This is a genomic window from Nocardiopsis sp. NPDC049922 (assembly GCF_040660275.1).
GTDB lineage: Bacteria > Actinomycetota > Actinomycetes > Streptosporangiales > Streptosporangiaceae > Nocardiopsis.
Genome location: NZ_JBFAME010000001.1, coordinates 509,526 through 738,830, shown reverse-complemented (window position 1 = coordinate 738,830; position 229,305 = coordinate 509,526). Strand labels below are relative to the sequence as shown.

The following is a 229,305-nucleotide window of genomic DNA, read 5'->3' as shown; positions in this document are numbered from 1 at the left end:
TGCACCCGCGCGACCGTCTCCTGCCCCGGGTAGCAGCCCTTGTCCAGGTGCACCGCGCGGCCCACCCAGTCGACCTCGTGCGGGATCGTGCGGTCGTCGGTGTCCACGCCGGGACGGACCCGGTGCTCGGCGATCCGGTGCGCCTCGTAGGCCCACATGCCCGCCGGGCGGGCCCCCGCCTCCGTCAGCGCCCGCGCGGCCTCCGCCAGGCGCTCCGCGGGCAGGAACAGGTCGGTCTCTCCCTCGGCGGCGCGTACGGGGACGTCGTCGATCCGCTCGGTCACCGCGGCGACCGCCGCCGCGCGGTGCGGTCCGAGCACCGTCAGCACCGCGCGCGACGTGCTCAGGTCCTCGACCTCGACCCGCAGCATGAACCGCATCGAGTCCAGGAACGCGGCCAGCCCCGGCCCGTCGCCGGGTTCGGTGTGGATCCACGCGGCCTCGCCGTCGTCCACCAGCGACAGGTGGTGCCGCAGGTGGCCCCGCGTGTCCAGGACCAGCGCCTCGGTCGCGGTTCCGGGCGGCAGGTCGCGCGTGAGCTGGCTCGTCAGGTCGTTGAGCCAACCCAGGCGGTCGGGCCCGCTCACCCGCACCACGCCCCGGTTGCTCCGGTCCACCCACGCGCTGGAGCGTTCGATGGCGCGGCCCTCGTGGGCGGGGTCGCCGTAGTGCGCGGCGACGCCCGTGTCGATCGACTCGGCGGTCACGGCGCCCGGTGTGGTCAGCAGCGGCGATGTCATACCGCCGAGAGTAGCCGCAGTGGCGGGCGCACCGAAAACACGTCTTTGACCTGTGGTTATGTCCCCAGGAAAAACATTTGCCCCAGGGGTCGGGGGCGACGTACTGTCGTGGCACGCAAGAAAGGAGGTGGTCCGAGAAATGGTTGATTCTAGGACTGGCGAGGTGGCCGTCCGCTAGGGCGACGCAACGCGTTCGCGCGACGTCGTTCGCGGCGAATCCCAGACGGACACCCGGACCCCGGGCTGCCGGACCTCGTCCGACCGGCCCCGCCCCCTCGGCGGGAGACAGCCCGGGGTCCGCCCATGCGTGAGCACGGACGGACCCCGGCCGCGCTCCGCGCTAGTCGTTCCGGTCGGTCCGCTTCATCTGCGCCGACATGTACGAGCGAAGGTCGTGGCCCCGCGCCGCCAGGTCCCACGCGTACCCCAGGGTCTCCCTGTCCTCGCCGAACAGGCCGTAGAGCCGGTGCGACGCGGTCACCTCCAGGCCGGTGATGGTGTGCATCACCGCGTTGGTGGCCATCTCCACCCGGTTCGCGAACACGTTGCCCAGGTACGACTCGATGAAGCCCTCGTTGTGGGCGATGAGCACCTCGAGGTGGATGACGTTCTCGCCGTCGTCCTTGGCGTACCGCGCCGTGTCCTCCTCCGACAGCGCACGCCAGTACCCGGACTCCTCGGTGATGAGCTCGCCGAGCGTTCCCTCGGGGGTCATCCGCCAGGCCCTGCCGCGGTAGTCCAGGTAGGGCAGACCGTCCCTCTGCGCGAACTCGATCTCCTGGCCGAACTGGAACTCTTCCTCGTCGGCGTATCCGGCGACGCCGACGCCCTCCCAGCGACCGATCAGGAAGGACAGTTTCGCCAGATCGGGGTGTACATCAGCGTCCATGGTCCCTGAGCGTAGCCGCGTCCGGAGGGTGACGGTGACAGCCCGCTCCGGCCATCCCCGTGCACGGCTCCGGTCATGCCCAATTGGCCCCGCTTTCCCGGAGAGCTGGTAAAGATGGTCACCGACGCGGTGTGGCCACGGGGTGTCGCGCCCGCCGCCGTCCTCGACCTCCAACGCACTTTCCGAAGGGGCGGCCTGTGTTACTGCTGATCGGTTCGGTGCTGCTCGTCGCCGCGGTGGTCCTCCTCCCGCTGACCTTCCTCGCCGTGCGGCGCTGGCTGCGTCAGCGGGGCCTGGCCCGCCTGCGCCCGGGAGCGCTGGCCGCGCGCGGCGGTCAGCGGGTCACCCTGACCGGTGTCGCCGCCCCCGGGCCCGCCGGGACCATCGGCTCCGGCCTGGCCGGGGCGGAGTGCGTGTGGCACGGCCACGAGGTGCTGCGGCACTACTGGCCGCTCAACCGCGACCGGGGGGACGGCGCGGTCCGCGAACGGGCCTGCGACCCCATCGCCGAGTTCGGCTCCGAGGAGCTGTTCGGTCTGGTCGCGGAGGGTGCGACCGACGAGGGCGACCGCGTCTTCGTCGACCCGACCGGCGGTGAGCCCCGTGGCGCCGAACTGTGCCTGCAACGCGTGGTGGGGCGCCCCCAGCCGGGTGTGGCGGCCGCCGCCGACGACCTCCTGCCGCGCGTGCGCGGGCGGATCTCGGGTGTCTTCCGCGGCGAGACCATCGAGTTCGAGTACCGCGAATGGGTGATCCGGCGGGGCGCCCGCGTGCGCGTCTCCGGTGAGGTCCGGATCCGGGACGGGCGCGTGGTGATCGCGGCCCCCGAGGGCGGCGGCCTGACCATCGAGCACGGCGTCGACGCGCAGCCGGTGCGGCTGTCCCCCCGGCGCCGTGAGGCGGTGGCCTTCTCGACCGCCCTCGCGGTCTGCGCGATCGCCGGGACCGTTCTGATCCTCCTCGGAATCTGAGTAGGCTGGCGACCATGTCTCGATCGATGGTGATCAAGGTCACCGCGGGGGAGGACGCCCCCGAGCGGTGCAACCAGGCGTTCACGGTCGCCGCCGCGGCCCTGGCCAGCGGCGTCGAGGTCTCGCTGTGGCTGACCGGGGAGTCGGCGTGGTTCGCCGTCCCCGGACGCGCGGAGGACTTCGCACTCCCGCACGCCGCCCCCCTGGCCGAACTCCTCGCCGCCGTGCTCACGGCGGGCCGGGTGACGGTGTGCACGCAGTGCGCCGCGCGCCGGGACCTGACGCAGGAGGACCTCATCGAGGGCGTGCGCATCGCCGGGGCCCCCACGTTCGTCGAGGAGACCCTGCGCGAGGGCGCCCAGGCCCTCGTCTACTGAGTCCGGCCCAGGACACGGCCGTGCCCGCGCCACCGGGGGCGGCACGGGCACGGAACGCGTGGGTCGGGCCTACTTCTTGCCCTGGTTGGCGACGGCCTGGATGGCGGCCGCGGCGGCCTCCGGGTCCAGGTAGGTGCCGCCCGGGTTGGTCGGCTTGAACTGGTCGTCGAGGTCGTACCGCAGCGGGATGCCGGTCGGGATGTTCAGCCCCGCGATGTCGGCGTCGCTGACCCCGTCCAGGTGCTTGACCAGCGCGCGCAGCGAGTTGCCGTGCGCGGCGACGAGCACCGTCCGGCCCGCGGCCAGGTCGGGGACGATGGCGTCGTACCAGTACGGCAGGGCGCGGTCCAGCACGTCCTTGAGGCACTCGGTGCGCGGCAGCAGCTCCGGCGGCAGACCGGCGTAGCGGGCGTCGCCCGCCTGGGAGTAGGGGTCGTCGTCGGCGATCGGCGGCGGCGGGGTGTCGTACGAGCGGCGCCAGATCATGAACTGCTCGTCGCCGTACTCGTCGCGCGTCTGCGCCTTGTCCTTGCCCTGGAGGGCGCCGTAGTGGCGCTCGTTCAGGCGCCAGGTGCGCTGGACCGGCAGCCAGTGCAGGTCAGCGGTCTCCAGCGCGAGGTTGGCCGTGCGGATGGCGCGCTTGAGGAGGGAGGTGTGGACGATGTCCGGGGTGATCCCGGCGGCCCTGAGCAGTTCCCCGCCGCGGCGGGCCTCGTCCTCGCCCGTGGCGGACAGGTCCACGTCCACCCACCCGGTGAACAGGCCCTTCGCGTTCCAGACACTCTCACCGTGTCGCAGCAGTACCAGAGTTCCCATGGCACCAAGCGTATCCACCCCGCTCACCCGCTCCGGGAGCGACCCCGGCCCCCGCTACTCGTGGTGGGTGGGTTCGGCCAGGTGCGCGAAGGCCTTCAGGTTGCGCATGTCGTGGCCGCGTTCGGCCCGCCAGTGCCACTCCTTGCGGATCGCCGACGCGAACCCGCGCTCCAGCGCGGCGTTGAAGTTCTCGTCCGTGTAGGTGAGGGCGCACCCCAGCAGCCGGTCGACCTCGCCCGGGGTGATCCCCTCCAGCGGCAGACGGCCGCGCAGGTACACGTCGCCGACGTCGTCGGCCGCGAACGCCATTCCGTACATGTCGGAGTTCCGGCGCATCAGCCACTGGTAGAAGGCGGCGTGGTTCTCGTCCGGACGGCGGCAGAAGAACGACGTCAGCGTCAGGCTGTGCGGCCCGACCTCCAGCCACACCAGCGTCTTGAGCTTGGCCGTTCCCGGCAGGGTGACGAGGAAGGAGCCCTCACGCGGTCGTTCCGTCTCCAGTCCGGCCTCGGCCACCGCCTCCGCGATCGCCTGGGCCGCGGCCTCGCGCGCCGTATCCGTTCCCACGTCCGTTCCTTCCCCTCGATCCGTCACCGGCACGCGGCCATCGGCAGCGGGCGCGGGGCGGTGCTCGCCCGGTACACGTCCAGCAGCTCGTCCACCGTCCGCGACCAGCCCAGGGTCGCCGCGTGCCGTGGGGCCGCCATCGCGAGTCTGGCATGCCACGCCGGCTGGGTGATCAGCCGGTGCAGCACGGCCGCGTAGTCGTCGGGGTCGTGCCCCTCCACCAGCACCCCGGAGGTTCCGTCCGCCACCGCCGTGGTCAGGCCGCCCACCCGCGAGGCCACCACCGGTGTTCCGCAGGCCTGCGACTCCACCGCGACCAGACCGAACGACTCGGAGTAGGAGGGCACGACCGTCGCCGTGGCCGCCCGGTAGTAGTCGGCCAGCCGCACGCGGTCCTGCGGAGGTTCGATCCGGACCACGTCGGCCACGCCCAGGGAGCGCGCCAGGTCGGCCAGCAGTCCCGGCTCGCGCGTGCCGCCGCCGGACAGGCCGCCGACCACGCCGACCACCAGACGCGAGCGCAGGGAGGGGTCGCGGTCGAGCAGGCGCGCGGCGGCGCGGATGAGGATGTCGGGCGCCTTGAGCCGCTGCACGCGACCGACGAACAGCAGGAGCTCGGTGCCGGGCGCCAGCCCGATCCGGCGCAGCGCCTCGTCGCGCGCGCCGGGCGTGAAGACCTCCAGGTCGACGCCGGGCGGGATGGTGCTGATCCGCTCGTCGCGCGCGCCGTAGAACTCGCGCAGCTGGCGGGCCTCGTCGTCGGTGTTGGCGATGAGCATGTCGGCCTGCCGCACGAGCTGGTCCTCGCCGCGAACCCGCGCCTCCGGCTCCGGGGCGTCGCCCTCGGCGAGGGAGGCGTTCTTGACCCGCGCCATCGTGTGCATCGACTGCACGAGCGGTACACCCCACCGGCGCGCGGCCACGACACCGGCCCTGCCGGACAGCCAGTAGTGGCCGTGGACCAGGTCGTAGTGGCCGGGCTCGCCCTGGGCCTCGGCACGGAGCATGCCGAAGATGAACGGACACAGGTGGTCGTTGAGCGCGTGCTTGTCCAGGCGCCCGTAGGGACCGGCGGGCACGTGCCGCACGTTCACGCCGGGCGCGAGTTCGACGATCGGAGGAAGGTCGGCGCTGGTGGCCCTGGTGAACACGTCCACGGCCACGCCCCGCTCGGCCATGCGCCGCGCCACCTCGACGACGTACACGTTGAGTCCACCGGCGTCGCCCGTGCCGGGCTGGTCGAGCGGAGAGGTGTGCAGACTGACGGTCGCGACCCGGGAGGGGACCGCCGTCTGTTCGCCCTCAGGCACGTTTGCGGACACCGGTGGTCCCTTCCGATCGTGTATACGGCCGCTGTCGTCAACAGCGACGAAGGTACACACTGTTCCCACCCGGACTGTCCGAGGGTCCTGGTATTGACGGCGCGTCGACTCAGGGCGTCGCTGACCAGCCCGACACCAGGAAGTCGACCGTTTCGGGGAAACTCCGCGTCCAGGTCCGGAAGTCGTGGCCGCCGCGCGGGCTGAGCGTGGCGACCGTCATACCCGCCTCGGTGAGCAGACCGGCGAAGCGCTCCGCCTCGCCGTGGATGCTGCCCTCCTGGAGCGGTGTGTGGTCCTCCTCGCCCTCGACCAGCACGAACCGGAGGTCGCGCGCCTCCGGGGAGTCGAGCAGCCGATCGGGGGAGCGGTCCTCGGCGTCGTCGCCGAAGATCCCGTCCGGGTCGTCCACCCGGAAGTACCCGCCCCAGCTCACCACCTGCCCGTACAGTTCGGGGTTGCGCAGGGAGACGGCCGCCGCGCCGTAGCCGCCCATGGAGAAGCCGCCGATCGCGCGCAACCCCCGTGGCCGGACGTGGTCGCCCTCCACCGCGCGGACCGCCGGGCCGGTGAGGAACGACTCCAACGCGAAGGAGCCGTCCGCCGCGTCCCCCCACTCGGTGGTCGCCCCCGACTCCACCTGCCCGTAGGGGGCGGCGATGACGAACTCGACCCCGGCGCGGCACATCTGCTCGTCCAGCCGTTCCCCGATCCGCTCGTCCGTCAGCGTGCGGTGCGTGGAGGCCGATCCGTGCAGCAGGTACAGCACGGGCAGGTCGGCGCTGTCGGGGCCGGGCGGGCGGCGGATCCACAGCGGACGGCCGCCCTCGGGCGCGCCGAGGTCGGGGAGCGTGACCACCTCGTCCCGTCCCGCCTCGTCGCAGACGGCGACCTGGCCCGGCTGCGGGATCGGCGCGGGGGTGGTCTCGCCCTGGACGGGCGGGAAGCGGACCTCGCCCGTGCTGACCTCGGGACCGGTGCCGAGCAGGCGCTCACCGAGCCGTCCGGGGAGCCCTCCGGGCGGGGTGGTGGCCAGGACCGCCGCGGCGACGACGACCGTGCACGAGGAGACGAGCACGACGGCCCGTCGGGAGAATGTCGCGAACACACCGAAACCTCAGGGTCGGGGTTGACCGGTATCCGCTCCCGGAGAGGCGGAGCGGTACGGAATGTGACTTACTGTAGTCGACCGAGGGCTTTGTGTGTGGAGGTTGTCGCTCCCGGACTCATACCACCAGGGCGTGCCGCAGACGCAGCTCGTCCGGGTAGGGCCGCAGGTAGGTCTGCTCGCGCGCCCACGCGACGTCCTCCGCCGCGCAGTGGTGCCGCAGGAGGGTGACCGGGACGCTCAGCGGCAGCAGCTCCGTGCGGTAGTCCTCGATCGCCGTCAGCAGATCGTGCCTGCGCGTGTCGTCCAGCAGCGGACTGAGCAGCCCGAACGCGTGCTGCAGCGTGTTGGCGTGCTTGCCCCGGGTGGTCCGGACCGCCATCGCCTGATGGAACGCGGTCCGGTAGGCGGCGGCGGTCTCGTCCCGGTCGGCCGATCCGGCCCGGGCCACGATCCTGCCCGTCCTCCGGTACCCCTCCGGCGAGTGCGACATCAGCTGGAGCTTGTGGCGCGTGTGGAAGTCCACGAGGTCGCGCGGTCGCCAGTCCGACTCCAGGAGCGCGCGCAGGCGGGCGTGCGCGAAGACGCGCTGGACGAAGTGCTCCCGAAGGGCGGCGTCGGACAGGCGGCCGGACTCCTCGACCGGCAGGTGCGGGAGGAGCCGGGTCAACCGCTCGGCGAAGGCGCCCCGGCCCTTGCCGTCGACGCGGTTCCCGTCGGGTGAGAACACCGGCAGGGCGAGCAGTCCGCAGCTGGGCGACCTGTTCTTGAGGATGTAGCCGTCCGCCCGGCGCAACTGGAGGACGTGGTGGTCGGCGACGGCCGCGAGTTCGTCGGTGCGGTCGGCGCCGTCCTTGCTGGAGATCACCCGATCCGCGCCGTCGTGCCTCTGGAGCCGCAGCGTCGGACGGGGCACGCCCAGACCGATCTCCGCCTCCGGGCACACCGGAATCCAGTCCACGTGGCGGTCGAGCTCGTCGGTGAGGAAGCGCGAGCGGGAGTGGCCCCCGTTGTAGCGGACGGGCGCGCCGAGCAGGCAGCTCGACACCCCCACCCGGGGTCGGACGGCGGCAGTCGGCTCGTGTACTGCGTCCATGTCGTTACCCCTACCCGGGATCCAGGCGGATCGACCCCGCAGTCACCGCTACTCTCGGATGGTGATGCGTCGCCTTCAGTGAGGGGGATGGGTGTCGCCGACCATCGTGCTGTTCACCCAGGACCTGCGGGTCCACGACCACCCGGCCCTGACCGCCGCCGTCGACGCCGCCGGGACCGTGCTGCCCCTGTTCGTGGTCGATCCGCGGATCGTGGAGCGCTCCGCCCGCAACCGGTGCGGCTACCTGTCCGAGGCGCTCGCCGACCTGCGCGCCGCGTTGCGGGCGCGCGGCGGTGACCTGGTCGTCCGGGAGGGCGACACGATCGGGCACGTCCGCGCCCTGGCGGAGGAGACCGGGGCGGACACCGTGTTCGTGAGCGCCGGTGTCTCCCGGTTCGCGGCCCGGCGGGAGGAGTCGCTGCGGCGGACGGGCCTGAGCGTGCGCCCGTTCCCCGGACTGACGGTGGTTCCCCCGGGCGGGGTCACCCCCGCGAGCGGCGACCACTACAAGGTCTTCACCCCCTACTGGCGCGCCTGGGCGGAGTACGGCCGCAGGGCCGTCCTGCCAGCCCCGGACGGGGTCCGCCTCCCGGAGGGGGTCGACCCCGGCGCCGTCCCGGACGGGCTGGCGGAGGCGGGGATCGCAACGGCGGCGCCCGACCGCCTCAGCGGCGGGGAGGAGGCGGCGCGTGCGCGGCTGGCCTCCTGGCTGGACCGGGGCCTGGCCCGGTACGCGGAGGAGCGCGACCACCTGCCCGGCGCGGCCACCTCGCACCTGTCGGCCGACCTCCGGTTCGGCTGCCTGTCCGCGCTGGAGGTCGCCGAGGCGGCCGAGGCCGCGCGGGCGGGGGAGGGGGCCGAGGAGTTCGTCCGCCAGCTCGCCTGGAGGGACTTCCACCACCAGGTCACGCGCGCCTTTCCCGCGCTGCCCGCGCGCGACTACCGGCCCAGGGACCGCGAGTGGCGCGAGGACCCGGACGCCTTCGACGCCTGGCGGCGGGGCGTGACCGGGGTGCCGATCGTGGACGCGGGCATGCGCCAGCTCCTGCGGGAGGGGTTCATGCACAACCGGGCGCGCATGATCACCGCGGCCTTCCTCACCCGGACCCTGCACGTGCACTGGAAGGCGGGCGCCGACCACTTCCACGCCCACCTCGTGGACGGGGACGTCGCCGACAACTACGGGAACTGGCAGTGGGTCGCCGGGACCGGGAACGACACCAGGCCCAACCGCGCGTTCAACCCCCTGCGCCAGGCCCGGCGGTTCGACCCCGAGGGCGACTACGTCCGCCGCCACGTGCCGGAACTGCGGGGCCTGCCGGGCAGGCGGGCGCTCACGCCGTGGCGGGAGCCGGAGGCGCCGGACGGCTACCCGCCGCCGATCGCCGACCCGGGCCGGTGAGAGAGGCGGGTGCGACCGCCGACGCGTCAGGCCGTGTCGAAGGCCCGCCGGAAGGCGGCCAGCGCGCGGTCGTCGAACAGGACGAGCCGGATCTCCGGCACCCGAACCTCCGCCCCGTGGATCGCCTCCGCCGCGATCCGAGCCGCGTCGTCGACGGGCCACCGGAAGACGCCCGTGGAGATCGCGGGGAAGGCCACCGACTCCGCGCCGAGCTCGTGCGCCACCCGGAGCGACTCAGTGAAGCACGACGCGAGCAGCGCGCTCCGGTCCTCCGACGCGCTGTACACCGGGCCGACCGTGTGGATCACCCAACGCGCGGGCAGGAGACCCGCGGTCGTGGCCACCGCCCGGCCGGTCGGCAGACCGCCCCCGTAGTGGGAGGCGCGCAGCCGTCGGCACTCCTCCAGGATGGCCTCGCCGCCCCTGCGGTGGATGGCGCCGTCGACGCCGCCCCCGCCCAACAGCGAGCTGTTGGCCGCGTTGACGATCGCGTCGACCCGCTGCTCAGTGATGTCGCCCCTGATGACGGTGAGGCGTGTGCCCCGTGTGCGGTCCATGTTCCCTTCCTTCCCGCTCCCGTCGGGCGGCTGGAACCCCCTTGCCCTCGGGTGACCAGGATTTAACGTGGGGGTACGACAGTCTGTAGTACTAGGGTCGGTAGACTCGACGCTATGACTCGGCTAGGCGAACTCGAACGCGCGGTGATGGATGTACTGTGGGCGCAGAACGAACCGATGACGGTTCGCGAGGTGGGCAAGGCCCTCGCCGAGCGCGACCTCGCACACACGACCGTCATGACCGTGCTCGACCGACTGGCCAAGAAGAAGGTCGTCACCCGGGCACGTGAGGGTCGTGCGTGGCGGTACCGTCCGGCAGCCAGCCGTGAGGCGTACGTGTCCGAGCTGATGTTCGACGCGCTCGGGCAGACGGGAGACCGTGACGCCGCCCTGGCCGCCTTCGTCCAGTCCATGGACGGCCAGGAGGCTGAAGCGCTCCGGCGCGCACTCGCGGAAATCGAGCAGCCAAGGAACTAGTCCGAATGGTCAGTGCCGCCCTCCTCTCCCTCGTCGCGGTCGGCTGCGTGCTCGCCATGGAGGCCCTGCACCGGGCGGAGTGGCCGTCGCGCGGTCCCTACACGGCCGTGATCACCTGGCAGGCACTCGGCCTGGCATGGGGCGTGTCCACCATCGGCGCGCTGCTCGCCTACGGGCTGTCCACCTACGAACTCGGCGCCGCGGCGGGCCTGGTCGCGCTGGTCACCGACGTCGTCACCGGTGAACTCCTGCTCACCGAACTCTCCCGCGGCCTGGAGGGCGTCAGCCGCATCGCGGCCGTGGTCCTGGCGATCGCCCTCACCCTCGTCCTCTTCTACGGACTGGTCTCCTCCTTCGTGCACGTCGTGCGTGTGCGCCGCCGCCACCACGACCTCCTCGAACTCGTGGCCAGCGAACACCCCGACGTCCCCGGCGCCCGCGTGGTCGACCACCCGGCCGCCGCCGCGTACTGCCTGCCCGGCGTGCTGCGGTCCCAGGTCGTCATCAGCGCCGGCGCCCTCGCGGTCCTCGACAACCGCGAACTGGCCGCCGTCCTGGCCCACGAGCACGCCCACCTGCGCCAGCGCCACGACCTCGTGCTGCTGCCCTTCTCCTCGCTCAAGCGCGCCTTCCCGCGCGCCCCCCTGATCCGGACGTACTACGAGAGCGTCGCCCTGCTCATCGAGATGTGCGCCGACGACCAGGCCCGCCGCACGAGCTCCTCGCGCGAGCTCGCCATGGCCCTCCTGCGGTTCGGTGCCGCCGGACCCGCGCCCGTGCCCGCCGGGGCGATGGCCGCCCTGGAGGCGACCACCCCCGGGGTGGTGCGTCGCGTCAACCGCCTCCTGCGCCCCGACACCGAACTCCCGTACCACGCGGGCGCGTTCATCATGGGCGGTTCCGCGTTCCTCCTCGCGGCGGTCACCTGTCTCTGGCACATCCCGGTGTGACCTGTCGGGCGCACGCCTGTGACGCCCGACTCCCCCGGGCACGATCGGCGGCCCCGGTGCGTTTACCGTGGAGAGCGGGCGGGACCCCGCCGGAACGCGTCGTCGGGAGTGTGTTGTGTTCTACCTGATCTGGCAGGCCATCTACCTGGTCACCTTCGTGGCCAGTCTCTACGCGCTGATCGAGGCGATCCGCACACCGGCGCAGGCGTTCGAGCTGATGGACAAGCAGAGCAAGAAGCTCTGGCTCATCCTCACCGGCGCGGCCACGGGCCTGTCCCTCCTGGCGGTGTTCTCCGGCACCGGCATGTTCGTCATCCTCGGTCTGGTCGCGACCCTCGTCTTCCTCCTCGACGTGCGCCCGGCCGTCAAGGGCGCGGGCGGCGGTCGCAACAACGGCCCCTACGGTCCCTGGTAGACCGTCCGACCACGCCCTCACGGCGGGGCGGGGCTCAGGAGCGGTGGTCGCCCCCGTCGTTCAGCACCTTCCACAGGGACTCCGCGTAGGCGGGGTCGTCCGTGTAACGGTTGTGCCCCAGGATCTCCGGGCGCAGGGCCTCGCCGGGCGGCGGGTCGTAGGCGCGGGGGTCGGGCAGCGGCTCGGCCGGAGCGATCACCCCGGGGACCTCCGGGCCGTCGCCGGAGCGCTCCCTCGTGCGCACCGGGTCGGCGAAGGCGTCGGTGACCCGCCACAGGTTCCGCCAGCCCGACACCCGGCTCCGCAGGTCGGCGAAGGCGTACGGGCCGAAGTAGGCGGGGAAGTAGCGGGCGTAGAGCCGGTCGAGCGGTGACCCGTGGGTCACGAGCGCGACCCGACCCGCGCAGTCCTCCGGCAGCTGCCAGATCGTGGCGGCGGCGAGCACCGACCCCTGCGAGTGGCCCGACAGCGCCACGTCGGCGCCCTCGCGCGCCATCCGCGCCACCCGGGCGGCCAGCTGCGGCACCGCGCGCTCGGCGTAGGAGGGCGGCGCCAGCGGGTGCGCCACGCGCGGCCAGAACGTGCCCACGTCCCACAGCGCGCCGACCGCCTGCCGCGTCGGGCGGTCCCGGTAGGCGCTCCGGCCGATCCAGGCCACGCCCAGCAGCGCCGCGCCGCCCAGGACCGACCCGACGCTGACCATCAGCGCCACCGTCTCCCGGGCGAGCCCCTCGATCCCGCCGGACACCGCGGTGTCCGCGGGCCGCGGACTCGTGATCACGTCGCCGGACAGGGACGAGTAGAGCACGAGCACCACCAACGGCGCCACCGGGGCCAGGAAGGCCGTCAGGACGGCGGGCAGTGCCTCGGTCATCCGCCCCACGGCCCGGGCGCGGGCGATCTCCCACGTGCGCCGGTCGCGCACGCTGCGCGCGTACTGCTCGGTGACGGCCGGCAGGTGGGCGCGGGTGGCGCGGCGCAGCGCGACCGCGATCGCGGCCACGACGACCAGCGCGATCACCGCCTCCAGGGTGAACGCGAGCTGGAGCCACGAGTACGCGGTCGGCGGGGCCAGCTCCAGACAGGCGGGTCCGCCCGGCGTCAGGGCGTCGCACCCGCTCAGCCACAGCGACCCCTGGTAGACGAGCGCGGCGGAGAAGCCGCCCCCGAGCAGGGCGCCCAACGCGGCGGTCGCCGGTCCCGCCATGCCCCGCATCGCCGACCGGTCGTGGGCGCGGTCCGACACGTACAGCACCACCGAGGCCACCAACAACACCAGCACCAGGAGTCCCTGGGCGGTGAACAGCGCGTTGAGCGTCGCGCCCGCGCCCGGCAGGCGCCCCGACGGCGTCCAGGACGGGCGCGGCCACGCGGTGTACGCGGCCACCCCCACGGCGACCGTGACCGTCGCGTCCCGCAGCATCCGGCAGACGCGGTCCACGCGCCCGTTCCGCCGCGGGTCCGCGTCGGGCACCACGACACTCCCGGCGCTCGCGGTCATCACCGTCCCCAGGAGCACCGCCAGAACCATCCCGAACCCCGACAGCCCGGACAGGGCGCTCCCGCCCCCGGAGAGGTCGTGTCGCAGGGCCGGAACGAGGAGCAGGACGGCCACCGTTCCCAGGGCCACCGCGATGTGCGCGGACCGCAGCCGCGCCAGGATCTCGCCGTTGTGCCAGAAGTCGGGGCGGCTGAGCGGGGCGGCGTCGGTGGTCACCGGGGGGACCGGGCCCCGGACCACCTCGTACTCGCGCTCGGTCCGCCGCGACAGGCACCAGAGCACCACGACCACCGTCACCGGCAGCAGGGCGCCCAGCGGCAGGGCGGTCCCCGGCGCCGACAGGGGAGAGGAGGCGGAGGCCAGGAAGGTCAGCCACGGGCGGGCGCGCACGCACGCCTCCGCCTGGGCGGTGCACTGCCACGCGACCAGGTCCATCCCGATCCCGGCGGCCGCCAGGGTGATGAGCACGGTCAGGGAGAGCGCGAGGAGGCGGACGGAGCCGTCGTAGACGTGGTCGGCCGCCCGGCGCGCGCCGCCCGGGTTCCGGTCGACGCGGCCCGGCCGCGTCCAGTACGCCAGGTTGAGCAGCATGAACGGGAGCAGCAGCAGCCACAGAGCACGTGAGGAACTGCCCGAGTTCAGGTTCCCCCACGCGAAGATCTCTCGACGCACACCGGGAACGGTCTCGGTGTCGTCCCGGCCGCGCCAGCGGAAGAAGCCCGAGAGGCCGTCACCGGCCACCCGCATGGCCGGTTCGACGTCGAGGAGCTCCTCGGCCGTGCCGCCCGCCACGCCGTGCACGCGCAGCTCCACGCGGTCGGGTCCGGGGTCCGGTCGGTCGGAGGCGACGGGGGGTTCGGGGGGTGTGGCGGGGGCCGACATATCCAGCATCCTGCCACGCTGGGTGAGCGCGCGACAGCGTTACTGGACGAGTGACTCGTCGGTGACGTCCCACGTGTTGCACGCGCCGGGGGTCTGCTCCTCCCACCCCCGCCGGGTCCACCACACGCCGTTGTCCGCCGACCCGTGGGTGCGTTCCTCCTCGTCACCGTCCTCGCGGTCGGCGGTGGCGGCGGCGTCGTCGAGGAGCGCCGCGAGGTCGTCCCCGTCCAACGGGTAGCCGAGGCGGATCGAGCCGAGGAACGCGCCCGCCAGACAGTTCGCCTGGAGTTCGCTCCGCCGCGTCCAGGCGTTGCGCTCCAGGACGTCGACCTCCAGCCGGCGCTGCTCGTGGTAGTACTCCAGCAGGCCGGACTCGCCCTGCACGTGATGCCCGTACTCGTGCGCGAGCAGGGACGCGTACACCACGCTGTCGGTGGCGCCGTTCCACTTCTCCACCACGTCGGCCGTGCCGATGTAGATGCTCCGGCTGGCCCGGCAGTAGAAGGCGCCGGCGGCGGAGGGGTAGGCACGGCACGGGCTCACCCCGGGCTCGTCCCAGAACACGCGTGCCGGCGGCTCGAACGGGATCCCCGCCCGCGCGAACTGGGTGCTCCACGCGTCGTCCAGGCAGTCCGCGATCTCGTGGAGGAAGTCCTCCATCGCGTCGGGATCGTCGACGTCCGGCTCGGGCACCGGGCACGGGAGCGGACTGAGGCGGCCGGTGTCGTAGAGCGGGTTGGCCACCAGCGCGGTGCGACCGGACGGGCGTCCCCGCTGTTCGGGGCGGTGGGCGAGATCCGCCGCGCCCCCCTCGGCGGAGCCGCCGGGGAGGGAGCGGTCGGTGTCGGCGCCGGTCGCCTCGGCCGCGGACCCGGGGGCGGCGCCCTGGCCGTCGTCGGCCGTGGACCACGAGAGCACGGCCAGCGCCATGAGCAGTGACAGCAGGGCGGCCACCGTGCCGAGCACACGGCGGTTGGCCTGGCGGGCCCGGTGGCTGACCGGGTCCGTCACGCCTCTCACCGCACCAGCTCCCCGTCGGCCTTCCAGGTGTTGCACGCGGCCGGATCCCTCCGGTCCATGCCGTGCTCGGTCCACAGACGGCCGCTGGACGCCTGCCCGTGCGTGCGCTCGGCTCCGTGGTCGCCGCGCCGGGCGACGTCGTCGAGGATGTTCGCCCGCTCCTGCGCGCCGAGGTCGAGGGAGGCCCCGGACGCGCCGAGGAACACCCCGCCGAGGCAGTCGGCCTGGAGTTCGTTGCGGCGGGTCAGTTCGTCCGCGGTCTCGGGGTCGGCCGCCGCGCGGTCGGTGCGGAACTCCGCGAGCATGCGGGACTGGCCCTGGACGTGGTGCCCGTACTCGTGGCTGAGCAGGAAGGTGTACGCCTCGGGCCGGTCGGTGCCCGCCGAGGCCGCGACGATGTCCTCCACCCCCAGGTACAGGCCCTGGTTGGCCTGGCAGTAGAAGGCCGCCGTGTCCTCCTCGGGGAAGGGGCCGCACGGGCTGTGCCCCTCGGCATACCAGTACACGCGGTTGGGGGAGGCGAACTCCAGCCCGGCCTCCGCGAAGTACGCGCTCCAGGCCTGGTCGAGGCAGTCGGCGATGGCGTGCGCGAACGCCTCCATCGACGCGGGGTCGTCCGCGTCCAGCTCCGGGACGCCGCAGGTGACCTCGCCCAGCTCGCCGACCTCGTACAGGGCGTTGTCGAGCAGCGGGTCGCCGCCGGAGTCGGTCAGCGGGGCCTCGGCGGTCGTCGGTTCGGGGGCCTGGCCCGCCGCGCCGATCGGGTGGGAACCGGACCAGGAGGCCTCCGCGGGGGCGAGCATCTCCGACGTCGCGAGGAATCCGGTGAACCCGACCGCGGCCAGCCCGACGCACAGCGTGAACGAGGCGGACAGCCCGAGCCGCTGGACGAATCCGGGCCGTTCCGACCAGAACCCGGTACCCGCGCCGCGGGGCGGGGTCACCATGGGACCACCCGGCGGCGACGGTGGGCGCGACCCCGGGGAAGGGGCGTCAGTGCACGGGGGGAGCGGGGGGACCGGATAGGCTCTCGCGTCATGTGGTGGGTCGGCTCCAGGTGCCCGGCCGTCGCGTCCGCGGCGGCCGTTCTCGTGTTCTCCTCGCTGTTCACGGTGGTCACCGTCGTCGGGCCCGTGGGGGCGGTCCATGCCGTGACGGCGGCGGCACCGGCAACCACAGTACAAGGGCTCCCCGACGCGGTCGTCGGTCGGAGTTCGACCGGCGAGACGGTCATCACCAACGACATCCGGCTCCACCTCGAGGAGGACGGCGTCCTGCTCGGCGAGGAGACGCTCACCTTCGAGGGCGGGGCTCCGACCACCTTCACCCGGGCGCTCACCGAGACGATGCTCTACGACACCGAGCACGACCGCGTCTTCGAGGTGTACGGGATCGGCGCCGCCGACGGCGCGGGCGAGGAGCTGGCGGTCGAGACGGAGAAGGCGGGCGGCACGCTGTACGCGCACGTCTCCACCGGCGGCGCCGAGACCGTGGTGCTCCGCTACCGGGTGCGCGGGGCCGTCAGCCAGGTCGCCCAGGGGGTCCAACTGGAGTGGCGGGCGGTGGGCGCCTACAGCCACACCGTCCAGTCCACCGACGTGACCGTCACCGCCCCGATGCCCCCGGAGGGCCTGTCGTGCCTCGCGGGCGAGCCGCGCAGCGCCCTGTACTGCACGGCCTCCGACCTGGGGACCGACATGGCCGTCGCGCACTTCCTCCAGGCCGACATGCGCCCCAGCGACCGTCTCGACATCGCCGTCACCTATCCGCCCGGCACGGCCGAGGGTGAGCCGATCCTCGACCGCCGTTGGTCGCTGGCCTCGGCCTTCCAGGTCACCCCGTGGACGGCCGGGGTGTTCGGCCTACTGCTGGCGGTCCTGGTGGGCGGCCTGGTGCTGTTGATCCGCGTGCGCGGACGGGACGAGCGCGCGCTGCGCGAGGAGGCGGCCCGCGGCGACCAGGCGCCCGTCACCACCGGGGAGCACGGGAGGGCGCGCTTCGAACCGCCGGACGGCGTGCACCCCGGCCAGATCGGCACGCTCTTCAACGAGACGGTCGACATCACCGACCTGACCGGCGCGGTCGTGGACCTGGCGGTGCGCGGCTACATCCGGTTGGAGGAGCTGCCGCACGAGCACTTCACGTCGGTCGACTGGCGGCTCGTGCGCCTGGACGGGCCGCCGGGGGAGAGCCTGCGGCCCTACGAGTGGCTCCTGCTGGACGCGCTGTTCGCCGAACGCCGGACCGTCCGCCTGTCCCAGGTGGGCACGGCGCGCGTGTGCTCGGACTTCCCCGCCCGGATGGACCGGGTCCGGGAGGAGCTGTACCGGGACATGGTGCGGCTGAAGTGGTTCGCGCGCTCCCCGAACCAGGTGCGCGGGCGCTGGAGCACCATGGGCATGGCGATCACCGCCCTCGGCGTGCTCCTGACCGTGCTGCTGGCCATGTTCACCACGACGGCGTTCACCGGGCTCGCGGTCGTCATCGCCGGAGCCGCCATCACGGTCGCCGCCCAGTACATGCCCGCCAAGACCCGGCTGGGCAGCTCGGTCCTCGCGCACACCATCGGCTTCCGCGACTACCTGCTCAGCCAGCGGTCGGCGACGGAGCGGCCGGGGGAGCGCGTGGAGATCTACTCGCGCTACCTGCCGTACGCGGTCATCTTCGACGACGTCGACCGCTGGGCGAACATCCTGGCCTCCGCCGCGCTGACCGACCTGACGGACGAGGAGCTGACCGGCGACGGGTTGGCCTGGTACACCGGGCCCAAGGAGTGGCGGATCGAGGACTTCTCCGACTCCATCCGCACGTTCGCGGTCACCCTCACCGGCATCATCACCAACGCGCGCCGGATGCGGCTGGTCAACCAGTTCCAGCGCAGGCGCTGAGGCCGGGTCGGGGGCGTCGTCCGACGGTCCGGGCGCCCCCGCGCCTGCCGTATCGTCGGGGCTGTCCGTCGGCGGGGACCGGCCCGCGGCGGTGGCGGCCACGAGGAGGGAACATGCGCGCGGTCGTGCAGCGGGTGTCGCACGCGTCGGTGACGGTGGACGGCGAGGTGGTCGGCGCGATCACCGATCCCGGGCTGATGGCGTTGGTGGGGGCCACCCACACCGACACCGAGGCGGAGGCGCGCAAGCTCGCGAGGAAGCTGTGGACGCTGCGGATCCTCGCGGACGAGCGGTCCTGCTCCGACATCGGCGCTCCGCTCCTGGTGGTCAGCCAGTTCACGCTGTACGGAGACGCGCGCAAGGGCCGCCGCCCCACGTGGCAGGCGGCCGCCCCCGGTCCGGTCGCCGAGCCCCTGGTCGACGCCGTGGTCAAGGAGTTGCGCGACCTGGGCGCCGAGGTGGCCACGGGGCGGTTCGGGGCGATGATGTCGGTGGCGCTGACCAACGAGGGCCCGTTCACCGTGATCGTCGAGGTCTGAGCGGGACGGCGAACGCGCGTATTTCGCCCAGGTCACGACTGTTTTTCGGGAAAAGTGCGAAAAAGGTTTCAGTGCGCCATTGACGGTTGCGGAGGGTGTCCGTACAGTTGCGTTGTGAATCGCCCTCAGATTGTGGGAGTCGCCGTTTGTGATCCGGTTTCCGGTTTCCTGTTGAGATAGCGTTCCGGATGGCGAATCCCACGCCCGTGGGAGCGGTTTGGCCGGCGTTCGCCGGCGCCCTCGCGGCGCTCCCGTTCGCTGTGCGCACGGGGGTTCGGAGCAGGGCCGATCGAACGCGACGGCGTTCGTGCATTCCCTCCTTCCCGGCGTCGCCGGCGCACGGGGAAACGCACGTGCACGCGACGGCGAACACCGTGCACCGAGGCTGTCCGGAACGGATCGGGAAACCCACGGAAAATCGGCCGACGGCCCACGGAAAGGTGATGAGAAAAGTGCACGGCCCATCCGTGTGGCATGCCGTTCTGAACATCGACGCGGGTGTCGCGCCACTCCTCCTCGGAACGTTCGCCATTCCCGCCCTCCCCCTGGCCTGGCTCGGGCTGGTCCGACCGCGCGCCGCCGGCGCCCTGGGCGCCCTCGGCATCGCCGCCGTCCTGTTCGCCTACGCCGCCCTCGTCGTGGACCCGGGCGGCGACTGGTCGGCGGCGGGGCGCGCCCACGACGTTCCGCTGCCGTCCGACGACTTCGCGGCGGGCGTGGCGGTCGTCGACCCCGCCCCCGCCGAGCCGCCGACGCCGCTCCTCGACGGACTCCTCGCCCAGGCCGTGCTCTTCGCCCCCCTCGGGCTGGTGACCTACCCGGTCCTGACCTCGCCGTGGGCCCGCGCCGCCGTCGGCCCGATCGTGTCCGCCACCGTCGAGGGCCTCCAGTTCACGCTCGCGCCGGGGCGGGGAGCGGACCTCACCGACCTGTGCGCCAACACCGTCGGCCACCTGGTGGGCCTGGGGATGATGGGCTGCGCGAGCGTCGTGCTCGGCTGCCGGGTGGGCCACCCCGGACACGAGTCGGTCCCGGACGGCGGCGTGGCCGCGGTCCGGGACCGGTGACTCGACAGGGGAGGGCTCGGCGGTCCCGGAGGACCCCACACCGCGGGGGCGCGAGGGGTCACGGGACCGGGAGCCGCGACGGGCGTCCCTACTCCACGCTCGCGGTCACCGGCTCGAACTTGTAGCCGAGACCGCGCACGGTCACGATGTACCGCGGGCTGCCCGGATCCTCCTCGATCTTGGCGCGCAGGCGCTTGACGTGCACGTCGAGCGTCTTGGTGTCGCCGACGTAGTCCGCGCCCCACACCCGGTCGATGAGCTGCATCCGGGTGAGCACCCGCCCGGCGTTGCGCAGGAGCACCTCCAGGAGCTCGAACTCCTTGAGCGGGAGCTGCACGTTCGTGCCGCGCACGGTCACCACGTGCCGCTCGACGTCCATGCGCACGGGCCCGGCCTCCAGCGCCGCGGGCAGCGGCTCGGCGCCGTCGCCCTCGCCCCGGCGCCGCAGCACGGCCCGGATGCGCGCGACGAGCTCACGGGAGGAGAAGGGCTTGGTCACGTAGTCGTCGGCGCCCAGTTCCAGGCCGACGACCTTGTCGATCTCGGAGTCCTTGGCGGTCAGCATGATCACGGGGACGTTCGACTTCTGCCGCAGCGTCCGGCACACCTCGGTGCCCGACAGCCCCGGCAGCATCAGGTCCAGCAGCACCAGGTCGGCGCCAGTGCGGTCGAAGGTCTCCAGGGCGACTGTCCCCGTGGGTGCCACGGCCACCTCGAAACCCTCCTTGCGCAACATGTACGAGAGGGCGTCGCTGTAGGATTCCTCGTCCTCGACAACGAGTACGCGCGTCACTGTGCCGCCTCCTGACGGTCGCTGTTACCGGCGGGTTCGGTCCCCCGGCTCTCGGGTCTGGGCAGACGCAGAGTGAACGTCGACCCCGACCCCTCCTTGCTCCACACGGTCACTTCTCCACGGTGGTGGGTCATGATGTGCTTGACGATGGCCAGGCCGAGACCGGTACCCCCGGTCGCCCGGCTCCGAGCGGCGTCCACACGGTAGAACCGCTCGAAGATCCTCTCCAGGTCCTGCTGGGGGATGCCGATGCCCTGGTCGGCGACGCTGATGTCCACGCTCGACCGGGACACCCCGACCGAGACCGCCACCCGCGTGTTCTTGGGACTGTAGGCGACGGCGTTGGCGACCAGGTTGCGCAGCGCGGTGCCGAGCAGCCCCTCGTCGCCCAGCACGGTGACCCCCTCCGCGCCGCTGCCGACCAGCTCGATCCCCTTGACGTCGGCGGGCATGCGCACCGCGTCGAGCGCCTCGTCCACGACGTAGCCCAGGTCCACCCGTGTGGGTTCGGCCATGGGCTCGGCGCCCTGGATACGGGAGAGCGTGATGAGGTCCTGGATGACCGCCGTCAGCCGGGCGGCCTCCTGCTGCATGCGATCGGTGAACCGGCGGACGGCCTCGGGGTCGTCGCTCGCGTCCTGTACGGTTTCGGCCAGTAGTGACAGGGCGCCGACCGGAGTCTTCAGCTCGTGCGAGATGTTGGCGACGAAGTCCCGGCGCACGGCCTCGACGCGGCGGTGCTCGGTCTGGTCCTCGGCCAGCACCAGGACCAGACCGGTGCCGCCCAGGGGTGCCACGCGTACGGCGAAGGAGGTGGCGTCGGGGCCGAACTTGCGGACGGCCACCTCGATGTCGGTCTCGCGGATGACCCCGTCCCGCCGCACCTGCCGGGCCAGGGCCAGGAGCTCGCCTATCACCAGCTCCTCGCCCCGCACGATCCCGAAGGCCCGGGCGGCGGACGAGGCGCGCAGGACCCGGTCGGCCGAGTCCAGGACGACGGCCGACGAAGGGAGCGCGGACAGGACCTCGGCGATGCCGGGCGGGAGGGTCGCGCCGTCGCGCCGCTCGGGCGCCGGAGACCGACGCTCAGGCGAGTTGGTACGGAGGTAGAGACCGGCGAGGACGCCGACGACGACGCCCGTCACGAGTCCGAAGATGCCGGTCACGGCGGCGAGAAGTTCCCCTTGCACGATTCGATCGTAAACGGGCGGACCGGATCTTTACCCGGCCGGGGCGGGTGGCACAACCGAGCTTCTCGCACCGTTCACCAACCCTTGGCCGACTCTTCAACAAACCACTGGGAGCATTGACGACATGCGGGATACCTACCACGAGGACCTCGACAGCCTGGGCGAACGCCTCGTCGAGATGACGCGCCTGGCCAGACACGCGGTCGCGCGGGCCACCACCGCGCTGCTGGACAGCGACCTGGCGGCGGCACAGGAGGTGATCTCCGGTGACGAGGCGATCAACCGGCTGGACCAGGAGATCGAGGACACCGCCTTCAGCCTGATGGCGCGGCAGCAGCCGGTCGCCTCCGACCTGCGGACCATCATCACGTCGCTGTACATGCGCGGTGACCTGGAGCGGATGGGCGACCACGCCGTCCACCTGGCCAAGATCGCGCGGCGGCGGCACCCGGACTCGGCCATCCCCAAGCCCGTCCGGTCGATCGTGCTGGAGATGGGCCACCAGGCCGAGCTGCTCGTCACCAAGGCGGGCGAGGTGATCAGCGAGCGCGACCCCGACACCGCGCTGGAGCTGGACAAGGACGACGACCGGATGGACCGGCTGCGCCGCAAGCTGCTGCAGCGCATCCTCGCGCCGGGCTGGGAGTACGGCGTGGAGGCCACCATGGACGTCACCCTGGTGGGCCGCTTCTACGAACGGTTCGGTGACCACGCGGTGCACGTCGCCGACAATCTCGTCTACATGGTGACCGGCGAGAAGCGCGAGGACTACGACCCCGAGGCGTGACCCTGGGTGACGGCGCCGCGGTGACCCGGAGCGTCGAAGGGTGTCGGAAACGTGACATCCGTCGCTCCGGCGTCGGCGGTCGGGCCCGGGGAGGGGCCGCCGGTCCCTCCCCGATCCCCTCTCCCGGAGGCGGCGGTTTCGCTGGCCAGCAGGGGTTCGCGCCCGCCCGGGGGCGCTCCGACCAGGGCCTCGGCAGGCCTCGGGTAGACTTTGTCAAGCCCTGAAAAGTGTGGCTTGACCTGCGTGTTCGCAAACCTAATAGGTACGTTAAGTCACAGATTCGTGGTATCCTCATGGTAGCGGAAGGGGTACCTGTCACATGGCTTTCAAGGTCGGCGACACTGTTGTCTACCCCCATCATGGGGCTGCTCGTATTGAAGCGATCGAGACTCGCACCATTAAGGGCGAGGACAGAACCTACCTCGTTCTGAGGGTCGACAAGGGCGATCTGACGGTGCGTGTGCCGGCTGAGAACGCCGAGGACGTCGGCGTTCGTGACGTGGTGGGACAGGAAGGCCTGGACAAGGTCTTCGAGGTGCTGCGCGCGCCGCACACCGAAGAGCCCACGAACTGGTCCAGGCGCTACAAGGCGAACCTCGAGAAGTTGGCGTCCGGTGACGTCAACAAGGTCGCCGAGGTGGTCCGGGACCTGTGGCGTCGGGACAAGGAGCGCGGGCTGTCCGCCGGTGAGAAGCGGATGCTCGCCAAGGCCCGTCAGATTCTCGTCAGCGAACTCGCGCTCGCCGAAAAGACCAACGAGGACAAGGCCGAAGCGCTCCTCGACGAGGTTCTGACGAACTGATACGGGTCGAAGAAGCACCTCATTCATGACGAATATGCCTCGGGTGGGCGTCGGAACGGACGTCCACCCGTTTTCTCCTGGAAGAACACTTTTCCTCGCCGGTTTGGAATGGCCGGGGGAAGACGGTGTGAGCGGTCATTCGGACGGTGACGTCGCCGCGCACGCGGCCTGTGACGCGCTGCTCTCGGCCTGCGGCCTCGGGGACCTCGGCTCCAACTTCGGCACGTCCGACCCCCGGTGGCGCGGCGCCTCCGGGGCGGCCCTGCTGACCGAGACCGTCGCCCGCGTGCACGCCGCCGGGTTCGAGATCGGCAACGTGGCCGTCCAGATCATCAGCAACCGCCCCAGGTTCGCGCCGCGGCGCGAGGAGGCGGAGAAGACGTTGTCCGAGGTGGTGGGGGCTCCGGTGAGCATCTCCGCCACCACGACCGACGGCCTGGGGCTGACCGGGCGCGGCGAGGGCATCGCCGCCGTGGCCACCGCCCTCTGCGTGCCCCGCGACTGAACGACCGCCGTCCGGCCCGCGCCCCGCACCGGGGCGCGGGCCTTCGTCGTACGCGGGGACGGCTGACCGCCCGTGCGCGGGCACTCCCGAGCCGCGGGTAGTCTCCAGAGCCGTGCCGCCGACACCGGTGGCCCATCCCCCAGGCAGCGCCGCGCGAGGGACCGCGCGACGACGGACGAGGGAGGGCCATGACGGACATCGACGACCGGACGGGACCGCTCGGGACGCCGACCGGGAGACGGGACGGGGAAACGGGCCGCGAGCCGCACCGGGGGGAGGGCGGATCCCGGTGGCGGCGCGTCCTCCGGGACGTTCCCGAGGTCTGGCGGCGCGGCCGGGTCCTCGCCGGGGTCACCGCCGTGCTGGCCCTGCTCCTGGCCGTACCGGCCCTGGTGCCCAACGTCCCCGGGCACGTGGGCAGTCTGTTCGAGACCGGCCTGCCGTGGCTCGGTCTGGCGGTCCCCGTGACCGCCGTCGCCGCCGTGCTCCGGCGCTCCGCACCGGCCGGGCTGGCCGTCCTGCTCCTGGCCGCCGTGTGGGCGGGTGTGTTCGGCCGCCTCCACCTGCCGACCTCACCGGACGTCGAACCCAACCTCACCGTGGTCACGCACAACGTCGGCGCGGCCAACGGCGACCCGGCGGGCACCGTCGCGGAGGTGCTCGCCGCCGACCCCGACCTGGTCGCGCTCCAGGAGGTCACCTGGGAGGCGAACGCGTCGTACGACGCCGCTCTCGGGTCCGAGCTGGAACACGCGGAGTGGTGGGGCACGGTCGGGCTGTGGAGCCGGTACCCGATCACGGAGTCGCGGTCGCTCGACCTCGGGCTGGGCTGGAACCGGGCGATGCGCGCCGAGATCGACGGGCCCGACGGGGAGTTCGCCGTGTACGTCGTGCACCTGGCCTCGGTCCGGGTGGGCGGTTCCGGTTTCGACACCGCGCTGCGGGACCGGGGCGTCGAGGCGCTCGGCGCCGCGATCGAGGCGGAGCCCCTGGAGCGGGTCGTGCTCATGGGCGACCTCAACGGGAGCACCGACGATCGCGCCATGGATCCGCTCACCTCGCGGTTGGCCGCGGTGCGGGGGGCCGGCGGCGACGGGCTGGGAATGACCTGGCCCGCCGCGTTCCCGATGGTGCGGATCGACCACGTCCTGGTGCGCGGGGCGACGGCGACCGAGACGTGGACGCTGCCCAGGACGGACAGCGACCACCTGCCGCTCGCGGCGCGCCTGCGGGTCTGACGCGGGGCGGCGCGGGCGCGCGTCAGTCTCGCGGGGGCAACGGTTCGCTGCGGACCCGCCCGGACGGCGGCCCGGGGGTGGGGTCCGGCATCGGCGGGCGGCGCGGCTTGAGGACCATCGGGCGCTTCTCCAACGGCGGGCGGCGGTCGGCGTCGGCGGTCCCAGGGCGCGCGGCGGCCGGTCGGGACGGGGGCTCGTGGGGGGCGTCCGGTTCCGGAGCGGGGTCCTCTCCGGGCGGCGGCTCGGTGTTCTGGACAGGCTCGGTGTCGTCGTCCTCGACGTCACGGTCGTGGAATCGGTCCGTCGGGCCGGGTTCCGGTTCCTGGTACCGGTCCTCCGGTTCGGGGCCGGGGGCGGCGGCGCCCGGAGGAACCGACCCGATCCCGAAGGCGGCCCGGACCTCGGGGCCGGTGTCGTGGTCGAGCACGGGGGTCGGCGCCTCGTCGGCCTCCGGCGCGTCCGCCACGGCCAGGGCCTCGGGATCCTCGTCCTCCGGCGGAGTCCACACCGGTGGGACGTAGTCGGCGAGCGCCGCCTCGGCGGGGGTGTCGGCGGGGGGCTCCCACAGGGCGGTGTCCGGGATGGGGGAGTCCTCGGGCTCGGCGGAGGGCTCGGGAGCGTCGAAGGCCCGGGTGTCCTGCTCCGGGGGCGCGGGCGCGACGGGGTCGGGCTCCGGCTCCGGTTCGCGCGGTTCCCCGGCGACGGGTGCGGTCGGGGCGTCGGCCTCGTCGGTGGCGGGGTCCCCGGGCAGCGGCTCGTCCTCGAACCCGTCCTCGACGTCGCCCGCGAGGCCGTCGTCGTCCGCCTCGTCCCCGGGCGGGTCCACCGGCGCGGCGGCGCCGGGCACGACCGGGACGTCCGTGCTCGCGCGCTTGATCGGGTTGGCGCCGGTGCGGGTGCGCCTGGGTAGCGGCGCCGTGACGGACGCGGTCGTGCTCTCCGGTCGGCTGGCGACGGGGGTCACCGAGACCACCTCGGAGCCCTCGTCGTCGTCGGCCTCGGGCTCGTCGCGCCACAGCGGGCGCGTGGCCGTGTCGGGCGCGAACGGGTCCTCGGGCGCGTCCGCGCCGTGGCCGCGCCGGACCGGGGCGGGGCCGAAGTCCAGCAGCCGGGTCGTCAGGTGGTGGTCGTCGTCCAGCTCCGACGGCGCCACCGCGCGGCCGTGCAGCACGGTCGCCCGGTCGGCCGAGGGCCGGGGCCGCACGGGCGCGCCACGGCGGCGACGGCGGATGTGCGCGCGGACGGTCATCCACAGCAGGAAGGCGACGAGCAGCGCCGCGAGCGGCGCCACGGCCACGATGACGTTGGCGACCCCCTGGTGGACCGACTCCACCAGCCCCAGGTTGCTGAGCACCATGGCGCCCGCGGCGACCGCGATGAGCACCGGGATGAGCGCGAGGTCCACCCACGCGCGGTCCCGGGGATGGGCCTCGCGCAGGACGTAGCTCACCCAGAACGCCATGAGCAGCAGCAGGGTGTAGGTCACCGGGAACACGTGCGCCAGCGGGCTGCCCTCGTGTCCGCCGTACTCGGCGAAGCGGAAGACGCCGGCGTAGGAGATGACGAGGGCGCACACGGCGATGACGCCGACGAACAGCGCGCCACCGACGAGAGCACCGGCTCCCGGGCCGCGGCTCGCCGGTCGGCCGTTCCGTGTTCCTGTCTCGGGGGCTTTGTCGTAAGGGGCCATCGCCATCGCAGCGTAGTCGAGGAGGCCGCGCCAACACGAGATTCCGGCCGATCACGACCGCCGCGCGGCGGCGACCGACCCGGAACGGACGCGGCGGGGGCCCTGATCGCCGTGGGGGACGGGCTTCCGTGCCCGGAAATCTCACACCAGGTCACCCGTAATACGGCTCACCACATATGTGCTCTCGGGTCTGTCCGGGAGTCGGGCGAAGGCGACGGTGATTGGTGGTTTGTGACCCGCGTGTGAGGGGGAAGCGGTTACGCTTGACAACGTGAGTCTGCGCTTCTATGACACCAGTGCCCGACAGGTCCGAGAGTTCGTCCCCCTGCGCGAGGGGTGTGCCTCCCTGTACCTGTGTGGTGCCACGGTGCAGGCGCCACCGCACATCGGCCACATCCGCTCCGGCGTCAACTTCGACATCCTGCGTCGGTGGCTGACCCACCTCGGCTACGACGTCACGTTCTGCCGCAACGTCACCGACATCGACGACAAGATCATCAACGTCGCCGCCGCGGAGGGCGTCCACTGGTGGAAGGTCAGTGAGCGCAACCAGCGGGCGTTCACCGAGGCCTACGACGTCCTGGGCTGCCTGCCGCCCACGGTCGAACCGCGGGCGACCGGCCACGTGCCGGAGATGATCGAGCTCATGCGCCGCCTGATCGACGTCGGCCACGCGTACGCGGCCGAGGACGGCTCCGGCGACGTCTACTTCGACGTGGGCTCCTACGGGGCCTACGGCGAGCTGTCCAACCAGCGGCCGGACCAGATGGAGGACAGCGCGGAGCGGGGCCGGGACAAGCGCGACCCGCGCGACTTCGCCCTGTGGAAGGGCGCCAAGCCGGGCGAGCCGAGCTGGGAGACGCCGTGGGGCCGGGGGCGGCCGGGCTGGCACCTGGAGTGCTCGGCGATGGCCACCAAGTACCTCGGGCCGAGCTTCGACATCCACGGGGGCGGGCTGGACCTGGTCTTCCCGCACCACGAGAACGAGCTCGCCCAGTCCCGCGCCGCCGGGGACGGGTTCGCGCGCTACTGGCTGCACAACGGGCTGCTGAGCGTCGGCGGCGAGAAGATGAGCAAGTCGCTCGGCAACTCGATGCTCATCCCGCAGATGATCCAGAAGGTCCGCCCGGTGGAGCTGCGCTACTACCTCGGCCAGGCGCACTACCGGTCGACCATCGACTACTCCGAGGCCGCGCTCCAGGAGGCGGCCGCCGCCTACCAGCGGATCGAGGGCTTCCTCACGCGCGCCGTCGAGGTGCTCGGCGAGGTCGTCCCCGCCGCCACCGTCCCCGCCGACTTCGCGTCCGCGATGAACGACGACCTCGGGGTGTCCCAGGCGCTGGCCGTCGTGCACGGACACGTACGCGAGGGCAACACGGCGCTGGCCGCCGGGGACAAGGACAGGGCCGCCGAGCTCGCCGGTGAACTCCGCGCGATGCTGGCGATCCTCGGCCTGGACCCGCTCGGCGAGCAGTGGGCGGGCGGGGGCGCGGGGCTGCGCGAGGTCGTCGACGCCCTCGTCGCGGTGGCCCTGGAGCAGCGGCAGGCGGCGCGGGCCCGGAAGGACTACGCGGCGGCGGACGCGATCCGCGACCAGCTCGCCGAGGCGGGCGTCATCGTCGAGGACACGCCGCAGGGACCCCGCTGGGACCTGAGGCACGGGTGACACGGGTGGTGGCGCGTCGGCGTTAGGCTGGACGTTTGCCACCGCCCTCTGGTGGCGGATCCGCCGGACGCCCCTGTGCTTCCGGCATGCTCGCGAGACGTACGGGGAGGCGGCGGACATGCCGGCGAAGAAGAGCAAGAAGGGCCCGACCAAGGGCAGCGGCGGCAAGGGCCGACGTTCGCTCGAGGGCAAGAGCGGGACGCTGCCCGCCGAGCAGCGGCACTGGTACGAGGGCAAGCAGCGGGCCCGCGCGGCCAAGCGGCCCCGCCCGGCCGGTGAGGCCCCGGCGCGGCAGCAGCGCCGTGCGGCCGACTCCGACCTGCTGGTGGGCCGCAACCCGGTCGTGGAGGCGCTGCGCGCGGGGATGCCCGCCAGCCGCCTGTTCCTGGCCAACAGCCTGGACCCGGACGAGCGGGTGACCGAGGCGGCACGCGTCGCGGGCGACCGCGGCATCGAGGTCGTCGAGGTGACCCGGGCCGAGCTGGACCGGCGGTGCGAGAGCAACGGCCAGCCGGGCGCCGCCCACCAGGGCCTGGCGCTCCAGGTGCGCCCGTACCGGTACTGGGCGGTGGAGGACCTGCTGGACCGGGCCCTGGAGTCGGACACGGCGCCGCTGATCGTCGCGCTCGACGGGGTGACCGACCCGCACAACCTGGGCGCGGTGGCGCGCTCGGCGGCGGCGTTCGACGCGCACGGCCTGGTGATCCCGGAGCGGCGCTCGGCGAGCGTGAACATGACCGCGTGGAAGACCTCGGCGGGCACCCTGGCCCGGCTCCCGGTCGCACAGGCCACCAACCTGACCCGCGCGCTGGAGGCCTACAAGAAGGCGGGGCTGTTCGTCGTCGGCCTGGACGCCGGTGGCGACACGAGCCTGCCGGAGCTGGAGTTGGCGACGGGGCCGCTGGTGATCGTCGTGGGTTCCGAGGGCAAGGGCCTGTCCCGGCTCGTGCGCGAGTCGTGCGACGTGGTGGCGAGCATCCCGATCGGCGGCGCTGAGTCGCTGAACGCCTCCGTGGCGGCGGGCGTGGCCCTCTACGAGGTCGCCCGCAGGCGCGGGACCGAATCCGAGTAGGCCACGCGGTCCAGGAACCGGTACCATTCGGAAGGACGCTCCGAGGTCGGACGGCCCCGGACGCCCGCCAGCGTAGCTCAATTGGCAGAGCAATCGCCTTGTAAGCGATAGGTTAGGGGTTCAAGTCCCCTCGCTGGCTCTCACTATGTCTGACCTGGGACATCTTCAGGCGGAGTCACTCCGCTGACAGCCTCACCGCCTGGAGAGCAATCGCCTATGGGCACCAAGCGCGTACGCCGGGGACCGCGCAACCTTGCTGCTGGACCCCTGAAGCCCCACGTCGACTCCTTCGTCCTGACTCTGCGCGCCGCCGGTCGCAGCGAGCGCACCGCCACCATGTACAGCGAGGCGGTGCGGTGGTTCGCCGCCGAGCACCTGCTGGCGGGAGGACGCGCCAACGCCATCGACCAGCGGTACGACACCACCGCTGACAAGAGCGCTGACATGGTCACGTTCGAGCCTGTGCGCGACTGGGAGCTTGTGGCCCGTGTGCACATCCGGTCGTGGCTGGTGCGGTTGCGCCGTCGCGGCCACAAGGACTCCTACCTCAACAACCAGTTCCGCTGCTTGCAGCAGTTCTTCAAGTGGCTGGCCGAAGAGGAAGAGGTCCCGAACCCGATGCGCAAGCTCAAGCCGCCCACGGTGGTGCCCGAGCCGGTGCCGGTGTTCGAGAAGGACGCCACGAAGCGGATCCTGGAGATGTCGGGGACCCGTGGTGCGCGGGGGAAGACGTGCAAGGTGCGGGACACCGCGATCATCATGCTTCTGCGTGACACCGGGATGCGCCGCCAGGAGCTGGCCGGACTGACGGTGGACGACGTGTCGGTGTCGGACCGGCGGGCGTTGGTCACCGGCAAGGGTGGCAAGCGGCGGTTCGTGAAGTTCACCTTCGAGACCGCCAAGGCGCTGGACCGCTACCTGCGCCAGCGCGCCAAGCACTCCCACGCGCACCTGCCGCACCTGTGGCTGTCGCAGAAGGGCGGGGCGCTGTCGGCGTCGGGGATCTACCAGATGGTGCGCCGCCGCGCGGAACGCGCGGGCGTGGAGGGCGCGTACCTGCACAGGTACCGCCACGACTTCTCCCACCGCTACCTGGACAACGGCGGCTCCGAGGGCGACCTGATGGAGCTCAACGGGTGGGACTCGCGCCAGATGCTGCGCCGCTACGGGCGCTCGGCCGCCGCCTCGCGCGCTCAGCGCAGCTACGACCGGATCATGTGCGGAGCCGCGTGACCGCGAGAAAACCGGCAACGGTTGGGTCAACGCGGTCGGTGGGTGGCTGACAGCGAAGGTCTGTCAGCCACCAGAGAGGCTGTCATCCCTGTTCAGAGCGCTGATCGGTGCTTGTGGTGCAGGAGACCGATCTTGTCGATAGCCGCTGCTGACGGGCGTGTGTGAGCGGTGGGTCAGAGGCCCGTGAGATCTTCGTTCGCCTCCTGCGCGCTGTCGGTCAGACCACTGCCAGTCCAGCGTCAGCCGCGCCTCCTTGGGTCGGTCGGGTCATCACCGATCGACGACAGGGGAGACCCACCATGCGTCACGACCCACTGCGCGCGGCCGAGCGCGAGTTCCTGCGCCTGGAGCTGGACACCGACGACCTGCTGTGCGAGCTGGCACCGTTCACCGACGCCCGCCCGGACACCCTGCTGGAGCTGCGCGAACTCCTGCTGTCGGGCTCGCTGGCCCGCCAGGTGCGCGACAGCGTCTGGCGCACGGTGATCGAGTCGGCACGCGTGCGCGAGGAGTGGATGGTGGCCGCCATCGGCCTGGCGATGCCTGCGCTCTGGGCGTGCTCGGTTCGGATGTGCGCTGGCCTCGACACCCGAGCCGCCGAGGACGTCCAGGAGGAGATGCTGGCCGGGTTCATCGCCGCCGTCCACGAGGTGGACACCTCCTGGTGCCGACTCCCGTGGGTGCTGCGCTGCCGTGCCAGCCGATGGGGGCTGCGGGCGCGTAAGGAGGCGCTGGCCGTGCCGACCGCGGTGGCCGAACCGCTCGCCAACGGACCCGCACCGACTGGGAACCCGGACGTGGTGCTGCAGGACGCGGTCCGCCAGGGCGTGATCACCGCGACGGACGCCGACCTCATCGGCCGCACCCGGCTGGACCGGGTGCCGTTGACGGAGGTGGCCCGAGAACGCGGAACCGCCTACTGGAAGATCGCCAAACGCCGGTCGCGCGCGGAACGGCGGCTCGCGGATGCGGTGCGATCGGGCCGGGTCACCACACGCCTGTCCGCCCTGTCAGCGGCCTGACCGCTTGAGGACCGGGTCAAGGATCGCTGACACCGAGTCCAAAACCGTCCCCCGTGGTGGCTCTGTTCCGAGGTAGGAGAGCCGACCACGGGGGGCGACATGGCGACTCCACACGAACGCCGACCACGGCGCGGGCGCTGCTCGCCGCGGCCCTGGACCTGTACGTCGGGGATCGTGCTGGCCCTTGTCCTCGGTCTTGCCGAACCCGCACTCGCGGACGATGCGTGGTTGTTCGCCTACCAGCTCAACGACGTCATCCTGCGCCTCACGCGGCTGTGCCAGACCGTCGCGGGATCGGTGGCGACGCTGTTCATCATCGTCGCGGGCCTGCGCTGGATGCTGGCCGGAGGGGATCCTAACGAGATCGACAAGGCCAAGCGGGGGTTCGCCGGAGCGGCCGTGGGCTACGTCGTGGTGTTCGCGGGTGAGGTCTTGCTCTTCGCCCTCGACTACCTGAGCAAGTACGAGTCGCCATGAGCACGGCACCGACCGAGCCCGGGCGCGAAGGCTTCGCGCTAGCGAGTCCGCTGAGCCTGGAGGAGGAGTACGCCGACGTCTTCGACTGCGGCGCGATCGAGGTCTCCTGCCACATCACCCAGTGGTTCCACGGGCTGGTCCTCGGCATCCTCGAACCGCTCTTCGGGTGGATCGCCGGAACGCTGTTCACGACCCCCGGCCCCACCGACGGCATCACCGGTGTGTGGGAGGGAGTCTCCGCCACGGTCAACACCGCCTACGCCCTGCTGGTCATCGCGGCCGGGTTCGTGATCATGACCCACCACGGACTCCAGACGCAGTACTCGGCACGGGAGGTCCTGCCACGCCTTGTGGTCGGGTTCGTCGCCTCGAACGTCTCGCTGAGCGTCGTCGGACTCGCGGCACACGTCTCGACCTCCGTCGCGCAGGCCATCACCGCGGACGGCATCACCAACGAGGTGGCGGCGCAGAACCTCAGCGAGCGGACGGTTCGGTTCCTGGGGGAGGACGCGGCGATCGTCGTGCTCTTCCTCCTGGTGTTCGTCGTCCTGATGATCCTGTGGGTGATCGTGGAGATCGTCCGCATCGTCATCGTGATCCTGCTGATGGTCGGCGGACCGGCGATGCTCATGTTCCACGGGCTCCCGCAGACCAACCGCGTCGCGCAGATGTGGTGGCGCGCCCTGGGCGCGGTCTGCCTCGTGCCCATCGCCCAGGCCCTCGCCTTCGTGGCGCTCATGCGTGTGTTCTTCGAGGGCGATGCCCGCGCGATGTTCGGCGCCGCGCAGGTCGTGCGCGGAGACGTCAACCTCTTCGACCTGTTTTGCTCCTGGTGCTCGTCTACGTGCAGATCCGCATTCCCGTGTGGGCGTACCGGGCGGTGTGGTCCGCGCCTTCCGGCCGATCCCCCGCAGCGGGGGTGGCCAAGGCCCTGACCTGGGTGGCGGTGGCAGCTGTCACGGCGGGAACGGGTGGGGGAGCGGCGGCCGTACGGGGTGTGGGTGGTCGGACGGGTGCACTGCTGAGGGCTGGGCAGCAGGGGATGCGCCGGGTTCGAGCGAGCCGCACTGCTGGACCCACGACGCCCCTGCCCCGACGCGCGCGCAGCTGGCGCTTCGGCACTCCAGGCACACGACCCGTGTCCACGTCGGCCGGTCACCGGACCCACCGTGCCACCCCAGGACACGCCGCCGTTCCGAACCACCGTCCGGCCAACCCCCGAACACACGCTCCAGGACACACCCTTCCCACCGCCCACCCCCAACGTGCCGCGGCGCCGCCCACCAACAGGCAGCGCCGCGCCTCGGACACAGCGTCACCGAGCCCGAGGCCCGACCACCGGCACGGAACCAGCGGCGCCCGTCCCGCCACCGGACACCCTCCGCGCCCTAACACGCACCAGCAAGGGCCCACCCCGCGCTGGTCAGTCCAACGGTCGTCCGGCGCCCAACCTCGGCCGAAGCGCTCCGAACGCCGACTCCCGTGGCCACGCAGACCCGATGCGTCCCGGTTCCGGTTCTGGATCCGGCGACGGCACTGAACCACCCACGCGAGGAAGGGACTCCGCCATGGACCAGGACGTGTCCACGTGGCACGCACGCATCCCCACGGACATCGATCGACCCGAACCCGTGCTGTGGAACCTCACCGCGCGGCAACTGCTGGTCATCGCTCCCGCCGGGCTGACGGTGTGGGGCCTGTTCTCACTGCTGATGGGCCACGTGCCCCTGTGGCTCCTTGGCGCCGTCGCGGTCGTCCTCCTCGGCCTGGCCTGGGTGCTCGCCTGCGGTCGCAAGGACGGAATCGGTCTCGACCACATGGCCTGGTTGATCGCACGGTGGAAGGTCACGCCCCACCACCGCCACCCCGAACTCCCGAATATCGACGGATCCGGGGTCGTGAACCTCGACGACCGCCGCGCCGTGGTCCTGGAGTGCGGAAGCACGCCCTTCCACCTGTCCTCCGGCGAGGAGCAGGACCAGATCCTGGCCACGTTCGCGTCCTTCCTGGACTCGCTCACCGCACCCGTCCAGATCCTCGTCCAGCGCCGCCCCATGGACCTGACACCGCACCTCGACCGACTGCGCTCGGGGATCCCCGGGCTGCCCGCCGAACTGCGCCGCGCCGCTCGCGCCCACGCCGCCTTCCTCGACCACCTCCAGGACCACCACGACCTGAGCAGCCACCGGGTCCTGCTGGTCATGACCGGGACCGGAACGCGCCACGACGACGGGGGCGCGCTCCTGAGCCGCGCCGAGGACGCCGTTTCCCAGCTCGACGCTCTGGGCGTGCGCGCCCGCGTCCTGGACGGCGCCGACGCCGAACGGCTCATCCACGCCTCCCTCCACCCGCACGGCACCGCCACGACCGAGGAGGACCACCGATGACACGACTCCCGCGCGTCCAACTGCATCCGCGCCGCCTGGACGCGGACGGATGGCTGGCCCAGACCATGATCGTCACCGGCTACCCGCGCGACGTTCGAGCGGGATGGGCCGACCCGCTCCTGACTTTCCCCGGTCGCGTCGACATCTCCTGTCACATCGTTCCCGTCCCCGGGCAGCTCGCCGCCGAACGGCTGCGCCGCCGTCGCGCCCGCCTGGAGTCGGCATGGCGCACCGACGCCTCGCACGGACGGCTGTCGGATCCCCAACGCGTCGCGGCCACCGAGGACGCCGCCGACCTGGCCGACCGCGTAGCGGTGGGGGAGACTCGCCTGTTCGCGCTGTCGGTGTACATCACCGTGCACGCCCACACGGCCGAGGACCTGGACACCGACCTGAACCACCTGAGCGCCCTGGCTGGTTCGATCCTCGTGGACCTGTCACCCACCACGTATCGGCCGTGGGAGGGATGGCGCTCCACCCTCCCGATCGGCACCGACGCGCTACGCATGAGCAGGACCGTCGACACCGAGGCCGTCGCCGCCCTCATGCCCTTCGCCCAGGCTGACCTGTCCGCCGGTACGGGACGCACCGCCGTGGTCTACGGCGAGAACACGCACACGGGCGGGCTGGTGCTCTGGGACCGGTTCCACGGCGGACTCGACAACAGCAACGCGATCATCCTGGCCCGCAGCGGAGCTGGGAAGTCCTACCTCGCCAAGGCCGAACGCCTCCGCTCCCTGTACGCGGGCGTCCAGGTCAGCGTCATCGACCCCACCGACGAGTACGCACACCTGGCCGACGTCGTCGGGGGCAACCGCGTCCCGCTCGGACTCGAACGCGGGCGGCTCAACCCCTTCGACCTCCCCAACAGCGGCGAACAAGCGCTGTCCACCCGAGTGCTGTTCCTGCACACCCTGGTCTCCGCCATGGTCGGCGACCTGACCGCGGCCGAGCTCGCCGCCCTGGACCAGACGATCCTGGCCACCTACGCCGAGCAGGGCATCACGCACGACCCCGACACCTGGCACCGGACCCCACCGGTTCTCGCCGACCTTGTCGCCACCCTGCGCGGCACCGCCCCGGCGAGCGGCCACGCCGACGCGGCCCGATCGGTGGCCGACCGGCTCGCACCGTTCACCACTGGCTCCCGCCGGACACTGTTCGACGGACCCACCACCGTCCGACTCACCGGCCACCTCACCGTCGTGTCCCTGCGCCACCTGCCCGAGGAGCTCAAGACCGTCGGCCTTCTGCTCATCCTCGATGCCCTCTGGCGCCAGATCAGTACCCCCGAACGACGACGGCCGCGCCTCATCACCATCGACGAGGGATGGACGCTCCTGCGCGACCCCGTCGGCGCCCGTTACCTGTTCAACCTCGCCAAGAACGCCCGCCGCCACTGGGCCGGACTCACCCTCGTCACCCAGGACGTCGCAGACCTCCTCGCCACAGATCTGGGCCGAGCGGTCGCGGCCAACGCCGCCACCCAGATCCTGCTGCGCCAGGCACCGCAGAACCTCGACGCCGTGTGCGAGTCCTTTCACCTCTCCCACGGCGAACGCCGCATCGTCGCTACCGCCGAACGCGGCAGCGCGCTCCTGGCCGCCGGGCGGCATCGCGCGGTGTTCCGCACCATTGCCTCGCCGGTCGAACACCGGCTCCTCACGACCGACCCCGCCGAGCTCGCCCACCTGGAGGACCGGTGATCACCACCAACTTGACCCTGTGGACCACCGTCACCGGAGTCGGGGCCCTGATGTGGATCAGCTCCGTGTTCGTCCTGCGCTGGGCCCGGCACGCCTACCTGTCCCGAGGTGCGCACGTCCTGGAGATCCACGCACCACCACGCACGACCGTCGACCACGCCACGGCCTTCTGGACCCACACCCTGGGCCTTCTCCGCCCACGTTGGACCCACCGACTGCTGGCACCACACCTGGCCTGGGAGTACACCGCCACCCCCGCAGGGGTCCGCGTCCAGATCTGGGTTCCGCGAACCGTCAATCCCCGCACCGTCCAACGCGCCGTCACCTCCGCCTGGCCCGGCGCCACCACCCGACTCGCACCAGCCACACCCGCGATCCCGCACGGCCAGCACACCCGCGGCCATTGGCTCCGTACGGCCCGAGCCGACCACTACCCGCTGCGCACCACGTTCGCGGACGACCCGCTCCGCGGACTGTTCGGCGAACTCGCCAACCTCGGCCCAGGCCAACAGGCACTCGTCCGCGTCTGCGCCCGACCCGCCAGCCCACACCGAGCCGCACGCGCCCGCGCCGCCGCCGCGGGCCTCCGCGGTCAGCACATCCCGTTCCGCCCGTGGCAACCACCACGGAGACAAGGCCAGCGCATCAACACGCTGCCCGGAATCAGCGACGACGTTCGTGCCATCCTCAGCAAGGCGTCCTTGCCCCGTCTGGCCTGCCAGATCAGCGTCACGGTCACCACCGAACACTCCAGCCGCCAGGCCGAGCACCGAGCGCGAACCCGAGCAGGGAGCATCTCCGCATCCCTGGCCGCCTACACCTCCGGCCTCAACGCACTCCGACGCGCACCCATGCTCTTCCCCAGCCTGTGGATCCGGCGCCGCTACCTGGCCCGCGGCTACCTGCTTAGCACCGCCGAACTCGCCGCTATCGCCCACCTGCCCACCGACCCGGCCGTCCCCGGGCTCACCCGTGCCAGCGCCCGCCGCGTCGCACCCAGCCCGGACGTGCCCCGCACCGGCCGCGTTCTCGGCCGCGCCGACGCCGGACCGTGCCGCCCCATCGCCACCACCGTCACCGACGCACGCCAGCACACGCACATCCTCGGCAAGACCGGCTCCGGCAAGTCCACGCTGCTCACCCACATGATCCGCCAGGACGCCGAAGCAGGACGCAGCGCCCTGGTCATCGAACCCCGAGGGGACCTCGTTCTCGACGTCCTGGACCGCCTCCCCGCACGCGCGATCGGCAACACGGTGCTCTTCGACCCCGCCGACCCGACACCACCGCCCCGGATCAACCTGCTCCAGATCGGTATGCCCACCCACGCCGCCGACACCGTCACCGGCATCTTCCGCACCATCTACGCCGACTCCTGGGGCCCGCGCACCGACGACATCCTCCGCGCCAGCACCCTCACCCTCGCCGCCACCCGCGACGCCAACCTGACACTGGGCGACATCCCCCGGCTGCTCGCCGACGACCCGTGGCGCACCGGGCTGCTCGCCCAACTCCACCCGACCGGAGCGCTACGCGACTTCTGGCGCTGGTACTCTGCCCAGTCCCCGCAGATGCGCGCCGCCGCCACGGACCCGCTGCTCAACAAGCTCCGCACTGTTCTACTACGGCCCTGGGCAGCCGCAGTTCTGGCCTCCGGAACCTCCACGATTGACCTGCCCCACCTGCTCGACCACGGCGGCCTGGTCCTCATGCGCCTGCCCAAGGGACACCTCGGCGAGGACACGGCCAGCCTCCTCGGCACGATCACTCTGGCCGCCACCTGGCACGCCATCACCGCCCGTGCCGCCGTTCCCGAACACCAGCGCCCGGACACCTGCGTGTACCTGGACGAAGCCGCCAACTTCCTCCGGCTCCCCGGATCCCTGGCCGACATGCTCGCCGAGGCCCGCGGCTACCGCGCCGTGATGGTCCTCGCTCATCAGGAACTCCACCAGCTCCCACCCGCCACACGCTCAGCGGTGGATGCCCACACCCGCACGAAGGTCTTCTTCAACCTCGCACCAGACGACGCCACCCGGCTCGAACGGCACACCCTGCCGCACCTGAACGCCTACGACCTATCCCACCTGGGCTCCTACCAGGCCGCCGTCCGCACCATCCACGACGCCGCCGAGCTCCCCGCGGCGACCCTGCGCACCCAGCCACCCACCGAACCCATCCCGTACCGCGCCGAGCACATCCGCAGAGGCGCCCGACGATTCGCACCCACCAGAAGCCCGGACCCTCGCGATCAGGAGGACCACTGATGACCACAATCGAGTTCACCGACCGCGACATGCGCATCCTCGGCACCATCCGAACCCACCGCGTGCTGACCACACCGCAGATCGGCGAACTCTTCTTCTCCGGCCGCCACTCACGGCTCGCCCAACGCCGACTCCGCATGCTCGAGGTGTCGGGCGTGATCGAGCACTTCCTCCCACCCCACACAGACGGTCGCGCTCCCTACCACTGGGTTCTCGCGGACAATGGCGCTCAGGTTCTCGCCGCGCTCCAGGGCCTCACCCCGCAGGAGCTCGGCCACCGACCGGCCGCGCAACGAGCGCTCCGGCTGAACAGCCACCTCGGACACATCACCGGACTAGCAGAGACCTACGTGTGCTTCTTCACCAGTGCTCGAGCTACCCCGGGTGCTCGGCTCCAGCGCTGGTGGACCGAAGCCCGCTGCCGCGCCACCTGGGGGCACCACGTCCGACCGGATGCCTACCTGCGCTGGCTCCAGGGCGATGTCTCCGTGGACGCCTTCATCGAGTACGACACCGGCAGCGAACCGCTCGCTCGCGTCGTGGCGAAGATCGATCGATACCGGGCGTTGGCCGAGGAGACCGAACACCGCACACCCGTATTGTTCGTCGTCACCGGACCCAAACGCCTCACCAACATCTGCCGATCCCTGGCCACACCGGATCCGTGGGTGCCCGTCCACGTGGCCACGATCGACCAACTCACCCATCCCGGCCCCGCACGCCCCATCTGGCGCCAGGCCGGGGACGCGAACTGTGCTGTTCGCGCACTCGTCGACCTGGTCTGAAGCCCAAGCGCCGTGCTCAAGATCGTGTCCGGCATTGCGGGCGGCCTCTTCCTGCTCGTGGCCGTCATCGGCGCAGTGGGGGTGGGCGACGAGGAACGCGAGCGTATTGAGAACGCACGGCTCCGATCGGGGCGGATTCCCGGCATCCACCCGGTCCTGCTCGACGCCTACATGCGCGCTGCCAAGCGCCTCGAAGAGCTCCACTCGAACTGCACCGGCATGACCTGGGCCATCCTCGCGGGCATCGGTCGGGAAGAATCCGACCACGCGGCAAGCAGCCAGATCGCATCCAACGGCGACACAGACCCACCCGTCCTCGGCCCCATTCTGAACGGCTCCGGCGTAGGCAACAACCACACGCCGCACCACGACACCGACGACGGCCGATGGGACGGCGACACCGCCTACGACGCCGCCGTCGGCGTCACTCAACTCCTCCCCGCCTGGTGGACGGACCACGGCGTCGACGGCGACGCCGACGGGGAAGCCGACCCGCACAACGTCTTCGACGCCACCGCCTCGTCCGCCGTCGAGCTGTGCACCAGCGACCCGAACGACTCGGTGGACTTCACCGACCGCGAGCAACTCCGCGCGGCCCTGTTCCGCTACAACCCCTGGGACGTCTACGTCGACAACGTCCTTTCCCACATCGATGAGTACTCAGCGATGAACCTCAGCGACGCCGGATCACATACGGTGCCCGCCGGGGGCAGCAAGCGTGGTCGGGCAGCAGCCGAGTGGGCTCTGGAGCAGGTCGGCAAGCCCTACCTGTGGGGTGGCGAAGGCCCGCACGCCTTCGACTGCTCCGGGCTGACCATGATGGCCTGGCGTGCCGTCGGGGTATCGATCCCGCGCGTGACCACTGACCAGGTCAACGTCGGAATCCCGGTCTCCCTGGACGCCCTTGCCCCTGGTGACCTGCTCTTCTACGACACCGGTTCTGGCGCGCCGCCGTCCCACGTGACCATGTACGTCGGCGACGGCCAGATGGTCAACGCCCCACGTACCGGCACGATCATCCGTGTCGAACCCGTCGACAGTCCCTACTACTCCGCTCGTTTCATGTCTGCTACCCGTCCACTCTGAACCCATCAACGAAATCTCCTCAACTCCCGAACCGCTGATACCCACTGTGCGAGGATGACTCCGAACTAGAGACACAGAGGCGATGTGCCCTGCGGAGGTAGCTTGCGATCCTGATAGTGCACGGGATCGTCGCAGGGCGTTTGCTTGAAGAAGAGAGGTGGGCAAGCGAGTCGTGGTCGGCACCGCTACTGACTGGGATAGCGAGCGGCGACTGACTGCTATTGCGCGTCAGGCGCTTTCTGTTCCCGCCCGGACGGCACTGGCGGAAAGCCAAATCGAAGCAGATACGACCGTCCTGGACTACGGGTGCGGTCGAGGTGATGACATCAGGGCGCTCTCTGAACTGGGAGTTCAGGTCCGCGGTTGGGATCCGGTGTACTTTCCCCATGGTGAGCGTGACCCCTCAGACGTCGTCTTGCTCACGTACGTGCTCAACGTGATCGAAGACTCCGAAGAACGGGCCAGGGCGCTACGGCAAGCATGGGATTTGACCAAACGTGTGCTCATCGTCTCCACGCGTTTGGACTGGGAGCGCCGACGTGTCGTCGGGGAAGAATTTAGTGATGGCGTGCTTACCTCGCGCAAGACATTCCAGCATCTGTTCGCCGTGCATGAGTTGCGCAGATATGTTCAGGAAACCACGAAGGCGCGGTGTGTTTCTGCTGTTCCGGGCATCATCTACGCTTTCAGGCGTGACAGTGATCGTCTAGCTTACTTGGCGCGGCGTATCATCCCCGATGAGAAGTGGCAGGAATCGCACGATCCCACATCCGCCGTTTCTGCTATCGTCGCTTTTGCTGAACAACGTGGCCGATCGCCTAAATCGGAAGAGATGCCCGAGCATATCCTCGATTCACTGGGGAATCTCAAACACAAAGAGCTTCAGCGGCTGATCCGAGCGGCCGTAGATAGTCAGCAGGTACGAGAGGGTGCGAAGCGATCAACGCTGAACACCTTGCTGTTTCTGGCATTGGAGCTCTTTAATGGACGTGGGCGATTCAGTAGTCTTCCTGTCGCTGTCCAGTTCGACATCCGCGCATTCTTCACCTCATACACGGAGGCCTGTCGCAGAGCGGACCGACTCCTGCTGAAGCTGCGCGATGACTCCTACGTCCGAGCGGCCATGCGCGGCTCCAGAGCCGGCAAACTGACCCCGACCTCCCTCTACGTCCACCAACGGGCTATCGACCAGATACCAACCGTTCTGAGGCTCTACGAACACTGCGCAGCGATTGCGGCGGGCCGTCCTGCCACCTGGAACATCGTTAAGCTTCAGCATGAAGGTCGCGGTGTCAGCTGGCTCGACTACCTGGACTTCGACGCTGACCCTCACCCGCGGCTCACCAGCTCCTACACCGTTGACCTGGCTACTTTGAAAACCAGATTCACTTCCTACCTCAGGTGTGAGGACCGGCCGTTACTTCATCGGAAGCAGGAGTTTCTCGCCCCTGAAGACCCAGACGCTGCCAAGTACTGGCGCCTCACCAGAGCTGAGACCCGGGCCGGGCTGTACGCGAACCCGGGCCTGATCAGGACTGAACAAGGCTGGGAAGCAGAGCTGCGCCGGTGTGGGCGCCAGCTCCGCGGACACCGGTTGATTCGTCGACGAGAAGAGTAGAAGTCAGGTCGTGGCTGGCTGCAGCTCTCTCACGACCTGGGCGATCTGCTCCGGATCGAAGTCGTCGATGTCCCCTGGGAACCAGGAGAAGCGCAATCCGTTGGAAGCGGTGTCCGTTTCCAACCCCATGGCGGTGAGCACATGGCTTGGTGTGTAGGACGCGCTGGTGCAGGCGGAACCAGTTGCAACGGCGGCCAGGTTTTTGAGGCGGACGATGAGAGCTTCGGCATCCACATCCTCGAAAGACACGTTGAGGATGTGTGGAACAGCGTGCTCGGAGTCCCCGTTGATGTGGTGTCGAGTGCTGGTCAGTGCTGTGAGTAGGCGCTCACGGAAGAGCAGAGCTTGCTTGGCCCACTGCTCGTGCTCGTTCAAGAAGATCTCGGTGGCTTTGGCCAGACCCATGATCAGGGGAACAGGAAGGGTGCCTGGGCGGAGCTTACGCTCCTGGCCACCGCCGTACATCAGCGGCTGCAGGGGGATCTTGTCCCATCCCCGCCGACGAACCACCAGGGCGCCGATGCCCTTCGGAGCACCGGCCTTGTGGCCACTGATGCTGATCATGTCGATGGGTGCTGTCAGATCGTCCTGTCGTTTGGCGAACCCTTGGGCGGCGTCGACATGCAGGTACGTTGGTGACTTGCTGAGGAGGTGTGCAAGTTCAGCTACTGGCTGGACAACCCCGGTCTCGTTATTGACGTGCATCAAGGACACGGCAAGCGTGTCAGGTCGCAGACGCTCCTGTACGGCTTCGACCTCGACACGTCCCGACGGTCCGGGGGTGAGGAAGTCGACTTCGAAGCCGCGGGACTCTAGGTGCTCCAACGGCTCGATCACAGCTTTGTGCTCAATCGCGGACGTGATGATGTGACGTCGGTCATGCTGCTCCCCATGGGGGGCAAGTCCGAGAAGAGCGATGTTGTTGCTCTCCGTGGCACCGCTAGTGAAGATGATCTCATCTGGCTTGGCGCCAACCGTGCTTGCTAGATAGGTGCGTGCCTGCTGTACCGCACGCTTCGCGTGAGCGCCGTACTCGTGGGTGCGGCTGCCTGCGTTGCCGAACTCCTCGGTCATCCAGTGCAGGACCACCTCTGCTACGCGTTGGTCGACACGTGTCGTTGCCGCTGCGTCCAGGTACGTCACCATGTGTCCGCTCCATCCTGCAGGTTCGTTATCAGATCCCGCTCGTCACGTGAAAAGTATGACGTGCGTACGGGATCTGTGTGCACTACTGTGGTCCAGTGAGTTCACGTACTGCAGCGCGCACCACGCACGGAACCACCTCTGCTGGCTTCGAGTACACCTTCCCCGCCATCCGCGGGGTCCAGGCAGGGCGTGAGTTCTACACCTCCATGTGTCCTCTGCGCCTCATCCCACGGATCTTCCTCTTCGACGACGAGGAGCTCGCCCCCGAGGTTCGTGCTCAGCGCGTACTCAACAAGGGGCGTCTCCCCAGTCTGGCGCGCTACCTTCTTGACAACCCTGATGACTACGTCTTCAGCGCACTCACTGCCTCGGTCGATGGCGACATCCAGTTCGACGCCATGACTGACCAGGGCATGGGTATGCGGGTAGGGCAGATTCGGATCCCGATGGATGCACGGTTCGTCATCAACGACGGACAACACCGGCGAGCCGCGATCGAACTCGCGTTGAGCGAGAGGCCAGAGCTGGGCGATGAGACGATTGCCGTCGTCTTCTTTCACGACGCAGGTCTTGAGCGCTGCCAGCAGATGTTTGCTGACCTTAACCGACACGCTGTCCGCCCCGCCAGGTCTATCGGTGTCCTCTATGATCACCGAGATCCGCAGGCTGGGCTGGCGAGGCTGTTGTCCCTACGGTGCACAGTCTTCAAAGGGTACGTCGATATGGAGCGAAGCACGCTCTCCGCTAAGTCCGGCAAGCTCTTCACCTTGAGTTCGATCTACAACGCTAACCACGCTTTGTTGCGTGACCTCGATCTTCCTGGCGAAGAAGCTTGTGACCTGGCACAGCGCTACTGGGAGGCGGTCGACACTCTCATCCCGGAGTGGGGGATGGTCCGTCGCCGAGACCTGCTCGCACGTGAGGTGCGCAAGGACTTTATCCACAGCCATGGGTTGGCTCTGCACGCCTTGGGCCGTGTGGGGAACACCTTGCTACGAGAGTCCACTGACGAAGCCGTATGGGCCAGTCGCCTCAAGCCGGTGGGAGATGTGGACTGGTCTCGTACGAACACGGACTGGGAGGGCCGCGCGATCGTTGGTGGACGTGTGTCCAAGAGCCATCAGAACACCGTCTTGACGACCAACTATCTCCGTCGGCACCTCGAGCTGTCTCTGAGTACCGAGGAGCAGCAGCTGGAAGACGCCTATCTGCGAGGAGAGGTATGAGCACCCCCACGAAGCCGAAGGCTCCCTTCGAGGGCAGCACGCTCAACGCCGTAGTGGCAGAGCTGACGGCCGAGATCCGAGAGCTCTACACTGCGGATGAGGTGCCTTGGGTCGTCGGCTACAGCGGCGGCAAGGACTCCACAGCGGTCCTTCAACTGGTGTGGCTCGCACTCCAGGAACTGCCCGTGGAAGAGCGCACCAAGCCTGTCCACGTCATCAGCACCGACACCCTGGTCGAGAACCCCATCGTCGCGAGCTGGGTTGCCCAATCGCTCGACACCATGAGCCAGGCCGCTGAGGAACAGCAGCTTCCCATACGCCCCCACCGGCTCACCCCCGCGGTCAAGGACACTTTCTGGGTCGGTCTGATCGGCAAGGGCTACCCTGCTCCTCGTCCGAAGTTCCGGTGGTGCACCGAGCGGCTCAAGATCAAGCCTTCCAACAACTTCATCCGCAGCGTCGTTGACGACTACGGTGAGGCCATCCTGGTGCTGGGCACTCGTAAGGCGGAGAGCCAGATCCGAGCTCGTACCATGGAGAAGCACGAGAAGCGGCGTGTACGCGACCGCCTCTCACCCAACGGCAACCTGCCCAACTCCCTCGTCTACAGCCCGATCGAGGCCTGGGACACCGACGAGGTCTGGATGTTCCTGATGCAGCAGACCAATCCCTGGGGGCATCCCAACAAGGATCTGCTCACCATGTACCAAGGGGCGTCCGCCGATAGCGAATGCCCCCTGGTGGTGGACAGCACCACACCCTCCTGCGGTGACAGTCGTTTCGGTTGCTGGACGTGCACGCTCGTGGAGCAGGACAAGTCCATGACTGCCATGATCCAAAACGACGAGGAAAAGGAGTGGATGCAGCCGCTTCTGGCCCTTCGGAACGAGCTGGACGTCGCCGATGACACTCATTTGCGCGACTTTCGCAAGATGGATGGCCGCATCCAACTCTTCGGCGACCGGATCGTCCATGGCCCCTATACTCAGGCCGCCCGTGAGCAATGGCTGCGTAAGCTCCTCGAAGCCCAAACCTGGGTCCGTAAAAACGCACCTGAGCACGTCCGCGGGATCGAACTGATCACCATGGATGAACTTCACGAAATCCGCCGACTCTGGGTCTTCGACAAGCATGAGGTTGAGGACAGCCTGCCAGGTATCTACAAGGAATGTACGGGGGAGGACTTTCCTGGTTCCCCTTTGGATGACCAACTCGCTCTAGGCGCGGATGAGATGCAGCTGTTGCGGGAAGTGTGCGGAGACGATGATATCCATTTCGGCACTACTCGCGAACTCCTCGCGGTGGAACGGCGTTTCCGTACTATGAACCGTCGCTCCGGACTCTTTGAACAGCTTGAAAAGGCCGTCAAGAAAGGCGCTTGGAGCGGCAAGGACGAAGCTCTCGCGTACGCTCAGGAGCGAAACACGCGTCGACAGCTCACCCTCATCGACCTCGAAAAGACTCCGGATGCTCCTGCGTAAGATCACTCTAACGAACTTTGGCGCTTACCTAGGCGAGCAGTCCCTGGATTTGGCGACTGATGCTCGGCGACCAATCGTATTGATTGGTGGCCTCAACGGGTGCGGTAAGACAACCCTGCTGGATGCGATCCAATTGTCCCTATATGGACCTCGTGCCCGATGCAGCGGGCGCGGAAATCGCCCATATGAGACATACCTGCGTGAGAGCATCAATCGACGGGCAGACCAGCGTGAAGGAACTCGAATAAGCCTCGAGTTCGCTCTTGCCATTGAGGGCAGTGAGCGGCACTACAAGGTGAACCGACGCTGGTTCGTTGAAGGAAACAAGGTTCGAGAAGCCGTCGGGATCGAGATCGATGGCAATTACGACCCGGTCATCAGTGAAGGCTGGGCTGATCATATTGAGGATCTTCTTCCGCTTGAAGTCGCCTCACTTTTCTTTTTCGATGGGGAAAAGATCGAGTCGCTCGCGGATACGCGCCAAGCAGCGACGGTCATTGAATCCGCTGTGCAGTCCCTTCTGGGTATCAATACAATCCGACAACTGCGTACAGATCTCGTAGCTCTCGAACGCCGCAAGGCCGCTTCCAAGGAGGATAAGGAAGCTGCAGAAAAGATCGACGCATTGCGCAGAGAGCTTCATGAGGCCGAGGCTGAGGTAGAAGCAAGTCTCCAGGGCCGTGCGAGCCTCCAGAGCAATCTTGGCCAGGCGCAGCGCCGGTTGGCTGATGCTGAGCACACCTTCAAAAAGGAAGGTGGCGCTTACTACGATCGCCGCCTTTCTCTGGAGGCAGAACGTGCAGCAATCTCCGAGCAGCTGGACGCTGCACGCCAAGCATTGGTGAGTACGGCGACTGGAGCGCTTCCTCTCGGACTGCTCACCGCACAGCTCACCGCGGTACTCGAACACTCCGAGCAAGAGCGGCAAGCAGCGAAGATCACACAGGTCCTCGACCTTCTTCAAGAGCGTGATCAGTGGGTCCTAAAGCATCTCAGTGAGGCACACCCTAATGCAGAATTAGGATCCCTCGCAGCCCAGTTGGAAGATGATCGGGAAAAGCGCGAGAAGCAGACTATGGTGGACGTAGTCTATGGTCTTTCAGACGATGCCTACAATCAGCTTCGCGCGCTCCCTCAGATCCTTGAGTCCGAACAGCGGCGCGCAGACGATCTGATTGAAAATTTCAACCGACTGGCCGAACAGATAGAAAATATCGACCGCCAGCTAGCTGGAGTTCCAGAAGAGGAAACAATTTCGCTCAGGTTGGAAGAGCGCGATACTGCCATCCGCCAGGTGGCACAAATCGAAGAAGCGCTCTCTGCTGCAGATGTCGCCCACGAGCGAGCACTACGGAAACGCGAACAGGCCAGTGTTGCGCTAGAACGCGCGCACCGCACCAACATTCAGCGAATGGAGAAGTCTGAGGACGCTGCCCGTGTCGTAGAATACTCTGCCAAGGTGCGCGACACCCTAGATAAATTCGGGTGCCTTCTTCTAGAACGACGCATTGATGGGCTCGAGGTCGCTGTTCTCGACAGCTTCAATAAACTGATGCGCAAGAACGGCCTTGTAAAAGACCTGCGAATCAACACCGAAAAGTACACCATCGTCCTCATCGGTGAAGACGGAGAGTCTATTGAACCAACTAGGCTCAGCGCTGGGGAACGCCAGTTGCTTGCAGTCTCGCTCCTTTGGGGTATTGCTCGAGTCGCTGGTAATAGACTCCCGAGTGTAATTGACACTCCTCTGGGTCGTCTCGACAGCCAGCATCGAGAACACCTGGTCAGAAGGTACTTCCCTCAGGCAAGTCACCAGGTGCTGCTGCTATCGACTGACGAGGAGATCGACGAACACCTTCTGGGCCTTCTCAAGCCACATATTGCTCACACCTACACCCTCGTGCATGATGACTCAACGCTGACCACTTCCGTGAAGTCCGGATACTGGTGGGCGACTGGAGGTGAATATGTCGCTTGAAACTGTGCGTCTGTCTCAAGCAGCTCGGGATCAACTCATCCGGCTGAAGCGCACAACCGGCATCCCCACGTGGAACGTCTTGTGTCGCTGGGCCTTGGCTACGTCGCTCCAAGATCCTTCAGTACCCCTCGTCCGGGACATCATCGCCGACTCCAACGTTGAAATGGCGTGGAAGACGTTTGCAGGCAACTACGCAGACATCTACCGTGCCCTGCTCACGCATCGCTGCGTGCTCGACGGTGAGGAGCCCACTGAGGAGGCCCTGTCACAGACACTGACCATCCACCTCCACCGAGGCATTGGCTACCTCGCAGCCGGTAAAGGCTCCAAAGGCATCCACCAGCTTCTTGCCCGGTCATGAGCCCCCTGCGGCATCTTGAACGTGGGGTGCGTGGGCGGGGTGAGCCTCAGAACAAGCTGGGGCAGGTGCGAGCCAGACTTCTCTGAGCCTCACAAGGTTCTCGTGCGTACTGCAGGCTGGCCAGCACGCCCACATCCCTCGTGGGAGCCCCAGCCGCGGTCACTACTGCAACGTGCCTGGTTTCCACCGGTTTGCGAACGCTGGCACCTGGAAGGGCGGTCTCCCGTACAGGGGGAGACCGCCCTGCGTCGTCTGTGGCAAGCTTCTCCAAGCGGACACAGTTGCCGCTACGCTGGAATACCCGACCAGCAGCACATTGGTGGGGTCGCACTCTTGGTCAACCCGCCAGACCCTCACGCCCCCGGCAAACAGGTCGTTGTGGAGGCTTCTACGTGAACAATAAGACGATCACCTACTCATACCCGGCGCACATCACGCGACAGACGCCGTCAGGCAAGCCGCTAGTCTTCTTTGCTGCTCCGGCCACCGAAATCGATCAGTGGGTTGGGGTCCCTCAGCGAAGTCGACTGGAGAACGAGGAGACGATCGGGTTCCAGCGGCAGGAGAACAAGACCCGCATCAAGGAGCTCTCCAGCTTCTACCACGATGAGCGAAACATCGTTCAGAACCCGCTCCTTGCTGCTCCGCAGAGCGAAGCCTCGGTGGAGTTCACGCAGCTGGAGGGCTATCCCGACTTCGGTACCCTGGAGATTGTGAGCCCAGACTTCAGCGGGTCTTCACTCTTGGCATTGATGTCACAGGTCGTTGAGCGACTTGAGGAACGAGTCCCAGAGCTCAAGGAGGCCTCCCTCGATCAGGAGCGCCTGTCATCGATCATGGATCGGGGGCGCAAGGAGCATGGGATCGATGACGCGATCGATGATGATGACGATGACAGTGCTGAAGAGAATGGCAATGGCAATGGGGGCGATGATGACGCGGCAAGCGTCCTGCTGACCGATGAGACCCACCTGGTCGACTTCTACACTGAACTCAAGGGGCGCATCAAGGTACTTGAGGCTCTCGACCCCGATAGGAACCCCGAACGTATCCTCGGTTTCGACCGCACGGCGATGATCAGTTACCTCAAGCCGATCATGCTCGTTGACGGCCAGCACCGTCTCAGGGGTGCAGTACTGGCTGCGGAGATCCATGCTGAGGCAGCTGACGGAGAAGCGTTCCAACTCGAAGCCGCAGAGGAAGGCAAGGACCCAGCGCAAGCCAAAGCAGAGTTTATCGCGGAGCACTCGCGACGCCTCCCCGTGTCCCTCCTCATGGATCCTAATCCGAGCGAGCACGTCTTCCAGTTCGTGGTCGTGAACCAGAAGGCCACACCAATGGGAAAGGCACTTCTGGGAACCATCGTTTCTACCAGCCTGAGTAAAGATGAGCTAGATCCAGTCGCTCAGCGACTCAAGGGCGCCGGAATCAAGTTGGACGATTCGCAGGCGATCGCTTACTTGACGCGTGCCGACGAGAGTCCTTTCAAGAATTGCGTTCAGACAGGTATATCGGGACCGACCGGCGACCGGTCAACTGCCCTCCAATGGCCTGTTCTCAAGGGTCTAGTTGGTATCTTCCGAGAGCTCTCTGGCGGCAAGCTGTACGGAGAGCCGAACGACTGGGCGCGCGTATGGGGAAAGTACCACTTGGACGAGAGCGCACTCGTTGCCGGCTTCGAGACTCATGACGAGAAGATGGCTGCGTGGGCTCGACAGGATGGCCCGTGGCGGGACATCTTCATGCGCTTCTACTCGAACATTAGGGAAAAGTTCGGTTCTGAAGACCAGAACGCATCAAACGCTTGGGGTACCACGCGCAGCAACCTGTTCAATAAAATTAGCCTGACCATTCTGGCAGCGGATTACTTTGAGTTCCTGCGTCTCCAGAAGAGGACTCTGAACAGCGTTGAAGACGTTGATTCAACCATGGAGTCTTGGCTGGAAGGTGTAAATTTGGCGTACTTCAACCGCAATTGGAAAGTTGAAAAGAAGGACACGCCAGCCATTCGCAAGACGTGGGCTCGCCTGTGGCACAACTACCGAAAAAACCCTGAGTCGCTCCCCAAAGAAGGGCTGTTCAACCCTGTGACTGGGTCGTAATGCAGCCCCAGGAGGTTGGCGAGTTCTTCGCCGAGATCAAGAGGGCCTTGGACAACAACTGGTCTGACGAAGAGCTCAAGTCTCTCGCTAAGTACACCGTTCCGGATGTCATTGCGGGCAGTCATGGGTGGCTGCTCCGCGGCGACCTATTGACGGTGTGGGGACGCTGGTTTATCGAAAGCCTAGTCGATCTTGCGCCGTTTGAGCTCGACCCTGACCTGACCATCGGGCATCTACACGTACCCATACTTGCCTACATCAACGCCGTAAGCCCGCAAGTTCCATTGGACGAGCGAAAGAAGTATGCGAGAGTCCTCACACGGTTCGCATGGCAGCTCGTTTCAGCGCGACGTCGCAAGAAGCGATCTGCTATCAGTCTTGCCTTACGTGAGGAACTTTGGGCTCTTGGTCAACCAATGCCTCGATGTTACCTGTGCGGATTCGGATTTGGCGATGAAGCCAAGGATAAGTTCCTCGGCGCCTCCAGGACCAGTCCCCCAACGCCGCTGCTCGTTGACTTCACTAGACCCCGAGGAGTTCGGTCGGCCCAACTTTGTGTTGAGGTAGACCATGTGTTGCCCGTCGCTGAAGGTGGTGAGACCAGTGTCGAGAATCTTCGCCTCGCATGCGGTTGGTGCAATTCAGTCAAGAACCGTTACACGAACATCTATGATGCGATGCCTTGGTCTGTGGGGATATTCGAGCATCCGGCACTAGGCCCGATAACGCAACCGCAACCGCTGTGGGTTCTACGTACTGTAGCAACACGGAGACGATGCGAAGCGCCCGAAGGCTGCACTTCACGAATAGATGAGGCTGAGCTTTTCGCTGGACCGAGGAATCAAGGGGGAGCACTCACCCCGGTCAACGTTGCCGTGTATTGCGAGCAACACGATCCATGGCGTCTCGACAGGTGGGTCGGCCCCAAGCGGCTATTTTCGGATGTAGATGCCTAGATCGCCGTATGTCAACTTCCTCTGGTAGACAGGAAGCTGTCAAGAAATTAGTCTTTAGTTTCGGCTCTGGAATCATGCTGTTCGGGAAACAGAATCCAGCGAAACTCGGCGAGATCGTAACGTGGCTTATGCCATTTTTGGGTAAGCGGCAGTGGCGGTTGACCTCGATTCTTCAGTGGTGAGGGTTGCTTGAGGAGCGCTTCGGGTTCGCCCCGGTTTGTCCCACCGGTGTGGGTGCGGGGCCGTCGCGTGTCGCTGCGGGCCGCGCTGGGCCCCACCGTCCCGGAAGGTGTCTGCTCTCCTCCTTCCCGCTGCTGGTCGGGGTAACGGCCGCGTCATCTGAGCAGGAGCGGTCGATGGCCAGCACCCTGTAGCGGGCGTGCCGAGTCAGCCTCGCGGGTAGATGGTAGGGGCGATAGCGCATGGTGACCGGTTCGGCCATCTCCAGCCCCTCCTGGTCGTGCAGGGTGAGCAGGAGCAGCCACGCGTCCAGGTCATGGGCGGTGTTGGCCGCCACCATCCACTCGCGATTGACTTCCCACGATGCCTCCTTGCGGTCACGTGGCACCAGAGCCCAGGAATCCGACTCCGAAAAATGTGGGACACACCAGGTGGCCGATCCGGGTGGGGGCGGCGCGGATCCAGTGGCGTTCGGAGTTATGGCGCAGCAGGACCTGGGCCACCGCGACGCACACGAGTTCGGCGTCGGTGAGCAGCCGGTTCGGGCCGCATTTGAGGGGTTGTTCGCGCGAAGGCAGGACGTGGTCGTCCAGGTGGACGTAGAGTGCGGTCAGAAGGGCGTCAAGGTCAGTCTTCACACACCGATCCTGGGCGCCCTTCGTCATGGGCGCAGGAGTTCCAGGAAACCCCCATCAACGATCTAGGTGGTATGAGCGGTCTGTCACCGGCTGTCGGTGGCAGGCTCTACAGTGTCACAACCTGCTCATGCCGAAGTCGACCGCAGGGCGACGGCGGCCAAAGGGAGAGCGGGCAACAACTGAGTGGGCCTGGCTTACAGCAGTCGGGCACCGGAAAGGAGCGTTGGTGCTCCAGCTCAACGACGTGCGTGTCGAGACGATGCGTCGTCTGCACGAGAAGAACAAGAGGGCATGGGATGGCGAGTACCTCGACATTCTTGACACTGCTCTGAACTTGACACTTGGTCACAGGCGCGTGGCAGAAGAGCCCGACCTGCTCTGCCGGAACGTCATCCGGGACGCGCGTCGCATAATCCGTCGTTCCCAGGCCAACTCACGTAGAAGTGCAGCTCGCCGGCCTCTTGCGGACGCGGGGAGACGCCGTGTGTACGCCACTGCCACAGACGGTTCCTGTGTGGTCGAGATGGTGACGAACAATAGCCCTGAGGCGCATGCCATTGCTTCCGAAACTCTCCGGGAGCTTTCGGTCTTCGCCGTCACCCTTAGCCCTCACGGTCTGGCCTGCCTCCAGGGCATGCTTGACATGGCGGCGGTGCCTGCCTCGGCTAGTGAGATTGGCGTTTCGGTTGCCACCGTTGAGCGTGCTCGACGCGCCCTTCGTGAGCACGCACGGTCTCTGATGTCCGGGACGACCGCAGCATGAAGTCGGCCAGTGATGCCCCCGTTCGGCTAGCTGCTCCCTACCAAGGCACCCACCGTCTCGCTCTTAAGTTCACGCGAGGTGTCGTGAACCTGCAGGTACCGACAGGAACCATAGGCGCTTACCTGCTGGTGGAGCACGACCAGTACGGCGTTCGTCCCTTGTACGTGGGACGATCCGACACCTGTCTCCGTCGAAGGCTCTCGCGCCATCTTCACCGAGGACGTGCGACTCACTTCGTTGTCGCACCCGCCCGTAACCCTCAACAGGCCTACGCCATCGAGTCGTACTGGTACCACCAGTACCAGGCGATGGGTCAATTGATCGCTAACCAAATCCACCCTGCCAGCCCGGCAAGAACCGGCCGACTATGCCCGTTCTGCCCCGAATCCGCTGTCATTCGAGCGTTCAGCCGCACGCTTCCGGGACCTCGCAACTCTGAAACTAGGAGCACATCATGACTTCGGAGAAGTTGGACATCGTACCCATTGTTCTCTCCGGTCAGGCCCTCCTCAGCCTTCGAGAGTCCGGCCACAACTTCCCTTCCGCTGTTGGTGAAGTGATCGACAACAGCATCGAGGCCCGTGCAAACCACATCCAGATCATCACCGAAGAGGACACGGTCGGACGTAAGAAAACGCTGACCCAAGTCTCCGTCATCGACGACGGTGAGGGTATGGACGATGAGACACTCCAGCACTATTTGCAGCTTGGCTTCTCGAAGAGGTTCATGTCTGACAAGACGATCGGGAAGTTCGGTATCGGAGCGAAGCTGGCTGGCCTCAGTGCCGGCATGCGAATCGACGCCTGGTCCCGGAACGAGGGTAGCGAGAACATCAGACACATCTCCTTCGACCTCGAAGAGGGCATCGAGGCGGAGAAGCGCGGCGAAGAGGTTGGGGTTTACCCGCCCGATGATGAGCCACTCCCCCCTCACCTCGAGGTCTACTTTCCTGAGGGCTCCGGCACCATGGTGACGTGGTCGAAGATCGACCGCGTGTCTGACGGTCACGGCAGGAGCACGCCGGATCACGTACGCAATGAACTGAACAAAGAGCTGGCCCGTATCTTCCGCGAGTTCCTGTGCGGTGGCATTCGGATCACTGTCGACCACACGGACCTGAAGCCGCACGACCCGACCTTTCTCCGCAAGGGCACCTGGGCTGACCACATGTTGACGGAGGAGCTTGCACACACCGGCGGCGCCTCTCCTGAGGAGCGGCACTACCCCGGGCAGGTGTTCTTCAACGAGGAAGTCAAGGTCCAGGGCACTGACCACAAGATCCGTGTCGTCATCGCTCTGGCACCACCCGAGGTACTGCGCTTCAAGGGCGCGGGTGGTGACAGCTTCGCCAAGAAGCTACGAGTCCCGGACAACGAGGGCGCGATCAGCTTCATGCGACTCGAGCGCGAGATCAGCTACACTCCTGTGGCTCGCCTTTTCCCAGGAGGAGTTCAGACCCCGGACCGGTACATCGGCTTCGAGGTCTATTTCACCCCTGAGCTTGACCGCATGATGGGTGTTCGCAATGTCAAGCGGGGCGCCGTACCGGCCGACGAACTTCGCAGGACGCTGCGCGAGATCGCTGCGAGCATCATCCCGAAGGCGCGAGAGGAGATCCAGCGCGTTTGGGGCGAGGAAACCCGCAAGACTGCTGTCAAGGCAGGCGAGCACGCGTCTATTACGAAGGCTTTGAAGAACGCGGACCGCACCATGCCCAAGGGGCGAGTCAAGCAGACACCCACGTCGGTCCAGCAGGAGAAGGAGTACGAAAACCTGGCAAAGGATGCTGGGCGTAATGCAACAAAAGAAGAGAAGGACGCCTACAAGCAGGAGATCAAAGACCTCCCGTTTATCATCGAGACGGTGGACGTGCCCGGGGACGATCTCTTCCACCTCACGCACCTCAAGGGCCAGACGATCATCCGCTTGAACGAGCGGCACCTCTTTTACCAGGAGATGTACGAGCCTCTCCAGGAGCTTTCCAAGAAGAGCGGCACAGGCACTGGACCGAATGCCTCAGCCACAGCGCGCCGGGCCATCGAAGCGATTACCCTGCTCCTTGTGGCGTACGCGAAGGCCGAGTCAATGCACGAGACCCCGGTCGACCAGTACAAGGAACTGCGAAAGTGGTGGGGCAGCTTCACCGAGCAGTATCTGACAAAGATCAAGGACGTCCTCTGAGGTCAGTTGGCAGTATGAGAGGAACGTGAGGGCCCGGCGGGGAAATATTATTGCTCCGCCGGGCCTTCGTAAACTACGCAACGGACAGAGACACGATGTTGCTGATGCTCCTCAAGTTGTGCCACCCCTGCAAGGCACTCAAGTCCTTGGAATAAGATCCATTTCTCGGGACTATATGAAATGTGCTGTGAATTAAGAAATCCTACCTTGTTAGAAGATCAAGTTTTCCCATCCATCTTAGCAGCAAATCAATTTGGGTTGGACTCAATTCCAGGTTAGGGTGTGTTGTCAATGAATCTTTAATTTCTGATATGGTGGCGCCGTCGCGTAGTAGATTGCGAGCCTCGAAGGCTCCTTCGATTCTCTCCATGAACAACCTGTATAGAAGCTCCGTGTCTCGAGCCTCCAAGAACTTCTCGCCTGATTCTGTAAGGGATATGCGATTCCCATGGACAATAGCGAATCCAAGTGATACAAGGTTCATGAGGCGTCGGCGAGCTTCAGGTGCCAGAGTGACACTGGGGAAGGACTGCATGAACGCTCTAATACAGTCGTCCATCTTGGGATTCTCATCGACGAGTCGTGCCATCGACCAAATGGTCTCAATGTAGTCGGTGCTTCGACCGCCGGGGACTTGAGCGAGACGATGGCGTGCCCCTGAGCCAGGAGAGGTTACGTCTGCCTCATTGTCTTCCGTTGACTCGAAGGATTTCAAAGTAGCAACAGAGTCCTGGTTAACTTTCTCCTCGAGCTTGAATGCAGTGCTAACCTTCTGCATTAACACACTAGGTTCGACCATAAAAAAACTCTTGCCCACCAGATCCCTAAATTCATTAACAAGTTCGACACGAGGAAGCCGCATGGACTTGGCAGAAGCCTTTCTCCACCAATCATCCTTGAGATCACGGGTGACGAATAGAGTATCCATCTTCCGTGTTTGTGCCTGGTCTAGAATCTGACGCCATACCAGATAGTCTCCAGCGGCCTCTTCGTCGCCTTTCTTTCCGTTTTCAAAGTCAATGTACCCAGGTGGGACTTGGTGGTCAGCCCGTTCCTTGGCTCTGCTAATCTCTTCAGTGAGTCTATGATTGTCATAGGGGGTTCCTACGCGCTCGTTAAGCAACCGCTCGAGCTCATGTATCACTGGGTCTGTGTTAGTGTCTCTTATTCCTGGAACTCTGTCTTTTTTGGCTTGTTCGTCAAGCAGGACCCCGATCTCTCCGAACAAGATTCGCGCTTGATCTAGTTTTTCGTACATAGGTGCAGAAATATCGACTTTGTCGCCGATATGTACACTTTTAACCCACTCATCGAGGGCTCTTCTAGCCCTGTCCGTGGAAGAGCGAAGGATCTCTTTTGCGGTTTCAGATTTTCTGTCGTGGTAGGAGATTAGCTCTTCGCTTTGTCGATTGCGCCAAAATTCGGTTACGACTTGATGTGGGACCCATATTCTTTCCGAGATGCTTTTGAGTACGATTAGCATGTCCGTGCGAGCTTGGCCATTCATGCGATAAAGGTCAAGTAGTACGTTTGTGTCTAGGATGACCAAGCCGTTTCTGAATATTGCATTGTAGTCACTGTCTTTTGGTGTTCTCTGGGCCTCGAATCCATCGAACAATCCTCGTTTTTCTGGCATGGTCTCATCTCTCTGGGGTGCAGGGATATTCTTAAATATTCGAGTCTCAGGCGCGATATTTTTCGATTGGTGGTCTATGGTCGGTCGCCAGGTACTGGCACGGCCCATCTCCCTTACACCTGGGCGGACTCGACACAGCACAACGCTGAGAACGATCCACATGAACGGTCCTGGGTTGTCCTTCGCCCGTGCCCTTCCACGGTCACGAGAACTGCACCGTCTTTCAGCCTCCAGGTCTTGGATGCAAGTGTTGAAACGGGATTCGGAGGTCATGACGAACGGCGGGGTAGGCGTCCCAGCAGAGTTTGATAGCGCGTGCGGCATCCTTAGGGTGACCTGGTTATGTGCGCGATCTAGGGAACCAGGTCAGGACCGACCGCTTGTAGCCTTCGGGCATCGGCAGTTCCGGCACCTGGGCTTCGGCGAACAGTCCGGCCTCCTTATGTTCGCTGGAGACCACGACCGGGGCGTGGGAGTCCACATGGCATCCGTAGGTGACGATGAAGACGTGCCGGTCCACCTGGGTGATGTGGTACATCCACGAGTCGAGGATCTCGGCCACCCGCACGGGCCAACCGGTCTCTTCCTCGATCTCCCGGGCCAAGCACTCCTCGGGGGTCTCCCCGATCTCGATCTTGCCGCCAGGCAGCTCCCACTCATCGCGCTCGTTGCGCAACAACAGCACCCGGCCGTCGCGGATGACGACGCCCTTCACCGAGACAGGAAACATGCGTGGGACGTAGGGGGTGTCGGACACGGGAGGGTTCGCTTTCGAAGACGTGTGGGATCGACGTTCGCAACTTCAGTGGGAGCACCTGTACGCCTTAACCGCCGTGCGGGAGCCGTCAGGGCTGAAGCACTTACATCGCGGGCTTCAGCCGTCGCTTCCGAAACGGAGAAGCGGCACGTCGTAGAGGTCCGGTTTACGGATTCGGTGCATCTGCGGTGACGCGACTTCAATGAGCACCATCTCGGTGAGGAACTGGACCTGGGCGCCGAGCAGGTGGCTGGTGTGACCCGTCGCGCTGTGCTCCTTGAGCCCGACGGAGACGTGGATGTGGGGGGAGATGGTGTCGGTGGTCTCGTCGTAGGCGATGGTGCCGCCGCCCAGCGCTTCGACGTTGTTCAGTTGGACCTTCGACCAGACCGGCGCGGCCGGGTCGGTGAGCTTCTCGCAGGTGCCGACGATGTCTACGTGAGCGAACCCAGCGATGAAGACCGGGATGTAGCCCTGGCGGACGTCGTTGTCTCGGCAGAACTCGGAGAGAGACGAGAAGAAGTCCTCACCGTGGTCGAAGACGAGGCCGAAGGTCCGTCCCTGGGTCAGTTCATGGCTACGCACGTCGGTTTCCGCATCTTTTTGAGGGGTGGGTGAGGATTAGGCGTCGGAGTAGCCACCAGCGGAGGCGAAGGCCTCCGTGATGCCGGAACGGTCATGGCCGGTGGCCAACAACGCCCACAGCAGGACGCGCGCCTTGTACGGGTCCAAGAACCCAGCCCGGATCAGCCCCCGCTCCAACAAATCCTGCTCAGAGCCCGGGAACCCGTAGGTAGCCCCGAGTCCGGCTCCAGCGCCGGTCCGGGAAGCGAGCACCACCGGAACGCGGTCGGCGAGGTCCTCGAGTGCGGGCACCAGGTGTTGCGGGACGTGGCCGACACCGAACGCGGCGATGACCGCGCCGTCGACCCGCTCAGCCAAGCCCTCCAACAGCAAGCCGTCATCACCCAACGCCACCGTCACCAGGGCCACACACGGTCCCGTACCCAGATTCGACAGGTCGAGCGTGGCGCGCCCCGTGGGGTGGTTGAGCAGGCGCGGGGTTCCCTCCACCACGTAGCCGAGCGGGCCGCCGTTGGGGGACTGGAAGGTGGCCCCACTCGTGGCGTGGGTCTTCCGGACCCGACTGGCGGCATGGATCTCGTCAGCGAGCACCACCAGGACGCCCAGGTTCCGAGCACTCGGATGGGCGGCGGTCTGCACGGCCGCGAGAAGGTTCGCGGGACCATCGGCCCCGGCCAGGGTGGGGTTGCGCATCGCTCCGGTTACCACGACCGGTTGCGGGGCGGTGTGGAACAGATCGAGCAGGTAGCCGGTCTCCTCGATGGTGTCGGTGCCCTGTGTGACGACGACGCCGTCCACCGTTCCCGAGGCCAGGCGCTTGTCGATCTCCGCAGCCAGATCGGTGAGGTCGGACAAGCCCAGGGAGGCGCCGGGAAGCCGTCGGAAGTCCTCGACCTCGATGTCGACACCGGTCTCGGCCAGTCCTGGTACGGCCGCCACGAGTTGGGCCGCCGACAGGGCCGGAACCACCCCTCCTGACCCGTCGGAGGTCATGGCGATCGTCCCGCCCAGTCCGTACACCGCCACCCGAGGGCGGGACTCCTTCGCGAGCACGACTCTCCCTTCGCCGCAGGGTCTGTGAGGGGCAGCCTAACGCCCGGGGGAACCCGCTCGCCCGATGAACCGGCAAGCACGATCGACACCGGCCGTGGACAGCAACCGGCTGGACGGAGGAGCCAATCCAGCGAACCCGTAGGCGCCGATCTGGGCACACCGGGATAACCAACCACGCCCAGTTCACCTCGAGATACTCAGCGAGGGAACACAGTCTTCCCCTCGACGTGTCAGCGCTGATCACCGAGTGAGCGCGTGCGTATCCTGTGACATCCATGTACTCGCGCAGCGTCGACGTGCTGTCCGTCGTGTCCACGTGCCAGACACCGTCGGAACCGAGCCAGTTGGCGACGATCGCCTGCTCACCAGGATCGAGCACGAAACCTTCCACAGCCCCATAGGCCGGTTCGTCGGACACCTGAACCCGGATACCGAAGGACTCCATGAGAGCCGCGGTGAGCAGGAACAGGATCCGTTCAGCTCGTGGTGCCTTGCTCACCGCCGCTTCGGGAAGGCAGAACGATCGCGTGGCGCCTGACGGAAACCGGTTCGAGAGGGCCCGAAGGTAATCGTGCTTGTGGGCGAAGAGCAGCCAGGTACTGGCCTCCTCTCCGCTGCGTTCCCGGGTCCAGAAGTCAGGTGCCGAGGTGAGCCGCTCAGACTGCTGAAGGATGTAGCGGGCGCAGAAATCCGAGCCCACCCACAGCTGGGAAACCGCGGTCAGTCCGGCGACCATGTCCCGCCCCGCGGAGGAGCGGCGAAAGGCCGCGAACGCGTCGAGTTCCTCTCCCAGCTCCGTGATCAGCGCGTCGTCGTAGAGGAGCGCACTGTCCAGAGAACTGACCGCCCACAGCACGCCCAGGGTGAGATCGTCGAGCACGTAGGCATCAGGGATGCGTAACCGGACGCGGTCCCCGCTGTGTCGCCCCTCCCATCGCGCTCTCCGAGCCCGTCGCTCGTTCAGTGCGACCATCCGCCGGTCGTCTCCATCGCTGAGGCCGATCAGCAGTCGAGGCCGGTGGTCCGCGCCCGACTGATCCTCCGGCGTCTCGACGAGGACATGGCCTGAACCGCGTGAGGCGTGGTGGACTCCCACCTCAACCGTGGCTCCTCCGAAGAAGGAACCCGGAAGGGCTTCGAGCGAGGCGCTCTCACCGGGCGAGGCCTCCCCATTCCAGGTCCACAGGCTCTGCGTGGTACCGGTTTCCACCAGCGCGAACCCGTGACGCGGGGCAGGAACCAGTATCGCTGGCCGCCGACTGCTGACGAGCTCCTGGGCGCGGCCGAGGACTCCTCCCGTGTCGAGGACCTCATCGAGCTTCCGCGCCAGTTCCTCCGGGCAGTCACGCTCGGCGGTCTCGATCTTGCCGATCAGACTTCCGCTGGTCCACGCCTGTCGGCCGAGCTCCGCCTGCGTCAGGCCACGCTTCAGACGCCAGTGGCGCAGTTCCGCGCCGAACCAGTCTCTTGCTGAGCGGCCTGGTCGCAGTGTCTTCAGGGGTTGTGGCATCACGGCACCTCCCAGGAGTACCCAAGCGGACAACGAGTGGTGTCCGCTTCAGCATCTCGACTCGGGCCAGCGAGCGCCACCAGATTGAAGAAGTGAGCCACGGCGGCGCGGGCCCGGTGAAGCAGCGGTATCCGCGCGATTCCAGGTCCGGACTCCGTGGACAGCCGTGAAGGCATGGATGGACCTCAGCGAAGGAGGAAGCGCCCCAGTGATTCAGGTGCCGACATCAATGCGGTGGTGCCGATGATGTGTGCCGAGCGATCGAAAAGCGTCGCCGTCACAGGGGTCAGCGGTTTCCTGGGATCCCACCTCGCGGAACGTCTCGTGCGTGAGGGAACGCGGGTCGTGGGGCTCGACCGGATCCCCGTGACACACGTAGCCGATGCGATGGGCGAACAGGTGGATTCTGCCTTGGGCACCGGCCTTGTGTTCGAGCGATGCGACCTGGCCACAGACGATCTTGCCCCGGCGCTGCAAGGCGTCGACACGGTCTTCCACCTCGCCGGTGTGAGCGGGGTCCGGGAATCGTGGGGGAGTCGGTTCAGCGACTACGTCAAGGCGAACGTCCTCGGGACGCAGCGGCTCCTGGAAGCGTGCCGGACAGCGGGTGTCCGTCGGGTGGTCGTCGCGTCCTCGTCCAGCGTCTACGGTTCGGTGACGGGTCGACCTTCGTTTCCTGAGGACCCTCCCCGCCCGGTGTCACCGTACGGGGTCTCCAAACTGGCCGCCGAACGTCTGGCTCTGGCCTACGCCGAGCGCTCGGATTCCGGCTTCGACGCCTGCGTTCTCCGCTACTTCACCGTGTACGGCCCGCGTCAGCGCCCGACGATGCTGATGTCCCGCGTACTCGAAGCCGCGTACACGGGGTGTCCGCTGACGGTGTTCGGCGACGGGCGGCAGCGACGGCACTTCACGTACGTGGACGACGCCGTCGAGGCGACGGTTCTGGCCGGTACGCGTGCGTTGCCGAGCTCCCAGGTGGTCAATGTGGCCGGGCCTCAGAGCGCCAGCGTCTCCGATGTGCTGGCAGTGGCCGAGTCCGTGGTCGAGGGTCCGATCCCCGTTCGGTACGTGGCCGACCGACCGGGGGACGTCTCCGCCTCCCAAGCGGACCTGAGCGCGGTCTCCACCCTGTTGGGGTACCGGCCCAGCGTCGACCTGATCAGGGGGATCACCGCTCACTGGGGGTGGTACCGAACGCAGGGCACGCGAGGGGCGCTCTCCACTGTGGGCGAGGTCGCGGCAGGAGGTGTCCGGTGATCTCGATCGAAGCCGCATCAGCCAACGAACTGTTCTCCGTCGCGGCGCACACGGTCATGTCGGAGGGAAACCCCGTTGCTCCTCGGGGAGGAGCCACCAGGGAAGTCCTTGGAGCGCATCTTCTCCTGCGCGATCCCCGACGCCGACTCATCTCGGCCCCACCGATCAGGATCCTGAACCCCGCCTTCGCGGTGGCGGAAGCGGTCTGGATCCTCTCCGGTAGCGACGACGCCTGGATCTTCGACTACAACCGCCGCCTGGCCGAGTTCGCGGACGACGGTGTGCTCCGAGGCGCCTACGGCCCTCGGCTACGTCGGTGGGGCGGTGTCATCGACCAACTGGACCGAGTCCGTCACCTTCTCCTGGAGGATCCCGACACCCGACGCGCCGTCATCCAGCTCTACGACCCTGGCCTCGACTCCGCCCCGAACAAGGACGTCCCCTGCACTCTGGGATTCCGTTTCTTCCTTCGCGACGGGCGACTGCGGATGCACACCACCATGCGCAGCCAGGACCTGTGGCTGGGCTTCTGCTACGACGTCTTCACGTTCTCGGTCCTGCACGAGCTGATGGCCCACTGGATCGGCGCGGAGCTGGGCGAGTACCACCACCATGTCGACTCCCTTCACCTGTACGCCGAGCACTGGGACGCCGCCCTCCAACTGCCTACGGCCCCTGACCCCTCACCCAGGAGCGCACCGCTCGCGGTGGCCTGGGAGGACCTCGACACGACCCTGGCGCGGACGAGAACAGGCGGTCCGCCGCTGCCGGCGGCCTGGGACCAGTTCGCCCGGACGATGTACAGCTACCAGCTCTGGAAGGCCGGAAACCACGGCGAGGCACGGAACCTGGCCCTCGCGATCCCGGGAGCCCTCGGAGAGGACCTCACCACCTGGTACGACCACCTCACCCGCCGCAGGAACGAGAGGAGGAACGGTGTCGACACGCCCACCCCTGGTGCTCGGCCTGTGCTCGGGCACTCATGACTCCGCCGCCGCGCTACTCAGCGGCGGCAAGCTCGTCGGCCTGGTCGAGGAGGAACGGCTCAACGGGGAGAAGCACACCCGAGCCTTCCCACGAAACGCCATCGCCTGGCTCCTGGAGCACGCGGACGTAGCGGCTAGCGAGATCACCTCGGTCGCGTACAACTTCCAGCCGGGCCTCTACCGCGAAGGAGTGCTCTCCAGCCTCTCCCACCTCCTCCGGAGCTCAACACGGAGCAGGGCCCTACCCCGGGCCAACAGCTTCAGGAAGGTGCACCGTCGGGCCACCGAACGGCTCGCGAACCTGGCGGACAGGTTTCCACAGGCTGACGTCGTGGGCGTGGAACACCACCGCGCCCACGGGATCTACGCGTTCGCCGCGTCCGGGTACGAGAGCGCCGCGGTGCTCGTTGTCGACTCCCTCGGCGAGACCACGACCACCTCGATCGCCCGCGCGCGTCTGGAGGGTGACGGTGTCCGTTACGAGCCTGTGGCCCTGATCAGCGATCCCGCCTCCCTCGGATACGCCTACGGAGCGGTCACCCAGCACCTGGGATGGCGCCGGGGAGACGAGGAGGGAACGGTGATGGCCCTGGCCGCGTTGGGCGATCCCGCCCGTTACCGCGGCCTCTTCCAGAAGGGCATCCGTACGACGGGGGACGGGTTCGCCCTCGACCCGAGTCTCTTCCCACTCCGGGTCGTCTCCAGCCGATACCCCAGGTTGTCTTCTGCGTTCGTCGCGGCCACCTGTCCTCCCCGTGTCCCAGGTAGCGCGCTGCGAAGGGTTCACGCTGACCTCGCCGCCGCACTCCAGGAGCGGACCGAGCAGGTGATGGTCCACCTCGCACGCAGGGCGCGGGCTCTGACCGGGGAAACGCTCCTGTGCGTGGGCGGTGGTGTGGCGATGAACTGCCTGTCGATCGGCGCGATCGTCCGCGAAAGCGGATTCGAGGAGGTCTCCGTCCCGCCCGCGCCGGGAGACGCGGGTACGGCGGCCGGGGCCGCGCTCGCTCACCACCTCGACACGACGGGAACCCTGGCCAGCGGGGCCGCACGTCGTTGCTATCTCGGACCGGCCTATCCGGGAATCGAACTGGGAAGCCGACCGCGTGAGGGGTTGTCCGCCCATCTGGTCACCGACCCGGCTCGTCACCTCGCACAACGACTGGCCGATGGTCAGATCGTGGGCGTGTTCCAGGGGAGGTTGGAGGCGGGACCCCGAGCGCTGGGAAACCGGTCGATTCTGGCCTCTCCGCTTCGTCCTGACGTCGTCGACCGTCTCAACTCGACCGTGAAGTTCCGAGAGTCGTTCCGCCCGTTCGCCCCCGTGGTACTCGAGGACAAGGCGGCGGACTACTTCACCCTCGGACAACCGTCTCCCTTCATGTCCATCGCCAGCGGAGTCACTCCGCTGGCACGGGAGACGATCCCGACCGTCGTACACAGGAACGGCACCGCGCGGGTCCAGACGCTGACCCGTCGACACAACCCACTGTTGGCCGAAGTCCTGACCGTCTTCGCGGAGCTGACCGGCGTGCCCGTTCTGATCAACACCAGCCTGAACGTCAAGGGCAAACCGATCTGCGGGACCCCCGAGATGGCCCTGGACTGCCTGGAGACCTCGGGCCTGGACGCGCTGCTGCTCGAACAGTGGTGGGTGGAGAAGGCATGAGGATCGGCTACAGCTTCTGGGGCTTCCTTGGGAACGGCGTCACGGATACGCCCGATGGTGGGCGCAGCCACCGGCGTGTACTCGTCGACGGCCTGAACGATCGCGGTCACCACCTCGTCTTCCTCCAACCCAACCGTGACCTTGTCGAAGCTGGCGAGGACTTCACCGGCCGGTACACCTGGGACGAGCGTCTACCCACGATCGACGCGCTCCTGCTCGAATGGCGCTGGCCCATCGCCGGACGGAACGTCACCTCGTGCGCCAGCCCCGGCCACACCTGCGACCTGCACCGTCAGGAGGACCTCATCCGCGCCTACGTGCGCGGCCTGGGCCTGCCGACTCTGCTGTGGGACAAGGACCTGCGGTTGGCGAAGGACGACCCGATCCGGTCGCTCCCCAACATCATGGTGTGCGAAGCGGCGCTGTTCCCGAACGACGGGGCGCGATCCCTTCTCTTCCCCGTTCACGACGCGCACATGGACGCCGCTGACCCCGAACTTCTCGCCAAGGCCCACCGAGACCTTCCACTGGTCTACGCGGGCAACCAGTACGACCGGGACGCCGCCTTCGACCGCTTCTTCGCTCCAGCGGCGAAGCGCCATCGTCACGTGGTCGTGGGGAAGTGGCCACGCACCGACTCCTGGCCGCACGTCACCTTCCTGGGACGGCGACAGTTCTCCGAGATCGAACCGCTTCACCGAAGGGCCCTCACCACCATGCTGCTCGCACCCGAGCGGTACGCGGAGTGCGGGCAGTTCACCCAGCGGCTCTTCGAGGCGGTGCTGGCCGGATGCCTCCCGATCGGAGCCTCGAACATGCGCGGCATCGACCAGGTCCTCCCCGAGGAACTCGTCGTGTCCGACGGCGTCGGAGTCGCCCGGCTGATCGAACACCTTGAACGGATCGCCGGAACGGCGCGCCACGCCCGATTGATCGCCGACTGCCTGGACCGTCTGGAACCCTTCCGGCTCTCCCACCAGGTGCCGGTCATCGAGTCCGTCCTCGAACCGGCGGTCACCGACAGCGAAGGAGCACGCTGATGCCCCCGAACGTGGCGGCGAATCCCCTGCCCGGGGTCAGCCGTGTCGACAAGCTGTATCTGGAACTGCTGTTCCGCTGTAACTTCCGGTGCGGACACTGCTACCACGGCAGCGACCTGGACCGACCCGACGTGGTCCAGCTTTCCCAGGCGGTTCGGGCGTTGGAGTACTTCTCCAGCCGGTTCGCCTGCCGACAGGTGTGCTTCCTCGGTGGCGAACCCCTGCTGTACCCCGATCTCCCCCAACTGCTGGCCGCCGCCAAGGACCTCGGATTCACCACGGAGATCTGCACCAACGCCTACAAGCGCCGCCAGGTCCTCGCCGACTGCCTCCCCTTCCTGGACCTGCTGAGAGTCTCTCTGGACGGCGGCACCGCGGAGACGCACGATCGGATGCGGCGCTCGGGATCGTTCACAGCGGTTTTCGACACCCTCACCTGGGCGAAGGAGAACCAGCTCCCCTTCGGGGCGACGTGCACCTTGACGGCGCAGAACATCGCGACCGTTCCGGGGCTCGCCCACCGACTCCACGAACTGGGTGCCCGCGAACTCATCCTGCACCGGCTGCGAGAGGTCGGCAACGTCCTCACAACCGCTCTGCAGCCGGTCTCCTGGGACCAGACACGGCGACTGCACGAGGACCTCGCGGATCTGAACCTCACCGGCATGTACGTGAACAGTCACATCCTCCTGCCCGAACGCTGTCCCGCTCCTCAGGGCGTCGTGGAGAAACTGGAGATCGCTCCGGATGGCAGGGTCTACCTGTCCTGTGCCGAGGTCGCCGGACACGGCCGAGACGTGCGCTTCGACTTCGACCGGGGTCTCCTCGCCGAGGCGCCCACCCAGGCCGGGAAGTGAGACGGTGCGTGTCCTGATCGAGTCACAACACGGCTTCCACTGGAGTAGCGTCGGAACCCATGAGGATCGCGATTATCGGCTGTGGAGGAAGTGGCAAGACCACTATCGGCCGTCGGTTGGCGGAAGGCCTGGATGCTCCGCTGACCCACCTGGACGTCCTGTACTACGACGACGAATGGAACACCCTGCCCCAGGAGAAGTTCGCCGCGATCCAAGAGGACCTGGTGGCTCAGGACCGCTGGGTGATCGACGGGAACTTCGCCTCCACCCTGCCGATCCGGCTTCGCCGTGCCACAACGGTGATCTTCCTCGACCTGAGCCCGATCACCTGCCTCACCGGGATCGCGCAGCGACGGCTCAGGTATGGCGGCGGACAGAACGACTCCACCGGGGTCTACGACCGCATCCACTGGGGCTTCATCAAGTACGTGTGGAACTTCCGCAGGACCATGGGGCCGCGAGTCCGCAAGCTCATCCTGGAACACGGGACGCACGCGGACGTGCACATTGTTCGTACGCGTCGCGCCGCCAACCGGCTCGTCGACGAGATCATCCGGACAGCGGGCACCGGAGGCTGACCGGGTGGGAGGCCACTCGTGCCTCTCACTAATCCCTTCCTCGACCCGGATCAGGTTCGGGGCGGGCTGTACGCCGGGCCGGACCGGCTGGCCTCACGAACTCACGCCTTGCTGAGGGCACGTGTCAGCGGCACGCCGGTTGTCGATGTCCTGTCCCGTCTCCTCGACACCTGGCTCACCGTTCCGGTCCGCGACGCACGGCTCCTGGACGCGGGGTGCGGACGAGGGACGACCAGCCGCGCACTGGCCGGTCTGGGCCCGGCGTCCCTTGTGGCACTGGACCTGTCACCCGGTCTCGCCGCCACGGCACGATCGAGGCTTCCGCACGGCGGCCAGCGGGCCGTGGTCTCCGCTGATTTCCACCGGCTGCCGTTCAGGTCGAACGTCTTCGATGCGGCGATCGCAGCGTTCTGCCTCTACCACTCGTCCGACCCGACCGCCGCTATCAGGGAGATCAGCCGTTGTCTGAACACCAGGGGTGCGTTCATCGCGGTCACGAAGTCGGAGGACAGCTACAGCGAACTCGACGAGGTGATCGCCGATATCGGAATGGCCTCCGATATTGCTGATCACCCCAGCCTGTACACAGCGGCGCACAGCGGGAACATCCTCACGTTGACGGCTCCCGTTCTCAAGGTCCGACAGGTCCTGCACGAAGAACACCGGTTCCGGTTCGAGACGCTGGAACATCTGGCCAGCTACCTGGTGACGACTCCGAAGTACGTGTTCGCCGACAACATCGGTTTTGACCACCAGTCCTTGGCCGAGGAACTGCGGCGTCGAGGGTGCCCCACTCCTCTTGTCGCGTCGTCCACCGTCTCCTACCTGGTGGGAGTCCCGGATGCGTGAGACCTTCACCAAGGAGTACTGGGATCCGATCAGGTCGAGGGCCGCGGTGTCCCATCACCGTTGGCTCCGAGATATGGGGGCTCCGGTCCCCGCTCTACTCGCTGTCTTCCCCGATGAGCTCGTGTTCGGACACGTTGGTGGAGAGCACTGCCGAGTCGCGGACCTGCCCGTTGTCGCGGCGCTGCTCGGGCGCCTCCACGCGGTGGCGTTCGAACGCCAACTGCACGAGGCTCGGCTGGATGGTTCCTTCCGAACCCCGGGTGCTCCGTGGCTGGATTCCTTCGTTCGCCCGCGCCTGGAGTGGCTGGACCGACGTCGGCGTGAGGGAAGCATCAGCACTGGCCAACATGACACCGCCGCAGCCGCTATCGCTGAGGCATCCGACCGCCCGGCCGCGGTCTACAAGGACTGCAACGTTCGAAACGTGCTCGTCGACGGGACAGACATCACCCTGGTCGACTTCGACGACCTCACCCTTGCCCCGTTCGGCTACGACCTCGCCAAGCTCCTGGTGAGTGCGGCCATGACCTACGGCCCGCTCACGAACTCCCTCTACACGCGGGTGCTCGACTCCTATCGCCACTCCGTCGAGAGCACGGGAGGCCCAGCGGGCACCTGTTCCCGGAGCGACCTCGGCGACTGGATGGAGATCCACGGACTGTTCACCGCTCGCTACGCCGGTCGCAACGGCTATTGGTACCCGTGGCCGGAGGTTCGTCCTTGACGCCCAGCACGTTCGAGCATCCAGGAAGGCATCAGAGATGAACGCTGATCTGCTGGAGCAACTCCAACACCCGGACCCTGTTGGGATCGACCTGGCCTTGTTCCGCATGAGGATGTACCGGTTCAGCGAGGACAGGCGCCAGTACGTGCTGGCGGAGGTACTGGAGGAACGCTTCATCGAGGGGCGGGTTCCACGGCGAGCCACCCAGCGGTACGTCACCGCCTGCCTGAACAGCATTCGGAGCACCGGGGTCCCTCTTGCCTTCGAACCCGACATCCCCATCACGGAGGGGATCGACGTCGACGCCGAGCTCCGCGTCAGACGTCCCTTCGTTCGCTCGGGAACGGAGGCTCCGGTCAGGCCACGGCAGGTCGTCTGTGTCCTCGGAGCACCGCGCTCGGGCACCAGTCACCTGTACAACCTGCTGGCCCGACGAGGCCGGTTCGCGTACTTCACCACCGTGACGTGCTGGGCCTGGCCGGTACGAAACCTCGGGGTTCCGCAGAGGCGCCTGTTCGAGTTGATGCCCGGCGACGTCCTGCTCGTTGACAACAAATCCACACGGATCATCCCGGGGTTGGTCATGCCCTACGAAGCCGAGGACGTCTACGCCAGGGCCCTACCGACCTATCGGCACCTTGCAGGCCACACCTACGAGATCCTCCCCGCCGAGATCGGTGATGAGCGGCTGCTCAGGGACGCGATCAGCGCCCACACCCGTGTGTTCGGCAGGCCGAGCTTCCTCACCAAGTCGCCCTTCAACGCGTTCAGGGTCCACCAGTTTGAACAGCTCTTCGGGCCGATCATCCGCTACATCCACATCGAACGCCCCCGGGCACAGGTCGCGGAGTCACTGGCCCGCAACCGTTTCGCGTTCCGACGCGATGGTCGAGAGCTGACCGGTGAGGAAGCATATGACCTGTTCAGCTCAGCGATTCTCGCCAACGTTCCCCGGGAGCGATGCCGGTCGGTGACGTTGGAGAGTCTTCGGATGGCGCCGGAGCAGGTTGTCGCCGAACTCTTGGCCTGGATCGACAACGAACCTGACAAGGAGTGAACGTGAACAAGATCGTCAAGCAGAGCGCCCGAGCCCTCCTGTTCGACGGCCAGCGGCGCTTGGTCCTCATCAAGCGCACCAAGCCCGGTCAGGATCCCTACTGGGTCGCCGTCGGTGGTGGGGTGGGGCCTGAGGACAGCAGCGTTGAGGCCGCCCTTCACCGTGAGGTCCTGGAGGAACTCGGAGGACAGATCGACCGGGTCCACCAAGTCTTCCTCGTCACCGACGACCTTGAACACGGCGTCGGCCTCCAGCACGTCTTCGCGGCCCGGTTGACCGCTATGGACCTGGCCGCGCGCAACGGGCCCGAGTTCGTCGAGCCCGGGCGCGGTACCTACGAGGTGGTCGCCATTCCCGCTACGCAGGAGGCGCTCTCCACTCTCCGACTCCTCCCATCGCAGTTGGCCGAGTTCGCTCGAGCGAACATCCACGGCTTGGTGGAACTCGTGGACCAGGAGGACAGGACGGGTGAGAGAGGCAAAGAGCCGTGACCGTGAGGAGCCGGCTGGTCCTCAGAGACGACGGATCCGCGCGACGTGTCGGTGGACGGACTGGCCACTGTGCGCGGATTCTTCTCTGAGAACCGGTCGGATGTCTTCCGAATGGTGTCAACTGACGAGCACGCCGCGAGGGTTCCCGATGCGCAGCTCTCCGGCGTCGACCCCGAGCTTGAAGGCGTCCCACTCGGCCTTCGTGTAGACGAGCACGGGGGAGCCTGGTTCGGCGGTGTCGGTGAGGGTGAAACCGCCGTCGGGGAGGAACTCGGCGCGCAGGCGCCTGAAGTCGGTGGTGCCGCGCGCGACCCGGTCGAGGAAGTACCCCCAGTCGTCGTTGGGGACGGTGAGCGTGGGGCCCGTGGGGTTCTTCGTGTCACCGATCTCGATCACGCCCGCGCGCGGGGCCCGGACCTGGACGCACGTCGCCCCTGTACTGCTGAAGCTGGACTTGGTCCATCTCATCGGGTGCCCTCCAGAATCGCCGTGATGACTTCGGCTGACTGTACCGGTGAGAGCGCGGCGGACTGGATGTGGTCGTAGGTCGCCTTGTAGACGGCCAGCTCGGTCACGCCTTCGACGTAGGTGTTCATGCCTCGACTGTCGATGTAGACCACGGGAGGTAGGTGGTTCCCGGCGTCGAGGATCGCGAAGGCGCCGTCCAGCCCGGCGTGCGCGCCGGCGGACTCCGGGACGACCTGGATGTTGACGTTGGGCTTGTGCCCCATCGCGAGCAGGTGGCGAAGCTGATCGTCGCGGACCTCCTCGCTGCCGAGGACGCGTCGGAGCGCGTACTCCTCCACGATCGACCACAGCTGCAGAGGGTCGGTTTCTCGGTGCAACGCCTGTTGGCGTTCCATGCGGAGCTGGACGAGGTGGTCCACCTGGTCGGGAAGCAGCAACGGGTTGGCGGAGATCAGGCCACGGGCGTACTCGGGGGTCTGGAGGAGCCCCGGGATCAGGTAGGGATGCCAGTCCTTGATACCGACCGCGATTTCCTCGAGCCCCAGGTACCTTTCGAAGTTCTTGCCGGGCAGCTCCTGCTCGAACGTGGTGGTGCGGTTGCGCCGTGGCCGTCGGGACTGGGCTCCGAGTTCGATCAGGGTGGGGCGGACGTCGTCGCTGACGTTGAGGACCTGGAAGAACAGGTGGAGGTCGGCCTTGGAGACCGCGGCCTGCCCTCGCTCGATCTTCGACAGTTTGGCCGCCCCGAACCCCATCTGCTTGGCGACCTCGGCCCCACTCAGTCCGGCCTCGTCCCTGAGCTGCTGGAGCGCCTTGCCGAGCAGTAGGCGGCTGGCGATGGGGCCGTGCTGCTCTTGGGGCATGGGGCGGTCCCTCCTGCGGGTCATGTGACACTCCGTCCTCCCCAGTATCCCTCTGTCCCGTCTCCTCGCGGACATGTTCAGAAGATCTCTTGGAAATTTCCAAAAGGCTATTGCGAGGAAACTTCCCCTGGTGCATCATCAATGTCAGCGCTCAGTGCCTCCGGTGTCACGTTCGGTGCTTCCGGGGCGTGTGCGCCGGTCCGGGGGAGCGCGATGTGGTCACGCGCGTTCCCGCGTTCTTGCGACTGAGGAGATCCAGCCATGAGCCACTCCAACGCACCAGCCCCAGATCAGCCGCCCGATGGGTGCCTCAGCCCTCGGCCGCGGTGCGGTCAGAACGAGGATCGTCGAGCTGTGGCGGGACTGCCGATGCGCGTGAGAAGCGGACGTCCGGGTGTGGCCGCCGCGTACTTCGACGGGACCCCGGAGCAGGTCGGCCGGACCCGAACCTGGTGCGCGGGGGCCACCGGGTTGGACGAGACGGAGACCGCCCCGGTCGAGTTGGTGATCAGCGAGCTCGTCACCAACTCCGTCCTGCATTCGGCCTCGGGTGGCCGGTGCGGGCGGGTCAAGGTCACCGTGGAGGTCATGCCCGGCCAGATCGTCCTGGTCTCCGTGACCGACGACGGTCCCCGGGCTCTGCGCCCGATCACCGTGCCCACCCTGGCTGACCATGTGGACGACGCGGAGGAATGCGGACGTGGGCTGCGCCTGGTGGCGGCGCTGGCGGAGAAGTGGTGGTGGACCGGTTTCCGGGGCGGTCAGCTGACCGTGTGGGCGCTGATCGACCCCCACCGCGACCTGGACGCCTGAACGCCGCCAAGTACGTGCCGCCACGGCGGGAAGCGCAGCCCGATCCGGGCCAATGACACCCGCCTCAGCGGCAGACACGAAGATGCCCCGATCGGTGTTGGAGCACCGAGCCGGGGCGTGATCAACCACCTGAATGCAGCAGGAGGATGACCGTGGATCACCACACTACCGGCCGCCACCGCAGGCGGCATCGAACCCTCGCGGGACAGCTCTGGGCCCTCGCCGCGGCGGCCCTGGCGGCTGCCCTGGCCTTCGTGTTCGTCCCCGACCCGCCGAGACGCGAACCGGTCGCGATCACCCCGTCGCCTGAACCGCCCCGTCCCCAGACACCGGACACGAGCACGAGCAGCGCGCAGGAGCTGGCAGCGTCGGAGAACGATGTCCCTGACGAGACCGGAGGTGCGCTCGTCCGTCCTTATATGCTCCCCAGGCCACAGGTCCCCCGGCCCCGAATCCCCGAGGGTGACCTCCTGGCAGCGCCGACGGAACGGGTATCCGACGACCTGGGTGACCTGGCAGCCGTCATCCGCACCTACCTCAACACCGTCGGCTGAGGGGGCAGACTATGAACGCAACCGTTCTCGCACCACCTGTCCGCGCCGTGACCTGGTGGGACCACCGCGTCTACACCGCGAACCTCGCTCAGGTGGGCCTGGTGCGCCGTGACCTGGCGGCTGACCTGACGGGGTTCGACTCCGACCTGGTGGACACCGTACAGCTGTGCGCGGCCGAGCTGGCGGCCAATGCCGTCAAGTACGCGCCGGATGGATCGGAGTTCCTCCGCGCCCTGGCGATGCCGACCCCGGCCACGCTGTGGCTGGCGATTGTTGACGAAGGCGGTGGGATCAGCCTGCCGCGCGTCCCGACCGATCGCACCGTCGAGGACTGGGACATGGCCGAGGGGCAGCGCGGCTTGGCGCTGGTCGACATCCTCGCTGAGGAATGGGGCTACTACCCGGTGGGACCGGGCGGCCCTGAACTCGGTATCGGGGTGTGGGCGACCTTCAACGTCGCCTCCGACCAGGCCCCGGACGGGCTGGGGAGGTTCGTCCTCGCACGCTGATTGGTTGCTTGACCCTGGTAGAGACCGGGCGGTGCCCACGGTGGGTGCCGCCCGATCTCGTGTACTCAGGGAGGTGCCAGACCGTTGCCCCTCCTCCGCATCCAACCGTGTTTTCGCAGGATGCCGAGTTGGACATCCCGGTTCTGTGATCTTGTCCACAACCTTTCGCTGGCGAGCTGTCCGAAACCGCTTGTGGATAGGGCATTCGAAGAGCTACGTTCACCATGATCGCTAAGAGTGATGAGTTAATCACTCAAAGGAGTGCTTCTTGGTGTTGCGCGGATTTGTGCTGCCCGCTCTGGGTCTTGTCCTCATGTCGGGGTGCTCCGTCGAGAGTTCGACGGACGCCGAACCAGTCGTTCAATCCTCAACAACCCCAGTGGAAACGGAACCTTCGGAGGTGACTCCAGAGGACGAAGCCATGGCCGTTTACCTGCGGTTTTGGGGCGCGATCGTGCTGGCTTCGGAGGAGATGGACCCGGACCACCCGGAGTTGGCGGAACACGCCACCGGCCAGGCGCTGGAGTTGGCGCAACAGGGTGTCCAGGGGGTGGCCGATGCGGGCTACGGCATGGAGGGCGAGCCTGTTCCCGCACCCGAGGTGATCTCAGCCGAGCCAACCGACGATCCGACCACGGTGGTGATCAGGGACTGTCAGGGCGCGGGTGACTGGAGGGCCGTCGGGGAGTCCGAACCCCGATCAGACAATGTCCGCATCGATGCCAAGGTCACTCGCGACGTCTTCTCCTGGTGGGTCACCGAGATGCAGGTGTGGGGGGATGACTCGTGCTGAGCCTGGTGCGCCCCCTGGCCGTCGGATCTCTGGCCCACCTGCTGGTCGCCCCACTTCCAGCAGCCCCGTTTCCCACTGACGCGGACTTCAAGGGCAATGTCTCCTGCGAGGCGACCGGCTGCACAGCCTTCGCGGAGTCCCAGGAGCAGGGCGGTTCCTCCGGAGGTGGTTCGCGATCCGGGAACGGTGGCGCGCCAGCCGATACCTCCTCCGAACCATCATGCGAGGAGGGCGAGGACAAGGCGGTGTGGACCTGCACGGCGTGGGTGGCGCCCGCATCGGACAGCGACGAGCAGACCATCAGCCCGCGCGCCCTCGCCGAACGGACGCGGGCCTCTATGTCGCTTCCCCGGCTCTCGGTCGGCGCCTCACCCGGTTTCGACGCGACGTCGATCGTTCACTTCCCCCTCTGGCTCTGGGTGGACGGCGCCCAGTGGGAACCGGTCAGCGCCACGGCGTCGGTCTCGTCCGGTTCGGTGACGGTGACCGCCACCCCGGACACCCTCCTGTGGGACATGGGAGACGGCACAGTCGTCGAATGCGACGGCCCCGGCACCGTCTTCTCCGCCAGCTTCGATGACGCCGGAGCTCCCTCGCCCGACTGCGGCCACACCTACACCCGCGCCTCCACCGACCAAGCGCACGGGAGGTTCCCCGTCACGGCCACCCTCACGTGGACCGTGCGGTGGACCACCACCACCGGCGGCGGAGGATCCCTGGACCCGTTGACGACCAGCGCGTCGAGGGGCGTCCGGGTGCGCGAGGTCCACGCCCTGGTGACCGACGGCTGACAACTCCACGAACGGAAGAACGGAGGAAACGTGACGACGACGGTGAACGAACCCCACATAAACGGTCGGATCAGAGGGAAATCACGTCTGGCACCGGTGCGCCGCCGGGGGTGGAAACGGCCCTTCGCCGGGGTCGCGGTCGTGGTCCTGGGCGGGATCGTCGCCGCCTGGGCCGCAGCGCAGGAGGGGGAGCGCGTCCCCATGCTGGTCACGGCCACCGACGTCGCAGCCGGTGACGTACTGGGCGACACCGACGTGCGGGTGGTCCACGCCCTGGGCGTGGAGGACCTGGAACTGGTCCCCGCTGACAACGTCATCGGCGCGACGGCGGCGGTGCCGGTCCCCGCGGGGACGGTCCTGACGGAACCGATGCTCGCCGACGCTTCCGACTGGCCCGGCCCCGGACAGGCCGTGATGTCGGTCGACGCCCCACCCGGGATGTTCCCGGCCTCCGCGCGCGAGGGTGCGCCGCTGCTCATCGTCGGCGGCCAGGACGTCGAGGAGGACGACGGCGGCGAGCCGATACCCGCGCGCCTGCACTCGGTGGGGGACGAGGGGGAGCTGAGCGGCTCGCAGGTCATCGAGCTGCTCGTGGACGTCGGTGACGTCGCGGAGGCAGCCCGGGTCGTGGGGGAGCCGGGGACGCGCCTGGTGCTGACACCCGGGCAGTAGGACAACGGATCGACGAGGGGAAACGCATGATCATCGCGGTGTGCTCGTTCTCGGGTGCTCCAGGGGTCACCACCCTGGCGACGGGGTTGGCGGCCTTGTGGCCCGCCGGTCCGCTCACCGTTCCGGTGCTGGTGGAAGCTGATGTCAGCGGGGGCGACCTGGCCACGTGGCACCGGATCACCGGCCGACCGGGCCTGGTCTCGCTGACGGTGTCCGTGCGGGCGACCTCAGGGCCGGTCGCGGTGCAGGAGGAGGGAACTCGGCGGGTCCTGCTCCGCCACGCCTGCGAACTCCCCGGCGGGCTGCGGGTCGTCGCCGCGCCGCCGACCGCGCACGAGGCCGCCGCCGTGGTCGTGGCCCTCACCCGCAGGATCCAGGTCCTCTTCGGCGGGGTGACCGTGCTGGACCTGGGCCGCGTGATGCCGGGTACCGCGGGCGCGCACCTGCTCGCACAGGCCGACGCCGCGATCGTCAACGTCACCGGCAACGACCCCTCCCAGATCCACCGGGTGGCCCGCTGCCGCGATGTCCTGGACGCTCTCACCGAAGGCGGCACGCGCGTGGGGCTGGCCGTGCGCGACAGCCGGTTCTCGGCCGACGAGATCACCGCCGAGACCGGATACCCGGTGTGGGCGAGCATGCCCACCGACACCACGGGCGCGGCGTTCCTGCGGGGAGAGGTCACCGGTCCACGAGGCCTGCGGCAGCGGGTCGCCGCGTGGTCGCACACCCGCCAGGATCCCGACGCCGTCGAGTGGATGCCGCTGCTGGCCACGGCACGTCGGCTGGCCGAACACATCGACGACCAGATCTGGGTCCGCGAACCGTCATCCTCGGATGCGCGTCGGCTGGAGGGCGTGGCCGCATGACCCTCGTCAACTTCCCCACCACGCTCGCCGACCTCGCCGACTAGCTCGCGACCACGGTGACGGACGAACTCGTCCGCCGCACCTCCGAGACCGACACCCTGCCCCAGGACAACCACCACGCTCCTGGGCACCGCGAACTGGCGGACAGGATGCTCTCCACGCTGTTGGACGAGTACGCTTGCCGTGCCCTGACCGGCGCCGCGGCACCGCTGACCGAACAGGACGAGGCGTGGGTGCGCGCACGGGCACTGGCCCAGGTGTGCGGGCTGGGGCCGCTGGACATCCTGCTCTCCGAACCAGGCGTGCGGGACATCCATATCAACGGGACCCGCGTGTGGGTCGACTTCGGTGACGGCCGACGCGAGGAACGACCGCCCGTCACAACCTCCGACGCAGAGCTGGTGGCCCTCGTCCAGCGCCTGGCCGGGCAGGCACCGGGCGGGGAACGCCGCTTCGACCTGTCCGCGCCGCTGCTGTCCATGGAGCTGACCGACGGGGCGCGCCTGTCCGCTGTGATGGGGGTGTCCCGCAGACCAGCCGTGACCATCCGCCGCCACCCCGAACACGAACTCACCCTGACCGACCTGGTCAGCTCCGGCATGCTCACCACCCCGGTTCGCTCCCTGCTGACCTCCGCCGTCCGCGCCCGGCTGAACCTCGTCATCGGAGGCGCCACCGGATCGGGCAAGACCACCCTGCTCCGGGCCCTCGCCCGGCACATCCCGCACGGCGAGCGCGTCATCACCATCGAGGACGCCTACGAACTCGGGCTGGAGGGCGACGACGACCTCGACTGCCTCGCACTCCAAGGACGACCGCCCAACACCGAGGGCGCGGGCGAGGTGACCCTGGCCGACCTCGTACGCCACGCGCTGCGTATGTCCCCGAACCGGGTCATTGTGGGAGAGACACGAGGCCAGGAGACCGTCCCGCTGCTCCACGCGATGACCATGGGCAACGACGGGTCCATGGCCACGGTCCATGCCTCCTCCTCCGCTCAGATCCTCACCAAGCTGGCCACCTACGCCAACCAGTCCAGCGAACGGCTGACGCTGGAGGAGAGCGCGATCCTCATCGCCTCCGCCGTCCACCTGGCCGTGCACATCGACACCGACACGGACGGCAGGCGGCGGGTGTCGAGCATCCGGGAGATCGTCGGGATGGACGGCCCCCAGGTGATCACGAACGAGATCTACTCCGCCGAGCTCGGCGGGTTCGTCACCCCGCCCAGCCCGCACTACGCCCGCTCCCTCGCCCGGGTGGGCTTCGACCCGTCCTGCCTGTTCAGGGAGAAGCGGTGACGGGCGTGCTGGTCGCGAGCGTGGGTGGGGGCGCCGTCGGGCTGGGTTTGGTGCTGCTCGCCCCGGCTCTCACGACCGCGGTGTCCCGAGTGCGCTCGGCCCCGCCCGTGCGTCGTGACGTGGTCGTCCGGTTGACGATCGCGGGTGCGGTGGGGGCGGCCACCTGGGCGCTCACCGGATGGCCGGTCGCCGCTGTTCTGGCGGCAGCGGCCACGTGGTGGCTGCCGGGGATCATGGTGCCGGACCGGGAGACGACGGCCGAGGTGGAACGGATCGAGGCCGTGGCGGGCTGGACCGAGCAGCTGCGCGACCTGATCGCCGGATCCTCCGGTCTGCGCCAGGCCATGTGGACCTCCGCCCCGATCGCTCCGGCACCCATTCGCCCACACGTGGAGACCCTGGCCCAGGACCTCGTCGACGGTACGGACCTGGACGACGCGCTGACCGTGTTCGCCGACAACGTGGACAACGACACCGCGGACCTTGTGGCCACGGCGCTGTCCATGGCGGCCAGCCGACACGCGGCCGACCTCGGCGCACTGTTGGGGACCCTTGCCGAGGCGGCCCACGACCGCGCGTCGATGCTCGTGCGCACCAACGCCTCCAGGGCACGAACCCGCACGTCGGTGCGGATCATCATCATGACCACGCTCGCCATGGTGGTCGGCATGGCCGTGTTCAACGGCGCCTACTTTGCACCCCTGGGTTCCGCTACCGGGCAGCTCGTTCTCGCGATGGTCGGCGCGGTGTGGGCGGTCGCCCTGTGGTGGTTGGTGCGGTTGTCGGCCCCACCGCGAACGCGACGCGTTCTGACTGCCCCGACCGCGGGGGTGGGCGTATGACCGTGGTCGTCGCGGCGGCCGGGGGAGCCGCGGTCGGAGCGGGCGTCTGGCTGATCGTTCAGGGGTTGCGTCGGCCACGGTTGCACGAACTCCTTCCGCCACAGACGGAGGACATCGATGGTGCTCCGCGAGCAGTGGGCGTCCTTGATCAGGCGAAGGGGATCGGCTGCTCCGTTCTCGCACAGCTCGGCTGGCCCGGACGCCGGACCAGGAGCGACCTCGCGGCGTGCGACACGGACGTCGACACCCATCGCACGACGGTCGTCGCCCTGGCGCTCGCCGGGGCAGCGCTGTTCGCGTGCACGCTGACGATCGCAGTGCCCGCGGCTTCCGTGCTCCCGATGCCGGCCGCGCTCGCTATTGGAGGAACCAGCCTGGCCGCGTGCGCTCTCGCCCCGGGGGTCCTGCTTCGCGCGAGGGCACGCCGTCAACGGGTCGAACTACGTCTGGCCACCTCGGTCATCGCCGACCTGGTCGGGGTCGCCCTCGCAGGCGGAGCCGGAGTCACCGGGGCACTCACGGCGGCCACCGGGCGCGGCACCGGACCCGCGTTCGGACGCATCCGACGGTGCCTGCACGAAGCCCACCTGCGCACCCGACCGCCATGGGACGCCCTGACGGATCTCTCCCGTCAGACCGGAGTACGGGAGCTGGAGGAACTGGCCTCGTCCATCCGCCTGGCCGGAGCCGACGGCGCCAGGGTGCGCACCTCCGTCCGCGCCAAGGCCAGATCCCTCCGCGCCCACCAGTTGGCCGCGCTGGAGACCGAAGCCCTCGAAGCCACCGAACGGATGAGCCTGCCCGTCATGCTGCTCGTCCTCGGCTTCCTCCTGCTCATGGGATACCCCGCGATCGTCCAGGTCAGCAACGGATTCTGAACCACCACCGAGAAGGACAGGAAGGGGAACCACTACATGGGATCCATGCGGTTGCGCGCCCTCGTGGAACTGATCCTCGGAACACGAAGCCCCGACCGGGACCGGGGATCGGCTACCACCGACTGGGTACTGATGCTCGCCGTCACCATCGGCATCGCTACCGGCGTCGGCGCCATCATCACCCCGCTCATCATCGAGACCGCCCAGGGCATCGACCTGGGGGTCATCCCGTGAACCGGCGGGGCTCATGGTCCTCCCGTGACGACAGGGGAGGGGCCGAGCTGATGTTCGCGATCCCGCTGATGTTCGTCATGCTCCTGGGCATCCTCCAGTACGGGCTGTGGGCCCACGCTCAGCACCGGACACAGGCCATCGCCACCGAAGCCCTGGCAGCGGGACGCACCTTCGAGGGCAGTGAGAGGGAGGGCCGCGCGCGGGGATACGCCCTGGCCGAGGAGCTGGGCGGCACGGTGCTCCGAGACCTGCGTATCGAGGTCCGGCGACGCGACGGTACGGCCCGTGTCGCCGTCGACGGCGTGGCGGTCAGTCTTCTGCCTGGCTGGAACCCTCCGGTGTCTACGACCCTGACGGGACCCATCGAACGGCCTGTGGGGGTTGCCCCATGACGTCGTGGCGAGGCAGGGGACAGGAGCGGGATCGGGGGAGTGCGTCGGTCGAGGTGATTCTCATCGTCCCCGTGCTCCTGGCGTTCCTGGCCCTGCTCACCCTGACCGGACGCTCCTACGCCGCGGGGCTCGCCGCCGACGCTCTGGCACACGGCGCCGCGCGTTCCGCCTCCCTGTACCTCGACCCGGGTGAGGCGCGCATTGCGGCTGAGTGTGCCGTAGCGGAGAGTGTCGGCACGTGGGGCCGCGCCTGCCAGGACCCCACTGTGACCATCCAGCACACCTTCACTGCCGGAGGCCGCGCTGTTCGAGCCGACGTCACGTGCATCAGCCAGCGAGACGACCTTCCGGTGCTCGGGCTCGGCGAACGCCGCACCATCTCCGGCCACGCCACGTCCGTCCTTGACGTTCACCGCGAACAGGAACGCTGATGCTGCACGGCGGCCACCCCAGTGCGTTCGTCGTCATCGTCGCCGTGACGCTGATCGCCTGCCTCGGCCTGGTCCACGACGGCGCGCGGATGCTGCGCGCCAAGACCATGACCACCACCCTCGCACACGAAGCCGCCCGGGCCGGAGCGCAGCACTTGGACGAAGGGCGGCTGAGGGCGGGATCGGTTGTGCTCGACGAGGTGTCCGCAGGCCGAGCCGCCCGAGCCCACGCGGAACGTGGCGGAGCGAGCGCGGAGGTGGATGTTCGGGCCGAAGCCGTCACGGTCACCGTCACCACCCATCACGAGCCGATGGTGCTCGCGGCGATCGGGCCGGTCGAGATCGCCTCCCGGGCCACGGCGACGGCGTACACACCGTGAGGAACGAGGGGGATGACGTCATGAATCCGACGAGGACGGTCCTGGTCGCGGGCGTCACGCTCGCCCTGCTGGTTGCACCGCCGGTTCTGCTCAGTCGCTGGGAATGGCCGGTGGGATCGGATATGACCTGGGACTATGTGTGGTTGTCCCTGATCAGCGGCACGCTTCCGACGTCGGTCGTTCACGCCTTGGCGCTCGTCATCCTGTGGGGTCTGTGGGGTGCGTTCGTGGTGCTGGTCGGAATGGACGTCGTCGCCGTTCTTCGGGGCCAGATTCCCCGGATCGGGTTGCTGCGGCTCATCGTGACGGGAGCCGCCGGGAGTTCGGTGGCCATGTCCGTGACACCTGTCGCCGTGGCGTCGGCTGACACGGCGCCAACGACCGACGAACACACCACTGACAGCGAGGAACCCGCGCACACGCTGGAGCGCACTCGAGTGCTGGCCGGCTTCGGGTTCGACTCCGCGGATCTCACTCCCCGGATGAGGGACGAGCTGCTGCCCACGGTCGAACTCCTCCAGCTCTTCGGCGACCCGGGGACGCCCATCGCGGTGACCGGCCACACCGACTCCATCGGGTTGTATTCGTACAACCGTGACCTGTCACAACGGCGCGCTGATGCCATCGCCGCGTTCCTGACCGAGCAGCTCGGTGACGGGTGGACGATCACCACCGAAGGGCTGGGCTCCGAGCAACCACGGGAGCAACCCGATCTCGGGCACGCCGCTGAGCGCCGGGGCGAGATCACCTACACCCTGACCACCCGACCCTATGAATCCGCTGCGCCGGAGGAGAAGGAGCCGGAGACAGTGGATGGTCTGCAGAGCGCCGAGCTGGCCGCTGACGAGGAACCGAAGACGGACCCTCAGCGCGACGGAGGGTTCCGTGGTGGTGAGCTGATCGCGGGAGCCGTCGCCGGGGGAGCAGCGGGAGTGATCGCGGGACGGTTGACAGCGCCCGGACGACGCGAGAGGAAGCCGAAGAAGAAGGAGCAGGACGAGGGCGAGTCCGTAGACCTCCTCGAAGACGAGGAGCTCGACGGCGACGAGGCTCTGGGCAGTTCGGTGCCCGTCACCCGGGACGCTGACGGCGACGTGATCAGCGCGGAAGGGCACGTACGGATCGCTGACAGCCTCAGCGTCAGCGCACGCACAGGTCTCGGCATCGCGGGTGCACATGCGGTGGGCGTAGGTGCCTCCCTCATCGCCCGGGCTGTGGCCTCGCCTGGGATCCGGGTCATCACTACCCGCCAGGTGATGGCTGAGGCGGGAGCACCACCGAACGCGCGCGTGCCTGGTGTGACCGCGAGCGCTGACACCGCATCCGCCATCACGGAAGCAGAGCTGGCCAGCATCTCCGCGGCACCACGTGAGCAGGGGGAGGAGCGGATTCTGCTGCTGGTGAGTGCTCCCGAACATGCCCTGGTCCGGGACCGCCTGCTCACGCTGGCGCAGTCGGCCGAGGACGACGTCTTGGTCGTGGCTCTCGGCGCGGGAGCAGGGTGCGCGGAGGCGGTTTGTGACTCCTTCGACGAGGTCAGCGTCACCGCGCTGGATGGGAGCACGGCCACCTACACAGACCTGCGGCTCCTGCACATTGACCAGGCGACCTTCTCAGCGCATTTCACAGGGCAGGGGCAGGCACCGGAACGACTGCGGCCGGAACCGAAGGGCGCGGAGAGGTCGGACGAGGAGGAAGTACGACAAGAGCCCGAACCGGACGAGGGACGGGGCACTCCGGATTCGGTCCCCTCGGTGAAGGTGGACATCCGGCTTTTCGCACCGCACCCGCTCATCAGCGTGGAGGGGGCTGACATCGGCCAGCGGATGCGTTCGTCCTCCCGAAGGATGCTCGCCTACCTGGCACTTCATCCACGTGGAGTCGGTACCGAGACCCTGACGGACGCCCTTTTCCCCGACAGTACCGAGAGTAAGGCCCGGGCACTGCGCAACACCGCGTCCAGCGACGTCCGTCGCGTCATCCGCGACGCTCTTGGGGACCCTGAAGCGGAGATCCTACAGGTGGACTCGGGGCGCTACCGGATCCGGCAAGAGGTCGTCGATGTGGATGTGTGGCGGTTCGACGCCGCGGTGAAGGCGGCAGGCGGAACATCGGATTCCGCGGTGCGTGCGGAACGTCTTCGCCTGGCCTCAGACGAGTACGCGCAGGTGCTGCTGTCCGAGGTCGACTTCCCGTGGATCGAGGAGAAACGCCAGGCGTACCGTCGAGCCGCCGCTGACTGCTTCGTGAGCCTGGCGAAGACAGCCGAAACCCCTGAACAGGCGTTGACCTGGCTGGAACGCGCCCGCGAGTCCGATGACCTGAACGAAGCCGTCTACCAGGAGATCATGAAGGTCCACGCGTCGCTGAGTCGCCCGGACGCCGTACAGCGCACCTTCCAGGACCTCTCGGACCGCCTCAAGGCCATGCGTGCTCGCCCGAGCACTGCCACGAACAAGCTCCTGAACGATTTGGTCTCTGATGTAGCCGTTCGAAAATAGCACCAAATGAAACCGATCTGATGATTTAAAGTAGAGACTGATTCAGTCGATGATCTTGGTTTTATGCATCGCGATCTGTTTCTCGTGAAAATTTCTCCTATTGGTTGACTAGTGCTGCCTATGTTTAACGATCCACGATGCAGCTTCTTCTTTTCTTCCTGTCTTTCTTAGTAGCTTGGCTAGATTTCTCATGGCTGGGGCGCTTCCGGCTTCGGCTGATTTTCGAAACCATCGCTCTGCTCGGTTGATGTCTCCTGCATGTGAGTACAAAGATCCCAAATTATTCATTGCATCAGTGCGACCTGACTTGGCGGCTCGTGTCCAGTACTCTTCCGCTTCCTTTAGCCTTCCTGACTTGGCTAGTAAGATTCCGAGAGAATTCTCCATGGTATTGTCGCCGGAGTTGATGGACTCGCGCCATAGCTGTTCGGCTTCTGCTGCTTTCCCTTTCAAATTCATCAGTTTCCCGAGATTATTCATGGCCATAGTATGGCCTGCCTCAACGCCTTTGCGTAGCCAATGTTCAGCTTTGTCTGACTGTCCTGTGTTAAGCAGATTGGCGCCAAGATTGTTCATTGCATTGCTGTTACCAGCTTCGGCTGGCTTTTGGTACCACTTGATGGCTTCCTCGATGTGGCCATTCGTTTCTAGTATGACGCCTAGGTTGTACATTGCATCAGTATCACCGGCTTCCGCAGACTTGCGGTACCAGTATTCTGTTTCTTCTGGCTGGCCTTTGGATTCCAGTAGGACGCCCAGGTTGTACATTGCGATGGCATCACCCGCCTCAGCAGCTGGACGTAGCCAGCTTTCCCCTTCGTCAGTTCGATTGTTCATTCGAAGTAGGTTTCCGAGATTTGACATAGCCATGGTGATGCCGATTTCAGCCGGTGGCCGATACCAAGACTCGGCTTCAGCTATGTGTCCCGCTTGCTCCAGCATGTGCCCCAGGTTGATCATCGCGATAGTGTGGCCTGCTTCGGAGGATTTTCGCAGCCATTGTTCAGCTTCCTTTCTTCGCCCTACTTCTCTTGCCAAACCTCCTAAGTTAAACATTGCGTCAGGATCGCCAGACTCGGCAAGAGGCCTTAAGGCCATCTCGGCATACGAGAAATTTCCCCGGCTGAATGCTGTTGCTGCGATGGTGAATCTGTCCTGGCGATTTGCATAATTTAGGGAGGTTAGCCATGCGTGTTCAGAAGGAGGGTTTGCTGCGGTCAAATAGTCGAAAGCTCGCCACTGATTCCCTTGTGCGTCTGCTGGGACGAGTAGTCCCGCTACACCGCATCGCTCGCTTGTTGCCCATGCCCATGCGTCCTCTGAGTCCTCTGGCAGAGGGGGAGGTTTAGGTAAGTATTCGACATGAGCATCTTCTAGCTGCTGGCGGGTAACTGCGGACGAAAGGCCAGTGCTTGCGAGATTGACTGCAGCGGAGACGAGCGCGTATCCCCTGGGGTGTCCCAAATTAGGACCAGCTTCCCAATCGGTTTGGAGCTGAGGCCCCGCAGCCAAGTATACTGATATTCCGAAAGTATTTTGCGTGGAGGCTTCAATTAGGCGTTCGTCTCCGCTTGCAAATGCTCGTTCGCGTTCTTCGGGCGACCATTTGTCTGGAATGGTAATTGGGGTGGTGGTTTTTAGAATCTGAAATCCGATTGCGTTAGTTTGTGGCCCGTCTGTGCGTGCTGGTCTAAGTGCCTCCAGGTTCTTTGTGCGGATGGTTGCGGCCACGATTGCCCTAGCACTGCCGAGTTCCGAGATCCAGGACGGATCCATGCCCGAGGGGCCAAGGTAGCGTTCGAGGTCGTCCATCCATACCACCCAGCCATCAGAAGCGTTCTCAGACTTCTCTTTCAGCCAGTTGGGCAGGAGCTTCAGGTTTGTGTTCTCAGGAGGGTGTACGATCCGTCGATTGGGTAGAGTGCGAGCAAGGGCTGCCAACATGGCGCGGGTCTTTCCGGCTGTGGAAGCGCCTGTGGCTAGAACCATCCCCCCGTTGGGGTCCAATGCGGCTTCCCGCAGACGTCGGTCAAGCTCGTCATCGATGTCGCGGGGTACATATGGTGGAACTTCATCGCCATCAACACTGAGACGAGAGGCATGGGTGCCCATCCGACGTGGATTGGCTTGGTCGGCCTGAGGGGCTACGTCCACCCAGGTCGGTGCAGATACCGTCTGTTCTATGGGTGCTGGCTGGATTGTGACGTCACCATGGATCTCATTGGCTTGAACCACGTTTCCATGCACATCGCTGGTTCGATTCTCGACTCTTGGTCTCGAAGCACGACTGTCTCGGGAAGCCTCTCTGGGGGGCGGGCGCAACATAATGGCCAGTGCGGCCAGTACGAATGATCCTGCTCCTGCAATCAGAGCCGTCGGTACTAGGCCGGACATGAGGAGCCCCACTACAGCCAGTCCTAGACCGAACGCTCCTCCGGCAGCGGCGACTCGCATCGACATCCGTTCCATGCACTAATTCTGCCCCCAAGGTGGCGAGGCATGGTAGCGATCTAGCTACGAAGATTGAGTTCTGTTATCGCTTGCTGCGGTGTGCGAGCGGGTTGTCAGGGGTCGGCGAGGGGTCGCCCGAAGGCTGCCTCGCCTCGGTGCTGACAGAGCAGGTCAGGTGGAGTGTCGAGGTTGTCTGTGCGACCCCGACATATACACCTCCCGTTGGTCTCTCCTCTTCGCGGCGGGGGTGGGGTGGGTGAGGGGGCAAGGATCTCGGGGCACCAGTGTCCAATCCGGGGGCACGGTTGGCTTCTTTCTGGGTGAAGGACGTTGTCGACCCGGAAGGTGTGAGTTGATGCGGCGCTTGGACGAGAGCAGGCGGTGCCAGCATGAGCCGCGGCTGTACGCGGTGGGAGGACGGGGCCGCCGTCGGACATTCGGGCTGCGGAACGTGTGCTCGCAGGCGGAGGGAGCCACGCTGCGGGTTGCTGGGCGCTCCAAGCGACTGGCGCTGCTCGACGATCTGCGCAGGCTCGCGTCGTACCTGGAGGCGAACCCGGATCTGCCGGTGGGGGAGATGACGCGGGTGGAGATCGTCTACTTCACCGAGGGGTGCGACGGACACCAACAGGACGAGGTCGCGCGTCTGGCGGGCGTGATGGAGGTGGCGCCGCGCTGGGAGGGGGACCACTACGTGACCGAGAAGCGGATCGGGCAGGCGGGGTACCGCGTGGTGTCCATCCCGGAGAACACGCGGGTGAGGGAGAGGCCGCTTCGCGGGAGCCGGTGAGCTTCCTTCGGGTTCGGGCCCTGGGCGTCGCCCAGGGCTTTTCTGTGTGCTGCTGGCCTGCGGTTAGGCGATAGCTGAGTTATCCACAGAGTTTTGCGGAACCGGTTGCGGAGGCGGGTCCCACTATCTATCGTGGGAACAGATTTCGCCTCTGGATTTCCCTCCTCGGTGAGAGCACCCTTTTCGCACTTGGACACTTCCCAGAACACTTATCGCCTTGTAAGCGATAGGTTAGGGGTTCAAGTCCCCTCGCTGGCTCTCACTATGTCTGACCTGGGACATCTTCAGGCGGAGTCACTCCGCTGACAGCCTCACCGCCTGGAGAGCAATCGCCTATGGGCACCAAGCGCGTACACCGGGGACCGGGGGACCCCTGAAGCCCCACGTCGACTCCTTCGTCCTGACTCTGCGCGCCGCCGGTCGCAGCGAGCGCACCGTCCCGGTCCCAGGCGCGTCGCCAGCGTCACACCGACCGCGCGGTCACCCGCAGCTCCCTGGCGATAGTTCCGACCCTGACCTGCTCTCGTCGCTGCTGCTCCTGGGGCGTCAACCCGCCCCCTTGCGCGTACCTCATGGGCACGTCCTACCGCTGTGACCAGCCAGTGTCACGAGGTATTGGACATCACGACATCAAGCTGAGTAGAGGGCGACTCCATCGCGGCGGGCAGGGGACGACGGGCATTCGCGCGGGGGCTGAACCGGATCCAGGCCAACTCCCGCGCCCGGCGCCGGTCGAGTGCGAGCAGACTGCGCGCGCCCGGCGCGAACGCCGCCGGTCCGTGCCGGGTGGCCGCGCGCAGCCGCCGCCAGCGCCGCGAATGCACCCGGTGGCTGCGTTCGGTCACCCGCCGCCCCCGGGCGTTCTGCCCGATCCGGGCCTCCTGCGGGGTGGCGTCGATCATCAGCACGTGCACCTCGTACCGGCGGAGTCGGCAGAGCAGGGCGAGCAGCACACGGACCGGGCGCCGGGTCCCGCACTCGTGGACCACCACCGGGCCGCCGCGCAGCGCCGCGGTCACCCGGGCCAGGTGCAGTACGTGCACCACCCAGCGCCACAGTGGGTAGGGGACCCGGCCGAGCAGCGGTCCCAGCCGGTACCGCGACTGTAGCGAGTCGATCACCCGCACACCGTCCGCGGTGAGCACGGTCCGCTCCTCGTCCCCGCGGAGACCGAACAGCCGCCGCAGCAGGGTGCTCTTTCCGGCCCCGGGTACCCCGGCGACCAGAAGCAGGGACCGCCGAGGGTAGACCACCCCGCGCACCATCGCGTCATTCACCGTGGGCACATACCGCACCAGACCCTGGAACATCTTCGGTAGCTCCTCAAAGCCGACCTTCGCGCCGGTGGGGCGCGGCTCTACGGTGGCCGCGTCACCAACGTCCTGGCGCGACTGGGCATCGACGACTCTGACGAGTACCGCGCGTCCCTGCGCAGCCTGGGCAACGGCCAGTGCCTGTACCACGACCTGGATGGGCGCATCGGCCGCGTGTCGGTGGGTGCGGGCGATGGTGGAGTCTACCGAGATGTCCCAGAGGACAAGAGGAGATCCTGGCGAGGTTCATAGGCGCCATCCACGAGGCGGACACCTCCTGGTACCGGCTCCCGTGGGTGCTGCGCTGCCGTGCCGACCGCGGTGGCCGAACCGCTCGCCAACGGGCCCGCACCGACCGGCAACCCGGACCTGGTGCTGGAGGACGCGGTCCGCCAGGGCGTGATCAGCAAGTCGGATGCCGACCTCATCGGCCGCACCCGACTGGACCGGGTGCCGCTGACGGACGTGGCCCGAGAACGCGGGACCGCCTACTGGCAGCTCGCCAAACGCCGATCGCGCGCGGAACGGCGGCTCACGGACACGGTGCATCGGGGCTGGTCACCGCACGCCTGTCCGCCCTGTCAGCGGCCTGACCACTCGAGGACCGGGGCAAGGATCGCTGACACCGAGTCCAATCCCGCCCCTCAGGCGGCACTGGATCGCCCCGAAGCGATACAGCGCACCTTCCAGGACCTCTCCGACCGCCTCAAAGCCGTACGTGCTCGCCCGAGTGCCCCCACGAACAGGCCCCTTCACGCACTGCCTACGGATACAGTCCTCGCGGACAAGAGCCAGGCATGGAAGCCGTTGTGAAACGCCCGTCGTGCGCGTGGGTTCGTCCCGTGTCACCCGCACGAATCGTTGCTATCCGGCGATCTTCTCGTAGGGGGAGGGGAACGGGAAGCGTGCCTGGAGGAACTCCTGCACCATGCGGTTCACGGTCTCCTGGGCCTCGGGTGGTGTGTCGAGGTCGTTGAGGCAGAAGAAGTCCACCTCGTCGGTGGCGTCCAGCAGGTCCAGTCGTTCCCGGGCGTCGGGGGCGCCGATGTCGACGTAGCGCATCCGGAACTCGCCCGGGACCGCGCGGCCGGTGAGCAGCGCGTAGTGGTGGTGCATGGTGGCCGCGAAGCCCACGTCGGACAGCGAACGGAAACGCGACCGCGTGGTGCGCTCCACCTCCTCGGCGTACTTGTCCTCGAGTTCCAGCATGACTTGGCGGATCTGCGGGTGCGGGGTGTGCTTGAACTTGTGCGTGATCTGGCGCCCGAACTCTTCGGAGAACAGGGCGCGCACGTTCTTGCCCGCCGAGTTGGGGGCGACCTCCCCCTGCACCGGTTGGCCCACACCGAATTGGAAGGGGGAGAAGGGCAGCTGGGCGATGCCGTTGGCGTGGAAGAAGTCCTGCGCTCCGACGGGTCGGGCCAGGAACACGTCGTCGTTGAAGTACAGGTAGTGCTCCGACAACCCCTGGATGTGGTGCAGGCGGGTGCCGATGGCGTGGGAGTTGAAGGTGGGCAACGCGTCGTGGTCGGTGAAGATGTCGCGGTGGTCGACCACGGTGATGCCCTCGGCGTCGGCATCCAACCAGGAGGGGACCTGGTTGTCGGTGACCAGGTAGACGTGGCGCACGAACGGCGCGTACATCCGCAGTGAGCGCAGGGAGTAGCGCAACTCGTCGCGGTCGGTGAACCGGGAGGCGTTGGCGGCCAGCCCGGTCGCGGCGTCGTCACCGCGGTGGCGGGCGCGCTTGGCGGCGTGGGCGGGGTCGTCGCCGTCGACCCAGGTGTAGACCACGTCCACGGGGAAGTCGACCTGGTCCACCAGTGTCCAGGTGAACGGCTCGAAGGTGGGGTAGTCGCGTCCGGCCACGGTCAGGGTGGCGGGTTTTTGCTCCGAGCGGGGCAGGACGTCGGCGACCTTGTTGCGGCGCGGGGCCACCAGTGAGTCGGTCAGGACGTCGGAGGGTGTTTGGGTGCGCAGCTTGGCCAGGATCTCCTGGGTGTTGTCGCGCTCGAGCAGGGTGGCGCCGTCGCGCCAGAACTCCACGTCGCACCCGTACTCGAACCCGGCCAGGATCGTCCCGGTGGGGGACAGGAGTGGTTCGGCGAAGCGGATGGTCAGGCCGGACTTGATCTCCTCGGCCAGTGCTCCGTCGACGTAGGCGGAGGCGGCGGCCGTGGTGCCCTGGGGTCCGGGTTTGACGGCGTACAGGGCGGTGGAGGCGTACAGCTCGCGCATGGCTTCCAGGACGCGTTTGCGCTCGGAGCGGTGAAGTCCGACCACGTACCGCAGGGGGGAGCGGCCCCGGACGAGGAAGTAGTCGATTCCGGCGGTCTCCAGGGCGTTGGTGACCAGGCGCAGGTTGTGCGCGGAGGCGTCGGCTGCGGTGAAGTCGTCCACGACGCGTCCCAGGAGGTCCGCGTCTTCGGTCGTGACGGGGCGCACGGTCGGGTCGGTGTCGAGGAGGTTATGGCGTCGCTCGGCGATCTTGGCCAGCCGTTTCTGTTCGGCGGCCTGGCGGCGTTCTGCGGCGGCCTGTTCGGCTGCTTGGCGGCGTTCCTCTTCCAGGCGTGCCCTGGTGGCGGGAGGCAGGAGTCGTTCACCGGCTCGCTTCGCGCGTGCTGCCAGGGTCATGGAGGAGGATCCTTCTGTCGAGGTCGGGGAGCGGCTTCCAGGTGGGACTCTGTGCCACGCCAAAGGAGCATAAGCGCCATGTGTTCATGGAAGGGACGAAGGGGACGCCCCTGGGGTTCAGTTCGAGATGGGATCGAGATTCACTCGGGATGCTCACCCTCGATCACATCCGGGATATCCGGGGGCGACTGCGGGCTGGCATCTGTTGTAAGCCTGTACCGCGATCCGTTGGCTGCCTGGGGCGCCGAAGGCGCTTACGCGACACCAGGGCGGTGACCGCTCCAGGCTCAGGCGCCTCGGCTGGTGCGCACTGGCCCGTCGCTGGGCGGAGTCGAAGCATGGGGCCAGACCACGGTCCGCGGGTTGGTTCTGGGCGAGCTCGGAGCTGGATGGGGTGTCAGGCACGATCTGCTCGAACGAACATCCGCCTCATCGGAAGAGGCGTGGCAAGGGGCGAAGCCCGCCGATCAGGGGAGCGCCGGAGATCTGCTCGCCTGGGCTGACGGAAGGCCGCGTAGGGCAAGGAGTGGGGTGCGAGGGGCAGGGCTTGTTCCCTGACTTGACGCACATGACTGATCGCGTGGTGTCCTGTGGACTCGGTGCCGAGCCTCGGGGGCGGTTTAATGCTTTGCCGTTCTGTTCCAAAGCTGTGACCTGCGCAGACATATTAATCGTGATGTGGATCACTAGTTCTGCTCGCGATGGATTTCGGGTATCTCAACCCATTGGGCTCGAAGATCCAGGTGGGACGGTGTTTCGCGGTAAACATGCGAGTGTGAAGCGGCTGGTAGACGTGGGATTGGCGTCACTGCGTGTCTGTTAGCGTCTCCCGACATCCCGACGTCCGGTATGTCCGAATTGATGCTGTTGTAGACCCCGCGAGAGGCATCCCCCATGCGTCGCCCCCTGACCCGAGCGACGGCGGTCACCACTGCCGTGACACTGGCGTTGACACTGCTCACGGCAGTGCCAGCCCACGCTGACCCCGATCAGCCCACACCGGAAGAGGCCACAGCCGATCCCACCGCTGCCGCGGAGCAGGACGCTCTGGCTCGGGCTGAGCGGACTGGGGAGCGGGTGGAGATCGAGGGGTTCACCGACGAGAAGACTCAGCACTTCGCCAACCCCGACGGCACGCTGACCATGGAGACCCACGCGGTCCCGGTCCGTGTCCGCTCCGACGACGGCTGGGTGGACACCGACACCACCCTGATCACCACCGACGACGGCATGGTCCGTCCGCGCGCCGCGGGGATGGACATCGCCTTCTCCGGCGGCGGGGACGCATCGATGGCGCGGATCGGCATCGGTTCCAACAGCGTCGAGCTCGACTGGATCAGTGACCTGCCCACCCCAGCCCTGGACGGAAACCAGGCCACCTACGCGGACGTGCTCCCCGATGTGGACCTGGTACTGACCGCCGGTGTGGAGGGCTTCACCCAGGTCCTGGTGGTCCACACCCCCGAGGCCGCCGCCGCTCCCGAACTGGCCGAACTCGAACTGGCCCTGGGCGCGGACGGCGTCACGGTCGCCGCCGACGACCACGGCAACCTGGAGGCGACCGGCGACGAGGGCGGCCGCAGCGTCTTCGCCATCCAGACCCCGTCCATGTGGGACTCCACCGGAGCTGACGAGGCCGCCCCCGCCGAGGACCCGGCCGTCGCCCCCTTGTCCGGCTCTTTCATGGAGCCGGTGGAGACCACGCTCGACGTGGACGCCATCCGACTCGTCCCGGACCAGCAGATGCTCACGGACGAGGCCACCGAGTACCCCGTCTACATCGACCCCTCGGTGAGCGCCTCACGGCCGAACTGGGCCTACGTCGACAAGGCCTTCCCGAACCAGGAGTACTTCAACCCCAGCGTCGAGTCCGTCGGTGTCGGCCGCATCGAGTGGGACCGGGTGTACACGCGCCGGGCGTTCTTCCAGTTCACGACGATGGGGCGCACCGAACACGCCAACACCATCATCAACTCGGCGACGCTGCGCACCGAGGTCGAGTGGGCCTACGACTGCAACAGCGACTCCCACGTCCAGCTCCACCGGGTCGACGCCTTCGACTCCGACACCACGTGGAACAACCAGCCGAGTGCCCGTGACCACCTGGACACCCAGAACGTCACCGGCGGATGGGCCACCTGCCCCGCCTCCAGCGGTGTGGAGTTCGACGCCACCGACGCCTATCAGTGGGGCCTGGACAACAACAAGTCGCACATCTACCTGCGGCTGAAGGAACGCGACGAGGCCGGCACCACGGCCTGGCGCCGGTTCAACATCGACACCGACCCGCCGGTCCTGGTCGTTGACTACAACCACCCGCCCGAGCAGCCCATCACCTCCACCCTCTCCGACTCCCTGGGCGGTGTGTGCTCCACCGACCCCGCCAACCCCAGGCTGATCAACGACACCACGGTCACGCTGCGCGCCCAGATCCGCGACCGTGACTCCTACTGGGTGGGCCAGCAGGTCAAGGCCCGTTTCGAGTGGAAGATCGACGGCGCCGCCGACACCCTGGGGTCAGCCGACTCGACGAGCGTCACGGTGGCCACGTGGCCTGAGGGAAGCTACCGGTCGGTGACCGCCTCCGACCTGCCCGAGCAGGAACTGATCGCCTACCGCACCCGGGGCCAGGACTCGGCCAACTGGGGCCCGTGGTCGCAGTGGTGCTACCTGTCGGTCGACACCTCCAAGCCCGACTCCGGTCCCGTGGTGACCTCCACGGACTACCCGGCGGGCGACGAGGAGCACGGCAGTGTGGGGCGCACCGGTGACTTCACCTTCGCCAACAACGGGGTGGCCGACGCCGCCGCCTACCACTACAGCGTCAACGACGCCTCCTGCTCCACCACCGTCGACCTGGACACCCCGGGCGCGGAGGTCACCGTTCCCATCACGCCGCACCGGTCCGGCCCGAACCTGATCCATGCCCGGATCACCGACGCACACGGCAATTCCTCGGAGTGCGGTCTGGTGTACACGTTCACGGTCGCTCCGCCCGCGGATCCGGTGTCCTACATCCCCCTGAACGAGGGCCAGGGCACGACCGCGACCGATGCGATGGACGGTGGGCGGTCCGCGACCGCGACCGGTACCGTCGACTGGGCACGGGGCCGCGTGGGTGAGGCATCCGGTGGTTCCTACCGGCTGGAAGGTACGGCGGTGGGATTGGACGGTGCTTCCGAAGCACTGGCGACCGATGCACCCGTAGTGGACACCAGCGGGACGTTCTCGGTGTCGGCGTGGGTGCGCTTGGACCAACGCCCTTCGGGCAACGCGACCGCGGTGGCTCAGGACGGTGTGCACCAGTCCGCCTTCCACTTGGGCTACCAGGGGTACAGCACTGAGCGTTGGACGTTCAAGATGGCACCCTCGGACGAGGTCACCCAGGGCGGTAGCGAAGGCTGGACGTACGCCTTCTCCGCGGATCCGGTCGAACTCGGCGTATGGACGCACCTGCTGGGGGTTTTCGACTCCGCCACGGGTGAGCTGACTTTGTACGTCGACGGAGTCGAGCAGTCCACCGCGGTCAAGGACGACGCCTGGAACGCCGGATCCGGGCTGACGATCGGCCGGGGAACCTACCAGGGCGCGCCGAACTACCACTGGCCTGGTGCGATCGACGACGTACGTGTCTGGGACCGGGTTGTCACTGACCAGACTCTGGACGAGGAGTCGCGGTCGGAGGCGTGGAGCCTGGCCAACCGTCCGGTCGCGCTGGAGGGGCGTTGGCTCCTTGACGAGTCCGGAGGCACCGCGGTCGCCGACTCCTCCGACCACGGCTTGGACGGCACCCTGCACGGGGACCCCCAGACCGCGTGGAACCAGGCGTTCAACGACGTCACCTTCGCCCCCGGTGTTCGCCTGAACGAGGCCCAGCAGGAACACATCACCACCGAAGGCCCAACGGTGCGCACCGACCGCAGCTACAGCGTGGCCGCGTGGGTGCGCCTGGACGAGGTCGGCCACAACGCCACGGCGGTGGCCCAGAACGGCACAGCCCACAGCGGCTTCTACCTCAGCTACCAGTACTCCTACGACTGGGACAACTGGGTGATGAAGGTGCCGCCGTCTGACGAGATCGGTGCCTCCGGGTGGCACCGTGCGCTGTCGGACCACGCCCCGGAGTTCGGCCGGTGGACCCACCTGGCCGCGACCTACGACCACACCCGCCGCGAGGCCACCCTGTACGTCGATGGCATCGCGCAGGGCACGGCGGACGTGCCCGCCGCCTGGCACGCCAACGGACCCACGGTGATCGGTGGCGCTCAGTTCGAGCAGGCGTTCGCCGATGCCTGGTCGGGCGACATCAGTGACGTCCACCTCTACCAGGGCGTGCTGACCGAAAGCGACCTCAGCAGCATCATGTGGGGCTTCCTGCCCGCGTCCTGACTCACACGTCCCCCACCCCGTCATCCCCTGACACACGATCTGCCCGCCGGACTCCGGTCCGGTGGGCGGGAGGTTCCCCCACGTGTCCGACACGCTTCAGTCCGTCAAATCCGCGCGCCGCGTGCCCGCCAGCAGGCGCATCCGTAAGACCTTCGTCTCCTTCACCGCCCTGGTCACCGTCACGGGCCTGGCCGCGTCACTGCCTGCCTCGGCGATGGCCGTCAACTCTCGCCCCGGGGTCGCCGAAACCGAGTCGGTGCGTGGGCAGGAGGCCGTCCAGGAAGCGATCGCACTGGACAGTGCGGTGGCTGATGCCGCCATGGCAGCTCTGGATGAGGCCGACTGGCCGGAGCCGGGGACGGTGGCGGTCGAGTTGGAGCAGCCTGATGCCCAAGCATCCGCCGCTCCCGCGCAGGGCGACGAGGCGGCCATCAGTCTCGGTGCGGTCCATGGACAGGACTTCGAGGAGTGGGACTCCCCCCTTCCCGAAACGGCCGACAGCTCACCGGAGGACACGGATTCCGGTGTGGACGCCAGCGAGCGACGGATGCCTCTGGAACCGGGAGATGGGCGCGGAACCGACACGGACTCCCCGGAGCAGGAGGAACAGGAAAACCCGGATCGGTCTCCAGACCCCACACCTCATCCCGGAGACGACGGGACACCGGAGCAGCCCGAGGACAACACGGAATCCGAGGAAACCGCTGAGGACGGCGTACCGTCGGAGGAGGACTCCGCCCCTGAGGCGACCGAGGAGAGCGACTCTGCTGATCCCGTTGAGCAGGCCGAACCCCAGCCCGTCACCGGTGTCGAGGTGCAGGTTCTCGACCGGGACGAGGCCGCCGAGCTCGGTCTGTCGGGCCTGACCCTGCGGTTGATCCGTACCGACGGGGTGGATTCCGCCGGGCCGGTCGAGGTGGAGGTGGACTACGCCGATTTCGCGACCGCCTACGGGTCCGACTACGGCTCCCGTCTGTCGCTGGTCGCGTTGACGCCGTGCGAGGAAGGTGATGAGGAGACGGACTGCCTGGCCTCGCACGACCTGGACTCGGTCAACGACACCGAGGCCCAGACCCTGTCGGCCATGGCTCCGGCCACCTCATCGGGCATGCTGCTGACGGCGGCCGCCGCTACCTCCACTGCCGGTGGCGAGGCCACCGGAGACTACACCGCCACCTCACTCAGCCCTTCCTCCACCTGGAACGTGGGCACACAGTCGGGCGGGTTCTCCTGGAACTACCCGATGGCCGCGCCGAACGTGGCCGGCGGGCTCAAGCCCGAGATCGGCCTGTCCTACTCCTCGCAGTCCGTGGACGGCCGGGTGTCCAACACCAACAACCAGACCTCCTGGATCGGGGAAGGGTTCGACTACCACCCCGGCTACATCGAACGCCGCTACACCACCTGCCAGGACGACGACACCGAGATCCCCGACCAGTGCTGGTCCCACCACAACGCCACCCTCAACCTGGGCGGCCGATCCACCGAGCTGGTCTACGACGACGGCGAGTGGACCCCCCGCAACGACGACGGCTCCAAGGTCGAGCGCCTGACCGGCACGACCAACGGTGACAACGACGGCGAGTACTGGAAGGTCACCACGACCGACGGCACCCAGTACTTCTTCGGCCTCAACCGACTGCCCGGCCACACCACCGGCGACGAGGAGACCAACTCGGCATGGACGGTGCCGGTGTTCGGCAACGACTCCGGCGAACCCTGCTACGACGCCAACCTGGGCGACGCCTGGTGTGACCAGGCGTGGCGGTGGAACCTGGACTACGTCGTCGATGCCCAGGGCAACGCGTTGGTGAACTACTACGAGGCCGAGACCAACAACTACGGCCTGAACTTCACGTCCGACCCGGTCGACTATGACCGCGGCGGCTACCTGGCCCGTACCGACTACGGGCTTCGGGACGCCGACCCGCACGTTACCGCTCCGGCCCGGGTCACCTACGCCGTGTCCGAGCGGTGCCTGCCGGACGAGAGCTTCGACTGCGCGGTCTCCAACCGCACTGAGGACAACGCCGAGCACTGGCCCGACACCCCCCTCGACCAGGACTGCGAGACCGACTGCGCGGGCCAGCACTCCCCGACGTTCTGGACCACCAAGAAGCTCGACCAGATCACCACCCAGGTCCACGACGGCAGCGACTACACCACCGTCGACACCTGGGACTTCGAACACCGCTTCCCCGCCCCGGGGGACGGAACCGATCCCGCCCTGTGGCTGGACTCGATCACCCACACCGGTCACGTCGGCGGCACCGAGTCCTACCCCGCGATCACCTTCGCCGGGACCCCGATGCCCAACCGCATCGACTCCACCACCGACGGCCTGGCGCCGATGAACAAGTGGCGGATCACCAGCATCTACACCGAGACCGGTGCCCAGGTGAACGTCAACTACGCCGCTCCCGACTGTGTCGAGGGTCAGACGCCCGAGCCGCATGAGAACACCCAGACGTGTTTCCCGGTGATCCGCACCCACAAAGCCGGAGCCGAGGAGATCACCGACTGGTTCGCCAAGTACACCGTGGAGCAGCTGGTCGAGGTCGACCTGGTGGGCGGACAGCCGGACCAGGTCACCACCTACGACTACGTCGGCACCCCGGCCTGGCGGTACATGGACGACGACGGGTTCGTCGACGAGGACAAGCGCACCTGGTCCCAGTGGCGCGGCTATGACCGGGTGATCGTCCGTACGGGCCACCCCAACGAGGTCCAGACCGAGACCGAGCACCTGTTCTACCAGGGCATGGACGGCGACCACCTGCCCACCGGCACCCGCTCGGCCGAGATCACCGATTCCACCGGCACCACCGTGTCCGACGACCCCGTCTTCAACGGCCGCACCCGCGAGGTCATCGTCAGCAACGGTGTGGGTGGTGAGGTGGTCTCCAAGACCATCACCACACCGTGGAAGGACCAGACCGCGACCAGCTCCCACTCCTGGGACGACCTGGGAGCACACAGGGTCAACACCGAGCGGACGGACGCCTACACCGCCCTGGCGGACGGATCGTTCCGCCAGACGCGCACCACCAACACCTTCGACTCCCACGGGATGATCAGCCGGGTGCACGACGCCGGTGACGTCGACGACCCCGACGACGACCGGTGTACCAACACCACCTACGCCCGAAACACCAGCGCGCACCTGCTGTCGTTGGTGGCCCAGACCCGCACGGTGGCCGCCAGCTGTGAGGTGACCGCCTCGGTCGACGATGTCGTCACCCACACCCGCACCCTCTACGACGACGGCGCGTTCGGCGACACCCCCACCCAGGGCCGCCCGACCCAGACGCAACGGGTGGTGGACCACGACGGTACCGACCCGGTCTTCCAGACCGTGACCGCCACCGACTTCGACGACTACGGGCGTGCCGTCTCGGTCACCGACGCCGAGAACAACACCACCACGACGGACTACACCGCCGCCCTGGCCGGTGGCCACGACACCAAGGTCGAGACCACCAACCCCCTGGGCCATGTCACGGTCGAGGAGTACGACGCCCGCTCACAACCGGTGACCAAGACTGACGCCAACGGCAACACCACCGAACTCGCCTACGACCCCCTCGGCAGGATCACTCAGGTGTGGCTGGCCGACCGCGACCGGGACCGCGGCTTCTCGCCCTCGCAGAAGTTCGAGTACCACGTCGCCAAGGACGCGCCGACCACGGTGACCACCCACAGTCTCAACGCTGACGGTGACTACATCACCAGTTACAAGATTCTCGACGGGTTCCTGCGCCAGCGCCAGACCCAGGCCCCGGCCCCCGGTGGTGGACGCGTGGTCACCGACACCTTCTATGACTCGCGCGGCAACACCGTCACCGAACGCGACCCCTACTTCAACGCCGACGAACCCATCGGTGACCTGTTCGTCGTGGCCAACGCCGACGAGATCCCCCGCTGGACCCGCACCGTCTACGACGGCGCCGACCGGGCCACCGACACCCTGCACATGTCCCGGGGTGTGGAGCAGTGGCGCACGAGCGTCGAGCACCACGGCGACCGGATCCTGACCACGGTCCCCGAAGGCGGCACCGGAACCACCGCCATCACCGACGCGCGCGGCAACACCGTCGAGATCCGCAAACACCAAAGCGAACAGCCCACCGGCGAGTACGACTCCACCGCCTACACCTACACCGCGCGCGGCGAACTGGAGACCGTCACCGACCCGGGCGGCAACATCTGGACTTACACCTACGACCTGTTGGGCCGCAAGGTCACTGAGTCTGACCCGGACACCGGTGTGACCACCATGGTCTACGACGACCTCGACCGCGTGGTGAAAACCACCGACGCCCGAGGCCAGGTGCTCCACACCACCTACGACGCACTCGGCCGCACCACCCACCTGCGCGAAGACTCCGCCACCGGTCCCCTGCGCGCCTCGTGGACCTACGACACCCTGATGAAGGGCAAGCCGGCCACCGCCACCCGCCACCACGACGGACAGGCCTACACCACCCAGATCGCGGGCTACGACGCACTGGGCCGCGAACGCGCCCGGTTCGTGAACATCCCCAGCTCCGAAGGAGAACTGGGCGGTAGATATCTGTTCCGCACGATGTACAACCCGGACGGCAGCGTGCGATCGGTGGCGTTGCCGCCGACCGGGAGCCTGCCGGGCGAGGCCGTGGTGTACGACTACGACGAACTGGGTAACCCCACCACCCTCTCGGCGAGCGAGGACATCGTCACCGACACGCTCTACTCCAAGGTCGGCAACCTCGTCCAGCGCGAGTTCTACCGCGGTGTGCTGGGCTCGGACCGCACCTGGCAGACCTTCGACTTCGATGAGAAGACCAACCGGCTGTCCATGGCCAGCGTCGTCCCCCAAGCCGGTGAGGGATCGCTGTCGACCAAGACCTACGGCTACGACGACATCGGCAACCTGCTGCGGATCAACGACGAACCCACCAGCGCCGAGCAGCCGAACGACGTCCAGTGCTTCGAGTACGACCACCTGCGCCGTCTGAGCCAGGTGTGGACTCCCAACGTCACCGGTGACCAGGCCTGCGCCGCAGCCCCGGACGTGCAGAATCTGGGCGGGGCCTCGCCGTACTGGCACGCCTACACCTACGACGAGGTCGGCAACCGAACCGAGGAGACCCAGTACAGCGGAGCAGGGAACACCACACGCTCGTACTCGACTTCCGAGCAGGGACCGGCGCATGCCGTGGCCCAGGTCGACCAAGACACGGCGGGCAACGCTTCGACCCACACCTATGACTACGACGCGGCTGGCAACATGATCAGCCGAGTCACCGGGGAGCGCGATCAGACCCTGGACTGGGACGCCGAAGGCGAGCTCGCCTCGGTCTCGGATGGACTGAACTCGACCGAGTACGTGTACGACGCCGACGGTGAGCGACTGCTCCGGCGGGCGAACGGTGCCACCACCCTGTACCTTCCAGGGATGGAGGTGACCTGGGATCCGGCCGCGGGGACTGAGGAGGCCACCCGCTACTACGAGCACGGCGGCGAGACCGTCGCGGTGCGCGAGGATGACGGGAGCCTGCACTGGGTGCTGTCCGATCACCACGGCACCGGTGAGATCACGGTCGACGCGGTGTGGGGCGACGTGGCCCAGCGGCGGATGACCGCCTTCGGCCAGGCTCGCGGCATGGAGGGTTCCTGGCCGGGTGAGCGTGGATTCGTGGACGGAGTGCTCGACGCCTCCACGGGTCTGACGCAGGTGGGTGCGCGTGCCTACGACGCTGATCTTGGCCGGTTCATCTCCGTGGACCCGGTGATGGACCTAGCTGATGCCCAGCAGATGCACGGCTACGCGTACGCCAACAACAACCCGGTGAGCTTTAGTGACGCCAGTGGGCTGCTGTTGACGGGCGGGCATGGGACTTCTTCGAGTTCGTCGAATGATGACTGGTGGCATCCGGCGATGGGTGGCGGTTACAAGCCGGACCACGTCAGCTGGCCGCCCGCTCCTCCCTCGACGCCGAGTGATGACTGGTGGCATCCGGCGATGGGTGGCGGTTACAAGCCGGCCCACGTCAACTGGCCCGTGTCGGTGTCCAACAATCCGCCCTGGCATCCGGCGATGGGCGGTGCCTACAAGCCGAGCCATGTGCAGTGGCCTCCGCAGAGCCACACCGTCGCCCCGGAGACCGAGGCCCTCAACCACGCCAGTTGGGCCGAAGAACGATGGGGGAGCTGGGATTCTGAAGCCTGGAGTAACGGTGACGGTTTCTGGGATTCACTCCAGGGAGGGCTGAGCGGTCTTAATCTGACTCAAATCGGCAAGGATGCCGCATTCGTTGGCGGAATTGTTGGGATGGTCAGCTGTCCGGTGTGCGGGGCGGTGGGAATTGGTGCTGCTGCTTTGGGGGCGTATCTTGGTTATCGTGATATCAGGTACCATGGTCAACGCAGCGGAATCATGGGTATTATTGGAGCTGCACCCATCCCAGTTGGCTGGGCGGCTCGTGGTGCGCAAGCGGGCATGAGTATTTTTAGGAATTCACAGATCGCCAGCCGGGCTCCCAAGGGTATTCCGAACATGGGAAATATCAATCGAAGAATTCGGAGCGACATCGCACGCACCTGGAATTCGAGGATTGGTGTTGCGTCCGCCGTGCAGGGAGTCAGTGCGCGGGTTGAAACTGGGCTCGGGGTGTTCGGTGCAGTAGACCATGCATGCGGAAGTTGTGCTTCAAATTACTTGAACTAAAGGGAGCTTCGTGAATCCCAGTGCGCGTAGGGAAGTATGGAAATTGTCGCGTGTGGGGTATATATGGGCTTTTGACTGGGTCTTTGGGCTGTTGATCCCCAAGGTTCGCGGCTTCTATGCGGAGTTCTTCGTAGAAGTGAGGAGCCAGAGCTACACTGGGCGGGCGGAGGCTGGATTGGCGAAGGCGGTATTTCAGGTGGATTCCGCCCTGGCTCCAGTAAAAATGATCAGTTGGACCCTGGCTCTTTTGGGGATTGAAGCACTTCTTGTCTACGTTGCTGGTGGTCGACTTGCTCCAGGATTCTCTCGCGGATTTGAGATAGTGACTCTCCTTGGATTCTCCTATTTCGGATCCGTTGGGGTGGTCTCGACTATTGAATTCCTCAGGGTTAATAGGGTGATTCGGAAGTGTGGCAAGGGGGCGCAGTTCAAGTCTCTCTCGAGCTCAATGCATATTACCGTTTTCTCTTTCTTTCTTGGGGTTTCTTCGGTTGCTCTTCTTTGGGTTTCTCCACATTTCCTCTAGTGTCCTGAGTCGTTAGTTCGCTTGCGGTTGTAGGGTCGGGCGATGCCTGGTCCGAAGCCGTTGCCGCTGGAGCTGTCCGATCACGAACGCCGGGTGCTGCGGGGCTGGTTACGCAAGCAGACCGCCTCCCAAGCGCTGGTGCTCCGGTCGAGGATCGTGCTGGCGTGCGCGCAGGGCCTGTCGAACGCGCGGGTCGCCGATGACCTGGGTGTTTCGAGGGAGACGGTGCGCAAGTGGCGGTCCCGGTTCGCCGCGGACCGGCTGGAGGGCCTGGTGGACCGGCCGCGTTCGGGACCGCCGCGCAGGATCACGGACGAGCAGGTCGAAGCCCTGGTCGCCAGGACGCTCGGCCAGGCGCCACCGACGGGTGATTCGCACTGGTCGACGCGTTCGATGGCCGAGACGGCGGGCATGTCGCAGTCGACTGTCTCGCGCATCTGGCGGGCGTTCGGCCTCAAAACCCCACATCGTGGAGACCTGAAAGCTGTCGACCGAACCGCAGTTCGTGACCAAGGTCCGTGACGCGGTGGGCGTTTACCTGTCCCCGCCGGAGAACGCCCTGGTTCTGGCGGTGGACGAGAAGTCGCAGATACAGGCCCTGGACCGGACCCAGCCGGTGCTGCCGATGGCGCCGACCACGCCGGCGAAGATGACGCACGACTACGTCCGGCACGGCACGACCAGCCTGTTCGCCGCCCTGGACATCGCCTCCGGCTCGGTCATAGCCCAGCACTACCCCCGCCACCGCCACCAGGAGTTCCTCCGCTTCCTGAAGGTCATCGACGCTGCCGTTCCCAAGCACCTCGAACTCCACCTGGTCCTGGACAACTACGCCACCCACAAGACCGAGCCGGTCAAGAAGTGGCTGCTTCGGCACCCCCGCTTCCATCTGCACTTCACTCCCACCTCGGCGTCCTGGCTCAACCTCGTCGAGCGCTGGTTCACCGAGTTGACCTGTCGCAAACTCCGCCGCTCGGCCCACCGCAGCGTCGTCGAACTGGAACGGGGCATCCGCGGCTGGATCAACGAGTGGAACAAGAATCCCCAGCCCTTCGTCTGGACGAAGACCGCCGACGACATCCTCGACACCCTTGCCGCGTACTGCACACGAATTAACGACTCAGGACACTAGATCGTTGATGGGGGTTTGATGTCCTGGTCAGTGGTGGTAGGCGATCAACGACCGCTTGAACCGGCCGCCGATCATGCGCCGCAGCCTCGTGTCCCCGGACCCGACCGACCCACGCGACACGTCGCGGTCGACCGCGTACACGGTCAGTGCGTCGCGCGTGGCGTGCACACGACTGAGACTTGAGGACATCCCTCAGGTGGTGTGCGGCTCGTCGGCGAGGTACGGCGGCGCCGGTTCGTATTGGAGGTAGCGGCGCACGGCGCGGGCGTGCTCGCGTCCGTGCAACCGCCCGACCAGCCACAGCGCGCTGTCGATCCCGGCCGAGACCCCCTGGCTGGTGAGCACGTTCCCGTCCACGACGTACCGGGCGTCGCGCACCACGGTGACCTCGCCCTGAGCCTCCAGGTCGTCCTCGTGCCTCCAGTGCGTGGCCACCCGGCGCCCGCGCGCGGGTCCGGCGGCGTGGAGCAGGAACGCGCCGGTGCACACGCTGACGACCCAGAACGTGTGCTCGGCGGTCCTGGCGATCCAGTCGGTGACGACGGGGTTGCGCACCTCGATCTCGCGGGTGCCCCGCCCGCCCGGCACGAGCAGCACGTCGAGCGGCGGGTGGTCGTCCAGCGTGTGGTCGGCAAGCACCCGCATCCCCTTGCCGCAGCGGATCGGGTCCGGTCTCTCGGCGACGAGCACCGCAGTGTCGGCGCCGCCGCGGATCATGGAGGAGGCGGTGAACACCTCCCAGGGGCCGACGAGGTCGAGCTCCTCGACGTCGTCGAAGACCAGCAGTCCGTAAGCGGTCATCGGGACCCTCCTGTCGTGGTGGATCGGAAACGGTCGCGGTAGTCGGAGGGGGCGACGCCCAGGCGGCGTTGGAACGCCCGGCGCAGGGTCTCGGCGGTGCCGAACCCGCAGCGGCGCGCGATGGCGTCGACGGGTTCCTCGCCGTCTTCCAGCGCGCGCTGCGCCGCCTCGACGCGCACTCGTTCGACGTAGCCGCCGGGCGGGACGCCGAGTTCGGCGGTGAAGCGGCGTTGCAGATGGCGCGGGCTGAGCCCCGCGCACGCGGCGAGGTCGCCGATGTCGTGTCGACCGCCGGGATCGGCGTGGATCGCCTCCACGGCGGCGCGGATCGGGTCGGTGGACAGCTGTTCCGACCACAGGGCCCGACTGAACTGCGACTGGCCGCCGGGCCGTCGCAGGAACAGTACGAGGTGTTTGGCGACGTCCAGCGCGGTCCGCCGTCCCCGGTCCTCCTCCACCAGGGCGAGGGCCAGGTCCATCCCGGCGGTCACCCCCGCCGACGTCCAGATCCGTCCGTCCCGGACGAAGACGGGCTCGTGGTCGACCGTGACCGCGGGGTACTCCCGGGCGAGTTGTGCGGCGCGGGCTCAGTGCGTGGTGACCCGGTGCCCGTCCAGTAGGCCGGTCTCGGGCAGGAGGAGGGCGCCGCTGCAGACGGAGGTGGCCCGTCGGGCCCGCGCGGCGGCGTCGGTGATCCAGCCGGTCAGCCGTGGGTCGTGCCTCGCCTCGTCGACGCCGGATCCTCCCGCGACCACGAGTGTGTCGACGCCGTGTGGGCTCAGGGTGTCCACGCCGTGCTCGGCGTGGATCGGAAGGCCGCTGTCGGCGCGGATGAGCCCGCGGCGGGGCGCCACGATCGCGCAGGAGTAGCCGCCCGCGCGCTGGAACACCTCGTGCGGTCCGGCGAGGTCGAGTGTCTGGAAGCCGTCGAAGATCACGAAGGCGACGCGTGGTGATCGCACCCCGTCACCGTAGGGTCGGCCGAGAGATGGCGTCAACGACACGCACCCCACGGATCGCGCCATGCACGCCCGCTTGCCGGGGGTGCTTCGTGGGGGAGATCCTGGCGTCACGGAACCCCGCACCCGGGAGGTGCGCCATGGCAGCAGGTCGAACGACGGCCGTCCGCCGCCGGACCGCGGCCCTGCTCATGGCCGGTGCCGTCCTCACCGCGTGCGCGGGGACCGACGTCGGATCGGACGGCGCGGCCGTTCCCGCCCCGGACCTCGGTGCGGGCGAGGAGGTGGCCACCGGGCTCGACATCCCATGGGGGCTGGTGTTCCTGCCGACCGGGGAAGCCCTGGTGTCGGAGCGGCACACCGGGCGGATCCTCCTGGTGACTCCCGGAGGGGACGAGCCGCGGGAGGTCTACGCGATGCCCGGGGTGACCGGACCCGAGGGACCGGAGTCCGGTTGGGAGGGCGGTCTGATGGGGCTGGCGGTGTCGCCCGGGTACGAGGACGACGGCCATGTCTACGCCTACCTCACGACCGAGGACGACAACCGGGTCGTGCGCTTCCGGCTCGATGGGGGAGCGCCGGAGGTCGTGTTGGACGGCATCGCCCGGCACGCGTACCACGACGGCGGTCGGCTCGCCTTCGGGCCGGACGGGATGCTGTACGTCGCCACCGGTGACGCGGGCCGGCCCGCTCTGGCCCAGGATCCGGACAGTCCGAACGGGAAGATCCTGCGGCTGACGCCGGAGGGGAAGGCGGCGCCCGGCAACCCGACCCCGGGTTCTCCCGTGTACAGCCTCGGCCACCGCAACGTCCAGGGTCTGGTCTGGGACGACGAGGGGCGGCTGTTCGCCACCGAGTTCGGCCAGGACGCGTTCGACGAGGTCAACCTGATCGAACCGGGCCGCGACTACGGCTGGCCAGAGGTGGAGGGCGTCGGCGACACCGACGGCGGGCGCCTCACCAACCCCCTGGTCACGTGGACGCCCGACGAGGCGTCGCCGTCCGGGGCCGCGGTCGTCGGCGACACCCTCTACGTCGCCGCGCTGCGCGGCGAGCGGCTGTGGACGGTCTCGCTGGAGGGCGGTGGCCTGGGAGAGCCGACCGCGCGGTTGGAGGGCGAGTACGGCCGACTGCGCACGGTGGAGGTGGCGCCGGACGGCGCGCTCTGGGTCACGACGTCCAACACCGACGGCCGCGGGGACGTCCGCGAGGGCGACGACCGGATCCTCCGTTTCGAGGTCGGCTGACCGTGGTCGGCGGCGTGCGGAAGGGGGCTGTCACCGGTCGGCGGTAGCGTCCCGCTGACACGTCCGCGGAGCGGGGAACAGGGTGGACGACGAGGCGTTTCCCTTCCAGTGGGAGGTATCCGCCACGGACCCCGAACCGCTCGTGAGGGCGGACCGCCCTCGGCCGGAGCGGATCGAACGGTGGTCCGCCCGCGCGGCGTCCTACCGCAGGCCGTGGCGGTCCGCCCACGCGCCGACGGCCTCGCCGATCTCCTTGGGCCGGTCCTCCGGCGCGTGGTGCCCGGCCGGGCCGAGGTGCTCGGTCTCCAGGGCCGCCATGTGGGACGCGCACCAGGCGGCCATGTCCTCGGTGATGAGCAGCGTCGGCGAGGAGTTGAAGGTCAGCAGCAGCTTCGGCACGTCGGTACTGGTGGCGAGCCAGTCCTGGAAGCCGTCGAGCCGCTCGGCGACGTCGGCGGGTTCCCCGTCGACGGGCATGGAGTTCGCCCACTCCAGCAGCGGGCGTCGGCTCTCCGGGTCCGGGTACGGGGCCCGGTACGGCGCGATCTCCTCCTCGCTCAGCGGGTTGAGGACACCGCGGGTGAAGGCCGCGTCCACGAGTGCGTGCCGCTCCAGTGCCGCCCGCGCGCCCTCCGGCGTGCGCAGGGTCGCGAAGCGCTCGCGGGCCGGTTCGCTCAGCTCGGACGAGGCCATCGGTCGGACGACGGCCTCCAGGAAGGCGACGCCGCGCACCCGCCCGGGGTGGCGCGCGGCGAAGTCGAAGGCGAGTGCCCCGCCCCAGTCGTGCCCGACGAGTACCACCCCGTCCAGGCCCAGAGCGTCGAACCAGGCGTCGAGGTAGCGCGCGTGGTCGGCGAACCGGTGGGCGCCGCCGCCGGGCTTCCCGGACCGGCCCATGCCGATCAGGTCGGGTGCGAGCAGGCGTCCCGGGGCGCCGACGGCGGGCATGACCCTCCGCCACATGTGGGACGAGGCGGGGTTGCCGTGGAGGAAGACGACGGGCGTCCCCTCTCCGATCTCCTCGTGGTGCATGGTCGAGTCGAGAACGTCGATGACGGGCATGGGGACTCCGATCGAGATCGTTCGATTCACAAACGTTAGTGACTCCAACGAAATTAGATCGTGAGGACGACGAACGCAAGTGCCTGGAGCCGACACGTGACCGCACCCGACGCCCCGGGCGCCCCGGCCCGCCCGCACCTCGGGGTGGGGAGCGGCCCCTCGACCGAGACGCGCGAGGGCCCTAGCCTGTCGGGATGCACCTGGATCTGGTCTCGCTCATCGTCGACGACTACGACCCGGCGATCGACTTCTTCGTCGACGTCCTGGGGTTCGAGCTGGTCGAGGACTCCCCCTCCACGACCAACGACGGCCGTCCCAAGCGGTGGGTCGTGGTCCGCCCGCCGGACGCCCGCACCGGGCTGCTCCTGGCCCGCGCGGACGGCGACGAACAGGCGGCGGCGGTCGGGAGGCAGACGGCGGGCCGGGTCGGCTTCTTCCTGCGCGTCGACGACTTCGACGCGGCCCACGCGCGGATGGTCGCGGCCGGGGTCGCGTTCCTCGGGGAGCCGCGCACGGAGCCCTACGGCCGGGTCGTGGTCTTCCTCGACGTCGCGGGCAACCGCTGGGACCTGCTCGGACCGGCCCCGGAGGATGCGGACGGCCCGACCCCTCCCCGGTAGGTCGGGGCGACACGCGGGTGCGGTGCGGAGGGCCGGCGCGAACCCGCGCCACCGGTCCGGGCGGGTCCTCGGGCGACGACGCCCGGTGCTGGGAAAACCCGTTGCCCGGCGTTCGCGCACGTTGTTAGCGTCGGTCGACATGAAGGCCCTGACCGAGCGGGACATCCGCGGATCATTCGTGAACTGTTCGAAGGGGGAGGCCCAGCGCCTGGCCCTGCCCCGGGACCTCGCGGAGCGGCCCTGGGAGGACCTGGACTTCCTCGGTTGGCGCGACCACACCGCGCACGAGCGCGCCTACCTGGTCGTCGAACGCGAGAAGGGGCTGGTGGGGGTCGCGATGCGGCTGGTTCCCACACGCGAGGGGTTCCGCGCGAGCCTGTGCTCCCTGTGCCTGACCACCCACCGGGGCGAGGGGGTGACCCTGATGTCGGCGCCCAAGGCGGGGAAGGCGGGCCGGGAGGGGAACTCGGTCGGACTGCGCATGTGCGCGGACTTCGGCTGCTCGCTGTACATCCGCGGGCTGCGGGAACCCGCCCCCGGAGGGGGACGGATCAAGGAGTCGCTCAGCGTCGAGGAGCAGGTGGCGCGGGCCCAGGAGAACCTCGGGGGCTTCCTGGAGCGGCTGCGCTCCTGAGCGGCGTGAACCTCGCGTGAACGTGACGGGGGCCGGTAGGCGTCGTGCCCACCGGCCCCCGGCGTGTCCGGAGGAGCCCGGGGTCCCGGGGGCCCGGCGTCAGTCCCTCGGGAAGCGGGGCTCCACGATGGTGTTCGGCCCCGGGTAGATCAGCCGTTCCTCACCGTCCGGGAACCGCACGACGTACGGCGGGCCGTTGTTGGCGCCGCGCACGTCCACGATCCTGCCGCTGTGCTGCCCGTCACTGCTGGCGACGCCGTGCGTGTGCACGTAGTCCCCGATCCTCGCCTGCATGTCGCCCCCGATCGACATCGGCCGCCGCGGCGCTCCCAACGGCCGCGATCACCGCCCGTAACCGGGATCTACCCCGTTCGGCGAGCACCTGAACCGCCGCGTGGAACGTCGGTTGACCGGGCCGCGCGCCGCGCTCTCGCTCCGGACGTCCGTGACCGCGCCGCCCGGAGACGGCGGTGCGGGACGGCTCAGCGGGCCATGAGCGCCCGCAGCTCTCCCACCACCTCGGCCGGGGCCTCCTCCGCCATGAAGTGGCCGCACGCGACCGTGACGTGCCGCAGGTCGTCCGCCCAGGCACGCCACCGGGCGGCGGCGTCGAAGCCCAGGGCCGCGCCCCAGTCCTGCTGGAGCACCGTCACCGGCATGCCGAGCCGGTTCCCCGTGGCGCGGTCGTGCTCGTCGTGCTGGACGTCCACGGTGGCCGAGGCGCGGTAGTCGGCGACGATCGACGGCACCGCCGCGCGGGACGCCCGCAGGTAGGCGGCGCGGACGTCGTCGGGGATCGCCTCCGGCGCGTTCGACCAGACGTCCAGGAAGTGGCCGAAGAACGCGTCCGCGCTCGCCGAGATCATCGCCTCCGGAAGGCCGGGCGGCTGGGCCATGAGGTGGAGGTGGAACCCCACGGCGGCCGACACGCCCCGCATGACCTCCCACATGTCCAGCGTCGGCAGGACGTCGAGCGACGCCAGGCGGGTGACCGCCTCCGGATGGTCGAGCCCCGCGCGGATCGCGACGAGCGCGCCCCGGTCGTGGCCCGCCAGCGCGAACCGCTCGTGCCCGAGGGCGCGGGCGAGGGCGACGACGTCGGCCGCCATCGCGCGCTTGGCGTAGGCCCGTCCGTCGGTGTCCCCGGGCTTGTCGCTGTCCCCGTAACCGCGCAGGTCGGGGCAGATGACGGTGTGGTCGGCCGCCAGATCGGCGGCGACGTGCCGCCACATCAGGTGGGTCTGCGGGAACCCGTGCAGCAGGACGATCGGACTGCCCGACCCGCCCACGGCGGCGTTCAACGCGACCCCCTCGGCCACGGGCACGCGCTGGTAGTCGAATCCGCTGATCCTCGGTTCCATCCGGTCTCCTCGTCGTCGGCTCGTCGTCAGCTCGGTGCCGCTCCGGTCGGGGCGGCGTGCCACGAGCGTGCGCGGTGTGGATCAGCGGCCGGTCAGCGCCGGATGAGCGCCGCCGCGGACGCGGCCCGCACGGGGTTAGGTTGGGCGTGGGCGTGGGTGGCGAGCAGGGGCGGGGGGATCGTGGCGTCGGTGACGTTCGGGGTGCTCGGCCCGGTCGAGGCGGTCGACGAGCACGGGCCGGTCAGGCTCAAGGGGGCCCGCCATCGGGCGGTGCTGGGCAGGCTCCTGGTGGCCAGGGGGCGAGTGGTGTCGGTCGAGCGGCTCGTCGACGACCTGTGGGACGACCCACCCGGCGGCGCGGTCGGCGCGATCCGCACGTTCGTCGGTGAGCTGCGCCGGGCACTGGAACCCGACCGACCGCCGCGCGCTCCCGCCCGACTGCTGGTCACGGTCGGCCCGGGGTACGCGCTGCGCACGCCACCGGAGTCGGTCGACGCCGGGCGGTTCGAGACCGGGCTCGCCGCGTCGGAACGCCTGCTGGAGGCCGGGGACGAGACGGCGGCGCTGGCCCGGATCGACGCGTCCCTGGACCTGTGGCGCGGGCCCGCGTACGCCGAGTTCGCCGACACGGACTGGGCGCGCGCCGGCGCCGCCCGCCTCGGTGAGCTGCGGCTGCTGGCCGAGGACGTGCGGGCGCGGACGCTGCTGGCGCTAGGGCGGGCGGCCGAGGCCGTGCCCGACCTGGAGGCGCGGGCCATGGGGCACCCCTGGCGTGAGGAGACGTGGCGGCTCCTCACGCTCGCCCTGTACCGGTCCGGCCGCCAGGGGGACGCGCTGGCGACGCTGCGGCGGGCACGCGCGGTGCTGGCGGAGGAGTTGGGGGTGGACCCCGGCCCCGAACTCCGGCGCCTGGAGACCGACGTCCTCGCGCAGGCCCCGCACCTGGAGGGACCCCGCCGTGCCGGGACGCGACGGGTCGGGTCCCGCGCGGTGGGACCCTCGGCCGTGGGGCCCCGACCGGCCGGGCGGACGGACGGGCCGGGGGTTCCGGGAGGGCGGACCGTCCCGGCCACCGGGCGGGAGCGATCGTTCGTCGGTCGGGAGGCCGAGTTGGAGCGCCTGACCATGGCGGCCGAGGGGGCGGCCGCACGGGGCGTGTTCGGCCTCGCGTTGGTCTCCGGCGACCCCGGCGAGGGCAAGACGACCCTGGCCGAGGCGACCGCCGCGCGTCTGGCGGAACGCGGATGGACGGTGGCCTGGGGCCGCTGCCCCGAACAGGAGGGCGCGCCCGGCCACTGGCCGTGGACCCAGGTCCTCGCCTCCCTGGAGAAGGCCGGGCATCCCACGCCCCCCGAGGCCTCTCCGTCCCTTCCGGACACGGACACGGGCCCGGTGCCGCCCGAGGCGATGTCCGCCCGCCGCTTCCGCGCCCACCGCGCCGCCGCCGACCACCTCGCGGAGGTCGCGCGCGCCGCGCCGCTGCTCATCGTGCTCGACGACCTCCAGTGGGCGGGGGAGGAGACGCTCGCCCTCCTGGCCTCGCTGGGGGGCGAGGGGATCGCGGCGCCCGTGGTCGTCGTGGCCGCCTACCGCGCCAACGAGATCGGCGCGCCGCTGGCCGAGGCGCTGGGGCGACTCGCCAGAGCCGAACCGACCCGCGTCTACCTGGGCGGACTCGACACGGCGGCGGTCGGGGAGATGGTCAGGGAGACCGTGGGCGGTCGGGTGGACGCCGACATCGTGCGCGTCGTCCGTCGGCGCAGCGGCGGCAACCCCTTCTACGTCGGGGAACTCGCCCGGCTGCTCCGTGACGAGGGGATCGGCGCGCTGGAGTCGGTTCCGGCCGGGGTCCGGCACGTGATCCGCCTTCGGACGGCTCGGCTGCCGGAGGCCGACCAGGAGGTGCTGCGTCGGGCCGCGGTGATCGGCCGCGAGGTCGACCTCGACGTCCTGTCCGCCCTGGCGGGGGAGGACGAAGCGCTGCACGCGGTGGAGTCGGCGCAGCGCGAGGGGCTGATGGTCGACGACGGACCGGCGCGCGTGCGGTTCGCGCACGACCTGGTGCGGGACGCGCTTCGGGACGAGACGGCCGGTGTCCGCCGGGCCCGTCTGCACGCGCGGATCGCCGAGGCCGTCGAACGGTTGCGCCCGCACGACGTCGCCGTTCTCGCCCACCACTACCTGCGGGCCGGGACCGGGGACACGGCGGACAAGGCCGTGCGGTACGCGCGTGCCGCCGCCGAGCGGGCCGAACGCGCCTTCGCGCCGCACGAGGCCGCGAGGATGTGGCGCGAGGCCCTGGCTGCGTACGACCGCGTGGGCGGGGGAGCCGTCCGGGAGCGGTTGGACCTGGTCATGGGGCTGGTCCGCGCGCTCGCGTTCACGGGCGGACTGGAGAGCGCCCGCCGGTACCGGGGCGAGGCGGTCGCGATGGCGGAGGAGCTGGGCGACCCGCTCCAGACCGCCGTCGTGCTCGGGGCGTTCGACGTGCCCGCGATCTGGACGGCCAACGACGACGAGTCCCTGTCCCAGCGGGTGGTGGCGGCGGTCGAGCGGGTGCTCGTGAGCCTCCAGGAGGACCGTCGGGCCGAGCGGTGCCGACTGCTCGCCACGCTCGCGATGGAACTGCGGGGCGTCCCGAGCGAGCGGGGCCGGGCCGCGGCTCGGGAGGCGGAGGCCCTCGCGCGCGAACTGGGCGATCCGGCGCTGCTCGCGTTCGCCCTCAACGCGCGCTTCATGCACGCCTTCGAGCGGGCGGGGATGGCCGGTGAGCGCGCCGAGCTGGGCTCGGAGCTGGTCGACCTGTCGCGGCGGCACTCCCTGGCGGGGTTCGAGGTGCTCGGTCACCTGATTCTGCTCCAGGCGCGGGCCGCACTCGCGGACCTCGCCGCCGCCGACGAGCACGCGGCGGCCGTGGACCGGTTGGCGGAGGAGCACGGGATCCCGCTCGCGGGTGTGTTCACCGAGTGGTACGCGGCGCTGCGCCTGGCCGTGGCCGGGCGGACGGAGGAGGCGGAGGCCGCCTGTCGGGCGGCGTCGGTGGGGCTGCGGCGGAGCGGCATGCGGGGGATGGAACGGGGGCTGCTGCCGTTCGCCCTGCTGTGCCTGCGGGTCCAGAGCGGCGGGGTCGGCGGCGTCGACGGGGCCGGTGAGCGCGGCTCCCACGGCTTCTGGCGGGCGGCCTGCCACGGCGAGACGGACCCGGGTGGCTTCGGGCCCTTCGAGCCCTGGGCGCGGGCGCTCGACCTCGTGCGGAGGGGTGAACGCACGGCGGCGGCCGAGGCGCTGGCGACGGACCCGCCGCCGGACCTGTTGTACGAGGCACGGGAAGCCCTCGCCGCGCTGGTCGCCCTCCGCACGGGCGACCGCACGGCCATGGAGCGCGCGTACGGGCGCCTGCTCCCCGCGGCGGGAGAGCTCGCGGGAGCGCAGAGCGGGCTGCTGACGCTCGGTCCCGTGGCGGCGTACCTGGGGGACCTGGCCGAGGCCCTGGGCAGACCGGAGGAGGCGGCGGCGCACCGACGGCGTGCGCTCTCGATCGCCGAGCGCGCGGCCGCTCCGCACTGGGTGACGGCCGCGCGCCGGGCGCTCGGGCTCAGTCCTTCCTGAACACCGGGGCCATGGCGGTCTCGAACCGGGTCAGCCACGGCTCGGCCGCGCCCTCGACCCACGGGCAGTCACGCTGGAAGTGCTTCCACTCGTCCACGAGGTACATCTCCTCCCGCAGGTGGCGCTCGGTGACCTCCTCGGGGTCCACCAGGCCCTCCTCGGCCAGTCCCGGCCCCAACACCGCCATCAGCAGCTCGCGGGACAGGGACGTGTTCTCCGCCAGGAGGACGGCGTCGTACAGGTCCTTGCCCTGCGGGTGCATGTCCGTGTACAGCCACAGGACCTTCCACGCCAACGACAGCTCCGGGCTGGCCGCCAGGACCTCATCCGACCCGAACCGCACGCGGACGGGCGGCTCGGGCAGGGGCTCGTGGAACACGACGTCCATCTGCACCGTGCCCCGAGGCAGTTCCTCGCATGACCACGGGACGACGAGGCGGCGGCCCTCGGCGCGCTCGTAGGTCCAGATGCCCTCCGACCGGGCGTCGTCCGGGTGGAACCGGAATCCGGGCGGGTTCGGGACCGCGTCGCCGAGCGCGGCGACGATGTCGTCGAGCATCCGGGAGGCGTCCTCGCCGATCGGTTCCATGTCCGCTGGAACGACCACGAAGTCCAGGTCGCGCGGGCGCCGGGCGGCGTCACCGACCCACACGGGCATGAGCATGCTGCCGCGCAGGACCAGGTGGTCACGCCAGGGCGTACGGGCGATCGCCTCCAGGGCTCGCGCCAGGGCGTGCTGCTGGGCGCTCCACCAGCGTTCCGCGAGTTCGGGGTCGTCGAACGCGGGTTCGCTCGGCCGGTAGGCGTGACGGAACTGCTTCAGGGCCGGGTCGAACACCTTCGCCTGGGCCGCGTCCGGTCCGGCGGTGTTCGGCAGGTAGGTCTCCGGGTAGCTGGGGCCCAGTGCGCGGAAGGCGGGCACGGTCGTGGGAAGCTCGGCCTCGACGCCCATCGGAGCGGCGTCCATCCACCCGGTGTCCAGGTCGAGCGCGCTGTCGTATACGACGAACTCGTGCTCGACGTCGACCATGCCGGGGACGGGCGCCGAGCCGGTGAGCCAGGCCCCGCGAGCCCATCCCAGACCCTTCTCGTGCAACGCCTTCTTCAGCCGGTCCAGGAGTGTCAAGGCCGTCGGCAGACCCACCCGCGAGCAGCGCTGCGTGACGAACCTTTCCTGGTAACCGTCCTCGCGCACGCGGCGCGCGTTGCGGGAGAGCCGGGCGAGGTGCGGTTCGACGAGCCGCGAGAGCGCGTCGAGGTCGGCTTCGGGCGCGAGCAACAGCTTGAGGTGGTGCTCGAAGTAGCAGTGGGCGGGGAGCGTCCGCGCCTCCTCCCTGGTCCTCGGGACCCCGACGCTGAACGGAGAGGCCTCGATCTTGGTACGGGTCACCTCGAACCCGGCCTCGGCGAGGCGTTCGGTCCACCCCTCGGCGATCCGGAGCTCCTGGCTCAGCATGCCGTGGCCCTGGTAGGTGACCATGGGCTGGGAGGCGGAGGCGCCTCGGTCGAGTTCGATGTGGGTGAACTTCAGGGCGTTGTCCCGTGCCCACGCGGCCGCCTCCTCGACGCGTTCGGGGGTACGCGCGTCAAGCGTCAGGTGGGTCTCGAAGTCGCCGGGGAACTCCATGGGTGCCTTCTTCTTCCGGGGGTGCTCCGCGCCCGTGGGACGCGCCCCGGGCCGGTGCGGTTCCTACCCGAGGCGGTTCCCCGGCCCGGTTCACCTCAGCGCGGGGCGAGCCCCTCGTAGAGGACCCCGACCACGTCGGCGAGGCGCGCCTCGATGTCCGCGGGCGCGGCGTTGGCGCTGAACGAGACGAAGCCGTGCAGGGTGGCCGCCACGGTCATCGCGACAGTGTACGGGTCCCCTCCACCGAGTTCCCCGGCCGCCTGGCCCTCCCGGATCGGGCGCGTGACCGTGTCGAGCATGCGGGTGATCTCCGCCAGCAGCTGTTCGGAGACGTCGGGGTCGTGCTTGCGCGTGTACATGAGGTCGAGGAGGGCGGCGTGCTCGACGGCGAACCCGACGTAGGTCCTGGCCAGCCCGAGGAGGCAGGCGCGGACGTCGTCCTCGGCCTCCACCGCGCGCTCCAACCGTTCGGTGAGCCGCTCGAACCCGGAGAACGCCAGGGCGTCGAGCAGGGCCTGCTTGTCCTTGAAGTGGCGGCTGGGCGCGGCGTGGCTCACCCCCGCCTCGCGGGCGAGCTCGCGCAGGGACAGCGACGCGGGACCGCGCTCGGCGAGGGCGCGTTCGGCGTTGGCGAGAAGGACGGAGCGCAGGTCACCGTGGTGGTAGGGGCGGTCAGGCATGGGTCCAGGATAGGCCCCCGTCAGCATTGTTGTCATTGACAACTTGGAGTGGGGTCGCCTACCTTGGCGCGATGGAGACGAACGCGGTCACGATCCCCGACCTCAGCGGCCGCACGGCGGTCGTCACCGGAGCCAACAGCGGACTGGGCCTGGAGACCACGCGCATACTCGCCCGCAAGGGCATGCGGGTGGTGATGGCGGTCCGCGACGAGGAGAAGGGCGAGGCCGCCGCGGCGTCGGTCGACGGCGTCACGGAGGTGCGGCGGCTCGATCTCGCCGACCTCGACTCCGTGCGCGCGTTCGCGCGGGCGTGGGACGGGCCGATCCACCTGCTCATCAACAACGCGGGCGTGATGGCGATCCCGAAGTCGACGACCAAGGACGGGTTCGAGACGCAGTTCGGGGTCAACCACCTCGGCCACTTCGCCCTCACCAACCTGCTCCTGCCGCAGGTCACCGGCCGGGTGGTGACGGTGTCGTCCGGTCTGCACCGGCTGGCGCGCGGCATCGAGTTCGACGACCTGAACCTGGACGAGGGCTACACGCCGAACCGCGCCTACGCCCAGTCCAAGCTCGCCAACCTGCTGTTCACTCTGGAGTTGCAGCGTCGGCTGGAGGCGGCGGGCTCGCCGGTGCTCGCCACCGCCGCCCACCCGGGGTACGCGGCCACCAACCTCCAGAGCCACGCCGCCAACCCGGTGCACAGGGGGCTGATGGCCGTGGGCAACGCGCTGATCGCCCAGAGCGGGGCCAACGGCGCCCTGCCCACGATCTACGCCGCCACCCAGGACGTGCCCGGAGCGGCCTACGCCGGCCCCCGGAAGATGGGCGGTCTGCGCGGCGCCCCGGGTCTGTCGAGCCGGAGCGAGGCCGCGTGGGACTCGATCGCCGCGCGGCGGCTGTGGACGGTGTCGGAGGAGCTCACCGGCGTGACCTTCCCCGACCTGGAGTCGGACGCCTGAGTCGGACCGCCCGGCCCAGACGCGGCGCGGCTCGTCTCCGCGGGCGAGGAACGTTCCCGGGTGGCGTCAGTCCTTGAGGAAGGCCAGTCGCGGGTCCGTCACGTTCGGAGCGATCTGGACGATCTCGGCCGTGACGACGTCGTGGACCACGAACGGGTCCTGGGCGACCCGCGCCTGGAGCTCCTCCAGTGTGCCCCCCTTCGCGAGCAGCACGCCGCCCTGTCCCGTCTGGATGCTCCCGACCAGCAGGAAGACGCCGTCTTCCACGCCTTGGCGGATCCAGTCCTGGTGCGCGGCCATGTGGTCGGCGGCCGCGGCCTCGTTGGCGGAGAATCGAAGCAGGGCGATGTACACGGAGGTCTCCTCGGGGATGGGCGGTGCGGTCGAAGGCGGGGGTGGGGTGGCCGGGGGACGGAGGCGGATCAGCTCGCGTCGTCGGCCGTGGCGGGAGAGGCCAGTAGCTCGGTCAGCCACCGGTTGACGCGGTCGACCTCGCGGTCGACGAAGTCGCCGTCGTGGAACGCGTTCGAGAGTGTGGCGATCCCCTGGCTGAACGCCAGGACCCGCATCGCGAGGTCATCGGCCTCCGCGTCGAACCCGAGTTCCTCGAACTGCTCGCGCAGCCAGGTGCGGAACAGCGTGAAGACGCCGACGGCGTGCGCGCGGGAGGGATGGTCGAGCTTGGCGAGCTCGTTCGTCAACGTCCCGACCGGACACCCGTAGCTCTCGATGTCGCCCCGGTTGGTGATGACGATCTCGACGAAGCGCCGCACGCGATCCCGCGGGTCCGCCGAGCCGTCCGCCCATCCGGCGAGCATCGTCCGCGTGCTCGCCAACCGGGCCTCGATCACCGCGTCGAGGATGTCGTCCTTGGTCTTGAAGTGGTAGTAGAAGTTGCCTCGGGAGATCCCCACCGTCTCCGCGATCGCCGCGAACGACGTCGGCTCGAAGCCCTGCTCGTAGAACAGGCGGTTGGCCGCGTCGACGATCTGCTCGCGTGTACCCACGACCCCACCCCACACTCGATGACCGGCCCTAGGACGGGTGTCCTAGGGCCGGTTCAAACATTAGGACACTCGTCCTAATCTGACAAGCCGGGCCCCGACCGCTGAGGACGGAACATCTAGGGAACGAGGGTCAGCTCGTCGACGGCGGCCCCCTCCACCGCCTCCCGGGAGACCGTGAACGGCAGCGTCTCGCCCGCCGCCCACGCCTCCAACTGGTCGTCGTAGTTGGGGTGGAAGGCGTGTCCCGAGTTGCCGGTGAGGTGGATCCACGTGGAGGCGTCGCGGTCGGCGAGGTCCACGACCATGCGCATCGACGGCACGGCGGAGATCTCGTAGCCCGCGCTCGGCTCCCAGCCGGTGGCGTTGACGATGCTGGACCCGCCCGAACTCTCCACCGGGCCCCGGTTGAGCAGCCACTCGACCGCGCCGATGCCCGACGTGCCGAAGGACTGGTTGGTCGCGGTCAGGGTGTGCAGGTCGCCCCAGCGCCAGTCGGCCGGGTCCTCGCCCAGGCGCTCGGTCAGCTCCTCGGCGGCGGCGTCCATCGCGGCGGCCAGGACCTCGTCCCGGCCGCTGGCGGTCTCGCCCTCCCACCACGGGGACTCGGGCTCGGCGAGGAGCCGGTTGACCACGTACATGCCGCGCGAGCTGCCGCTCATGGGCACGTCGCCCAGCTCGTCGAACAGCAGCGGCAGGAGGTGCCGCCAGAACGCCTGGTAGAAGGCGGCTCCCGAGGAGTCGGGGTCGGTGTAGCCGTCCCAGTCGCGAAGCTGTTCCCGTGCCTCGGCGGTGACGCCGTCGACCTCCGCCTCCAGCAGGTACGGGAGCGCCTCGGCGGCGGCCGCGTGGTAGGAGTCCATGTGGATCTCGGACATGTCCTCCGAGGTCACCGGCCCCTCGGTGATCGCCTGGTCGAGGAGGTCGTTGATCCGCTGGCTCCGGTAGCCGTAGTCCCAGTCGTCGGTCAGGTGGTGGGGATACTCGGAGTCGACGAGGGACTGGTTGGCGGTGACGATCACCCCGGAGTCGGGGTTGTACACGCTGGGCAGCTCGTCGAAGGGCAGGTAGTCCTCCCAGTCGTAGGCGGAGTCCCAGCCGGGGGCGGGCCAGCGGCCGTCGCCCTCGCCGCGCACGGGGACGTGGCCGGGCGCCTGGTAGCCGATGTCGCCCTCGGTGTCGGCGTAGACGAGGTTCTGCGCGGGGACGTCGAAGCGGCTGGCGGCGTCGCGGAAGTCGGCCCAGTCGCGGGCGCGGTTGAGCGCGAAGATGGATTCGGCGGTGGTGCCCGGCTCCAGGGCGGTCCACCGGAGGGCGACGCCGTACTCGAAGCCGTCCGCGTCGTCCGCGTCGTCGGGGGAGTCCGGGGAGTCCGCTTCCGCGTCGTTCGATCCCTCCTCGCCGTCCCGGTCCGCGTCCTCCGACCCCTCCGTGATCCCCGGGTTCTCGGTGACGGGGGTCAGGTGCTGGCCCGCCTGGGCGTCGGAGAGCAGCGGGCCGTGCCCGGTCAGCCGGACCGTGATGTCGACGTCCTCGCCGCCGGCGACCGCGATCGTCTCCTCGACGACCTCCAGGGGGACGCGCTCACCGTCCACGACGTAGTGGTCGCCGTCGATCCGCTCGACGTAGAGGTCCATGACGTCGGGGTTGAGGTTGGTCAGGCCCCAGGCGATGGACTCGTTCTGGCCGATGACGACGCCGGGGAGGCCGGCGAAGCTGAACCCGGTGACGTCGTAGGGGCAGGCGTCGGTGATCTCGGTGCAGTGCAGGCCGTTCTGGTACCAGACGGAGGGCATCGACGCGCCGAGGTGGGGGTCGTTGGCCAGGAGCGGCATGCCGGACTCGGTGTGGTCGCCGGAGACCACCCAGGAGTTGGAGCCCAGGTCGGAGCTGGAGGAGGGGCCGAGCAGGCCGGGGATCGCCTCGGAGATCCGGTCGAGGCCGTCGAGCGCGGTGAGGGCCTCCTCGGGCAGATCGGCGGGCGCGGACCGGGACGTGTCGGGGGTGGGGGTGTCGGCGGCGTCGGTCGGCGAGGCGGCGGGGGCGCGCCGTTCGTCGGCCTCGGTGCCGACCTCGGCGCCGTTGTGCTGGTCGGTCGCGGTGATCGGCGTGTGCTGGTCGACGGGGTAGGCGGGATAGAGCTCGTCGATCTGCTCGCGCGTGAGGCCGGACGCGAGGAGGACGGCGCGCTCGGTCTCCTCACGGAGGTTGCCGCCGAGGTCCCAGGCCATGGCCTTGAGCCAGGCGAGGCTGTCGGCGGGGGTCCAGGGCTCGATGGCGTAGTCGTCGGCGGTCACCGCGAGGAGCCCGTGCTCCAGGCTGGCGGCGGTGCCCCTGTGCTCCTCGATCCAGGCGTTGACGCCCTCGGCGTAGGCGTCGAGGTGGGCGCGCGTCTGTTCGTCGAGCAGGTCGTACTCCTGCTCGGCGACGCGCCGCCAGCCCATGGTGCGCAGATAGGCGTCGGTCTCGACCTGGTCGGGGCCGAACAGTTCAGCGGTCCGACCCGCGGTGACGTGGCGGCGGAAGTCCATCTCCCAGAAGCGCTCCTGGGCGTGGGTGAACCCCTGCGCCATGAAGAGGTCGTGCGAGGTGTCGGCGTAGACGTGGGCGACACCGTACTCGTCGCGCAGGACGGTGACGGGGGAGTCGAGGCCGGGGAGGGTGAGCTCGCCGGAGGTCTCCGGGAAGGAGCGGCGGACGGCCCATATCCCCAGAAGTGTGCCTATCAGTGCCAGTGCCACGACGGCGGCGAGGGAACCCAGAAGTACGCGAACGAGGACACGACTGCGCAAGACACTCATGGCGGCACACTAAGGTGCCCGGCGTCACGTGATCCAGGTCTCCAGGCCGGTCGATTCAATTGTTACCTACGGGTAAACACGGTGAGGTGGAGGTTTCCCACGCTCCGGGTTCAGCGGGGGCTTCGGCCTTGCGCGCATCTTCCTGGACATCTAGTATCCAGGTTTATGAGGATGTCCGAAGGCGTCGAGTGGGGCCTGCACAGCTGCCTCAACCTCGCGTGGGTGGGTTCGGAGCGGGCGGTGCCCAGCGCCAGGCTGGCGGAGTACTACGGGCTGCCCGCCGCGTACATGAACAAGCAGCTCCAGGCGCTGGCGCGGAGTGGGGTCGTGTACTCGACCCCCGGGCCGCGCGGCGGGTTCCGGCTGGCGCGCGAGCCCGAGGACATCACGCTCATGGACGTGGTGGGAGCGATCGAGGGGCGCGAGGAGGCGTTCCAGTGCACGGAGATCCGGAGTCAGGGGCCGGGTGCCCCGGACGAGGCGCCCGCCGGCGCCTGCCAGATCGACCTGGCGATGCGCAGGGCCGAGTTGGCCTGGCGGCGTGAGCTCGGGGCGCAGACGCTCGCCGACGTCAAGGCGTCGGTGGAGCGGTTGGCGCCCGAGACGCCGACGCGCGTGCGGAGCTGGTTCGCGGGCGAGTGACGACGGCCCCTCCTCGGAGGGGCTCTGGCCGGAGGTAATCCTGGATGTTTCCTATCAAAGATTATGACTTCAACGGGTTCGAGGTGGCGATGTGAACGGCCGGAGCGGGGACGCGCGCGGAGACGACACCGTCCAGGTGGGCGGGCGCGTCGACGGGTGCGTCGACCGCCGCGCGTGGTTCGCCGTGTCCGCCGTGGCGCTGGGGATCTTCGCGCTCATGACCACCGAGCTGCTGCCGGTCGGGCTGTTGACCTTCGTCAGCGCGGACCTGTCCGTCAGCGACGGGACGGCCGGGCTCATGGTCACCGTGCCCGGCGTCGTGGCGGCCGCGACGGCGCCGACGGTCGCGGTACTCCTCGGACGCGTGGACCGCCGCACGCTCCTGGCGGCGTTCGTCGCGTTGATGGCGGCCGCGAACGTCGCGTGCGCCCTGGCGGAGCACTTCGCACTCGTCCTGGCGGCCCGAGCCCTCGTGGGGGTCAGTATCGGCGGATTCTGGGCGATCGCGGGCGGACTGGCACCGCGCCTCGTGCCGGAGCGCCACGTCCCCCGCGCGACGGCCGTGGTGTTCGGCGGGGTGTCCTCGGCGTCCGTGATCGGGGTGCCGGTCGGGACGCTCGTCGGCGACCTGGCCGGGTGGCGGGCGGCCTTCCTCACGGTGGCCGCGCTGGGCGGTCTCGCCCTGGTCCTCCTGCTCGTCCTGCTGCCACCGGTGCCCGCGCGGGCCGTCCCGCGGTTGTCGGACCTCCCCTCCCTGCTGGTCGGGCACGGGGGCGTGCGCACCGGCGTGCTGCTGGCCCTGCTGCTGGTCACCGGCCAGTTCACCGCCTACACCTTCGTCCGTCCGCTGCTGACCGACGTCGCCGGGATCGACGCGACGCTGACGGGTGGGCTGCTACTGGTCTACGGGGTCGCGGGGATCGTGGGGAACTTCGTCGCCGGAAGCGGCCGCGACGTCCGCCGCACGCTGTTCGTCGCCACCGTGGGCCTGACCGCCGCGCTCGGGGTGTTCGGGTTGGCCGGTGGGGTCCCGATCGCGGCCGTCGCGGCGCTCGTCGTGTGGGGCCTGGCCTACGGCGGAGTGTCGGTGGGCTTGCAGACCTGGATGCTGCGGCACGCGTCGGAGGTTCCCGAGGCGGCCACGGCGCTGCTGGTCTGCGCCTTCAACCTGTCCATCGCCCTGGGCGCGCTGGTGGGCGGCCTGGTGGCCGACGCCCTCGCCGTCGCCGCGATCCCGTGGGTCGCGGGCGCTCTCATCGTCCTGGCGGGTGTGGTGCTCGCCGGGTTCCGTGCATCGAGTCGAAGGAGCTGACATGCCGCACACGCTGAGCAACCCCGGGGGACTGCACGACCCGGTGCCGTTCGGGTACTCGCACCTGGCCGAGGCCTCCGGCGAGCTGGTGGCCGTCGCGGGGCAGTACGCGTCCGACGAGGAGGGAGGGGTGGCGGTGGAGGACTTCGCCGCGCAGGTGGAGTTGGCCTTCGCCCACCTGGGCACGGCGCTGGGCGCTGCGGGGCTGGAGTACCGGCACGTGGTTCGGTTGGGGACGTACGTCGTCGACCACGACATGGAGAAGCTGGCGATTCTCGGGGAGCGGGTGAACGTGCTCTGGGAGGGGAGGCCGCCCGCGCAGACTCTGCTGGGGGTGGCGTCGCTGGCGCTGCCGGGGATGCTGTTCGAGGTCGACGCGCTGGCCGTGCGGGACTGAGGCTCGCTTGTTACGGTCCGCTCGGGCGGTGACCGGAAGGGTCACCGCCCGCGCCCGCGGGCCGCTTGGTTCAGTTGCCTGAAGGGGTGTTGGTCGCGAGATAGACGCGGATCAGGCTGGCGAGTTCGTCGAACTCGCCCTGTCGCTGGGGCGGCGGCGGTGGCTTCGGTGCGAGGAGATCGCCCGCCGGGACTCGCGGCCGGGGGATGGTCACCGCTCGGGGCTGGGGGCGAGGGCGCATGTACGGGCGGACGAGTGCGCCCCCGGTCTTGTCGGGGTCCGTGGGCGGGGGCGCTGGGGTCGTGGGGAGCGGCCGGGGCTCCTTGGGGGAGCCTGTGGGGAGTTCGCGTCGGCGTGGAGCGGGCCCGATCCCGGTTCGGGCTGGCGTACGTGGGACGAAGACGAAGGCCAGTGCGGTCGCCAGGGCCGTCGTCGCGAGGGCCCAGAGCTGGCCCGCGAGGGTTCGGTGCCGCTTGCGGTGGCGGCCGTTAGGGTGGTGCACGGTCATCCTCCTGCTGTGTTCAGGGGGTTGATCACGCCCCGGCTCGGTGGTCCTAAGCACCGATCGGGGCATCTTCGTGTCTGCCGCTAGGGTGGGTGTCATTGGTCCCGTGGGGCTGCGCTTCCCGCCATAGCGGCACCTTGCTCTTGATTCAGGCGTCCAGGTCGCGGTGGGGGTCGATCAGCGCCCACACGGTCAGCGGGCCACCCCGGAAGCCGGTCCACCACCACTTCTCCGCCAGCGCCGCCACCAGGCGCAGCCCGCGTCCGCATTCCTCCGCGTCGTCGAGGTGGTCAGGGAGCGTCGGAATCGTGATCGGGCGCAGGGCGCGCGGCCCGTCGTCGGTCACGGAGATCAGGACGATCTGACCGGGCATGACCTCCACGGTCACCTTGACCCGGCCGCACCGGCCGCCCGAGGCGGTGTGGAGGACGGCGTTCGTCACCAGCTCGCTGACCGCGAGTTCGACCAGGGCGGCCGCCTCCTCGTCCAACCCGGTGGCCCGCGCACACCAGGTCCGGATGCGGCCGACCTGCTCCGGGGTCCCGTCGAAGTACGCGGCGAACACCCCGGTCCGACGGCTCTTGACGCGGACCGGCAACCCACCCACCACCCGCCGGTCCTGGCTGTGGCCGCATCGCGGCCTCGGAACTTCGCATCCGGACATCTGGCCCTCCTTTTCGCGATTCTCAGATCAGCAGTACCGTTTGTCAGACTTGGTTTGAATGTCCAAATGAGTGGCGTTTGAGGGGAAAGGACTCAAGAGCTCAACTCTTCGGCCTGCGTCGACTCTGCTCTTGTCAACGTGCGGATTTCCAGAAGTGCCATCGATTTCTCGATAACTCTCGCCGCTGTTGTCCGCGCGTGTCACACTGCTGGAAGAGAATCGAATCTTCTTGATTCCGCTGGAGTGACATGCCCAGGAAGCCCAACCCCTCGTATCGAAAGATCGCAACTGAGCTGCGGAAACTCCGAAAGTCCAAGGGCTGGACCCAGGGGAGGCTCGCTGAGCAGCTGAGCTGTTCGACGTCCCTCGTCTCCTACTGGGAGCTGGCCATCTATGTGCCGCAGCTGAAGGAGTGCCAGGCGCTCGACCAGATCTTCGGCACGTCCGGCTTCTTCGAGCGCGCCTGGAGTAGGGCCAACAGCGAGAGCATCTACCCCGTGGGTACGCAGACCGCCGTCGATATTGAGCGGTCAGCAACGGAGATTCGTCAATACCACACGATCCTGGTGCCCGGGCTGGCGCAGACCCCGGCGTACGCTCGGGCCACCTACAGGGCTATGAGGCCGTTCGCGAGTGAGGACACTCTGGAGCGCCTGGTTGCGTCCCGTATGAAACGGCAGATCATTCTCAAAGGTGCCGACCGGCCGATACTGTGGATGGTGCTCGATGAGGGTGTGATCCGACGGGTCCTAGGTAGTTGTTCCATCATGAAGGAACAGCTGGGCCACCTGATCAAGATGGTGGATGAGCGAATCCTCCGGTTTCAGGTGGTGCCATCACAGTGCGCACTTCCCCCAGGGCTCTCTGGCCCCTTTCGGACCTACACCTTCTCCGACCGGCCGATGATCGCTACGGCCGAGTACGTGGTGGATGATCTCGTCATCGACGACGCTGAGCAGGTGCGCTACTGTGCGAACCTCTTCGGGGCCATCCAGTCGGAAGCGCTGTCAACCAACGACAGCTGTGAGCTGGTTCGACAGGTACAGGGAGAACTTGATGAGTGAGCGCCAGTGGCACAAGAGCAGCTACAGCAGCGGCGTGAACAACGACTGTGTGGAGGTTTCTGAGGGGAGCGCCGTGCTGGTGCGCGACACCCAGAACAGGGGCCTCGGCCACCTCACCTACCCCAGAGGCGAGTGGTCCTGCCTCATGGCCACCCTCAAGACGGCGAGGCAATAGTCGGGGTGGGACTCGATCTCGAAGAGCCCCGCCCCAAAGTCAGCGCCTACAGCCGCTCGGGGGCGGTGATGCCCAGCAGGTCGAGCCCGCGCTCCAGAACGGCCGCTGTGTGCGCGGCCAGTGCGAGCCGGGACTCGCGCACCCGCCCCTCGGACTTGAGCACGGGGCAGTTCTCATAGAAGGAACTGAACGCGGTCGCCAAGTCGAACAGGTACGTGGGCATCCGGTGCGGCTGGAGGTGGGCGATCGTCGTCTGCACCGCGTCCGGGAAGCGAGCCAGGCGCAGGGCCAGGTCACGTTCTGCCCGCTCGGTCAGTGTCACCGGGGCACCGAGCGACGGCGTCTCGTCCGCGCGGCGCAGGATCGAGCGGATGCGCGCGAGTGCGTACTGGAGGTAGACGGCGGTGTTGCCGTCCATGGCCAGCATCCGGTCCCAGTCGAAGACGTAGTCCTTCTCCCGGTCCGAGGACAGGTCGGCGTACTTCACCGCACCGATGCCCACAGCGCGAGCGATGTCGTACCGTTCCTCCTCGGGCAGGTCGGTCCGCTCGGCGACCATGGCGCCCGCCCGCTCCACTGCCTCGTCGAGCAGATCGGTGAGCTTGAGCGAGGCACCGGCGCGGGTGCGCAGCATCCGACCGTCCTCACCCAGGACACTGCCGAACCCCACATGGGTCGTCGTGGTCTCCGGGCTGACCCAGTCGGCCTTGCGGGCGGCGGCGAAGATCATCGCGAAGTGCAGGGCCTGCGGGGCACCCACCACGTAGATGAGGTGGTCGCCCTTGAGGTCCTGGGCCCGGTAACGGATCGTGGCCAGGTCGGTGGCGTCGTAGCCGAACCCGCCGTCGCGCTTGCGGACGATGAGCGGCACCGGCTGGTCGTCGCGGCCGGTGAACCCGTCGATGAACACGCACAGGGCACCGTCGCTGTCCTCGGCGATCCCGCGCCGGGTCAACTCGTCGGCGACGTCGTTCAGCCAGGGCTGGTAGGTGCTCTCGCCCTTGTAGTCGTCGGGGGTCAACCGGACACCGAGCAGTTCGTAGACGGCCTCGATGTGGTGCTTGGACTCGGTGAGCAACCGGTTCCACAGCTCCAGAGTGGCGGGGTCTGCGGCCTGGAGGGCGACGACGCGGGCGCGGGCGCGTTCGGCGAAGTCCTCGTCGGCGTCGAACTTGGTGCGCGCCTGCTGGTAGAAGACGTTCAGGTCGCTGATGCTGAACTCGCGCTCGGCCAGGCCCTCGTCGATGAGGTGTTCGACCAGCATGCCGAACGGCGTTCCCCAGTCACCGATGTGGTTCTGCCGGATCACCTCGTGCCCGGCGAACTCCATGAGTCGCACCAGGCTGTCGCCGATGATGGTGGACCGCAGGTGACCGACGTGCATCTCCTTGGCCATGTTGGGCGAGGAGTAGTCGACGATCACCCGCTGGGGGCTGGTGGCCGGTACGTAGCCGAGGCGAGGATCGGCCGCGAGCCGGGCGACGTGTTCGCCGAGCCAGGACGTGGACAGGGTGATGTTGATGAACCCCGGCCCGGCCACCTCCACGTTCTCGGCCATGTCACCCAGGTCGAGGTGGGCGACGATGGCCTCGGCGACCTCGCGGGAGGGGCGTCGGAGTCGCTTGGCCAGCGCCATAGCAGCGTTGACCTGGTAGTCCACACCCTCACGCTGGGAGGGTCGGACCACGGCGTCCTCGATCGTGCACGCCACGTCGAACGCGGCACCGACGGCAGCGACGACGCGCTGCCCGAGGTCCTCTCCGATGTCCCCTGCCACGGTGACTCCGTTTCCTGTTCTTGGTTCCCGGGCCTGGGGCCCAAGGATTTGGCCCAGTGTGACAGGTGCGCTGTACCTGGTCACCTGGATATACGAGGTGCCGAGGCGCTTGAATGGGATCGCCATAGGCTGATCTTCAGCCGAACTCAGGGCAGCGCCCTGTCCGTAGGGGAATCCGCTGACTTCCTGGAATCCCTGATCGGGTGACGTACCGACCGGAATCGAGGCCCCTCCATGGACGTGACGACCGCACAGTGGCGAAAGAGCAGCTACAGCAACCCCGACGGCCCTCAGTGCGTCGAGGTCGCTGATCTGCCGGGCGTGATGGCGGTTCGGGACACCCAGAACAGGGGTCTCGGCCACCTCACCTATCCCAGCGCCGAGTGGACCGGACTTCTGGCCGTCCTGAAGGTGTCCTTTGGGATTGGCTGAGCCGCACCCAGCGCCGACAAGAACCAGGCCAAGGTGTGCCCGTCCGCACCAAGCACGGGCACACCGCGGCGGTGCTCACTTCGTGTCGAAGCGTAGATCGGTGATGGTGGTCAGGTCGATGCCGTAGCGGGTGTAGACCTTGGTGGTGTTCTCCCCCGTCAGGTCGGCTTCGGTGTAGCCGAGCAGAGCCGCGACGCGCACCACCTCGGCGCGGCTGTCGGCCTCGATCTCCAGATAGGCGGGGATACGGGGCCAGGAATCGATCTCCAACTGGGCGCCGTCCAGGATGAAGCTGCGCCTGCGGTTCTCTTGGTAGGCCTTGGGCGCATAACCCAGCTTGCCCAGCAGGGCGTTGGTCGTCGCGAAGTCGCCAACCTCGGTCTCGGTCTCGCGGGTCCCGCCGATCGCGTCGGAGTCGATCTCCTTGACCGTGAGCGTGACCTGCTTCCCAGTGTCGCGCAGCCGTACCCACCGAGAGGCATCGCCAGGCTCGATGTCGTAGACGTAGCGGCGTTGCAGTACCTCCCCGAGGTCCTGGCCGCCCTTGTCGAGAATGAGCCGGGCCACCTGGTCGGGGTCGATGTCCAGCACCTTGGCCTCGTACTCGATCACGCTCATGTCGTCGGGTTCCCTTTCGCGTGGTGTGTGTTCGACGGAGAAACGGTCGGGGTGCGGTGGTCGGCTTCCAGCCTGGCACGGTCGGCTTGGCGGAAGCGGAGGATCTCGGTGCTCACGGGGCCGTGGAGGAATTCCCCGATCGGTTGGCACAGGTCCATGCGCTGCAGGCACACGCCCACCAAATAGGTCCCCTGGCGATCCCGGTACAGGCGCAGGCCGTAGAAGCCTTCCTGGCAGTCGGTGTCGTTGTTGAAGCGGCATCCCTGGCACGTGGTCGGCAGGCGGACGGGGCGGATCCACTTGACGTGGATGCGGCGTCGTCCACCGTCGATGCGGTAGGCGGTGCGGGATCCGGATGCCCCGGCGGTGAGGTGATGGGACTCTCCAACCGCGCCGCGCTGGGCCAGAACCTCGTGGATGGCGTCGATGGATGTCTGGCCGTGGTCGAGGGAGTTGAGCAGGCGGACGGAGAGCTCCGGGGCGTAGGTGTCCAGGAGCCGATGGACGCGGTCGATGTGGGTGTGGTCGAGGACGACGATGTTGGCGCTGGCGCGGACTCCGTGGTCGACGCAGGCCTGGATGGAGGAGTGGAGGGCTTCGATCTTGGTGGCGGCCTTGGCCGGGTCGCGGAAGCGGTCGTGCTGGACCTGGGCGAGTTCGCCTGGCGTGGTGCCGAAGATGGAGAAGTTGACCCGGTCGAGCCCGGCCTCGGCGCAGGCGGGGATCTGCCGGGCTCCATTCTCACCGTTGGATGTCATGCACACCCGGTATCCCTGGTCGGTGGCCAGGTGGACCAGATTGGGCAGGCGGGGGTGGAGTGTGGGTTCACCACCGGTGAGGTGGAGTTCGGTGAAACCCATGCCCTCTCCCAACTGCCGCAGGGCGTGGGCGAAGCCCTGGTCGGCTGGAATGGTGGCGGGCAGGAAGCGGGAACCGTTGGTGGCCGCGTAGATCGACGTCCGCCCGGAGCTTCCGGCGACCAGGAAGGGGCCGGGGCCGCGGTTGCGGTTGTCGACCACGACGGGGGTGCCCTCGTTGTGACAGAAGGTGCAGGTCATTCCGCATGCGTCGAGGATCTTGACGCGCAATGTGGTGTCGGTTCCGATGTATGTCGGCAGGGAGTCAGCAGTGAGGGATTCGTCCATGATCGGGCTCCTGTGACAGTGCTCGCAGTTGGAGCGGGAGGGTGTGTCACAGGCGACGATTCCGTTACGGGTACCGCCCCTCCCATCCCTTGTGGATATCCCACTTCGGGATAATCGGGTTCGCGTCCACTTCACCCTGTGAACGATCGGAAGGAAGTCATGCCTGGTCATGCCTGGGAAAGGATTGACATTCCGCCCTGGGCGTGGGAACGGCAGCAGACACGGCGACTCTTACGCGAACGCGACATCGCCGGACTGTTGCGTTTGGCTCAGGCCCACGGGGCGAGCCAGACCCGGATCGCCTCGGCGACCGGTATCGCCCAGGGGCGCGTGAGCGAGATCCTGAGCGGAAGGCGGACGGTCAGTTCACTCCAGCTAATCGAAAGGGTCGCGGACGGGCTCGACATGCCCGACCACTCCCGGATCCTGCTCGGCCTGGCACCCAGGTGGACGCCCGAAGAGACGGCGCAGCCCGCAGCTGGCGACGCTACCGATCGCGCCGCCCCATCGGGACCATCGGCCATCGACCACCAGGTACGGGAGCGACTGGAGGTCGCGTCCATCGATCACGCACTCATCCGCCTCTTCGAAGCCCAGACGCAGAACCTGCGGTTGATCGACCGCAAACTGGGAGCCCACTACCTCCTCGCCCAAAGCCAAGCCCACGTCCAGCAGATGCACGACCTGTTGCACCACTCGATCCCGGGTTCCGTGCGGCGCGGACTCGCGCGCGCCCTGGCCGAGGCCGCGTCCCTGACCGGGTGGCAGGCGCTCGATGCCGGACGCGTGGCGACGTCCTGGCGCTACTACGAGATCGCCAAGGCCGCCGCCCGGGAGAGTGAGGACCCTGTGGTCCTGGCGCACGTGAGCGCCGAACAGACCTACGTCCTCCTGGACACCGGACGGGAGGGCGATGCGCTCGCGATCCTCCGGTCGGCGCACAGCGCTAGGAAGGAGTCACTGCCCGCTCTGCTGCGTTCGTGGCTGTGGGCGGCCGAGGGAGAGGTACGCGCTTCCCTCGGTCAGGAGTTGGAATCCCAGAGGAGTTTGGAGCGCGCCTTCCTCGTCCTGCCTCAGCAGCCGAATGATCCCTCGCTTCCGTTCCTGATGTTGGACCACACGCATCTACTGCGCTGGCGAGGGCACTGCCTGGCGCGCCTCGGGCACGGTGAGGCGATCGAGGATCTCACCCGGGCACTCGACGACATCGCCCCGTTGGAACTCGGACGCGCCGAGGCCGGACTGCGCACCGATCTGGCTCTGGCCTACTCCGCCCACGGCGACCTCACACAGGCCCGCCGACAGGCACGGCGCGCGGCTGAGCTCTCCGAACGGTCTGGGTCCGTTCGCCAACGTGCCCGCCTGGCTCGGCTTCTGGGATCGCGGGCTCCCTCAGGAAGCGAGGATGTGGAGCAGGGCGATGAGGGTTCCTGAGCTCTGCACCTGCCCCTCGGTGACCAGACTGCGGACCTTGGCCAAGGAAACCCATTCGTAGACGCCCTCGTCGAACTCGGTCGGATCCGCTACCAGCTCGACGTCACGGCCCACGAAGACGTGGTGGGGGCTGCGGACCGTGCCGATCATCGGTTCGAACGTGGCCACGTGCTCCACCGAGCCGACCCGGTGACCGGTCTCCTCCAGCGCTTCGCGGACAGCGGTGCGCTCCGGTGATTCTTCGGGGTCCAAGAGGCCACCGGGCAGTTCCCACCCCCACACGTCGGGCACGAACCGGTGCCGGTAGCTCATCAGGACGTGCTCCTCGTCCTGGTCCAGGATCGCGATCACCGCGGCTGAAGGCAGGGTGACGGTGTGGTGCTCGAACCTGTTCCCGGACGGGGTGGTGATGTCGGCCTTGCCGAGTCGCACCCACGGGTTGTCGTAGAGGGTGCGCTCGCCGTGCACCACCCAGCGGCCCTGGCTGTCGTCGGTCCTGTCCATGCCCCGAAACTACCCCGAAGGGGTGCGCGTGGTGGAGTTGCCTCCCAGATGATGCTAGCTGCGTGTGTACTCAGGCGTCTCCATCTCACCTCCGAACCCGACAACCAGGAAGCTCACGCCAGCTGGATCGCCCTCGGCTTCGTCAACGTCCCAGGCGACCGCGAGATCAACGGAGTCTCGGTCATCAGCGACTTCAAGGGGTTGGGCCGCCATCGCGCCGTCTACCAGTTGACCCTGGACTGAACAGGCCGCGCGACGGCTCTCAGGGAGTTGGCTCAGTGTTCAGCGGACGCGCTAACTCGCCTGGGTATCAACTGGCCATCCCGAGAACGCCTTGCCGTGCTGGTACACCACCCTGATGTTCAGCGAGGTCAGGAGGTCCTGAAGGTCAGGGTGCGGTTTCTCTGGCAAGAGGACGGCGAGGGTGGGGTTTTTCGGAGTGACGTGCCTCCGGTAGTCCATGAGCTGACCGATCGCCATGCGGATGGCTTCGCGTGAGCTCGTGCCCTTCGCCTCGTACAGGACATGGGAGTTGGCGTCGTACAGATCCGTCACCAGACTCGATGAGAGCCCAGCAACTCTGATCTGGAATCTGGCCACCTGATGTTCGTGCTCTTCCAGGAGCCTTTGAAAGTCCTCGCACAAGGAAGCTTCACGGCGGCTCACCCTGGTGCGAGGGACAGCTGACCGGGTGATCGGCTTCCCGTTGTGCAACTCGGGCTCGATCAGCGAGCTTGTCGTGATGTCTGGGGGAACGGGGACGACTTCTGTCTCGGGCAGGGGTGTGATGGTGTCCTCGGGGTTGGGCGGCAGCGCATTGATAGGGCGGAGCCGGAACACGATGACGCGCCGTGGGGTGTCCTGCTGATTAGGGGCCTGACGCAGGACGTACGGCTTCTCGGCATCGAGTGCGAACTTGCCGATGTATCTCTGGCGCTTCGCGCTTCTTCCGGGGATCGTCCCGACAGCTTTGAAAACGCGCAGCTCACGCTCATCATCGATATGCGTGAGGATGGCGCGATTTCCCACGCCGTAGCGACCGAGGAAGACCTGGTCCTCTTCGCCAGCGCCGGTGTACTCGAAGATCGGTCCGAGCTCGTCTCCCTCGGGAACCCACCCATCGAAGTATCCCGACTTCTCGCCGGAGGCAGGGTCGGTGTAGAGCAGCACGTTGGCACGGCCGGTTTCCGGCAGCACCTTCGTGCAGGGCTGGATCCCTTGCCCTTGGCCACCACCGAAGAGGATCTTCATCTCTTCACGTGTTGTGAGTTGCCCAGGTTCGAGGGGATCGTCAGCCATGCGCCTAATGTACAGTTCTGCGCCGTACTCCCACCGGTGACCTAAGTCCTGAGGATGGCGCCCTCCTACCGCCCCACTCCCGCCCCCTCGGCCTCCCTCCGCACCCGCGCCACGACCTCCGCCGCAGGGGCGTCGGTCGCGGACCGGAACCCCTCGCCCGCCCACAGCGCCATCCCGCCCGGGTCCCCAGCACTCGCCGCCGCCGCGCGCAGCGGCTTGGTCATGTGGTGGATCTCCGGGTAGGCGGTCGGCGCGTCCGCGTGCTCTCTCATGAACCGGTTGACCAGCCCCCGTGCCGGACGCCCCGTGAACGCCCTGGTCAGCGCGGTCTCCGTGAACGCCGGGTCGGCCAGCGCCGCCTTGTGCACCGGGTTCGCCCCGCTCTCCGGGCACCGCAGGAACGCCGTCCCCAGCTGCACGGCCGCCGCGCCCAGCTCCAGCGCGCGGGCGGCGTCCCGGCCGTGCATCAGGCCTCCCGCCGCGATCACCGGCGCGTCGACCTCCGCCACCACCTCGGGCAGCAGCTCGAACAGTGGCCGCCCGCCCCCTCCGGCCGGATCGAACACCGCGCGGTGCCCTCCGGCCTCCGATCCCTGGACGCACACCCCGTCCGCACCGTGCTCCACGGCGATCCGTGCCTCCGCCACGCTGGTCACCGTGACCACGGTCGTCGAGCCCACCGTCCGCAACCGCTCCAGGACCTCGGCGGACGGGCAGCCGAAGGTGAAGCTCACCACCGGCACCGGCTCGGCCACGAGCAGGTCGATCTTGGCCGCCCACGCGTCGTCGTCGCTGACCGGCTCACCCACGACACCGCCGTGCCGCCCGGCCTCCGCGCCCAGCTCCGCCCCGTAGGCGGCCAGGGTCTCCGGGGCGGCCGGTACCCCCGAGGGCACGAACACATTGACCCCGAACGCCGTCGTCCCCAGCGCCCGCACGGCCGCGATCCGCTCGGCCAGGGCGTCCGCCGACAGGTACCCCGCGGCCAGCGACCCGAGCCCTCCCGCTCCGGACACCGCCGCTACCAGGGCGGGCGTCGATCCGCCGCCCGCCATCGGCGCCTGGACGATCCACCGTTCCCGCAGCAGCTCCGCCAACCGCATGAGTCCCCCCTCGCGTCGAACGGAACGGACGCTAACAGGCGCGGTCCCGGCGGCGCCGACCGGCCCGACGTCACGCGTCGGGCACCGTCCCGAACAGCGGCAGCAGCACGGTGTCCACGATCTCCTCGATCATCGCGTCGCCGATGGGCTCGTGGTGGAACAGGAAGTGGTTCCGCAGCAGCGCCTGCCCCACGTCCAGCCGGGTCGGCGTGACCGCCCTCGGGTCGATCTCCCCACGCTCCACCGCCCGCCGGGTCACCTCGGACATCATGCGGCGGCCCATCCCCTGCGAGTGCGACCGCAGCTCCGCGGCGCGCTCCGGGTCGGGCAGGATCTCCGTCATCAACCCCCGCAGGCCCTTGCCCGCCGGTCCCGCGAGCGTCCGCGCGACCCGTCGCAGCGCCTCCAGCAGGTCACCGCGCAGTGTGCCGGTGTCCGGCAGCCGCCCGGGCTCCGGGACGACGGAGTACACGGCGTCCATCACCAGCTCGGCGCGGGTCGGCCACCTGCGGTACAGCGACGCCTTGCTCGCCCGCGCGCGCTCGGCGACCCCCTCCATCGTCAACGCCGCGTACCCGCGCTCCTCCAGCTCCTCGACGGTCGCCGCCAGGATGGCGGACACCAGCGCCTCGCCCCGGCGGCGCGGACGCTTGCGGTGGTCGGTGGTCTCGGGATCGGCGGCCATGTCCCGCATCCTACGAAGCCCGCGTGACCCGGCCGGTCGTCCCGTCGACGGTGACCCGGTCGCCGTCGACGAGGGTGGTCGTGCCGGTGCCCGACCCCATGACCGCCGGGATCCCGTACTCCCGGGCGACGATCGCCGCGTGCGACGCCGTCGCGCCCGTGTCCACCACGACGGCGGCCGCCCGTTGGAACAGCGGCGTCCACGACGGGTTGGTGTAGGGGCACACCAGCACGTCGCCGGTCTCCAGCCGGTGGAACTCGGCGGACTCGCGGATCACCCGGACCGTCCCCGTCGCGGTTCCCGCGCTCGCCGGGGTGCCCGAGACCAGCGCGTCGCCCCGGTCCTTGGGCGGGAACACCCGTGCCGGGTCGATCATCCGCACCCCGGTCAGCTCGGCGCGTTTGGCGGCCCGCGCGCGGACCAGGGAGCGCAGGCGCGCGACCTGGTCGTCGGGCATCCTCGTCACGTCCGTGACCTCCCTGACCTCCTCGATCCGCAGGTGGAACACGTCGAACGGCTCGTCCACGACCCCCGCCGCGCACAGCCGGGCGCCGATCTCCAGGAGCGCCCGACGCATCGCCGGGAGCCCCGCGGTGAAGTAGAAGTGCGAATCCTCCCGGAACGCCATCCCGTTCTGCGCCGCGCGCACCCACCGGGTCACGATCGACCGCGCCCGCCCGCCGCGCAGCAACGGGTGGTCGAGCAGCGCGGCCAGCGCGCGTTCGGACCGAGACCCGGGGTCGTCCTCGCGCTCCCGCCCGACCAGCACCCGGACCAGCCCGATGACGCTCTCCGGCGACTCGGCGAGGGTGGGCGGGCTGACCAGCAGCGGACTCGTGGTCTCGCGGCGGCCGAACTCGCGCCGGAAGGCGTCGAGGGCGTCCGCGAACTCCCGCAGCGGGCCCCGCCCGTCACGCAGCGCGGCCAGCACGTCGTCGGGATCGGCGGACTCGACGAGCGCGCGCAGCTCGGGCGCGGCCCGGACCCGGTCCGCCAGGTCCTGGAGCGCCTGGTTGGCGTCCTCGGTCCGGGTTCGGGCTCCGCCGAGCAGGTCACCGAGCAGGGACCGCCGACCGAGCAGCGCGGTGGTCGCGACCAGCCGCGCCACCGACACCCCCGTGCTCGGCAGGTAGTCCATGCGCAGGTCCCGGCTCTGATCGAGCAGCCCGAGCACCCGTTCGGGCACCGCTACGAGCTCCGGCCACGGCAGCGCGGCCGGGTCGAGGGCGTCGAGTTCGTCGGTGCGGCGCAGGAAGTCGACGAACCGGGGATCCTCCCGCCACGTGTGGATGTCCATCGTCCGCGCCTTGCGGGCCAGACGGAACGGCGTGGCCAGGGCGCGCGGGGTGGGGCGCGGCGCCCCGGGGGTGAGCTGCGTGACCACCCCGTCCTCCTCCCGGTAGAAGTCGTCGAAGCCGCCGGTGATCCCGTACGCCTCGACGATCTCCCGCATCATGCGCGCCGGGCCGCGCCCGAACCACGTGCTCACGTCCATCGGGTACGGCCGCACCGGGATGTACTCGGTGAGGACCGAGGCCAGGAGGCGTTGGCGCCGGTTGAGGGGGCCGGTGTACGGAGGAAGCGCCGTCATCGGCCGGGACTGGACGATGTACGCGCGCCCGTCGGCCAGGCACCACTCGATGTCCTGGGGGCGGCCGAAGTGCCCGGCGATCGTGCGCGCGTGCGCCACCAGGACCGAGAGCTGGTCGTCGGTCAGCAGCCGTGCGGCCCCTCCGTTGCGGGTTCCCCGCTGGTCCTCGTGGTCCCGGTCCTCGCGCACGACCCCGCCCCCGGCCTCGGACCGGATCACCACCTCGCCGCGGCCCGGTTGCCACTCCAGGAGTCGGCCGCCGTGGTCGAGCACGTGGTGGTCGGGGGTGACCAGCCCGGACACCACGGCCTCGCCGAGTCCGGCGCCCGCGTCGACGATGACGCGGTCGCGCGCCCCGCTCACCGGGTCGGCGGTGAACATCACCCCGGCGACGTCGGAGTCGACCATCCGCTGCACGACCACGGCGATGCGCACCTCGGCGGCGGCCACCGACCGCTCCGCGCGGTAGGCCACCGCCCGGTCGGTCCACAGCGAGGCCCAGCACCGCCGGACCGCGTCGACCACCGCGTCGGCGCCGACGACGTTGAGGTAGGTGTCCTGCTGTCCGGCGAACGTGGCCCCGGGCAGGTCCTCGGCGGTGGCGCTGGACCGGACCGCGACCGGGACGTCCGCGCCGAGGGCGGCGTAGGCGTCGACGACCGCCGCGCGCAGGTCGTCCGGGACGGGCGCGGACTCCAGGGCGGCGCGGAGCTCGGCGGGATCGGGCGCCTCGGCGGGGTCGGCGGCGCCCGTCTGGCCGGCGAGTCGGTCGAGGAGCCCGATCCCCGCGGCGGCCCTCGCGTAGGCGTCGGTGGTGACGACGAACCCGGGCGGCACCGGGAGTCCGGCTCGCAGGAGCTCCCCGAGGTTGGCGCCCTTCCCGCCGACGGCCGCGAGGTCGTCGGCGCCGAAGGCGTCCAGGGGTGCGACGGAACGTGGATGGGTCATCTGGGAGTCTCCCTGTCTGAATCCGCGTGCGCCGTGGTGCGCAGGGGGCGGTGGGGAAGGGCGAGTGCGAGGAGGAACGCCAGCCCCAGGAGCGGGGCCATGGCCAGCAGCGCCGACGGCACCGCCGACCCGAACGCGCTCTCCACCAGCGCGCGCGTCGGCTCGGGGAGGGCGGCGATGGCCTCGGGGGTGAGGGAGCGCGGGTCGGCGACCCCGGCCGGGACACGGTCGCCGAAGGACCGCGTGACCAGCGCTCCCACGACCGCGACGCCCGCGCTGGCGCCGACCTGGCGCAGGAAGAGCACCGCCGAGGTGGCGGCGCCGAGGTCGGAACGGCCGACGGCGTTCTGCGCGGCGAGCATGACCACCTGCATGACCATCCCGAGCCCCAGCCCGAGGAACACCAGCAGCCCCACGAGTCCCCGGGTGCTCAGGTCGGGGCCGAGCAGGCCGATGAGGACGAGCCCGACCGTCGCGATCGCCGTGCCCGCGATCGGGTAGCCGCGGTAGTGGCCGGTGCGGGTGATGAGCCGTCCCGACGCCACGGTGGTGACGAGGGTCCCCGCCATGAGCGCGGTCACGAGCAGACCCGCCCGCGTCGCGCTCGTGCCCAGCGCGATCTGCGCGAACGCCGGTACGTAGGTGAGCAGGCCGAAGAGTCCGAACCCCACGAGGAAGCTGATCGCCACGGGGAGCGCGAACGCCCGGTCGCGGAGCAGGCGCGGGGGCAGGACGGGGTCGCGGACCACCCGCGCGGTGACCGCCCACAGGCCGAACGCGGCCACGGTGGCGACGCCCAGCGCGGGGACGACCCAGCCGGGGTAGGCGCCGGGGCGGGCGAGCGCGTCGCAGAGCAGGACGGCGCCGACGACGGTGGCGGCCAGCGCGGCGGCGCCCGCGTAGTCGATCGGCGGGCGGTCCTGGGGGCGGGGGAGGCGCAGGGTCAGGCCGAGCACGACGAGGGTGGCCAGGCCGAGCGGCGGGTGGATGGCGAAGATCCAGCGCCAGGACAGGTGGTCGACCAGGACGCCGCCGACCAGGGGCCCGCCGACCGCCGCCAGGACGTAGACCGCGCCGAACAGGCCGAGGTAGCGGCCGCGTTCGCGTGGGCTGACGATCTCGCCGACGATCGCCTGCGCCCCGATCATCAGCCCGCCGCCGCCCAGGCCCTGCACGACCCGGGCCGTGACGAACACGCCCAGGGTGGTGGACAGGGCGGCGATCAGCGCCCCGGCGGAGAACAGCACGACGGCCGCGAGGATGAGCGGGGTGCGGCCGTAGCGGTCGCCGAGGCGGCCGAAGACCGGCATGACGGCGGTGGCGGCGACCAGGTAGGCCGTGACGACGGTGGGCATCTGCTCCAGCCCGCCGAGGTCGCCCGCGATCTCGGGGAGCGCGGGCGCCATGGCGGTCTGGTCGAGCGCCGCGAGCAGCATCGCCATCAGCAGTCCGGGCAGGGCCAGGGCCACGGAGGTCGGACGTCGCGGCACGGCGCTCTCCTCTCACCGATGATAGGAAACGTTTCGTTCTCTAAAAAGGCTAGCTCCCAAGGTTAGGGAACGCAACGTTTCTTCCAAGGAGATTCCCGGCGAACCGCCGAGGAACGCCCGTGGGCCCCGGTGGCGCGTTCCAGGAACGCGGACGGCGCCGCCCATGGGGAGCGGCGCCGGGGCGGACGGGGTCGGTGGGGTGGTGGAGGTGTGCGGCGTCGGGTCCTCAGGCGGTCGCCGTCGGATCCCCGACGAGACGCCGCAGCTCCCACGGGTCGTGCGCGCAGAACACGCTCACCTCGTCCCCGTGCCGCCGCACCAGCTCCCGCAGCCGCGACTGGTTGCCCAACCGCAGCTCCCGGTCCACCTGCGCCGACTCCTGGACCACGTCCATCTCCGGGTGCCCGGTCGGGGACTCCGCGTCCATCTCCCCGTGGAAGTAGTAGGCGTCCCCCGCGTGCAGCGCCCACCGGTCGCCGTCCCGCACGGCCACCCCGCTGTGCCCGCGCGTGTGGCCGCCCAACGGGACGAGCAGGACGTCGGCGGACATCCCGTCGAGCGGTCGGACCGCGTCGAAGCCGAACCACGGCTCCCCGCCCGCCGCCCGGCTGGCCGGGTAGGCGGACCACCGCGGCCCGTGCTCCAGTGGGCGGCGCGGTACCACTCGGTCCCCGGCGGCAGGGGGTCGCTCCCGGTGGCCGCGGCCAACTCCTCCGCGTGGACGTGCACCCGGGCCCGCGGGAAGTCCGCGAGGCCCCCGGCGTGGTCCACGTCCAGGTGGGTCAGGACGATGTGCCGCACGTCCTCGGCCGCGAACCCCAGCCGCTCGACCTGGCGGACGGCGGTCTCCTCCAGGTCCAGACGGGGTGCGGCCACCGTGACGAAGCCCGTGCCCAGCGTCCGCCCCTCCCGCAGGACGTCGTTCACACCGAAACCGGTGTCGACGAGCACCAGGCCCTCGTCGGCCTCGACCAGCAGGCAGTGGTTGACGGCGGGCAGCGGCTCCAGCGGGCCGAGCGGAGGCGCGGGGGAGCCGAGTTCGCGCATGGATCCGCAGTTGAGGTGGTGGAGGGTCATACGGGGGTTCCTTCCAGGAGTGGCGGCCCGTCGGGCGGGCGACGCGCCAAGAATAGACCGACTGGTCTATATATTTCCACCGCGCATCACCCCCCGGTCCCGGACCACCCCCTCTGACCGGGGCCGTTCCCGCGCCGCCGACCCCTCACCGGTACGCTCGGCCCCAGAAACGTCTGCCCAGGAGGAGCCCACCATGCCAGCGACCGCCGTCGTCACCGGAGCCAGCAGCGGGATCGGCGCGGCCACCGCGCGCGGGCTCGCGGCCGAGGGCTACGACGTGGTCCTCGTCGCCCGGCGCGCCGACCGGATCGAGGCCCTCGCCGAGGAGCTGACCAAGGCCGGGCACAGCGCCCGCGCCCAGGTCCTGGACGTCACCGACCGCGCCGCCGTCGACGCCTTCGCCGAGGCCCTGCCCGCCTGCTCGGTGCTGGTCAACAACGCGGGCGGCGCGATCGGGACCGAGACCGTCGCCACCGCCGACCCCGCCGACTGGCGCGCCATGTACGAGGTGAACGTCCTCGGCGTGCTCAACGTGACCCAGGCCCTGCTGCCCAAGCTCGTGGCCAGCGGCGACGGCACCGTCCTGGTGGTCTCCTCCGTCGCCGGGCACGTGGTCTACGAGGGCGGGGGCGGCTACGTGGCCGCCAAGCACGGCGCGCACACGCTCGCGGCCACCCTGCGGCTCGAACTCGTCGGCCAGCCGGTACGCGTCCTGGAGGTCGCCCCGGGCATGGTCAAGACCGAGGAGTTCACCCTCAACCGCCTGCGCGGGAACGCCGACGCGGCCGAGGCCGTCTACGCGGGGGTGCCCGACCCGCTGTCGGCCGAGGACGTCGCGGACACCATCGTCTGGGCGGTCACCCGGCCCCCGCACGTCAACATCGACCTCCTGGTCGTGCGCCCGCGCGCCCAGGCCGCCCAGCACCGCATCCACCGGGTGCGGGAATAGCGCTTGACCCTGACGCCACGTCGACTCCTAGAGTCGGCGGCATGAGCGAGAACAGCACCGCCGAGATCGGCGGCACTCCCGAGATCGACCGCACCGTCTACCCCATGCCGATGTTCGCCACCTTCCGGGTGGCGGACCTCGCGGCGGCCGAGGCGTTCTACCACGCCGTCGGCTTCGTCTCCCTGGCCACCATCCCGGGACCGGACGGTTCCCCCGTGCTGGTGCACCTGCGGCGGACGCGCTACCAGGACCTGCTGCTCGTCCCCGGCGAGCCGGAGCGCGGCAGCGCCACCGTGAGCTTCAACGCCGCCGGACAGGACCTCGCTGAGCTGGCGGAGGCGCTCCGTGCCGCCGCTCCCGAGGGGGCGCGGATCGAGGGCCCCACGGACACCGCCTGGTTCACCTCCGACCTGACCGTCGACGACCCCGACGGCAACCGGGTGGTCCTCACCGCGCACCGCGAGGCGGACATGGAGCGCGCCAAGGAATGGGCGGCGACCTTCGAGGGCGACTTCGTCGTCGAGGACCGGATCCAGGATCAGGCCGAGGCCGGGTAGTCCTCCCCGCGCCCCTGGCCCGCCGAGGACGCCTTCACAGCCGCGGACGTCGCGTGGTACGTGTGATCGGTCTTACACGGGCGGCTCCGCGCGCACCCGCGCGACTCCGGTTCCCCGCCCGTGTCCCGGCACGGCAAGGAGCCCCGGATTGCGTCCTCCCGCCCTTCAGAGCAGCTACTCCTCAGGCACCTCCGACACCCCGCTCCTCGGCGACACCATCGGCGCCAACCTCGCCCGCACGGCCGCCGCCCACCCCGACCGCGAGGCCCTCGTCGACCGTGCGGGCGGCGTCCGCCTCACCTACCGCGAGTTCGACGCCATGGTCGACCGTGTCGCGCTCGGCCTGCTCGACCTCGGCGTTACCAAGGGCGACCGGGTCGGCGTGTGGTCGCCCAACCGCGCCGAGTGGGTCTACACGCAGTACGCGACGGCCCGCCTCGGCGCGGTCCTGGTCAACGTCAACCCGGCCTACCGGACCCACGAGCTGGAGTACGTGCTCAACCAGGCGGGCATCTCGGTCCTGGTGTCCGCGCCGTCGTTCAAGACCTCCGACTACGCGGCGATGATCGAGGAGGTCCGCGGCCGCTGCCCCGACCTGCGCGAGGTGGTCCTGTTCGACGGCCCCGCCTGGACCGACCTGCTCACGGCGGGCGAAGCGGGGGACCCGGCGCGGCTGGCGGGGATCGAGGCCGCCCTGTCCCCGGACGACCCCATCAACATCCAGTACACCTCGGGCACCACGGGCTTTCCGAAGGGCGCCACGCTCTCCCACCACAACATCCTCAACAACGGGTTCTTCGTGGGTGAGCTGTGTGGATACACGAAGTTTGACCGTATTTGTGCCCCGGTTCCCCTTTATCACTGTTTTGGGATGGTCATGGCGAATCTGGCGGCCACCACCCACGGCGCGTGCGTCGTCCTTCCCGGCCCCGGCTTCGACCCCGCGGCGACCCTCGACGCCGTCCAGGCCGAGCGCTGCACCTCCCTGTACGGCGTGCCCGCCATGTTCATCGCCGAACTGGCCCTCCCGGACTTCGGCGACTACGACCTGTCCAGCCTGCGCACCGGGATCATGGCGGGCTCACCCTGCCCGGTCGAGGTGATGCGCGAGGTCATGGGCCGGATGGGCATGCGCGAGGTGTCCATCTGCTACGGGATGACGGAGACGTCGCCGGTCTCCACCCAGACCCGCCGGGACGACTCGGTGGAGCGCCGGGTCTCGACCGTCGGGCGGGTCGGACCGCACCTGGAGGTCAAGGTGGTCGACCCGGACAGCGGGATCACCGTGCCGCGCGGGACCCCCGGCGAGCTGTGCACCCGGGGCTACTCGGTCATGCTCGGCTACTGGGACATGCCGGAGCGGACGGCCGAGGCGATCGACGCGGGCCGCTGGATGCACACCGGCGACCTCGCGGTCATGGACGACGAGGGCTACGTCGGCATCACCGGCCGGATCAAGGACATGGTGATCCGCGGCGGTGAGAACGTCTACCCGCGCGAGATCGAGGAGCTCCTGCACACGCACCCCGACATCCTGGACGCGCAGGTCATCGGGGTCCCCGACGAGAAGTACGGCGAGGAGCTCATGGCGTGGGTGCGCATGCGCGACGGCGTCGACCCCGTCACCGCCGACGACCTGCGCGCCTTCTGCGAGGGGAGGATCGCGCACTTCAAGATCCCCCGTTACGTCCACGTCGTCGACGAGTTCCCGATGACCGTGACCGGCAAGGTCCGCAAGGTCGAGATGCGCGAACGGGCGCTCCGGCTGCTCGGCTGACGGGTCGACGGGGCCCGGGAAACGGTGGGGGAGCGCCCCCTGAAGCGGAGCGCTCCCCGCGGGGCCGCGTGTCCCGGGCGCCGCGCCCCAGGTCGCGCGCGTCAGTCCTTGTCCATGTCGGAGGACAGGAGCGTGACCAGGGAGTCCAGGGCCTGCTCGGCGGTGTCGGCGGCGTCGCAGGTCAGCGTCACGGTCTCGCCGTGGCCCGCGCCCATGGACATGACCGCCAGGACGCTGCGCGCGTCCACCGGGTCGTGCCCCTCGCGGGAGATCCGGACGGGCAGCCCCGTCTCGTTGACGGCCTGGACGAACAGGGCGGCCGGTCGGGCGTGCAGGCCCTGCTGGGAGCCGACGGTCACGGTGCGCTCGGGCATGGTGGTCCTTCGCGGGTCGAGGGGTGGGTCGGTGGGTTCGTGGCCGGGAGGGGTCAGAGTCGGTCGATCCGCAGCTTCGGATCGGGGTCGGCCACCACGGTGACATCGTGCGTGGCCACGTCGTCGGGGGTCGGGACGGTGGTCCCGGGGAGGGACACCGCGGACGTCCCCCAGGACACGGCGCGGGCCAGGGCCTCCTCGGGAGTCCCCCCCTCGCTGAGGAAACCGGCGAGTGCGCAGTCTCCGGCGCCCACCGTGCTCCGGGCGCGTACCTGGGGACCGCGCGCCCACCAGCTGGACGCGCCGTCCACGAGTATGGCCCCGTGCCCGCCCAATGTCACGAGTGCCTGGTCGTTGCCCCAGGACAGGACTTCGCGGGCGGACTCCACGACGTCCCCGACGGTGGCGAGGTCCCGTCCGGTCAGCTCCGCCAGTTCCTCGTGGTTGGGCTTGAGCAGGGCCACGGACCCCGCCCGCGCGGCCTCGGCGAGCGGCTTGCCGGAGGTGTCCAGGGCGAGCGGGACACCGTGGAAGGACGCCAGTTCGGCGACGTGGACGTAGAGGTCGTCGGGGACACCGGAGGGCAGGCTCCCGCAGGCCACGATCCAGTCCGGTTCGCGGGACAGCTCCTGTTCGAGGGTGTCGAGGAGGGCGTCGGTCTCGCCGGGGGCCAGGACCGGACCGGGGGCGTTGAGCTTGGTGGTGGTGCCGTCGGCCTCGGTGACCGCGATGTTGCCCCGGGTCTCGCCCTGGATGGGAACGGTGACGCGCGGGAGGTCTCCCAGCAGGGTGGTGAGCTCGGCCCCGCCGCCCCCGCCGACGGGGAGGAGGGCCCGGGTCGGCACACCCGCCCCGCGCAGCGCCCGCGCGACGTTGACGCCCTTGCCCCCGGGGTGGGCGCGGGTCGTCCGCACACGCAGGACCTCTCCCCGGACGAGCTGGTCGACCTCCAGGGTGTGGTCCACGCTCGGGTTCGGCGTGAGGGTCAGGATCATGGGTGGCACTCTCCGACGGTGTCTGTGCCCTGCCGGGTCGGCTATGGGAGTGTCTTTGATTATGTGTGTTTGCGTGTGTATGTCAATGGTGATGCGCGACTGAGCCGCATCGGCGCGGGTGGGCTTCATGACCGTTCTCGCCGGTCATCGAGGTGTGGTGTGTGTCGGTTCCGGGGGCATTGGTGGAACATGCCCCTTGTGTGTCCTGGGCAACACGGTTAAACTCACTGAAAACCACACCGAAACACAGGTGATCCAACATGTACGCGGAAGAGCGCCAGAAGGTGATCCTCGATCGCGCCCGCCGGGACGGCCGGGTCGACGTGACGGGGCTCGCCTCGGAGTTCGACGTCACCTACGAGACCGTCCGCCGCGACCTCACGACGCTCGAACGCGACGGGGTCCTGCGGAGGGTCCACGGCGGCGCGATCCCCGTCGAGCGGCTGGGCTTCGAGCCCACGCTCAATCTGCGCGACTCCGTGCTGACCGACGAGAAGGAGCGCATCGCCAAGGCCGCCCTGGCCGAACTTCCGAACGAGGGCGCCGTCCTGCTCGACGCCGGCTCCACCACCGGACGTCTGGCCGAACAGCTGCCGACCGACCGGGAGTTGACCGTCGTCACCAACGCCCTGTCGATCGCCCTCACCCTCACGCCCAGGACCAACATCCACCTCATGCTGCTCGGCGGCCGTCTGCGTACCCGGACGCAGGCCACGGTGGACGCCTGGGCACTGCGGTCGCTCGCCGAGTCCTACGTGGACGTGGCCTTCATGGCCACCAACGGGGTCTCCGTCGAACGCGGCCTGACCACTCCCGACCCCGCTGAGGCCGAGGTCAAGCGGGCCATGATCGGCTCCGCCCGGCGCTCGGTCCTCCTCGCCGACCACACCAAGGTCGGCAACGACCACTTCGCCCGTTTCGGTGCGGTGGAGGACGTCGACCTGATCATCACCGACCACGGGCTCGCCGCCGGGCTCGCGGACGAACTGGAGGCCGCCGGGCCCACGGTCCGTACGGTCTGACCGGGTCGATCCGCCCCTGACCCGGGCGATTCGCCACCCCGCCACCATCGGTCGGACCCGCCCGGCCGACCGACGCCAACCCAGTCCCCCGCGGCGGCACCTCGCCCGTCGCACCTCCCAGGAGGATTCCATGTCCACCCAGAGCACCAGTTCCACGCTCGCGTCAGCGCGCTCGGGGGTCCAGCGCTTCGGCAGCTTCCTGTCGAGCATGGTGATGCCCAACATCGGCGCGTTCATCGCCTGGGGTCTCATCACGGCCCTGTTCATCGAGACCGGCTGGCTCCCCAACGCGACCCTGGCCGAACTCGTCGGGCCGATGATCACCTACCTGCTCCCGCTGCTGATCGCCTACACCGGCGGTCACCTGGTGCACGACCGGCGCGGTGGCGTGGTCGGTGCGGCGGCGACGATGGGCGTCATCATCTCCGCCGAGGTGCCGATGTTCCTCGGCGCCATGGTCATGGGACCGCTCGCCGCGTACCTGATGAAGAAGTTCGACGGCCTCGTCCAGCCCCGCATCCCCACGGGCTTCGAGATGCTGGTGAACAACTTCAGCGCGGGCATCCTCGCCGGTCTGCTGGCGGTGTCGGGGGTCTACGCGGTCGGCCCCGTGGTGACCGCGATCGCCAACGGGCTCGGCGCCGGTGTCCAGTTCCTCATCGACCTGAGCCTGCTGCCGCTGGTGTCGGTGATCGTCGAGCCCGCCAAGGTCCTCTTCCTCAACAACGCCCTCAACCACGGCGTCCTGGGCCCGCTGGGCGTCGCCCGCGTGGCCGAGGAGGGCAAGGCCATCGAGTTCCTCATCGAGACCAACCCCGGTCCCGGTCTCGGCATCCTCCTGGCCTGCATGTTCTTCGGTCCGAAGATCAGCCGCGCCACCGCCCCCGGCGCGATCCTCATCCACTTCTTCGGCGGGATCCACGAGATCTACTTCCCGTACATCCTCGCCCAGCCGAAGCTCATCCTCGCCGCGATCGGCGGCGGCATGTCCGGCCTGTTCGCCTTCCTGGTCACGGACGCCGGCCTGCTCGCCACCCCCGCGCCCGGAAGCATCATCGCCCTCATGGCGGTGACCCCGCGCGGTGACCACCTCGCCGTGCTGGCGGGCGTCACCGTCGCCACCCTCGTCTCCTTCGCCCTCGCGTCGGTCCTGCTGGGCTTCGGCCGGGCCGAGCGCAAGGCGGAGCGGGCGGCGGCCGAGGCTGAGGCCGAGGCCGAACAGAACAAGGAGACCAGCGCATGAGCACCATTCAGGGATCGGACGTCAGGAAGGTCGTCGTCGCCTGCGACGCCGGGATGGGCAGCAGCGTCCTGCTCACCTCCCAACTCCAGCGCACGCTCTCTTCGTACGGCGTGAGCGTCGAGCACTCCCCGGTGGACCGGGTGCCCTCCGACGCCGACGTGGTCCTGTGCCACGCGGGGCTGGTCGACCGGGCGCGCACCCGGGTGCCCGACACCGTCGTCATCGGGTTCCAGATGTTCCTGGGCGACCCCGTGTTCGCCCAGCTGGAGAAGGCGATCAAGGACGGTGGGTCCCTTGGCGACTGACCTGGCGCTGACCGCCGACGCCGTGCGGCTCGGACGCACCGCCGCCGACCGGACGGACGCCATCGACCAGTGCGGGACGCTGCTCGTCGAGCTGGGCGCGGTCGAGCCCGGCTACGTGACCGCCATGCACGAGCGCGAGGCCTCGGTGCCGACCTTCGTCGGCGAGGGCATCGCCATCCCGCACGGCACCGACGCCTCACGGGCCCTGGTCAAGGAGACCCGGCTGGCCTTCATCCAGTACCCCGACGGGGTCGACTGGGGAGGGCCCACCGTCCACGTCGCCATCGGGATCGCGGCCTCCGGGGACGAGCACCTGTCCGTGCTCTCCTCGCTGGCGTCGGTCCTCACCGACCCCGACCGGGCCGCCCGGCTCCGCGCCGTGACCGACCCGTCCGACGTGCTCGACCTGCTGAGCCCCGAACCGCGCCCCTGAGCGCTCGTCGATCCACCACCCTCCACTCCCACAGGGCCGCCCCGCGCGCACACCTTCGGCGCGCGGGGCGGCACGACCCCGGAAAGGTCTCCGCCATGCTCGTCGCCCGCTTCTACGCCCCCGGTGACATCCGCCTCGAACAGGCCCCCGAACCGACCGCCGGTCCCGGCCAGCTCAGGATCGGCGTCGCCAACTGTTCGACCTGCGGCACGGACGTGAAGATCTCGCGCCACGGTCATCACCACATCGACCCGCCGCGCGTCATCGGCCACGAGATCAGCGGCGTGGTCAACGAGGTGGGCGAGGGCGTCACCGGCTGGTCCGTGGGCGACCGGGTCCAGGTCATCGCGGCCATCCCCTGCGGCGACTGCCACGAGTGCGACTCCGGACGGATGCCCGTGTGCTCCCGCCAGCAGTCGATGGGCTACCACTACGACGGCGGCTTCGCCGAGCAGATGATCATCCCCGAGGCCGTGCTCGCCGTCGACGGCGTCAACCGCGTCCCCGAGAACGTGAGCATGGCCGAGGCGTCCGTGGCCGAACCGCTCGCCTGCGTGCTCAACGGCCAGGAGATCGCGGGGGTCGGCGAGGGCGACACGGTCGTCGTCATGGGCGCCGGTCCGATCGGCTGCCTGCACGTCCGGCTGGCCCGCGCACGCGGCGCCTCCAGCGTGTACCTGGTGGACATCAACCGGGGACGCCTCGACATGTCCGCCGACATCGTCCGGCCGGACGCCGCCGTCTGCGGTGCGGAGACCGACGCCGTCGCCGAGGTGCTGCGGCTGACCGAGGAGCGGGGCGCGGACGTCGTCATCACCGCCGCCGCCTCGGGCCGCGCCCAGGAGGACGCCATGCGCATGGCCGCGCGCGGCGGTCGGGTCAGCTTCTTCGGCGGCCTGCCCAAGGACGACCCGATCATCCGGCTGGACTCCAACCTCGTGCACTACCGGGAGATCTCGATCTTCGGCGCGAACGGCTCCAGTCCCGACCACAACCGCCGCGCCCTGGAGCTGATCTCCACCGGCGCCGTGCCGGTCTTCGACCTCATCACCGAGCGGATGGGCCTGTCCGACGTGCACAAGGCCATCGAGACGGTGGCGTCGGGCACCGCGATCAAGGTGACCATCGAGCCGTGAGGCCGATCCACCGCCACCGGCGGTCCGGTCCCACCGGTGTCCTCCCAGCACTGGCGTCCCAGCGGCTTTCACGGTTGGCTGTGACCCAGGCGTTCGCACACGCCCCGCCAGCCCATGGGACGGGCCGGGGTGAGCCGAGACCGATCGACGACCCGATCCAGGAGCGATGATGCCGCAGCCCGGCCACCTGCCCCCCGAAGCCCCGGCCCCCGAGGGGACGGCCGACCCCGGCGCAGCACCCCCGGCGGGCCCCGACACGGGGGGCGGCGCGACCGGCGGCACCGGTGACCCCACCGGCGTCCCCGCCAGCGTGTCCGCCGACACCTCCTCAGCCGACGGCTCCCGACTGACGGGCGTCCCCGCCAGCCCCGGCTCGGCCGTCGGCCCCGTGGCCCGCATGGCCGCCCGGCCGACCCTGCCGGACCGCGCCCCCGCCGTCGAGGACCCCGCCGCCGAGACGGACCGGGCGCGCGCCGCCCTGGACGGCGTGGCCGACTGGCTCGACGCCCGTGCCGCCGGACTGACCGGCGACGGGGCGGCGGTGCTCTCCGCGCAGGCGCTCATGGCCCGCGACCCCGAGCTCGCCCGCCGTGTCGGCGAGCGGGCGGAGGCGGGGGAGGCCGCCGCCTGGGCGGTCCACTCGGCGTGCGGCGCCTACCAGGACCTGCTGCTCGCGGCCGGGGGCTACCTGGCCGAACGCGCCGCGGACCTGGCCGACATCCGCGACCGCGCCGTCGCCCGCCTGCTCGGGGAGCCCGTTCCCGGCCTGCCCGACCCCGGCCACGACCACGTCCTGGTCGCCGACGACCTCGCGCCCGCCGACACCGTCCAGCTCGACGCCGGCCGCGTCCTGGCGATCGTCACCCGGCAGGGCGGCCCCACCAGCCACACCGTGATCCTGGCGCGCGCGCTCGGCATCCCGGCGGTCGTCGGGTGCGCGGGCGCGGACGATCTGCGGGACGGGACCGCCGTGGCCGTGGACGGGGACGCGGGAACGGTCGACATCGATCCCGACGCGGAGCTGGTCGAGCGGATGCGCCGGAGGGAGGAGCGCCGCCGTGCCCTGGTCGCCGAGTCCCAGGGGCCCGGCCGCACCCGCGACGGGGTCTCCGTGGCGCTCCTGCTCAACGTCGGCGAGGGCGACCCGGAGGAGGCGGCCGCGCTGGACAGCGAGGGCGTGGGCCTGCTGCGGACGGAGTTCCTCTTCCTGGACCGGACCGAGCCGCCGACGGTCGACGAGCAGACCGCGGTCTACACCCGGTTGCTCAAGGCCTTCAACGGTCGCGTGGTCACCGTCCGCACCCTGGACGCGGGGTCGGACAAGCCGCTGCCGTTCGTCGAGACCGGGCCCGAGGACAACCCGGCGCTGGGTGTGCGCGGCTACCGGACCGCGCGCGACCAGCCGGGCCTGCTCACCGACCAGCTGACCGCGATCGCCCGTGCCGCCGAGGCGACCTGGACGCGGACCCGGGTGATGGCGCCCATGGTCTCCACACCCGACGAGGCCGCGGAGTTCGCGACGCTGGCCCGGAACGCGGGCCTCGGCGAGGTGGGGGTGATGATCGAGGTTCCCGGCGCCGCGCTGCTGGCGGACCGGTTGCTGGCGCACGTCGACTTCGTCTCGATCGGCACCAACGACCTCGCCCAGTACACGATGGCCGCCGACCGCACGCTCGGGTCCCTGCCGGACCTGCTCGACCCGTGGCAGCCGGCCCTGCTTCGCCTGGTGGCGTCCGTGGGACGGTCGGGGGAGCGGCTGGGACGCCCGGTGGGCGTGTGCGGTGAGGCCGCCGCCGACCCGCTGCTGGCGCTGGCGCTGGTCGGGGCGGGGGTGACGAGCCTGTCGATGTCCGGGCCCGCGCTGCCCGCCGTGCGCCACGCGCTGGCCCACCACACACGGGCGGAGTGCGCCCGCCTCGCGGAGGCGGCCCTGGCCGAGTCCAGCGCCGAACGCGCCCGTGAGGCGGTGAGAGCGGCCGCGAACCCGGAGGTCGACCTCTGGTGAGCGGCCACCCCCGGCGGGCGGGCGTCCGTGAGGGAGCGGGAGACGCCCGCCCGCCGGGGGAAGTGACGGGGGACGGTGGGGCTCAGGGGCCCGCCGTCCCCCAGTCGTCTCCGACGGCCTCGGGCACGAGGTCGAGCCGTTCCAGGACGGTGGCGAGCAGGTCGTCGGTGTCGGTGGAGCCGGACGCGCTCCACGCCTCGTGGGCCGTGCCGAGCACGGCGACGAAGACCGCGGTGAGGACGTCCGGGCGCGGGTCGGTCGCGCGGTCGACCCCGGTGCGCTCGGCGACGGCCGCCGCGATCCGCTCCTGGCGGCTCCGGCAGTGGCTCATGAGCGCGTCGACCACCTCGGGGTTGTCGCGCAGGAGGGTGGCGGCGCCGCTCAGGAAGCGGCGCGACCGCGGGTCGACGCGGCTCCAGTGGTCCCGGGTGGCCTCGCGCAGCGCGGTCAGCGCGGGCTCGTCGGCGGGGCGGGCGCGCAGGGACGCCAGGAAGTGCGCGTCGATGCCGGTCACCGCCTCCAGGACGAGCTCCTCCTTGGTGGCGAAGTAGCGGAAGAAGGTCCGCTGGGAGACGCCGACGCTGGCGGCGATCTCCTCTGTCGTGGTCCCGTGGTACCCCTGTTCGAGGAACAGGCGGAGTCCCGACTCGACCAGGCTCTCCCGCAGCCGTGCCTTCTTGCGCTCGCGCAGCCCCACCGCCCCGGGTGCGTTCGTGTCCGTCATGGTCCCTCCCACCGTCGGTGCTCCTCCTTCCCGCGGCATTCCGCACGGGCGATATTACGTCAGTCACAGTCAAAAATCACTTGATGCAAACTGTCAGCCACTGACAGGCTCTCTCACAACGCATTGAGATTCTGGGGGAAGACATGACACTCGGGGATGCTCCGCCCGCGTCGAGGGCGGCTCGACTACGGGAGAGTCCGTGGTCGACGCTGGTCGCCATCGCGTTCGGCGTGATGATGGTGGCCCTGGACGGCACGATCGTCGCCGTCGCCAACCCCGCCATCGGCGAGAGCCTGGGGGCGTCCCTGGCCGAACTCCAGTGGGTGACCCACGGGTACCTGCTGGGCCTGGCGGTCTTCCTCATCACGGCGGGCAAGCTCGGCGACCGCTTCGGCTATCGCCGCACCTTCCTGGCGGGCGTGGTCGGCTTCGTGGTCTCCTCGGTGGCGATCGGACTGTCGGCGGGCGTGGTCATGCTCATCGCCTTCCGCGTGCTCCAGGGGATCTTCGGGGCGCTGCTGCTGCCCGCCGCCATGGGCCTGCTGCGCGCCACCTTCCCGCCGGACAAGCTCGGCCGCGCGTTCGGCGTCTTCGGCAGCCTCATCGGCGCCGCGACCGCGGGCGGCCCCATCGTCGGCGGGATCCTGGTGGGCGTCTTCGGCTGGCAGGCGGTGTTCTTCATCAACCTGCCGGTCGGCGTGGTCACCGTCGTCCTGGCGCTGTGGCTGCTCGGACCGAACCAGCCCACCGACCCCGGCGCCCGCATGGACGTCCCGGGCATCGCGCTGCTCAGCGTGGCGATGTTCGCGCTGGTGTGGGCCCTCGTGGAGGCGCCGACCGCCGGGTGGACCTCCTCGGTCACCCTGGGATCGCTCGCCGTCGCCCTCGTCGTGGGCGTGGCCTTCGTCCTGTGGGAGCGCCGCCCACGGGACCCGCTCATCCCCCTGGGGCTCTTCGCCCACCCGTCGATCGCCATCGGCGCGGTGCTCACGGCGTGCATGGCGGTCAGCCTCATGGGCGGACTGTTCTTCGTGACCTTCTACCTCCAGGGCGTGCGCGGCATGTCCCCGGCCGAGACCGGGCTCCAGCTGCTGCCGATGACCGCCACCATGGGGCTGACCTCGCCGATCGCCGGACGGGTGCTGGACCGGGTGGGCGCCCGGGCGCCGACCACGGCCGGTCTGCTGATGGCCGGAACCGGGATGTTCATGCTGTCCCGGCTGGACGGGGAGACCGGGGTGCCCTACATCTCGGTCGCGTTCGTCCTGGTCGGCATGGGACTGAGCCTGGTCATGACCGGCGCGACGGCCGCGATCCTCGGGAACGCGCCGCTGCGCTTCGCGGGCGTGGCCTCGGCGGTGCAGCAGGCCGCCATGCAGCTGGGCGGTTCGCTGGGCACGGCGGTGCTGGGCGCGGTGATGTCGCTGAGCATCATGGCGACCCTGCCCGGGCACTTCGCCGCCGCCGGACTCGCCGAACCGGCCGAGGCCGAGCTGACGAGCATGCAGAGCACCGTGGCGCAGGGCGGCGCCGTGCCGCCCGAGGGGGCGTCGGCGGAGACCGTGCGAGCGGTCACCGAGGCCAGCCACCTGGCGTTCATGGACGGGCTGCACCTGGCGTTCGGGATCGCGGCGGCGCTGATGCTGGCGTCGGCCGCGCTGTCGCTGTTCATGCGCGCCGGCCACCCGACCGGCGACGGCGTCGGTGAGGGCGAGCCCGCCGGAGGGGCGCCGGCCGTCCACGTGTAGGCGTGCGGGAGGGGCCCACCGGGCGCGCGACACGGTGTCGGCGTCCCGGTGGGCCCCTCGCGTCGCACGGATCGGGGCAGCGGGTACTTCTCGTCTGGGCGGTCCGGGGTCGGCCGTCTCGAAACAGGATGCCCGCCGGGTAACCAGACTGACCAGAACCCGAAGCCGACCTTTCGCACGTCGTCCTACGGCGCGACGGCGAACGGACGCGCCACACCGTTCTCCGGGCGGTCCAGCCACACGTGCTGCCCGTCCCGGCTGACCGTCAACCCGAAGCGTTCACGCTCGGGGCGTCCGGCCCGCTCCCACCAGACCACCGCGGCCTCGACCTCCTCCCACAGGTCACGGGGACCGGCCTGCTCCACCTCGTACTCCCCGACCTCGGGGACGTAGTCCACCGAAGCCCACGCCCCCTTCGTGTCGTAGAGCCACAGCGTGGCTTCGCCGGAGTCGTCCTCGGCGTCGAACCAGGCCCGGCACAGCCCCGGAACCGACGTGCCGACGGCGAACTCGGCACCGCCACCGGCTTCGACCACGGCGTGCGGATCCACCCGGGTCCGCGAGGTACGCACCTTCGCGTCGAAGTCGACGAAGTCAGACCAGCGGCCACCGTGCGCGCGCTGGTCGCGCAGCCACATGAAAGGAGCGTCCCCGATGGGGCGGCCGGTCGCGACTCCGTCCTCGCCCACCTCCAAGCGAAGGAGGGCGGTGGCCATGTAGTCGTTGCCCCACGGCGTGATGATCGAGCCGCCCGGCCGAGTCTGTCTCACCCAGGCGTGGGGAACCCGCTTCGCCGCGACGGTCGCCAGCACCCGATCGAACGGAGCCTCGGCGGGCACACCCTGGGTGCCGTCACCGCAGACCACGGTCGGCTTCCACCCCGCGGCGTGCAGTGCCGCGCGCCCCCGCTCAGCCAGCACCGGGTCCACCTCGACCGTCACCACGTTCTCGGCGCCGAGCCGGGCGCACAGCAGCGCGCAGTTGTACCCGGTCGCGGTGCCGATCTCCAGCACGCGCGCCCCGTCGACGGGCGTCAGCGCCTCCAGCATCCGTGCGACGAGGGAGGGCTGGCTGATCGAACTGGTGGTGTACCGGCCTCGGCCGTCCTCACCGGCCGGGGCGCCGTCGTCGACCTGGGTGGGCAGTGCGAAGTCGGCGTACACGTTCTCCCACCAGTACGGATCATCGCGACCGACGGGGATCATCCATCCGTCGTCGCGGCTCCCGTCCTCAGCCCAGACGGGGTCTGGGACGAACAGGTGGCGAGGCACCTGGAGGAAGGCGTCTCGCCACCGCGGGTCCGTGAGTGCCCCGACCTGATGGAGGTGGTCGACCAGGTCGACGAGGCGCTCACCGGCGTCGAAGTCCGACGGGGGCACTACTTACCGCCGCCGGACGTGCCGCCTCCGCCGTGCGGGCTGGGCTTCTGCCCGTCCTGCTGCCACTTCGGGTCGTCCTTCTTGTCCTCGCTGCCAGGCTTGCCATGACTGCCCACTGTGCTCGCCTCTCCCGGGAGTGGGGTTGCCGTCACGACGACGATAACCCCAAGCGATCGGGCGGTCACATGGATGGCCGGATGCGGTCTGGAGGGTGTGCGGGTCCGCCCGGAGGGGCACGGCGAGCCGCATGTCCGCTGAGCGAGGCACCACGGGCCGCCTCACACCGCACCCGTGGTCGCCGCGCCCACGCGGACGGCCTCAGCCGATCCGGGTCATGGACGACTCGTAGCCGCCTCCGCCCGGGTAGGTCCACGGGCCGCTCACGGTGGCGCCGTCCGCGCTGAAGGTGCCCCGGTAGAACGCGGGCGACCCCTTCTCCCCGGCCCAGATGGTGAGTGTGTCACCCTCCAGCTCGTAGACGTAGTCGAAGGTGTTCCCCTGGTTGTCGTAGAAGCGCGACCTGATGTCGGCGCTCGGCTCCTCGGCGCCGAACGGCTTCTCGCGCCCGATGACCTCCATCCCGATGATGTCGGTGTCGTACTGGACCAGGCTGATGTCCTGGATGAGGAAGTGTCGACCCGGCATCCATCGGAACGTGACGGTCCCCTCGGCGCCTCCGCTGACCCGCCAGGTGCCCACCAGGCGGTCCAGGGCGCTCAGGGCGGGGTCGGGGGTCGCGGTCGTCGTGTACTCGGTCATGGCTGTCGCCTCTCCTGGGTCCTCCGTGCACGGCGGCTCGGTGTCGCCGCCGTGCCGTCACTCGTATGACCGGAGGTTCCGGAGAAAGGAATCGGTCCCGGACGAGGAATCTCCGGGCTACGGCTCGCGCGTCGGCGGCAGCCCGAAGGCGGGCAGAACCTCGGGGCCGAACGTGGTGATCTCCGCGACCAGGCCGCCCTCGATCCGCAGCACGTCGACGTTGACCGCCGTGTACACCCGTTCTCCCGGAGCGCGCGTGTAGTTGGCGGCGGCGGGTTGGCGGTTGGCGTCCAGCGGCACCGTGATCCACTCCCCCCACGCCTGGTCGCCGGTGAGGACCGGACGCCACAGGTCGAGGATCGCCGCGCGCCCGTCGTAGACGAGGGAGGCCGGAGGCATGGTCTGGCGCGCGTCCTCACGCAGCAGCGCGGCCAACCCGTCCAGGTCGGCGTTCTGCGACGCCTCGACGTAGCGGCGCAGGACGGCGCGCTCCTCCTCGCTGGGCGTCGTGGCCGGACCCCAGTCCGCCCGGCGCGGCGGCAGGACGTCCCGCAGAGTGGCCCGGGCACGCTGGAGGGCGCTCTTGACCGAGGGCACGGTCATCTCCAGCGTGCTCGCGGTCTGCTCGGCGGGCCAACCGACGACGTCGCGCAGGATGAGCACGGCGCGCTGGCGCGGGGGCAGGTGCTGGAGGGTCGCCAGGAAGGCGAGTTCGACGGTCTCGCGGGAGATCGCCCGCGACTCCGGCCCCTCGTCGTCGGGCGCGGCGCGGTCCAGCAGTTCGTCGGGGTAGGGCTGGAGCCAGGTGACCTCGCGGAAGGGCGAGGCGTCCGGAGTCGGGGCGTCCGCTCCGTGCCGGGGCCGCCGTCGGTTCAGGGCGTCCAGACACACGTTGGTCGCGATCCTGTACAGCCAGGCCCGGAACGTGGACCGTCCCTCGAAGGTGGCGCGGTTGCGCCAGGCCCGGAGCAGCGCCTCCTGCACCAGGTCCTCGGCCTCGGTGAACGAACCCGTCATGCGGTAGCAGTGGACGCGCAGCTCGTGGCGGTGGCGCTCGACCTGTTCGGTGAAGGCCGCCGCGTCGTCGACCGCGTCGGTGTGCGGCATGTTCGCCACCCTTGTCGGCCGGGAGCCCGCCCCGGGGGAGGGCTCCCGTGTGTTCGTCGTCGGCTCAGGTCGTGTAGTCGGCGTTGATCCGGATGTAGCCCTCGGTCAGGTCGCACCCGTACACGGTGCAGGCGCCGTCGGCGATCCCCAAGTCCACGGAGATCACCACCTCGTCGCCCTTCATGTGCTCGGCGGCGCGCGCCAGCACCTCGTCGGTGGCCTCGGTCGGGAACGTCTCCACGTCGCCGAAGAGGATCCGCACGCGGTCCGGCTCGACGTCGGTCTCGTCCTCGCACTTGCCGACCGCCATCGCCACCCGGCCCCAGTTCGGGTCCGAGCCGTGCACCGCCGTCTTCACGAGCGGCGAGTTCACGACCGCCTTGCCGATCCGCCTGGCCTGGGCGTCGTCGCGCGCGCCGGTGACGCGCACCTCGATCAGCTTGCTGGCGCCCTCGCCGTCGGAGGCGATCATCCGCACGAGTGCGAGGGCCACCCCGTACAGCGCCTCCTCGAACTCCGCCGCGTCCACCGCACCGGCGAGCCCGTTGGCGAGGATCGCCGCCGAGTCACTCGTGGAGGTGTCCGTGTCGATGCTCAGGGCGTTGAACGTGCGGTCCACGACCCGGCGGAACACCGCGTCCAGCACCGGCTGGTCGATGTCGGCGTCGGTGAAGAACCAGGCCAGCATGGTCGCCATGTTCGGCTCGATCATGCCGACGCCCTTGGCGATGCCGGTCAGCGTGGCCGCGCCGACACGGGCCGAGGCGGTCTTCGGACGGGTGTCGGTGGTCATCATCGCTGCCGCCGCGCGGTCCAGGTCGGCCGGGGGGAACTCGGCGGGCAGCGAGTCGAGGTACGCCCGGACCTTGCCCATCGGGTAGGGCTGGCCGATCACGCCCGTGGAGGCGATGAGGAGGTCCTCGGGCTCCACCCCCGCCGCGCGCGCCACACGCTCCCGCACCTCGCGGGCGTTGGCCTCGCCGGTCATCGTGGCCACGTTGGCGTTGCGGGCGATCACCGTGACGCCGCGCGCGTGGCCGTCCGCCGCCGCCTGGCGGCTGATCACCACGCTCGACCCGGCGAACCGGGACCTGGTGAACACGGCCGACACGTGGGCGGGGACCTCGGACACCACGGCGAAGAAGTCGTCCTTGGGGTCCTTGATCCCGATGTTGCCCGTGACGCCACGGAATCCGGCGGGTACGGGGGTCTGGCTGCTCATCGTCCTCCTCCGAGCTCGTGGGCGACACCTTACTTCGTGCTCTGACCAGGGGGCATTACGGGCGTCGCCCATGGGGTTTCGTACCGCGCGTCACCGGAGTCCGGTGTGACAACGCGCGGGTGACGGGGTATCCGCCGAGAGTGACCACCACGGGGGAGGCGTGTCGTGCGTGACGGTGACTGGCTCACGGAGACCGGAGGGCGGATCCGCGGAGTCCTGAAGGTGATGGTGGACGCCGGGTGGCTGCCGGGGGGCTCCGCGGTCATCGGTACCGGGGGCATGTGGGAGTTCGTGGCCGTTGGGCGGATCGACGGCGAGACCGAGACCGCGCCGGACGTGTCCTACGACGTCGCGAGCCTGACGAAGGTCATGGCCACTTGGCCGCTGGTGGGCCAGGCGGTCGCCGAGGGGGTGCTTGACCTCGACGCGCCGATGTCCGAATACCTGCCCGCCGACGACCTCCCCGGCGGGGGCGTGACCACCCGCGAGATCCTCACGCACACGAGCGGGCTCAACCCGGTGACCTGGTTGGAGCGCTACGTCGGCACCGAACAGGACCTGGCGGAGGCGATCCTGGCCGACCCGCTGGAGGACCGCGGCCACCACCACTACATCGACCGCGGCTTCGTCCTGCTCGGGCTGCTCCTGGAACGGCGCTACGGCGTCCGCCTGGACGTCCTGGCGGGCGACCTGTGGGACGAGTTGGGGATGCGCTCCACGACCTTCGGCCCGCTCCCGCGCTCACCCTCCGTGGCGCCGACCGAGTGCCGCCTCGCCGGGGCGGCCCCGACCTGGGGGGTCGTGCACGACGAGGCGGCGGCCCTCATGGGCGGGGTGGCCGGGCACGCCGGGGCGTTCACGACCGCGATCGACCTGGGCGCCTTCGCCCGCGAGATGCTGCGGTTCGGGGACGGCACCAGCGGCCCCGTCCCGTCCTCGTACGTGCGGGAGAGCTGGCAGCCGCACGTGGACGCGGGGCAGCGGCGCTGGCGGGGGCTGGGGTGGCTGATCACCCCGGAGGGCGTCGTCTACCACAACGGGTACACCGGGACCAGCCTGTTCATGCACCCCGCCAGCGGACGCTACGTCGGCGTGCTCACCAACGCCGTGCACTTCGGGCGCGACCGGACGGGGCTGGGGGAGCTGCGGGCGGCGGCGCGGGCGGCGCTCACGCCCCAGGCGCACGGATCGCCGCCGTGAGGTCGGCGAGGAGGTCGCACAGCCCGGCGGGACCGGGGACGACGAGGTCGGCGGCCTCGGCCACGGCCGTGACCTCGTCGGAGGACGAGCACACGGTCAGCCCGGCGACACCGTGCGCGCGCAGGTCGGCCACGGCGTCGAACGCGGGCAGGTCGCCCAGGTCGTCACCGGCGTAGAGCACCGTGCGCGCGCGGGTCGACCGGACGAGGTCGGTCAGCGCCGCGCCCTTGTCCACACCCTGTGGACGGAGTTCGATCACCATCCGCCCGGGCTCCACCCGCAGCTCCGCCCGCTCGGCCAGGGCCGCCAACGGCTGGGCCAGCAGGGCGAGCGCGCCGTCGGGGTCGGCGGTGCGGCGGGTGTGGACGGCCAGGGAGCGGCCCTTGTCCTCGATCCACGTGCCCTCGGGCGCGCCGACGGAGTCGAGCAGACCGGGGAGTTCGCGCCGCACCAGCTCCACCCCGGGCGGCGGGTCGGCGGACAGCACGCGGCCGTCCGTCCAGCGCTCGGCCCCGTAGTGGCCCAGGACGGTGATGCCGGGCACCCGGTCGAGCTTCCCCAGACGGACGGCGGTGGCGGCGGGGCGCCCCGTCACCACGGCGACGGAGCCGACCCGACCGGCCAGGTCGGCCAGCCGCTCCACGATCCCGGGGAAGGGGGCGGAGGTACGCGGGTCGTCGACGATGGGGGCGAGGGTGCCGTCGAAGTCGAAGGCGGCCAGGGCCCCGGTGGGCTCGGCGAGGAGGGTGTCGAGCGCGGCGCGTCCGTCGTCCGTGCTCGGTCGGGGCAGGGACATGCGGGTGCCTTTCGGGTCGCGGGGAGCGGACCGTCCGCGCCGTCAGGGTACCCGGGGGAGGCTCGTCGCCCGCCACCGCCCTTCAACGGAGCGGCTCCGGCTCCAGCGCCCCCTGAGGCGGGCGCGGAGAACACCCACCCCGCCGCGCGACGGGCGCCGTCGACGGAACACGTCCTGGACGCCATCGGCGCGGTACGACCCGCTCCGTGGGCGGTGCCGCCAGGGGGTCGCCCGTGCGACACGCCCGGAGTCGTCAGCCGAGTCGGGGAGGAGGTCACCCGCGGCCGGAGGGTGGGGCCGGGGTGACCGGGAGGCGTGAGCGGGTTCAGAGCTGGATGCCGAGGAGACGTGCGTTGCGTTGCCGCCGGCGGTCGGCACGGAGCCGACGCAGGCGTTTGACGGTCATGGGGTCGAAGGCGAGTGCCTCGGGTCGTTCCACCAGCCCGTTGAGCAGTTGGTAGTAGCGGGTGGCGGAGAACCCGAACTCGTCACGGATCGCCTGTTCCTTGGAGCCCTCGAACTTCCACCACTGGCGTTCGAAGGCGAGGATGCGTTGTTCGCGTTCGGCGAGGGCCGACTGACCGTCCTCGGTCGGACCGATATTCGGCATGGGACACCCCCTGGACGGGAAATTGGATGGTCCTGATCGGCGCGACTCATGCTAGCGACTCGACATACCGGATGAGGAGCGGGGAAGCGAGGAGTGGCATCGGGGATACAGTTGCGTTTCCTCACCGCCAGGCCACTTGTCCGTGTCTGAATCCTGTGCTCGTGACAGAATTGCGGTGGTCCAGGGGAGGGCCGTGGAACGCCGATCGCAACGTTCGAGGGAGCCTGTCGTGCTCGGGGGTAACAACCGTAACAGGACACGCAAGCGTCGCTTCGGAACCGCGGGGGTCTGCGCGGCCGTCGGCGTGCTCGCGCTGGCACCGGTCCCGGCGGCGGCCGACGGGCTGCCCGACCTGCGCCCCGACCAGTGGGGACTGGTCTCCATCGGGGCCCAGGAGGTGTGGGAACTCACCCAGGGCCAGGGCACCACCGTCGCGCTCCCGGGCGTCACCGTTCCCGAGGACCACCCAGACCTCGTCGACAACGTCGGCGTCGACACCGAGTTCGGCGCCAACGAGGGGGACTTCGACGAGGGAACCGCCCTGGCGGCCCTGGTCGCGAGCCACGGGCACGGGCGCGACGCCGAGGGCGGCATCCTCGGTGTGGCGCCCGACGCGCGTCTGCTCGTCCTGCCCACCGACGACGCCCTGCCCGACGCCGTCCGCCGCGCGGTCGACGAGGGTGTCCAGGTCATCCTGTTGCCCGAGGTCTCCGGGGCCGCTGAGGCCCCCGCGCGGAACGGGGCCACGCCGACCGACGGTGCGACCGCGACCGACGGCACCGGGGGGAACGGCGCGGCCGACGACGAGCTGGGCGCCGCGACCGAGGCGGCGGCCGAGGCCGGGGTGCTGGTCGTGGGTCCGGCCGGGGGCGACGACCCCAACGTGCTCTCCGTCGCCGGTGTCGACGCCGACGGCGCCCTGATCCCCGGCTCTCCCGGCCCCGACCTGATCGAGCTCACCGCGCCCGGCGCGGATCTCGACGCCACCGCGCCCGACGGCGGGGAGGCCCAGGTGACCGGGGCGCCCTACGCCGCCGCCATGGTCGCCGGGGCCGCCGCGCTGCTGAGTTCGGAGTACCCGCAGCTGGGCGTCGACCAGCTCCGCCAGGCCCTGGTCGACGGCTCCCAGGAGGGGCCGAACGGACTGCCCACCCTCCACCTGCCCACGGCCAACACACAGGCCGCGGGGACCGCCGAGGAGAACCCGCTGATCGACCGGAACCTGCTCGACCGGGTGGACGAGGGCCCGCGCGTGCCGGTCTGGGCGTGGTTCCTCAGTGTCGGCGCCGTGCTGGTGCTGGGCGTCCTGCTCGCCGTGGTGTGGGTGCGCCGCTCCACCGCCGACCCCTACGGCGTGCGCGAGGAGCGCCGCGAGGAGGAAGAGGGGATCGCCGCCGAGCGGGGTGCGGAGCGGGCCGAGGAGCCCGTCCGGGGCAGGCGTAGGGGCGGACGCCGTCGCAAGCCGCGCGGGAGGTAGCCGGGCCGCCGCCGAGCCGAGGGGAGCGCGCGCGGTTCCCCCACGCCGGTCGCGGCACCTTCAGCCGCGCGGACCCATGTCGTCCACAACCCGACGACTGGGCCTGGCGCGACCTCGCCCCCGCGCGTTCTACTCGATACAGGGGGTCACGAACCCCCGACCGCTTCGTGCTGCCCGCACACACCCATCCACACCCCGCCCGACCCGACGACCTCCCCGAACCGCCGGTCACCGTGGTCTCCGTACCCGCCCGAGACCGGAGCACGGCCCCACCGACCTCCGCGTGATCGCCCATCGTTCCAGTTCGAACACGGTGGGTGGGCTTCCATGTGCGTGCATATGTAAGCACACGCGGTCGTCTTGACGTGGGCACCCGAGGCGACAAGGCTTTGTGGAATGTCACCCCTCGAAGCGTCACCGTTGCCCTCGCGAGGTGAATCGGTGGCCGGGATCCGTCCCGAGCACCGCAACCTCGTCAACGGACGTGTGCACCTGTCCCCGTACGATCCCAAGTGGCCCTACCTGTTCAGGCGTGAGTCCGAGCGGGTCGGCGCGGCGCTCGGCGACCGCGTCCTGCTCTTCGAACACGTCGGCTCCACCGCCGTTCCGGGGCTGGCCGCCAAGCCCTGTGTCGACCTCCTGCTCGTCGTCGCCGACTCCGCGGACGAATCCGCCTACCTCCCCGACCTGGAGGCGGCGGGGTACAGCCTCGTCATCCGCGAACCCCACTGGTACGAACACCGGGTCCTCAAGGGCCCCAACGTCAACCTCAACCTGCACGTCCTCACCGAGGGCTGCGTCGAGATCGAGCGGATGCGCCGGTTCCGCGACCACCTCGTCGCCGACGCCGACGCCCGCGCGCGCTACGAGGCGCACAAGCGCGAACTGGCCCAGCGGACCTGGGACCGTATCCAGGACTACGCGGAGGCCAAGTCCGAGGTCATCGAGGAGATCCTCGCCGCGGCCGGTGCGCCGGGTCCCGACCAGGGCGGAGGGGGCGAGCACGCCGAACCCGACGCACCCTGAGCCCTCCAACCCGTCCGGCCCTCCAACCCGCAGGGCCCGACACGCTCCGCGGCCCCTCCGAACCCACCGACCTCCGACGGCGACACCGCGACCGGGGCGCTCCCCGCCATCCCACGACGGCGGGCGCGCCCCAGCGCGGACACGTCCCGGCGGGCCCTGACCCCGACCCCGGCCGCGCCCCTCAGCCCAGCGCGCGCAGCTGCTCCTGGAACCACCGGCGCGGCGGCAGCGCCACGGCCGCCTCCCGCAGCCGCTCACGCCGCCTCCGGCGCTCGTCCGGCCCCATCGTCAGCGCCCGGTGCAGCGCCTCCGCCGTCTCCACCGTGTCGTACGGGTTGACCGTCAGCGCGTGCTCGCCCAGTTCGTCGGCGGCCCCCGCCTCACGGGACAGCACCAGCACCGAGTCGCGCTCCGACAGCACCGGACCCTCCTTGGCGACCAGGTTCATGCCGTCGCGGATCGGGTTGACCAGCAGCACGTCGGCCATCTGGAAGGACGCCAGCGAACGCGGGTAGTCGTCGTTGACCTCCAGCACCAGCGGCGCCCACTCGGCCGTGCCGAACTCCTCGTTGATCTCCTTGGCCACGCGCAGGACCGCGTCGGTGTACTCCCGGTACTCGGGCACGTCGCCCCGGCTCGGGTAGGCGAACGCCAGGTGGGTGACCCGCCCGCGCCACTCCGGGTGCGCGGTGAGCAGTTCGCGGTACGCCTCCAGCCCGCGCACGATGTTCTTGGACAGCTCCGTGCGGTCCACCCGCACGATGAGCCGCGTGTCGCCGACGACCTCCTCCAGGGTCTCCCGCCGTGCCGCGACCCTGGGATCCGCCGCGCTCTCGCGCAGTCCCTCCTCGTCCGCGCCCAGCGCGTGCACGCCCATGTCGACCACCCGGCCGCCGTGCTCGACCGTGCGCTTGGTCAGGTCCACGTCGGCGCGCAGGATCTCCGCGCAGCACCGCAGGAAGGCGTCGGCCCAGCGTGGGCTGAGGAAGCCCAGGTGGTCGGCGCCGAGCATGCCCTCCAGCAGGTCGCGGGCGACCTGGTCGGGCAGCATCCGGAAGTACTCCGGCGGCGCCCAGGGCGTGTGCGAGAAGTGCGCGATCCGCAGGTCGGGGCGGCGGGCGCGCAGGATGCGGGGCACCAGCGCCAGGTGGTAGTCCTGCACGGCCACGCGCGCGTTGTCGGCGGCTCCGGCCACCAGGGCCTCGGCGAACGCGTTGTTGTAGGCGACGTAGTCCGCCCAGCGCCGGTGGAAACCGGAGCCGAAGGAGGGCTTGTCGGGGGTGTCGTACAGCATGTGCTGCGTGAACCACAGCGTCGAGTTGGCGATCCCGGTGTAGGCGCCCGCGAAGGTGTCCTCCGGGATGTCCAGCATGTGGACCCGCATGCCGTCCAGGTCGTGGGACCGGTCCAGGCGGGCCCCGGGGGCCTCGGCGGCGGCGCGCCGGTCGGCGGGGGACAGGGCGGCGCACACCCAGAGACCGTCGATCTCCGAGGCCACCGAGATCATCCCCGACACGAGTCCGCCGCCGCCCCTGCGGTACTCCAGGGAGCCGTCGTCGGCGGTCGAGAAGGACACCGGTCCCCTGTTGGAGGCGATGAGGATCTGTGCCTTGTCCACGTACTCGTCCTCTCGGTGGAGCGGATCGGATCTGCCGCCCGTGAGCGGGGTGTGGGTGCGGGGCGGGGTGTTCCCTCATGTCTCGCCCGTGGACGGGGGGCCCAAACCCGTGCCGGGCCAACGCATGCGTACGTCACACCGGCCGAACGCGGCGGCTCCGGGCCGGGATCGCCGACCTGGGCCGTCTCACCATACGAGCGGGTTCGTGTGTTCCGGGTCACCCGATGTGGAAAGCCGGCCGACGTGTCCGTTACAGTGACCGTGCGGATCCGACAGGGTCGGCGCACAATTTCATATTGCTCATCCAGAGGGGTGGAGGGACCGGCCCTACGAAGCCCCGGCAACCATCTCAGCATGCGATACTCGCGCTCCTCGCGAGGCGGCTGGGACAGGTGCCAACTCCGGCCTGGGGTCAAGGTGGCCACCAGGAAAGATGAGGGGAGACGCCTCGCCATGGCGATTGCCGCCACCGAACCCACCTCCGTCCGCTCCTTCGGCCCCGCGACCGCGCTGTCCTGTCGCGAGTGCGGCGAGCGCTACGACCTCACCCCCCGCTTCGCCTGCGAGTTCTGCTTCGGCCCCCTTGAGGTCGCCTACGACTTCGGGACCGTCACCCGCGCCGACATCGAGAGCGGCCCGAACAACATCTGGCGCTACCGCTCCCTCCTGCCGGTGCCGACCAACGTCGCCGAACTCCCCAACATGAACCCCGGCCTGACCCCGCTGGTCCGCGCCGACCGCCTCGCCGCCGAGCTCGGCCTCGACTCCCTCCACATCAAGGACGACTCCGGCAACCCCACCCACTCCTTCAAGGACCGCGTGGTCGCCATCGCCGTCGAGGCCGCCCGCACCTTCGGGTTCACCACCCTGTCCTGCTCCTCCACCGGCAACCTCGCCGGCGCCGTGGGCGCGGCCGCCGCCCGCGCCGGGTTCGAGTCCTGCGTGTTCATCCCCGCGGGCCTGGAGGAGGGCAAGGTGGTCATGGCCGCCGTCTACGGCGGCAAGGTCGTGGCCATCGACGGCAACTACGACGACGTCAACCGCTTCTGCTCCGAGCTCATCGGCGACCCGGCCGGTGAGGGCTGGGGCTTCGTCAACGTCAACCTGCGCCCCTACTACGGCGAGGGCTCCAAGACGCTGGCCTACGAGATCGCCGAGCAGCTCGGCTGGCGGCTGCCCGAGCAGATCGTCATCCCGATCGCCTCCGGCTCCCAGCTCACCAAGATCGACAAGGGTTTCCAGGAGCTGATCAAGCTCGGCCTGGTCCAGGACCGCCCGTACAAGGTCTTCGGTGCCCAGGCCACCGGGTGCTCCCCGGTCGCCAGGGCGTGGGAGGCGGGCCACGACGTCATCCAGCCGGTCAAGCCCGACACCATCGCCAAGTCGCTGGCCATCGGCAACCCGGCCGACGGGCCCTACGTCCTGGACATCGCCAAGCGCACCGGCGGCTCCGTGGAGCACGTGAGCGACGCCGAGGTGGTCGACTCGATCAACCTCCTCGCCCGAACCGAGGGCATCTTCGCCGAGACCGCGGGCGGCGTCACCACCGGCGTCCTGCGCAAGCTCGTGCGCGAGGGCAAGCTCGACCCGAAGGCCGAGACGGTCGTGCTCAACACCGGCGACGGTCTCAAGACCCTGGGCGCCGTGGACGCGGGCGTGACCGCCACCATCGCGCCGTCCCTGTCCGCGTTCGCCGAGGCGGGCCTGGCCTGACGGCCGCGGCGGCCACCCCGACGACCTCGCGGGGTCCGGTGACGCGTCCCGGGCCCCGCACCCCACCCGACGAAGGAAGAGACACGACATGAGCGCCAGCGTCCGCGTGCCCACCATCCTGCGCACCTACACCGACGACGCCTCCGAGGTGACCGCCGAGGGCGCGACCCTCGCCGAGGTCATCGACGACCTGGAGGCCAACTACCCGGGCATCCGGGCCCGGATCCTCGACGACGCGGGCAAGGTCCGCCGCTTCGTCAACGTGTACGTGGGCGACGAGGACGTGCGGTTCGAGAAGGGCCTCCAGACGGAGGTGGCCGACGGCGCCCAGGTCTCGATCATTCCGGCGGTCGCCGGAGGCTGCTGAGCCGCCGCCGCGGAACCGCGGCCCCGAACGGGGCGGTCCCGTCCTCCACCCCCCGGGAGGACGGTGCCGCCCCGTTCGTCGTGTCCGGGGCCGGTCGGCCCCCGTCGACGCCGCTCGTAGGCTGGGGGCACCGAGACGGACGAGGGTGGAGATGTCGGCGACGCGGCTGTTGGTCCTGGGCGTGGTGCGGATGCACGGGCAGGCACACGGGTACCGGGTGGGGCGGGAACTGCTCTCCTGGAACGCCGGGGAGTGGGCCAACGTCAAGTGGGGCTCGATCTACCACGCGCTGCGCAAGCTGAGCCAGGAGGGGAAGCTGCGGGAGTTCGTGGCCGACGGCGACGACGTGGTCGACCGCACCTCCTACGCGCTGACCGACGACGGCGAGGCCGAGTTCCACCGGCTGCTGTGCGCGGCGTTGAGCCACTCCGGCCACGACCACGCGTTGCTCTGCGCCGGGGTCACCCTGATGACCGCCTTGCCGCGGGCCGAGGCGATCGCGATGCTGGAACGGCGCCTGGCCGGGCTGGAGGAGGTCGGCTCCGAGGTGCGTTCGGCGTCGGGTGAGGGCCATGACAGGCCGCCGCACCTGGCCGAGCTGTTCGGCCTCTGGCGGTCGACGATCGATGCCGAGACCGGCTGGACCCGTCGACTCATCGACTCCCTGGGCGAGGGACGCTACACGATGGCCGACGACGACGCCGGCGCCTTCGGCCTGCCGCCCACCGGCGACTGACCCCCGGGCCCGCCTACCGGTTCCCTCCCCTGACGGCGTTCAGCAGCCACGCGTTGGCCTCGGCCGCCTCGTCCGTGCGCCGGGTCAGGGTGAGCCGGGCGGCCTGGAGCGCGGTGTCGGACTCCAGGTCGGGGGCTCCGGCGAGTGACCCGTGGTCGCGTCCGCGGGTCTCGGCGAGGACGTCGGCGAAGGCGCCGCCGCTCGCGGCCAGCCGTTGGCACTGCTCCCATTCCTCGTGGGCGGTCAACGCCCGCTTGACCGGGCCGATGTAGGACTCGGCGCGGTCGACGGCCGCCGCGTGGGCGGCACGCACCTCGTCGAGCACCGCGATCTGGGGGCGCATGGCCTCGCGCACGCGGTGGGACGCGGCCCTCCCGTCCAGGTCGTTGATCTCCCGCGCGAGCGGTGCGATACGCCGCATCGATTCGGCCAGTCGCCACTCCTCCTCCCGGAGCACCAGCAGCGCGTCCCGCCCGTCGAAGCCGGGCGTCAGCACGGTCTGGGCCCTCTCCACAGTGCCGATGACCTCCCGCATCCGCCGCAGCCGGTCACGGTCGGCGCGGGCGATCTCGCTGGGCAGGACGAAGCGGTCGCGGGGAACGCGCACCTCCTGCTTGGGTGCGCCGCCGACGAAGCTGTTGAAGGTGACGAGGTGGAGGATGCCGAAAGGGAACCAGGCACCGAAGGAGGACATCGGGATGGCCCAGATCCACCACGGGAGGATGGTGGAGGCGCCCGTTCTCAGCGCGTTCCGCAGCCGGTCCTCCTCCGGCCGCGGCGGCAGGTAGAGGAACAGGCTGGCGCACCCGGCGGCCATCGACCACCACCTGCCGTACAGGTACTGGACGGTGATCATGAGGGCGATCGAGAGCACCAGCACGGCCACACCGCGCACCGCCCGCCCGAACCGGTGGCCCCGTCCGACGGGCGCGGTTCCGGGCTCCGTGGCGATGAGGGAGTCGGGCTTCTCACGCACGGCGCGGTGGATCGCCTCGGGGAGGGTCGGGTCGAGGATGGGGAGTTTGTTCATGCGGCGGCCGATCCGTGTCGGTGCGGCGCGGGAGGCGGGCGCCGTCGGTCCTCTGACGCGTCCGGGGCGGTGGTCGGTTCCACCGTGCGGCGGGAGATCCGGCGAGACGTATTAAAACTTGAATACTGCCGATCGATCGGGCACACTCGTCCTCACATTCAAGTTTTAATACTGGAGCGAGGATGATCCACACACGGGAGCTGACCCGGCACTTCCGGGTCGGCAAACGGACGGTCGAGGCCGTCCGGGGCGTCGACATCGACGTCGACCAGGGAGAACTGGTCGCGTTCCTGGGGCCCAACGGAGCCGGGAAGAGCACGACCCTGCGCATGCTCACCACGTTGCTCGCACCCACCTCGGGCACCGCCGAGGTGGCCGGACGCGACGTACGCGCCGAGCCCGCCGAGGTGCGGCGCCGGATCGGGTTCGTCGGCCAGGGGCACGGCGCCGGGGACGACCAGCTCACCCGCGACGAGCTGTACACCCAGGGCCTGTTGTACGGGCTCGACCGGCGGACCGCCCGCCACCGCTGCGGCGAACTGCTCGATCTGCTGGAACTCGGCGAAGCGGCCGACCGCGTGGTCGGCGCGCTCTCCGGCGGTCAGCGCCGACGCCTCGACATCGCCATGGGCCTCATCCACCGCCCCGGACTGCTGTTCCTCGACGAACCGTCCACCGGGCTCGACCCGCAGAGCCGCGCCAACCTGTGGGGCCACGTGACCCGCCTGCGCGAGGAGTTCGGCACCACCGTCGTGGTGACCACCCACTACCTGGAGGAGGCGGACGGCGTGGCCGAGCGGGTCCTGGTCATCGACCACGGCCGGGTCATCGCCGACGGCGCCGCCGACGAGCTCAAGGGCCGGGTCTCCGGCGACCTGGTCACGTTCACCACCGAGGACGCGGACTCCGCGCGACTGGGGGCCAAGGCCGTGGAACCGCTGCCGTCGGCCGGGACGGCGGAGGTCGTCGAGGGGGCGGGCCGCGACCACGAGGTCCGCGTCCGGGTGGAGCGCGGCGACTCCGCCCTTCCGGGGCTGCTCCGCTCGCTCGACGAGGCGGGCGTCACGCCGCTCACCGTGAGCGTGAGCCGACCGACGTTGGACGACGTCTTCCTGACCCTGACCGGACGCAGCCTGAGAGAGGGAGAGCGATGACCGCGCCGACGAGGACGGAACCTCCGTCGGAGACCAAGGTGAGGGGAACGATGGCGCGCGACACCTGGATCGTCTTCCAGCGGCAGGGGCGGCTGGTGCTGCGGCGACCCGCGCTGATCCTGTTCGGGATGCTGCAGCCGGTGCTCTATCTGGCGCTGTTCTCGCCCCTGCTGGACGGGCTCGGCGGTCCCACGGGCGAGGGCTCCTGGCAGTGGTTCGTGCCGGGGCTCCTGGTCATGCTCGCGTTGTTCGCGGGCGGGTTCGCGGGCTTCGGTCTCCTGCCCGAGATGGCGTCGGGCGCGCACGAGCGGCTGCTGGCCTCCCCGGCGAGCCGGGTGTCGCTGCTGCTCGGACGGGTGCTCGCGGACGTGGCCATGGTGGTCGCGCAGACGCTGCTCGTCCTGGCGCTGGTGGTCGTGTTCGGGTTCCGGGTCGCGCCCCTGGACGCCGTCGTGGGCCTGGCACTGCTCGCGGTGCTCGGGGTCGGGCTGTCCACGCTGTCGTACCTGGCGGCTCTGGCGGCCAGGCAGACCTATGTCTTCGCGCCGGTGGTCCAGGGCGCTCTGATGCCGCTGATGCTGTTGTCCGGGGTGCTGCTGCCGATGGATCTGGCGCCGGGGTGGCTGTACGCGCTGTCGCGGCTGAACCCGATCGCCTACGTGGTGGACGCCGAGCGCGCCCTGTTCGCCGGGGAATGGGGTTCGGCGGTGGGCGTGGGGTGGGTCGTCGCGCTCGGCCTGGCGGTCGTGGCGCTCGCCGTCGGCGCCCGCTCCGTGCACCGGTCGGCCCGCTGACCTGGACCGGGTGGCCCGACCGTGTCCACCCAGCGCGAAATCCGCACGTCGTTCCGGATCGTCCCAGGTAAACCCTGGTGAGAGGGCTGTGGAAATCGTGACCACATCGTTTGCACTCTCCAGGGGCGAGTGCTAAAAAGGGACCTGGTTAGCACTCGCCTTTCCTGAGTGCTAACCAGGATCGAGGCTGCGAGATCGCGGCGGCCGGCAGAGGGGTTGCCGGTGCGGCCGCGGTCGTCCGTCGCGGGCGCACGCCTCGTCCCATCGCGTACCAGCCCGGTCACGGGAGGACAAGAACTCAATGGCAGCCAAACTGATCGCGTTCGACGAGGAGGCCCGTCGCGGCCTCGAGCGTGGCATGAACCAGCTCGCTGACGCCGTCAAGGTCACGCTCGGCCCCAAGGGCCGCAACGTCGTCCTGGAGAAGAAGTGGGGCGCCCCCACGATCACCAACGACGGCGTCTCCATCGCCAAGGAGATCGAGCTCGAGGACCCGTGGGAGAAGATCGGGGCCGAGCTGGTCAAGGAGGTCGCCAAGAAGACCGACGACGTCGCCGGTGACGGCACCACCACCGCCACCGTGCTCGCCCAGGCGCTCGTCTCCGAGGGTCTGCGCAACGTCGCCGCCGGGGCCAACCCGATCGGTCTCAAGCGCGGCATCGAGGCCGCCGTGGCCCGCATCAACGAGGAGCTCGGCAAGCTCTCCAAGGACGTCGAGACCAAGGAGCAGATCGCCTCCACCGCCTCGATCTCCGCCGGCGACACCCAGATCGGCGAGACCATCGCCGAGGCGATGGACAAGGTCGGCAAGGAAGGCGTCATCACCGTCGAGGAGGGGCAGACCTTCGGGCTCGAGCTGGAGCTCGCCGAGGGCATGCGCTTCGACAAGGGCTACATCTCGCCCTACTTCGCCACCGACCTCGAGCGCATGGAGACGGTCCTCGAGGACCCCTACATCCTCATCGTCAACTCCAAGATCTCGAACAACAACGAGTTCCTTCCCGTCGTGGAGAAGGTCCTCCAGGCCGGCCGTCCGCTGATGGTCATCGCCGAGGACGTCGAGCAGGGTGCTCTCCAGACCCTGGTCGTCAACAAGATCCGCGGCACCTTCAAGTCCGTCGCCGTCAAGGCCCCGGGCTTCGGTGACCGCCGCAAGGCCCAGCTCGGCGACATCGCCGTGCTGACCGGCGGCCAGGTCATCACCGAGGAGGTCGGCCTCAAGCTGGAGAACACCGAGCTCGACATGCTCGGCCGCGCCCGCAAGGTCGTCGTCACCAAGGACGAGACCACCATCGTGGACGGCGCCGGTGACGCCACCGCGATCGCCGGTCGCGTCAACGAGATCCGCAACGAGATCGAGCGGACCGACTCCGACTACGACCGCGAGAAGCTCCAGGAGCGTCTCGCCCGCCTGGCCGGCGGCGTGGCCGTCATCAAGGCCGGCGCCGCCACCGAGGTGGAGCTCAAGGAGCGCAAGCACCGCATCGAGGACGCCGTCCGCAACGCCAAGGCCGCGGTCGAGGAGGGCATCCTGCCCGGCGGCGGTGTCGCCCTGCTCCAGGCCAGCGTCCCGGCCTTCGAGAAGCTCGACCTGGACGGCGACGAGGCCATCGGCGCCGACATCGTCCGCCGCGCCATCGCCGCGCCGCTGAAGCAGATCGCGGTCAACGCCGGCCTCGAGGGCGGCGTCGTGGCGGACAAGGTCAAGAACCTGGAGCCCGGTTTCGGCCTCAACGCCGCCACCGGCGAGTACGCCGACCTGTTCAAGGAGGGCGTCATCGACCCGACCAAGGTCACGCGTTCCGCTCTCCAGAACGCCGCCTCCATCGCTGGTCTGTTCCTGACCACCGAGGCCGTCATCGCTGAGAAGCCGGAGAAGGCCGCGGCTCCCGCCGGCGACCCGACCGGTGGCATGGGCGGCATGGACTTCTAGGTTCCGCCTGGAGTCCGAGGTCCGGTACGCGACCTCGCCCGCGACGACCGGGTGGCCCTTCGGGGCCGCCCGGTTTCGCTGTTTCCGAGGGTGATCGGTGGCGTGGGCACTGTTCCAGGAAAATCTCGGAAGCTATTCTGCGAAGTGTCGGGTGGACACGGACACGGAGCGTTAGTGTTCCTGTCCGGAGGTGCAACGCGAAATGAGTCTTGCCGTGACTGAACCCCCTGTCCAGGAGGGGCCGTCGAGATGGGACTACCTGCTGCGCACCTGGCAGGAGCTTGACGTGCCCGACGGCTGGCGGGCTGAGATCCTTAATGACAACGGAGTCGTTCTGGTGCCCCCTCCGTCTGACCCCCACAACATCATCGCGTCGCTGGTCCACCGGGTGTTGGTTCGCTCGGTTCCAGACGAGTGGCACGTCTTCCAGACTCTGGGTGTGCAGGTCTCGGCCGTCGAACGGCTCTACGTGCCGGATGTGATCGTCATGCCCGAGGATGTCGTCCTCGACCCGTCCCAGTCTCCGAGCCCGGCCGAAGAGGCGTCGCTCGTGGTGGAGATCGTGTCCAGGAGCAGCATGAGCACCGATCGCGACAAGAAGCTCTGGGGCTACGCGTACGCCCCGGTTCCGCTGTACCTGCTCATCGATGCCTTCGCCGGGGAGGGCCCCTCGGTCACTCTCTACGAGCGCCCCGGCAACGGACGCTACAACCGTGCCACCACCGTGGAGTTCGGGGACAAGATCAGCCTTCCGATGCCCTTCAACCTGGAGTTGGACACCTCCAGGTTCCCCGGCCCCGACAAGTGGTGAATCGGCTGGACCGGTGCTGAGCCCCACCCCTCGGAGCCGGGCTCAGTCCCCGTGCCAGGCGCGCCACAGCCTCGCGTAGGCGCCGTCGCGCGCGAGCAGCTCGTCGTGCGTGCCCAGTTCGCTGATCCGGCCGTCCTCGACCACCGCGATCCGGTCGGCGTCGTGCGCCGTGTGCAGGCGGTGCGCGATCGCCACCACCGTGCGGCCCGCGAGCACGCCGCCCAGTGAGCGTTCCAGGTGGCGGGCGGAGCGCGGGTCGATGAGCGACGTCGCCTCGTCGAGCACCAGCACCTCCGGGTCGGCCAGCACCAGGCGGGCCAGCGCCAGCTGCTGCACGTGGGCGGGATCGAGTGTGCGCTGCCCGGAGCCGACCCGCGTGGCCAGCCCGTCCGGCAGCGCGCGGACCCAGGTGTCGGCGTCCACGGCGGCCAGGGCCTTCCACAGCGCGTCCTCGTCGGCCTCCTCCTCGTCCAGCGCCAGCGACAGGTTCTCCGCGACCGTCCCCCGGAACACGTGGCTCTCCTGGCTCAGCAGGATCGCCCGGCGCCGCCGGTCCTCCGGCGGCAGCCCCGACAGCTCCGCGCCGCCCACGCGGACGGCGCCCGAGGTCGGCGGATGGATGCCCGCGATCAGCTTCCCGAGCGTCGACTTGCCCGCCCCGCTCGGCCCGACCATGGCCAGCCGTTCGCCCGGGCGCACCACCAGGTCCACGCCGTGCAGCACCTCGGTGTCGGTGTACGCGAACCGCGCGTCGCGCACCTCCACGGTGCCGGGCGCGGCGGGGTCGGCGGCCCCCGGCGCGGTCCGCTCGTCCTCGGCCAGTCCGACGCCGAGCAGCCGCCGGAGGCTGGTGAACCCCATCATCACGCTGTCGATCTCGTCGATCAGCCGCTCCATCGGTCCCGACAGCTGCGCGCTGAGGAACACCGCCGTCGCGATCGCGCCCACGCTGATGTCGCCGTTCATGTGCAGCACCCCCGCGACCAGCAGTGTCATCGCGGTGGGGAACTGGTAGGAGAACTCCAGCGGCGGGTACCACACGGTCCGCAGCCACAGCGTGTACCGCTCGGCCAGGTAGGCCCGGTGCACCCGTTGGTCGTTGAGCGCGATCTGGCGCGCTTGCCGCCCGAGGGCCTCGATCGTGCGCGCCCCCTCGACGGTGTCCGTCACGCCCTGTGTCAGGTCGGAGTAGGTCGCCAGCTCGCGCACGTACCCGTCCGGCGCCCGCCGGACGTACCAGCGGGTGGACACCCACAGCACCAGGACCGAGGGCGCCAGGGCGAGCAGCAGCAGCGGGTGCACCACGCCGATCGCGACGACCACGACCACCACCGTCACCGCGCTGACCACCATGATCGGGATCGAGTTGCGCACGGTGTGGCTCAGGTGGCCGATGTCACGTCCGGTGCGCGCCACCAGGTCGCCCGTCCCGGCGCGCTCCACGGTTCCCAGCGGCAGGCGCAGGACGTCGTGCACGAACTCCTCGCGCAGCTCCGCCAGCACCCCCTCGCCGAAGCGGATCGACAGCGCCACCGACACCAGGACGAACGCCGCGTTGACCAGGAGCGCGCCGACGATCGCCAGCGCCAACAGGTCGACGCTCCCCAGCGAGCCGTCGGCCCGCACGGTGTCGATGATGCGACCGAGCGCCCACGGGGCGACCAGCGCGCTCAGCGCGGCGACCCCGTACAGGCCGACGACGCCGGTGAGCGTCCATCCGTGCTCGCGGCCCGCGCGCCGCAGCCGCCGCCACACCATGGCGGGCGGGGCGACCGGGAGGCCGTCGACCGGCTGCCACTCCGTGAGCTCGGGCAGGTGCGGCCTGGAGTGTTCGGCTGTCCGGGTCATGGGATCTCCTCGGTGGCCATCGCGCGCAGGACGGTGGCGGCGTAGTCCGGGACGTCGGCGAGCAGCTCCGCGTGCGTTCCCTGGGCGCTCACCCGGCCCTCCTGGACGAAGAGCACGTGGTCGGTGTGGGCGAGCAGCAGGGGGCTGGTGGTGAACAGGGCGGTCGTCCGGCCCCCGCGCTCCGCGGCGAGCCGCTCCGCGATGGCGGCCTCGGAGTGGGCGTCCACCGCGGAGGCGGGTTCCACCAGGACGAGGATCTCCGGGTCGAGCGCCAGCGCCCGGGCGAGCCGCAGCCGTTGCTGCTGGCCGCCGGAGTACTCGCGTCCGCGCTCGGTGACCACGGTGTCCAGCCCCCGCGACGACTGCCGCACGACGTCGTCGGCGTGCGCCGCGTCGATCACCCGCGCCAGCCGCTCGTCGGACAGGCCGCCGTCGGGCGACAGCTCGTCCCGCAGCCTGCCGGAGAGCAGATGGGCGTCGTTGGTCGCCACGAGCACCCGTTCCCGCACCGTGCGGCGCGGCAGGTCCCGCAGCCGCACCGCACGACCGGTGGCGCGCTCGACCAGTTCGGCGTCCTCGTCCTCGCGGTAGCGGCCGAGGCGCTCGGCGATCACCGTCGCGTCGGAGGGGTCGGCGCACACGACCCCGATCGCCCGCTCCGCCGTGACCGTCACCCCGCTGACCGGGTCGCGCAGGTCGCACGGCGCCTCCGGGGCCCGGGCCGGGTGCGCGGGGTCGGGGTGGTCGTGGTCCAGGGACAGGACGCCGACCACCCGGTCGGCGGAGACCCGGGCCGAGACGTAGGCGGTCGCCGTCACGGTCAGATAGCGCACGGCCCCGCCCAGGGTGGTGGTGTAGCCGTAGAAGGCGACCAGCTCGCCGACGGTGAGCTCACCCGCGAGCGCGAGCCGCGCCCCGTACCAGACGATCCCCACCAGCAGCAGTCCGGGCAGGAGTTCGCGCACGGCCTGCAGGGCCGCGTCGGCCCACCCGACCCGCACCCCGGCCGCGCGGACCCGCTGGGACTCGTCCCGGTAGCGGCGGCCGACGGTGCGTTCCCCGCCCACACCGCGCAGGACCCTCAGACCCGCCACCAGGTCGCTGGCGATCGTGGTCAGCTCGGCCTGGCGGTCGCGCTGGCGCTCCTGGCGGTCGGAGAGCGCGTTCAGCAGCGGCAACGTCGAGAGCATGATCAGCGGCACCGCCACCAGCACGACGACCCCGAAGGTCACGTGCGAGGTGAGCATCAGGGCGCTGGCCACCGCGATGGAGACCACCGATCCCGGCACCATGGCGCTCATCTCATAGAAGTCGCCGATCTGGTCGATGTCGTCCGTGCCGACCGCGACCACCTCGCCGGAGGGCAGCCGCCGGGTGAGCGTGGGTCCCAGGTGGACGGAGCGGTCGGTCACCGACTGCACGGTCCGGTAGCTCGACGCGTACCAGTTGAACGCCTGGGCGCGGTGGAGCAGGTGGAGGAGGCCGACGGAGGCCAGGACGAGGACGGTGAGGATCCCGACCCAGAACAGGAGCGCCCCGGCGTCCCCGTCGGTGAGGCCGGAGTCGATCGCCGCGCCGAGCGCCGCCGCGCTGAGCACGGTGCAGGCGGTGAAGGCGCCCGTGGTCAGCGACGCCCACGTGAGGGAGCGCCACTGGCGGCGGGCGAGCCAGAGCAGGAAGCGGCGGGCGGACCGGTGGTCGGGGACCCCCGGAGGTTCGGGAAGGTGGCGCACGTCTTCGGACACTAGCCAGGGTCCGACGCCGCGGCCACTGATTTTCCGGTGCCCGTCACCGGGCCCACGCGGGTCCCGGGGTCGGGGCCGCCAGGGCCGGTCTCAGGGGCGATCCAGGGTGATTTCCGGATACCGGAGGGGACTCCGGCGCGGGATCGTGTTCCGTATGAACGGAATTCACGAACGTTCGACGGTGAGCGTACGACCGGAGCGGCCGCACCTGCTCGTCCGGATCGCGGTGGTCGTGGCGGCCGCCCAGCTGATCTGGCAGGTGATGGCGTGGCTGGACGACATCCTGTTCCCGGGGGAGGAGCTGACCACGGTCAACCACGTGGTCAACGCGTCGGTCGTCTTCGTCCTGGCCGTGCCCATGGTGTGGGCCGCACGCCGCTACCTCGACCGGCGGCCGTGGGGCGGGCTCGGACTGACCGGTGCCCGCGAGGGCTGGCGGCCGTTCCTGGTCGGGGCGGCGGCCTGGGGACTGCCCGGCGGAGCGGCGATCGCCATGTGCCTCGCGATGGGGTGGTCGTCGATCGGGGCCGCCGTGCCCTGGACCGACCTGGTGCCCGGGGTCGCGCTGCTCGCGGTGCTGGTCTTGGTGTTCGAGGCGGTGCCGGAGGAGCTGATCTTCCGCGGCTACCTGTTCCGGAACCTCAACACGGCCATGCCCGCCTGGCTCGCGGTCCTGGCGCAGGCCGGGCTGTTCGCCCTGTTCGGCACCACGCTGTGGGTGCTGTCCGAGGGGTGGGGCGTGCTCGCGGGGCGGCTGCCGCTGTTCCTCGTCATGGGGATCGTGCTGGGCTGCGTCCGCGTGGTCACCGGGAACGTGTGGGCGTGCGTGGGCTTCCACCTGGTGTTCCAGACGGTCGCCCAGACCTTGCTGAGCAGCGGTGACGTGGAGATCCAGGGGGTCGACGCGCTCACGGCGACGGCGTTCCTCGCCCCGTTCGTGTTCGGTGTGCCGACCGCGATGCTGCTGGCGCTCCGCACGGGCCGGTGGCGGCGGCGCGAGCCCGACCCGATCGACCCCGAGGGCCTCCCACGCCGCGGTCGTCGGTGACGGGCGGGCGCACCCGGTGCGGCTGTCGCAAGGCCGGAGAAGGAGTAAGCCTGGGTGTGTTTTCGACTGACGAGAACGCGGCGAGAGCTGTGCTGGGGCGACGTGGAGCAGGGCACGTGTCCGCCATGCACGCCCTAACGGACGGCGCCCTCCGCGTGCAGGAGTTCGACGAGCCTGCGTACGGCCGGGGCGCAGCGATCGCGCTCGGCGAACCCGATCCACTCCAGGTCGGAGATCTCGTTGTCCGCCGCGATGTCCCCGTCGTGTTCCGCCGTGTAGCAGGTCAGCCGCACCCGGGTCCCGGGGGCCTGCGCGTGCGCGACCTCGTCGATCACCGCCACCCGGCGGAAGGTCCCCGGGCGCAGCTCGACGCTGACCTCCTCACGGGCCTCCCGCGTCACGGCGGCCTCGTCGCTCTCGCCCGGATCACGCTTTCCACCGGGAACGTAGAGCAGATCCTTCTCCTGCGAACGGACGCACAGGAGGCGGCCGTCGCGGACGTGGACCCAGGCCAGGGCGTCGATCACGGCGGGTACCCCCGCGGGGGTGGTCGGACTCGCTGTCATGCTGGCCACTCTAGGCCACCCCATCTCCGGGAAACCCCCCGCACGGGCGGGCGCGAGGGACTAGCATCCCCATCCGCGGCGACCGACCGGCTCCGGCGGTCGGACCGAGGGAAAGGGCAGGGGACATGACCACGTTGGGCGGCGGGAACGGGAGAGCGGCCGAGGAGGCGGGTGGCGTGCCGCCACTCCTGACGGAGACCTCCAGCGGCGGTGTCCCGCCGCAGACCGACGCCCAGCGCGAGGCCAGGGAGCGCGCCTACAACCTCTACTGCGCGGCGATCGGCGCGTGCCTGTCCCGGGGCGACACGGCGCGTGCCGGGGTCCTGCTCGACGCGGAGGCCCGGCTGCCGTTCCTCACCCCCGACCAGCTCGACCGGGTCAACGCCGAACTCCCGGCGACCGTCACCGACCTGCGCCGCGAGCCCGTCCGGGCGCCCGAGGGCGCCACCGCCGAGGACCCGGGGCGGGACCTGGACTGGGACGAGCTGGAGGCCCTGTTCGACCTGGCGTTGCGCTCCCGCCTCACCGGCCGGCCCCGGGAACGGCCCCGGGTGCTCCTCCTCGGCGGCCAGCCGGGCTCGGGCAAGTCGACGCTCCAGCGCCTGCTCCTGCCGGTGCTGCCCGAGGGGACGGTCAGCTACGACGGGGACGATCTGCTGCGCCTGGCGCCGGACTACGAGTGGGCGATGAGCGCGGACGACCGCGTCGCGTCACGGACCCTGGGGCGGCAGGTCGGCGGCCTGCACCAGCTCGCGATGGAGCACGTGCGCGAGGGCCGGGCGGACGTCGTGTGCAGCCACCCGCTCGGGCGCGCGGACTGGGCCGCCGCCTGGGTGGAGGGGTTCCGTTCGGCCGGGTACCGCGTGGAGGTCGCGTTCGTGGCCACGCACAGCAGCAACAGCGCGTTCGGGATCGTCGACCGCCACGCGCGCGCCCGCCGCGACCAGGGGTTCGGCCGGTGGATCACCCCGCAGGACCACGAACGGTTCTACCTGGGGGTGCCGAACACGGTCGAGTTCCTGGAGACGCACCGGCTCGTGGACTCGCTGTTCGTGCTCTCGCGGCTCGGCGAGGTGCTCTACGCCAACCACCTCACCGGGGACGGCGACTGGCGGAGTGAGCCGTTCGGCCGGATCGCCCTGGAGGCCGAGCGCGGGCGGCGCGAGTTGTGGCACGTCGAGGGGGCGGTCTGACGGGCCTCCTCGACGCGGTCCGCCCGCCGCCGCGCGGTCAGGCCTCCCGGCCGGCCCGCCGCATGGTCTCCCGGTCCTCCTCGCCGAACCGCTCCTCCAGCTGCTCCGGGGAGGCGTCGACGTCGATCTGGGCCACCGGGACGCCGCGCGCGGACTCGATCGCGCCCAGGCGGCGCAGCGCCCGGTCGCCCGCGTACCGGACCAGCTCGCCCGACGGCAGCTCGTAGCGCTGGTCGGCCGGGTCGTCGGAGGGGGTGTCCCCGCGCTTGACCGTGGTCATCACGTGCGGCAGGAGTTCGTCCAGGCGCTCGCGGACCGCCTCCCAGTTGGCGTCGTCGGCGGCGACGTGTCTGCGGCAGGTGAAGGTGCCCCACGCCATGTGGCGGCGCTCGTCGTCCCCGATCCGCCGCACGATCTCCCGCATGCCGGGGAAGATGTCCCGCACGGTGCACACGTGGTTCCACGCGTAGTAGCCGGTCAGCGCGAGCGACCCCTCGATGACGTGGTTGTAGGTCACCGACGCCCGCACCTGGTTGCGCGGGCTGGGGTCGTGCAGCAGCGCGTCCAGGGATCCGGGCAGCTCCTCGTAGAACAGGGTGCGGTACCCCGGGTTGGCGTCGACGTACTCGTGCAGGTCGTCGTAGACCCCCAGCGCGTCCAGCCACAGCCGGAACGCCTGGACGTGCTTGGCCTCCTCGAAGGCGAACTGGGTCAGGTACATCTCGTCGCCGAGCCGACCCTCCGCCGCCATCGCGCGGATGAACGGCTGGAGGTCCTCGGTGACCGCCTCCTCGCCCGCCACGAAGAACGCGCACAGGCGCAGGGTCCGCGTGCGCGCCGCGTCGTCGAGCCGCTTCCAGTCCTCGGCGTCCTGGCTCAGGTCGATGTCGGCCGGGTTCCAGAACCGGGCGTTGCCCTTGGTGAACAGTCGGAGTGGGAGGGAGTCCCAGTTCAGGCCTCCGCTGCGGAGGGAGTGGAAACCGGACCGGTGCTCGCCTGTGGCCGCCGCCGTGGCTGGGGTGTCGGGCATGGGGATGACCTCCGTGGGGCGTACTGCCCTCATGATTGGACACGAAGCCCTCTCGTGTAAAGAGCGAACGTGGTGTCCGTCACGAAAAAACAGAATCTGGTTCGGTGTGGCTGGTGGGGAGCCGCCCTCCGCCTGGAAACGGTCGTCCTCAGCGGCGATCACCCCCCTTCCGAAACGGTACGGTCAGGGAGTACCGCCCAGACCGACCGCATCGATCGGGGGACGACGTGTTCTGTGGTGATCCCGGCAGCGAGGGCTACGCGACCTGCGCGACCCAGAGCCAGCTCTTCGCGCTGGCGTCCGCGGTCCCCGCGCTCCTCGGCCTGGCCCTGCTCGTCGCCGCGTTCACGGCCCCCTCGGTCCGAGGCGACCGCCTGCTGCGCACCCGCGCCCTGACCTACTCCCTCATCGCCTGGGGGATCGCCGTGGGCACGTACGTCATGGGCGGGCTGCCGTCGCTGTGACCGGGCGGCCCGGCTCCCCCGGACGGGTCAGACCTCGTCTCCCGCGATCAGGTCCCCCGCGTCCGTGATCCGGTACGCGTAGCCCTGCTCGGCGAGGAACCGCTGCCGGTGCGCGGCGTAGTCCTGGTCGAGCGTGTCCCGGGCCACCACGGCGTAGAACCGCGCGGCCCGACCGTCCGACTTGGGCCGCAGCACCCGGCCGAGCCGCTGCGCCTCCTCCTGGCGGGAGCCGAACGACCCCGACACCTGGACGGCCACGCCCGCCTCCGGCAGGTCGATCGAGAAGTTCGCGACCTTGGACACGACCAGCGTGCGCAGCTCGCCAGAACGGAAGGCGTCGAACAGCCGCTCCCGCTCCTTGTTGCGGGTCTCGCCCTTGATCACGGGGGCGTCCAGCGACTCGCCCAACTCGTCCAGCTGGTCGATGTAGGACCCGATCACCAGGACCTGCTCCTGCGCGTGGCGCCGCACGATCTCCCGCACCACCGTCGTCTTGGAGTCCGACGACGCGCAGAACCGGTAGCGGTCCTCCGGTTCGGCGGTCGCGTACGCGAGGCGTTCGGACTCCGACAGGTCCACCCGCACCTCGACGCAGTCCGCCGGGGCGATCCACCCCTGGTTCTCCATGTCCTTCCACGGGGCGTCGTAGCGCTTGGGGCCGATGAGGGAGAACACGTCGCCCTCGCGGCCGTCCTCGCGCACCAGGGTGGCGGTCAGGCCGAGGCGGCGCCGGGCCTGGAGGTCGGCGGTCATCCGGAAGATCGGCGCGGGCAGCAGGTGCACCTCGTCGTAGACGACCAGGCCCCAGTCGCGCGCGTCGAACAGCTCCAGGTGCGTGTACACGCCCTTCCGGCGCGCCGCCATCACCTGGTAGGTCGCGATGGTGACCGGGCGGATCTCCTTGCGCGCGCCCGAGTACTCGCCGATCTCGTCCTCGGTCAGCGACGTGCGCCGGAGCAGCTCCGACCGCCACTGGTGCACCGACACCGTGTTCGTGACGAGGATCAGGGTGGTCGCGCCGGTCAGCGACATCGCCGCGGCCCCGACCACGGTCTTGCCCGCGCCGCACGGGAGCACCACGACCCCCGAGCCGCCCGCGTGGAAGCTCTCCGCGGCCTCCTTCTGGTAGCCGCGCAGCTCCCAGCCGTCCTGGTCGAGCTCGATCCGGTGCGCCTCGCCGTCCACGTACCCGGCCAGGTCCTCGGCGGGCCAGCCGATCCTGAGCAGCGCCTGCTTGAGGTTGCCGCGCTCGCTCGGGTGCACGGCGACGGAGTCCTCGCCGAGGCGGTCGCCGAGCATGCCCTTGAGCTTGCGGGAGCGCACGACCTCCTCCAGCACCGCTCGGTCGGAGGACTCCAGCACCAGGCCGTGCGCGGGGTCGCCGACGAGCCGCAGCCGCCCGTAGCGGTCCATCGTCTCGGCGATGTCCACGAGCAGCGAGTGCGGGACGGGGAAGCGGGAGAAGCGGATCAGCGCGTCCACGACCTGTTCGGCGTCGTGCCCGGCCGCCCGCGCGTTCCACAGCGCCAGCGGGGTGATCCGGTAGGTGTGGACGTGCTCGGGAGCGCGTTCGAGTTCGGCGAAGGGGGCGATGGAACGGCGGCACTCCTCGGCGGACTCGTGGTCGACCTCGAGGAGGAGGGTCTTGTCGGACTGGACGATCAGGCAGGACACACGGACCTTCTCACGAGGGTGGTGGAGGGCGGCGGGCGGGCGCCATGTGTAACGCGCCCCGCCCTCCGATCATGCCCGGACCGAGCGGCCTCTTGGCGGCCGGGGTGGGATTTCCGCTGGTGGCGGGGGGTCAGGCCTCCGAGGCGATCGCGAACGCGATGGCGACGACGTAGATCAGGGCGATCAGGAGGACGATGCCGAGGTTGATCCAGTTGGAGATCCAGGCGTAGCGCTTGTACCTCGCCGCCTTCTCCGGGTCGTGCTTCTCCCCGAGGGCGAGGGCCGCGAAGATGACCCCCACGACGGAGAAGGCGCCGCAGCAGGTCACCATCAGGATGATGGCCATGACCAGGGCGCCGATGATGCCGCCCTCGCTGGGCCGTTCCGCGTAGGGCTGCCCGGGGTAGCCGCCCGGGGCCGCGAAGCCCGGGTCGCCGTAGCCGCCGGGCGGGGGACCGTAGCCTCCGGTCCCGGCGTTGTAGGGGTCGAAGCCGGGCGGTCCGTAGGGGTCGCCTCCGGGAGGCTGACCGTACCGCCAGTCGTCCTTCATCGTGGGGTTCTCCGTGGTCTCGGGGATGGGGCCGCGCACGGGAGGCGCGCGTGGCCGGGCAGGGGTCAGGCGGCGAGGCCGAGCACGATCGCCATCAGCAGCGCGAAGGCGGCGAGGAGGACGGCCGACACCGCGATGTACGCGAAGTTGCACGCCCAGGTGTACCGGAGGAACCGCTCCACCTCGGCGGTGTCGGGGATCTTCACCAGGGCGATGACGCCCAGGCCGATCCCGGGGACGTTCGCCAGCAGCAGGAAGTAGAACTGCCCCAGAGCGATCCCGGTGATGGGGACCACCAGGGTGAGGAGCGCGACCACCAGCGCCGCGACCGCGCCGCCGACCCGCGGGGGCGGGCCGACCGGGCGGGGTGCGGCCGCGGGTCCGAGGGTCGGTGCGCCGGTCGGGCGCCGAGGAGCGCGCGCGTCGTGTTCGGGAGCGCCCGTGGGCACGGTGGGACGGAGAGCGGAGCCGCGCTCCCTCTCCCAGAAGGCCCTCGGGCCGCCACCGCCGTTCACCGCTCGTCGCCCTCCCTGGTCGTCGCGTCCCGTCGCACACCCGTCCCTCTCAGTCGGACGCGGCGTCCGGAGCCCCGGTTCACCCCGCCCCTCAGAAGTTGGTGACCGGGACGATGCCCTGGATCCAGGACCCGGCCCGCGTCAGCATCACGAAGGTCAACACCGTCATGACGAACAACATCACCCCCGCGGCGCCGAGGCAGTACCAGGAGTACCGCGTCAGCGTCTCGGCCTGCTCCGGGCGCCCGCGATCGCGCGCGTGCGCCGCCCGCACCGCGAACACGATCCCGGCGACCCCGAACAGCCAGTTGGCGCAGCACACGAACGTGAGCGCGTGCAGGATCAGGGCCATCGTGGAGCTGCTGGCCCCGCCCGCGCCGACGGGTCGGCGGTCGTCCCGGTCCGCGTCGCGGGCGCCGTCGCGTTCGTCGGGCCGCCGTGTCGCCTCGCGGCCGCGCTCGCCGTCACGTCCGCGGTCACGGGGGGACGATGCCCCGGGGGGCAGCGATGCGTTGCTCATGGGAGTCTCTCGCCGTCGGTGGGTGGACCAACGGGACCACCCTAGCCCTCGCCCCGCACACGGGTGCCACGTGTGTGGAGTGTGGGCCCCATGTGTGTTCCGCGCGTTCGTCCGAGCGGAACGGGGCCCGAGCCGCGGCCCCTACTCCGCGGCCTCCTCCAGTTCGGCGACGGCGGTGATGCGATGCACGGCGAACCGGTGCACGGCCGCGCGGGTCGTGTCATAGGCGGTCAGGAAGCCCCCGTCGACACTCGACGGTTCGACGATCCGGCTCACCTGCCGCCCGTCGGTGTCCGTGTACCCGATCCACACCCGCCGCCCCTCCTCGGCCGCGTGCGCCAGCGCCTCCATCGCCGCGTTGGCGCGCGAACCCGGCGGCCCGTCCTCCGGCAGCGGGATGGGCCGCCGCGCCGCCGTGGCCGCCTCGTCCCCCGCGCGCACGGCCCGGACCGCCGCCCGCGCCAGATCGGCGGGCGACCCCGCCTCGGCCGGGGGCGGCATGTCCACCGGTTCGGCCCGCCGGACCTCCGGTCGGCTCAGCCGCATGCTGCCGTCGCCGCTCTCGGCCACCGGGTGATACCCCAGCTGACGCAACCGCTCCACCAGTGCCGACCGGTTCACGCGGCTCGCCACGACCGTGGGGGCGAGGCGGATCAGGCCGAGTTCGTCGACGCGGCGGTCGGTGACCAGTTCCTCCAGCACGGCTGGTTCGTCGCACCGCAGGTAGCTGGAGGCCGATCCCGCGCGCAGCCTCCCGTGGCGGCGGCCCACGTCCGACACCAGGTACCGCAACGCCTGGGGCATGGGGGTACGCGAGTGCCGTTCGAGCAGCGTGGTGATGTCGGCGACCCCCCGACCCGCGTCCAGCGCCCGCCGCACGGAGCCCTCCGTGAACCGGTACACCGTGGCGCCGCCGGTCGACTCCACGTCGGCGACCAGCGCGAGTTCGCGCGCCAGCTCGGTCACCAGCGGCCCCGGCGCGACCGCCGTCATGTCCCCCTGGAGGAGGACGTGGTCCAGCGGGCGCGGCAGTTCGGCGGCCAGCACCCGGGCGGCCGCGTCCTCGTCGCCGTCCAGCAGCGGCCGCGTGTGCTCGGCCAGGGCCCCGCGCCCGGTCAGTCCGAGCGCCGCCGCCTCGTCGACCGCCGCCCGCACGAGTTCGGCGTAGACGGGGGACTGGCGGCAGGGGCGGCGCCACGCCAGGCGCGCGGCCAGCGAGTCCGGCAGCGGGGCGAACCCGGGCGCCGCGCTCCCCAGCTCGCCGAGCACGTCCCGGCGGGCCTGCGGCGCGGCCGGGCGGACCAGGTCGGGGCCGAGCACGTTGCGCACCCGGCCGCCGGAGTCCGGGGCCCCGGTGAGCGCGGCGACGCGGTCCGAGTCCAGCCAGGCCGACGCCAGCCGCAGCCACCGGCGCTCGGGCGGGCTCTCACGCCACAGGTCGTACTCCCGGGTGGGCAGCCACTCGCCCGCGACCCGGTCGTCGGTCCCGATCAGCCCGGCCGCGTGGGCGGTCTCCACGAACAGGGCGGCGGTGGTCTCGTCGGTGTCCATCGTCTGGGCGGCGCGGCGCAGGTCCCGGACCCCCATCCCTCCGTTGCGGAGCACGGCGGCCGGATCCTGCGACCAGCGTTCCAGCAGCTCCTCGATCGCGCGCAGCACCGTGAACGCCTGGCCGGCGGCGGCCCGGGTAACCGTGTCACCGGGGTTCTCCGTGCCCTGGAACGGCGGCGGGTCGGTGGTGACCTCGCGGAACAGCGGCCCCGCCCGCAGCGCCAGCCCGACCTCGCGCGGCAGGGTCAGCGTGTCGTCCCCGGTGGGGACGAGCAGGGCGCGGGCGGCGAGGGTCTCGACCGGGGAGGCGGCCGTGGCCAGGCTGACCTCGCGCCGGGCGTCCGACACCGTGCCGTTGGGCGGCCCCCACGTCATGCTGTCGAGGAGCCTGCACGCCTGGTCCCCCACCTGGGCGACCAGTCCGGTCACCCGCGCCGGGTCGGACAGGAGCGTGGCGACCGTCTCGACCGGTGTGGCGGCGGTGCTGTCGGGCGCGAGGTCGTCGGCCAGACGCTTGACCGTCCCGTGCGGGAGGGCGGCGAGGAGGGCGCGCGCCGGCGGGCCGAGGCGCGCGGGGTGGGGGAGGAGGTCGCGCAGGACCTGCACGGGACGCAGCCGCCCCTGGTCCGGCCAGACCAGGGCGAGCAGGTGCAGGGTGTCGAGGGCCCGGACCAGGGGATCGTCCGCCGGGTCGGGCGCGGGAGTCAGCCCGAGCGCGGCGGCCAGGTCGGCGGTCGGGACGCCCACGGGTTCGCGGAGCCGGTCGTCGCCGAGCGCCACGACCGACTCCAGGACCTGGAGCGTGAAGCGGTCCAGCCGTTCCAGCACGCGCAGGACGGCGTTGCGGCTGGTCGCGCGGGCGGCCAGCGCGCCGACGTCGGCGGGGACCGGCTGGGCGAGGTCGGGGCGCGCGGCCAGCAGCGCGGTGAGGTCGTCGTCCGAGCGGCCGCGCAGCCAGGACGTGAACGTCGGGGGGCGGCCCGGGGAGGCCGCCCGGTGGCTCTCCGGCCCCGGTCGGCGCGGGTCGGGCTGTGCGTTCTCGCTCATCGGGTCCACGCTAAGCGATGTCGGCCCCGCGCATCGCGTGTGTGCCTCCCCGCACCGTTCGTCACGGGCCAGTAGGCCGAATTCGAATACGCTCCGATGACCGAAACCGAGAAAGAGGGTTAAAAGCCAGGTCATTGTGGGCCAATATGGGGTCATGTCCCAGCGCTCGGAACAACTGGTACTCGACTATCTCTCCGAGGTCGGCCTGGTCCTGCACGGTCGGATGACCGCCAGGGAGCGCACCGCGTACCTGGCCGACCTGCGCGCGCGGATCGACGCCCGTCGGGCGGCTGCGGGCGACCCCGGTCCCGACGGCGTCCGCGACGTCCTGCGCTGCTTCGGCACCCCGGAGGACCTGGTGCGTCGGGAGTGCGAGGGCCGCGACCTCGACATCGAGGACGACGAGCTCATCCCGCCCAAGCCCGCGCACGCCGACCGCGTGCCGCCGCCGTGGCGCGGCGGGCCCAGCCGGGGGCTCATGGCGCTCCTGAACGGGACCGGCGGGACCGGCGGGAGCGCGGCGGCTCCCCCCGGGGCACGGCGCACGGGGGTCGTGCGCGGGGCCGTGCTCGTGGTCCGCGCGCACCCGGCGGAGGCCGCCGCCCTCGGACTCATGCTGCTGACCGTGCCGTGGCACTGGGACCTGGCGTTCGTGTGGGTGCTCGCCGCGGCGCTGATCGTGCTCAGCCAGGTCTGGACCACGCGGGACAAGTGGGTCGGCGTGGGGCTGCCGCTGGCGTCCTGCGCGGTCGCCATGGTCCTGTGGGACGGCGAGGCCAAGTTCATCGACCGGTACATCCAGGAGTCCCTGCCCGCCACGGGCGTGATCGGGCTCGGGCTGGCCTGTCTGGTGACCTTCCTGTACCTGTACCCGAGGGCCCTGCGCTCGGCCCTGACCGACGCGCGCGCCCGGGCCCGCGCCGTGGGGAGCTGAACCGCTCGGGGCGCGGGTCATCGCTTGGCAAACGCTGGGAATAGCCTTCTCCGTCCCGCCCGTGACGGCCCACCCGAGCCCACGGCTTCGGGTAGACCTGTCCCCACGCCGACGCGACCGCACGGGCGGCGGTCGCGTCCCCACGGGTGGCCCGGCGTCCAGACCGGGCACCGCACAGGTCGTGTGGCCCACGCCCGCCGAGCTCCGTCCCACACTCCGCGCTCCGCGGCACGTGGGCCACCGCCGACGTACGAGACCCGGACGAGCCGTCCTCCGGGTCTCGTCGTGCCGTACACGCGTCGCCGCGCCGCACGCGGGCCGTCGCGCGCCACGCGGCCGTCGTGCCCGGGGCGCGTCCATTCGGCCACGGGGGGTGAGATATACCCTCGCGCCCGAAGGGTCTCGCCCAGTACCTTGGTCCTCGGTCCCCGGCAATCCAGGAGCGCCACGGGAACGGGTGGGAGGGCGGAATACGGACGCTCCCCGGTCGTCCGGTCCCCGCGGTGCCCGTCAGTGAAAGCATGAGGTCACTACGTGCCCACCGGCAAGGTCAAGTGGTACGACGGCGACAAGGGTTTCGGTTTTCTCACCCGCGACGACGGCGGTGAGGTGTTCGTGCACTCCTCCTCCCTGCCCGCGGGCACCCCGTCCCTCCGGCCCGGCCAGCGGGTCGAGTTCGGCGTGGCCGAGGGGCGCAAGGGCGCGCAGGCCCTCCAGGTGAAGCTCCTCGACGGCCAGCACTCGGTCGCCAAGGCCCGTCGCAAGAAGCCGGACGAGATGGTGGTGATCACGGAGGACCTGATCAAGCTTCTGGAGGGGTTGTCGGAGGGCTACCGCCGAGGACGACACCCCGAGCGCCGCGAGGCGTCCAGGATCGCGTCCGTCCTGCGCGTGGTCGCGGACGACCTCGACGTCTGACCGGAGATCCGCCCCGGCCCCCACCCCCCCCGCACCGCCCCGGCCACGGCCCTCCCCCGGGCGACGAGACCTGATCAGGGGGATGAGTCGGGCGAACCTTGACCGTCGGCATGGTCAAATCGGTGCGCGCGATCAGTGAGAATGGGGAACGTGAGCCCTTCTCGACGTTCTCCTGTACCGGACAAGGCCTGTATCGAGGCGGTGGAGCTGGCCCGCTCGGTGGCCGCCGAGGTCGGGCGGCCCGAGTGGGTCGGAGAGCACCGCACCCCCCAGGTCGAGGACACCCGCCTGGTCACCCACTACTTCACCTGCCTGGACCCCGCGTACCCGGGGTGGAACTACGCGGTGACCGTGGTCCGCGCCTCGCGCGCCAAGACGGTCACGGTCAACGAGGTCGTTCTGCTCCCGGGCGAGGGCGCCCTCGTCGCGCCCGAATGGGTCCCCTGGAAGGAGCGGCTGCGCCCCGGCGACCTCGGCGTGGGCGACCTGCTGCCCACGGACGAGGACGACGAGCGCCTCGTCCCCGGCTTCGCGCAGGTGCCCGAGGGCGAGCTGGACGAGGAGGGCGCCGACCAGCAGATGCTGTGGGAGATGGGCCTGGGCCGCCGCCACGTGCTCTCCGAGACCGGCCGCGAGCAGGCCGCCGAGCGCTGGTACAACGGCGAGGGCGGTCCGCACAGCCCGATCGCGACCGCCGCGCCCGCACGCTGCGCCACCTGCGGCTTCCTGACGCCGCTCGCGGGTGAGCTGCGCCAGATGTTCGGCGTGTGCACGAACGAGTTCGCCCCGGACGACGGCAAGGTCGTCTCGCTCGACCACGGCTGCGGCGCGCACTCCGAGGTGCGCCACCCGACCGAGCGCAACGAGCCGGTCGCCCCGGTCGTCGACGAGGTCGGCTACGACCACATCACCTTCGAGGACACGGCTGAGCTGGAGCTCGTCTCCGCCGACTCCTGAGCCCTCCCCGCCTCCTCCGCCCGCCCGCGCGCCGCACGGTCGCGGGCGCGGTCGTCCCGTTCGGCGCGTACCGGAGTGTGCGCCGGGCGGGCATGGCCTAAGGTCGTTCTGCCGTCCGCGTGCGATCCGCGGGCGCGCCGCGCCGAGCCGGTCCGCACCGCAGGAGGAACCCACGATGGCCGAGTCGGTGACCGCTTCGGCGGCCGATCCCTTCAACACCGCCGAACTGCGCCGACGCGTGCTCGCGGCGTGGGCCGACGCCCCCGCCCGGTTCCGCGAGGACGCCAACGCCGAGGAGGACTTCGCGCTCGGCGGCTACCGCGACCGCGTCGTCGTCGAACTGGCCCAGAACGCCGCCGACGCCGCCCGCCGCGCCGACGTCCCCGGCCGGTTGGCCCTGCGGCTGGAGGGCGACCGGTTCACCGCCGCCAACTCCGGCGCCCACCTGACCGCCGAGGGCGTGGAGTCCCTGTCGACCCTGCGCGCCTCCACCAAGCGCGGTGAACACGGCTCGGCGGGCCGCTTCGGGGTCGGGTTCTCCGCGGTCGCCGCGATCAGCGACGACGTCACCGTCTCCTCCGGCGGCTCCGCCGTGCGCTTCAGCGCCGAGCGCGCCGGGGCGGCCGTCGCCGCGCTGCTGGCCGACGGGAGGACCCACGGCGGCCTGTCCGAGGAGGTCGAGCACCGCTCCGGCCACGTGCCGATGCTGCGGCTGCCCTTCCCCGCCGAGCCGGTCGGGGCCGAGGGCTACGACACCGTCGTCACGCTCGTCCTGCGCGACGAGGCCGCGCGCGCCCGCGCCCGAGCCCTCCTGGAGGCCACGGGCGAGGCGCTGCTGCTGGCCCTGCCCGGCCTCACCGAGGTCCGGGTGGCCGTGGACGGCGCCGAACGCGTCCTCACCCGCGACGACACCGACCCCTCCGGTCCGGTCACCACGCTGCGGGACTCCGACGGCACCCGGCTGACGCACTGGCGGGTGCTGTCGCGCTCGGGCACGTTCGACCCCGCCCTGCTCGCCGACCGGCCGGTGGAGGAGCGCAGCCGCACCGAGTGGTCGCTGACCTGGGCGGTGCCCGTCGACGAGGACGGTGTCGTGGCGACCCTGCCCACCGACGTCGAACCCGTCGTGCACGCTCCCACGCCCACCGACACCGAACTCGACCTCCCGGCCGTCCTCATCGGCTCCTTCCCGCTCAGCACCGACCGCCGCACCGTCCAACCCGGCGCCGCCACCGACCTGCTGCTCGCGGAGGCCGCCCGCGCCTACTGCGCGCTGCTGCGCCGCTTCGACGCCCGCGCCGCCCTCGACCTCGTCCCGGGCACCCGCGTGGGCGGCGGGGCGATCGACGCGGTCTTCCGCGCCCGCGTCGCCGAACCGCTCCAGGACACCCCGTTCCTCACCACCGCCACCGGAGCCCCCGTGGCCCCGCGCGACGCGGTGCTCCTCGACACCGGCGGCTCCGGCGGCGCGGGCGCGCTGGTCGACGTCCTGGCCGAGCTCGCCCCGAGCCTGCTGCCCGGCACGTGGAACCCGAGGCACCCCTCGCTGACCGCCCTGCGCGTGCGCCGCGTCGGCATGGCCGACCTGGCGGACCTGCTCGGGGACACCGAACGGCCGCCCGCGTGGTGGGCCGAGCTGTACGCGGCACTGGAGATCGCGGGCAGCGGCGGCGCCGACCTCGACGAACTGGGCGCCCTGCCGGTCCCGCTCGCCGACGGCCGCCTCGTGCGCGGCCCGCGCTCCCTGCTGCTGCCCACCGAGGACTGGGCCGACGTCAGCGACGCGCACGGACAGCGGCTCGACCCCGCCGCCCTGTCCGCCCTGGGCGTGCGGGTGGTCCACCCGGACGCCGTGCACCCGCTCCTGCGCCGCCTCGGCGCCCTGGACGCCAACCCCGCGGCCGTCCTGTCCGACCCCCTCACGGAGGCCGCCGTCCGCGACTCCCTGGAGGCGGAGGACCCCGAGCCCGTCGCCGAGGCCGTCCTGGACCTGGTGGCCGCCTCCGGGATGTCCGTGGCGGACGCCCCCTGGCTCGCCGACCTGGCGCTGCGCGACGACGAGGACGGCTACTCGGTGGCCGCGGAACTGCTCGTGCCCGGCGCGCCCCTGGCCGACCTGCTCGTCGACGACGCGCCGTTCGGGACGGTGCACGCGGACGTCGTCGACCGGCACGGCACCGCGGCCCTGCGCGCCGTCGGCGCCCTCTGGGAGCTGACCGTGGTCCGCGCCGAGGAGGTCGCGCTCGGCGAGGAGCTGGTGTCCGCCTTCGACGGCGCGACGGGCGACGGCGGCCCGGACGGGCTGGAGGACTGGGCGGACGAGGTGCTGGAACGCCTCGGCGACCCGGATCTGCCGCCGGTGGCGCCCGAACTCGTGTGCGTGGCCGACCTCGACTACGTGGCCGACGACCGGTGGCCCGAGGCGCTGGCGATGCTCGCGCGGATGCCGCTGCGCGAGGCGGTCACCGCACCGGCCCGGGTGCTGCTGCCGGACGGGCGCGTGGTCGACGTGCCGTCGTACACGGCCTGGTGGCTGCGCACGCGTGCCCTCCTGGACGGGTGCCCGCCGGTCGAGCTGCGCACGGACGACGCGGAGGCGGCGCTGGCCGGGCTCTACGACGAGGTGCCCGCCGAGATCGACCTGGAGTTCGCCCACGCCCTGGGCGTGCGGACGACCCTCGCCGAGCTGGTGGCCGACCCCGAGGGGCCGGACGACCTGTTGGCCAGGCTGGCCGACCCGGCGCGGCACGTGGACCGGGCGGCGCTGCGGCGGGTGTGGACCGCGCTCGCGGGGGTGGACGCCGACCTGGTCACCCCGCCGAGCCGGGTGCGGGCGGTGCGCGGAGGGGCGATCGTCGTCGCCGACGCGGAGGACGCCGTGGTCGTGGACTCGCCGGACCTGCTGCCGCTGCTCGGCGACCGCCCGCTGGTGCTGGCGTCCGCCGACGCCGCCGAGGCGCTGGCGGACGTGCTCGACCTGGACCTGGCGAGCGAGACCGTCGACGGCAAGGTCGGTCCGGGCGGGGAGATCCGCCAGGTGCCGGGGGAGGCCGAGCTGTTCCTCGACCCCGACGGCGAGCCCGACCGCACCTACCTGCACCACCAGACGCTCACCGTCGACGGCGTCGAGGTGGAGTGGTACGTGGGCGACGGATCCGTGCACGCCGCCACCACCGACGGGTTGGCCCGCGCGCTGTGCTGGCGCTCGGGGCAGTGGGACCGCCGCCACCTGGTGTCGGCGGTGCTCCGCGAACCGTCCGCCGCCGCGACCCTGCTCGCCGAGGCCGACCTGGACTGAGGAGGGCCCGTCGGGCGGGCCGGGTCAGGCCAGGGCCGCGGCCAGCCGCTCGCCCAACCCCTCCTCCCGGTCGCCCCACGCGGTGACCTCGACCTCGTCACCGACGGACAGCCGCCCCGGGCGGGTGACCGCGAACTTGGCGCCGAAGGCCACCCCGCCCGAGTCCGCGCGCCGGTACCCCGCGAGCGCGCGCAGGGGTTCGGGGCCGTTCTTCGCGCCCCGTTCCTGGGCCACGGTGGTCACCGCGCAGCGGATGCACACCTTGGCGTAGCCGAGTTCGGCGGTGCCCAGGCGCACGGCGCGGACCCGGTCCTCGGTGTGCGGCTCCGGCCAGCCCGAAACGATGACGTTGGGGCGGAAGCGGTTCATGGGGACGGCCTCGCCGCCGGTGCCGGTGATGCGTTCGTTGAGCAGGTCCAGGGAGGACAGCGAGGCCATGAGCACGGCGGTGCTGTCGGCGAACCCGCTGGTCCCCGGGGTCAGACCGCCGGTCTCGCGGGCGTGGTCGTCCGGCACGCGGACCAGGCGGCTGTCCGCGCCGAGCGCCTCCGACAGCCAGGCGGCGACCTCGTCCCCCTGGTCGACGCCGACGAACGGCTTCCGGTGCAGGGCCACGTCGACGCGCGGTCCCTCGGGGTCGACCTTGAGAACGAACGGTTCGAGCCCGTCGAGGCGCAGACTCAGGCTCGTGCCGTCGGCGTCGACGCCCGCCCGGACGAGCGCCATGCGCGGGTCGACGCGCTGGCTGCGGAAGGTCCCCTCCGGGTCGACGACCATGAACGCGCGGTCGTGGGCGATCCCGGCGGGTGCCATCTCCGCGCTGGACACGGGGGTTCCGGCGCAGCCCTTGACGGGGTAGCGGACGAGTTGGGTGATTCGGGCCATGAGCCGAAGGTACCGTGTGGGCGCGCGGGCGAGCGCGGCCGACGGCTCGTGCCCGGCGGGCCGCCCTACCGGGCCACCCGGAAGAAGCCTTCCGAGATCAGCGTGCGCAGGGCGTCGGGCGTGCGCTCGCGGATGACCTCGGGGTCCTCGCCCATCAGTTCGGCGATCACGTCCAGGAGGGGCCCGACGGGCATGGTGCCGTCGCACACCCCGGCCAGGGCCGCCTCGACCGTGCCGATGCGCGCGACCCGGTGCGGGCCGCCGCGCTGGCGCAGGACGATCTTCTCCGGGTCCGGGGCGCCGGGCCGACCCACGCGCTCCTCCACCACGTTCGGGGCGAGGGCCACGTGGGCGGAGAGCAGCGCGGCGTCGGTGAGCCGGTGCGCGGTCATCGCGCCGTCCACCACGTCCGGCAGGTAGGGGCCGACGGGCCGTTCGATCTCGTGCCGCAGCTCCTCCACCCGCACGGTCGCGTCCTGCGCGGCGTCGTTGCGCAGGCAGATCCAGCCGAAGCCGATCCCCTTGATGCCCTCGCGCTCGAAGTAGTCGAGCCAGGCGTCGTAGCGGCGCGTGTACTCGGGGGTGCCGTGCTCGCAGGAGTCGCGCAGCCACAGCTCCACGTACTCCGCGGGGTCCTGGACGTCCCGCTGGACCACCCAGCCCGAACACCCGGTGCCGGTCACCCAGCCGCCGACGCGGTCCGCCCAGTCGTCGCCGTCGGAGTGCGTCCAGTTGGCGAGGATCTGACACCAGCCCCCGTCGGTCAGGTGCTCGGGAGCCCGCCGGACCAGCTCGGCGCAGACGGTGTCGCCGGGCAGGTCGGACTCGCGGTAGGTGAACCGGGCCGACTCGGGGGTGATGACGAACGGCGGGTTGGAGACGATCAGGTCGAAGCGCTCGCCCGCGACCGGGTCGAACATCGAGCCCTGCTCCAGGCGCGCCCCGGTGACGCCGGACAGCGCCAGGCTGATCCCGGCCAGGCGCACCGCGCGCGGGTTGAGGTCGGTGGCGACCACCTCGCGGGCGCGGGATGCCAGGTGCAGCGCCTGCACACCGCATCCGGTGCCCAGGTCCAGGGCGCGGTCGACCGGGCCGTCCACGATGAGCTGGGACAGCGTCGCCGACGCGCCCCCGGCCCCCACCACGTGGTCGGGTCGGGGCACGGCTCCGCTGCCCGGCCGGACCTTGGGGTCGGAGACGACGAACCCCGGGCGGCCCTCCTCCAGCTCCCACGGGCCCAGGTGGACCAGGGCACGCACGACGGGGCCGTCGGCGGCGCCGCGGTCGACGGTGACGAGCCCGGCCTCGGCCAGCTCGTCGACGGGCAGGATGGCGCGGGCGGCCCGCTCGGGGATGGGCGCCTGGAGCCACCACAGCCGCAGCAGCAGTCCGAGGCGTTCGTCCCCGCCGGTGGCGCGCAGCGCGGGCACCAGCTCCTCGCGGGCGAGCGCCCGTGCGGCGGCGTCGCCGAGCCGGTCGCGGACGCCGGACACCGTGTAGTCGGCGTCGATGAGGATGCCGCGGAGGCGGTCGGCGAGCGCTCGCGGGAATTCTGTCTCAGACACCCGCCCATTATCGGTCAGGCGGAAGGGTGTCGCGCTGGTCGGTGGGGTGGTTCAGGAGGGGTCGGCGGGATCGCCGTCGGTGCTGGAGAGCGTGCGCTCGGCCGCCTCGGCGCGCTTGCGGAGCAGCCGTGGGATGTAGAGGAAACCGAACACGCCCAGGACGATCCCGGTCACACAGACGCCGATCCACCACCGTTCGGTGTCGGGGAGGCCGTCGCCCAGGGACACGAGGACGATGAGCGCCACCGTCCACGCCGCGGTGCCGATGGCGGCGGGGACGCGGTAGTCGCTCTCGTGGACGTCGGGGTCGGGCTGGCGAGGTTTGCGCACGTGCCCAGGCTATCGGCTGGCGGTGCGCCGAGCCCGTCCGCGCCCTCCGTCCTGGGCGGACGCGGAGGGCTCGGCGAGAGGCCGTTCCGGCGGTGCGCTCGGTCACATTTCTGAGGCCGATCATCCGACCATATGGCGTTTGCTCCAAAACGCGTGCGTGAGATGTGACATCTGTTGTACGAACACGCAACTAACCTGGCCCAGAATCCTTGTTGTCCCGTAAAGCGACCAGGTCAGGCTGACGTGAAGACTCCACGCACATCCCCCTCCATGCCGTCCAAGGCCCCGTCGGGCTTCATGGACCGCTTCTTCCACTTCACCGAACGCGGCTCGAACCTCTCGACCGAGATCCGCGGCGGCCTGGCGACCTTCTTCGCCATGGCCTACATCGTCGTGCTCAATCCGCTGATCATCGGCACCGCCGAGGACGTCAACGGCGAGACCCTGGGCATCCCGCAGGTCGCGGCGGTCACCGCCCTCGTCGCGGCCATCTCCTGCGTCCTCATGGGCATCGTCAGCCGCTACCCGTTCGCCATCGCGGCGGGCATGGGCCTCAACGCGGTCATCGCCTACGGGCTCGCCCCGCTCATGCCGTGGGCCGACGTCTTCCTGCTGGTCATCATCGAGGGCGTCCTGCTGCTCATCCTCGTGGTCACCGGGTTCCGGACCGCGGTCTTCGCCGCGATCCCGTCGGGGATCAAGACCGCGATCGCGGTCGGCGTGGGCCTGTTCCTCGCGCTCATCGGCCTGGTCAACGCCGGGTTCGTGCAGGCGGGCGAGGGAACCCCGGTCCAGCTGGGCGACGGGGGCCTCAACGGCTGGCCGATCGTGGTCTTCGTGCTCGGCCTGCTCGTGAGCGTCGCGCTGTACGTCCGCAGGGTGAAGGGCGCGCTGCTCATCGGCATCGTCCTGGCGACCGTCGTCGCGATCCTCGTGGAGACCGTGCTCGGCGGCGGCGAGGCGGACGGCCTCGGCTGGAGCCTGACCGTCCCGAGCCTGCCCACCGGCGTCGGCGACCTCGTGGCCCTGCCGGACCTCAGCCTCGTCGGCCTCTTCACCGAGGGCGGCGGCGACGTCCTCGCCCGGTGGAACGAGATCGGCTTCGCCACGGTGTTGATGCTCGTCTTCACCCTGCTGCTCGCCGACTTCTTCGACACCATGGGCACCATGGTCGGCGTCGCCTACGAGGCCGGGCTGGTCGACGACGACGGCAACATGGAGAACACGCGCGGGGTCCTCGTCGCCGACTCCTTCGGCACGATCCTCGGCGGCATCGGCTCGGCGTCGGTGAACACCGTCTACGCCGAGTCGGCGGCGGGCGTCGGCGAGGGCGCCCGGACCGGTGTCGCGCCGATCGTCACCGGCGGCATGATGCTGCTGGCCACCTTCTTCACCCCGCTCGTGAGCCTGGTGCCGTTCGAGGCGGCCACGCCCGTGCTGGTGCTGGTGGGCTTCATGATGATGACCCAGGTGGTCAACATCGACTTCCGGGACCCGGCGCTCGGCATCGGGTCGTTCCTGGCGATCATCATGATGCCGTTCACCTACTCCATCGCCAACGGCATCGGGTTCGGCCTGCTGGGCTACGCGTTCGTCCGCCTGGTGCAGGGCAAGGCCAACCAGGTGCACCCGCTGCTGTGGGTGATCTCGGTGATCTTCCTGATCCACTTCGCGGAGGCCCCGATCTACGCCCTCATCGGCTGATCCGGGCCGCATCCCCGCGGCGGGAATGCGCGGGGTCGTGAACGGCGTTGTCTCCAGTGATGAGTCAACGCCGTTTACGCTTACGTGGCACCATGTTCCCCCCGACCCCGCACCACGAGCCCGACCGGGCGGTGAGGGGCTGATGTCGCGCCTGGCGATGTTCCGATCCCTGGCCGTGCGCAACTACCGCCTGTACGCGCTCGGCCAGCTCATGTCCAACCCCGGCACCTGGATGCAGCGCATCGCCCAGGACTGGCTGGTCCTGCAGCTGAGCGGTGGCAGCGGCATCGCGCTGGGCATGACCACGGCGCTCCAGTTCCTGCCGATGCTGCTGTTCGGCCTGTGGGGCGGGGCACTGGTCGACCGGCTCGACAAGCGGCGGATACTGGTCTTCACCCAGGCCTCCATGGGTCTGCTGGCCGTCGCGCTGGGCGTGCTCGCCACGGTGGGCGCCGCCCAGGTGTGGCACGTCTACCTGTTCGCGTTCGCGCTCGGGCTGATCACGGTGCTGGACAACCCGGGCCGCCAGGCGTTCGTCCCGGAGATGGTCGACCGGGAGCGGCTGAGCAACGCCATCGCGCTCAACAGCGCCAGCTTCCAGCTCGGGCGGGTCACCGGTCCGGCGATCGCCGGGCTGCTCATCGCGTGGATCGGCAGCGGGCCGGTGTTCATGATCAACGGGGTGTCGTTCGGCTTCACGATCGTCGCGCTGTTGATGATCCGCACCGGCGAGCTCCACAGGACCGACCCCGTGCCGGGCGGCAAGGGGCGGATCCGCGAGGGTCTGCGCTACGTCAGCGGCAGACGGGACCTCGTGCTGCTGCTCGTCCTGGCCGCGTGCGTGCAGTTCTTCGGGGCCAACGGGCAGAACCAGATCGCCCTGATGGTGAACAACGTGTTCGAGACGGGCGCGGCCGCGTTCGGCGTCGCCGCCGCGGCCCTGGCGGTCGGGGCGCTGGTGGGCGCGCTGCTCGCCGCCCGCCGGGAGCGGCCGAGGCTGAGCCTGGTGCTGCTGGGATCCCTGGGGTTCGGGGTGTCCCAGGTGGTCGCGGGCGCGATGCCGGGCTACGTGTCGTTCGTGGTGGTGCTCGTACCGATGGGCGTCGTCTTCATCACGTTCGTGACCACACTCAACGCGACGTTCCAGTTGAGCGTCGACCCGCGGATGCGCGGTCGGGTGATGAGCATGTTCATGCTGGTGTTCATGGGCGTGGCGCCGATCGGCGCCCCCGTGGTCGGCCTGCTCGCCGACGCGTTCGGTCCCCGCGCGAGTCTGATGACCGGCGGTGTGGTGACGATCGCGGTCGTCTGCACGCTGAGCGCGCTCCTGGCACGGGTCACGGGCGTGGGCCTGTGGGACCTGGTGTCCGGGAGGAGCCCGGGCCTGGAGAGTGCGCACATGGCTGAGGAGCCCGAGGACCCGGCGGCGGCAGAGGAGACCGGGGAGTCACTGGAGTCTGAGGAGGCCCTGGGGTCCGCAGAGGCTCCGGGGACGCCGGAACCGTGTGGGGACGACGTGGATCCGGATCGGCGCCCTTCGGAGGAGACCGGCGCCCGGGTGTGAGCCGGAGCGGCCGTCGGATCACGGCACGCCCGTTCGGGGAACGAGGACGGTATGAGACTCTTCGTCGCGCTCAACCCTCCGACCGAGACCCTGGAGGCTCTGGCCGAGGCCGTCGACCGGGGGCGCGGGTTCGGGCGTCCCGTGCGCTGGACCGGGACCGACGCCTGGCACATCACCCTCGTGTTCCTGGGAGAGGTGGAGGAGGACCGTCTGCCGGTGCTCACGGCCGCGATCGGGGAGAGGGCGCGCACCCAGCGGGCGCTGTCCCTCGCCATCGAGGGCTGGGGCCGCTTCCCGCCGAGGGGACGGCGTTCGTCCGTCCTGTGGGCGGGCGTGAGCGGGGACACCGAGGCCCTGGACGCTCTCGCCCACGGCATGCGTTCGGCGGCGCGAGCCGCGAGGATCTCCGTGGAACGCAGACCCTACGTGCCGCATGTCACGGTCGCCCGAAGCCGTCCGCCCAGCGACCTCGGAGAGGTCGTCGAGGCCCTCGGAGACCTGCGGGGGGACCGCTGGCAGGCCCGCGACGTGCACCTCATCGAGAGCCGTCCCGGTTCGGCCGACCGCTACCGAACCGTCCAGACCTGGGCGTTAGGCTGGGAAGCCGATTCGGAGCGACCACCGGAGCTGGACACGCCATGAGCATGCTCACCAACAACCGCAAGCAGCGCTGGCTGCTGCCCGTGGTGCTCGGTTCGATCATGCTCATCGTGGTGCTGGGGTCGCTCCTCACCTGACCGGGGTCCGGAGGGTCGGCGCTCATGCCTTCGCGGAGACCAGCTCCACCGCGTGCGCCACCAGCGCGGCGTTGTCGTGGGCCTCCGTGCCGTCGGGCAGCCGCATCGTGTCCTCCAGCCCGATCCGCACGTCGTAGCCGGCCTCGACCGCCTCCTCCAGCATCGGCCAGGCGGTCGCGTCCGAACCGTGCAGCATCCGGGGCGTCGTCACCCGGGCCCGGTCCAGGAGCGAGATCACCGCGTCGGCGTTCGCGCGCGCGTCCGCCACCGTGACCTGGGTGGGTTCGACCAGGACCGCCGCCACCGGGATCCTCGTCGCGACCAGGATGCGCGCCGCCTCCACCGTCCACACCCCGGCCTCCACCGCCACCCGGCGGTCGTCCAACAGGTGCACGAGATCGACGGATCCCGCCTCGTGCAGGTTCACCGTCACCGAGTCGGGTAACGCGGACGAGGCCCATCTCTGCACCAGGTCGTACCGGCGCCAGGGGTCGGACTCGGCGGACAGGGAGGTGGTGAGCGACACGGGCACCTCGGGCCCGTCGGCGCGCAGCCGCTCCATCAGGGGCGCGACCACCTGCGGTTCGAGCGACTCGGCGCCACCTGAGTCGCGCGGGTGCACGTGGATCGCGGTGGCGCCCGCCTCGACCACGGCGTGCGCGTCCGTGACGAGCTGGTCCACGGACACGGGCAGGGCGGGATGCGCACCGGGACGGCGGTCCCCGTTGAGACAGGCGACGATCCTCATGTGGGTCTCCTCACGGCGCTCCGTATGCCGAATGTGCCCGCTCCCCAGCGGGTGCAAGCACCGGGGCCGGATCGCCCTGGCAGGATGGCGACCATGACACGACCGCTCGCACTCGCCGTGGCCGCCCTCCTCGTCGCGGCCTCCGCCGTCCCGGCCTCCGCCTCGACGACCGAACCGGGCGACGACGGCACCGGCGGCCTGGACTACCCGCGCGGAGGCGAGGGTCCGGAGGGGTCGGAGACCGCGTTCACCCTCCAGGACCCGGGCATCGCCGAGTCCAGCGGCATCGCCCCGTCCCAGCTGCACGAGGGCGTGTGGTGGACGCACAACGACAGCGGTCCCATCGCGCCCGAGGTGTACGCGGTGAACGAGGAGGGCGAGACGCTCGCGACGATCACCCTCGCCGTCCAGCTGCGCGACTGGGAGGCGATCACCGTCACCGAAGGCGCGGACGGGGCGCCCGCGGTCCTCGTGGGCGACATCGGCGACAACTTCGGCGGGAGCTGGCCGAACGTCAGCGTCCTCCGCTTCCCCGAGCCCGCGACCCTCGCCGACGCCACGGTCGAGCCCGAGGAGATCACCCTGACCTACGCCGACGGCGGGCGCGACGCGGAGTCGATGATGGTCGACCCCCGCGACGGCCGTCTGTACGTGGTGTCCAAGGAGTTCTCCGGCGGCGTGTACGCGGCGCCCGAGGAGCTCGACCCGGCGGGCGTGAACACCCTGGAGCGGATCGACTCGGCCCCGCTGTTCGCCACCGACGCGGCCTTCGCGCCCGACGGCAGCCGGTACGTGATCCGCACCTACTGGGGGGCCAACGTCTACGACGCCACCGAGGGCGTGCCGGGCGCCTCCCTGGGATCGTTGGAGCTGCCCGAGTCCGACCAGGGGGAGTCGATCGCCTTCACCCCCGACGGGACCGCGCTCATGGCCGGGACGGAGGGGGTCAACGCCCCCGTGTGGCGGGTGCCGCTGGAGGAGCGGTACCTGTCCGGCGAGCCGACCGAGGCGGAACCGGAGCCGACGCAGGAGAGCGAGGCCGACGCCGAGGCGGACAGTGGAGGGGGAGGGGCGCTGCCGTTCATCCTGGGCGGGGTCGTGGTCGCCGCGCTGGTCATCGGCGGGATCGTGCTGCTCGCCCGCCGGGGGTAGCGGTAGGTCCTCGGGTGTCGCCACCCGTTCCACGAGTTCTCACACGCTGCCCGGAGCGGGGCGTTCCGTTACCCGGCTTCGTCGGGCGGGAGCGCCGCCTCCGCCGCGGCCATGACCCGTTTCCAGTGCTCGCGGCGCTCCGCCCGCTCGTCATGAACCGCCAGACCTCCTCGGCTGGCAGCGGCGGGGTCCGCGACACGCCGATCTGGTACCCGGCGTCCCGGGTCAGTCCGACCTCTCCCATGGGCTCCTCACTCCCGGCTCTCCCGGCGGGCGCGCAGCGCCCTCACCTTCGCGCGGTTCCCGCAGCGGTCCATCGAGCACCACCGCCGCCTTCCGGGGCGCGAGGTGTCGACGAAGAGCAGCAGGCAGTCGTGCGCCGCGCACTCGCGCACGCGGTCGACGTGGGGTCCCGTGAACAGGTCGACGGCGTCGCGCGCCACGGTGGACAGCACCCGTGATCCGTCGGCGGGCACGGCCCAGGACGAGGTTCGATCAGGGGTCATCACCGGCGCCAGCGGCGGCTCCGCCGCGCACCGGTTGATCTCGGCGACGTCCTCCGGGGGGAACGCACGGCCCTGGGCCGCCGCGCGCGTCACGCGCAGGATGGCGTCGCGCAGGCGGCGGGCGTCGGTCACGTGCGCCTCTGACACCCGCACGTCCTCCAGGCGCAGCCGCGACACCCGCGTCCACGCGGCCAGGTCGTCGGGCGTGTGCAGGACCTCCCAACGGGCCAGTTCGCCGGGGCCGCCCGTGGTCAGCAGTTCCAGGCACAGCGCCCCCGGGTCGAACAGGTAGCTCGCCCCGTCCGGCGGGTGCATCGGCACGCCCGTTGCGCTCGTCTTCATGTAACTAGTATAACTGGAATCACCGGGGGCGTTCGGCCTCCGGAGGTTGGGGGGATCACCGATGGCCGTGAATGTCCAGCTCGTCGTGGACTGCGCCGAACCGCTCTCGCTCTCCCGGTTCTGGGCGACGGCGCTGGAGTACGAGCCCGAGGACAACGACGCCCTCATCGGGCGCCTGGTGGACCAGGGGCTGGTCGGGGAGGACGACTACACCGTCGTGGCCGGGCGCAGGGCGTTCGTCACCGTCGCCGCGATCCGCCACCCGGACGACCCCGTGCAGGAGGACACCGGGATCGGCCTGGGCCGACGTCTGCTCTTCCAGCGGGTGCCCGAGGGCAAGACGGTGAAGAACCGCCTCCACCTCGACCTGCGCGTGGGCCACGACCGGCGCGCCGGGACGGTGAAGGCCCTGGAGGCGCTCGGCGCGACGGTCGTGCGCACGGTCGAGGAGCCCGGGGCCTCGCACGTCACCATGCTCGACCCCGAGGGCAACGAGTTCGACGTCCAGTGACACCGGCGGCTACCCCTCGGGCGTGAGGAAGTGCTCGCGGACGAGGAAGGCGTGGCGGGAGAAGTCGGTGAACACCCCGTCCACGCCGACCTCGAAGAACGCCTCGTACTCGGCGGCGAAGCCCCCGTAGTCGCCCGGCTCGCCGTCCGAGCGCAGCTGCTCGGGCAGGAAGTGGTTCTCGCTGCGGAACGTGTAGGGGTGCACCAGGAGCCCCGCCTCGTGCGCGTTCTCGACGAGGTCCGTGGGCTCGCCCAGCCCGCCGTCCTCCGTGGTCGGGATCACCAGGCTCTTGTGCGGGCCGATGGCGTGCGCGAAGGCGGCGACCTCCGCCAGGCCGTCCGGGGTGGTGTAGTGCAGCCAGTGCTCCTCGGTGCCCATGAGGTAGACGAGGGGGAGTTCCGTCTCGGCGAGCTTGCGCAGGCTCTCCGCCTCGAAGGACTGGAGGAACACCGGGACCTTCGGCTCCGGACCGGTCAGCCCGGCCTCGCGGAGAGTCGCGATCAGGGTCGGCTCCAGCTCCAACCCCTGGGACACGTGGTAGGCGGGGTGCTTGGTCTCCGGGTAGATCCCGATCGGCCGCCCCAGCTCCTTGGTGAGCGTGAACGCGAGCTCGATGACCTCGTCCAGGGTCGGGATCTCGTAGGCCCCGTCCATCAGCGCGTTCATCGCGCGCACGTCCTGGAGCCGCTCCACCGCGCGCAGGGTCTTGATCTCGGCCAGGGTGAAGTCCTGGGCGAAGAACCCCTCGACCTCGTGCCCGTCGATCGTGCGCTTCGTGCGCCGGTCGGCGAACTCCGGGTGCTCGGCCACGTCGGTGGTCTGGCCGATCTCCTGCTCGTGGCGGCAGATCAGCTTCCCGTCCTTCGTGGCGACCAGGTCCATCTCGATGAAGTCGCCCCCGTACCGCGCCCCCAGCTCGTAGGAGGCCAGGGTGTGCTCCGGGCGGTGGCCCGACGCCCCCCGGTGGGAGATGATCTTGATCGGGAGTTCCTTCTTGTTCCTGCGCACAGCCGAACCGTCCTGAGAAGCGGAGTAGACGACAGAGTCCTCGGGGGGATCACGGCCGACCCGTGGGGGGTCGGAGGATCCATTCTCCCCGAGGCCGCCACCGGACCGCGCCCGAGGCCTCCCGATACACGGAGGGGCCGACCCGCGCACCGCGGACCGGCCCCGTCCCCACCCGGGTTCCCTCAGGAGAGCCGGGACAGCACGAAGTCCACGCACTCGGTGAGCGCCTGGACGTCGCCGGGCTCCACCGCCGGGAACATGGCGACCCGGAGCTGGTTGCGGCCGAGCTTGCGGTACGGCTCGGTGTCCACGACGCCGTTGGCGCGCAGCACCTTCGCGACCGCCGCCGCGTCCACGTCGTCGCTGAAGTCGATCGTGCCGACCACCTGAGACCGCTTGGCCGGGTCGGTGACGAAGGGCGTGGCGACCGGGGACTTCTCGGCCCAGTTGTAGAGGATCGACGACGACTCGGCCGTGCGCGCCACCGTCCACTCCAGGCCGCCCTGCGCGTTCATCCACTCCAGCTGCTCGGCGAGCAGCAGCAGCGTGGCCACGGCCGGGGTGTTGTAGGTCTGGTCCTTGCGGGAGTTGGCCACCGCCGTGGTCAGCGAGAAGAACTCCGGGACGTAGCGGCCGCCCGCCGCGATCTCCTCCACGCGCGCCAGCGCTCTGGGCGACATGACCGCGATCCACAGGCCGCCGTCGGCCGCGAAGCTCTTCTGCGGCGCGAAGTAGTACACGTCCGTCTCGGCGATGTCGACCGGCAGGCCCCCGGCGCCGCTGGTGGCGTCCACGAGCACGAGCGCGTCGTCGTCGGCGCCCGCCACCCGCCTGATCGGGGCGGCGACGCCCGTGGAGGTCTCGTTGTGCGTGAGCGCGTACACGTCCACACCGGCCTCGGCGACGGGCTCGCCGTGGCTGCCCGGGTCGGTGCTGATGACGGAGGGCTCCTCCAGCCACGGAGCGCCCTGGGCGACCTTCGCGAACTTGCTGGAGAACTCACCGAACGCCAGGTGCTGCGACCTCGAGCGCAGCAGACCGTGCGCCGCGATGTCCCAGAAGGCGGTCGTGCCGCCGTTGCCGAGCACGACCTCGTAGCCCTCGGGGAGGGAGAAGAGCTCGCTCACACCCGAGCGCACCCGGGACACCAGGGACTTCACCGGCTTCTGGCGGTGGGAGGTGCCCATGTAGCGGGTGCCGGAGGAGGCCAGCGCCTCCAGCTGCTCCGGGCGGACTTTGGACGGGCCGCTGCCGAAGCGGCCGTCGGAGGGCAGCAGGTTCGCGGGAATCTGAATGTCGTCGGTCACGGTCACCAGGGTAGTGGTGAGGCCCTCGACACGGCCGGTCAGGGCACGTGTTGGCGGCGTGAACATCCGTGACGGGCGCACGGGGAGTCACACGTCGCCGGGCGGATCGGCGGGCCGGGTCGACGCGTCGCTGGGTGGGGCGGGTGGCGCGATCGGCGCGCGGCGCGAGAGGATGCCCCTCGTGGACCACCGAAACCCTGCCGAACTGCGGAAACCGTACATGGGTGAACCCCTGCACCGGGCCGACCTGGCCGACCACCCCATGACGCAGTTCCACCTGTGGTTCGACGAGGCCTACGCCTCCGACCTGGCCGAGCCCAACGCCATGGTGCTCGCCTCAGTCGAACCCACGGGCATGCCGCGCGCGCGGACCGTCCTGATGAAGGGCTACGACCGCCGGGGGCTGCGCTTCTTCACCAACTACACCTCCCGCAAGGGGCAGGCCCTGGACGCCGATCCGCGCGCCAGCGTCGTCTTCCCCTGGCACGCCATCCGCCGCCAGGTCCTCTTCGCCGGCCGCGTCACCCGCCTGTCGGACGCCGAGAACGACCGCTACTTCGCGTCCCGGCCGCGCGGATCCCAGATCGGCGCCTGGGCGAGCGAGCGCCAGTCCCAGCCGGTGACCGACCGCGCCGAGCTCGACCGCCTCTACCGGGAGTTCGACGACGTGTGGACCGCCGAGGAGGAGATCCCCCGACCGGCCTACTGGGGCGGCTACCGACTGGTCCCCGAGGAGGTGGAGTTCTGGCAGGGCGGCGCCGACCGCATGCACGACCGGTTCGTCTACACGCCCGACGGGAACGGCGGCTGGCGGGTCGAGCGTCTGGCCCCCTGACCAGCCGCGTGTCGTCTCCCGCCCGCCCGGATCTCCCCGACACGCCCCCGCGAGGGCACTTCGTACGCCCGTTCGGTATATCGTGGGTCGAGCCGGGGTCGCGTCTGAGCCCCAGGACACCCAACCCCCCACCAGCGGTACCCGTGCCCCCCGACCGGCGGGGTCCGCGGCGCAGGGGGTGCGGACCGCCCTCCAGGAGCCGGGTTCCGACCGAACCTCCGACGAGGGCGACGCGTCCGCGCTGTGAGACCAGAAGTTCGCGTCGTCACCGTCGCGATATGCTTGCGGTATCGGTGGTCGCTCCCGCGGTCCTGCGGACGTCCCGGTCCCCACTCGGCCTCTGGGAATCACGTACCCCCGGCCTGTGTTGTGAGAGACCTGCCGTGCCCGCCGTGACCGCGCGACGGGCACAGAGCCTTGGGAGGGGAGACTTGACCGCACACGGGCTGATCGACACCACGGAGATGTACCTCCGGACGGTCTTCGAGCTCGAGGAGGAGGGGATCGTCCCGCTTCGGGCGCGGATCGCCGAGCGCCTGCACCAGAGCGGCCCCACCGTGAGCCAGACCGTGGCCCGCATGGAGCGCGACGGTCTGCTGCGCGTCGAGAACGACCGTCACCTGGTCATGACGGCGGAGGGCCGCCGCCTGGCCACCCACGTCATGCGCAAGCACCGGCTCGCCGAGCGGCTGCTCGTCGACGTCATCGGCCTCCCCTGGGAGGACGTCCACATCGAGGCCTGCCGCTGGGAGCACGTCATCTCCGAGGCGGTGGAGCAGCGGCTCGTCACCCTGCTCAACGCCCCCTCGGTGTGCCCGCACGGCAACCCCATCCCCGCCCTGGACGAGCTGGGCCTGGAGGACTACGCGCCGGAGCCGTTCACCGACGACTCGATCGTCCCCATGGTCGAGGTCGCGGGGAACAGCGACACCACCGTCACCGTCCGGCGCATCAGCGAGCAGTTGCAGTCCGACGCCGACATCATGCTCACGCTCCGCAAATCCGGGGTACGACCGGATCAGGAAGTGGTCCTGCGGTCCACGGACGACGGGGTGCGCGTGACGGGCGGCGAGGCCGGATCCGCCGACCTGCCGGCGGATGTCGCCGGGCACATCTTCGTCGCCAAACCGTGAACCGTTCGGTGGACGGGTGGCACATCGGGATTGTCTCAATGCGCTGCGGGAACGTTGACGGTGTTGCTACGCTCGCCCCAAGGTCGGTCGTTCGGGGTACCGGGAGCGGGCATGTGCGCAGCTCATGACGGCGAGGTGGCGGCTAGATGACACGGTGGGGTGAGCCCTTCCGAGAGAGCGACGCGCTCGCCACGGCCGCCGTCGTGGACCAGGCGCAGATCGCCATCGTCGTCATCGACCGGTTCAGCCTGCTCAGGTACTGGAACCCCTTCGCCCGCGAGCTCTTCGGCTTCGTCGACGGCCGCGACTACGTGGGGCTCTCCCTGCTCGACATCGGCATCCACGAGTCCGACCGCGAACACGCCTCCCAGCTGGCCCGCCGCGTCCTGCGCGGCGAGCCCTGGGAGGGCACCTTCGCGGTGCTCAAGGGCGACGCCAACTGGATCCACGTGCGCGCCCAGGCGGTCCCCCTGCGCAACGAGGAAGGCGAGATCGACGGCATCACCCTGATCGCGCGCGAGGCCCTGCGCGGCGGTCGGGTGGAGGAGCAGTACGGTCTGCTGGAGCGCATCAGCAGCCGCCTGGCCAGCTCGCTGGAGTTCGAGTCCACGGTCAGGGGCGTGGCGGGCATCCTCGTCCCGCAGTTCGCCGACCACTGCTTCATCGACCTCTACGACCACGACCGACTGGTCCGGCAGGTCTCGGTGCACGCCGAGGGATGGAGCCCGCCCGCGCGCACCTGGTTCGAGGTCGGCGACGAGGTCCGCTACCCCGAACGCCACTTCGTCACCCAGGCGCTGCGCCGCCTGGAGACCGTGGTCAGCAGCGACTACCTCTTCGACCACTCGCCCACCGACCGCTCCGACCACGTCTCCCGCCAGGTCGGCGTCACCTCCGCGATCGCCGCGCCCCTGCGCGCCCGGGGCGAGGTGCTCGGCGTGCTCACCCTCGCCCTGTCCGGGCTCTCCCCCCGGCAGAAGAGCACCTACGGAGGCTTCGACCGCGACCTGGTCGGCGCGATCGCCTCGCGCGTGGCCCTGGCCATCGACAACGCCCGCCTGTTCGAGGAGGAGCGCACCACGGCGCTCGCCTTCCAGAACAGCCTGCTGCCGAGCACCTTCCCGCAGCTGGACGGCCTGACGATCGCGCACCGCTACCTGCCCGCCGGTCCCATCCAGGCGCACGGCTACGGGGTGCAGACCCAGGTCGGCGGCGACTTCTACGACGCCATCCCGCTGTCCGCCGGACGCGTGGGCCTGGTCGTCGGCGACGTCGAGGGACGCGGACCGCACGCGGCCGCCGTCATGGGCCAGCTGCGCGCCGCCCTGCGCGCGTTCGCCCAGGCCGACCGCGAGCCCGCCGACATCCTCCGCGAACTCGACGAGTGGGTCCGCCAGCTCGGGCAGCCCGACGGCGACGGCGGCACCTGGATCCCCAGCGTGAGCTGCCTCTACATGGTCTACGACGCCTGGTCGCGCGAGCTGTCCTACGCCAACGCCGGGCACGCCTCGCCGCTCCTGGTCAGCTCGGACGCGGTCGAGACGCTCGACCTGGAGGTCACCGACCGCATGCTGGGCGTCCGCGCGCGCGGCGGCGCGGGCGAGGACGTCGTCTACCACCAGGCCAACCTGCGGCTGCCGATCGGCGTCACCCTGGTCCTGTACACCGACGGTCTCGTGGACCGGCGGCCGGCGGGCGGCCGACCGGATCCGGAGGGGGCGCTGCTCCGCCTGGCCGAGCGCGTCACCGAGGTCGCCGACAAGGACGTGGAGCAGATCGCCGAGGCGGCGGTGCACAGCGTCCCCGGCGAGATGGACGACGACACCGCGCTGCTGGTCGTGCGCACCCACTCCGACGAGCTCGCGCTGTGCGAGGGCTGGTTCAGATCCGAGGCCTCCACCGTGGGCGAGGCGCGCCACCTGGCCGCCAACACGTTCGAGGAGTGGGGGGTGGACCGCGACCAGGCGGAGCTGGCGTGCCTGCTGGTCTCGGAGATCGTCACCAACGTCGTCATCCACGCCACCCCGCACCCCGTGCACCGCGAGTTCACCGGCAACGGCGTGCTGGACTCCGAGACCCCCTTCGACGCCGGCGGCTCGGTCGACGAGTTCGACGAGGACTGGACCGACCTGTTGGAGGAGGCGGCCTCCACCGACGAGTCGGACGAGGAGCAGGCCGAGAAGGAGTTCCTCCTCCGGCTGCGCCGCGGCGCGTCCGCCGTGTGGGTGGAGGTCTTCGACCACGACCTCCGGCTGCCGCGCATCCGCAGCGCCGCCGCGGACGACGAGGGCGGCCGCGGTCTCTACCTCGTCGAACAGCTGGCCACGCGCTGGGGCTCCCGGCCCACCCCGGACGGCAAGGCGGTGTGGTTCGAGATGCCGATGCACGGCGAGGACCACGACGAGCGGACCGACGGCGACCGGTCGGAGGCGGCGTCGGCGGAGGGGTCCGCCTGACCGTTCCGCGGCACGGCACGGGAGATCCCCTCCGGGCCCCGTGCCGGGACGGAGCGCGTCGACCGGCGTGCGGCGTGACGCGCGCCCCCGACGGCTCTCAGCGCCAGGACCACGCCCACAGCAGCAGGCACAGGAACACGAAGAAGACCACGATCCCGCCGGTCGTCCACGGGATGTGCACCTTGGGCCGGAGCTTGCGCACGCCGATCACGAGCAGCACGACCAGCAGGCCCATGACGATGAGGCCGTCCCACGCACCGCTCATGACCGATCCGACCCTTCCCGAACGGGGGCTGTGTCACAGGCCCAGGCCGCGCCCCACGATCTCCTTCATGATCTCGGTGGTGCCACCGAAGATCGTCTGCACGCGGGCGTCCTGCCAGGCCCTCGCCACCGGATATTCCATCATGTACCCGTAGCCGCCGTGAAGCTGGAGGCAGCGGTCCATCACCCGGTTGCACATCTCGGTGGTCCACCACTTGGCCATGGCGGCGTCCTCGACGGTGAGCTCACCCCGGTTGAGCAGCTCGACTCCCCGGTCGACGTAGACGCGGGCCATGTCCACCTCGGTGGCCATCTCGGCCAGGACGAAACGCGAGTTCTGGAACCGCCCGATCGGGCGGCCGAAGGCGGTGCGCTCCCGGCAGTACTCGACGGTGTGCCGGAGCATCGCGTCGGCGGAGGCCACCGCGCAGGTGGCGATGGACAGCCGCTCCTGCGGCAGGTTCTCCATCAGGTGGATGAATCCCTGGTTCTCCACGCCGACGAGGTTGGCGACCGGCACGCGCACGTCGGAGAAGAACAGCTCGGCGGTGTCCTGCGCCTTCATCCCGACCTTGTCCAGGTTGCGCCCGCGCTCGAAGCCGGGGGCGCCGCGCTCCACGGCGATGAGCGAGAAACCCTGCGCGCCCGCGTCGGGGTCGGTCTGGCAGACCACGATCACCACGTCGGCGTTGATCCCGTTGGTGATGAAGGTCTTCTGGCCGTTGACGACGTACTCGTCGCCGTCCCGCACCGCCGAGGTCCGGATGCCCTGGAGGTCGCTGCCGGTGCCGGGCTCGGTCATCGCGATCGCCGTGATCACCTCGCCGCTGGCGAACCCCGCCAGCCACCGCCGCTTCTGCTCGTCGGTGGTCAGCCCGACCATGTACGGGGCCATGACGTCGTTCTGGAGGGTGATGCCCAGGCCGCTGGCGTGGGCGTGGCAGATCTCCTCGTTGACGACCGTGTTGTACCGGTAGTCGTGGAGCCCGGTGCCGCCGTACTCCTCGGGCACGCCGTGGCCGAGGAGGCCGACCTCGCCCGCCCGCCTCCACACCTCGCGTGGGACGATGCCGTCCTTCTCCCACGTGTCGTGGAAGGGGACCACCTCGCGTGTGAGGAACTCCCTCACGCTCTCGCGGAAGAGGTCGTGGTCGGAGTCGAAGAGTTCCCGCTTCATGTGCTGCTCCGAGGGTGTCGGCGGACGCGTGCGCTCACACGGTAACCGAGTCGGATTCGGTTTTGAAGGGGGCGGGCAAGGGCGGGCAAAGATCCCGGGGCGCGCGGGCGGCCACGGGGGAGGATTCCGGGACCGCTCCCTACGGTGGCCGTAGTGGGCCGTCGCCGACGGGCGCGGCCGGTGCGGGGGAGTGCCGATGACGGGGAGCGGGGCGGACCGGCGGGAGCGGCGGGGCGTGCGGATCGCGGCCATCATGACGGCGCTGATGCTGGGCGTGTTGCTCGCGGCCCTGGACCAGACCATCGTGGCGACGGCGCTGCCGACGATCGTGTCCGACCTGGGCGGGCTCAACCACCTGTCCTGGGTGATCACCGCCTACCTCCTCGCCGTCACCGCCAGCACCCCGCTGTGGGGCAAACTCGGTGACCAGTTCGGCCGTAAGAAGCTCTTCCTCGCCTGCATCTCGGTCTTCGTCGTCGGCTCCGCCCTGTGCGGGACGGCGCAGGACATGCTCCAACTCATCCTCTTCCGGGGCTTCCAGGGCGTCGGCGGGGGCGGGCTGATGGTGCTGGCCGCGGCGATCATCGGCGACGTCGTCTCGCCCAGGGAACGCGGCAGGTACCAGGGGCTGTTCGGCGCCGTGTTCGGCGTCTCCAGCGTCGCCGGCCCCCTTCTCGGCGGGCTGTTCGTCGACCACCTCAGCTGGCGCTGGGTGTTCTACGTCAACCTGCCCCTGGGGATCCTGGCGTTCCTCCTGGTGCTCGCGGTACTGCCCCACCGTCGCCCGGAGGGCCGGGAGCGCGTGGACTACGCGGGGATCCTGCTGCTCGCCGCCACCGCCGTGTGCCTGACACTCGTGGCCGCCTGGGGCGGATCGATGTACCCGTGGACGTCGCCGGTGATCCTCGGTCTTGTGGTCGCCGGGGTGGCCCTGGGCGTCGCCTGGTGGTGGACGGCCCGCCGCGCCGCGGAGCCGGTCATGCCGCTCGGACTGTTCCGCGACCCGGTGATCGCGGTCCCCATGGCCGTCAGCTTCTGCGTGGGCGTCGCGATGATGGGCTCGATGGCCTTCCTGCCGCTGTTCCTCCAGGTCGCGCACGGGCTGTCGCCCACGGCCTCGGGCCTGTTCCTGCTGCCGATGGTCGCGGGCCTGTTCCTGACCTCGATCGGCAGCGGCCGCCTGGTCACCCGCACCGGCCGCTACAAGGCCTTCCCGGTGACGGGCATGGCGGTGACGGTGGTGGGGCTGACACTGCTCTCGACCCTGGGACCCGAGACCCCCGACGTGGTCATGGGCGTCTACTTCTTCGTCCTCGGCTTCGGGCTGGGGATGGTGATGCAGGTGGTGATGCTGGCGGCGCAGAACGGCGCCGAGTACCGGGACCTGGGGGTCGCCACCTCCTCGGTCACGTTCTTCCGGTCGATCGGCGGCTCCTTCGGCACCGCCGTGTTCGGCTCGGTGTTCGCCGGGCGGTTGGCCGCCAACCTCGCCGAGCGCGCCGACCGGATCGAGCTGCCGCCCGGGGTGGACATCGCCGCGCTGGAGAGCGACCCGCGTACCGTGGGCGAGCTCTCGCCCGAGACGCAGGCCTCGTTCCTGGAGGCCTACGCCGACGCCATCGACGCCGTGTTCCTCTGGGCGGTGCCCGTGGCGCTGGTCGGGTGCGTCCTCGCGGTCTTCCTCCGGCAGATCCCGCTGCGCACCACCGTGGAGCCCCCGGACCTGGACGAGGCCGTCTCGCCGGTGGTGTGCGCCGGTCGCGGCCCCCTCGCGGTCGTGGAGAAGGCGGTGTTCCGGTACCGCGGCAAGGAGGGCGCCCGCGGGATGTACGAACGCCTCAGGGAGGCGTCCGGGTTGGGGGTGTCCGCCGAGGCGTGCTGGGCGCTCAGCCATCTGGGGGCGATGGGGCCGCTGAGTCAGGACGAGGTGGAGCGGATCGCCAGCGTCTCCAGTGAGTGGTGGGAACGGATCCGCCGGGAGTTGGTGGACGCCGGGTACCTGGTGCCGGAGGGTGCGCGCTGGGAGCTCACCCGGAGCGGGGTCGGGGCGGCACGCGCGGTGTTCGACGCCCAGCGCACGGCGCTGCGCTCCCTCCTGGCCGACTACGAACCGGGCGAGCACCCCGAGGTGGCGGCCGCGCTGGCGCGTGTGACCGCCGACACCCTCGGCGACGAGGAGGACGCCGCCGTCCTGATGGAGCGCGCGCGGTCGGAGTGATCCGGTGCGCGGGGCCTCGACGCGGCTCGGAGCGGACGTCCGGGGAGCGGCCCGAGCCGGAGGACCCCGGAGCGGGCCCCCGACCCGCCACGACACGGAGAGGGCGGGGCGAGGGCTTGCCACGGACGCCAAACCGAATACAGTTCGGTTGAGAACCGTCGTCCCCACGTCCCTGGAGGTTCCCCGTGGCCGAGGCATACATCGTCGGCGCCGTCCGCACCCCCGTCGGCACCAGGAAGGGCGCGCTCGCGGCCGTGCACCCCGCGGACCTCGGAGCGCACGTGCTCAAGGAACTCGTCACGCGCACCGGCGTGGACCCGGCCGCGGTCGAGGACGTCGTCATGGGCTGCGTGACCCAGGCCGGACCGCAGGCCCTCGACCTGGCCCGCACCGCCTGGCTGTCCGCCGGGTTCCCCGAGTCCGTCCCCGGCGTCACCATCGACCGCCAGTGCGGCTCCTCCCAGCAGGCCGTGCACTTCGCCGCCCAGGGCGTGATGTCCGGTACCCAGGACCTGGTGGTGGCCTCCGGCGTGGAGAACATGGGCATGGTTCCCATGGGCGCCAACGTCCAGTTCGCCATCGACAACGGTCTGGGCCTGTACGGCGACGGCTGGGTCGAGCGGTACGGGACGCAGGAGATCTCCCAGTTCCGGGGCGCCCAGCTCATGTGCGAGAAGTGGGGCTACAAGCGCGAGGAGCTGGAGCGCTTCGCCCTGGAGAGCCACCGGCGCGCGGCGCGGGCGATCGAGGACGGTCGCTTCGACGACCAGATCGCGCCCCTCGCCGGGGTCACGCGGGACGAGGGCGTGCGCCCCGACACCACCCTGGAGAAGATGGCGGGCCTCAAGCCGCTGCGCGAGGGCTGGGAGCTCACCGCCGCCGTGGCCAGCCAGATCTCCGTGGGGGCCGGTGCGGTCCTGCTCGCCTCCGAGCGCGCCGTCCGCGAGCACGGCCTGACCCCGCTCGCCCGGATCGTGCAGCTGTCCCTGGTCGGCGACGACCCGGTCTACATGCTCACCGCGCCCATCCCCGCGACCCGGATCGCGCTGGACAGGGCCGGACTGACCATCGACGACATCGACGTCACCGAGATCAACGAGGCGTTCGCCCCCGTGCCGATGTCCTGGATCGAGGAGCTGGGCGCGGACCCCGCGAAGGTGAACCCCAACGGCGGCGCGATCGCCCTGGGCCACCCGCTGGGCGCGACCGGCGCCGTCCTCATGACCAAGCTGGTCAACGAGCTGCACCGCTCGGGCGGCCGCTACGGCCTCCAGACCATGTGCGAGGGCGGCGGTCAGGCCAACGTCACCATCGTCGAACGGGTCTGAGGCCGCCTCCCGCGCCCGTGGTCGACCCCGCTGCGACCGGAACGCACACGGTCGCAGGCGGGGCCGCGCGTGACGGCCTCACGCCTGGCGGGGCCTCGGCGGCCGGTATCCCGTGTGGGCGGGCCAGATGTTGTGGTTGCGGCGGAACACGTTGTCCGGGTCGAAGTCCCGCTTGACCTCGGCCAGGCGCTCGTGGTTGTCCACGCCGTACCCGGCGACGACGCGTTCGGCCCCCTCCTCCGGGACGAAGTTCAGGTACACGTCCCCGGTCCGCCAGGGCTTGGTGTCCTCGCGCACGTCGCGCACCCACTGGCGGGCGCGCGCGTCGTCCGCGGCGTCCTCCCACATCGCCAACGGATGAACGCTCCACTTCGCGTGACGCCAGGGAACCGGGTAGTCGGCCATCGACCGGTCCACCGCTCCTCCGAGCGGGAAGACGATGTGCTGGGTCGGTGAGGGGACCACCATCTGGTGCGCGCGGGAGCAGAACCGGTCGACGAACTCGTCCGGCAACGCCTCCAGGTGCTCCACCGACCAGTAGTTGCGGTATCCGGGCGGATCGTCCAGCGCCCGCTGCGCCTCCGCGTAGGGCATGTCGGTGAGGAGTTCGGCCTCGGGCCCCATCCTGGTGACCGGAGCGGCCAGGTCCCGCAGCATCCGCGCGTCGCCCGCACAGGTCAGCACGACCGCGCACATGAGCGTGCCGACCAGCTCGTCGGGGACGAACGGTTCCGGGGTCGGGACCAGGTAGATCACGGCGCCGCCGAGTTCGTCGGGCGCGTCGTCCATGAGGTCCCGCCACGCGCGGACCACGCCCGGACCGGTGTCGGGGTGGAAGAGGAGGACGCCGAGCGCGAACCGCGGCAGCGGGTGCAGGCGGAAGGTCAGCTCGGTGGCGACGCCGAAGTTGCCGCCGCCGCCGTGCAGGGCCCAGAACAGCTCCGCGTTCTCACCGGCGGACGCGCGCACCCGGTCGCCCTCGGCGGTCACCAGGTCCACGCTGAGAAGGTTGTCGCAGGCCAGACCGAACTTGCGCTCCAGCCACCCCGACCCTCCGCCGAGCGCGAGACCGGCCACGCCCGTGGTCGAGACCCGGCCGCCCGTGGTGGCCAGCCCGAACCTCGCGGCGGTCGCGTCCAGGTCACGCATGAGCGCGCCGCCGCCGACCCGGACCTCCATCGACTCCGGGTTCACCGCCACCGAGTGCATGCGGCGCAGGTCGATCACCAGTCCGCCCTCGGTGAGCCCCATGCCCGCGACGCTGTGCCCCCCGCCGCGTACGGCGAGCTCCAGGTCCTCCTCACGGGCGCACTCGACGCAGCGGCGCACGTCGTCCACGGTCCTGCACTCGGCGATCACGCTCGGGTGCAGGTCGATCATCCCGTTGAAGACCGTGCGGGCGTCCTCGTACCCGGGGCCGCCGGGGGTGAGAACGGGTCCGGTCAGGCCGGACCGGAGGGCGTCGAGCGCGGCGTCGGAGATCGCCGCCTTGAGCTGGGCCATCGCTGTCCCCCTCGGATGACGGGGCCGGGGCGGAGCGGCGCGGGGTGGACGCGCCGCGGTTCCCTCCCCCTCAGCCTAGGCCGGGCACCCGCCGCCGAATAAGCCCACTTTGAAGGAAAATTGCCTGTTCATGCGTGCTCGGGGGATGTCCCGTCCCGACGATGCCCCGGCCGTCCAGATCGGCGACCACGTCCTCGGCCATCCACAATGGGAGGACCGAGGCACGCGCGCGCTCGGCGTCCGGGCCGTAGTAGTAGTCGAACACTGTCGTCACGTGGCCGACTGGTCCTCGGAGACGGAGAGGATCTCCGGAATCGCGGTGTCCCAGAGTTCCGGCGGCGGCATCTGGTGCCCCATGCCCTTGAGCGGGACGAGCCGTGCTCCCGGGATCTCCCGTGCCAGTGCCTCGCCGTGCCCGTACGGGAGCAGCGGGTCCGCGGTGCCGTGCAGCACCAGCGTGGGCGCTGTGATCTCGCCGAGCCGGGTGCGGACGGACGTGCCGCCGTCGAGTTGCCAGTGGTTCTGCGCCGAGGCCAGGGCCGGGCTGCGGTCCCAGGCACGGCCGACGACGCGGCGCACGCGCTCCTCGTCGACGGGGATGGTGCCCGCGAACGTGCGCTCGCCGTCGGTGTAGTAAGCGATGACCGCCTCGCGGTCGGACCAGTCGGGCGCCTCGTCGCCGCCCTCGGCGAACCGCTCCGCCAGCTCCTCGCTCATCGGCGGCAGGCCGGCGTGGTCCGGGCCGCCGGGCCCGCCCGGGCTGGTGGCGATGAGCGTCAGGGAATCGACCCGGTCGGGGTGGTGCACGGCCAGGTGCTGGGCGATGCCACCGCCCATGGACATGCCGACGATGTGGGCGGCCGCGATGCCGAGCCCGTCGAGCAGGCCGACGGCGTCGGCGAGCAGGGCGTCGCTTCCGTACGGCGGCTCGCCGGGCGGGAAGGTCGTGGAGCGGCCGGTGTCCCGGGTGTCGTACCGGATGACGTGCCGCCCTCCGGCGGCGAGGCGCTCGCAGAACGGGTCGTCCCACCAGTCCATCGACGCCTCGGCGCCGCCGATGAGCAGCAGGGCGGGTGCGGCCGGGTCGCCGAAAGTCTCGACGCACAGTTCGACGCCGTTGATCTTGAGGAGTCGTTCGCCGTGGGATTGATGAGCAGTCATGTCTGGCACGCTAGACCCCGCGACTCCATCATGAAAAGCGATAATGTGCGATCGATGCGATCGTTTCTCGCGATGGAAGGCCCTACGCTGGAACGCGTGACCGACGTCGAGTTGCGCCACCTGGCGGCGATGGTCGCCGTCGTCGAAGAGGGTTCGTTCGGCCGGGCGGCCGCTCGTTTGGGATACGCCCAGTCGACGGTGAGCCAGCAGGTCGCCGCGTTGGAGAGAGCTGTCCACGGTCCGGTGTTCGATCGGCCGGGCGGTCCCAAACCAGTACGGCTCACCCCACTCGGCTCCGTGGTCCTCAGACAGGGGCGCGAAGTGCTGGCGAAGGCGGAGGCACTGGCCGACGCCGTGGACCGGTTCGCGGCGGGAGACGGCCGGATCGACGTCGGCACGTTCCAGAGTGTGTCCAACGTGATCCTGCCGTCGGTCGTACGCCGGCTGAGGGACGAGCACCCCGGCTGCGACATCAGGTTGTCCGAGGAGGAGCCGGAGCAGCCGCGGATCGGCGACCTCGACCTGCTGTTCTACGACGGTCGCATCGACGGCGACGTCGAGTGCCTCAAGCTGCTCGACGACCCGTACCTGCTGGTGGCGAGCGTCGGCGCCTTCCCCGAGGGCCCGGTCCCGTTGGAGCGGCTCGACGGCGCACCGATGGTGGCCTGGCCGCTGACCTGCGGCCAGCCCCTGATGGAGCGGGCGATCGCCCGCGGCGGCGCCCGTCCGCGCACCGTCTTCCGCACCGCGGTCAACGACACCCTGCTGTCGTTGGTGCGAGCGGGCATGGGATCGGCGGTGCTGCCCTGGCTCGCCGTCCACGGCGCCGACGTCCTGTCCGACGACAGGCTCCGCGTCCACGAGCTGCGGCCGTCCCCGCCGGCGCGGGAGATCTGTCTGCACTGGCGGGCCGTAGGTGCCCGGTCACCACTCGCCAGCCGGGCCGTCGAGATCGCCGTCGAGGTCGCGGCCGAGCTCGCGCCGACGGTGACACGCTGATTGCGGGCATGCATGCATGCATTCACATAGGCTTCGGTTATGAGCCAAGTGACATGGAGAGCGGAAGACGCGTTGGTCCAGCGGGTGAAGTGCACCGCCGAGCGCCGGGGGGTGAGCATGAACGAGTATCTGACCCGTGTCCTGCGCGCCGCCACAGACCCGGATCTGGAAGGCGACGAAGCCCAGGCCATTCGGGCGAAGCTCGCCCAGGCGGGCCTGCTCGACTCCTCGGGAACGCCTCGGACGCGCCCCAGCCGGGAGGCTTTCGAGCGGGCCCGGCGGGCGGCGGGCGGCGGGACCTCGCTGGAGGACCTCGTTGCGGAGGGGCGTGGATGACCGTGTTCGCGGATACGTCCGCCGTGGTCAAGCTGTACGCGACGGAGCACGGATCCGACGTGATGCTGGCGGTGGCCGATCCGGTCGTGGTCTCCCAGCTGACCCGTGTGGAGGTCCCCGCCGCCCTGTGGAAGAAGCACCGTGTGGGGGATCTGGGTGTGGAGGACACCCGTGTCCTGGTCTCCGGATTCGAGGCGGACTATTTCGGCGCGCCGGGAGAACCCCGCCGCTTCTCCGCCGTGACCGTGACCGCGGAGATGCTGGAGGAGGCCGTGCGACTCACGGCCGTGCACGGACTGCGGGCGTATGACGCGGTGCGGCTGGCCACGGGGAAGGCCGTTCGCTCCGTGGACCCACGCTGTTCCACCTTCGCCGTCTTCGACAAGGATCTCAGAGGCGCCGCCGCGTTGGAGGGGTTCTCCCTACTGCCGGAGCGGTAGCCGCTCCGGGTGTGGCGGGCCGGGGGCGCGGGCGCCGCCCGGCGCACCTCCCTCACCCGCCGGTGAGCGCCGGACCCCCGACCCCCCGCTCCAGCCCCAGCCACGCGGCCATCCGGGCGAGCTGGTCGGTGAGCTGGTCGAGCGTGTCGGCGGGAGCGTCCTCCTCCAGCGTGATCCGCTGGGCGAGCAACACTCCGGAGGCGCGGTCGGACTTGAGATCGACGCGGGCCACGAGCCGGTCGCCCAGCAGGAACGGCAGCACGTAGTAGCCGTGCACCCGCTTGGCCGCCGGGACGTAGATCTCCAGCCGGTACCGGAACCCGAACAGCTCCTCGGTGCGGTCGCGGTGCCAGATGAGCGAGTCGAACGGGCTCAGGAGGGCGCGGGCGTCCACCTGGCGCGGAATCCGAGCGTCCTTGTGCAGGTAGGCGGGTCTTCTCCAGCCCTCGACGCTCACGGGGACGAGTTCACCGGAGTCGACGAGGTCCCGGACGGCCGCCTTGGACTCGTCGGGCCGCAGCCGGAAGTAGTCCCGCAGGCTCGGCTCGGTGGCCACACCGTGGGCGCGGGCGGAGATGGCGACCAACGCGCGGTGGGCGTCGGCGGGCTCGGGAAGGGGAGCGTCGCGCAGGTCCCGGGGCAGGACGCGTTCGGCCAGGTCGTAGCGGCGTTCGAACTGCCCGTTCCGTCCGTCGACCATGACGTCGCCGACCCAGAACAGGAACTCCAGGCACCGCTTCACCTCGGACCAGTTCCAGCCCCAGTGGTCCTTGGCGCGCGGGAGGTCGTGGTCCAGCGCCGCCTCCACCTCGCGGGCGGTGGCGGGCCCGATCCAGACCAACTTCCCGAGGACGGCCTTGACCAGCTCCGGCTTCTCCCGCTGGATGCCGTTGATCCACCCCGCGTCGGTGCGCGCCCGGTTCTGCTCCATCCGGAACCGCATCAGCTGCCGCGTGGCGGGCGGCACCAGGCTGGCCTCGTGCGCCCAGCACTCCACCAGGCGGGCGGCGTCGGTGCGCGCCCTGGTCGTGGTGGCCCGGTCCAGCATCGAGGTGTCGTAGGCGCCGCCGCGCGCGAACACGGGCAGGTACTGGCTGCGCGCCAGCACGTTCACGCTGTCGATCTGCAGGATCCCCACCCTGCGCACGACCCTGGCCAGGTGGGCGAGTGTGGGTCGTCCGGAGGGGCGACGATCGGCGAAGCCCTGTGCGGCGAGGGCGATCCGGCGTGCCTGGGCGAGGGAGAGCACCGCGTCGCGGCGGGGGTGCGGTTCGGCCATTCGAACACGCTAACCCCCGCTGACGACATTCCGGAAGGTCGGTCGCCCTGTCAGCCCATCCGGCGGTGCTGGTCCGGCAGCTCGGAGGGACCGGGTTCGGCCGGGCCGATCAGCGGGCCCGGAACGGAGGGGTCGAGGACCCCGTCCTCCAGCCAGGTGTAGGCGTCGTCCATCAGGCGTCGGGACAGCTTGCCGTCCACGTCGTCGGTGTTCGACCACAGGTCGGTGAGGAGCGCCTCGACCCGCAGCCGCGCCTGGCGGCAGAACACGTCGGCCAGCTCGAAGGGGGTGTCCCCGCGCTCGGGGTGGGCGTCGGCGTCGTACCGGGCGCGCACCGCGACGGCGCTCATCGCGAACAGTTCGGCGCCGATGTCGACGATCCGGCCGAGGAACCCCTGCTTGACCTCCAGCCGCCCCTGCCACCGCGACATCCCGTAGAACGTCGACCGGGCGAGCCTGCGCGCGGCCCGCTCGACGAACCGCAGGTGCCCGGCGAGCGGACCGAACTCGGAGAACGCCGACGGCACCTGCCCCTGCCCGACCACGAGCGTGGGCAGCCACTTCGCGTAGAACCCGCCCGCCTTGGCCAGGGCCCGCGCGCGGTCCGAGCGGTCGGCGTCGGGATCGATGAGGTCGCCGGTGACCGACAGGTGCGCGTCCACGGCCTCACGCGCGATGAACAGGTGCATCACCTCCGACGACCCCTCGAAGATCCGGTTGATCCGCAGGTCGCGCAGCAGCTGTTCGGCGGGCACCCCGCGCTCGCCGCGCGCGGCCAGGGACCCGGCGGTCTCGTAGCCGCGCCCGCCGCGGATCTGGACGAGGTCGTCGGCGATCGTGTACGCGTGCTCGGACGCCCACAGCTTGGCGATGGCCGCCTCGATGCGGATGTCGGCGGACTTGTCGTCGGCGAGCTGACCGGCCAGGTCGAGCATCGCCTCCATGGCGTAGGTGGTGGCGGCGATGGAGGAGATCCGCTTGGCCACCTCCTCGTGTCCGCCGATCGGGCGACCCCACTGGACGCGTTCGCGGGACCACTCGCGGGCGATGCGCGTGGACCACTTGCCCGCGGCCACGCACAGCGCGGGCAGGGACAGCCGACCGGTGTTGAGCGTGGACAGCGCGATCCGCAGCCCCTGCCCCTCCCTCCCGATCCGGTTGGCCGCGGGGACGCGCACCCCGTGCAGGCGGGTGACGCCGTTCTCCAGGCCGCGCAGCCCCATGAAGCGGTTGCGGTGCTCGACGGTGATGCCCGGGGAGTCGCCCTCGACCACGAACGCCGTGATGCCGCCCCGGTGGCCGGGGCTCTCGGGGACGCGGGCCATGACGACGAGCAGGTCGGCCACCACGCCGTTGGTCGTCCACAGCTTGACGCCGTCGATGACGTACTCCTCGCCGTCCTCGCTGGGTGTGGCGGTGGAGCGCAGGCGTGCGGGGTCGCTGCCGACGTCGGGCTCGGTGAGCAGGAAGGCGCTGATGTCCGTGCGCGCGCAGCGGGGCAGGAAGGCGCGCTTCTGCTCCTCGGTGCCGAACATGGAGACGGGCTGCGGGACGCCGATCGACTGGTGGGCGGAGAGCAGGGCGCCGATCGCGGGCGAGACCGAGCCGACGAGCGTGAGGGCGCGGTTGTAGTACAGCTGGCTGAGGCCCAGGCCGCCGTACTCGGTGGGGATCTTCATGCCGAACGCGCCGACGTCGCGCAGCCCGGCGACCACCTCGTCGGGGATGCGCTCGTCGCGCTCGATGCGCTGGGCGTCGATGCCCTGGCAGAACTCGCGGAGTTCGGCGAGGAACGTCTCGCCGGTGGCGCGGGAGACGGGATCGGGTTCGGGGAGGGGGTGGATCAGGTCCAGGCGGAGCCGTCCCAGGTACAGCTCCTTGGCGAAGCTGGGGCGGGTCCACTCCGCCTCGCGCGCCTGCTCCGCCACGGCACGTGCCCGCCGTTCGTCGACCACGGGTGCGTCGGTGGGTGTGGTGCCGGGTTCGACGGTCGACATGGATCGCTCACCTCATCGAGGAAAGGGCTGTGTTCTGTATCACAGCACTACCCGTCCGTGTCCGATCTGACGCGTGATGTGGCCGCCCTGTGGACGGTCGGGCGGGCCTCCACGGAAAAAGTCCTCGTCGACGCGAACCGTGGCGGCGCCCGACACGTCGAAGCAGTCGCGACACAATCCACCGAGCATGTGCTGGGAGTCGCACGGCCCCGGTGCGGAGGACGGCCGCGCCGGGGCCCCTCGTCCTCCCCCTCCGGCGCGATGCCGTGACGTGGGCCGCTGTCGGCCGCATGGCCTAGCCTTCTCCTGTGCGTATCGCGACATGGAATGTGAACAGTGCCCGGGCCAGGGCGGCGCGGATCGGCGCCTGGCTCGACCGCAGCGACGTCGACGTGCTCGCCGTCCAGGAGACCAAGGCCCGGGACGACCAGTTCCCCGCCGACGTCTTCACCGACCGCGGCTACGAGGTGGCCCACTTCGGCTTCTCCCAGTGGAACGGGGTCGCGATCGCCTCCCGCGTCGGCCTGGAGGACGTCCGTACCAGCTTCCCCGGCCAGCCCGGATACGGGGAGCCCGAGGAGATCGAGGCGCGCGCGATCGGCGCCGTCTGCGGCGGCGTGCGGGTCTGGAGCCTGTACGTGCCCAACGGCCGCGAGATCGACCACCCGCACTACGCCTACAAGCTGCGCTGGCTGAAGGCGCTGCGCGAGGCGGGCGCCGCGGAGCTGGCCGCCGACCCGGACGCGCAGATCGCGCTCATGGGCGACTTCAACGTCGCCCCCCAGGACGACGACGTGTGGGACATGGCCGAGTTCGAGGGCAAGACCCACGTCACCGAGCTGGAGCGCGCCGCGTTCGACGACCTCGTCGGCGCGGGGTTCGACGAGGTCGTCCGCAGGTACGCCCCCGGCCCCGGCGTGTACACGTTCTGGGACTACCAGAACCTGTGCTTCCCCAAGAAGAAGGGGATGCGCATCGACTTCGTGCTCGCCTCCCCGGCGCTGGGCGGCCGGGTGAGCGGCGCCCTCATCGACCGCGAGGAGCGCAAGGGCAAGGGGCCGTCCGACCACGCCCCGGTGATCGTCGACCTCGACGGAGAGAAGAAGGAGGCGGGAGCGTGAGCGCACCGCGGATCGCCGTCTTCGGCAGTGTGAACATGGACCTGGTGGCCTACGTCGACCAGGTGCCGTCCTCCGGTGAGACGGTCGCCGGCACGGACTTCCGCCAGGTGCCCGGCGGCAAGGGCGCCAACCAGGCGGTCGCCGCGGCGCGGGCCGGGGCGGACGTGGCCTTCCTCGGCGCGGTCGGCGACGACTCCTTCGGCGGGGAGCTGCGCGCCAACCTCCTCGACAGCGGCGTCGACGTGTCCGGCCTGCGCACGGTGCCCGGGGCGTCGGGCGTGGCGCACATCGTCGTGGACGGCTCGGGCGGCAACCGGATCATCGTGGTCCCGGGCGCCAACGGCGAGGTCCGGGGCACGGTCGACGGTGACGCGGAGATCATCGACGGCAGCGCCGCGCTGCTGCTCCAGCTCGAACTCCCGATGGAGGCGGTCCTGGCCGCCGCGCGGACGGGGAGCGCGCTGGGGGTGCCGGTCTACCTGACCCCGGCCCCCGCCCGTGAGCTGCCCGACGAGCTGCTGGAGTGCGTGGACGTGCTCGTCCCCAACCAGCATGAGGCCGCCGCGGTCACCGGGTGCGTCGAGCCCCGGGAGGCCCTGGCCGCGCTGCTGGAGCGGGTGCCGCAGGTGCTGCTGACCCTGGGCGAGGACGGATGCCTGTTCGGGCGGCGCGGCGTGGAGCCGGTGCACGTCCCGGCGCGCGAGGTGAGGGCCGTGGACACGACGGCGGCCGGGGACACCTACTGCGGGTCGTTCGCGGTGGCGCGGGCGGAGGGGCGGTCGCCGGAGGAGGCGATGCGGTTCGCCGCCGCGGCCGCCGCACTGTCCGTGCAGCGGCCGGGCGCGAGTTCGTCGATGCCCGCGCGCGCCGAGGTCGAGGCGCTGCTGGCCGGGTGAGCCCGTCGCGGGCGGGACATCCCTCCGCCCGCGACGGGCCGGTCCGGTCAGCCGACTCCGTTGACCAGGCGGTCGACGTCGATGGTGAGCTGGAGCGCGTCCAGCACGCTCTCCGGGGCGATCTCGTTGTCCGCCTCGCCCCGCAGGCACGCCAGCACGTGGTCGATCATCGCCGTGTACTGGTCGGCGGCCGGAAGCTCCAGCTCCCGCGCGCCCTCGGCGGTGTGGGCGGTGACGGAGCCCGAGGGCCTGCCGTCGAAGCCCATCGTCGCCACCGACTCCAGCACGCCTCCCTCGAAGGTGGCGGTGTAGCCGCCGCGCGCCCCCCAGGGCATGGGCATCAGCGAGGAGACCGAGTCGCGGGCGATCGCGCCGTCGAAGCCCATCACCGCCTCGATGGAGGCGCTGTCGTCGTCGCGGGCGACCGCGGTGACGTCGATGCTGTCCGGTCGGCCGAGGGTGCGGACGATGATGTCCATGTCGCTGTGCATGGCCTCCAACGGGAGGGTCCTCAGCCCCAGGCTGGCCCCCGGCCACAGGTGCGCGGTCCGGTTCCACAGGGACAGCTGCTCCAGGCGTCCGTAACCGCCGCCGTCCACGGCGTCGAACAGGGCCCGGTTGGCCGGGATGAACCGCTCGAACATGTCCACGAACACCTGCCTGTCGCTGCGCCGGGCGGCCTCGGCGACGCGTCGCGCGTCCGCGATGTCGCCCGCCAGTGGCAGTTCGACCAGGGCGTGCTTGCCCGCGTCCAGCGCGCGCAGCACGTGGTCGGCGTGCTGCGGGACGGGCAGGCAGACGTCGACCAGGTCGAACGAGCCGTCGTCGAAGGCCCGGTCCGTGTCGGTGCAGGCGGCGAACCCGAACTTCCCGGCCACCGCGGCGGTCTTGTCGGGATCGCGGCCGAACATGACCACCTCGACGTCGCCGCGTTGGGCGTAGACCGCGGCGTGCGCCTGTCCGAACCCGGTGCCCAGCAGAGCGATCTTCATGATGTGTCTCCTCTTCCTCCGTGTGGCGGTGCGTCCCGGGGCCCGGGACGGCCGCGTCAGGCGTGCTGTGTCGTGGTCGGCGCGGAGAACAGGCCGAAGCGGTTGCCGCGCGGGTCGACGATCCGGGCGTAGACCAGGCCGTCGGGGTTGGCGTCCGGGCCGAACTCGACGGTCGCGCCCAGGCGCTCCGCCTCGGCGGTCGTGGCGGGCACGTCGAGGACGAGGAAGAGGGGCATGAGGTAGTCGACGCCTCGCTCCCCCAGGTCGTACATGCCGCCGCTGGGCCACGGGCGGCCGGTGAAGACGTTGTGGTACGGCTTGCCGCCCGCGGTGTCGTCGAAGACGAACCGCCAGCCGAACGCGTCGGCGTAGAAGCTCCGTGTGGCGTCGGCGTCGGCGGTGCCGATCTCGAACCAGGCGAAGGAGCCGGGCACGGGCCGGGCCGCGGTCTCCGCCATCTGTTCCTGGCCCCGCTCGGCGAACTCCCTGAGCCGCTCGGGCGTCTGGTCGTTCTGGAACAGGGAGAACACGGTGCCGCGCGGATCCGCGACACGGGCGAAGGTGGTCACGTCGCAGACCCGCGTGGCCGGGACGACCGCGGTCGCGCCCAGCGCCTCCAGCCGTTCCTGGGCGGCGGCGACGTCCGCCGAGACGATGGAGACGTTCGTCGCCTCCACGGGGCTGTGGGCGTTGTCGTAGATCGCGCCCATCGGGAACGGCATCCCCGGGGCCATGATCCTCGTGTAGGTGACGCCGCCGACCGAGGAGTCCTCGTCGACGGCGAAGCTCCAGCCGAGCAGCGAGCCGTAGAACTCCTTCACGGCCTCGCCGTCGGCGGTGCTGATCTCGAACCAGACGACGTTCCCCGGATCCATGAAACCCATGGCTGTCCCCCCGAAATGCAGTGCGTGTCCATGACCGGTCCTCGTGCTCGCCGGGCGACCCCGTGCGCCGGTGACCGGCCGGTGTGTCTTCGACGCTAGAGGCCTTTTAGGACACCTCACGTCCTCAGAAGCTGGCAGACTGGAGATATGACCCAGGACATGCCCGCCCGGATGCTCCGCCTGCTCTCCCTGCTCCAGATACGCCGGGTGTGGTCCGGCGCCGAACTCGCCGAGCGCCTCGGGGTCACCGGCCGCACCGTCCGCCGCGACATCGACCGCCTGCGCGAGCTCGGCTACCCCGTCGAGGGCGCCACCGGCCACGCGGGCGGCTACCGCCTGGCCGCGGGGACCGACCTGCCCCCCTTGCTGTTGGACGACGAGGAGGCCGTCGCCATCGCGGTCGCCCTGCGCACCGCCGCCTCCGACGTCACCGGGATCGAGGACTCCGCCCTCGGCGCCCTGGCCAAGCTGGAGCGGGTTCTGCCCTCTCGGCTGCGCCGCCGGGTCACGGCCCTCCAGGACGCCACCGTTCCCGTGGCGTGGAGCGGCGGTCCCACGGCCGACCCGAGCGCCCTGGCCACCCTGGCCGCGGCCTGTCGTGACCACGAGATCGTGACCTTCGGCTACCGCTCCAGGCAGGCCGCGGACACCACCGCCCGCCGCGTCGAACCCCACGCCCTCGTGACCGCCGGACGCCGCTGGTACCTGGTCGGCTTCGACCTCCACAGGGACGCCTGGCGCGTCTTCCGCGTCGACCGCCTCACCGCCCCGGCGCCCACCGGCCGCCGCGTCACACCGCGTGAGCCGCCCGGCGGCGACCCGGCCGCCTTCGTGGCCACCGCCATCGTCTCGGCTCCCACCCGCTACACGGCACGCGCCAGCGTCCCCGAGCCGGCCGAGGACGTCGGCGCCCGTACCGGAGCCCTCGCGGACCGCCTGAGCCCCCGCCGCGAGGGCGGCACCGTCGTGGACCTGTCCGCCGACGACCCGGTCCACATCGCGGTGCGGTTCCTGGGTCTGGGCTCCGACGCGGAGCTGACGGGGAGCCCCGGACTCGCCCCGCACCTGGAGGAGTTGGGGCGGCGGCTCCTGGACGCCGCCCGGTCGCTCGCCGGGGCCGGTGACGGCGGCGGTGAGCCGGGGGAACCGGAGGAACCGCCGACGGGTGGTGCGGGTTCCTCCTGACATCGGGCGGACCGCCCCAGAGCGGACCGTGCCGCACACGCGGGAGGCCGGAGCCTCGCGGCCCCGGCCTCCCCGGTTCGCGTGGGACGCGTCGCGCCCCGCGCGGAGACTACATGTGCTCGGGAGCCTCCACGCCCAGCAGGTCCAGGCCCTGGACCAGGACGCGCAGCGCGACCGCGACGAGCGCCAGCCGCGACTCGCGCTGCTCCTCGGTCTCGGCGGTGAGCACCGGGCAGTGCTCGTAGAACGCGGTGAGCGCCTGGCCGAGGTCGAACAGGTACGCGCACAGGCGGTGCGGCTGGAGGAGGTCGCCGACCTGCGCGACGACCCCGCCGAACGCCAGCAGCTTCAGCGCCAGGTCGCGCTCGGCGCCCTCCGCGACCGTGATCGTGCCGCGCGCCTGGTCCGGGTCCAGCCCGCCCTTGCGGAAGATGGACCGGATACGGGCCTGGGCGTACTGGAGGTAGGGGCCCGTGTTGCCGGTCAGCGCCAGCATGCGGTCGAAGTCGAACGTGTACTCGGTGTCGTGCGAGACCGACAGGTCCGCGTACTTCACCGCGCCGATGCCGACCTTGCCCGCGATCGAGGCCTGCTCCTCGGCGCTGAGGTCGGGGCGGTTCTCCGCGACGACCGCCGTGGCCCGCTCCACCGCCTCGTCCAGCAGCGCCACCAGCCGGACCGGCGCGCCGCTGCGGGTGCGCAGGATCTTGCCGTCGCCGCCGAGCACGTTGCCGATCTGCACGTGGGTGGTCTCCACGTGGTCCGGCAGCCATCCGGCCTTGCGCGCGGTCGCCCACACCATCTTGAAGTGCAGCGCCTGCGGGGCGCCGACCACGTACAGGATGCGGTCCGCCTTGAGGTCGTCCACACGATGGCGGACGGTGGCCAGGTCGGTGGTGGCGTAGCCGTAGCCGCCGTCGCTCTTGCGGACGATGAGCGGCACCGGCTTGTCCTCGCGGCCGGTGAACTCGTCGAGGAAGACGCACAGCGCGCCGTCGCTGATCTCGGCGATGCCCTTGGTCTCCAGCTCGTCGCACACGTCGGCGAGCATGTGGTTGTACGTGCTCTCACCGGCCAGGTGGTCGTCGGTGAGGGTCACGCCGAGCTTGGTGTAGACCTTGTTGAAGTAGACGCGGGACAGGCCGACGAGCTTGCGCCACAGCCGCAGCGTCTCCTCGTCGCCGCCCTGGAGGGCGACCACGCGGCGGCGGGCCCGGGCGGCGAACTCGTCGGGGCCGGGGCCGGAGGCGTCGAACTCGACCCGGGCGGCCTGGTAGAAGGCGTTGGGGTCGGTGGTGAGCAGGTCGGCGTCGGCGGAGTCCTCGCCGACCGCCAGCAGGTGCTCGATGAGCATGCCGAAGGGCGTGCCCCAGTCGCCGATGTGGTTCTGGCGGATGACGTTGTGGCCCAGGAACTCCAGGGTGCGGGCCAGGGAGTCGCCGACCACGGTGGTGCGCAGGTGCCCGACGTGCATCTCCTTGGCCACGTTGGGCGCGGAGTAGTCGACCGGGACGTTGAGCGCCTCCTGCCGGGGGACGCCCAGGCGGGGGTCGTCGAGCAGGTCGCGGGTCCGCGCGGCGATCCAGTCCTCGCGGAGGGTGAGGTTGATGAAGCCCGGCCCGCTGACCTCGACGTCGCGGCAGACGTCGGCCACGTCCAGGTGCTCCATGATCGCCGCGGAGACCTCGCGCGGCTTTCGGCCCAGTCGCTTGGCGAGGGCGAGGGCGGCGTTCGCCTGGTAGTCGGCGAACTGGGACGGGCGGATGACGGGGTCGGTGTCGGCGAACTCGGGGCCGAAGGCGGCGCCGAGGGCGGACTGGACCCGTCGCGAGAGTACTTCCTGCGGGTCGGCCATGGCACAAGCGTACCGACCGTCCCAGGCCTTCCCGGTCGGTCCTGGCACGCGGTGACGGCACCCCCCTCTACCGGATGTCGTGGCCCGGGCGGGTCCGGTCGTACCGGCGCCGTGCCTCGGCGATGACGTCGCGGTGGGCGAGGGACCACTCGGCGAGCGCCTCGACCAGGTGGGTCAGGCTGGCGCCGGTCTCGGTCAGCCGGTAGTCGACCTGGGCCGGGACGGTCGGGTACACGGTGCGCAGCACGAGGCCGTCGCGCTCCAGTCTGCGCACGGTGAGGGTGAGCATGCGCTGGGAGATGCCGTCGATGGCGCGCTGCAGTTCGCGGAACCGGCGCGGACCGCTGGCGAGCTCGACGACCACGAGCACCGACCACTTGTCCCCGATGCGGTCCAGGACGTCGCGGATGCCGCAGTCCGGGTGGTGCTCGCGCCCGCAGGGATCGAGTCCGGCGGGCGCGGCGGTTACCTCGGTGTGCGTGGGTGACATGAGACTGCCTTCTTGTCGCGGGTGGAGCGGAGGTCCAGGATCAACCGTAGTTACCGATGAGAACCACCACGGAAGACGGCGACTGACATGATCTTGGTGACCGGA

The 229,305-nt window shown here is 70.1% G+C and carries 206 protein-coding genes, 1 tRNA gene, 3 pseudogenes and 1 riboswitch (2 of these 211 running past the window's edge); of the genes and pseudogenes, 122 read left to right on the top strand and 88 right to left on the bottom strand.

What is annotated here, in order from left to right; translation table 11 throughout:
• Both AB0I72_RS03495 and AB0I72_RS03490 read right to left on the bottom strand, forming a co-directional pair.
• Positions 1–740, bottom strand: the 5' portion of a protein-coding gene (locus AB0I72_RS03495) for a folate-binding protein (protein WP_358562517.1). The gene continues 289 nt to the left of window position 1, outside the view; the window shows 740 of its 1,029 coding nt (coding positions 1–740); the start codon lies at positions 738–740; the stop codon falls past the left edge of the window.
• Positions 741–1,080: 340 nt separating this feature from the next.
• Complete coding sequence (locus tag AB0I72_RS03490; protein ID WP_358562515.1) at positions 1,081–1,629, bottom strand: FABP family protein; 549 nt, start codon at positions 1,627–1,629, stop codon at positions 1,081–1,083.
• Between the two features lie 197 nt (positions 1,630–1,826).
• Between AB0I72_RS03490 and AB0I72_RS03485 the strand changes: the two genes are divergently transcribed.
• Together AB0I72_RS03485 and AB0I72_RS03480 are read left to right on the top strand one after the other, a co-directional pair.
• Complete coding sequence (locus tag AB0I72_RS03485; protein ID WP_358562513.1) at positions 1,827–2,600, top strand: GIDE domain-containing protein; 774 nt, start codon at positions 1,827–1,829, stop codon at positions 2,598–2,600.
• 14 nt (positions 2,601–2,614) lie between these two features.
• A complete protein-coding gene (locus AB0I72_RS03480; RefSeq protein ID WP_358562511.1) occupies positions 2,615–2,977 on the top strand; it encodes a DsrE family protein in 363 nt (120 codons plus the stop codon).
• Between the two features lie 69 nt (positions 2,978–3,046).
• On the opposite strand, the gene AB0I72_RS03475 is transcribed toward AB0I72_RS03480, so the two are convergent.
• The 5 genes from AB0I72_RS03475 to AB0I72_RS03455 form a co-directional block, all read right to left on the bottom strand.
• On the bottom strand, positions 3,047–3,793 hold the full coding sequence (locus AB0I72_RS03475; protein WP_358562509.1) for a phosphoglyceromutase: 747 nt from the start codon (positions 3,791–3,793) through the stop codon (positions 3,047–3,049).
• A gap of 54 nt (positions 3,794–3,847) precedes the next feature.
• Positions 3,848–4,360: a YbjN domain-containing protein gene (locus AB0I72_RS03470; RefSeq protein WP_358562507.1), complete on the bottom strand. Its 513-nt coding sequence runs from the start codon at positions 4,358–4,360 to the stop codon at positions 3,848–3,850.
• A 23-nt stretch (positions 4,361–4,383) separates the two neighbouring features.
• Positions 4,384–5,682: a D-inositol-3-phosphate glycosyltransferase gene (gene mshA, locus AB0I72_RS03465; protein WP_358562505.1), complete on the bottom strand. Its 1,299-nt coding sequence runs from the start codon at positions 5,680–5,682 to the stop codon at positions 4,384–4,386.
• 109 nt (positions 5,683–5,791) lie between these two features.
• Positions 5,792–6,787, bottom strand: a complete 996-nt coding sequence (locus AB0I72_RS03460) for an alpha/beta hydrolase-fold protein (RefSeq protein ID WP_358562503.1) — start codon at positions 6,785–6,787, stop codon at positions 5,792–5,794.
• Positions 6,788–6,905: 118 nt separating this feature from the next.
• A complete protein-coding gene (locus AB0I72_RS03455; protein WP_358562501.1) occupies positions 6,906–7,883 on the bottom strand; it encodes a DUF523 and DUF1722 domain-containing protein in 978 nt (325 codons plus the stop codon).
• A 91-nt stretch (positions 7,884–7,974) separates the two neighbouring features.
• Between AB0I72_RS03455 and AB0I72_RS03450 the strand changes: the two genes are divergently transcribed.
• The gene (locus AB0I72_RS03450) at positions 7,975–9,285 is read left to right on the top strand and encodes a deoxyribodipyrimidine photo-lyase (protein WP_358562500.1); all 1,311 of its coding nucleotides are present in this window, start codon (positions 7,975–7,977) and stop codon (positions 9,283–9,285) included.
• 26 nt (positions 9,286–9,311) lie between these two features.
• Here the strand turns inward: AB0I72_RS03450 and AB0I72_RS03445 are convergent, their stop codons facing one another.
• Positions 9,312–9,842 (bottom strand): O-acetyl-ADP-ribose deacetylase, encoded by a 531-nt coding sequence (locus tag AB0I72_RS03445; protein ID WP_358562498.1) that lies wholly within the window; start codon positions 9,840–9,842, stop codon positions 9,312–9,314.
• A gap of 114 nt (positions 9,843–9,956) precedes the next feature.
• Between AB0I72_RS03445 and AB0I72_RS03440 the strand changes: the two genes are divergently transcribed.
• From AB0I72_RS03440 to AB0I72_RS03430, 3 genes are all read left to right on the top strand, one after another.
• Positions 9,957–10,319 carry a BlaI/MecI/CopY family transcriptional regulator gene (locus tag AB0I72_RS03440; protein ID WP_083924217.1) on the top strand — a complete coding sequence of 121 codons (363 nt, stop codon included), beginning with the start codon at positions 9,957–9,959 and terminating at the stop codon, positions 10,317–10,319.
• 5 nt (positions 10,320–10,324) lie between these two features.
• A complete protein-coding gene (locus tag AB0I72_RS03435) occupies positions 10,325–11,269 on the top strand; it encodes a M56 family metallopeptidase (RefSeq protein WP_358562496.1) in 945 nt (314 codons plus the stop codon).
• A 115-nt stretch (positions 11,270–11,384) separates the two neighbouring features.
• Positions 11,385–11,684 (top strand): DUF2516 family protein, encoded by a 300-nt coding sequence (locus tag AB0I72_RS03430; RefSeq protein ID WP_358562494.1) that lies wholly within the window; start codon positions 11,385–11,387, stop codon positions 11,682–11,684.
• 34 nt (positions 11,685–11,718) lie between these two features.
• Here AB0I72_RS03430 and AB0I72_RS03425 read toward each other — a convergent pair whose 3' ends face one another.
• The 3 genes from AB0I72_RS03425 to AB0I72_RS03415 are packed head-to-tail and all read right to left on the bottom strand — an operon-like array spanning position 11,719 to position 16,034.
• Positions 11,719–14,076 carry a hypothetical protein gene (locus AB0I72_RS03425; protein WP_358562492.1) on the bottom strand — a complete coding sequence of 786 codons (2,358 nt, stop codon included), beginning with the start codon at positions 14,074–14,076 and terminating at the stop codon, positions 11,719–11,721.
• A 30-nt stretch (positions 14,077–14,106) separates the two neighbouring features.
• Entirely contained in the window at positions 14,107–15,087 is a 981-nt protein-coding gene (locus AB0I72_RS03420; protein ID WP_358562490.1) for a neutral zinc metallopeptidase, read from the bottom strand.
• Entirely contained in the window at positions 15,084–16,034 is a 951-nt protein-coding gene (locus tag AB0I72_RS03415) for a neutral zinc metallopeptidase (protein ID WP_358562488.1), read from the bottom strand. The genes AB0I72_RS03420 and AB0I72_RS03415 overlap by 4 nt, the downstream gene beginning before the upstream one ends.
• Positions 16,035–16,124: 90 nt before the next feature.
• On the opposite strand from AB0I72_RS03415, the gene AB0I72_RS03410 reads away from it, so the two are divergent.
• From AB0I72_RS03410 to AB0I72_RS03400, 3 genes are all read left to right on the top strand, one after another.
• The gene (locus tag AB0I72_RS03410; protein WP_358562486.1) at positions 16,125–17,975 is read left to right on the top strand and encodes a DUF2207 domain-containing protein; all 1,851 of its coding nucleotides are present in this window, start codon (positions 16,125–16,127) and stop codon (positions 17,973–17,975) included.
• A 113-nt stretch (positions 17,976–18,088) separates the two neighbouring features.
• Positions 18,089–18,514: a D-aminoacyl-tRNA deacylase gene (gene dtd, locus AB0I72_RS03405; RefSeq protein ID WP_358562484.1), complete on the top strand. Its 426-nt coding sequence runs from the start codon at positions 18,089–18,091 to the stop codon at positions 18,512–18,514.
• A gap of 467 nt (positions 18,515–18,981) precedes the next feature.
• Positions 18,982–19,581, top strand: coding sequence for a VanZ family protein (locus AB0I72_RS03400; RefSeq protein ID WP_358562482.1), 600 nt, complete (start codon positions 18,982–18,984; stop codon positions 19,579–19,581).
• An 88-nt stretch (positions 19,582–19,669) separates the two neighbouring features.
• On the opposite strand, the gene AB0I72_RS03395 is transcribed toward AB0I72_RS03400, so the two are convergent.
• Both AB0I72_RS03395 and AB0I72_RS03390 read right to left on the bottom strand, forming a co-directional pair.
• Positions 19,670–20,374, bottom strand: coding sequence for a response regulator transcription factor (locus tag AB0I72_RS03395; protein ID WP_358562480.1), 705 nt, complete (start codon positions 20,372–20,374; stop codon positions 19,670–19,672).
• The gene (locus AB0I72_RS03390) at positions 20,371–21,540 is read right to left on the bottom strand and encodes an ATP-binding protein (RefSeq protein ID WP_358562815.1); all 1,170 of its coding nucleotides are present in this window, start codon (positions 21,538–21,540) and stop codon (positions 20,371–20,373) included. Before AB0I72_RS03390 ends, AB0I72_RS03395 begins: the two co-directional genes overlap by 4 nt.
• A 148-nt stretch (positions 21,541–21,688) precedes the next feature.
• Here AB0I72_RS03390 and phoU point away from each other — a divergent pair, with 148 nt between their 5' ends.
• The 4 genes from phoU (at position 21,689) to AB0I72_RS03370 (ending at position 24,896) form a co-directional block, all read left to right on the top strand.
• Positions 21,689–22,351, top strand: coding sequence for a phosphate signaling complex protein PhoU (gene phoU, locus AB0I72_RS03385; protein ID WP_358562477.1), 663 nt, complete (start codon positions 21,689–21,691; stop codon positions 22,349–22,351).
• A gap of 319 nt (positions 22,352–22,670) precedes the next feature.
• The gene (locus AB0I72_RS03380) at positions 22,671–23,153 is read left to right on the top strand and encodes a CarD family transcriptional regulator (protein WP_026122741.1); all 483 of its coding nucleotides are present in this window, start codon (positions 22,671–22,673) and stop codon (positions 23,151–23,153) included.
• 34 nt (positions 23,154–23,187) lie between these two features.
• Positions 23,188–23,658: a 2-C-methyl-D-erythritol 2,4-cyclodiphosphate synthase gene (ispF, locus tag AB0I72_RS03375; RefSeq protein WP_358562813.1), complete on the top strand. Its 471-nt coding sequence runs from the start codon at positions 23,188–23,190 to the stop codon at positions 23,656–23,658.
• Between the two features lie 188 nt (positions 23,659–23,846).
• Positions 23,847–24,896 carry an endonuclease/exonuclease/phosphatase family protein gene (locus AB0I72_RS03370; protein ID WP_358562475.1) on the top strand — a complete coding sequence of 350 codons (1,050 nt, stop codon included), beginning with the start codon at positions 23,847–23,849 and terminating at the stop codon, positions 24,894–24,896.
• A gap of 22 nt (positions 24,897–24,918) precedes the next feature.
• Here the strand turns inward: AB0I72_RS03370 and AB0I72_RS03365 are convergent, their stop codons facing one another.
• Positions 24,919–26,592 carry a DUF2637 domain-containing protein gene (locus AB0I72_RS03365; RefSeq protein WP_358562473.1) on the bottom strand — a complete coding sequence of 558 codons (1,674 nt, stop codon included), beginning with the start codon at positions 26,590–26,592 and terminating at the stop codon, positions 24,919–24,921.
• Positions 26,593–26,857: 265 nt separating this feature from the next.
• Between AB0I72_RS03365 and cysS the strand changes: the two genes are divergently transcribed.
• The 13 genes from cysS to AB0I72_RS03300 all read left to right on the top strand — a co-directional run bounded on the left by cysS (position 26,858) and on the right by AB0I72_RS03300 (position 41,905).
• The gene (gene cysS / locus AB0I72_RS03360) at positions 26,858–28,252 is read left to right on the top strand and encodes a cysteine--tRNA ligase (RefSeq protein ID WP_358562471.1); all 1,395 of its coding nucleotides are present in this window, start codon (positions 26,858–26,860) and stop codon (positions 28,250–28,252) included.
• Between the two features lie 118 nt (positions 28,253–28,370).
• Positions 28,371–29,324, top strand: coding sequence for a 23S rRNA (guanosine(2251)-2'-O)-methyltransferase RlmB (gene rlmB, locus AB0I72_RS03355; protein WP_358562469.1), 954 nt, complete (start codon positions 28,371–28,373; stop codon positions 29,322–29,324).
• A 66-nt stretch (positions 29,325–29,390) separates the two neighbouring features.
• Positions 29,391–29,463: transfer RNA gene (locus AB0I72_RS03350), tRNA-Thr, on the top strand.
• Positions 29,464–29,540: 77 nt separating this feature from the next.
• Positions 29,541–30,557 (top strand): tyrosine-type recombinase/integrase, encoded by a 1,017-nt coding sequence (locus AB0I72_RS03345; RefSeq protein ID WP_358562467.1) that lies wholly within the window; start codon positions 29,541–29,543, stop codon positions 30,555–30,557.
• A 299-nt stretch (positions 30,558–30,856) separates the two neighbouring features.
• Positions 30,857–31,579, top strand: coding sequence for a hypothetical protein (locus AB0I72_RS03340; RefSeq protein ID WP_358562465.1), 723 nt, complete (start codon positions 30,857–30,859; stop codon positions 31,577–31,579).
• A 174-nt stretch (positions 31,580–31,753) separates the two neighbouring features.
• A complete protein-coding gene (locus AB0I72_RS03335) occupies positions 31,754–32,056 on the top strand; it encodes a pilin (RefSeq protein ID WP_358562463.1) in 303 nt (100 codons plus the stop codon).
• The gene (locus AB0I72_RS03330) at positions 32,053–32,991 is read left to right on the top strand and encodes a hypothetical protein (protein WP_358562460.1); all 939 of its coding nucleotides are present in this window, start codon (positions 32,053–32,055) and stop codon (positions 32,989–32,991) included. The genes AB0I72_RS03335 and AB0I72_RS03330 overlap by 4 nt, the downstream gene beginning before the upstream one ends.
• Before the next feature lie 633 nt (positions 32,992–33,624).
• Positions 33,625–34,443 (top strand): PrgI family protein, encoded by an 819-nt coding sequence (locus AB0I72_RS03325; RefSeq protein WP_358562457.1) that lies wholly within the window; start codon positions 33,625–33,627, stop codon positions 34,441–34,443.
• Positions 34,440–36,149: a conjugal transfer protein TraC gene (locus AB0I72_RS03320; protein WP_358562454.1), complete on the top strand. Its 1,710-nt coding sequence runs from the start codon at positions 34,440–34,442 to the stop codon at positions 36,147–36,149. The genes AB0I72_RS03325 and AB0I72_RS03320 overlap by 4 nt, the downstream gene beginning before the upstream one ends.
• The gene (locus AB0I72_RS03315) at positions 36,146–38,416 is read left to right on the top strand and encodes a type IV secretion system DNA-binding domain-containing protein (protein ID WP_358562451.1); all 2,271 of its coding nucleotides are present in this window, start codon (positions 36,146–36,148) and stop codon (positions 38,414–38,416) included. Before AB0I72_RS03320 ends, AB0I72_RS03315 begins: the two co-directional genes overlap by 4 nt.
• A complete protein-coding gene (locus AB0I72_RS03310; RefSeq protein WP_358562448.1) occupies positions 38,416–39,201 on the top strand; it encodes a replication-relaxation family protein in 786 nt (261 codons plus the stop codon). The genes AB0I72_RS03315 and AB0I72_RS03310 overlap by 1 nt, the downstream gene beginning before the upstream one ends.
• Before the next feature lie 12 nt (positions 39,202–39,213).
• Positions 39,214–40,287 (top strand): C40 family peptidase, encoded by a 1,074-nt coding sequence (locus AB0I72_RS03305; protein WP_358562445.1) that lies wholly within the window; start codon positions 39,214–39,216, stop codon positions 40,285–40,287.
• Positions 40,288–40,444: 157 nt separating this feature from the next.
• On the top strand, positions 40,445–41,905 hold the full coding sequence (locus tag AB0I72_RS03300; RefSeq protein ID WP_358562442.1) for a DNA phosphorothioation-associated putative methyltransferase: 1,461 nt from the start codon (positions 40,445–40,447) through the stop codon (positions 41,903–41,905).
• A gap of 3 nt (positions 41,906–41,908) precedes the next feature.
• Here the strand turns inward: AB0I72_RS03300 and dndA are convergent, their stop codons facing one another.
• Positions 41,909–43,051 (bottom strand): cysteine desulfurase DndA, encoded by a 1,143-nt coding sequence (dndA, locus tag AB0I72_RS03295; protein WP_358562439.1) that lies wholly within the window; start codon positions 43,049–43,051, stop codon positions 41,909–41,911.
• 95 nt (positions 43,052–43,146) lie between these two features.
• Here dndA and dndB point away from each other — a divergent pair, with 95 nt between their 5' ends.
• The 6 genes from dndB to AB0I72_RS03265 all read left to right on the top strand — a co-directional run bounded on the left by dndB (position 43,147) and on the right by AB0I72_RS03265 (position 51,155).
• Positions 43,147–44,277, top strand: coding sequence for a DNA sulfur modification protein DndB (gene dndB, locus AB0I72_RS03290; RefSeq protein WP_358562436.1), 1,131 nt, complete (start codon positions 43,147–43,149; stop codon positions 44,275–44,277).
• On the top strand, positions 44,274–45,758 hold the full coding sequence (gene dndC / locus AB0I72_RS03285; RefSeq protein WP_358562434.1) for a DNA phosphorothioation system sulfurtransferase DndC: 1,485 nt from the start codon (positions 44,274–44,276) through the stop codon (positions 45,756–45,758). The genes dndB and dndC overlap by 4 nt, the downstream gene beginning before the upstream one ends.
• The gene (dndD, locus tag AB0I72_RS03280) at positions 45,745–47,736 is read left to right on the top strand and encodes a DNA sulfur modification protein DndD (RefSeq protein ID WP_358562431.1); all 1,992 of its coding nucleotides are present in this window, start codon (positions 45,745–45,747) and stop codon (positions 47,734–47,736) included. Before dndC ends, dndD begins: the two co-directional genes overlap by 14 nt.
• Positions 47,726–48,097: a DNA sulfur modification protein DndE gene (dndE, locus tag AB0I72_RS03275; RefSeq protein ID WP_358562428.1), complete on the top strand. Its 372-nt coding sequence runs from the start codon at positions 47,726–47,728 to the stop codon at positions 48,095–48,097. The genes dndD and dndE overlap by 11 nt, the downstream gene beginning before the upstream one ends.
• A 392-nt stretch (positions 48,098–48,489) precedes the next feature.
• The gene (locus tag AB0I72_RS03270) at positions 48,490–50,199 is read left to right on the top strand and encodes a hypothetical protein (protein WP_358562425.1); all 1,710 of its coding nucleotides are present in this window, start codon (positions 48,490–48,492) and stop codon (positions 50,197–50,199) included.
• Positions 50,199–51,155: an HNH endonuclease signature motif containing protein gene (locus AB0I72_RS03265; RefSeq protein ID WP_358562422.1), complete on the top strand. Its 957-nt coding sequence runs from the start codon at positions 50,199–50,201 to the stop codon at positions 51,153–51,155. Before AB0I72_RS03270 ends, AB0I72_RS03265 begins: the two co-directional genes overlap by 1 nt.
• 557 nt (positions 51,156–51,712) lie before the next feature.
• Here AB0I72_RS03265 and AB0I72_RS03260 read toward each other — a convergent pair.
• Positions 51,713–51,973, bottom strand: coding sequence for a hypothetical protein (locus AB0I72_RS03260; RefSeq protein ID WP_358562419.1), 261 nt, complete (start codon positions 51,971–51,973; stop codon positions 51,713–51,715).
• 226 nt (positions 51,974–52,199) lie between these two features.
• Here AB0I72_RS03260 and AB0I72_RS03255 point away from each other — a divergent pair, with 226 nt between their 5' ends.
• Both AB0I72_RS03255 and AB0I72_RS03250 read left to right on the top strand, forming a co-directional pair.
• Positions 52,200–52,736 (top strand): hypothetical protein, encoded by a 537-nt coding sequence (locus AB0I72_RS03255; RefSeq protein WP_358562416.1) that lies wholly within the window; start codon positions 52,200–52,202, stop codon positions 52,734–52,736.
• A gap of 454 nt (positions 52,737–53,190) precedes the next feature.
• On the top strand, positions 53,191–54,918 hold the full coding sequence (locus AB0I72_RS03250) for an ATP-binding protein (RefSeq protein ID WP_358562413.1): 1,728 nt from the start codon (positions 53,191–53,193) through the stop codon (positions 54,916–54,918).
• Positions 54,919–55,120: 202 nt separating this feature from the next.
• Here the strand turns inward: AB0I72_RS03250 and AB0I72_RS03245 are convergent, their stop codons facing one another.
• The 5 genes and pseudogenes from AB0I72_RS03245 to AB0I72_RS03225 all read right to left on the bottom strand — a co-directional run.
• Positions 55,121–56,554: a PIN domain-containing protein gene (locus AB0I72_RS03245; protein ID WP_358562410.1), complete on the bottom strand. Its 1,434-nt coding sequence runs from the start codon at positions 56,552–56,554 to the stop codon at positions 55,121–55,123.
• 340 nt (positions 56,555–56,894) lie between these two features.
• Positions 56,895–57,284: an NUDIX domain-containing protein gene (locus AB0I72_RS03240; RefSeq protein ID WP_358562407.1), complete on the bottom strand. Its 390-nt coding sequence runs from the start codon at positions 57,282–57,284 to the stop codon at positions 56,895–56,897.
• Positions 57,285–57,428: 144 nt separating this feature from the next.
• The gene (locus AB0I72_RS03235) at positions 57,429–57,896 is read right to left on the bottom strand and encodes a DUF296 domain-containing protein (RefSeq protein ID WP_358562404.1); all 468 of its coding nucleotides are present in this window, start codon (positions 57,894–57,896) and stop codon (positions 57,429–57,431) included.
• Positions 57,897–57,932: 36 nt separating this feature from the next.
• A complete protein-coding gene (locus AB0I72_RS03230) occupies positions 57,933–58,949 on the bottom strand; it encodes an asparaginase (protein WP_358562401.1) in 1,017 nt (338 codons plus the stop codon).
• A 1,348-nt stretch (positions 58,950–60,297) separates the two neighbouring features.
• Positions 60,298–60,459, bottom strand: a pseudogene (locus AB0I72_RS03225) (helix-turn-helix transcriptional regulator); the annotation flags it as partial.
• 174 nt (positions 60,460–60,633) lie between these two features.
• Here AB0I72_RS03225 and AB0I72_RS03220 point away from each other — a divergent pair.
• From AB0I72_RS03220 to AB0I72_RS03175, 10 genes are read left to right on the top strand one after another with little or no spacing between them, the layout of a single operon-like run.
• On the top strand, positions 60,634–61,719 hold the full coding sequence (locus AB0I72_RS03220; RefSeq protein ID WP_358562811.1) for an NAD-dependent epimerase/dehydratase family protein: 1,086 nt from the start codon (positions 60,634–60,636) through the stop codon (positions 61,717–61,719).
• A complete protein-coding gene (locus AB0I72_RS03215; RefSeq protein WP_358562398.1) occupies positions 61,716–62,705 on the top strand; it encodes a thymidylate synthase in 990 nt (329 codons plus the stop codon). The genes AB0I72_RS03220 and AB0I72_RS03215 overlap by 4 nt, the downstream gene beginning before the upstream one ends.
• Positions 62,656–64,374: a carbamoyltransferase C-terminal domain-containing protein gene (locus AB0I72_RS03210; RefSeq protein WP_358562395.1), complete on the top strand. Its 1,719-nt coding sequence runs from the start codon at positions 62,656–62,658 to the stop codon at positions 64,372–64,374. Before AB0I72_RS03215 ends, AB0I72_RS03210 begins: the two co-directional genes overlap by 50 nt.
• Positions 64,371–65,414 (top strand): hypothetical protein, encoded by a 1,044-nt coding sequence (locus AB0I72_RS03205; RefSeq protein WP_358562393.1) that lies wholly within the window; start codon positions 64,371–64,373, stop codon positions 65,412–65,414. Before AB0I72_RS03210 ends, AB0I72_RS03205 begins: the two co-directional genes overlap by 4 nt.
• The gene (locus AB0I72_RS03200; RefSeq protein WP_358562390.1) at positions 65,414–66,271 is read left to right on the top strand and encodes a radical SAM protein; all 858 of its coding nucleotides are present in this window, start codon (positions 65,414–65,416) and stop codon (positions 66,269–66,271) included. The genes AB0I72_RS03205 and AB0I72_RS03200 overlap by 1 nt, the downstream gene beginning before the upstream one ends.
• A 59-nt stretch (positions 66,272–66,330) precedes the next feature.
• Complete coding sequence (locus AB0I72_RS03195; protein ID WP_358562387.1) at positions 66,331–66,849, top strand: topology modulation protein; 519 nt, start codon at positions 66,331–66,333, stop codon at positions 66,847–66,849.
• Between the two features lie 18 nt (positions 66,850–66,867).
• The gene (locus AB0I72_RS03190; RefSeq protein WP_358562384.1) at positions 66,868–67,698 is read left to right on the top strand and encodes a class I SAM-dependent methyltransferase; all 831 of its coding nucleotides are present in this window, start codon (positions 66,868–66,870) and stop codon (positions 67,696–67,698) included.
• On the top strand, positions 67,691–68,422 hold the full coding sequence (locus AB0I72_RS03185; RefSeq protein ID WP_358562381.1) for a phosphotransferase: 732 nt from the start codon (positions 67,691–67,693) through the stop codon (positions 68,420–68,422). The genes AB0I72_RS03190 and AB0I72_RS03185 overlap by 8 nt, the downstream gene beginning before the upstream one ends.
• Positions 68,423–68,459: 37 nt before the next feature.
• Complete coding sequence (locus AB0I72_RS03180; protein WP_358562378.1) at positions 68,460–69,479, top strand: sulfotransferase; 1,020 nt, start codon at positions 68,460–68,462, stop codon at positions 69,477–69,479.
• A 2-nt stretch (positions 69,480–69,481) separates the two neighbouring features.
• Positions 69,482–69,970, top strand: a complete 489-nt coding sequence (locus tag AB0I72_RS03175) for an NUDIX domain-containing protein (protein ID WP_358562375.1) — start codon at positions 69,482–69,484, stop codon at positions 69,968–69,970.
• Between the two features lie 117 nt (positions 69,971–70,087).
• On the opposite strand, the gene AB0I72_RS03170 is transcribed toward AB0I72_RS03175, so the two are convergent.
• Both AB0I72_RS03170 and AB0I72_RS03165 read right to left on the bottom strand, forming a co-directional pair.
• Complete coding sequence (locus AB0I72_RS03170) at positions 70,088–70,438, bottom strand: DUF397 domain-containing protein (protein ID WP_358562372.1); 351 nt, start codon at positions 70,436–70,438, stop codon at positions 70,088–70,090.
• Entirely contained in the window at positions 70,435–71,325 is an 891-nt protein-coding gene (locus AB0I72_RS03165; protein ID WP_358562369.1) for a helix-turn-helix transcriptional regulator, read from the bottom strand. Before AB0I72_RS03165 ends, AB0I72_RS03170 begins: the two co-directional genes overlap by 4 nt.
• Before the next feature lie 345 nt (positions 71,326–71,670).
• Here AB0I72_RS03165 and AB0I72_RS03160 point away from each other — a divergent pair, with 345 nt between their 5' ends.
• The 15 genes from AB0I72_RS03160 to AB0I72_RS03090 all read left to right on the top strand — a co-directional run bounded on the left by AB0I72_RS03160 (position 71,671) and on the right by AB0I72_RS03090 (position 83,261).
• Positions 71,671–72,114, top strand: a complete 444-nt coding sequence (locus AB0I72_RS03160; RefSeq protein ID WP_358562366.1) for an ATP-binding protein — start codon at positions 71,671–71,673, stop codon at positions 72,112–72,114.
• 152 nt (positions 72,115–72,266) lie between these two features.
• Positions 72,267–72,668 (top strand): hypothetical protein, encoded by a 402-nt coding sequence (locus AB0I72_RS03155; protein ID WP_358562363.1) that lies wholly within the window; start codon positions 72,267–72,269, stop codon positions 72,666–72,668.
• Positions 72,669–72,679: 11 nt separating this feature from the next.
• Positions 72,680–73,177 (top strand): ATP-binding protein, encoded by a 498-nt coding sequence (locus AB0I72_RS03150; RefSeq protein WP_358562360.1) that lies wholly within the window; start codon positions 72,680–72,682, stop codon positions 73,175–73,177.
• 421 nt (positions 73,178–73,598) lie between these two features.
• Positions 73,599–73,970: a hypothetical protein gene (locus AB0I72_RS03145; RefSeq protein ID WP_358562357.1), complete on the top strand. Its 372-nt coding sequence runs from the start codon at positions 73,599–73,601 to the stop codon at positions 73,968–73,970.
• Complete coding sequence (locus AB0I72_RS03140; protein WP_358562354.1) at positions 73,964–74,761, top strand: hypothetical protein; 798 nt, start codon at positions 73,964–73,966, stop codon at positions 74,759–74,761. The genes AB0I72_RS03145 and AB0I72_RS03140 overlap by 7 nt, the downstream gene beginning before the upstream one ends.
• A gap of 96 nt (positions 74,762–74,857) precedes the next feature.
• Entirely contained in the window at positions 74,858–75,433 is a 576-nt protein-coding gene (locus AB0I72_RS03135; RefSeq protein WP_358562351.1) for an SAF domain-containing protein, read from the top strand.
• A gap of 26 nt (positions 75,434–75,459) precedes the next feature.
• Entirely contained in the window at positions 75,460–76,302 is an 843-nt protein-coding gene (locus AB0I72_RS03130; RefSeq protein WP_358562348.1) for a hypothetical protein, read from the top strand.
• A 56-nt stretch (positions 76,303–76,358) separates the two neighbouring features.
• A complete protein-coding gene (locus AB0I72_RS03125) occupies positions 76,359–77,603 on the top strand; it encodes an ATPase, T2SS/T4P/T4SS family (RefSeq protein WP_358562345.1) in 1,245 nt (414 codons plus the stop codon).
• A complete protein-coding gene (locus tag AB0I72_RS03120; protein WP_358562342.1) occupies positions 77,600–78,445 on the top strand; it encodes a type II secretion system F family protein in 846 nt (281 codons plus the stop codon). The genes AB0I72_RS03125 and AB0I72_RS03120 overlap by 4 nt, the downstream gene beginning before the upstream one ends.
• Positions 78,442–79,323 carry a type II secretion system F family protein gene (locus tag AB0I72_RS03115; RefSeq protein WP_358562339.1) on the top strand — a complete coding sequence of 294 codons (882 nt, stop codon included), beginning with the start codon at positions 78,442–78,444 and terminating at the stop codon, positions 79,321–79,323. Before AB0I72_RS03120 ends, AB0I72_RS03115 begins: the two co-directional genes overlap by 4 nt.
• 36 nt (positions 79,324–79,359) lie before the next feature.
• Positions 79,360–79,557 carry a hypothetical protein gene (locus tag AB0I72_RS03110; RefSeq protein ID WP_358562336.1) on the top strand — a complete coding sequence of 66 codons (198 nt, stop codon included), beginning with the start codon at positions 79,360–79,362 and terminating at the stop codon, positions 79,555–79,557.
• Positions 79,558–79,607: 50 nt separating this feature from the next.
• The gene (locus AB0I72_RS03105; protein ID WP_358562332.1) at positions 79,608–79,949 is read left to right on the top strand and encodes a TadE family protein; all 342 of its coding nucleotides are present in this window, start codon (positions 79,608–79,610) and stop codon (positions 79,947–79,949) included.
• Positions 79,946–80,380 (top strand): hypothetical protein, encoded by a 435-nt coding sequence (locus AB0I72_RS03100; protein ID WP_358562329.1) that lies wholly within the window; start codon positions 79,946–79,948, stop codon positions 80,378–80,380. Before AB0I72_RS03105 ends, AB0I72_RS03100 begins: the two co-directional genes overlap by 4 nt.
• Positions 80,380–80,760, top strand: a complete 381-nt coding sequence (locus tag AB0I72_RS03095; protein WP_358562326.1) for a hypothetical protein — start codon at positions 80,380–80,382, stop codon at positions 80,758–80,760. Before AB0I72_RS03100 ends, AB0I72_RS03095 begins: the two co-directional genes overlap by 1 nt.
• A 20-nt stretch (positions 80,761–80,780) precedes the next feature.
• Positions 80,781–83,261, top strand: coding sequence for an OmpA family protein (locus tag AB0I72_RS03090; RefSeq protein ID WP_358562323.1), 2,481 nt, complete (start codon positions 80,781–80,783; stop codon positions 83,259–83,261).
• Between the two features lie 108 nt (positions 83,262–83,369).
• Here the strand turns inward: AB0I72_RS03090 and AB0I72_RS03085 are convergent, their stop codons facing one another.
• A complete protein-coding gene (locus tag AB0I72_RS03085; protein ID WP_358562320.1) occupies positions 83,370–85,373 on the bottom strand; it encodes a tetratricopeptide repeat protein in 2,004 nt (667 codons plus the stop codon).
• Positions 85,374–86,067: 694 nt separating this feature from the next.
• Between AB0I72_RS03085 and AB0I72_RS03080 the strand changes: the two genes are divergently transcribed.
• Positions 86,068–86,502, top strand: coding sequence for a hypothetical protein (locus tag AB0I72_RS03080; RefSeq protein ID WP_358562318.1), 435 nt, complete (start codon positions 86,068–86,070; stop codon positions 86,500–86,502).
• 605 nt (positions 86,503–87,107) lie between these two features.
• On the opposite strand, the gene AB0I72_RS03075 is transcribed toward AB0I72_RS03080, so the two are convergent.
• Positions 87,108–87,812 carry an AAA family ATPase gene (locus AB0I72_RS03075; protein WP_358562315.1) on the bottom strand — a complete coding sequence of 235 codons (705 nt, stop codon included), beginning with the start codon at positions 87,810–87,812 and terminating at the stop codon, positions 87,108–87,110.
• A 312-nt stretch (positions 87,813–88,124) separates the two neighbouring features.
• On the opposite strand from AB0I72_RS03075, the gene AB0I72_RS03070 reads away from it, so the two are divergent.
• Positions 88,125–88,628: a hypothetical protein gene (locus tag AB0I72_RS03070; protein ID WP_358562311.1), complete on the top strand. Its 504-nt coding sequence runs from the start codon at positions 88,125–88,127 to the stop codon at positions 88,626–88,628.
• A gap of 51 nt (positions 88,629–88,679) precedes the next feature.
• Here AB0I72_RS03070 and AB0I72_RS03065 read toward each other — a convergent pair whose 3' ends face one another.
• Positions 88,680–90,449, bottom strand: coding sequence for a stealth family protein (locus AB0I72_RS03065; protein WP_358562308.1), 1,770 nt, complete (start codon positions 90,447–90,449; stop codon positions 88,680–88,682).
• Positions 90,450–91,343: 894 nt separating this feature from the next.
• Here AB0I72_RS03065 and AB0I72_RS03060 point away from each other — a divergent pair.
• The 4 genes and pseudogenes from AB0I72_RS03060 (at position 91,344) to AB0I72_RS03045 (ending at position 103,205) form a co-directional block, all read left to right on the top strand.
• Complete coding sequence (locus AB0I72_RS03060; protein WP_358562305.1) at positions 91,344–94,838, top strand: LamG-like jellyroll fold domain-containing protein; 3,495 nt, start codon at positions 91,344–91,346, stop codon at positions 94,836–94,838.
• A gap of 82 nt (positions 94,839–94,920) precedes the next feature.
• Positions 94,921–101,547, top strand: coding sequence for an RHS repeat-associated core domain-containing protein (locus AB0I72_RS03055; RefSeq protein WP_358562302.1), 6,627 nt, complete (start codon positions 94,921–94,923; stop codon positions 101,545–101,547).
• A 10-nt stretch (positions 101,548–101,557) separates the two neighbouring features.
• Entirely contained in the window at positions 101,558–102,073 is a 516-nt protein-coding gene (locus tag AB0I72_RS03050) for a hypothetical protein (protein WP_358562299.1), read from the top strand.
• A gap of 42 nt (positions 102,074–102,115) precedes the next feature.
• A pseudogene (locus AB0I72_RS03045) lies at positions 102,116–103,205 on the top strand (IS630 family transposase).
• A gap of 27 nt (positions 103,206–103,232) precedes the next feature.
• Here AB0I72_RS03045 and AB0I72_RS03040 read toward each other — a convergent pair.
• From AB0I72_RS03040 to AB0I72_RS03025, 4 genes are all read right to left on the bottom strand, one after another.
• Positions 103,233–103,373: a hypothetical protein gene (locus tag AB0I72_RS03040; protein ID WP_358562296.1), complete on the bottom strand. Its 141-nt coding sequence runs from the start codon at positions 103,371–103,373 to the stop codon at positions 103,233–103,235.
• Positions 103,374–103,397: 24 nt separating this feature from the next.
• On the bottom strand, positions 103,398–104,006 hold the full coding sequence (locus AB0I72_RS03035) for a DJ-1/PfpI family protein (protein ID WP_358562293.1): 609 nt from the start codon (positions 104,004–104,006) through the stop codon (positions 103,398–103,400).
• Positions 104,003–104,485, bottom strand: coding sequence for a helix-turn-helix domain-containing protein (locus AB0I72_RS03030; protein WP_358562290.1), 483 nt, complete (start codon positions 104,483–104,485; stop codon positions 104,003–104,005). The genes AB0I72_RS03035 and AB0I72_RS03030 overlap by 4 nt, the downstream gene beginning before the upstream one ends.
• Positions 104,486–104,593: 108 nt before the next feature.
• Positions 104,594–104,968 (bottom strand): DJ-1/PfpI family protein, encoded by a 375-nt coding sequence (locus tag AB0I72_RS03025; protein ID WP_358562288.1) that lies wholly within the window; start codon positions 104,966–104,968, stop codon positions 104,594–104,596.
• 137 nt (positions 104,969–105,105) lie between these two features.
• Here AB0I72_RS03025 and AB0I72_RS03020 point away from each other — a divergent pair, with 137 nt between their 5' ends.
• The gene (locus AB0I72_RS03020) at positions 105,106–106,212 is read left to right on the top strand and encodes a PQQ-dependent sugar dehydrogenase (RefSeq protein WP_358562285.1); all 1,107 of its coding nucleotides are present in this window, start codon (positions 105,106–105,108) and stop codon (positions 106,210–106,212) included.
• A gap of 201 nt (positions 106,213–106,413) precedes the next feature.
• Here the strand turns inward: AB0I72_RS03020 and AB0I72_RS03015 are convergent, their stop codons facing one another.
• Positions 106,414–107,274, bottom strand: coding sequence for a haloalkane dehalogenase (locus tag AB0I72_RS03015; protein ID WP_358562282.1), 861 nt, complete (start codon positions 107,272–107,274; stop codon positions 106,414–106,416).
• A 194-nt stretch (positions 107,275–107,468) separates the two neighbouring features.
• On the opposite strand from AB0I72_RS03015, the gene AB0I72_RS03010 reads away from it, so the two are divergent.
• Positions 107,469–107,894, top strand: coding sequence for a VOC family protein (locus tag AB0I72_RS03010; protein ID WP_358562280.1), 426 nt, complete (start codon positions 107,469–107,471; stop codon positions 107,892–107,894).
• A 139-nt stretch (positions 107,895–108,033) separates the two neighbouring features.
• Positions 108,034–108,528, top strand: coding sequence for an FBP domain-containing protein (locus AB0I72_RS03005; protein ID WP_358562277.1), 495 nt, complete (start codon positions 108,034–108,036; stop codon positions 108,526–108,528).
• Between the two features lie 99 nt (positions 108,529–108,627).
• On the opposite strand, the gene AB0I72_RS03000 is transcribed toward AB0I72_RS03005, so the two are convergent.
• Both AB0I72_RS03000 and AB0I72_RS02995 read right to left on the bottom strand, forming a co-directional pair.
• Complete coding sequence (locus AB0I72_RS03000) at positions 108,628–108,822, bottom strand: DUF1918 domain-containing protein (RefSeq protein WP_358562809.1); 195 nt, start codon at positions 108,820–108,822, stop codon at positions 108,628–108,630.
• Positions 108,823–109,010: 188 nt separating this feature from the next.
• Positions 109,011–109,889, bottom strand: coding sequence for an alpha/beta hydrolase (locus AB0I72_RS02995; protein WP_358562274.1), 879 nt, complete (start codon positions 109,887–109,889; stop codon positions 109,011–109,013).
• A 102-nt stretch (positions 109,890–109,991) separates the two neighbouring features.
• Between AB0I72_RS02995 and AB0I72_RS02990 the strand changes: the two genes are divergently transcribed.
• The gene (locus tag AB0I72_RS02990; protein ID WP_358562272.1) at positions 109,992–113,498 is read left to right on the top strand and encodes a BTAD domain-containing putative transcriptional regulator; all 3,507 of its coding nucleotides are present in this window, start codon (positions 109,992–109,994) and stop codon (positions 113,496–113,498) included.
• Here the strand turns inward: AB0I72_RS02990 and AB0I72_RS02985 are convergent.
• Both AB0I72_RS02985 and AB0I72_RS02980 read right to left on the bottom strand, forming a co-directional pair.
• Positions 113,485–115,125, bottom strand: coding sequence for a nucleotidyl transferase AbiEii/AbiGii toxin family protein (locus AB0I72_RS02985; RefSeq protein ID WP_358562269.1), 1,641 nt, complete (start codon positions 115,123–115,125; stop codon positions 113,485–113,487). The genes AB0I72_RS02990 and AB0I72_RS02985 overlap by 14 nt on opposite strands.
• Before the next feature lie 95 nt (positions 115,126–115,220).
• Positions 115,221–115,805: a TetR/AcrR family transcriptional regulator gene (locus tag AB0I72_RS02980; protein ID WP_358562266.1), complete on the bottom strand. Its 585-nt coding sequence runs from the start codon at positions 115,803–115,805 to the stop codon at positions 115,221–115,223.
• Between the two features lie 71 nt (positions 115,806–115,876).
• On the opposite strand from AB0I72_RS02980, the gene AB0I72_RS02975 reads away from it, so the two are divergent.
• Entirely contained in the window at positions 115,877–116,767 is an 891-nt protein-coding gene (locus AB0I72_RS02975; RefSeq protein ID WP_358562263.1) for an oxidoreductase, read from the top strand.
• 66 nt (positions 116,768–116,833) lie between these two features.
• Here the strand turns inward: AB0I72_RS02975 and AB0I72_RS02970 are convergent, their stop codons facing one another.
• The 3 genes from AB0I72_RS02970 to AB0I72_RS02960 form a co-directional block, all read right to left on the bottom strand.
• Complete coding sequence (locus AB0I72_RS02970) at positions 116,834–117,121, bottom strand: YciI family protein (protein WP_358562260.1); 288 nt, start codon at positions 117,119–117,121, stop codon at positions 116,834–116,836.
• Between the two features lie 68 nt (positions 117,122–117,189).
• A complete protein-coding gene (locus AB0I72_RS02965; protein ID WP_358562257.1) occupies positions 117,190–117,774 on the bottom strand; it encodes a TetR/AcrR family transcriptional regulator in 585 nt (194 codons plus the stop codon).
• Positions 117,775–117,890: 116 nt separating this feature from the next.
• A complete protein-coding gene (locus tag AB0I72_RS02960) occupies positions 117,891–120,572 on the bottom strand; it encodes a penicillin acylase family protein (protein WP_358562254.1) in 2,682 nt (893 codons plus the stop codon).
• Between the two features lie 165 nt (positions 120,573–120,737).
• Here AB0I72_RS02960 and AB0I72_RS02955 point away from each other — a divergent pair, with 165 nt between their 5' ends.
• The 3 genes from AB0I72_RS02955 to AB0I72_RS02945 all read left to right on the top strand — a co-directional run bounded on the left by AB0I72_RS02955 (position 120,738) and on the right by AB0I72_RS02945 (position 122,923).
• Complete coding sequence (locus tag AB0I72_RS02955) at positions 120,738–121,214, top strand: Rrf2 family transcriptional regulator (protein WP_358562251.1); 477 nt, start codon at positions 120,738–120,740, stop codon at positions 121,212–121,214.
• A 91-nt stretch (positions 121,215–121,305) separates the two neighbouring features.
• Positions 121,306–122,526, top strand: coding sequence for an MFS transporter (locus AB0I72_RS02950; protein ID WP_358562248.1), 1,221 nt, complete (start codon positions 121,306–121,308; stop codon positions 122,524–122,526).
• Between the two features lies 1 nt (position 122,527).
• A complete protein-coding gene (locus AB0I72_RS02945; protein WP_358562245.1) occupies positions 122,528–122,923 on the top strand; it encodes a Rid family hydrolase in 396 nt (131 codons plus the stop codon).
• A 653-nt stretch (positions 122,924–123,576) separates the two neighbouring features.
• Here the strand turns inward: AB0I72_RS02945 and AB0I72_RS02940 are convergent.
• A complete protein-coding gene (locus AB0I72_RS02940; protein ID WP_358562242.1) occupies positions 123,577–124,092 on the bottom strand; it encodes an ATP-binding protein in 516 nt (171 codons plus the stop codon).
• A 248-nt stretch (positions 124,093–124,340) separates the two neighbouring features.
• Here AB0I72_RS02940 and AB0I72_RS02935 point away from each other — a divergent pair, with 248 nt between their 5' ends.
• Both AB0I72_RS02935 and AB0I72_RS02930 read left to right on the top strand, forming a co-directional pair.
• Positions 124,341–125,156: a helix-turn-helix transcriptional regulator gene (locus AB0I72_RS02935; RefSeq protein WP_358562239.1), complete on the top strand. Its 816-nt coding sequence runs from the start codon at positions 124,341–124,343 to the stop codon at positions 125,154–125,156.
• Positions 125,149–125,331, top strand: coding sequence for a DUF397 domain-containing protein (locus tag AB0I72_RS02930; RefSeq protein WP_358562236.1), 183 nt, complete (start codon positions 125,149–125,151; stop codon positions 125,329–125,331). The genes AB0I72_RS02935 and AB0I72_RS02930 overlap by 8 nt, the downstream gene beginning before the upstream one ends.
• Before the next feature lie 46 nt (positions 125,332–125,377).
• Here AB0I72_RS02930 and argS (AB0I72_RS02925) read toward each other — a convergent pair whose 3' ends face one another.
• Positions 125,378–127,108 carry an arginine--tRNA ligase gene (gene argS / locus AB0I72_RS02925; RefSeq protein WP_358562233.1) on the bottom strand — a complete coding sequence of 577 codons (1,731 nt, stop codon included), beginning with the start codon at positions 127,106–127,108 and terminating at the stop codon, positions 125,378–125,380.
• Positions 127,109–127,342: 234 nt separating this feature from the next.
• Here argS (AB0I72_RS02925) and AB0I72_RS02920 point away from each other — a divergent pair, with 234 nt between their 5' ends.
• Positions 127,343–127,540 (top strand): DUF397 domain-containing protein, encoded by a 198-nt coding sequence (locus tag AB0I72_RS02920; protein ID WP_358562230.1) that lies wholly within the window; start codon positions 127,343–127,345, stop codon positions 127,538–127,540.
• A 75-nt stretch (positions 127,541–127,615) separates the two neighbouring features.
• Here AB0I72_RS02920 and AB0I72_RS02915 read toward each other — a convergent pair whose 3' ends face one another.
• Positions 127,616–128,158 (bottom strand): class IV adenylate cyclase, encoded by a 543-nt coding sequence (locus tag AB0I72_RS02915; protein WP_358562227.1) that lies wholly within the window; start codon positions 128,156–128,158, stop codon positions 127,616–127,618.
• On the bottom strand, positions 128,155–129,303 hold the full coding sequence (locus AB0I72_RS02910) for a radical SAM protein (protein ID WP_358562224.1): 1,149 nt from the start codon (positions 129,301–129,303) through the stop codon (positions 128,155–128,157). The genes AB0I72_RS02915 and AB0I72_RS02910 overlap by 4 nt, the downstream gene beginning before the upstream one ends.
• Positions 129,304–129,567: 264 nt before the next feature.
• Between AB0I72_RS02910 and AB0I72_RS02905 the strand changes: the two genes are divergently transcribed.
• Positions 129,568–130,737 (top strand): helix-turn-helix transcriptional regulator, encoded by a 1,170-nt coding sequence (locus tag AB0I72_RS02905; RefSeq protein ID WP_358562221.1) that lies wholly within the window; start codon positions 129,568–129,570, stop codon positions 130,735–130,737.
• Here the strand turns inward: AB0I72_RS02905 and AB0I72_RS02900 are convergent.
• The gene (locus AB0I72_RS02900; protein ID WP_358562218.1) at positions 130,696–131,241 is read right to left on the bottom strand and encodes an NUDIX hydrolase; all 546 of its coding nucleotides are present in this window, start codon (positions 131,239–131,241) and stop codon (positions 130,696–130,698) included. The two genes, AB0I72_RS02905 and AB0I72_RS02900, sit on opposite strands and share 42 nt — an antisense overlap.
• Positions 131,242–131,289: 48 nt before the next feature.
• Here AB0I72_RS02900 and AB0I72_RS02895 point away from each other — a divergent pair, with 48 nt between their 5' ends.
• Positions 131,290–131,484: a hypothetical protein gene (locus AB0I72_RS02895; RefSeq protein WP_358562215.1), complete on the top strand. Its 195-nt coding sequence runs from the start codon at positions 131,290–131,292 to the stop codon at positions 131,482–131,484.
• A 51-nt stretch (positions 131,485–131,535) separates the two neighbouring features.
• Here the strand turns inward: AB0I72_RS02895 and AB0I72_RS02890 are convergent, their stop codons facing one another.
• The 7 genes and pseudogenes from AB0I72_RS02890 to AB0I72_RS02860 all read right to left on the bottom strand — a co-directional run.
• Positions 131,536–132,540: a hypothetical protein gene (locus tag AB0I72_RS02890; RefSeq protein WP_358562212.1), complete on the bottom strand. Its 1,005-nt coding sequence runs from the start codon at positions 132,538–132,540 to the stop codon at positions 131,536–131,538.
• A gap of 65 nt (positions 132,541–132,605) precedes the next feature.
• Positions 132,606–133,643, bottom strand: coding sequence for a nitronate monooxygenase (locus AB0I72_RS02885; RefSeq protein WP_358562209.1), 1,038 nt, complete (start codon positions 133,641–133,643; stop codon positions 132,606–132,608).
• Positions 133,644–133,713: 70 nt separating this feature from the next.
• A complete protein-coding gene (locus AB0I72_RS02880; RefSeq protein ID WP_358562206.1) occupies positions 133,714–134,328 on the bottom strand; it encodes a TetR/AcrR family transcriptional regulator in 615 nt (204 codons plus the stop codon).
• A gap of 10 nt (positions 134,329–134,338) precedes the next feature.
• Complete coding sequence (locus AB0I72_RS02875) at positions 134,339–136,867, bottom strand: PEP/pyruvate-binding domain-containing protein (RefSeq protein WP_358562203.1); 2,529 nt, start codon at positions 136,865–136,867, stop codon at positions 134,339–134,341.
• Entirely contained in the window at positions 136,864–138,357 is a 1,494-nt protein-coding gene (locus AB0I72_RS02870; RefSeq protein ID WP_358562200.1) for an MFS transporter, read from the bottom strand. Before AB0I72_RS02870 ends, AB0I72_RS02875 begins: the two co-directional genes overlap by 4 nt.
• A gap of 226 nt (positions 138,358–138,583) precedes the next feature.
• Positions 138,584–139,021 (bottom strand): hypothetical protein, encoded by a 438-nt coding sequence (locus AB0I72_RS02865; protein ID WP_358562825.1) that lies wholly within the window; start codon positions 139,019–139,021, stop codon positions 138,584–138,586.
• 62 nt (positions 139,022–139,083) lie between these two features.
• A pseudogene (locus AB0I72_RS02860) lies at positions 139,084–139,404 on the bottom strand (MBL fold metallo-hydrolase); the annotation flags it as partial.
• Positions 139,405–139,627: 223 nt separating this feature from the next.
• On the opposite strand from AB0I72_RS02860, the gene AB0I72_RS02855 reads away from it, so the two are divergent.
• The 3 genes from AB0I72_RS02855 to AB0I72_RS02845 all read left to right on the top strand — a co-directional run bounded on the left by AB0I72_RS02855 (position 139,628) and on the right by AB0I72_RS02845 (position 142,717).
• Positions 139,628–140,383 (top strand): SDR family oxidoreductase, encoded by a 756-nt coding sequence (locus tag AB0I72_RS02855; RefSeq protein WP_358562197.1) that lies wholly within the window; start codon positions 139,628–139,630, stop codon positions 140,381–140,383.
• 41 nt (positions 140,384–140,424) lie between these two features.
• Positions 140,425–140,940 carry a VOC family protein gene (locus AB0I72_RS02850; RefSeq protein ID WP_358562194.1) on the top strand — a complete coding sequence of 172 codons (516 nt, stop codon included), beginning with the start codon at positions 140,425–140,427 and terminating at the stop codon, positions 140,938–140,940.
• Positions 140,941–141,088: 148 nt separating this feature from the next.
• Entirely contained in the window at positions 141,089–142,717 is a 1,629-nt protein-coding gene (locus AB0I72_RS02845) for an AMP-binding protein (protein ID WP_358562191.1), read from the top strand.
• A gap of 101 nt (positions 142,718–142,818) precedes the next feature.
• On the opposite strand, the gene AB0I72_RS02840 is transcribed toward AB0I72_RS02845, so the two are convergent.
• Together AB0I72_RS02840 and pfkB are read right to left on the bottom strand one after the other, a co-directional pair.
• Complete coding sequence (locus AB0I72_RS02840) at positions 142,819–143,091, bottom strand: HPr family phosphocarrier protein (RefSeq protein ID WP_358562188.1); 273 nt, start codon at positions 143,089–143,091, stop codon at positions 142,819–142,821.
• Positions 143,092–143,144: 53 nt separating this feature from the next.
• Entirely contained in the window at positions 143,145–144,086 is a 942-nt protein-coding gene (gene pfkB, locus AB0I72_RS02835; RefSeq protein WP_358562186.1) for a 1-phosphofructokinase, read from the bottom strand.
• A 260-nt stretch (positions 144,087–144,346) separates the two neighbouring features.
• Here pfkB and AB0I72_RS02830 point away from each other — a divergent pair, with 260 nt between their 5' ends.
• The 6 genes from AB0I72_RS02830 to ptsP all read left to right on the top strand — a co-directional run bounded on the left by AB0I72_RS02830 (position 144,347) and on the right by ptsP (position 150,230).
• Positions 144,347–145,108, top strand: a complete 762-nt coding sequence (locus AB0I72_RS02830; RefSeq protein ID WP_358562183.1) for a DeoR/GlpR family DNA-binding transcription regulator — start codon at positions 144,347–144,349, stop codon at positions 145,106–145,108.
• 130 nt (positions 145,109–145,238) lie between these two features.
• Complete coding sequence (locus AB0I72_RS02825; protein WP_358562180.1) at positions 145,239–146,351, top strand: PTS mannitol transporter subunit IICB; 1,113 nt, start codon at positions 145,239–145,241, stop codon at positions 146,349–146,351.
• On the top strand, positions 146,348–146,656 hold the full coding sequence (locus AB0I72_RS02820; RefSeq protein WP_358562177.1) for a PTS lactose transporter subunit IIB: 309 nt from the start codon (positions 146,348–146,350) through the stop codon (positions 146,654–146,656). Before AB0I72_RS02825 ends, AB0I72_RS02820 begins: the two co-directional genes overlap by 4 nt.
• The gene (locus AB0I72_RS02815; protein WP_358562174.1) at positions 146,646–147,089 is read left to right on the top strand and encodes a PTS sugar transporter subunit IIA; all 444 of its coding nucleotides are present in this window, start codon (positions 146,646–146,648) and stop codon (positions 147,087–147,089) included. The genes AB0I72_RS02820 and AB0I72_RS02815 overlap by 11 nt, the downstream gene beginning before the upstream one ends.
• Positions 147,090–147,184: 95 nt before the next feature.
• On the top strand, positions 147,185–148,225 hold the full coding sequence (locus AB0I72_RS02810; protein WP_358562171.1) for a zinc-dependent dehydrogenase: 1,041 nt from the start codon (positions 147,185–147,187) through the stop codon (positions 148,223–148,225).
• Between the two features lie 166 nt (positions 148,226–148,391).
• A complete protein-coding gene (ptsP, locus tag AB0I72_RS02805; protein ID WP_358562168.1) occupies positions 148,392–150,230 on the top strand; it encodes a phosphoenolpyruvate--protein phosphotransferase in 1,839 nt (612 codons plus the stop codon).
• A gap of 82 nt (positions 150,231–150,312) precedes the next feature.
• Here ptsP and AB0I72_RS02800 read toward each other — a convergent pair whose 3' ends face one another.
• Positions 150,313–150,954 carry a TetR family transcriptional regulator gene (locus AB0I72_RS02800; protein ID WP_358562165.1) on the bottom strand — a complete coding sequence of 214 codons (642 nt, stop codon included), beginning with the start codon at positions 150,952–150,954 and terminating at the stop codon, positions 150,313–150,315.
• A gap of 143 nt (positions 150,955–151,097) precedes the next feature.
• On the opposite strand from AB0I72_RS02800, the gene AB0I72_RS02795 reads away from it, so the two are divergent.
• Entirely contained in the window at positions 151,098–152,702 is a 1,605-nt protein-coding gene (locus AB0I72_RS02795; RefSeq protein WP_358562163.1) for an MFS transporter, read from the top strand.
• A 185-nt stretch (positions 152,703–152,887) separates the two neighbouring features.
• Here AB0I72_RS02795 and AB0I72_RS02790 read toward each other — a convergent pair whose 3' ends face one another.
• The 4 genes from AB0I72_RS02790 to argJ all read right to left on the bottom strand — a co-directional run bounded on the left by AB0I72_RS02790 (position 152,888) and on the right by argJ (position 157,169).
• A complete protein-coding gene (locus tag AB0I72_RS02790; protein WP_358562160.1) occupies positions 152,888–154,081 on the bottom strand; it encodes a methyltransferase domain-containing protein in 1,194 nt (397 codons plus the stop codon).
• A 318-nt stretch (positions 154,082–154,399) separates the two neighbouring features.
• On the bottom strand, positions 154,400–154,840 hold the full coding sequence (locus AB0I72_RS02785) for a hypothetical protein (RefSeq protein WP_358562157.1): 441 nt from the start codon (positions 154,838–154,840) through the stop codon (positions 154,400–154,402).
• 117 nt (positions 154,841–154,957) lie between these two features.
• A complete protein-coding gene (locus AB0I72_RS02780; protein ID WP_358562154.1) occupies positions 154,958–155,947 on the bottom strand; it encodes an RNA polymerase subunit sigma-70 in 990 nt (329 codons plus the stop codon).
• A 64-nt stretch (positions 155,948–156,011) separates the two neighbouring features.
• Positions 156,012–157,169: a bifunctional glutamate N-acetyltransferase/amino-acid acetyltransferase ArgJ gene (gene argJ / locus AB0I72_RS02775; RefSeq protein WP_358562151.1), complete on the bottom strand. Its 1,158-nt coding sequence runs from the start codon at positions 157,167–157,169 to the stop codon at positions 156,012–156,014.
• Between the two features lie 165 nt (positions 157,170–157,334).
• Here argJ and AB0I72_RS02770 point away from each other — a divergent pair, with 165 nt between their 5' ends.
• Positions 157,335–158,369: a serine hydrolase domain-containing protein gene (locus AB0I72_RS02770; RefSeq protein WP_358562148.1), complete on the top strand. Its 1,035-nt coding sequence runs from the start codon at positions 157,335–157,337 to the stop codon at positions 158,367–158,369.
• Here AB0I72_RS02770 and otsB read toward each other — a convergent pair.
• Positions 158,338–159,165 carry a trehalose-phosphatase gene (otsB, locus tag AB0I72_RS02765; RefSeq protein ID WP_358562145.1) on the bottom strand — a complete coding sequence of 276 codons (828 nt, stop codon included), beginning with the start codon at positions 159,163–159,165 and terminating at the stop codon, positions 158,338–158,340. The genes AB0I72_RS02770 and otsB overlap by 32 nt on opposite strands.
• Before the next feature lie 325 nt (positions 159,166–159,490).
• Entirely contained in the window at positions 159,491–159,775 is a 285-nt protein-coding gene (locus AB0I72_RS02760; RefSeq protein ID WP_358562142.1) for a DUF3263 domain-containing protein, read from the bottom strand.
• A 229-nt stretch (positions 159,776–160,004) separates the two neighbouring features.
• On the opposite strand from AB0I72_RS02760, the gene AB0I72_RS02755 reads away from it, so the two are divergent.
• Entirely contained in the window at positions 160,005–161,252 is a 1,248-nt protein-coding gene (locus AB0I72_RS02755) for a S8 family serine peptidase (protein ID WP_358562139.1), read from the top strand.
• Positions 161,253–161,648: 396 nt separating this feature from the next.
• Positions 161,649–162,278 carry a GrpB family protein gene (locus AB0I72_RS02750; protein ID WP_358562136.1) on the top strand — a complete coding sequence of 210 codons (630 nt, stop codon included), beginning with the start codon at positions 161,649–161,651 and terminating at the stop codon, positions 162,276–162,278.
• Positions 162,279–162,459: 181 nt separating this feature from the next.
• Here AB0I72_RS02750 and AB0I72_RS02745 read toward each other — a convergent pair whose 3' ends face one another.
• Positions 162,460–163,896 carry a trehalose-6-phosphate synthase gene (locus AB0I72_RS02745; protein ID WP_358562133.1) on the bottom strand — a complete coding sequence of 479 codons (1,437 nt, stop codon included), beginning with the start codon at positions 163,894–163,896 and terminating at the stop codon, positions 162,460–162,462.
• Between the two features lie 297 nt (positions 163,897–164,193).
• Positions 164,194–164,336: riboswitch (SAM riboswitch) on the top strand.
• Between the two features lie 13 nt (positions 164,337–164,349).
• Between AB0I72_RS02745 and thrC the strand changes: the two genes are divergently transcribed.
• The 3 genes from thrC (at position 164,350) to AB0I72_RS02730 (ending at position 166,712) form a co-directional block, all read left to right on the top strand.
• Positions 164,350–165,609 carry a threonine synthase gene (thrC, locus tag AB0I72_RS02740; RefSeq protein ID WP_358562130.1) on the top strand — a complete coding sequence of 420 codons (1,260 nt, stop codon included), beginning with the start codon at positions 164,350–164,352 and terminating at the stop codon, positions 165,607–165,609.
• Between the two features lie 88 nt (positions 165,610–165,697).
• Positions 165,698–165,976, top strand: a complete 279-nt coding sequence (locus tag AB0I72_RS02735) for a ubiquitin-like small modifier protein 1 (protein WP_017599311.1) — start codon at positions 165,698–165,700, stop codon at positions 165,974–165,976.
• Between the two features lie 151 nt (positions 165,977–166,127).
• Positions 166,128–166,712: a PadR family transcriptional regulator gene (locus AB0I72_RS02730; protein ID WP_358562126.1), complete on the top strand. Its 585-nt coding sequence runs from the start codon at positions 166,128–166,130 to the stop codon at positions 166,710–166,712.
• Between the two features lie 13 nt (positions 166,713–166,725).
• Here the strand turns inward: AB0I72_RS02730 and AB0I72_RS02725 are convergent, their stop codons facing one another.
• Positions 166,726–167,742 carry a hypothetical protein gene (locus tag AB0I72_RS02725; RefSeq protein WP_358562123.1) on the bottom strand — a complete coding sequence of 339 codons (1,017 nt, stop codon included), beginning with the start codon at positions 167,740–167,742 and terminating at the stop codon, positions 166,726–166,728.
• Positions 167,743–167,924: 182 nt separating this feature from the next.
• Here AB0I72_RS02725 and AB0I72_RS02720 point away from each other — a divergent pair, with 182 nt between their 5' ends.
• The 4 genes from AB0I72_RS02720 (at position 167,925) to AB0I72_RS02705 (ending at position 172,434) form a co-directional block, all read left to right on the top strand.
• Entirely contained in the window at positions 167,925–168,896 is a 972-nt protein-coding gene (locus AB0I72_RS02720) for an ATP-binding cassette domain-containing protein (RefSeq protein ID WP_358562120.1), read from the top strand.
• Positions 168,897–168,946: 50 nt separating this feature from the next.
• Positions 168,947–169,690, top strand: a complete 744-nt coding sequence (locus AB0I72_RS02715; RefSeq protein ID WP_358562117.1) for an ABC transporter permease — start codon at positions 168,947–168,949, stop codon at positions 169,688–169,690.
• A gap of 301 nt (positions 169,691–169,991) precedes the next feature.
• Positions 169,992–171,623 (top strand): chaperonin GroEL, encoded by a 1,632-nt coding sequence (groL, locus tag AB0I72_RS02710; protein WP_358562114.1) that lies wholly within the window; start codon positions 169,992–169,994, stop codon positions 171,621–171,623.
• Between the two features lie 214 nt (positions 171,624–171,837).
• Positions 171,838–172,434, top strand: a complete 597-nt coding sequence (locus AB0I72_RS02705; RefSeq protein ID WP_358562111.1) for a Uma2 family endonuclease — start codon at positions 171,838–171,840, stop codon at positions 172,432–172,434.
• A gap of 42 nt (positions 172,435–172,476) precedes the next feature.
• Here AB0I72_RS02705 and AB0I72_RS02700 read toward each other — a convergent pair whose 3' ends face one another.
• Entirely contained in the window at positions 172,477–174,282 is a 1,806-nt protein-coding gene (locus AB0I72_RS02700) for an ABC transporter ATP-binding protein (RefSeq protein ID WP_358562108.1), read from the bottom strand.
• Positions 174,279–176,015 carry an ABC transporter ATP-binding protein gene (locus tag AB0I72_RS02695; protein ID WP_358562104.1) on the bottom strand — a complete coding sequence of 579 codons (1,737 nt, stop codon included), beginning with the start codon at positions 176,013–176,015 and terminating at the stop codon, positions 174,279–174,281. The genes AB0I72_RS02700 and AB0I72_RS02695 overlap by 4 nt, the downstream gene beginning before the upstream one ends.
• Positions 176,016–176,208: 193 nt before the next feature.
• Here AB0I72_RS02695 and AB0I72_RS02690 point away from each other — a divergent pair, with 193 nt between their 5' ends.
• A complete protein-coding gene (locus AB0I72_RS02690) occupies positions 176,209–177,075 on the top strand; it encodes a CPBP family intramembrane glutamic endopeptidase (RefSeq protein ID WP_358562101.1) in 867 nt (288 codons plus the stop codon).
• A 134-nt stretch (positions 177,076–177,209) separates the two neighbouring features.
• Here AB0I72_RS02690 and AB0I72_RS02685 read toward each other — a convergent pair whose 3' ends face one another.
• Positions 177,210–177,641, bottom strand: coding sequence for an NUDIX domain-containing protein (locus tag AB0I72_RS02685; protein ID WP_358562098.1), 432 nt, complete (start codon positions 177,639–177,641; stop codon positions 177,210–177,212).
• A gap of 125 nt (positions 177,642–177,766) precedes the next feature.
• On the opposite strand from AB0I72_RS02685, the gene AB0I72_RS02680 reads away from it, so the two are divergent.
• Positions 177,767–178,834 (top strand): zeta toxin family protein, encoded by a 1,068-nt coding sequence (locus AB0I72_RS02680; RefSeq protein WP_358562095.1) that lies wholly within the window; start codon positions 177,767–177,769, stop codon positions 178,832–178,834.
• A gap of 37 nt (positions 178,835–178,871) precedes the next feature.
• On the opposite strand, the gene AB0I72_RS02675 is transcribed toward AB0I72_RS02680, so the two are convergent.
• Positions 178,872–179,864 (bottom strand): R2-like ligand-binding oxidase, encoded by a 993-nt coding sequence (locus tag AB0I72_RS02675; RefSeq protein ID WP_358562092.1) that lies wholly within the window; start codon positions 179,862–179,864, stop codon positions 178,872–178,874.
• Positions 179,865–180,091: 227 nt separating this feature from the next.
• Here AB0I72_RS02675 and AB0I72_RS02670 point away from each other — a divergent pair, with 227 nt between their 5' ends.
• Positions 180,092–180,328 carry a hypothetical protein gene (locus tag AB0I72_RS02670; RefSeq protein WP_358562089.1) on the top strand — a complete coding sequence of 79 codons (237 nt, stop codon included), beginning with the start codon at positions 180,092–180,094 and terminating at the stop codon, positions 180,326–180,328.
• A 27-nt stretch (positions 180,329–180,355) separates the two neighbouring features.
• On the opposite strand, the gene AB0I72_RS02665 is transcribed toward AB0I72_RS02670, so the two are convergent.
• The 5 genes from AB0I72_RS02665 to AB0I72_RS02645 all read right to left on the bottom strand — a co-directional run bounded on the left by AB0I72_RS02665 (position 180,356) and on the right by AB0I72_RS02645 (position 186,185).
• The gene (locus AB0I72_RS02665; protein WP_358562086.1) at positions 180,356–182,002 is read right to left on the bottom strand and encodes a DNA repair helicase XPB; all 1,647 of its coding nucleotides are present in this window, start codon (positions 182,000–182,002) and stop codon (positions 180,356–180,358) included.
• Between the two features lie 130 nt (positions 182,003–182,132).
• The gene (locus tag AB0I72_RS02660; protein WP_358562083.1) at positions 182,133–182,552 is read right to left on the bottom strand and encodes a hypothetical protein; all 420 of its coding nucleotides are present in this window, start codon (positions 182,550–182,552) and stop codon (positions 182,133–182,135) included.
• 65 nt (positions 182,553–182,617) lie between these two features.
• Positions 182,618–183,067, bottom strand: a complete 450-nt coding sequence (locus tag AB0I72_RS02655; RefSeq protein ID WP_358562080.1) for a hypothetical protein — start codon at positions 183,065–183,067, stop codon at positions 182,618–182,620.
• Positions 183,068–183,158: 91 nt separating this feature from the next.
• Complete coding sequence (locus AB0I72_RS02650) at positions 183,159–183,587, bottom strand: hypothetical protein (protein WP_358562077.1); 429 nt, start codon at positions 183,585–183,587, stop codon at positions 183,159–183,161.
• 141 nt (positions 183,588–183,728) lie between these two features.
• Entirely contained in the window at positions 183,729–186,185 is a 2,457-nt protein-coding gene (locus AB0I72_RS02645; protein ID WP_358562074.1) for a helicase-associated domain-containing protein, read from the bottom strand.
• 154 nt (positions 186,186–186,339) lie between these two features.
• Here AB0I72_RS02645 and AB0I72_RS02640 point away from each other — a divergent pair, with 154 nt between their 5' ends.
• The 4 genes from AB0I72_RS02640 to AB0I72_RS02625 all read left to right on the top strand — a co-directional run bounded on the left by AB0I72_RS02640 (position 186,340) and on the right by AB0I72_RS02625 (position 192,292).
• Entirely contained in the window at positions 186,340–187,119 is a 780-nt protein-coding gene (locus AB0I72_RS02640) for a hypothetical protein (protein WP_358562071.1), read from the top strand.
• Positions 187,120–187,653: 534 nt separating this feature from the next.
• Positions 187,654–188,037, top strand: a complete 384-nt coding sequence (locus AB0I72_RS02635) for a cold-shock protein (RefSeq protein WP_358562068.1) — start codon at positions 187,654–187,656, stop codon at positions 188,035–188,037.
• A gap of 201 nt (positions 188,038–188,238) precedes the next feature.
• Positions 188,239–188,994, top strand: a complete 756-nt coding sequence (locus AB0I72_RS02630; protein WP_358562807.1) for a DUF3027 domain-containing protein — start codon at positions 188,239–188,241, stop codon at positions 188,992–188,994.
• A 175-nt stretch (positions 188,995–189,169) separates the two neighbouring features.
• Complete coding sequence (locus AB0I72_RS02625; RefSeq protein ID WP_358562065.1) at positions 189,170–192,292, top strand: ATP-binding protein; 3,123 nt, start codon at positions 189,170–189,172, stop codon at positions 192,290–192,292.
• Positions 192,293–192,316: 24 nt separating this feature from the next.
• Here AB0I72_RS02625 and AB0I72_RS02620 read toward each other — a convergent pair whose 3' ends face one another.
• The 3 genes from AB0I72_RS02620 to AB0I72_RS02610 form a co-directional block, all read right to left on the bottom strand.
• Positions 192,317–193,177: an MOSC N-terminal beta barrel domain-containing protein gene (locus tag AB0I72_RS02620; protein ID WP_358562062.1), complete on the bottom strand. Its 861-nt coding sequence runs from the start codon at positions 193,175–193,177 to the stop codon at positions 192,317–192,319.
• A gap of 65 nt (positions 193,178–193,242) precedes the next feature.
• Positions 193,243–194,742, bottom strand: coding sequence for a methyltransferase (locus AB0I72_RS02615; protein WP_358562059.1), 1,500 nt, complete (start codon positions 194,740–194,742; stop codon positions 193,243–193,245).
• A gap of 51 nt (positions 194,743–194,793) precedes the next feature.
• On the bottom strand, positions 194,794–195,072 hold the full coding sequence (locus AB0I72_RS02610) for a DUF2530 domain-containing protein (RefSeq protein WP_358562056.1): 279 nt from the start codon (positions 195,070–195,072) through the stop codon (positions 194,794–194,796).
• A gap of 270 nt (positions 195,073–195,342) precedes the next feature.
• Here AB0I72_RS02610 and AB0I72_RS02605 point away from each other — a divergent pair, with 270 nt between their 5' ends.
• The 3 genes from AB0I72_RS02605 (at position 195,343) to thpR (ending at position 198,982) form a co-directional block, all read left to right on the top strand.
• Positions 195,343–196,776 carry an NCS2 family permease gene (locus AB0I72_RS02605; protein WP_358562053.1) on the top strand — a complete coding sequence of 478 codons (1,434 nt, stop codon included), beginning with the start codon at positions 195,343–195,345 and terminating at the stop codon, positions 196,774–196,776.
• 142 nt (positions 196,777–196,918) lie between these two features.
• Positions 196,919–198,340 (top strand): MFS transporter, encoded by a 1,422-nt coding sequence (locus tag AB0I72_RS02600; protein WP_358562051.1) that lies wholly within the window; start codon positions 196,919–196,921, stop codon positions 198,338–198,340.
• 51 nt (positions 198,341–198,391) lie between these two features.
• Complete coding sequence (gene thpR / locus AB0I72_RS02595; protein ID WP_358562048.1) at positions 198,392–198,982, top strand: RNA 2',3'-cyclic phosphodiesterase; 591 nt, start codon at positions 198,392–198,394, stop codon at positions 198,980–198,982.
• A 117-nt stretch (positions 198,983–199,099) separates the two neighbouring features.
• Here thpR and AB0I72_RS02590 read toward each other — a convergent pair whose 3' ends face one another.
• Positions 199,100–199,825, bottom strand: a complete 726-nt coding sequence (locus AB0I72_RS02590) for a 3-keto-5-aminohexanoate cleavage protein (RefSeq protein ID WP_358562045.1) — start codon at positions 199,823–199,825, stop codon at positions 199,100–199,102.
• A 93-nt stretch (positions 199,826–199,918) separates the two neighbouring features.
• Here AB0I72_RS02590 and AB0I72_RS02585 point away from each other — a divergent pair, with 93 nt between their 5' ends.
• Entirely contained in the window at positions 199,919–200,977 is a 1,059-nt protein-coding gene (locus AB0I72_RS02585; RefSeq protein WP_358562042.1) for a hypothetical protein, read from the top strand.
• 251 nt (positions 200,978–201,228) lie between these two features.
• Here the strand turns inward: AB0I72_RS02585 and AB0I72_RS02580 are convergent, their stop codons facing one another.
• Positions 201,229–201,825: a CGNR zinc finger domain-containing protein gene (locus AB0I72_RS02580; RefSeq protein WP_358562039.1), complete on the bottom strand. Its 597-nt coding sequence runs from the start codon at positions 201,823–201,825 to the stop codon at positions 201,229–201,231.
• Between the two features lie 61 nt (positions 201,826–201,886).
• Between AB0I72_RS02580 and AB0I72_RS02575 the strand changes: the two genes are divergently transcribed.
• Complete coding sequence (locus AB0I72_RS02575; RefSeq protein WP_358562036.1) at positions 201,887–202,336, top strand: VOC family protein; 450 nt, start codon at positions 201,887–201,889, stop codon at positions 202,334–202,336.
• 9 nt (positions 202,337–202,345) lie between these two features.
• Here AB0I72_RS02575 and AB0I72_RS02570 read toward each other — a convergent pair whose 3' ends face one another.
• Both AB0I72_RS02570 and serC read right to left on the bottom strand, forming a co-directional pair.
• Positions 202,346–203,344, bottom strand: a complete 999-nt coding sequence (locus AB0I72_RS02570; RefSeq protein WP_358562033.1) for a glycerophosphodiester phosphodiesterase family protein — start codon at positions 203,342–203,344, stop codon at positions 202,346–202,348.
• Positions 203,345–203,526: 182 nt separating this feature from the next.
• Positions 203,527–204,657: a phosphoserine transaminase gene (gene serC / locus AB0I72_RS02565; protein WP_358562030.1), complete on the bottom strand. Its 1,131-nt coding sequence runs from the start codon at positions 204,655–204,657 to the stop codon at positions 203,527–203,529.
• Between the two features lie 175 nt (positions 204,658–204,832).
• Here serC and pdxH point away from each other — a divergent pair, with 175 nt between their 5' ends.
• The 3 genes from pdxH (at position 204,833) to AB0I72_RS02550 (ending at position 209,075) form a co-directional block, all read left to right on the top strand.
• A complete protein-coding gene (gene pdxH, locus AB0I72_RS02560) occupies positions 204,833–205,486 on the top strand; it encodes a pyridoxamine 5'-phosphate oxidase (protein ID WP_358562027.1) in 654 nt (217 codons plus the stop codon).
• A 431-nt stretch (positions 205,487–205,917) separates the two neighbouring features.
• The gene (locus AB0I72_RS02555; protein ID WP_358562024.1) at positions 205,918–206,619 is read left to right on the top strand and encodes a metal-dependent transcriptional regulator; all 702 of its coding nucleotides are present in this window, start codon (positions 205,918–205,920) and stop codon (positions 206,617–206,619) included.
• 146 nt (positions 206,620–206,765) lie between these two features.
• Entirely contained in the window at positions 206,766–209,075 is a 2,310-nt protein-coding gene (locus AB0I72_RS02550; protein ID WP_358562021.1) for a SpoIIE family protein phosphatase, read from the top strand.
• Between the two features lie 97 nt (positions 209,076–209,172).
• Here AB0I72_RS02550 and AB0I72_RS02545 read toward each other — a convergent pair whose 3' ends face one another.
• Both AB0I72_RS02545 and AB0I72_RS02540 read right to left on the bottom strand, forming a co-directional pair.
• Entirely contained in the window at positions 209,173–209,340 is a 168-nt protein-coding gene (locus AB0I72_RS02545) for a hypothetical protein (protein WP_358562018.1), read from the bottom strand.
• A 33-nt stretch (positions 209,341–209,373) separates the two neighbouring features.
• The gene (locus AB0I72_RS02540) at positions 209,374–210,516 is read right to left on the bottom strand and encodes an acyl-CoA dehydrogenase family protein (RefSeq protein ID WP_358562015.1); all 1,143 of its coding nucleotides are present in this window, start codon (positions 210,514–210,516) and stop codon (positions 209,374–209,376) included.
• 196 nt (positions 210,517–210,712) lie between these two features.
• Here AB0I72_RS02540 and AB0I72_RS02535 point away from each other — a divergent pair, with 196 nt between their 5' ends.
• Entirely contained in the window at positions 210,713–212,734 is a 2,022-nt protein-coding gene (locus AB0I72_RS02535; protein ID WP_358562012.1) for an MDR family MFS transporter, read from the top strand.
• A gap of 185 nt (positions 212,735–212,919) precedes the next feature.
• The gene (locus tag AB0I72_RS02530) at positions 212,920–214,062 is read left to right on the top strand and encodes an acetyl-CoA C-acetyltransferase (protein ID WP_358562009.1); all 1,143 of its coding nucleotides are present in this window, start codon (positions 212,920–212,922) and stop codon (positions 214,060–214,062) included.
• 78 nt (positions 214,063–214,140) lie between these two features.
• Here AB0I72_RS02530 and AB0I72_RS02525 read toward each other — a convergent pair whose 3' ends face one another.
• The 3 genes from AB0I72_RS02525 to AB0I72_RS02515 all read right to left on the bottom strand — a co-directional run bounded on the left by AB0I72_RS02525 (position 214,141) and on the right by AB0I72_RS02515 (position 216,726).
• Positions 214,141–215,565: an FAD-binding oxidoreductase gene (locus AB0I72_RS02525; RefSeq protein WP_358562006.1), complete on the bottom strand. Its 1,425-nt coding sequence runs from the start codon at positions 215,563–215,565 to the stop codon at positions 214,141–214,143.
• A 70-nt stretch (positions 215,566–215,635) separates the two neighbouring features.
• Entirely contained in the window at positions 215,636–215,839 is a 204-nt protein-coding gene (locus tag AB0I72_RS02520; protein ID WP_358562003.1) for a hypothetical protein, read from the bottom strand.
• Positions 215,836–216,726 carry an alpha/beta fold hydrolase gene (locus tag AB0I72_RS02515; RefSeq protein ID WP_358562000.1) on the bottom strand — a complete coding sequence of 297 codons (891 nt, stop codon included), beginning with the start codon at positions 216,724–216,726 and terminating at the stop codon, positions 215,836–215,838. Before AB0I72_RS02515 ends, AB0I72_RS02520 begins: the two co-directional genes overlap by 4 nt.
• A 96-nt stretch (positions 216,727–216,822) precedes the next feature.
• Between AB0I72_RS02515 and AB0I72_RS02510 the strand changes: the two genes are divergently transcribed.
• The 3 genes from AB0I72_RS02510 to AB0I72_RS02500 all read left to right on the top strand — a co-directional run bounded on the left by AB0I72_RS02510 (position 216,823) and on the right by AB0I72_RS02500 (position 218,501).
• A complete protein-coding gene (locus AB0I72_RS02510) occupies positions 216,823–217,725 on the top strand; it encodes a LysR family transcriptional regulator (RefSeq protein ID WP_358561997.1) in 903 nt (300 codons plus the stop codon).
• A gap of 117 nt (positions 217,726–217,842) precedes the next feature.
• Positions 217,843–218,061: a hypothetical protein gene (locus tag AB0I72_RS02505; RefSeq protein WP_358561994.1), complete on the top strand. Its 219-nt coding sequence runs from the start codon at positions 217,843–217,845 to the stop codon at positions 218,059–218,061.
• Positions 218,058–218,501: a type II toxin-antitoxin system VapC family toxin gene (locus AB0I72_RS02500; RefSeq protein WP_358561991.1), complete on the top strand. Its 444-nt coding sequence runs from the start codon at positions 218,058–218,060 to the stop codon at positions 218,499–218,501. Before AB0I72_RS02505 ends, AB0I72_RS02500 begins: the two co-directional genes overlap by 4 nt.
• 52 nt (positions 218,502–218,553) lie before the next feature.
• Here AB0I72_RS02500 and AB0I72_RS02495 read toward each other — a convergent pair whose 3' ends face one another.
• The gene (locus tag AB0I72_RS02495) at positions 218,554–219,780 is read right to left on the bottom strand and encodes a crosslink repair DNA glycosylase YcaQ family protein (protein WP_358561988.1); all 1,227 of its coding nucleotides are present in this window, start codon (positions 219,778–219,780) and stop codon (positions 218,554–218,556) included.
• Between the two features lie 50 nt (positions 219,781–219,830).
• Complete coding sequence (locus AB0I72_RS02490) at positions 219,831–221,777, bottom strand: acyl-CoA dehydrogenase family protein (protein WP_358561985.1); 1,947 nt, start codon at positions 221,775–221,777, stop codon at positions 219,831–219,833.
• Between the two features lie 308 nt (positions 221,778–222,085).
• On the opposite strand from AB0I72_RS02490, the gene AB0I72_RS02485 reads away from it, so the two are divergent.
• Together AB0I72_RS02485 and rbsK are read left to right on the top strand one after the other, a co-directional pair.
• The gene (locus AB0I72_RS02485) at positions 222,086–222,898 is read left to right on the top strand and encodes an exodeoxyribonuclease III (protein ID WP_358561982.1); all 813 of its coding nucleotides are present in this window, start codon (positions 222,086–222,088) and stop codon (positions 222,896–222,898) included.
• The gene (rbsK, locus tag AB0I72_RS02480; RefSeq protein WP_358561979.1) at positions 222,895–223,794 is read left to right on the top strand and encodes a ribokinase; all 900 of its coding nucleotides are present in this window, start codon (positions 222,895–222,897) and stop codon (positions 223,792–223,794) included. The genes AB0I72_RS02485 and rbsK overlap by 4 nt, the downstream gene beginning before the upstream one ends.
• A gap of 47 nt (positions 223,795–223,841) precedes the next feature.
• Here the strand turns inward: rbsK and AB0I72_RS02475 are convergent, their stop codons facing one another.
• Positions 223,842–224,786, bottom strand: coding sequence for a Gfo/Idh/MocA family oxidoreductase (locus AB0I72_RS02475; RefSeq protein ID WP_358561976.1), 945 nt, complete (start codon positions 224,784–224,786; stop codon positions 223,842–223,844).
• A 56-nt stretch (positions 224,787–224,842) separates the two neighbouring features.
• On the bottom strand, positions 224,843–225,670 hold the full coding sequence (locus AB0I72_RS02470; protein ID WP_358561973.1) for a VOC family protein: 828 nt from the start codon (positions 225,668–225,670) through the stop codon (positions 224,843–224,845).
• 147 nt (positions 225,671–225,817) lie between these two features.
• Between AB0I72_RS02470 and AB0I72_RS02465 the strand changes: the two genes are divergently transcribed.
• On the top strand, positions 225,818–226,855 hold the full coding sequence (locus AB0I72_RS02465) for a YafY family protein (protein WP_358561970.1): 1,038 nt from the start codon (positions 225,818–225,820) through the stop codon (positions 226,853–226,855).
• Between the two features lie 109 nt (positions 226,856–226,964).
• Here AB0I72_RS02465 and argS (AB0I72_RS02460) read toward each other — a convergent pair whose 3' ends face one another.
• On the bottom strand, positions 226,965–228,710 hold the full coding sequence (gene argS / locus AB0I72_RS02460) for an arginine--tRNA ligase (RefSeq protein ID WP_358561967.1): 1,746 nt from the start codon (positions 228,708–228,710) through the stop codon (positions 226,965–226,967).
• A 67-nt stretch (positions 228,711–228,777) separates the two neighbouring features.
• Positions 228,778–229,200 carry a helix-turn-helix domain-containing protein gene (locus AB0I72_RS02455; protein WP_358561964.1) on the bottom strand — a complete coding sequence of 141 codons (423 nt, stop codon included), beginning with the start codon at positions 229,198–229,200 and terminating at the stop codon, positions 228,778–228,780.
• An 87-nt stretch (positions 229,201–229,287) separates the two neighbouring features.
• Between AB0I72_RS02455 and AB0I72_RS02450 the strand changes: the two genes are divergently transcribed.
• Positions 229,288–229,305, top strand: partial view of an NmrA family NAD(P)-binding protein gene (locus AB0I72_RS02450; RefSeq protein ID WP_358561961.1) — the 5' portion only. Its footprint extends 816 nt past the window's final position; 18 of the gene's 834 nt are visible here — the first part of the coding sequence; it begins with the start codon at positions 229,288–229,290; its stop codon lies beyond the right edge, outside the window.

Bases quoted from the DNA above. Each gene is read 5' to 3' on its own strand.
- AB0I72_RS03490 (WP_358562515.1), bottom strand. From the start codon at position 1,629: ATGGACGCTGATGTACACCCCGATCTGGCGAAACTGTCCTTCCTGATC.
- AB0I72_RS03480 (WP_358562511.1), top strand. From the start codon at position 2,615: ATGTCTCGATCGATGGTGATCAAGGTCACCGCGGGGGAGGACGCCCCC.
- AB0I72_RS03475 (WP_358562509.1), bottom strand. From the start codon at position 3,793: ATGGGAACTCTGGTACTGCTGCGACACGGTGAGAGTGTCTGGAACGCG.
- AB0I72_RS03455 (WP_358562501.1), bottom strand. From the start codon at position 7,883: ATGGACGCAGTACACGAGCCGACTGCCGCCGTCCGACCCCGGGTGGGG.
- AB0I72_RS03445 (WP_358562498.1), bottom strand. From the start codon at position 9,842: ATGGACCGCACACGGGGCACACGCCTCACCGTCATCAGGGGCGACATC.
- AB0I72_RS03440 (WP_083924217.1), top strand. From the start codon at position 9,957: ATGACTCGGCTAGGCGAACTCGAACGCGCGGTGATGGATGTACTGTGG.
- AB0I72_RS03435 (WP_358562496.1), top strand. From the start codon at position 10,325: ATGGTCAGTGCCGCCCTCCTCTCCCTCGTCGCGGTCGGCTGCGTGCTC.
- AB0I72_RS03425 (WP_358562492.1), bottom strand. From the start codon at position 14,076: ATGCTGGATATGTCGGCCCCCGCCACACCCCCCGAACCCCCCGTCGCC.
- AB0I72_RS03415 (WP_358562488.1), bottom strand. From the start codon at position 16,034: ATGGTGACCCCGCCCCGCGGCGCGGGTACCGGGTTCTGGTCGGAACGG.
- AB0I72_RS03410 (WP_358562486.1), top strand. From the start codon at position 16,125: ATGTGGTGGGTCGGCTCCAGGTGCCCGGCCGTCGCGTCCGCGGCGGCC.
- dtd (WP_358562484.1), top strand. From the start codon at position 18,089: ATGCGCGCGGTCGTGCAGCGGGTGTCGCACGCGTCGGTGACGGTGGAC.
- phoU (WP_358562477.1), top strand. From the start codon at position 21,689: ATGCGGGATACCTACCACGAGGACCTCGACAGCCTGGGCGAACGCCTC.
- AB0I72_RS03380 (WP_026122741.1), top strand. From the start codon at position 22,671: ATGGCTTTCAAGGTCGGCGACACTGTTGTCTACCCCCATCATGGGGCT.
- ispF (WP_358562813.1), top strand. From the start codon at position 23,188: ATGCCTCGGGTGGGCGTCGGAACGGACGTCCACCCGTTTTCTCCTGGA.
- AB0I72_RS03370 (WP_358562475.1), top strand. From the start codon at position 23,847: ATGACGGACATCGACGACCGGACGGGACCGCTCGGGACGCCGACCGGG.
- AB0I72_RS03365 (WP_358562473.1), bottom strand. From the start codon at position 26,592: ATGGCGATGGCCCCTTACGACAAAGCCCCCGAGACAGGAACACGGAAC.
- rlmB (WP_358562469.1), top strand. From the start codon at position 28,371: ATGCCGGCGAAGAAGAGCAAGAAGGGCCCGACCAAGGGCAGCGGCGGC.
- AB0I72_RS03345 (WP_358562467.1), top strand. From the start codon at position 29,541: ATGGGCACCAAGCGCGTACGCCGGGGACCGCGCAACCTTGCTGCTGGA.
- AB0I72_RS03340 (WP_358562465.1), top strand. From the start codon at position 30,857: ATGCGTCACGACCCACTGCGCGCGGCCGAGCGCGAGTTCCTGCGCCTG.
- AB0I72_RS03330 (WP_358562460.1), top strand. From the start codon at position 32,053: ATGAGCACGGCACCGACCGAGCCCGGGCGCGAAGGCTTCGCGCTAGCG.
- AB0I72_RS03325 (WP_358562457.1), top strand. From the start codon at position 33,625: ATGGACCAGGACGTGTCCACGTGGCACGCACGCATCCCCACGGACATC.
- AB0I72_RS03320 (WP_358562454.1), top strand. From the start codon at position 34,440: ATGACACGACTCCCGCGCGTCCAACTGCATCCGCGCCGCCTGGACGCG.
- AB0I72_RS03310 (WP_358562448.1), top strand. From the start codon at position 38,416: ATGACCACAATCGAGTTCACCGACCGCGACATGCGCATCCTCGGCACC.
- dndA (WP_358562439.1), bottom strand. From the start codon at position 43,051: ATGGTGACGTACCTGGACGCAGCGGCAACGACACGTGTCGACCAACGC.
- dndC (WP_358562434.1), top strand. From the start codon at position 44,274: ATGAGCACCCCCACGAAGCCGAAGGCTCCCTTCGAGGGCAGCACGCTC.
- dndD (WP_358562431.1), top strand. From the start codon at position 45,745: ATGCTCCTGCGTAAGATCACTCTAACGAACTTTGGCGCTTACCTAGGC.
- dndE (WP_358562428.1), top strand. From the start codon at position 47,726: ATGTCGCTTGAAACTGTGCGTCTGTCTCAAGCAGCTCGGGATCAACTC.
- AB0I72_RS03265 (WP_358562422.1), top strand. From the start codon at position 50,199: ATGCAGCCCCAGGAGGTTGGCGAGTTCTTCGCCGAGATCAAGAGGGCC.
- AB0I72_RS03250 (WP_358562413.1), top strand. From the start codon at position 53,191: ATGACTTCGGAGAAGTTGGACATCGTACCCATTGTTCTCTCCGGTCAG.
- AB0I72_RS03245 (WP_358562410.1), bottom strand. From the start codon at position 56,554: ATGCCAGAAAAACGAGGATTGTTCGATGGATTCGAGGCCCAGAGAACA.
- AB0I72_RS03240 (WP_358562407.1), bottom strand. From the start codon at position 57,284: ATGTTTCCTGTCTCGGTGAAGGGCGTCGTCATCCGCGACGGCCGGGTG.
- AB0I72_RS03220 (WP_358562811.1), top strand. From the start codon at position 60,634: ATGGATGGACCTCAGCGAAGGAGGAAGCGCCCCAGTGATTCAGGTGCC.
- AB0I72_RS03205 (WP_358562393.1), top strand. From the start codon at position 64,371: ATGAGGATCGGCTACAGCTTCTGGGGCTTCCTTGGGAACGGCGTCACG.
- AB0I72_RS03200 (WP_358562390.1), top strand. From the start codon at position 65,414: ATGCCCCCGAACGTGGCGGCGAATCCCCTGCCCGGGGTCAGCCGTGTC.
- AB0I72_RS03195 (WP_358562387.1), top strand. From the start codon at position 66,331: ATGAGGATCGCGATTATCGGCTGTGGAGGAAGTGGCAAGACCACTATC.
- AB0I72_RS03185 (WP_358562381.1), top strand. From the start codon at position 67,691: ATGCGTGAGACCTTCACCAAGGAGTACTGGGATCCGATCAGGTCGAGG.
- AB0I72_RS03180 (WP_358562378.1), top strand. From the start codon at position 68,460: ATGAACGCTGATCTGCTGGAGCAACTCCAACACCCGGACCCTGTTGGG.
- AB0I72_RS03170 (WP_358562372.1), bottom strand. From the start codon at position 70,438: ATGAGATGGACCAAGTCCAGCTTCAGCAGTACAGGGGCGACGTGCGTC.
- AB0I72_RS03165 (WP_358562369.1), bottom strand. From the start codon at position 71,325: ATGACCCGCAGGAGGGACCGCCCCATGCCCCAAGAGCAGCACGGCCCC.
- AB0I72_RS03160 (WP_358562366.1), top strand. From the start codon at position 71,671: ATGCGCGTGAGAAGCGGACGTCCGGGTGTGGCCGCCGCGTACTTCGAC.
- AB0I72_RS03150 (WP_358562360.1), top strand. From the start codon at position 72,680: ATGAACGCAACCGTTCTCGCACCACCTGTCCGCGCCGTGACCTGGTGG.
- AB0I72_RS03145 (WP_358562357.1), top strand. From the start codon at position 73,599: ATGGCCGTTTACCTGCGGTTTTGGGGCGCGATCGTGCTGGCTTCGGAG.
- AB0I72_RS03130 (WP_358562348.1), top strand. From the start codon at position 75,460: ATGATCATCGCGGTGTGCTCGTTCTCGGGTGCTCCAGGGGTCACCACC.
- AB0I72_RS03115 (WP_358562339.1), top strand. From the start codon at position 78,442: ATGACCGTGGTCGTCGCGGCGGCCGGGGGAGCCGCGGTCGGAGCGGGC.
- AB0I72_RS03110 (WP_358562336.1), top strand. From the start codon at position 79,360: ATGGGATCCATGCGGTTGCGCGCCCTCGTGGAACTGATCCTCGGAACA.
- AB0I72_RS03105 (WP_358562332.1), top strand. From the start codon at position 79,608: ATGTTCGCGATCCCGCTGATGTTCGTCATGCTCCTGGGCATCCTCCAG.
- AB0I72_RS03100 (WP_358562329.1), top strand. From the start codon at position 79,946: ATGACGTCGTGGCGAGGCAGGGGACAGGAGCGGGATCGGGGGAGTGCG.
- AB0I72_RS03095 (WP_358562326.1), top strand. From the start codon at position 80,380: ATGCTGCACGGCGGCCACCCCAGTGCGTTCGTCGTCATCGTCGCCGTG.
- AB0I72_RS03090 (WP_358562323.1), top strand. From the start codon at position 80,781: ATGAATCCGACGAGGACGGTCCTGGTCGCGGGCGTCACGCTCGCCCTG.
- AB0I72_RS03085 (WP_358562320.1), bottom strand. From the start codon at position 85,373: ATGGGCACCCATGCCTCTCGTCTCAGTGTTGATGGCGATGAAGTTCCA.
- AB0I72_RS03080 (WP_358562318.1), top strand. From the start codon at position 86,068: ATGCGGCGCTTGGACGAGAGCAGGCGGTGCCAGCATGAGCCGCGGCTG.
- AB0I72_RS03075 (WP_358562315.1), bottom strand. From the start codon at position 87,812: ATGTTCCAGGGTCTGGTGCGGTATGTGCCCACGGTGAATGACGCGATG.
- AB0I72_RS03065 (WP_358562308.1), bottom strand. From the start codon at position 90,449: ATGACCCTGGCAGCACGCGCGAAGCGAGCCGGTGAACGACTCCTGCCT.
- AB0I72_RS03060 (WP_358562305.1), top strand. From the start codon at position 91,344: ATGCGTCGCCCCCTGACCCGAGCGACGGCGGTCACCACTGCCGTGACA.
- AB0I72_RS03035 (WP_358562293.1), bottom strand. From the start codon at position 104,006: ATGACCGCTTACGGACTGCTGGTCTTCGACGACGTCGAGGAGCTCGAC.
- AB0I72_RS03030 (WP_358562290.1), bottom strand. From the start codon at position 104,485: ATGGACCTGGCCCTCGCCCTGGTGGAGGAGGACCGGGGACGGCGGACC.
- AB0I72_RS03020 (WP_358562285.1), top strand. From the start codon at position 105,106: ATGGCAGCAGGTCGAACGACGGCCGTCCGCCGCCGGACCGCGGCCCTG.
- AB0I72_RS03015 (WP_358562282.1), bottom strand. From the start codon at position 107,274: ATGCCCGTCATCGACGTTCTCGACTCGACCATGCACCACGAGGAGATC.
- AB0I72_RS03010 (WP_358562280.1), top strand. From the start codon at position 107,469: ATGCACCTGGATCTGGTCTCGCTCATCGTCGACGACTACGACCCGGCG.
- AB0I72_RS03005 (WP_358562277.1), top strand. From the start codon at position 108,034: ATGAAGGCCCTGACCGAGCGGGACATCCGCGGATCATTCGTGAACTGT.
- AB0I72_RS03000 (WP_358562809.1), bottom strand. From the start codon at position 108,822: ATGCAGGCGAGGATCGGGGACTACGTGCACACGCACGGCGTCGCCAGC.
- AB0I72_RS02995 (WP_358562274.1), bottom strand. From the start codon at position 109,889: ATGGAACCGAGGATCAGCGGATTCGACTACCAGCGCGTGCCCGTGGCC.
- AB0I72_RS02990 (WP_358562272.1), top strand. From the start codon at position 109,992: ATGAGCGCCGCCGCGGACGCGGCCCGCACGGGGTTAGGTTGGGCGTGG.
- AB0I72_RS02985 (WP_358562269.1), bottom strand. From the start codon at position 115,125: ATGGAGTTCCCCGGCGACTTCGAGACCCACCTGACGCTTGACGCGCGT.
- AB0I72_RS02980 (WP_358562266.1), bottom strand. From the start codon at position 115,805: ATGCCTGACCGCCCCTACCACCACGGTGACCTGCGCTCCGTCCTTCTC.
- AB0I72_RS02975 (WP_358562263.1), top strand. From the start codon at position 115,877: ATGGAGACGAACGCGGTCACGATCCCCGACCTCAGCGGCCGCACGGCG.
- AB0I72_RS02960 (WP_358562254.1), bottom strand. From the start codon at position 120,572: ATGAGTGTCTTGCGCAGTCGTGTCCTCGTTCGCGTACTTCTGGGTTCC.
- AB0I72_RS02955 (WP_358562251.1), top strand. From the start codon at position 120,738: ATGAGGATGTCCGAAGGCGTCGAGTGGGGCCTGCACAGCTGCCTCAAC.
- AB0I72_RS02945 (WP_358562245.1), top strand. From the start codon at position 122,528: ATGCCGCACACGCTGAGCAACCCCGGGGGACTGCACGACCCGGTGCCG.
- AB0I72_RS02940 (WP_358562242.1), bottom strand. From the start codon at position 124,092: ATGTCCGGATGCGAAGTTCCGAGGCCGCGATGCGGCCACAGCCAGGAC.
- AB0I72_RS02935 (WP_358562239.1), top strand. From the start codon at position 124,341: ATGCCCAGGAAGCCCAACCCCTCGTATCGAAAGATCGCAACTGAGCTG.
- AB0I72_RS02930 (WP_358562236.1), top strand. From the start codon at position 125,149: ATGAGTGAGCGCCAGTGGCACAAGAGCAGCTACAGCAGCGGCGTGAAC.
- AB0I72_RS02920 (WP_358562230.1), top strand. From the start codon at position 127,343: ATGGACGTGACGACCGCACAGTGGCGAAAGAGCAGCTACAGCAACCCC.
- AB0I72_RS02915 (WP_358562227.1), bottom strand. From the start codon at position 128,158: ATGAGCGTGATCGAGTACGAGGCCAAGGTGCTGGACATCGACCCCGAC.
- AB0I72_RS02910 (WP_358562224.1), bottom strand. From the start codon at position 129,303: ATGGACGAATCCCTCACTGCTGACTCCCTGCCGACATACATCGGAACC.
- AB0I72_RS02900 (WP_358562218.1), bottom strand. From the start codon at position 131,241: ATGGACAGGACCGACGACAGCCAGGGCCGCTGGGTGGTGCACGGCGAG.
- AB0I72_RS02895 (WP_358562215.1), top strand. From the start codon at position 131,290: ATGATGCTAGCTGCGTGTGTACTCAGGCGTCTCCATCTCACCTCCGAA.
- AB0I72_RS02890 (WP_358562212.1), bottom strand. From the start codon at position 132,540: ATGGCTGACGATCCCCTCGAACCTGGGCAACTCACAACACGTGAAGAG.
- AB0I72_RS02885 (WP_358562209.1), bottom strand. From the start codon at position 133,643: ATGCGGTTGGCGGAGCTGCTGCGGGAACGGTGGATCGTCCAGGCGCCG.
- AB0I72_RS02880 (WP_358562206.1), bottom strand. From the start codon at position 134,328: ATGGCCGCCGATCCCGAGACCACCGACCACCGCAAGCGTCCGCGCCGC.
- AB0I72_RS02875 (WP_358562203.1), bottom strand. From the start codon at position 136,867: ATGACCCATCCACGTTCCGTCGCACCCCTGGACGCCTTCGGCGCCGAC.
- AB0I72_RS02855 (WP_358562197.1), top strand. From the start codon at position 139,628: ATGCCAGCGACCGCCGTCGTCACCGGAGCCAGCAGCGGGATCGGCGCG.
- AB0I72_RS02850 (WP_358562194.1), top strand. From the start codon at position 140,425: ATGAGCGAGAACAGCACCGCCGAGATCGGCGGCACTCCCGAGATCGAC.
- AB0I72_RS02840 (WP_358562188.1), bottom strand. From the start codon at position 143,091: ATGCCCGAGCGCACCGTGACCGTCGGCTCCCAGCAGGGCCTGCACGCC.
- pfkB (WP_358562186.1), bottom strand. From the start codon at position 144,086: ATGATCCTGACCCTCACGCCGAACCCGAGCGTGGACCACACCCTGGAG.
- AB0I72_RS02830 (WP_358562183.1), top strand. From the start codon at position 144,347: ATGTACGCGGAAGAGCGCCAGAAGGTGATCCTCGATCGCGCCCGCCGG.
- AB0I72_RS02825 (WP_358562180.1), top strand. From the start codon at position 145,239: ATGTCCACCCAGAGCACCAGTTCCACGCTCGCGTCAGCGCGCTCGGGG.
- AB0I72_RS02820 (WP_358562177.1), top strand. From the start codon at position 146,348: ATGAGCACCATTCAGGGATCGGACGTCAGGAAGGTCGTCGTCGCCTGC.
- AB0I72_RS02810 (WP_358562171.1), top strand. From the start codon at position 147,185: ATGCTCGTCGCCCGCTTCTACGCCCCCGGTGACATCCGCCTCGAACAG.
- ptsP (WP_358562168.1), top strand. From the start codon at position 148,392: ATGATGCCGCAGCCCGGCCACCTGCCCCCCGAAGCCCCGGCCCCCGAG.
- AB0I72_RS02800 (WP_358562165.1), bottom strand. From the start codon at position 150,954: ATGACGGACACGAACGCACCCGGGGCGGTGGGGCTGCGCGAGCGCAAG.
- AB0I72_RS02795 (WP_358562163.1), top strand. From the start codon at position 151,098: ATGACACTCGGGGATGCTCCGCCCGCGTCGAGGGCGGCTCGACTACGG.
- AB0I72_RS02785 (WP_358562157.1), bottom strand. From the start codon at position 154,840: ATGACCGAGTACACGACGACCGCGACCCCCGACCCCGCCCTGAGCGCC.
- AB0I72_RS02780 (WP_358562154.1), bottom strand. From the start codon at position 155,947: ATGCCGCACACCGACGCGGTCGACGACGCGGCGGCCTTCACCGAACAG.
- argJ (WP_358562151.1), bottom strand. From the start codon at position 157,169: ATGAGCAGCCAGACCCCCGTACCCGCCGGATTCCGTGGCGTCACGGGC.
- otsB (WP_358562145.1), bottom strand. From the start codon at position 159,165: ATGTCCCTGCCCCGACCGAGCACGGACGACGGACGCGCCGCGCTCGAC.
- AB0I72_RS02760 (WP_358562142.1), bottom strand. From the start codon at position 159,775: ATGCCGAATATCGGTCCGACCGAGGACGGTCAGTCGGCCCTCGCCGAA.
- AB0I72_RS02750 (WP_358562136.1), top strand. From the start codon at position 161,649: ATGTCACCCCTCGAAGCGTCACCGTTGCCCTCGCGAGGTGAATCGGTG.
- thrC (WP_358562130.1), top strand. From the start codon at position 164,350: ATGGCGATTGCCGCCACCGAACCCACCTCCGTCCGCTCCTTCGGCCCC.
- AB0I72_RS02735 (WP_017599311.1), top strand. From the start codon at position 165,698: ATGAGCGCCAGCGTCCGCGTGCCCACCATCCTGCGCACCTACACCGAC.
- AB0I72_RS02730 (WP_358562126.1), top strand. From the start codon at position 166,128: ATGTCGGCGACGCGGCTGTTGGTCCTGGGCGTGGTGCGGATGCACGGG.
- AB0I72_RS02725 (WP_358562123.1), bottom strand. From the start codon at position 167,742: ATGAACAAACTCCCCATCCTCGACCCGACCCTCCCCGAGGCGATCCAC.
- AB0I72_RS02720 (WP_358562120.1), top strand. From the start codon at position 167,925: ATGATCCACACACGGGAGCTGACCCGGCACTTCCGGGTCGGCAAACGG.
- AB0I72_RS02715 (WP_358562117.1), top strand. From the start codon at position 168,947: ATGGCGCGCGACACCTGGATCGTCTTCCAGCGGCAGGGGCGGCTGGTG.
- groL (WP_358562114.1), top strand. From the start codon at position 169,992: ATGGCAGCCAAACTGATCGCGTTCGACGAGGAGGCCCGTCGCGGCCTC.
- AB0I72_RS02700 (WP_358562108.1), bottom strand. From the start codon at position 174,282: ATGACCCGGACAGCCGAACACTCCAGGCCGCACCTGCCCGAGCTCACG.
- AB0I72_RS02685 (WP_358562098.1), bottom strand. From the start codon at position 177,641: ATGACAGCGAGTCCGACCACCCCCGCGGGGGTACCCGCCGTGATCGAC.
- AB0I72_RS02680 (WP_358562095.1), top strand. From the start codon at position 177,767: ATGACCACGTTGGGCGGCGGGAACGGGAGAGCGGCCGAGGAGGCGGGT.
- AB0I72_RS02675 (WP_358562092.1), bottom strand. From the start codon at position 179,864: ATGCCCGACACCCCAGCCACGGCGGCGGCCACAGGCGAGCACCGGTCC.
- AB0I72_RS02660 (WP_358562083.1), bottom strand. From the start codon at position 182,552: ATGAAGGACGACTGGCGGTACGGTCAGCCTCCCGGAGGCGACCCCTAC.
- AB0I72_RS02650 (WP_358562077.1), bottom strand. From the start codon at position 183,587: ATGAGCAACGCATCGCTGCCCCCCGGGGCATCGTCCCCCCGTGACCGC.
- AB0I72_RS02645 (WP_358562074.1), bottom strand. From the start codon at position 186,185: ATGAGCGAGAACGCACAGCCCGACCCGCGCCGACCGGGGCCGGAGAGC.
- AB0I72_RS02640 (WP_358562071.1), top strand. From the start codon at position 186,340: ATGTCCCAGCGCTCGGAACAACTGGTACTCGACTATCTCTCCGAGGTC.
- AB0I72_RS02625 (WP_358562065.1), top strand. From the start codon at position 189,170: ATGGCCGAGTCGGTGACCGCTTCGGCGGCCGATCCCTTCAACACCGCC.
- AB0I72_RS02620 (WP_358562062.1), bottom strand. From the start codon at position 193,177: ATGGCCCGAATCACCCAACTCGTCCGCTACCCCGTCAAGGGCTGCGCC.
- AB0I72_RS02605 (WP_358562053.1), top strand. From the start codon at position 195,343: ATGCCGTCCAAGGCCCCGTCGGGCTTCATGGACCGCTTCTTCCACTTC.
- AB0I72_RS02600 (WP_358562051.1), top strand. From the start codon at position 196,919: ATGTCGCGCCTGGCGATGTTCCGATCCCTGGCCGTGCGCAACTACCGC.
- thpR (WP_358562048.1), top strand. From the start codon at position 198,392: ATGAGACTCTTCGTCGCGCTCAACCCTCCGACCGAGACCCTGGAGGCT.
- AB0I72_RS02590 (WP_358562045.1), bottom strand. From the start codon at position 199,825: ATGAGGATCGTCGCCTGTCTCAACGGGGACCGCCGTCCCGGTGCGCAT.
- AB0I72_RS02585 (WP_358562042.1), top strand. From the start codon at position 199,919: ATGACACGACCGCTCGCACTCGCCGTGGCCGCCCTCCTCGTCGCGGCC.
- AB0I72_RS02580 (WP_358562039.1), bottom strand. From the start codon at position 201,825: ATGAAGACGAGCGCAACGGGCGTGCCGATGCACCCGCCGGACGGGGCG.
- AB0I72_RS02575 (WP_358562036.1), top strand. From the start codon at position 201,887: ATGGCCGTGAATGTCCAGCTCGTCGTGGACTGCGCCGAACCGCTCTCG.
- AB0I72_RS02550 (WP_358562021.1), top strand. From the start codon at position 206,766: ATGACACGGTGGGGTGAGCCCTTCCGAGAGAGCGACGCGCTCGCCACG.
- AB0I72_RS02545 (WP_358562018.1), bottom strand. From the start codon at position 209,340: ATGAGCGGTGCGTGGGACGGCCTCATCGTCATGGGCCTGCTGGTCGTG.
- AB0I72_RS02540 (WP_358562015.1), bottom strand. From the start codon at position 210,516: ATGAAGCGGGAACTCTTCGACTCCGACCACGACCTCTTCCGCGAGAGC.
- AB0I72_RS02535 (WP_358562012.1), top strand. From the start codon at position 210,713: ATGACGGGGAGCGGGGCGGACCGGCGGGAGCGGCGGGGCGTGCGGATC.
- AB0I72_RS02525 (WP_358562006.1), bottom strand. From the start codon at position 215,565: ATGGCCCAGCTCAAGGCGGCGATCTCCGACGCCGCGCTCGACGCCCTC.
- AB0I72_RS02515 (WP_358562000.1), bottom strand. From the start codon at position 216,726: ATGACTGCTCATCAATCCCACGGCGAACGACTCCTCAAGATCAACGGC.
- AB0I72_RS02505 (WP_358561994.1), top strand. From the start codon at position 217,843: ATGAACGAGTATCTGACCCGTGTCCTGCGCGCCGCCACAGACCCGGAT.
- AB0I72_RS02500 (WP_358561991.1), top strand. From the start codon at position 218,058: ATGACCGTGTTCGCGGATACGTCCGCCGTGGTCAAGCTGTACGCGACG.
- AB0I72_RS02495 (WP_358561988.1), bottom strand. From the start codon at position 219,780: ATGGCCGAACCGCACCCCCGCCGCGACGCGGTGCTCTCCCTCGCCCAG.
- AB0I72_RS02490 (WP_358561985.1), bottom strand. From the start codon at position 221,777: ATGTCGACCGTCGAACCCGGCACCACACCCACCGACGCACCCGTGGTC.
- AB0I72_RS02475 (WP_358561976.1), bottom strand. From the start codon at position 224,786: ATGAAGATCGCTCTGCTGGGCACCGGGTTCGGACAGGCGCACGCCGCG.
- AB0I72_RS02470 (WP_358561973.1), bottom strand. From the start codon at position 225,670: ATGGGTTTCATGGATCCGGGGAACGTCGTCTGGTTCGAGATCAGCACC.
- AB0I72_RS02465 (WP_358561970.1), top strand. From the start codon at position 225,818: ATGACCCAGGACATGCCCGCCCGGATGCTCCGCCTGCTCTCCCTGCTC.
- argS (WP_358561967.1), bottom strand. From the start codon at position 228,710: ATGGCCGACCCGCAGGAAGTACTCTCGCGACGGGTCCAGTCCGCCCTC.
- AB0I72_RS02455 (WP_358561964.1), bottom strand. From the start codon at position 229,200: ATGTCACCCACGCACACCGAGGTAACCGCCGCGCCCGCCGGACTCGAT.